The sequence below is a fragment of the Luteimonas lutimaris genome, from assembly GCF_039537065.1.
GTDB classification, from domain to species: domain Bacteria; phylum Pseudomonadota; class Gammaproteobacteria; order Xanthomonadales; family Xanthomonadaceae; genus Luteimonas; species Luteimonas lutimaris.
On sequence record NZ_BAAAZU010000004.1, the window covers coordinates 228,024 to 453,360 of the forward strand.

General features: G+C 69.2%; 211 protein-coding genes, 6 tRNA genes and 4 pseudogenes. 95 read left to right on the plus strand and 126 right to left on the minus strand.

Annotated elements, in window-relative coordinates; translation table 11 throughout:
- Positions 1–263: 263 nt before the first annotated feature.
- From ABD679_RS05130 to ppsR, 3 genes are all read right to left on the minus strand, one after another.
- On the minus strand, positions 264–452 hold the full coding sequence (locus ABD679_RS05130; protein ID WP_344758885.1) for a hypothetical protein: 189 nt from the start codon (positions 450–452) through the stop codon (positions 264–266).
- A 107-nt stretch (positions 453–559) separates the two neighbouring features.
- Positions 560–1,048 carry a DUF1249 domain-containing protein gene (locus ABD679_RS05135; protein WP_344758886.1) on the minus strand — a complete coding sequence of 163 codons (489 nt, stop codon included), beginning with the start codon at positions 1,046–1,048 and terminating at the stop codon, positions 560–562.
- 129 nt (positions 1,049–1,177) lie between these two features.
- The gene (ppsR, locus tag ABD679_RS05140) at positions 1,178–1,999 is read right to left on the minus strand and encodes a posphoenolpyruvate synthetase regulatory kinase/phosphorylase PpsR (protein ID WP_344758887.1); all 822 of its coding nucleotides are present in this window, start codon (positions 1,997–1,999) and stop codon (positions 1,178–1,180) included.
- 179 nt (positions 2,000–2,178) lie between these two features.
- Between ppsR and ppsA the strand changes: the two genes are divergently transcribed.
- A complete protein-coding gene (ppsA, locus tag ABD679_RS05145) occupies positions 2,179–4,569 on the plus strand; it encodes a phosphoenolpyruvate synthase (RefSeq protein WP_344758888.1) in 2,391 nt (796 codons plus the stop codon).
- 133 nt (positions 4,570–4,702) lie between these two features.
- Here ppsA and orn read toward each other — a convergent pair whose 3' ends face one another.
- The 3 genes from orn to ABD679_RS05160 form a co-directional block, all read right to left on the minus strand.
- The gene (orn, locus tag ABD679_RS05150) at positions 4,703–5,269 is read right to left on the minus strand and encodes an oligoribonuclease (protein ID WP_344758889.1); all 567 of its coding nucleotides are present in this window, start codon (positions 5,267–5,269) and stop codon (positions 4,703–4,705) included.
- A 60-nt stretch (positions 5,270–5,329) separates the two neighbouring features.
- Positions 5,330–5,839 (minus strand): tRNA adenosine(34) deaminase TadA, encoded by a 510-nt coding sequence (gene tadA / locus ABD679_RS05155; RefSeq protein WP_344758890.1) that lies wholly within the window; start codon positions 5,837–5,839, stop codon positions 5,330–5,332.
- 76 nt (positions 5,840–5,915) lie between these two features.
- Positions 5,916–6,734 (minus strand): aminoglycoside phosphotransferase family protein, encoded by an 819-nt coding sequence (locus tag ABD679_RS05160; RefSeq protein WP_344758891.1) that lies wholly within the window; start codon positions 6,732–6,734, stop codon positions 5,916–5,918.
- 297 nt (positions 6,735–7,031) lie between these two features.
- Between ABD679_RS05160 and sul2 the strand changes: the two genes are divergently transcribed.
- Both sul2 and ABD679_RS05170 read left to right on the plus strand, forming a co-directional pair.
- Entirely contained in the window at positions 7,032–7,847 is an 816-nt protein-coding gene (sul2, locus tag ABD679_RS05165; RefSeq protein WP_001043260.1) for a sulfonamide-resistant dihydropteroate synthase Sul2, read from the plus strand.
- An 86-nt stretch (positions 7,848–7,933) separates the two neighbouring features.
- Complete coding sequence (locus ABD679_RS05170) at positions 7,934–8,236, plus strand: phosphoglucosamine mutase (protein WP_000251875.1); 303 nt, start codon at positions 7,934–7,936, stop codon at positions 8,234–8,236.
- 175 nt (positions 8,237–8,411) lie between these two features.
- Here ABD679_RS05170 and ABD679_RS05175 read toward each other — a convergent pair whose 3' ends face one another.
- The 4 genes from ABD679_RS05175 to folD all read right to left on the minus strand — a co-directional run bounded on the left by ABD679_RS05175 (position 8,412) and on the right by folD (position 14,204).
- A complete protein-coding gene (locus tag ABD679_RS05175; RefSeq protein WP_001120888.1) occupies positions 8,412–9,905 on the minus strand; it encodes an IS91-like element ISCR2 family transposase in 1,494 nt (497 codons plus the stop codon).
- A 111-nt stretch (positions 9,906–10,016) separates the two neighbouring features.
- Positions 10,017–11,621 (minus strand): glutamine-hydrolyzing GMP synthase, encoded by a 1,605-nt coding sequence (gene guaA / locus ABD679_RS05180; RefSeq protein WP_344758892.1) that lies wholly within the window; start codon positions 11,619–11,621, stop codon positions 10,017–10,019.
- Between the two features lie 69 nt (positions 11,622–11,690).
- On the minus strand, positions 11,691–13,148 hold the full coding sequence (guaB, locus tag ABD679_RS05185) for an IMP dehydrogenase (RefSeq protein WP_344758893.1): 1,458 nt from the start codon (positions 13,146–13,148) through the stop codon (positions 11,691–11,693).
- A gap of 162 nt (positions 13,149–13,310) precedes the next feature.
- Positions 13,311–14,204 carry a bifunctional methylenetetrahydrofolate dehydrogenase/methenyltetrahydrofolate cyclohydrolase FolD gene (gene folD, locus ABD679_RS05190; RefSeq protein WP_344758894.1) on the minus strand — a complete coding sequence of 298 codons (894 nt, stop codon included), beginning with the start codon at positions 14,202–14,204 and terminating at the stop codon, positions 13,311–13,313.
- A gap of 65 nt (positions 14,205–14,269) precedes the next feature.
- Between folD and ABD679_RS05195 the strand changes: the two genes are divergently transcribed.
- On the plus strand, positions 14,270–14,584 hold the full coding sequence (locus ABD679_RS05195; RefSeq protein WP_344758895.1) for a DUF1244 domain-containing protein: 315 nt from the start codon (positions 14,270–14,272) through the stop codon (positions 14,582–14,584).
- Between the two features lie 53 nt (positions 14,585–14,637).
- On the opposite strand, the gene ABD679_RS05200 is transcribed toward ABD679_RS05195, so the two are convergent.
- From ABD679_RS05200 to ndk, 11 genes are all read right to left on the minus strand, one after another.
- A complete protein-coding gene (locus ABD679_RS05200; RefSeq protein ID WP_344758896.1) occupies positions 14,638–15,774 on the minus strand; it encodes a DUF2272 domain-containing protein in 1,137 nt (378 codons plus the stop codon).
- A 136-nt stretch (positions 15,775–15,910) separates the two neighbouring features.
- Positions 15,911–17,050, minus strand: coding sequence for a molybdopterin-synthase adenylyltransferase MoeB (gene moeB / locus ABD679_RS05205; RefSeq protein WP_344758897.1), 1,140 nt, complete (start codon positions 17,048–17,050; stop codon positions 15,911–15,913).
- 149 nt (positions 17,051–17,199) lie between these two features.
- Positions 17,200–18,420 carry a molybdopterin molybdotransferase MoeA gene (locus ABD679_RS05210; RefSeq protein WP_344758898.1) on the minus strand — a complete coding sequence of 407 codons (1,221 nt, stop codon included), beginning with the start codon at positions 18,418–18,420 and terminating at the stop codon, positions 17,200–17,202.
- A gap of 12 nt (positions 18,421–18,432) precedes the next feature.
- On the minus strand, positions 18,433–19,023 hold the full coding sequence (gene mobA / locus ABD679_RS05215; RefSeq protein WP_344758899.1) for a molybdenum cofactor guanylyltransferase: 591 nt from the start codon (positions 19,021–19,023) through the stop codon (positions 18,433–18,435).
- Positions 19,024–19,353: 330 nt separating this feature from the next.
- A complete protein-coding gene (gene der / locus ABD679_RS05220; protein ID WP_344758900.1) occupies positions 19,354–20,769 on the minus strand; it encodes a ribosome biogenesis GTPase Der in 1,416 nt (471 codons plus the stop codon).
- 164 nt (positions 20,770–20,933) lie between these two features.
- On the minus strand, positions 20,934–22,142 hold the full coding sequence (gene bamB, locus ABD679_RS05225) for an outer membrane protein assembly factor BamB (RefSeq protein ID WP_344758901.1): 1,209 nt from the start codon (positions 22,140–22,142) through the stop codon (positions 20,934–20,936).
- Entirely contained in the window at positions 22,142–22,774 is a 633-nt protein-coding gene (locus tag ABD679_RS05230) for a YfgM family protein (RefSeq protein ID WP_344758902.1), read from the minus strand. The genes bamB and ABD679_RS05230 overlap by 1 nt, the downstream gene beginning before the upstream one ends.
- Positions 22,775–22,937: 163 nt before the next feature.
- Positions 22,938–23,747 (minus strand): helix-turn-helix domain-containing protein, encoded by an 810-nt coding sequence (locus tag ABD679_RS05235; protein WP_344758903.1) that lies wholly within the window; start codon positions 23,745–23,747, stop codon positions 22,938–22,940.
- Entirely contained in the window at positions 23,744–24,562 is an 819-nt protein-coding gene (gene pilW / locus ABD679_RS05240; protein WP_344758904.1) for a type IV pilus biogenesis/stability protein PilW, read from the minus strand. The genes ABD679_RS05235 and pilW overlap by 4 nt, the downstream gene beginning before the upstream one ends.
- Entirely contained in the window at positions 24,549–25,715 is a 1,167-nt protein-coding gene (gene rlmN / locus ABD679_RS05245; RefSeq protein ID WP_344758905.1) for a dual-specificity RNA methyltransferase RlmN, read from the minus strand. Before rlmN ends, pilW begins: the two co-directional genes overlap by 14 nt.
- A 142-nt stretch (positions 25,716–25,857) precedes the next feature.
- Positions 25,858–26,283, minus strand: a complete 426-nt coding sequence (gene ndk, locus ABD679_RS05250) for a nucleoside-diphosphate kinase (RefSeq protein WP_344758906.1) — start codon at positions 26,281–26,283, stop codon at positions 25,858–25,860.
- Positions 26,284–26,508: 225 nt separating this feature from the next.
- Here ndk and ABD679_RS05255 point away from each other — a divergent pair, with 225 nt between their 5' ends.
- The 3 genes from ABD679_RS05255 to ABD679_RS05265 all read left to right on the plus strand — a co-directional run bounded on the left by ABD679_RS05255 (position 26,509) and on the right by ABD679_RS05265 (position 30,924).
- Positions 26,509–27,126 (plus strand): TetR/AcrR family transcriptional regulator, encoded by a 618-nt coding sequence (locus tag ABD679_RS05255; RefSeq protein WP_344758907.1) that lies wholly within the window; start codon positions 26,509–26,511, stop codon positions 27,124–27,126.
- Between the two features lie 108 nt (positions 27,127–27,234).
- Positions 27,235–29,607, plus strand: coding sequence for a 3-hydroxyacyl-CoA dehydrogenase/enoyl-CoA hydratase family protein (locus ABD679_RS05260; protein WP_344758908.1), 2,373 nt, complete (start codon positions 27,235–27,237; stop codon positions 29,605–29,607).
- 111 nt (positions 29,608–29,718) lie between these two features.
- Complete coding sequence (locus ABD679_RS05265) at positions 29,719–30,924, plus strand: acetyl-CoA C-acyltransferase (protein WP_344758909.1); 1,206 nt, start codon at positions 29,719–29,721, stop codon at positions 30,922–30,924.
- 307 nt (positions 30,925–31,231) lie between these two features.
- Here ABD679_RS05265 and galU read toward each other — a convergent pair whose 3' ends face one another.
- From galU to cmk, 8 genes are all read right to left on the minus strand, one after another.
- The gene (gene galU / locus ABD679_RS05270; RefSeq protein ID WP_344758910.1) at positions 31,232–32,134 is read right to left on the minus strand and encodes a UTP--glucose-1-phosphate uridylyltransferase GalU; all 903 of its coding nucleotides are present in this window, start codon (positions 32,132–32,134) and stop codon (positions 31,232–31,234) included.
- 10 nt (positions 32,135–32,144) lie between these two features.
- Positions 32,145–34,055 (minus strand): polysaccharide biosynthesis protein, encoded by a 1,911-nt coding sequence (locus ABD679_RS05275; RefSeq protein ID WP_344758911.1) that lies wholly within the window; start codon positions 34,053–34,055, stop codon positions 32,145–32,147.
- Complete coding sequence (locus ABD679_RS05280; RefSeq protein WP_344758912.1) at positions 34,052–35,143, minus strand: MraY family glycosyltransferase; 1,092 nt, start codon at positions 35,141–35,143, stop codon at positions 34,052–34,054. Before ABD679_RS05280 ends, ABD679_RS05275 begins: the two co-directional genes overlap by 4 nt.
- The gene (gene lapB, locus ABD679_RS05285; protein WP_344758913.1) at positions 35,083–36,261 is read right to left on the minus strand and encodes a lipopolysaccharide assembly protein LapB; all 1,179 of its coding nucleotides are present in this window, start codon (positions 36,259–36,261) and stop codon (positions 35,083–35,085) included. The genes ABD679_RS05280 and lapB overlap by 61 nt, the downstream gene beginning before the upstream one ends.
- 1 nt (position 36,262) lies before the next feature.
- Positions 36,263–36,529: a lipopolysaccharide assembly protein LapA domain-containing protein gene (locus tag ABD679_RS05290; RefSeq protein WP_344758914.1), complete on the minus strand. Its 267-nt coding sequence runs from the start codon at positions 36,527–36,529 to the stop codon at positions 36,263–36,265.
- 71 nt (positions 36,530–36,600) lie between these two features.
- Positions 36,601–36,918, minus strand: coding sequence for an integration host factor subunit beta (locus tag ABD679_RS05295; protein ID WP_344758915.1), 318 nt, complete (start codon positions 36,916–36,918; stop codon positions 36,601–36,603).
- A 54-nt stretch (positions 36,919–36,972) separates the two neighbouring features.
- Positions 36,973–38,664 (minus strand): 30S ribosomal protein S1, encoded by a 1,692-nt coding sequence (gene rpsA / locus ABD679_RS05300; protein WP_344758916.1) that lies wholly within the window; start codon positions 38,662–38,664, stop codon positions 36,973–36,975.
- A gap of 395 nt (positions 38,665–39,059) precedes the next feature.
- Positions 39,060–39,734 carry a (d)CMP kinase gene (gene cmk / locus ABD679_RS05305; RefSeq protein WP_344758917.1) on the minus strand — a complete coding sequence of 225 codons (675 nt, stop codon included), beginning with the start codon at positions 39,732–39,734 and terminating at the stop codon, positions 39,060–39,062.
- A 151-nt stretch (positions 39,735–39,885) separates the two neighbouring features.
- Between cmk and ykgO the strand changes: the two genes are divergently transcribed.
- The 5 genes from ykgO (at position 39,886) to ABD679_RS05330 (ending at position 43,150) form a co-directional block, all read left to right on the plus strand.
- Positions 39,886–40,011 carry a type B 50S ribosomal protein L36 gene (ykgO, locus tag ABD679_RS05310; protein WP_010342887.1) on the plus strand — a complete coding sequence of 42 codons (126 nt, stop codon included), beginning with the start codon at positions 39,886–39,888 and terminating at the stop codon, positions 40,009–40,011.
- Positions 40,012–40,222: 211 nt separating this feature from the next.
- Complete coding sequence (locus ABD679_RS05315; RefSeq protein WP_344758918.1) at positions 40,223–40,552, plus strand: hypothetical protein; 330 nt, start codon at positions 40,223–40,225, stop codon at positions 40,550–40,552.
- Positions 40,553–40,603: 51 nt separating this feature from the next.
- A complete protein-coding gene (locus ABD679_RS05320) occupies positions 40,604–41,635 on the plus strand; it encodes an agmatine deiminase family protein (protein WP_344758919.1) in 1,032 nt (343 codons plus the stop codon).
- A 61-nt stretch (positions 41,636–41,696) separates the two neighbouring features.
- The gene (locus ABD679_RS05325; protein WP_344758920.1) at positions 41,697–42,212 is read left to right on the plus strand and encodes a DUF1697 domain-containing protein; all 516 of its coding nucleotides are present in this window, start codon (positions 41,697–41,699) and stop codon (positions 42,210–42,212) included.
- A 53-nt stretch (positions 42,213–42,265) separates the two neighbouring features.
- Positions 42,266–43,150, plus strand: a complete 885-nt coding sequence (locus ABD679_RS05330; RefSeq protein WP_344758921.1) for a carbon-nitrogen hydrolase — start codon at positions 42,266–42,268, stop codon at positions 43,148–43,150.
- Here ABD679_RS05330 and otsA read toward each other — a convergent pair.
- The 4 genes from otsA to ABD679_RS05350 form a co-directional block, all read right to left on the minus strand.
- Positions 43,147–44,547 (minus strand): alpha,alpha-trehalose-phosphate synthase (UDP-forming), encoded by a 1,401-nt coding sequence (otsA, locus tag ABD679_RS05335; protein ID WP_344758922.1) that lies wholly within the window; start codon positions 44,545–44,547, stop codon positions 43,147–43,149. The genes ABD679_RS05330 and otsA overlap by 4 nt on opposite strands.
- On the minus strand, positions 44,544–46,361 hold the full coding sequence (locus ABD679_RS05340) for a glycoside hydrolase family 15 protein (protein WP_344758923.1): 1,818 nt from the start codon (positions 46,359–46,361) through the stop codon (positions 44,544–44,546). The genes otsA and ABD679_RS05340 overlap by 4 nt, the downstream gene beginning before the upstream one ends.
- The gene (gene otsB / locus ABD679_RS05345) at positions 46,361–47,110 is read right to left on the minus strand and encodes a trehalose-phosphatase (RefSeq protein WP_425561848.1); all 750 of its coding nucleotides are present in this window, start codon (positions 47,108–47,110) and stop codon (positions 46,361–46,363) included. Before otsB ends, ABD679_RS05340 begins: the two co-directional genes overlap by 1 nt.
- A gap of 118 nt (positions 47,111–47,228) precedes the next feature.
- On the minus strand, positions 47,229–48,323 hold the full coding sequence (locus tag ABD679_RS05350; RefSeq protein ID WP_344758925.1) for an ABC transporter ATP-binding protein: 1,095 nt from the start codon (positions 48,321–48,323) through the stop codon (positions 47,229–47,231).
- A 197-nt stretch (positions 48,324–48,520) separates the two neighbouring features.
- Here ABD679_RS05350 and ABD679_RS05355 point away from each other — a divergent pair, with 197 nt between their 5' ends.
- The 3 genes from ABD679_RS05355 (at position 48,521) to pgl (ending at position 51,699) form a co-directional block, all read left to right on the plus strand.
- Positions 48,521–49,882: a GH1 family beta-glucosidase gene (locus ABD679_RS05355; protein ID WP_344758926.1), complete on the plus strand. Its 1,362-nt coding sequence runs from the start codon at positions 48,521–48,523 to the stop codon at positions 49,880–49,882.
- Between the two features lie 78 nt (positions 49,883–49,960).
- On the plus strand, positions 49,961–50,959 hold the full coding sequence (gene glk / locus ABD679_RS05360; RefSeq protein WP_344758927.1) for a glucokinase: 999 nt from the start codon (positions 49,961–49,963) through the stop codon (positions 50,957–50,959).
- Positions 50,956–51,699: a 6-phosphogluconolactonase gene (gene pgl, locus ABD679_RS05365; RefSeq protein WP_344758928.1), complete on the plus strand. Its 744-nt coding sequence runs from the start codon at positions 50,956–50,958 to the stop codon at positions 51,697–51,699. The genes glk and pgl overlap by 4 nt, the downstream gene beginning before the upstream one ends.
- Before the next feature lie 94 nt (positions 51,700–51,793).
- Here pgl and ABD679_RS05370 read toward each other — a convergent pair whose 3' ends face one another.
- The 10 genes and pseudogenes from ABD679_RS05370 to ABD679_RS05415 form a co-directional block, all read right to left on the minus strand.
- Positions 51,794–52,087 (minus strand): hypothetical protein, encoded by a 294-nt coding sequence (locus ABD679_RS05370; protein ID WP_344758929.1) that lies wholly within the window; start codon positions 52,085–52,087, stop codon positions 51,794–51,796.
- Between the two features lie 136 nt (positions 52,088–52,223).
- A complete protein-coding gene (locus ABD679_RS05375) occupies positions 52,224–55,340 on the minus strand; it encodes a discoidin domain-containing protein (protein ID WP_425561855.1) in 3,117 nt (1,038 codons plus the stop codon).
- Between the two features lie 217 nt (positions 55,341–55,557).
- A complete protein-coding gene (locus ABD679_RS05380; protein ID WP_344758930.1) occupies positions 55,558–56,379 on the minus strand; it encodes a carbohydrate ABC transporter permease in 822 nt (273 codons plus the stop codon).
- Positions 56,376–57,254 (minus strand): carbohydrate ABC transporter permease, encoded by an 879-nt coding sequence (locus ABD679_RS05385; protein ID WP_344758931.1) that lies wholly within the window; start codon positions 57,252–57,254, stop codon positions 56,376–56,378. Before ABD679_RS05385 ends, ABD679_RS05380 begins: the two co-directional genes overlap by 4 nt.
- A gap of 95 nt (positions 57,255–57,349) precedes the next feature.
- Positions 57,350–58,738 (minus strand): annotated as a pseudogene (locus tag ABD679_RS05390) (sugar ABC transporter substrate-binding protein); the annotation flags it as partial.
- A gap of 88 nt (positions 58,739–58,826) precedes the next feature.
- Positions 58,827–60,416, minus strand: a pseudogene (locus ABD679_RS05395) (glucoamylase family protein); the annotation flags it as partial.
- Positions 60,417–60,488: 72 nt separating this feature from the next.
- Entirely contained in the window at positions 60,489–63,494 is a 3,006-nt protein-coding gene (locus ABD679_RS05400) for a TonB-dependent receptor domain-containing protein (protein WP_344758933.1), read from the minus strand.
- Between the two features lie 98 nt (positions 63,495–63,592).
- On the minus strand, positions 63,593–64,639 hold the full coding sequence (locus ABD679_RS05405; RefSeq protein WP_425561849.1) for a LacI family DNA-binding transcriptional regulator: 1,047 nt from the start codon (positions 64,637–64,639) through the stop codon (positions 63,593–63,595).
- Positions 64,640–64,807: 168 nt separating this feature from the next.
- Positions 64,808–65,077, minus strand: coding sequence for a BolA family protein (locus ABD679_RS05410; RefSeq protein ID WP_344759138.1), 270 nt, complete (start codon positions 65,075–65,077; stop codon positions 64,808–64,810).
- Between the two features lie 14 nt (positions 65,078–65,091).
- Complete coding sequence (locus ABD679_RS05415) at positions 65,092–65,391, minus strand: YciI family protein (RefSeq protein WP_344758934.1); 300 nt, start codon at positions 65,389–65,391, stop codon at positions 65,092–65,094.
- A gap of 357 nt (positions 65,392–65,748) precedes the next feature.
- Here ABD679_RS05415 and ABD679_RS05420 point away from each other — a divergent pair, with 357 nt between their 5' ends.
- From ABD679_RS05420 to ABD679_RS05435, 4 genes and pseudogenes are all read left to right on the plus strand, one after another.
- Complete coding sequence (locus ABD679_RS05420; protein WP_344758935.1) at positions 65,749–66,672, plus strand: segregation and condensation protein A; 924 nt, start codon at positions 65,749–65,751, stop codon at positions 66,670–66,672.
- A gap of 165 nt (positions 66,673–66,837) precedes the next feature.
- Positions 66,838–67,677: pseudogene (gene scpB, locus ABD679_RS05425) on the plus strand (SMC-Scp complex subunit ScpB); the annotation flags it as partial.
- A 34-nt stretch (positions 67,678–67,711) separates the two neighbouring features.
- A complete protein-coding gene (locus ABD679_RS05430; RefSeq protein ID WP_344758937.1) occupies positions 67,712–69,193 on the plus strand; it encodes a pseudouridine synthase in 1,482 nt (493 codons plus the stop codon).
- 14 nt (positions 69,194–69,207) lie between these two features.
- Positions 69,208–69,603 (plus strand): hypothetical protein, encoded by a 396-nt coding sequence (locus ABD679_RS05435; RefSeq protein ID WP_344758938.1) that lies wholly within the window; start codon positions 69,208–69,210, stop codon positions 69,601–69,603.
- Between the two features lie 15 nt (positions 69,604–69,618).
- On the opposite strand, the gene ABD679_RS05440 is transcribed toward ABD679_RS05435, so the two are convergent.
- Positions 69,619–69,906, minus strand: coding sequence for a DUF3247 family protein (locus ABD679_RS05440; RefSeq protein WP_344758939.1), 288 nt, complete (start codon positions 69,904–69,906; stop codon positions 69,619–69,621).
- A 154-nt stretch (positions 69,907–70,060) separates the two neighbouring features.
- Here ABD679_RS05440 and ABD679_RS05445 point away from each other — a divergent pair, with 154 nt between their 5' ends.
- Complete coding sequence (locus ABD679_RS05445) at positions 70,061–71,188, plus strand: NAD(P)/FAD-dependent oxidoreductase (RefSeq protein ID WP_344758940.1); 1,128 nt, start codon at positions 70,061–70,063, stop codon at positions 71,186–71,188.
- Positions 71,189–71,276: 88 nt separating this feature from the next.
- On the opposite strand, the gene ABD679_RS05450 is transcribed toward ABD679_RS05445, so the two are convergent.
- On the minus strand, positions 71,277–72,086 hold the full coding sequence (locus ABD679_RS05450) for an amidohydrolase (protein WP_344758941.1): 810 nt from the start codon (positions 72,084–72,086) through the stop codon (positions 71,277–71,279).
- A gap of 133 nt (positions 72,087–72,219) precedes the next feature.
- The gene (locus tag ABD679_RS05455; protein ID WP_344758942.1) at positions 72,220–73,371 is read right to left on the minus strand and encodes a pyridoxal phosphate-dependent aminotransferase; all 1,152 of its coding nucleotides are present in this window, start codon (positions 73,369–73,371) and stop codon (positions 72,220–72,222) included.
- Positions 73,372–73,466: 95 nt separating this feature from the next.
- Here ABD679_RS05455 and ABD679_RS05460 point away from each other — a divergent pair, with 95 nt between their 5' ends.
- The 19 genes from ABD679_RS05460 (at position 73,467) to ABD679_RS05550 (ending at position 89,960) form a co-directional block, all read left to right on the plus strand.
- The gene (locus ABD679_RS05460; protein ID WP_344758943.1) at positions 73,467–73,970 is read left to right on the plus strand and encodes a DUF3293 domain-containing protein; all 504 of its coding nucleotides are present in this window, start codon (positions 73,467–73,469) and stop codon (positions 73,968–73,970) included.
- Between the two features lie 100 nt (positions 73,971–74,070).
- The gene (gene ccmA / locus ABD679_RS05465; RefSeq protein ID WP_344758944.1) at positions 74,071–74,715 is read left to right on the plus strand and encodes a heme ABC exporter ATP-binding protein CcmA; all 645 of its coding nucleotides are present in this window, start codon (positions 74,071–74,073) and stop codon (positions 74,713–74,715) included.
- 100 nt (positions 74,716–74,815) lie between these two features.
- Positions 74,816–75,502, plus strand: a complete 687-nt coding sequence (gene ccmB, locus ABD679_RS05470; protein ID WP_344759139.1) for a heme exporter protein CcmB — start codon at positions 74,816–74,818, stop codon at positions 75,500–75,502.
- A 156-nt stretch (positions 75,503–75,658) separates the two neighbouring features.
- Entirely contained in the window at positions 75,659–76,102 is a 444-nt protein-coding gene (gene azu, locus ABD679_RS05475; RefSeq protein WP_344758945.1) for an azurin, read from the plus strand.
- A gap of 220 nt (positions 76,103–76,322) precedes the next feature.
- The gene (gene ccmC, locus ABD679_RS05480) at positions 76,323–77,072 is read left to right on the plus strand and encodes a heme ABC transporter permease CcmC (protein WP_344758946.1); all 750 of its coding nucleotides are present in this window, start codon (positions 76,323–76,325) and stop codon (positions 77,070–77,072) included.
- Positions 77,069–77,248, plus strand: coding sequence for a heme exporter protein CcmD (ccmD, locus tag ABD679_RS05485; protein ID WP_344758947.1), 180 nt, complete (start codon positions 77,069–77,071; stop codon positions 77,246–77,248). Before ccmC ends, ccmD begins: the two co-directional genes overlap by 4 nt.
- Positions 77,245–77,730 (plus strand): cytochrome c maturation protein CcmE, encoded by a 486-nt coding sequence (gene ccmE / locus ABD679_RS05490; RefSeq protein WP_344758948.1) that lies wholly within the window; start codon positions 77,245–77,247, stop codon positions 77,728–77,730. The genes ccmD and ccmE overlap by 4 nt, the downstream gene beginning before the upstream one ends.
- Entirely contained in the window at positions 77,730–79,694 is a 1,965-nt protein-coding gene (locus ABD679_RS05495) for a heme lyase CcmF/NrfE family subunit (RefSeq protein ID WP_344758949.1), read from the plus strand. Before ccmE ends, ABD679_RS05495 begins: the two co-directional genes overlap by 1 nt.
- Positions 79,691–80,263, plus strand: coding sequence for a DsbE family thiol:disulfide interchange protein (locus tag ABD679_RS05500; RefSeq protein WP_425561850.1), 573 nt, complete (start codon positions 79,691–79,693; stop codon positions 80,261–80,263). The genes ABD679_RS05495 and ABD679_RS05500 overlap by 4 nt, the downstream gene beginning before the upstream one ends.
- A 14-nt stretch (positions 80,264–80,277) precedes the next feature.
- Positions 80,278–80,721 carry a cytochrome c-type biogenesis protein gene (locus tag ABD679_RS05505; RefSeq protein WP_425561856.1) on the plus strand — a complete coding sequence of 148 codons (444 nt, stop codon included), beginning with the start codon at positions 80,278–80,280 and terminating at the stop codon, positions 80,719–80,721.
- On the plus strand, positions 80,721–81,734 hold the full coding sequence (locus tag ABD679_RS05510; RefSeq protein WP_344758950.1) for a tetratricopeptide repeat protein: 1,014 nt from the start codon (positions 80,721–80,723) through the stop codon (positions 81,732–81,734). The genes ABD679_RS05505 and ABD679_RS05510 overlap by 1 nt, the downstream gene beginning before the upstream one ends.
- An 88-nt stretch (positions 81,735–81,822) precedes the next feature.
- Positions 81,823–82,938 carry a homoserine O-acetyltransferase MetX gene (gene metX / locus ABD679_RS05515; protein ID WP_344758951.1) on the plus strand — a complete coding sequence of 372 codons (1,116 nt, stop codon included), beginning with the start codon at positions 81,823–81,825 and terminating at the stop codon, positions 82,936–82,938.
- A gap of 227 nt (positions 82,939–83,165) precedes the next feature.
- A complete protein-coding gene (locus ABD679_RS05520) occupies positions 83,166–83,762 on the plus strand; it encodes a cysteine dioxygenase family protein (RefSeq protein ID WP_344758952.1) in 597 nt (198 codons plus the stop codon).
- A gap of 53 nt (positions 83,763–83,815) precedes the next feature.
- Positions 83,816–84,499 (plus strand): TetR/AcrR family transcriptional regulator, encoded by a 684-nt coding sequence (locus ABD679_RS05525; protein ID WP_344758953.1) that lies wholly within the window; start codon positions 83,816–83,818, stop codon positions 84,497–84,499.
- Positions 84,500–84,642: 143 nt separating this feature from the next.
- Positions 84,643–85,725 carry a DmsE family decaheme c-type cytochrome gene (locus ABD679_RS05530; protein WP_344758954.1) on the plus strand — a complete coding sequence of 361 codons (1,083 nt, stop codon included), beginning with the start codon at positions 84,643–84,645 and terminating at the stop codon, positions 85,723–85,725.
- Between the two features lie 12 nt (positions 85,726–85,737).
- Entirely contained in the window at positions 85,738–88,260 is a 2,523-nt protein-coding gene (locus ABD679_RS05535) for an MtrB/PioB family outer membrane beta-barrel protein (protein ID WP_344758955.1), read from the plus strand.
- Complete coding sequence (locus ABD679_RS05540) at positions 88,257–89,105, plus strand: c-type cytochrome (protein WP_344758956.1); 849 nt, start codon at positions 88,257–88,259, stop codon at positions 89,103–89,105. Before ABD679_RS05535 ends, ABD679_RS05540 begins: the two co-directional genes overlap by 4 nt.
- 283 nt (positions 89,106–89,388) lie before the next feature.
- Positions 89,389–89,841, plus strand: coding sequence for a DUF2214 family protein (locus tag ABD679_RS05545; RefSeq protein ID WP_344758957.1), 453 nt, complete (start codon positions 89,389–89,391; stop codon positions 89,839–89,841).
- Between the two features lie 32 nt (positions 89,842–89,873).
- Positions 89,874–89,960: transfer RNA gene (locus tag ABD679_RS05550), tRNA-Leu, on the plus strand.
- A gap of 44 nt (positions 89,961–90,004) precedes the next feature.
- On the opposite strand, the gene ABD679_RS05555 is transcribed toward ABD679_RS05550, so the two are convergent.
- The 3 genes from ABD679_RS05555 to ABD679_RS05565 all read right to left on the minus strand — a co-directional run bounded on the left by ABD679_RS05555 (position 90,005) and on the right by ABD679_RS05565 (position 91,974).
- On the minus strand, positions 90,005–90,217 hold the full coding sequence (locus tag ABD679_RS05555; RefSeq protein ID WP_344758958.1) for a hypothetical protein: 213 nt from the start codon (positions 90,215–90,217) through the stop codon (positions 90,005–90,007).
- Positions 90,218–90,459: 242 nt separating this feature from the next.
- Positions 90,460–90,741, minus strand: a complete 282-nt coding sequence (locus ABD679_RS05560; RefSeq protein WP_344758959.1) for a hypothetical protein — start codon at positions 90,739–90,741, stop codon at positions 90,460–90,462.
- Between the two features lie 240 nt (positions 90,742–90,981).
- Positions 90,982–91,974, minus strand: coding sequence for an RluA family pseudouridine synthase (locus tag ABD679_RS05565; protein ID WP_344758960.1), 993 nt, complete (start codon positions 91,972–91,974; stop codon positions 90,982–90,984).
- Between the two features lie 454 nt (positions 91,975–92,428).
- Between ABD679_RS05565 and ABD679_RS05570 the strand changes: the two genes are divergently transcribed.
- Entirely contained in the window at positions 92,429–95,518 is a 3,090-nt protein-coding gene (locus ABD679_RS05570; RefSeq protein WP_344758961.1) for an Rne/Rng family ribonuclease, read from the plus strand.
- Between the two features lie 147 nt (positions 95,519–95,665).
- Here ABD679_RS05570 and ABD679_RS05575 read toward each other — a convergent pair whose 3' ends face one another.
- The 3 genes from ABD679_RS05575 to ABD679_RS05585 all read right to left on the minus strand — a co-directional run bounded on the left by ABD679_RS05575 (position 95,666) and on the right by ABD679_RS05585 (position 97,591).
- Entirely contained in the window at positions 95,666–96,319 is a 654-nt protein-coding gene (locus ABD679_RS05575) for a response regulator (protein ID WP_344758962.1), read from the minus strand.
- Between the two features lie 123 nt (positions 96,320–96,442).
- Positions 96,443–96,532, minus strand: a tRNA-Ser gene (locus tag ABD679_RS05580).
- Between the two features lie 81 nt (positions 96,533–96,613).
- Positions 96,614–97,591 (minus strand): LysR family transcriptional regulator, encoded by a 978-nt coding sequence (locus ABD679_RS05585; RefSeq protein ID WP_344758963.1) that lies wholly within the window; start codon positions 97,589–97,591, stop codon positions 96,614–96,616.
- Positions 97,592–97,702: 111 nt separating this feature from the next.
- Here ABD679_RS05585 and ABD679_RS05590 point away from each other — a divergent pair, with 111 nt between their 5' ends.
- Complete coding sequence (locus tag ABD679_RS05590) at positions 97,703–98,281, plus strand: FMN-dependent NADH-azoreductase (RefSeq protein WP_344758964.1); 579 nt, start codon at positions 97,703–97,705, stop codon at positions 98,279–98,281.
- A 154-nt stretch (positions 98,282–98,435) separates the two neighbouring features.
- Here the strand turns inward: ABD679_RS05590 and serS are convergent, their stop codons facing one another.
- Positions 98,436–99,728 (minus strand): serine--tRNA ligase, encoded by a 1,293-nt coding sequence (gene serS / locus ABD679_RS05595; RefSeq protein WP_344758965.1) that lies wholly within the window; start codon positions 99,726–99,728, stop codon positions 98,436–98,438.
- Between the two features lie 109 nt (positions 99,729–99,837).
- Between serS and ABD679_RS05600 the strand changes: the two genes are divergently transcribed.
- Together ABD679_RS05600 and ABD679_RS05605 are read left to right on the plus strand one after the other, a co-directional pair.
- Positions 99,838–100,479, plus strand: coding sequence for an energy transducer TonB (locus ABD679_RS05600; RefSeq protein WP_344758966.1), 642 nt, complete (start codon positions 99,838–99,840; stop codon positions 100,477–100,479).
- Between the two features lie 90 nt (positions 100,480–100,569).
- Positions 100,570–101,154, plus strand: coding sequence for an energy transducer TonB (locus ABD679_RS05605; RefSeq protein WP_344758967.1), 585 nt, complete (start codon positions 100,570–100,572; stop codon positions 101,152–101,154).
- Positions 101,155–101,172: 18 nt separating this feature from the next.
- Here ABD679_RS05605 and aroA read toward each other — a convergent pair whose 3' ends face one another.
- From aroA to serC, 4 genes are all read right to left on the minus strand, one after another.
- On the minus strand, positions 101,173–102,486 hold the full coding sequence (gene aroA, locus ABD679_RS05610; RefSeq protein ID WP_344758968.1) for a 3-phosphoshikimate 1-carboxyvinyltransferase: 1,314 nt from the start codon (positions 102,484–102,486) through the stop codon (positions 101,173–101,175).
- Between the two features lie 97 nt (positions 102,487–102,583).
- Positions 102,584–103,747, minus strand: a complete 1,164-nt coding sequence (gene hisC / locus ABD679_RS05615) for a histidinol-phosphate transaminase (RefSeq protein WP_344758969.1) — start codon at positions 103,745–103,747, stop codon at positions 102,584–102,586.
- Positions 103,748–103,777: 30 nt separating this feature from the next.
- Complete coding sequence (pheA, locus tag ABD679_RS05620; protein WP_344758970.1) at positions 103,778–105,037, minus strand: prephenate dehydratase; 1,260 nt, start codon at positions 105,035–105,037, stop codon at positions 103,778–103,780.
- A gap of 53 nt (positions 105,038–105,090) precedes the next feature.
- A complete protein-coding gene (serC, locus tag ABD679_RS05625; RefSeq protein WP_344758971.1) occupies positions 105,091–106,188 on the minus strand; it encodes a phosphoserine transaminase in 1,098 nt (365 codons plus the stop codon).
- A gap of 192 nt (positions 106,189–106,380) precedes the next feature.
- Between serC and msrP the strand changes: the two genes are divergently transcribed.
- Positions 106,381–107,349 carry a protein-methionine-sulfoxide reductase catalytic subunit MsrP gene (gene msrP, locus ABD679_RS05630; protein WP_344758972.1) on the plus strand — a complete coding sequence of 323 codons (969 nt, stop codon included), beginning with the start codon at positions 106,381–106,383 and terminating at the stop codon, positions 107,347–107,349.
- A gap of 56 nt (positions 107,350–107,405) precedes the next feature.
- Positions 107,406–108,047: a protein-methionine-sulfoxide reductase heme-binding subunit MsrQ gene (msrQ, locus tag ABD679_RS05635; protein ID WP_344758973.1), complete on the plus strand. Its 642-nt coding sequence runs from the start codon at positions 107,406–107,408 to the stop codon at positions 108,045–108,047.
- A 6-nt stretch (positions 108,048–108,053) separates the two neighbouring features.
- Here the strand turns inward: msrQ and ABD679_RS05640 are convergent, their stop codons facing one another.
- Positions 108,054–108,869, minus strand: a complete 816-nt coding sequence (locus ABD679_RS05640; protein ID WP_344758974.1) for an FHA domain-containing protein — start codon at positions 108,867–108,869, stop codon at positions 108,054–108,056.
- Between the two features lie 84 nt (positions 108,870–108,953).
- Between ABD679_RS05640 and ABD679_RS05645 the strand changes: the two genes are divergently transcribed.
- Positions 108,954–109,229, plus strand: a complete 276-nt coding sequence (locus ABD679_RS05645; RefSeq protein WP_344758975.1) for a polyhydroxyalkanoic acid system family protein — start codon at positions 108,954–108,956, stop codon at positions 109,227–109,229.
- A 107-nt stretch (positions 109,230–109,336) separates the two neighbouring features.
- Here ABD679_RS05645 and ABD679_RS05650 read toward each other — a convergent pair whose 3' ends face one another.
- The gene (locus ABD679_RS05650) at positions 109,337–110,047 is read right to left on the minus strand and encodes a DUF8198 family protein (protein WP_344758976.1); all 711 of its coding nucleotides are present in this window, start codon (positions 110,045–110,047) and stop codon (positions 109,337–109,339) included.
- A gap of 93 nt (positions 110,048–110,140) precedes the next feature.
- On the opposite strand from ABD679_RS05650, the gene ABD679_RS05655 reads away from it, so the two are divergent.
- The 3 genes from ABD679_RS05655 to ABD679_RS05665 all read left to right on the plus strand — a co-directional run bounded on the left by ABD679_RS05655 (position 110,141) and on the right by ABD679_RS05665 (position 113,277).
- Positions 110,141–111,430 (plus strand): patatin-like phospholipase family protein, encoded by a 1,290-nt coding sequence (locus ABD679_RS05655; RefSeq protein ID WP_344758977.1) that lies wholly within the window; start codon positions 110,141–110,143, stop codon positions 111,428–111,430.
- Positions 111,431–111,510: 80 nt separating this feature from the next.
- On the plus strand, positions 111,511–112,137 hold the full coding sequence (locus ABD679_RS05660; protein WP_344758978.1) for a phasin family protein: 627 nt from the start codon (positions 111,511–111,513) through the stop codon (positions 112,135–112,137).
- A 192-nt stretch (positions 112,138–112,329) separates the two neighbouring features.
- The gene (locus ABD679_RS05665) at positions 112,330–113,277 is read left to right on the plus strand and encodes a restriction endonuclease (protein ID WP_344758979.1); all 948 of its coding nucleotides are present in this window, start codon (positions 112,330–112,332) and stop codon (positions 113,275–113,277) included.
- Between the two features lie 139 nt (positions 113,278–113,416).
- Here the strand turns inward: ABD679_RS05665 and ABD679_RS05670 are convergent, their stop codons facing one another.
- Positions 113,417–115,408 (minus strand): SDR family oxidoreductase, encoded by a 1,992-nt coding sequence (locus ABD679_RS05670; RefSeq protein ID WP_344758980.1) that lies wholly within the window; start codon positions 115,406–115,408, stop codon positions 113,417–113,419.
- 491 nt (positions 115,409–115,899) lie between these two features.
- Here ABD679_RS05670 and ABD679_RS05675 point away from each other — a divergent pair, with 491 nt between their 5' ends.
- From ABD679_RS05675 to ABD679_RS05685, 3 genes are all read left to right on the plus strand, one after another.
- Complete coding sequence (locus ABD679_RS05675) at positions 115,900–116,157, plus strand: acyl-CoA-binding protein (protein ID WP_344758981.1); 258 nt, start codon at positions 115,900–115,902, stop codon at positions 116,155–116,157.
- Between the two features lie 311 nt (positions 116,158–116,468).
- Entirely contained in the window at positions 116,469–117,095 is a 627-nt protein-coding gene (locus ABD679_RS05680) for a TetR/AcrR family transcriptional regulator (RefSeq protein WP_344758982.1), read from the plus strand.
- Between the two features lie 96 nt (positions 117,096–117,191).
- Positions 117,192–118,043, plus strand: coding sequence for a tetratricopeptide repeat protein (locus ABD679_RS05685; protein WP_344758983.1), 852 nt, complete (start codon positions 117,192–117,194; stop codon positions 118,041–118,043).
- A 152-nt stretch (positions 118,044–118,195) separates the two neighbouring features.
- Here ABD679_RS05685 and ABD679_RS05690 read toward each other — a convergent pair whose 3' ends face one another.
- A complete protein-coding gene (locus ABD679_RS05690; RefSeq protein ID WP_344758984.1) occupies positions 118,196–118,834 on the minus strand; it encodes a response regulator in 639 nt (212 codons plus the stop codon).
- On the opposite strand from ABD679_RS05690, the gene ABD679_RS05695 reads away from it, so the two are divergent.
- Positions 118,825–120,432, plus strand: coding sequence for an MASE1 domain-containing protein (locus ABD679_RS05695; RefSeq protein WP_344758985.1), 1,608 nt, complete (start codon positions 118,825–118,827; stop codon positions 120,430–120,432). The two genes, ABD679_RS05690 and ABD679_RS05695, sit on opposite strands and share 10 nt — an antisense overlap.
- 59 nt (positions 120,433–120,491) lie before the next feature.
- Here the strand turns inward: ABD679_RS05695 and ABD679_RS05700 are convergent.
- Positions 120,492–120,566, minus strand: a tRNA-Val gene (locus ABD679_RS05700).
- 238 nt (positions 120,567–120,804) lie between these two features.
- Here ABD679_RS05700 and ABD679_RS05705 point away from each other — a divergent pair.
- Positions 120,805–121,020, plus strand: a complete 216-nt coding sequence (locus ABD679_RS05705; protein WP_344758986.1) for a hypothetical protein — start codon at positions 120,805–120,807, stop codon at positions 121,018–121,020.
- Between the two features lie 248 nt (positions 121,021–121,268).
- On the opposite strand, the gene ABD679_RS05710 is transcribed toward ABD679_RS05705, so the two are convergent.
- From ABD679_RS05710 to ABD679_RS05830, 25 genes and pseudogenes are all read right to left on the minus strand, one after another.
- Complete coding sequence (locus tag ABD679_RS05710) at positions 121,269–122,891, minus strand: FMN-binding glutamate synthase family protein (RefSeq protein ID WP_344758987.1); 1,623 nt, start codon at positions 122,889–122,891, stop codon at positions 121,269–121,271.
- Between the two features lie 113 nt (positions 122,892–123,004).
- Positions 123,005–123,091: transfer RNA gene (locus ABD679_RS05715), tRNA-Leu, on the minus strand.
- Between the two features lie 139 nt (positions 123,092–123,230).
- Positions 123,231–123,304: transfer RNA gene (locus tag ABD679_RS05720), tRNA-Cys, on the minus strand.
- Positions 123,305–123,411: 107 nt separating this feature from the next.
- Positions 123,412–123,487: transfer RNA gene (locus tag ABD679_RS05725), tRNA-Gly, on the minus strand.
- The gene (pgsA, locus tag ABD679_RS05730; RefSeq protein WP_344758988.1) at positions 123,478–124,122 is read right to left on the minus strand and encodes a CDP-diacylglycerol--glycerol-3-phosphate 3-phosphatidyltransferase; all 645 of its coding nucleotides are present in this window, start codon (positions 124,120–124,122) and stop codon (positions 123,478–123,480) included. The genes ABD679_RS05725 and pgsA overlap by 10 nt, the downstream gene beginning before the upstream one ends.
- 8 nt (positions 124,123–124,130) lie before the next feature.
- Positions 124,131–125,981, minus strand: a complete 1,851-nt coding sequence (gene uvrC / locus ABD679_RS05735; protein WP_344758989.1) for an excinuclease ABC subunit UvrC — start codon at positions 125,979–125,981, stop codon at positions 124,131–124,133.
- Positions 125,982–126,069: 88 nt separating this feature from the next.
- Positions 126,070–127,494, minus strand: coding sequence for a redoxin domain-containing protein (locus tag ABD679_RS05740; protein ID WP_344758990.1), 1,425 nt, complete (start codon positions 127,492–127,494; stop codon positions 126,070–126,072).
- Between the two features lie 40 nt (positions 127,495–127,534).
- Positions 127,535–128,017 (minus strand): low molecular weight protein-tyrosine-phosphatase, encoded by a 483-nt coding sequence (locus ABD679_RS05745; protein WP_344758991.1) that lies wholly within the window; start codon positions 128,015–128,017, stop codon positions 127,535–127,537.
- Complete coding sequence (kdsB, locus tag ABD679_RS05750) at positions 128,010–128,780, minus strand: 3-deoxy-manno-octulosonate cytidylyltransferase (protein ID WP_344759142.1); 771 nt, start codon at positions 128,778–128,780, stop codon at positions 128,010–128,012. The genes ABD679_RS05745 and kdsB overlap by 8 nt, the downstream gene beginning before the upstream one ends.
- 144 nt (positions 128,781–128,924) lie before the next feature.
- On the minus strand, positions 128,925–129,926 hold the full coding sequence (lpxK, locus tag ABD679_RS05755; RefSeq protein ID WP_344758992.1) for a tetraacyldisaccharide 4'-kinase: 1,002 nt from the start codon (positions 129,924–129,926) through the stop codon (positions 128,925–128,927).
- Entirely contained in the window at positions 129,923–131,686 is a 1,764-nt protein-coding gene (gene msbA / locus ABD679_RS05760; RefSeq protein WP_344758993.1) for a lipid A export permease/ATP-binding protein MsbA, read from the minus strand. Before msbA ends, lpxK begins: the two co-directional genes overlap by 4 nt.
- Positions 131,683–132,123 carry an ExbD/TolR family protein gene (locus ABD679_RS05765; RefSeq protein WP_344758994.1) on the minus strand — a complete coding sequence of 147 codons (441 nt, stop codon included), beginning with the start codon at positions 132,121–132,123 and terminating at the stop codon, positions 131,683–131,685. Before ABD679_RS05765 ends, msbA begins: the two co-directional genes overlap by 4 nt.
- A gap of 6 nt (positions 132,124–132,129) precedes the next feature.
- Positions 132,130–132,786, minus strand: a complete 657-nt coding sequence (locus tag ABD679_RS05770; protein ID WP_344758995.1) for a MotA/TolQ/ExbB proton channel family protein — start codon at positions 132,784–132,786, stop codon at positions 132,130–132,132.
- A pseudogene (locus ABD679_RS05775) lies at positions 132,680–135,195 on the minus strand (DNA internalization-related competence protein ComEC/Rec2); the annotation flags it as partial. The gene ABD679_RS05770 and the pseudogene ABD679_RS05775, both read right to left, overlap by 107 nt.
- Positions 135,196–135,204: 9 nt before the next feature.
- Entirely contained in the window at positions 135,205–135,903 is a 699-nt protein-coding gene (gene lolD / locus ABD679_RS05780; RefSeq protein ID WP_344758997.1) for a lipoprotein-releasing ABC transporter ATP-binding protein LolD, read from the minus strand.
- A gap of 52 nt (positions 135,904–135,955) precedes the next feature.
- Positions 135,956–137,197, minus strand: a complete 1,242-nt coding sequence (locus ABD679_RS05785) for a lipoprotein-releasing ABC transporter permease subunit (RefSeq protein ID WP_344758998.1) — start codon at positions 137,195–137,197, stop codon at positions 135,956–135,958.
- A gap of 24 nt (positions 137,198–137,221) precedes the next feature.
- Entirely contained in the window at positions 137,222–137,671 is a 450-nt protein-coding gene (locus tag ABD679_RS05790) for a hypothetical protein (RefSeq protein WP_344758999.1), read from the minus strand.
- On the minus strand, positions 137,622–137,819 hold the full coding sequence (locus ABD679_RS05795; protein ID WP_344759143.1) for an FAD assembly factor SdhE: 198 nt from the start codon (positions 137,817–137,819) through the stop codon (positions 137,622–137,624). Before ABD679_RS05795 ends, ABD679_RS05790 begins: the two co-directional genes overlap by 50 nt.
- A 62-nt stretch (positions 137,820–137,881) precedes the next feature.
- Positions 137,882–138,301: an MAPEG family protein gene (locus tag ABD679_RS05800; protein ID WP_344759000.1), complete on the minus strand. Its 420-nt coding sequence runs from the start codon at positions 138,299–138,301 to the stop codon at positions 137,882–137,884.
- A 105-nt stretch (positions 138,302–138,406) separates the two neighbouring features.
- The gene (locus ABD679_RS05805) at positions 138,407–139,198 is read right to left on the minus strand and encodes a succinate dehydrogenase iron-sulfur subunit (RefSeq protein ID WP_344759001.1); all 792 of its coding nucleotides are present in this window, start codon (positions 139,196–139,198) and stop codon (positions 138,407–138,409) included.
- Positions 139,199–139,204: 6 nt separating this feature from the next.
- Positions 139,205–139,690, minus strand: coding sequence for a hypothetical protein (locus ABD679_RS05810; RefSeq protein ID WP_344759002.1), 486 nt, complete (start codon positions 139,688–139,690; stop codon positions 139,205–139,207).
- A gap of 9 nt (positions 139,691–139,699) precedes the next feature.
- On the minus strand, positions 139,700–141,490 hold the full coding sequence (gene sdhA, locus ABD679_RS05815) for a succinate dehydrogenase flavoprotein subunit (RefSeq protein WP_344759003.1): 1,791 nt from the start codon (positions 141,488–141,490) through the stop codon (positions 139,700–139,702).
- A gap of 88 nt (positions 141,491–141,578) precedes the next feature.
- Entirely contained in the window at positions 141,579–141,983 is a 405-nt protein-coding gene (gene sdhD, locus ABD679_RS05820) for a succinate dehydrogenase, hydrophobic membrane anchor protein (RefSeq protein WP_344759004.1), read from the minus strand.
- Positions 141,980–142,369, minus strand: coding sequence for a succinate dehydrogenase, cytochrome b556 subunit (sdhC, locus tag ABD679_RS05825; RefSeq protein ID WP_344759005.1), 390 nt, complete (start codon positions 142,367–142,369; stop codon positions 141,980–141,982). Before sdhC ends, sdhD begins: the two co-directional genes overlap by 4 nt.
- Before the next feature lie 164 nt (positions 142,370–142,533).
- Complete coding sequence (locus tag ABD679_RS05830) at positions 142,534–142,686, minus strand: DUF1674 domain-containing protein (RefSeq protein WP_344759006.1); 153 nt, start codon at positions 142,684–142,686, stop codon at positions 142,534–142,536.
- A 73-nt stretch (positions 142,687–142,759) separates the two neighbouring features.
- On the opposite strand from ABD679_RS05830, the gene ygfZ reads away from it, so the two are divergent.
- From ygfZ to ABD679_RS05855, 5 genes are all read left to right on the plus strand, one after another.
- The gene (gene ygfZ / locus ABD679_RS05835; RefSeq protein ID WP_344759007.1) at positions 142,760–143,605 is read left to right on the plus strand and encodes a CAF17-like 4Fe-4S cluster assembly/insertion protein YgfZ; all 846 of its coding nucleotides are present in this window, start codon (positions 142,760–142,762) and stop codon (positions 143,603–143,605) included.
- Between the two features lie 169 nt (positions 143,606–143,774).
- Entirely contained in the window at positions 143,775–144,263 is a 489-nt protein-coding gene (locus tag ABD679_RS05840; RefSeq protein WP_344759008.1) for an OmpA family protein, read from the plus strand.
- Positions 144,264–144,357: 94 nt separating this feature from the next.
- On the plus strand, positions 144,358–145,203 hold the full coding sequence (fdhD, locus tag ABD679_RS05845; RefSeq protein WP_344759009.1) for a formate dehydrogenase accessory sulfurtransferase FdhD: 846 nt from the start codon (positions 144,358–144,360) through the stop codon (positions 145,201–145,203).
- Complete coding sequence (locus tag ABD679_RS05850) at positions 145,200–147,551, plus strand: FdhF/YdeP family oxidoreductase (RefSeq protein WP_344759010.1); 2,352 nt, start codon at positions 145,200–145,202, stop codon at positions 147,549–147,551. The genes fdhD and ABD679_RS05850 overlap by 4 nt, the downstream gene beginning before the upstream one ends.
- Positions 147,529–147,795 (plus strand): hypothetical protein, encoded by a 267-nt coding sequence (locus ABD679_RS05855; protein ID WP_344759144.1) that lies wholly within the window; start codon positions 147,529–147,531, stop codon positions 147,793–147,795. Before ABD679_RS05850 ends, ABD679_RS05855 begins: the two co-directional genes overlap by 23 nt.
- A gap of 96 nt (positions 147,796–147,891) precedes the next feature.
- Here ABD679_RS05855 and ABD679_RS05860 read toward each other — a convergent pair whose 3' ends face one another.
- From ABD679_RS05860 to ABD679_RS05880, 5 genes are all read right to left on the minus strand, one after another.
- Positions 147,892–148,446, minus strand: a complete 555-nt coding sequence (locus tag ABD679_RS05860) for an NADPH-dependent FMN reductase (protein WP_344759011.1) — start codon at positions 148,444–148,446, stop codon at positions 147,892–147,894.
- Positions 148,447–148,550: 104 nt separating this feature from the next.
- Complete coding sequence (locus ABD679_RS05865; RefSeq protein ID WP_425561851.1) at positions 148,551–150,824, minus strand: thiamine pyrophosphate-dependent enzyme; 2,274 nt, start codon at positions 150,822–150,824, stop codon at positions 148,551–148,553.
- Positions 150,825–150,911: 87 nt separating this feature from the next.
- Complete coding sequence (locus ABD679_RS05870; RefSeq protein WP_344759013.1) at positions 150,912–151,469, minus strand: GNAT family N-acetyltransferase; 558 nt, start codon at positions 151,467–151,469, stop codon at positions 150,912–150,914.
- Between the two features lie 195 nt (positions 151,470–151,664).
- Positions 151,665–152,828: an acyl-CoA dehydrogenase family protein gene (locus ABD679_RS05875; protein ID WP_344759014.1), complete on the minus strand. Its 1,164-nt coding sequence runs from the start codon at positions 152,826–152,828 to the stop codon at positions 151,665–151,667.
- A gap of 137 nt (positions 152,829–152,965) precedes the next feature.
- Positions 152,966–153,781: a glycine zipper 2TM domain-containing protein gene (locus tag ABD679_RS05880; protein WP_344759015.1), complete on the minus strand. Its 816-nt coding sequence runs from the start codon at positions 153,779–153,781 to the stop codon at positions 152,966–152,968.
- Between the two features lie 185 nt (positions 153,782–153,966).
- Here ABD679_RS05880 and ABD679_RS05885 point away from each other — a divergent pair, with 185 nt between their 5' ends.
- Together ABD679_RS05885 and ABD679_RS05890 are read left to right on the plus strand one after the other, a co-directional pair.
- Positions 153,967–154,197 (plus strand): DUF6116 family protein, encoded by a 231-nt coding sequence (locus ABD679_RS05885; RefSeq protein ID WP_344759016.1) that lies wholly within the window; start codon positions 153,967–153,969, stop codon positions 154,195–154,197.
- A gap of 5 nt (positions 154,198–154,202) precedes the next feature.
- Positions 154,203–154,973, plus strand: coding sequence for a TatD family hydrolase (locus tag ABD679_RS05890; protein WP_344759017.1), 771 nt, complete (start codon positions 154,203–154,205; stop codon positions 154,971–154,973).
- A gap of 152 nt (positions 154,974–155,125) precedes the next feature.
- Here the strand turns inward: ABD679_RS05890 and ABD679_RS05895 are convergent, their stop codons facing one another.
- Entirely contained in the window at positions 155,126–155,938 is an 813-nt protein-coding gene (locus ABD679_RS05895) for a tRNA threonylcarbamoyladenosine dehydratase (RefSeq protein ID WP_344759018.1), read from the minus strand.
- Positions 155,939–155,999: 61 nt separating this feature from the next.
- On the opposite strand from ABD679_RS05895, the gene ABD679_RS05900 reads away from it, so the two are divergent.
- The 5 genes from ABD679_RS05900 to ABD679_RS05920 all read left to right on the plus strand — a co-directional run bounded on the left by ABD679_RS05900 (position 156,000) and on the right by ABD679_RS05920 (position 160,442).
- Entirely contained in the window at positions 156,000–156,464 is a 465-nt protein-coding gene (locus ABD679_RS05900) for a hypothetical protein (RefSeq protein ID WP_344759019.1), read from the plus strand.
- A gap of 164 nt (positions 156,465–156,628) precedes the next feature.
- Positions 156,629–157,105, plus strand: a complete 477-nt coding sequence (locus tag ABD679_RS05905; protein ID WP_344759020.1) for a glycine zipper 2TM domain-containing protein — start codon at positions 156,629–156,631, stop codon at positions 157,103–157,105.
- A 265-nt stretch (positions 157,106–157,370) separates the two neighbouring features.
- Positions 157,371–157,874 carry a DUF456 domain-containing protein gene (locus ABD679_RS05910; protein ID WP_344759021.1) on the plus strand — a complete coding sequence of 168 codons (504 nt, stop codon included), beginning with the start codon at positions 157,371–157,373 and terminating at the stop codon, positions 157,872–157,874.
- Positions 157,875–157,929: 55 nt separating this feature from the next.
- Positions 157,930–159,288 (plus strand): mechanosensitive ion channel domain-containing protein, encoded by a 1,359-nt coding sequence (locus ABD679_RS05915; RefSeq protein WP_344759022.1) that lies wholly within the window; start codon positions 157,930–157,932, stop codon positions 159,286–159,288.
- Positions 159,285–160,442 (plus strand): phospholipase A, encoded by a 1,158-nt coding sequence (locus ABD679_RS05920; protein ID WP_344759023.1) that lies wholly within the window; start codon positions 159,285–159,287, stop codon positions 160,440–160,442. The genes ABD679_RS05915 and ABD679_RS05920 overlap by 4 nt, the downstream gene beginning before the upstream one ends.
- 150 nt (positions 160,443–160,592) lie before the next feature.
- Here the strand turns inward: ABD679_RS05920 and ABD679_RS05925 are convergent, their stop codons facing one another.
- Together ABD679_RS05925 and ABD679_RS05930 are read right to left on the minus strand one after the other, a co-directional pair.
- Positions 160,593–161,033 carry a CoA-binding protein gene (locus ABD679_RS05925; protein WP_344759024.1) on the minus strand — a complete coding sequence of 147 codons (441 nt, stop codon included), beginning with the start codon at positions 161,031–161,033 and terminating at the stop codon, positions 160,593–160,595.
- Between the two features lie 120 nt (positions 161,034–161,153).
- Positions 161,154–162,689, minus strand: coding sequence for a fumarate hydratase (locus tag ABD679_RS05930; protein WP_344759025.1), 1,536 nt, complete (start codon positions 162,687–162,689; stop codon positions 161,154–161,156).
- A gap of 198 nt (positions 162,690–162,887) precedes the next feature.
- Between ABD679_RS05930 and ABD679_RS05935 the strand changes: the two genes are divergently transcribed.
- The 6 genes from ABD679_RS05935 to ABD679_RS05960 all read left to right on the plus strand — a co-directional run bounded on the left by ABD679_RS05935 (position 162,888) and on the right by ABD679_RS05960 (position 169,578).
- Entirely contained in the window at positions 162,888–163,496 is a 609-nt protein-coding gene (locus ABD679_RS05935) for an RNA polymerase sigma factor (RefSeq protein ID WP_344759026.1), read from the plus strand.
- Positions 163,493–164,047 (plus strand): hypothetical protein, encoded by a 555-nt coding sequence (locus tag ABD679_RS05940; RefSeq protein ID WP_344759027.1) that lies wholly within the window; start codon positions 163,493–163,495, stop codon positions 164,045–164,047. The genes ABD679_RS05935 and ABD679_RS05940 overlap by 4 nt, the downstream gene beginning before the upstream one ends.
- A gap of 15 nt (positions 164,048–164,062) precedes the next feature.
- Entirely contained in the window at positions 164,063–164,953 is an 891-nt protein-coding gene (locus ABD679_RS05945) for a DUF4097 family beta strand repeat-containing protein (RefSeq protein WP_344759028.1), read from the plus strand.
- 85 nt (positions 164,954–165,038) lie between these two features.
- Positions 165,039–166,913: an ABC transporter ATP-binding protein gene (locus tag ABD679_RS05950; RefSeq protein WP_344759029.1), complete on the plus strand. Its 1,875-nt coding sequence runs from the start codon at positions 165,039–165,041 to the stop codon at positions 166,911–166,913.
- A 345-nt stretch (positions 166,914–167,258) separates the two neighbouring features.
- Positions 167,259–168,977, plus strand: coding sequence for an ABC1 kinase family protein (locus ABD679_RS05955; protein WP_344759030.1), 1,719 nt, complete (start codon positions 167,259–167,261; stop codon positions 168,975–168,977).
- Between the two features lie 178 nt (positions 168,978–169,155).
- On the plus strand, positions 169,156–169,578 hold the full coding sequence (locus ABD679_RS05960; RefSeq protein ID WP_344759031.1) for a universal stress protein: 423 nt from the start codon (positions 169,156–169,158) through the stop codon (positions 169,576–169,578).
- 114 nt (positions 169,579–169,692) lie between these two features.
- Here the strand turns inward: ABD679_RS05960 and ABD679_RS05965 are convergent, their stop codons facing one another.
- The 3 genes from ABD679_RS05965 to ABD679_RS05975 form a co-directional block, all read right to left on the minus strand.
- Positions 169,693–170,250 (minus strand): DUF488 domain-containing protein, encoded by a 558-nt coding sequence (locus tag ABD679_RS05965; RefSeq protein ID WP_344759032.1) that lies wholly within the window; start codon positions 170,248–170,250, stop codon positions 169,693–169,695.
- Between the two features lie 101 nt (positions 170,251–170,351).
- On the minus strand, positions 170,352–172,910 hold the full coding sequence (locus ABD679_RS05970; protein ID WP_344759033.1) for a membrane-bound PQQ-dependent dehydrogenase, glucose/quinate/shikimate family: 2,559 nt from the start codon (positions 172,908–172,910) through the stop codon (positions 170,352–170,354).
- A gap of 146 nt (positions 172,911–173,056) precedes the next feature.
- Positions 173,057–175,237: a TonB-dependent receptor family protein gene (locus ABD679_RS05975; RefSeq protein ID WP_344759034.1), complete on the minus strand. Its 2,181-nt coding sequence runs from the start codon at positions 175,235–175,237 to the stop codon at positions 173,057–173,059.
- A 236-nt stretch (positions 175,238–175,473) separates the two neighbouring features.
- Between ABD679_RS05975 and ABD679_RS05980 the strand changes: the two genes are divergently transcribed.
- Positions 175,474–176,268: a ferredoxin--NADP reductase gene (locus tag ABD679_RS05980; protein ID WP_344759035.1), complete on the plus strand. Its 795-nt coding sequence runs from the start codon at positions 175,474–175,476 to the stop codon at positions 176,266–176,268.
- A 19-nt stretch (positions 176,269–176,287) separates the two neighbouring features.
- Here the strand turns inward: ABD679_RS05980 and ABD679_RS05985 are convergent, their stop codons facing one another.
- The 3 genes from ABD679_RS05985 to ABD679_RS05995 all read right to left on the minus strand — a co-directional run bounded on the left by ABD679_RS05985 (position 176,288) and on the right by ABD679_RS05995 (position 178,105).
- Positions 176,288–176,671 carry a hypothetical protein gene (locus tag ABD679_RS05985; protein WP_344759036.1) on the minus strand — a complete coding sequence of 128 codons (384 nt, stop codon included), beginning with the start codon at positions 176,669–176,671 and terminating at the stop codon, positions 176,288–176,290.
- Positions 176,672–176,683: 12 nt separating this feature from the next.
- Positions 176,684–177,166: a glutathione peroxidase gene (locus ABD679_RS05990; RefSeq protein WP_344759037.1), complete on the minus strand. Its 483-nt coding sequence runs from the start codon at positions 177,164–177,166 to the stop codon at positions 176,684–176,686.
- 435 nt (positions 177,167–177,601) lie between these two features.
- Positions 177,602–178,105: a GNAT family N-acetyltransferase gene (locus ABD679_RS05995; protein WP_344759038.1), complete on the minus strand. Its 504-nt coding sequence runs from the start codon at positions 178,103–178,105 to the stop codon at positions 177,602–177,604.
- 289 nt (positions 178,106–178,394) lie between these two features.
- On the opposite strand from ABD679_RS05995, the gene ABD679_RS06000 reads away from it, so the two are divergent.
- Positions 178,395–180,581, plus strand: coding sequence for a M3 family metallopeptidase (locus ABD679_RS06000; RefSeq protein WP_344759039.1), 2,187 nt, complete (start codon positions 178,395–178,397; stop codon positions 180,579–180,581).
- Between the two features lie 249 nt (positions 180,582–180,830).
- Here ABD679_RS06000 and ABD679_RS06005 read toward each other — a convergent pair whose 3' ends face one another.
- Positions 180,831–182,396, minus strand: coding sequence for a transglycosylase SLT domain-containing protein (locus ABD679_RS06005; RefSeq protein ID WP_344759040.1), 1,566 nt, complete (start codon positions 182,394–182,396; stop codon positions 180,831–180,833).
- A gap of 123 nt (positions 182,397–182,519) precedes the next feature.
- Here ABD679_RS06005 and ABD679_RS06010 point away from each other — a divergent pair, with 123 nt between their 5' ends.
- Genes ABD679_RS06010 through greB form a run of 3 tightly spaced genes read left to right on the plus strand, consistent with a single transcriptional unit; the run spans position 182,520 to position 185,130 of the window.
- Positions 182,520–184,046: a helicase HerA-like domain-containing protein gene (locus ABD679_RS06010; RefSeq protein WP_344759041.1), complete on the plus strand. Its 1,527-nt coding sequence runs from the start codon at positions 182,520–182,522 to the stop codon at positions 184,044–184,046.
- Positions 184,047–184,088: 42 nt separating this feature from the next.
- Positions 184,089–184,613 carry a copper resistance protein NlpE gene (locus ABD679_RS06015; RefSeq protein WP_344759042.1) on the plus strand — a complete coding sequence of 175 codons (525 nt, stop codon included), beginning with the start codon at positions 184,089–184,091 and terminating at the stop codon, positions 184,611–184,613.
- Positions 184,614–184,623: 10 nt separating this feature from the next.
- Positions 184,624–185,130 carry a transcription elongation factor GreB gene (gene greB, locus ABD679_RS06020; protein WP_344759043.1) on the plus strand — a complete coding sequence of 169 codons (507 nt, stop codon included), beginning with the start codon at positions 184,624–184,626 and terminating at the stop codon, positions 185,128–185,130.
- Positions 185,131–185,280: 150 nt separating this feature from the next.
- On the opposite strand, the gene ABD679_RS06025 is transcribed toward greB, so the two are convergent.
- Together ABD679_RS06025 and rimO are read right to left on the minus strand one after the other, a co-directional pair.
- The gene (locus ABD679_RS06025; protein WP_344759044.1) at positions 185,281–185,682 is read right to left on the minus strand and encodes a hypothetical protein; all 402 of its coding nucleotides are present in this window, start codon (positions 185,680–185,682) and stop codon (positions 185,281–185,283) included.
- Positions 185,679–187,061, minus strand: a complete 1,383-nt coding sequence (gene rimO, locus ABD679_RS06030; RefSeq protein ID WP_344759045.1) for a 30S ribosomal protein S12 methylthiotransferase RimO — start codon at positions 187,059–187,061, stop codon at positions 185,679–185,681. The genes ABD679_RS06025 and rimO overlap by 4 nt, the downstream gene beginning before the upstream one ends.
- An 80-nt stretch (positions 187,062–187,141) precedes the next feature.
- Here rimO and ABD679_RS06035 point away from each other — a divergent pair, with 80 nt between their 5' ends.
- Entirely contained in the window at positions 187,142–187,831 is a 690-nt protein-coding gene (locus tag ABD679_RS06035) for a dienelactone hydrolase family protein (RefSeq protein WP_344759046.1), read from the plus strand.
- A 20-nt stretch (positions 187,832–187,851) separates the two neighbouring features.
- A complete protein-coding gene (locus tag ABD679_RS06040) occupies positions 187,852–188,283 on the plus strand; it encodes an HIT domain-containing protein (RefSeq protein WP_344759047.1) in 432 nt (143 codons plus the stop codon).
- A 111-nt stretch (positions 188,284–188,394) separates the two neighbouring features.
- Here ABD679_RS06040 and ABD679_RS06045 read toward each other — a convergent pair whose 3' ends face one another.
- The 4 genes from ABD679_RS06045 to ABD679_RS06060 form a co-directional block, all read right to left on the minus strand.
- Positions 188,395–188,907, minus strand: coding sequence for an RDD family protein (locus ABD679_RS06045; protein ID WP_344759048.1), 513 nt, complete (start codon positions 188,905–188,907; stop codon positions 188,395–188,397).
- Between the two features lie 39 nt (positions 188,908–188,946).
- A complete protein-coding gene (gene dcd / locus ABD679_RS06050; RefSeq protein ID WP_344759049.1) occupies positions 188,947–189,516 on the minus strand; it encodes a dCTP deaminase in 570 nt (189 codons plus the stop codon).
- Between the two features lie 145 nt (positions 189,517–189,661).
- On the minus strand, positions 189,662–190,513 hold the full coding sequence (gene apbC / locus ABD679_RS06055; RefSeq protein ID WP_344759050.1) for an iron-sulfur cluster carrier protein ApbC: 852 nt from the start codon (positions 190,511–190,513) through the stop codon (positions 189,662–189,664).
- 55 nt (positions 190,514–190,568) lie between these two features.
- On the minus strand, positions 190,569–192,173 hold the full coding sequence (locus tag ABD679_RS06060) for a tetratricopeptide repeat-containing sulfotransferase family protein (RefSeq protein WP_344759051.1): 1,605 nt from the start codon (positions 192,171–192,173) through the stop codon (positions 190,569–190,571).
- 181 nt (positions 192,174–192,354) lie between these two features.
- Here ABD679_RS06060 and ABD679_RS06065 point away from each other — a divergent pair, with 181 nt between their 5' ends.
- From ABD679_RS06065 to rnfB, 5 genes are all read left to right on the plus strand, one after another.
- Entirely contained in the window at positions 192,355–195,378 is a 3,024-nt protein-coding gene (locus tag ABD679_RS06065; protein ID WP_344759052.1) for a TonB-dependent receptor plug domain-containing protein, read from the plus strand.
- Between the two features lie 104 nt (positions 195,379–195,482).
- On the plus strand, positions 195,483–197,522 hold the full coding sequence (locus ABD679_RS06070; RefSeq protein WP_344759053.1) for an alpha/beta hydrolase family protein: 2,040 nt from the start codon (positions 195,483–195,485) through the stop codon (positions 197,520–197,522).
- A gap of 123 nt (positions 197,523–197,645) precedes the next feature.
- The gene (locus ABD679_RS06075) at positions 197,646–198,083 is read left to right on the plus strand and encodes a DUF2147 domain-containing protein (RefSeq protein ID WP_344759054.1); all 438 of its coding nucleotides are present in this window, start codon (positions 197,646–197,648) and stop codon (positions 198,081–198,083) included.
- A 132-nt stretch (positions 198,084–198,215) separates the two neighbouring features.
- Positions 198,216–200,306 (plus strand): methionine--tRNA ligase, encoded by a 2,091-nt coding sequence (gene metG, locus ABD679_RS06080; protein WP_344759055.1) that lies wholly within the window; start codon positions 198,216–198,218, stop codon positions 200,304–200,306.
- A gap of 129 nt (positions 200,307–200,435) precedes the next feature.
- On the plus strand, positions 200,436–200,858 hold the full coding sequence (gene rnfB, locus ABD679_RS06085; RefSeq protein WP_344759056.1) for an Rnf electron transport complex subunit RnfB: 423 nt from the start codon (positions 200,436–200,438) through the stop codon (positions 200,856–200,858).
- A gap of 3 nt (positions 200,859–200,861) precedes the next feature.
- Here rnfB and ABD679_RS06090 read toward each other — a convergent pair whose 3' ends face one another.
- The 7 genes from ABD679_RS06090 to ABD679_RS06120 all read right to left on the minus strand — a co-directional run bounded on the left by ABD679_RS06090 (position 200,862) and on the right by ABD679_RS06120 (position 210,136).
- Entirely contained in the window at positions 200,862–202,466 is a 1,605-nt protein-coding gene (locus ABD679_RS06090; protein ID WP_344759057.1) for a tetratricopeptide repeat-containing sulfotransferase family protein, read from the minus strand.
- On the minus strand, positions 202,466–203,479 hold the full coding sequence (locus tag ABD679_RS06095) for a TraB/GumN family protein (RefSeq protein ID WP_344759058.1): 1,014 nt from the start codon (positions 203,477–203,479) through the stop codon (positions 202,466–202,468). Before ABD679_RS06095 ends, ABD679_RS06090 begins: the two co-directional genes overlap by 1 nt.
- Before the next feature lie 26 nt (positions 203,480–203,505).
- A complete protein-coding gene (locus tag ABD679_RS06100; protein WP_425561852.1) occupies positions 203,506–204,447 on the minus strand; it encodes a DUF1684 domain-containing protein in 942 nt (313 codons plus the stop codon).
- 2 nt (positions 204,448–204,449) lie between these two features.
- The gene (mutL, locus tag ABD679_RS06105; RefSeq protein ID WP_344759059.1) at positions 204,450–206,285 is read right to left on the minus strand and encodes a DNA mismatch repair endonuclease MutL; all 1,836 of its coding nucleotides are present in this window, start codon (positions 206,283–206,285) and stop codon (positions 204,450–204,452) included.
- A 207-nt stretch (positions 206,286–206,492) separates the two neighbouring features.
- Positions 206,493–208,091, minus strand: coding sequence for an N-acetylmuramoyl-L-alanine amidase (locus tag ABD679_RS06110; protein WP_344759060.1), 1,599 nt, complete (start codon positions 208,089–208,091; stop codon positions 206,493–206,495).
- Positions 208,092–208,166: 75 nt separating this feature from the next.
- Positions 208,167–208,652, minus strand: a complete 486-nt coding sequence (gene tsaE / locus ABD679_RS06115) for a tRNA (adenosine(37)-N6)-threonylcarbamoyltransferase complex ATPase subunit type 1 TsaE (RefSeq protein WP_344759146.1) — start codon at positions 208,650–208,652, stop codon at positions 208,167–208,169.
- An 8-nt stretch (positions 208,653–208,660) separates the two neighbouring features.
- Positions 208,661–210,136, minus strand: a complete 1,476-nt coding sequence (locus ABD679_RS06120; RefSeq protein WP_344759061.1) for an NAD(P)H-hydrate dehydratase — start codon at positions 210,134–210,136, stop codon at positions 208,661–208,663.
- A gap of 26 nt (positions 210,137–210,162) precedes the next feature.
- Here ABD679_RS06120 and queG point away from each other — a divergent pair, with 26 nt between their 5' ends.
- The gene (gene queG, locus ABD679_RS06125) at positions 210,163–211,251 is read left to right on the plus strand and encodes a tRNA epoxyqueuosine(34) reductase QueG (RefSeq protein WP_344759062.1); all 1,089 of its coding nucleotides are present in this window, start codon (positions 210,163–210,165) and stop codon (positions 211,249–211,251) included.
- A gap of 12 nt (positions 211,252–211,263) precedes the next feature.
- Here queG and ABD679_RS06130 read toward each other — a convergent pair whose 3' ends face one another.
- Together ABD679_RS06130 and ABD679_RS06135 are read right to left on the minus strand one after the other, a co-directional pair.
- Positions 211,264–211,662 (minus strand): hypothetical protein, encoded by a 399-nt coding sequence (locus ABD679_RS06130; RefSeq protein ID WP_344759063.1) that lies wholly within the window; start codon positions 211,660–211,662, stop codon positions 211,264–211,266.
- Positions 211,659–212,408, minus strand: a complete 750-nt coding sequence (locus ABD679_RS06135; protein ID WP_344759064.1) for a sulfurtransferase — start codon at positions 212,406–212,408, stop codon at positions 211,659–211,661. The genes ABD679_RS06130 and ABD679_RS06135 overlap by 4 nt, the downstream gene beginning before the upstream one ends.
- 79 nt (positions 212,409–212,487) lie before the next feature.
- Between ABD679_RS06135 and ABD679_RS06140 the strand changes: the two genes are divergently transcribed.
- Genes ABD679_RS06140 through ABD679_RS06150 form a run of 3 tightly spaced genes read left to right on the plus strand, consistent with a single transcriptional unit; the run spans position 212,488 to position 215,490 of the window.
- Complete coding sequence (locus ABD679_RS06140; RefSeq protein ID WP_344759065.1) at positions 212,488–213,045, plus strand: YaeQ family protein; 558 nt, start codon at positions 212,488–212,490, stop codon at positions 213,043–213,045.
- A gap of 4 nt (positions 213,046–213,049) precedes the next feature.
- Positions 213,050–214,234, plus strand: coding sequence for a BaiN/RdsA family NAD(P)/FAD-dependent oxidoreductase (locus ABD679_RS06145; RefSeq protein ID WP_344759066.1), 1,185 nt, complete (start codon positions 213,050–213,052; stop codon positions 214,232–214,234).
- Positions 214,231–215,490 carry a TIGR03862 family flavoprotein gene (locus ABD679_RS06150; RefSeq protein ID WP_344759067.1) on the plus strand — a complete coding sequence of 420 codons (1,260 nt, stop codon included), beginning with the start codon at positions 214,231–214,233 and terminating at the stop codon, positions 215,488–215,490. Before ABD679_RS06145 ends, ABD679_RS06150 begins: the two co-directional genes overlap by 4 nt.
- Positions 215,491–215,539: 49 nt before the next feature.
- Here the strand turns inward: ABD679_RS06150 and ABD679_RS06155 are convergent, their stop codons facing one another.
- The 5 genes from ABD679_RS06155 to ABD679_RS06175 form a co-directional block, all read right to left on the minus strand.
- A complete protein-coding gene (locus ABD679_RS06155; protein WP_344759068.1) occupies positions 215,540–216,430 on the minus strand; it encodes a pseudouridine synthase in 891 nt (296 codons plus the stop codon).
- A gap of 19 nt (positions 216,431–216,449) precedes the next feature.
- The gene (locus ABD679_RS06160) at positions 216,450–217,076 is read right to left on the minus strand and encodes a hypothetical protein (protein ID WP_344759069.1); all 627 of its coding nucleotides are present in this window, start codon (positions 217,074–217,076) and stop codon (positions 216,450–216,452) included.
- A gap of 201 nt (positions 217,077–217,277) precedes the next feature.
- Positions 217,278–217,643, minus strand: a complete 366-nt coding sequence (locus tag ABD679_RS06165; RefSeq protein ID WP_344759070.1) for a DUF6164 family protein — start codon at positions 217,641–217,643, stop codon at positions 217,278–217,280.
- A gap of 44 nt (positions 217,644–217,687) precedes the next feature.
- A complete protein-coding gene (locus tag ABD679_RS06170) occupies positions 217,688–218,581 on the minus strand; it encodes a GGDEF domain-containing protein (protein ID WP_344759071.1) in 894 nt (297 codons plus the stop codon).
- 166 nt (positions 218,582–218,747) lie between these two features.
- On the minus strand, positions 218,748–219,374 hold the full coding sequence (locus ABD679_RS06175; protein ID WP_344759072.1) for an HD domain-containing protein: 627 nt from the start codon (positions 219,372–219,374) through the stop codon (positions 218,748–218,750).
- 227 nt (positions 219,375–219,601) lie between these two features.
- On the opposite strand from ABD679_RS06175, the gene ABD679_RS06180 reads away from it, so the two are divergent.
- The 3 genes from ABD679_RS06180 to ABD679_RS06190 all read left to right on the plus strand — a co-directional run bounded on the left by ABD679_RS06180 (position 219,602) and on the right by ABD679_RS06190 (position 220,951).
- On the plus strand, positions 219,602–220,294 hold the full coding sequence (locus ABD679_RS06180; RefSeq protein ID WP_344759073.1) for a class I SAM-dependent methyltransferase: 693 nt from the start codon (positions 219,602–219,604) through the stop codon (positions 220,292–220,294).
- Positions 220,295–220,296: 2 nt separating this feature from the next.
- Positions 220,297–220,662: a YkgJ family cysteine cluster protein gene (locus tag ABD679_RS06185; RefSeq protein WP_344759074.1), complete on the plus strand. Its 366-nt coding sequence runs from the start codon at positions 220,297–220,299 to the stop codon at positions 220,660–220,662.
- Positions 220,663–220,753: 91 nt separating this feature from the next.
- Positions 220,754–220,951 (plus strand): hypothetical protein, encoded by a 198-nt coding sequence (locus ABD679_RS06190; RefSeq protein ID WP_344759075.1) that lies wholly within the window; start codon positions 220,754–220,756, stop codon positions 220,949–220,951.
- A gap of 23 nt (positions 220,952–220,974) precedes the next feature.
- Here the strand turns inward: ABD679_RS06190 and ABD679_RS06195 are convergent, their stop codons facing one another.
- From ABD679_RS06195 to ABD679_RS06205, 3 genes are all read right to left on the minus strand, one after another.
- The gene (locus ABD679_RS06195; RefSeq protein ID WP_344759076.1) at positions 220,975–221,319 is read right to left on the minus strand and encodes a zinc ribbon domain-containing protein YjdM; all 345 of its coding nucleotides are present in this window, start codon (positions 221,317–221,319) and stop codon (positions 220,975–220,977) included.
- Positions 221,320–221,382: 63 nt separating this feature from the next.
- Complete coding sequence (locus tag ABD679_RS06200) at positions 221,383–221,571, minus strand: oxidoreductase-like domain-containing protein (RefSeq protein WP_425561853.1); 189 nt, start codon at positions 221,569–221,571, stop codon at positions 221,383–221,385.
- Between the two features lie 14 nt (positions 221,572–221,585).
- Positions 221,586–221,855 (minus strand): DksA/TraR family C4-type zinc finger protein, encoded by a 270-nt coding sequence (locus ABD679_RS06205; RefSeq protein ID WP_344759077.1) that lies wholly within the window; start codon positions 221,853–221,855, stop codon positions 221,586–221,588.
- A gap of 144 nt (positions 221,856–221,999) precedes the next feature.
- On the opposite strand from ABD679_RS06205, the gene ABD679_RS06210 reads away from it, so the two are divergent.
- The gene (locus tag ABD679_RS06210; protein ID WP_344759078.1) at positions 222,000–222,302 is read left to right on the plus strand and encodes a DUF2388 domain-containing protein; all 303 of its coding nucleotides are present in this window, start codon (positions 222,000–222,002) and stop codon (positions 222,300–222,302) included.
- A gap of 35 nt (positions 222,303–222,337) precedes the next feature.
- Positions 222,338–224,191 (plus strand): DUF7844 domain-containing protein, encoded by a 1,854-nt coding sequence (locus tag ABD679_RS06215; RefSeq protein WP_344759079.1) that lies wholly within the window; start codon positions 222,338–222,340, stop codon positions 224,189–224,191.
- 13 nt (positions 224,192–224,204) lie between these two features.
- Here ABD679_RS06215 and ABD679_RS06220 read toward each other — a convergent pair whose 3' ends face one another.
- Positions 224,205–224,444 (minus strand): hypothetical protein, encoded by a 240-nt coding sequence (locus ABD679_RS06220; protein ID WP_344759080.1) that lies wholly within the window; start codon positions 224,442–224,444, stop codon positions 224,205–224,207.
- A 112-nt stretch (positions 224,445–224,556) separates the two neighbouring features.
- On the opposite strand from ABD679_RS06220, the gene ABD679_RS06225 reads away from it, so the two are divergent.
- Together ABD679_RS06225 and ABD679_RS06230 are read left to right on the plus strand one after the other, a co-directional pair.
- Positions 224,557–225,060, plus strand: coding sequence for a YaiI/YqxD family protein (locus ABD679_RS06225; protein ID WP_344759081.1), 504 nt, complete (start codon positions 224,557–224,559; stop codon positions 225,058–225,060).
- A gap of 86 nt (positions 225,061–225,146) precedes the next feature.
- Positions 225,147–225,299, plus strand: a complete 153-nt coding sequence (locus tag ABD679_RS06230) for a hypothetical protein (RefSeq protein WP_344759082.1) — start codon at positions 225,147–225,149, stop codon at positions 225,297–225,299.
- The last annotated feature ends 38 nt before the right edge of the window (positions 225,300–225,337 follow it).

Genomic DNA, 225,337 nt, shown 5'->3' on the forward strand with positions numbered 1-225,337 from the left:
ACCGGAGCGCAGGCTTGCGAAGGACGGGCGTTTGCCCGTGCGGCAGCCCACGCAGTTCGTGGCGTGGGTGCGGATGGCATCGGGGCGAAATCAAGGGGGATGTGCCGGCCACAGGCTGGCACCGGAGGACATTCGCCCCGGTGCCATCCGCACCCGCGCGCCGGCATCGAGCCGTTCCACTTTTCCCCGATGAGGGAAGACCCACAAAAAAGGCCCGCATCGCGGGCCTCTCCTGCTGGTTCGCGGGAAACCCGCGGCGCCGATTACATCGACATCGACGACGCCTGCGAATCGCCTTCGCCCTGGCCATTGGCCAGCGCAGCCCAGCTGACCTCGACGCCCTTGCGGTGGCCCTTCTCGACCAGCTTCAGGCCGTCCGGGTCGATGGTGAGGGTGTAGGCCTTGTCGCCAATCTGCACTTCGCGTCGCAACGGCTTGTCGAGCTTGGTCATCGGTGTCTCCTCATGCGCATTCAGGCGCGTCGGCGACCGATGCTAGCAGCCGCATGTTTGCAGCGCGTAAAGGCCGTGAACGAAGCATTAAGCCCGCACAGGGGCGATCAGGCCATCCTTGCCGCAGCGCCCTCGCGACGCAACGTCGCCACGCCGTGGCCGCGTTCGGCCAGGTAGTGCAGCCATTTGCCGAGGAAGGTGTTCATCCGCATGCGATGGCCAACCACCTCCGCCGGTGGCGGATACATGCCGATCACGTCCTGCCAGCGCCGGCCGATGTAGCAGTGCGTGGCCTCGACCTGGCGCGCGTCGCGGTACAGGCGCAGGAACGCGGACGGATCCGGCTCGCCGGTCACCGGGTCCGCAAGGCCGTAGGTGAGGCGCAGCTCCGTGGTGTAGGCGTGCTGCTCGATCACTTCCACATGCAGGTCCAGGCCATCGCCGATCGAGGAGACATGGCGTCCCGGCGCCAGGTCCGCCGGCTCGAACAGGCGCGTGAGCAGGACGAAGTTTTCCGCATACAGCCCCATCAGCCAGCCGAAGCGGCTGAGCCTTGGCAAACGGGCAATGCGGTCGCTGGAAAGTGCGCGTGGCATGGCTCGATGCTACACGCACGCATCGCGTCGCGGCAGCATTGACGGAATCCGCCACGGCGCCTAACTTGAAGGCTCCTGTCGCGTGGTTTCCCGCTCCGCGCCACGCGCCCTCGACAGGCCTCCCCGCCTTCAGAACATCACGCGCCGCAGGCCCAGCGTGCTCAGGACCGTGCTGGCGATTTCCTCGATCGACTTGTGCGTGGTGCTCAGCGAGGGAATGCGTTCGGCGCGGAACAGCGCCTCGGCCGCAGCCACTTCCCGCTTGCAGGTGTCCAGCTGCGCGTAGCGCGAGTTCGGGCGCCGCTCCTGCCGGATCTGCTGCAGGCGCACCGGGTCGATGCTCAGCGCGAACAGCTTGTTGCGGTACGGACGCAGGCGCGGCGGCAGGCGGTCATGCTCCAGGTCCTCGTCGGTCAGCGGATAGTTCGCCGCGCGCACGCCGTAGTGCAGCGCCAGGTACACGCAGGTTGGCGTCTTGCCCGCGCGCGAAACGGCCACGAGGATCACGTCCGCGTCGTCGTAGTTGATGGCGATGCCGTCGTCGTGGGTCAGCGCGTAGTTCATCGCATTGATGCGCGCATGGTAGGTATCGAAATCCACCATGCCGTGGGCCTGGCCCACCTGCGACTTGCGCTGCTGGCCCAGCTCACGCTCCATCGGCTCGACGAACGGGGCGAAGATGTCCAGCACCAGCGCGCCGCTTTCGCCGATCAGGCGGGTCAGCTCCGGATCGACGCAGGAACTCACCACCACCGGCCGCACGCCGGCTTCCTCGCCCTTGGCGCGGATCCGGGCCGCAGCCTGGCGGGCCCGGTCCGGGCTGTCGACGAAGGGAATGCGGTCGGTACTGAACCGGGTATCGGCGAACTGGGTCAGCAGGCTGTGGCCGATCGTTTCGGCAGTGATGCCGGTGCCGTCGGAAACGTAGAAGACCGGGCGTGTGTCAGGCATGGGTAAACGTTTTCCCGTGGATCTGGCCGGTTCGGCGCGGTCGTGGCCGGCGTGCGGGCCACATCCACGGTCCCCACGGCCGGGTGGCTTGCTAAAATAGCCAACTTCGGCCGGCCCCGCCTGCCGGTCTTCGTTTTCCCTGACGTTCCTTCCCCGCCTGCACAACCGGAGTGCCCGTCTTGAGCGCCCTCGCTTCCACCCAGAATATCCTGTGGCTGCACGACCTGCGCCTGACCGACCTGGCCCAGGTCGGCGGCAAGAATTCCTCGCTCGGCGAGATGATCGGCGAACTCGCCGGGCTTGGCGTCTCGGTCCCGGGTGGCTTCGCGACCACGGCGGACGCGTTCAAGGCCTTCATCGCCCACAACACCCTGCACCAGCGCATCTTCGACCGCCTGGCCACGCTGGACGTGGAGGACGTGCCCGCACTGACGGCGGCCGGCAAGGAGATCCGCGGCTGGGTCATCGACGCGCCGCTGCAGCCGGAACTCGACGCCGACCTCCGCAAGGCCTACGCGCAGCTGTGCGCCGACAACGGTGGCGGCGACGTAGCCGTGGCCGTACGCTCCTCGGCCACCGCCGAGGACCTGCCCGACGCCTCATTCGCCGGCCAGCAGGAAACCTTCCTTAACGTCACGGGCGCCGATGACGTGGTGCACAAGGTCAAGGAAGTCTTCGCCAGCCTCTACAACGACCGCGCCATCGCCTACCGCGTGCACCACGGCTTCAAGCACGAGGACGTGTTCCTCTCGGCCGGCGTGCAGCTGATGGTGCGCTCGGATGTGGGCGCCTCGGGCGTGCTGTTCACGCTCGACACCGAATCCGGTTTCCGCGACGTGGTGTTCGTGACATCCAGCTATGGCCTGGGCGAAATGGTCGTGCAGGGCGCGGTCAATCCGGACGAGTTCTACGTATTCAAGCCGACGCTGGCCGCGGGCAAGCCGGCGATCCTGCGCCGCTCGCTGGGCAGCAAGCAGCTGCGCATGGTCTATTCGGACGTCCCCGGCGAGCGCGTGCGCACCGAGGACACGCCGGCCGGGCTGCGCAACACGTTCTCGCTGTCCGACGACGACGTGCATGAACTGTCGAAGCAGGCCTTGGTCATCGAGAAGCACTACCAGCGCCCGATGGACATCGAATGGGCGAAGGACGGCGTCAGCGGCAAGCTGTTCATCGTGCAGGCACGCCCGGAGACGGTGAAGTCGCGCGCCAAGGCGACCCAGATCGAACGCTTCCAGCTCGAAAAGCGCGGCGACGTGGTCTGCGAAGGCCGCGCCATCGGCCAGAAGATCGGCAGCGGCGTGGCCCGCGTGGTGCGCTCGCTCGACGACATGAACCGCGTGCAGCCGGGCGACGTGCTGGTCGCCGACATGACCGACCCCGACTGGGAGCCGGTGATGAAGCGCGCTGCGGCCATCGTCACCAACCGCGGCGGCCGCACCTGCCACGCGGCGATCATCGCCCGCGAACTGGGCGTGCCCGCCGTGGTCGGCACCGGCAACGCGCTGGACGCGATCGAGGACGGCGCGCAGGTCACCGTGAGCTGTGCCGAGGGCGACACCGGCTTCATCTACGCCGGCACCCTGCCCTTCGAGCGCATCACCACCGACCTGACCTCGATGCCCGAGGCGCCGCTGAAGATCATGATGAACGTCGCCAACCCCGAGCGCGCGTTCGATTTCGGCCAGCTGCCCAACGCCGGCATCGGCCTGGCGCGGCTGGAGATGATCATCGCCAGCCATATCGGCGTGCATCCCAAGGCGCTGCTGGAGTACGACGACCAGGACGCCGAGATCCGCGGCAAGATCGACGAGCGCATCGCCGGCTATGCCGGGCCGGTGGAGTTCTACGTCGACCGCCTGGCCGAGGGTATCGCCACCATCGCCGCGTCCGTGCACCCGAAGCCGGTGATCGTGCGCATGAGCGACTTCAAGTCCAACGAGTACGCCAACCTGCTCGGCGGCGCGCGCTACGAGCCGCACGAGGAAAACCCGATGATCGGCTTCCGCGGCGCCAGCCGCTACGTCGACCCATCGTTCGCCGAGGCGTTCGCGCTGGAGTGCCGCGCGGTGCGCAAGGTGCGCAACGACATGGGCCTGGACAACGTCTGGGTGATGATCCCGTTCGTGCGCACGCTCGGCGAAGGCCGCAAGGTGGTCGAGGTGCTGGACGGCAACGGCCTGAAGCAGGGCCGGGACGGGCTGAAGATCATCATGATGTGCGAGGTGCCGTCGAACGCGCTGCTGGCCGAGGAGTTCCTGGAGATCTTCGACGGCTTCTCGATCGGCTCCAACGACCTGACCCAACTCACGCTCGGCCTGGACCGCGACTCGTCGATCGTCGCCTCGCTGTTCGACGAACGCGACCCGGCGGTGAAGAAGCTGCTGTCGATGGCCATCAAGACCGCCCGTGCCAAGGGCAAGTACGTCGGCATCTGCGGGCAGGGCCCGAGCGACCACCCCGACCTGGCGCAGTGGCTGATGGACGAAGGCATCGAGTCGGTGTCGCTGAACCCGGATACCGTGGTCGACACTTGGCTGAAGCTGGCGAAGTCGAAGGCTTCGGCCTGACGGGAATCGATGCGAGGCCGGCGAACAGCCGGCCTCGCCTTGTTGTTGTGGGAGCGGCTTCAGCCGCGAGCTTTTCCTGGCGATTCGTTGTCAGCGGAAAGCTCGCGGCTGAAGCCGCTCCCACACTGTCTTCCTAGTGCGGCGCGCCGAAGACCCCCATCGCCGTGCGGTAGTGCTTCAACTCGACGATCGAATCGCGCACGTCGCTCAGCGCGGTATGCGAGGCCTCCTTGCGTACGCCGGCCAGCACCTCCGGCGCCCAGCGCCGGGCGAGTTCCTTGATCGTGCTCACGTCCAGGTTGCGGTAGTGGAAGTGCTGCTCCAGCGACGGCATCAGCCGGTGCAGGAAGCGGCGGTCCTGGCAGATCGAGTTGCCGCACATCGGCGACTGCTTCGGCCCGACCCAGCGCTGCAGGAATTCAAGCGTGCGCGCCTCCGCCTCGGCCATGGGCACGCCCTCTTCCAGCACCCGCCGCCACAGGCCGGACTTGCCGTGCTGGGTGCGGTTCCATTCGTCCATGGCCTCGAGCACCGACAGCGGATGCGAGATCGCGAGCTCGGGACCGTCCGCAAGGATGTTGAGCTGCGAATCGGTCACCACCGTGGCGATCTCGATGATCGAGTCGCGGTCGGTGTCGAGCCCGGTCATCTCCAGGTCGATCCAGATCAGCCTGCCGTCGTGCGCGCCGTTGCCTGCCATGTATGTCCCTGCTGCGGAATCAACGCGCCATGATAGCGCCGCGGACGCTGGCCGCAGCGTTCATGCGATCGGCGGTTGCCCGCGCCGACGGCGGAACCAGTTGGTCAGCCGCTTGCCGGCCTCGTCGCCGAGCACCCCACCGAGCACTTCGACGCGGTGGTTGTGGCGCGGGTCGGCCAGCAGGTCGAACACGCTGCCGGCCGCGCCGGTCTTCGGGTCGCGTGCACCGAACACCACGCGTGCCAGCCGCGCATGCACCATCGCCATCGCGCACATCGCGCAGGGCTCCAGGGTCACGTACAGCGTGCAGCCGATGAGGCGATGGTTGCCCAGTGCCCTGCCCGCCTCGCGCATCGCGACGATTTCCGCGTGCGCGGTGGGGTCGTGCGCGCCGATGTTGCGGTTCCAGCCTTCGCCCACCACGTTGCCCGCCGCATCGACCAGCACGGCGCCCACCGGGATCTCGTCGTCCTCGCGTTCGGCGCGATCGGCCAGCGCCAGCGCGTGCTGCATCCAGCGTTCGTCGACGCCGGCCTGCGCTGCGATGTCGGGTTCGTCGGTCGGAGACATGGCTGCGTGCGCGTGGAGTGGATGAGAGGAATGGAGGGAGCGCGGGCGCGACAGTGTGCCACGCCGCTCGCGACGGTCAGCCCAGTGCCGCCAGGGCCAGCCCGGCGACTGCGAGGTCGCTTGCCGCCGACGCGGCATCGCCGTCTTCCAGGAACCACGCGGCCGAAAGCCCCGCGTACGCCAGTGTCCAGCGCAGCAGCGGCTCCGGTGCCAGCCCCGACGCCGCCGCGATGACCTCCACCTGTCGCGAGAACCGCGCGGGATGGGTGACCGTGGGCAGCTCCGGATTGCACAGCAGGTTGGCGTAGTCGTAGCCGCGGTTCCCGACCAGGTACTTGGGGTCGATGGCAAGCCAGCCACGCGCGCCGAAATCCAGCACGTTGCCGTGGTGGATGTCGCCATGGAGCGGACGCGCGGGTTCGGCCGTCACCAGCAGGTCGTCGGCCACCGTCTGTGCGCGTGCGAACACCCCGCCCTCGCGGCCGGCCGCTGTGCGCAGCGCAGCGAACCAGCGTTCGAGCGGCACCAGGTCATGCGGCCACGGCGCACTGCGGGGCGCGTGCAGGCGTGCCACCACGTCGCAGGCAATCCGGCTGGCCGCGTCATCCCTGCCCTGCAGCGCCATCGCCATCAGCGACTCCGCCCCCTGCGCGCGCTCCATCAGCAGTGCGTCGCCCTCAAGTGCGAACACGCGGGCGGCGCCATCGCCATCCCACCACTGCATGAGCGCCGCGCCTGCGCGTTCGTCGCGGTCGCGCGCGATCTTGAGCATCGCCGCCGTGCCATCCGGCAACCGCACCGGCAGCAGGTCACTGCCTGGCGTGACGATGCCGTCGCCATCCGGACGCAGCTGCCAGCGCCGCAGCCAGGGTTCGAAAACTTCGCCTACTCCCACTCTATTGTAAACAAGACATTTTTATCTTTTATATTCAATGGCTTATTTTCCTGCTAATTGGTAATACCATGAAAAATACCATGCTCAGAAAAGGCTTAACAATATTTTGAAAAATTGCCTACTGAGCGCTGCCGCACAGCTCCATAGGCCGCTTTCCTGGCTTTGCTTCCAGATGTATGCTCTTCTGCTCCTGCAGCTAATGGATCACCGCAAACAGGTTACTCGCCTGGGGATTCCCTTTCGACCCGAGCATCCGTATGAGACTCATGCTCGATTATTATTATTATAGAAGCCCCCATGAATAAATCGCTCATCATTTTCGGCATCGTCAACATAACCTCGGACAGTTTCTCCGATGGAGGCCGGTATCTGGCGCCAGACGCAGCCATTGCGCAGGCGCGTAAGCTGATGGCCGAGGGGGCAGATGTGATCGACCTCGGTCCGGCATCCAGCAATCCCGACGCCGCGCCTGTTTCGTCCGACACAGAAATCGCGCGTATCGCGCCGGTGCTGGACGCGCTCAAGGCAGATGGCATTCCCGTCTCGCTCGACAGTTATCAACCCGCGACGCAAGCCTATGCCTTGTCGCGTGGTGTGGCCTATCTCAATGATATTCGCGGTTTTCCAGACGCTGCGTTCTATCCGCAATTGGCGAAATCATCTGCCAAACTCGTCGTTATGCATTCGGTGCAAGACGGGCAGGCAGATCGGCGCGAGGCACCCGCTGGCGACATCATGGATCACATTGCGGCGTTCTTTGACGCGCGCATCGCGGCGCTGACGGGTGCCGGTATCAAACGCAACCGCCTTGTCCTTGATCCCGGCATGGGGTTTTTTCTGGGGGCTGCTCCCGAAACCTCGCTCTCGGTGCTGGCGCGGTTCGATGAATTGCGGCTGCGCTTCGATTTGCCGGTGCTTCTGTCTGTTTCGCGCAAATCCTTTCTGCGCGCGCTCACAGGCCGTGGTCCGGGGGATGTCGGGGCCGCGACACTCGCTGCAGAGCTTGCCGCCGCCGCAGGTGGAGCTGACTTCATCCGCACACACGAGCCGCGCCCCTTGCGCGACGGGCTGGCGGTATTGGCGGCGCTGAAAGAAACCGCAAGAATTCGTTAACTGCACATTCGGGATATTTCTCTATATTCGCGGTTCAGCAGGCATGTCCCCTTTGAGGGCGACCCGACGACAGGATAATCGACCTTATGGTGCGCAAATATTTCGGCACAGACGGTATTCGTGGCAAAGCCAACGAAGGCGCGATGACGGCGGAAACCGCCTTGCGCGTCGGCATGGCGGCTGGCCGTGTCTTTCGTCGCGGTGACCACCGCCATCGTGTCGTGATCGGCAAGGATACGCGCCTGTCGGGCTATATGCTTGAACCCGCGCTCACAGCCGGTTTCACCTCGATGGGCATGGACGTATTCCTTTTTGGCCCGCTGCCGACAACGTATAGGAAGAATAAACGCCCTTTTCACCCAAGTCCAACAGCTTTGGACCGCAGTTGACTCTTTCGACACCCCTGCGATGCAACCCAATCCGGCTGACGGGGAGCCAGCAACGCTGAAAATTTACCCTCCTCTTTCCCACTAGCGGCTCCTTTTCCGACAACCAGCACGGCGGATCCCTGCCGCGGCGCTGTGAACGCAGCATTTTGATTGGTATCGTTGGCCTTCAGGCTCGTCAGTCAAACAGACCCAGGAGCAGCTCAGCCGGTGGCGCCCGGCTTTCGGGTAACGCCCTGGTCCCGCTGGTTTCGGCTTTGTGCTTCAGGTGATCAAGGATCTGCTTGATCACTATAGGGTCTTCAATGCAGGCGATGACTTTCATGGCGCCGCCGCAGCCGCTGCAGGTCTCGATGTCGATATTGAAAACACGCTTGAGCCGTTGCGCCCATGTCATCGACGCTCGCCGTTGTGCTGGTGTTGCCGGTTCATCAGCCACCCTGACCTTGTTGCCCCTGCCCCGTTTTGCCGGCGTGACCAACGCCCGGTGCCGACTGTTGGGTGCGAACACCCCGTGGAAGCGGGTTAGGTTGACTCTGGGCTTCGGTACCAGGGCGGCCAGCCTTGCAATGAAATCCAATGGTTCGAAAATGACGTGCGTGGTGCCGTCCCGGTACGGCGTCTTGAGCTGGTAGCGCACGTTGCCGCCTCGTGTTAACGACAGCCGCTTCTCGGATACCGCCGGGCGGCTGATGTACCGGCACAGCCGTTCGAGCTTCTTGCGTTCATCGGCCCTGGCCGCCACGCCGGCGTGCAGGCTGGACCCGGCTACCTTGCCAATCCCGTCACCGAACGGATCACCACTGGTCGGCAGAGTTTGCAAAGTGAACACCTTTCGCCCCGCCTGTGAACCGACAGCGATACGGTAAGTGATCGAGTGCCCCAGCAGGGGTGTCATCGGGTCGTCATCCACCGCATCCGAGGCCAGATAGCTGTTTTCGACATCCCGTTCCAGCAGGCCTTGCCGTTCCAGATAGCGACCCACCCGGTGGGCGATGGTGTGCGTCAGCTGGGTGAGCTCTGGGCTGGTCGGCGCCTTGACCCAGCGGAAACGCGCTGAGCCGTGGGATTGCTCGACATACACACCGTCGAGAAACAGCATGTGGAAGTGAACATTCAGATTGAGCGCCGATCCAAAACGCTGGATCAGGGTGACCGCGCCCGTCTTGGCCACTTGGTGGGTATGGCCCGCTTTCTTGACCAGGTGCGTGGCAATGACGCGGTAAACGATGCCCAGCACCCACCCCATGATCTCGGGCCGGCTGGCAAACAGGAAACGCAGCTGAAACGGGAAGCTCAACACCCACTGACGCATGGGTTGTTCAGGCAGTACTTCATCAACCAGCAAGGCGGCACTTTCGGCCATCCGCCGCGCCCCACAGCTCGGGCAGAAACCGCGACGCTTACAGCTGAAAGCGACCAGGTGCTCGGCGTGGCAAGACTCGCAGCGAACCCGTAGAAAGCCATGCTCCAGCCGCCCGCATTGGAGAAATTCTTCAAATTCCCGTTGCACATAGCCCGGCAATTCCTTTCCCTGCTCTGCCATAAGCGCAGCGAATGCCGGGTAATACTCGTCAACGATCTGATAGAGAAGGGTTTGCTCGGGTCGGTGGCTCTGGTAACGACCAGTATCCCGATCCCGGCTGGCCGTCCTGGCCGCCACATGAGGCATGTTCCGCGTCCTTGCAATACTGTGTTTACATACAGTCTATCGCTTAGCGGAAAGTTCTTTTACCCTCAGCCGAAATGCCTGCCGTTGCTAGACATTGCCAGCCAGTGCCCGTCACTCCCACTCGATCGTGGCGGGCGGCTTGCCGCTGATGTCGTAGACCACCCGCGAGACGCCGCGCACCTCGTTGATGATGCGGTTGGAGACGCGGCCGAGGAAGTCGTACGGCAGGTGGGCCCAGTGCGCGGTCATGAAGTCGATGGTTTCCACCGCGCGCAGCGCGATCACCCACTCGTAGGCGCGCGCGTCGCCGACCACGCCGACCGATTTGACCGGCAGGAACACGGCGAATGCCTGGCTGGTCTTGTCGTACAGGTCGGCCTTGCGCAACTCCTCGATGAAAATCGCATCCGCACGCGCGAGCAATTCGGCGTATTCGGGCTTCACCTCACCGAGGATACGCACGCCCAGCCCCGGGCCGGGGAACGGATGCCGGTAGACCATCTCGCGCGGTAGGCCGAGCTCGACGCCCAGGCGCCGCACCTCGTCCTTGAACAGTTCGCGCAGCGGCTCGACCAGTCCGAGCTTCATGTTCTCCGGCAGGCCGCCGACATTGTGGTGGCTCTTGATCACGTGCGCCTTGCCGGTCTTGCTGCCGGCCGACTCGATCACGTCGGGGTAGATCGTGCCCTGCGCCAGCCAGCGGGCGTTCTTCAGCTTCGCCGATTCCTCGTCGAAGATTTCGATGAACAGGTTGCCGATGATCTTGCGCTTGGCTTCGGGGTCGGTGACGCCCCTGAGCTTGTCGAAGTATCGGGCGCGCGCGTCGACGCGGATCACCTTGACGCCCATGTGTTCGGCCATGGTGGCCATCACCTGGTCGCCTTCCTGCCAACGCAGCAGGCCGGTGTCGACGAACACGCAGGTCAGCTGGTCGCCGATGGCCTTGTGCAGCAGCGCTGCGACCACGGACGAATCGACGCCGCCCGACAGGCCGAGGATCACCTCGTCCCCACCCACCTGCTCGCGCACGCGCGCGATCTGGTCGTCGATGATGTGGGCGGCCGTCCACAGCGTTGCGCAGCCGCAGATGTCGACGGCGAAGCGGCGCAGCATGTCCTGCCCGGACCTGGTGTGCGTGACTTCGGGATGGAACTGCACGCCATACCAGCGCTTGTCGTCGTTGGCGAACGCGGCGACCGGCACGCGTTCGGTGCGCGCGGTGACGGTAAAGCCCGGCGGCGCTTTCGACACGTGGTCGCCGTGGCTCATCCACACGTCCAGCCGCGGCGGCGCTCCGGGATGGTCCTTCAGTCCCTCGAACAGACGGTCGGCGGAGACCAGCGTGACTTCGGCATGGCCGTACTCGCGCGCATCGGCGGCCTCGGTCTCGCCGCCAAGCTGCTTGGCCATCGTCTGCATGCCGTAGCAGATGCCCAGCAACGGCAGGCCGCAGTCGAAGACCTGCTGCGGCGCGGCCGGTGCGCCATGTTCCGTGGTCGATTCGGGGCCGCCGGACAAGATGATGCCCTTCGGAGCGAACCTCGCGATCTCGTCCGGGTCGTGGTCCCAGGCCCAGATTTCGCAGTAGACGCCCAGCTCGCGGATGCGGCGCGCGATCAGCTGCGTGTACTGCGCGCCGAAGTCGAGGATGAGGAGCTTGTCGTCATGAATCCGGGATTCGGGATTCGGGATTCTGGATTCGGAAACGCTCGTCATGCCTTTTCTCAGTGTCTGCTGTTGCCTTGCCAATCCCGAATCCCCAATCCCGAATCCCGCGGGCCGGCGTCAGCCGGCCCGGTAGTTCGGCGGTTCCTTGGTGATCTGCACGTCGTGCACGTGGCTCTCGCGCTGGCCGGCGCCGGTGATCTTCACGAACTTCGGCTGCGTGCGCATTTCCTCGATGGTCGCGCAGCCGACGTAGCCCATGGTCGAGCGCAGGCCACCGGCGAGCTGGTGCACCACGGCGCTCAGCGGGCCGCGGTACGGGACCCGGCCCTCGATGCCTTCGGGCACCAGCTTGTCGGCGTCGCTGCTGTCCTGGAAATAACGGTCCTTGGACCCCTTCTCCATCGCCGCCAGCGAACCCATGCCGCGGTAGCTCTTGTAGCTGCGGCCCTGGTAGAGCTCGGTTTCGCCGGGGGTTTCCTCGGTGCCGGCGAACAGGCCGCCGATCATCACCGTCGACGCGCCGGCCACCAGCGCCTTGCCGATGTCGCCCGAATAGCGGATACCGCCGTCGGCGATCAGCGGGATGCGGTCCTGCAGCGCTTCGGCGACCATGTCGACCGCGGTCACTTGCGGCACGCCCACGCCCGCGACCACGCGCGTGGTGCAGATCGAACCGGGGCCGACGCCGACCTTGACCGCGTCCGCACCGGCATCCATCAGCGCCAGCGCGGCGTCGCCGGTGACGATGTTGCCGCCGACCACCTGCAGCTTCGGGTAGTGCTTCTTGGCCCAGGCCACGCGATCGAGCACGCCCTGCGAATGGCCGTGCGCGGTGTCGACGATGATCACGTCCACGCCGGCCGCGGCGAGCAGTTCGATACGCTTCTCGGTGTCGCCGCCGACGCCGACCGCGGCGCCGACGAGCAGGCTCTCCGAGGCGTCCTTGGCGGCGTTGGGGTTGTCGTGCGCCTTCTGGATGTCCTTGACGGTGATCAGGCCGCGCAGCTCGAAGCCGTCGTTGACCACCAGCACCTTCTCGATCCGGTGCTTGTGCAGCAGCTGCAGCACTTCCTCTTCGCTTGCGCCCTCGCGCACGGTGACCAGGCGCTCCTTGCGGGTCATCACGTTGCGCACCGGATCGTCGAGCTTGCTTTCGAAGCGCATGTCGCGCCCGGTGACGATGCCGACCAGCTGGCCACCGTCGACCACCGGCACGCCCGAGATGTTGCGCGCACGGGTGAGCTTGAGCACCTCGCCGATGGTGGTCTGCGGGCCGACGGTGAACGGCTCGCGGATGACGCCGGCCTCGAAATTCTTGACCCGCGCGACCTCGTCCGCCTGGCGTTCGGCGGACATGTTCTTGTGGACGATGCCGATGCCGCCGAGCTGGGCCATGGTGATGGCCAGCCGCGCTTCGGTGACCGTGTCCATCGCGGCGGAAACGATCGGCAGGTTCAGGCGCAGGTCGCGGGTGAACCGGGTGGCGAGGGAGACGTCCTTGGGCAGGACTGTCGAGTGGGCGGGGACGAGCGAAACGTCGTCGTAGGTGAGTGCTTCAGCCTGGATGCGCAGCATGGGAGTGCCGGTGGGGTGAAGCACGGCATTGTATCGCGAATGGCGGGCGATCCGGAGGGGCGGACCCCACGGAACTGGAACGTTCCGTCGTAGGCGCGGCGTCAGCCGCGACCTGCCGCCGAACCCCGCACATGGCGGAAAAGCCCGCGGCTTCCGCCGCTGCTACGGGGTGCCGGATGGGCAGCCCGCGTCCGCGGCTTCGGCCGCCTCCAGCGTGTTCTGCATCAGGGTGGCCACGGTCATCGGCCCTACCCCGCCCGGTACAGGGGTGATCCAGCTGGCCCGCTTGACCGCCGCGTCGAAGCCGATGTCGCCGACCAGCCGTCCGTCTTCGAGCCGGTTGATGCCCACGTCGATCACCACCGCGCCCGGCTTCACCCAGTCGCCCGGGATCAGGCCCGGGCGACCGACGGCGACCACGAGGATGTCGGCCTCGCCCACGTGACGGCGCAGCACGTCGGGCGGGGTGAACCTGTGGCAGCAGGTGGTGGTGCAGCCGGCGATCAGCAGCTCCAGCGCCATCGGCCGGCCAACGTGGTTGGACACGCCCACGATGGTCGCGCTCTGCCCCCGCACCGGCCTGTCGGTGTACGCCAGCAGCGTGGTGATCCCGCGCGGCGTGCACGGGCGCAGGCCGAACTGGCGCAGCGCCAGGTGGCCGACGTTTTCGGGATGGAAGCCGTCGACATCCTTGCGCGGGTCGATGCGGTGGATCAGGCGGGTCGCGTCCGGGATCCCGGGCAGCGGCAGCTGCACGAGGATGCCGTGGACCTCGGGATCTGCGTTGAGCCGGTCGATCAGCGCCAGCAGTTCGGCCTCGCTGGCGCCGTCGGGAAAGTCGTGGTCGAAGGCGCGGATGCCCACCTTCTGTGCCGCCCGGCGCTTGTTGCGCACGTAGGCGTGCGAGGCCGGATCATCGCCCACCAGCACCACCGCCAGCCCCGGGGGCGATCGCCCCGCCGCCACCCGGGCATCGACCTGCACCTTGAGCGAGTCGAGCAGATCCTCGGCAATACCCTTGCCGTCGAGGATGCGGGCGGTGGTCGGTCCGGTCATGCGCGGCTGCCTGGCTGCGGCGAAAACGCTATTGTCCCCGATTCCCCCGCTCCGACGCGAACGCCATGAACGACCACGACATGCCCGCCGACACCACCGCCATCGAGGCCGCGGCGTTCCGGCGCCTGCTCAAGCACCTGGTGGACGAGCGGCCGGACGTGCAAAACATCGACCTGATGATCGGCGCCGGCTTCTGCCGCAACTGTCTGGCCGACTGGTACCGGGAAGCCGCCGCCGGGCGCGGGATCGAACTGACCAGGGAACAGGCGCGCGAGGCGATCTACGGCGAGCCGTTCGCGCAGTGGAAGGCGAAGCACCAGCGCGAGGCGACGCCGGAGCAGCTGGCAGCGTTCAAGGCCGCGCAACGGCCCGCCCAGTAGGAGCGACGGAAGCCGCGACCGGCGGTCCAGGCGGGGTACGGCTTGCGCTGCGCCTACCGGGTGGGCGGTGTCCCCGCCGGGCAGCGCGGCACGCTCGAGCCGACCACGCAGTTCACGCAGCATTCCGGGGATGCCGGCGCCGTCGACGGCCGCGCGGGTGGCGCAGGAGCGGGTCGCAGCGGCGCGGGCGTCCCGGCCGGACAGCGTGGGATCCCCGACCCCACCACGCAGTTCACGCAGCACTGGGGCGACACCTGCGGCGGCTGCGCGCTCCCGGACGGCACCAGCATCGGCGGCGCCGGCAGCCGTGCGAGCTGCGCCTCCGGCCGCAGTTGCAGCAGCACGGCCCAGTCCTGCCGGTTGGCATCGCAGGCCGAAGGCGCGTCCGGCGAACAGTCGGGCGCGCCCGGCGCACGCATCGGCAGGCCGGCGAACTGGCCACCCGCCGTCAGCGGCAGCAGCCGCATGGTGACGCCGTCCAGCACGTTGCCGCCGATCATGTAGGCGGTGCGGTCATTGCCGGGATTGGCTGCGACCACGATGTCGCAATGCATGGCCAGCCCGCCGTCGTTGGCACTCAACAAACCGGCAAGGCCGCCGAAGCCGTAGACACGCTCGCTGCGCACAAAGCACAGCAGGTCGCCCGGCTGGGGCCGGGCGGACTCCGGATTGGCGACCTGGTAGGCGTTGTCGGACGCATCGCGATAGGCGTCGCGTACGTAGCTGACGTGGCTGGCCGAACCGTGGAAGCCCGGCACCCGCGCCCGCCGCATCACCCACGACACGAAGGCCGCCGACCAGGGCGTGTCGACCACGAACATGCGGCACGAAGGCGACGCGTATCCACTCGACCCGGCATACGCGCAGTCGCTGGCCCCCGGCCGTCCGGCCGCGCTTCCGAGCAACGCGCTGCCGCGCCAGTAGTCGACCACGCGCAGCCAGGCCGGCTGCCCGTTTGCGAGCAGGCCGCTTTCCGCTTCGCGGACCTTCGATCCTGCGTAATGGCCGTCACGGTCGATGTAGGGCCGGTACCACAGCTGGTGCTCCTCGCAGGCCGCCGCGGCGATGCGCGTCGACACGTCCCGCGCGTCCACCTGCGCGCGCAGCAGCGGGCAGGGATCCGCGGCAGCGGCCGGTGCCGGCAGGGCCAGCACGATCCACAGTGCACAGGCGGAAAGGAGTTTCGTCATCCGGACCAGCGTCATCGTGTGGGGCATCCTGCGAACCAGCAGGCAGCGTAATCCAGTCCATCGCCCCCATCGTTCACGCCACCACGACCGCCCCCTTCAAGGACGCGAACGCGAAAGACTTCCACTGCGCCAGCCCCTAGCTCCCGGCCCCGCTGCAAAAAGCCGCGTAATCGATATACCCCGGAAACGCCCGCCCCCGCGCGCACAGCGGGCAGTCCGGATCCGGCGGCAGCCGGGTCTCGCGGAAACGCATCGACAGGGCATCGAAGTTCAGCAGCCGCCCGGTGAGCGGCTCGCCCACGTGCAGCAGCAGCTTGAGCACCTCGGTCGCCTGCAGCATGCCGACCACGCCGGGCAGCACGCCGAGTACGCCGGCCTCGCTGCAGTTGGGCGCGGCCTCCGGCGGTGGCGGCTCGGGGAACAGGCATCGGTAGCACGGCGCCACGCCGCGCTGGCGGCCGGCGTCGAACACGCTCACCTGGCCCGTGAACCGGTGCACCGCGCCGTACACCAGCGGCTTGCCGAGCTTCACACAGGCGTCGTTGAGCAGGTAGCGCACGGGAAAGTTGTCGGCGCCGTCGAGCACCACGTCGACGTCTTCCAGCAAGCGCTCGACGTTGGCCGAGGTAACGCGCTCGGCGACCGCCTCGACTTGGGTGCGCGGGTTGAGCGCCGACAGCCGGGTCTCGGCGGAATCGACCTTGGGCATGCCGATGTCGCTGTCGGTGTGCAGGATCTGGCGCTGCAGGTTGCTGCGCTCGACCACGTCGTCGTCGGCGATGCGCAGGTGGCCCACGCCTGCGGCCGCCAGGTAGAACGCGGCCGGCGAACCGAGGCCGCCGGCACCGATCATCAGCACCCGCGCCAGCTCCAGCCGCCGCTGCCCGCGCAGGCCGATCTCCGGCAGCAGCAGGTGGCGCGAGTAGCGGTCGTGGAAGTCGTGGTCGACATCGGCGTCGGGCTGGGTCAGCGGCAGGCCCTCGGCGATCCAGCGGCTGGTCCCGCCGCGCACCGAGGCCACGTGGGCATAGCCCAGGCGCTCCAGCGTCTCCGCGGCGAGCATCGAGCGGCCGCCGCTCTGGCAGATCAGGACCAGCTCCACGTCGCGGTCGGCGAAGTGGAAGCCCGGATCCTCCTCGAGTTCCGCGCGGGCGATCCCGCGCGCGCCTTCCGCCATGCCTAGCGCGCGCTCGTGGTCCTCGCGGACATCGACGAGCACGGCACCCTGCGACTGTCGCTGGTGCGCTTCGCGCGGGGTGATTTCCTGTATGCCCATGGCGCGATTATGGCGCGGAAAGCGGCACGAAAGCCGCCGCGTTCGATATCACCGGAATCAGGTGTGCGCAGGAGCGACGGAAGTCGCGACCGCTTTCCGGCGGACATCCCGGTCGCGGCCTCCGTCGCTCCTGCCAGGCGGGGCGGCGGCTAGTACGGCAGCACGTCCACCACCGTACCGGCCGGGTATTCACGTGCGCCTTCGGCCAGCACGATCAGCGCGTCGGAATCGGCCGCTGCGCGCATGCGGTGCGAGCCGTCGGCGGGGTTCGGTTCCACCTCCAGGCTGCCGTCATCGCTCGACTGCAGCCGGCCGCGCAGGAACTCCAGCCGTTCGTTCGTCTTGCGCCACGGCCGGACAAGTCGCGCGCGCCAGTGCGGCCGCGCGGCCGCCCTGCCCTGCAGCCGGTCCAGCAGCGGACGGCCCAGCGCGAGCCAGGTCGCGAGCACCGACACCGGGTTGCCGGGCAGGCACAGGAACAGCGCGTCGCCCAGCTTGCCGCCGGCCGCGAACAGCACCGGCATGCCCGGCTTCATCCGCACCTTCCAGAATTGCACGTCGCCCTGCGCCTGCAGCAACGCCGGGATGTGGTCCTTCTCGCCCGCCGACACCGCACCGCAGGTCAGCACCACGTCGAACGCGTGCCCGGCGTGGCGCAGCGCAGATTCGACCTGCGCCGGATCGTCGGGCAGCGTCGGCCAAGCGACCGGCTCCAGCCCGTCGGCGCGCAGCAGGCCCATCAGCTGCTCGCGGTTGGAGTTGTAGATCTGGCCCGGCTCGAGCGGCAGGCCCGGCTCGACCAGTTCGTCGCCGGTGGTGAAGACCGTCACCGTCGGTCGCCGCGCGACTTCCAGCTCGGCCAAGCCCTGCGATGCGGCCAGTGCGATGCGCGCGGGCGTCAGCACGTCGCCGGCGTGCAGGATGCGCTCGCCGGCGCGGGTGTCCTCGCCGGCGCGGCGCACGTGCTGATGGGGGGACGGCGCTTCGAGGACAGACACGTGGTCGCCTTCGACGCGCGTGTTTTCCTTCATCACAACCGTGTCCGTGCCTGCCGGCAGCGGTGCGCCCGTGGTAATGCGCGCGCACTCGCCGGGCCCCACCTCCAGGGCGACGGCGCGCCCGGCGAACTGTTCGCCGATCAGGCGCAGCGTTGTATCCCCGTCGGTCTGCAGGTCCGCGTGGCGCAGCGCGAAACCGTCCATGGCGGAGTTGTCGAACGGCGGCTGCGCGATCGCCGCAACGATGTCGGCTGCCAGCACGTGGCCGTGCGCACGCGCCAGCGCGACGCGTTCGGCGGGCAGGCGGCGCGCGTCCGCGACGCGGTCGATGATCGCGCGCGCCTCGGCGAAGGAAATGCGGGTACGGGACATGCGTTCTCCGGGTCAGGGTCCGATGCCGGCTGCCGCCAGGTCGGCGGGCGTGTTGAGGTTGCCGAAGCGCAGGCCGGCGAAACGCACCGGCACCATGCCCAGCCGCGCCTGCAGGGCGTGCACGGCGAAGTCGCCCGATGCCAGCGCCGCCGCTGCCCCGGTGCGCAGCGCTTCCACCGGCCACAGCGCGACCAGCGGCTGCGGGCCATCGTCGTCCTCGGCCCACGCACCATGCCCGCCGGCCGCGCGCAGGCTGCGGAGCAGGCAGTCGTTGACGTTGACCACGTCGACGGGAACCGTCAGCAGCCACGGCGTCGCGCAGGTGGCGGCCAGCGCGTCGAGTCCACCCAGCGGGCCGGCGTCGGGCCTGCGGTCGGGGACGGGGTGCAGTCCCTGCTCAAGGTAGCGGTCGGCATCCCGATTGGCGCTGACGAGGGTGGCGTCGACTTCCGGCGCCAGCCGCGCGGCCAGCGCCAGTACCAGCGGGCGGCCGCCGCGCTCCATCCAGGCCTTGTCGCGCCCGGCCAGGCGCGTCGCGCGCCCCCCGGCGAGGATGCCGAGGGTGGTTGCGGTGCGGGTAGCGGTCTGCGGGGATGCGGTCATCGTTACAGGATAGGCCGTTGCCAATCTCCTGCAGGAGCGGCGGGAGCCGCGAGCTGTTCGATTGGGGTCCGGGAATCCGCAAGGTCGTGCCGGGATGCGGGACATCCTGGTGGCTGGATTCCACGTTGCGCAGGGACGATCACGGGCTGTTTTTCAACGAAGCCACCGGGTCCGCCGCCTGCGCGGGGATGACGCGACGGCAAGCCAAGCGGAGCACGGGATGGCTTGGTGCCTGGATGCCAACTCACGCGAGACGATTGCGTACAGCGCTTCGCTCGTCCAACTGGATCCCCGCCTGCGAGGGGGCGATCCCGCGCCTGCGACGCGAGGTCACTTGTTGCGCTTGACGTGCCGGATCAGGCGCTTCTTCCGCGCGACCTGACGGTCGGTGAGCACGTTCTTGCGGTCCTTGTACGGGTTGTCGCCTTCCTTGAACACAAACCGCACCGGCGTACCGACCAGCTTGAAGCGCTTGCGGAAGAAGTTCTCCAGGTAGCGCCGGTAGCTGTCGGACAGCGTACGCAGGCGGGTACCGTGGACGACGAAGGTCGGCGGGTTCTCGCCGCCGGGATGGGCGAAGCGCAGCTTGGCGGCGTGGCCGCGTACGACCGGCGGCGGGTTGGCTTCGTAGGCGATTTCGAGCGCGCGGGTGACTTCGGCGGTGCCGAACTGGTGCATCGCCGACGCATGCGCGCGGTGGATGGCGCGGAACAGTTCGCGCAGGCCCGAGCCGTGCCTGGCGCTGATACGTACCGCCTCGGCCCATTCGACGAAGGCCAGCTTGCGCGACAGCAGCGCCTCGACCTGGCTGCGCTGGTAGTCGCTGAGTCCGTCCCACTTGTTGACCGCCACGACCAGCGCGCGGCCGGCGTCGAGCACCGCGCCCAGCACGCTGGCGTCCTGGTCGGTGACGCCTTCGCTGGCGTCGATCATCACCACCGCGACCTGGCACTGCTCGATCGCCTGCAGGGTCTTGATGATCGAGAAGGTTTCAACTGCCTCCTCCACCTTCGACTTGCGGCGGATGCCGGCAGTGTCCACCAGCCGGTACTTGCGGCCGTCGCGCTCGAGGTCGACGGCGATCGAGTCGCGGGTGGTGCCGGCGACGTCGGAGGCGATCATCCGCTCCTCGCCGAGAATGCGGTTGACCAGGGTCGACTTGCCCACGTTGGGGCGGCCGACGAAGGCCACGCGCACGCGTTCCGGATCGTCGTCCGGCACTGCCGCGTCGCCATCGGCGGGCAGCCGCCCGAGTACTTTCTCCAGCAGCGGATCGATGCCCTGGCGGTGCGCGGACGAGACCGCGAACACGTCGCTGAAGCCGTAGCGCGAAAACTCGGCCAGCGCCGCCCGCGCGTCGATGCCGTCGATCTTGTTGACCACCAGGAACGTCGGCGTGCCGGCCTTGCGCAGCCAGCGCAGGAGGTCGTCGTCCAGCGCCGAAGGCCCTTCGCGGCCATCGACCACGAACAGCACCAGGTCGGCTTCCTCCGCACCGGCGCGGGCCTGGCGCGCGGTGGCGCCGGCGAGGTTGCCGCTTTCGAGGTGGGTGTTCTCGCCGGCGATGCCGCCGGTGTCGACCAGCACGAACGGCCGGTCCTCGGCGAGGCGGCAGATCCCGTAGTTGCGGTCGCGGGTCACGCCCGGCTCGTCGTGCACCAGTGCGTCACGGGTGCGCGTCAAGGCATTGAACAGCGTCGATTTTCCGACGTTGGGGCGGCCAACCAGGGCGACGAGGGGGAGCATGGGGAAACCGGTTCGGGAGTCAGGGTCCGGCCGTGGACGACCGGGATGCAGCAACTGTGCCACCGCGGCGGGGCACCCGCCATCCACCGGCTTCCAGGGCCGTCATCCGCGCCGCTGCCGGCGGGATGCGCGGAGCCGGCGATCGCTCGCCGGCGTCCGGGGCGTCACTGCACCTGGTAGGCGCTGATGTCGCCGTCGGTGTCCTGCACCACGAGGATGCCGTCGACGACGACCGGCGTGGCGCGCAGGGCGTCCCGCGACGCGCGGGTGCGCGCGGCCAGTTCGCCGGTGTCGAGCTTCAGCCAGTGCAGGTAGCCGTCGTAGTCGCCGACGACCGCGTAGTCGCCCTGCACCGCGGGTGCGGTCAGGCTCCGTCGCGTCATCGCCGGCTGCGACCAGAGCGCACTGCCGCTGGCCTTGTCCAGCGCCCAGACGATGCCGTCGGGATCGGTCACCACGACGCGGTCGGAAGCGACACCGACGCGTCCCAGGCCACCGCTGTCGCGGGCCCAGATCGGGCGGCCGCTCGGGGCCTCGATCGCCAGGGTCTGGCGCTTGAAGCTGCTGGCATAGAGGATCGCGCCGTCGAGCACCGGGGTGCCGTCGACGTCGGCCATGCGCTCGAGTTCGGTGCGGCCGTCGGGTTGCCCGATCACCTGCGTCCACAGCTCGCGGCCATCGGCCAGCGACAGCGCGGTGACGGTGCCATCGTCGTTGCCGACGAAGGCATAGCCCGGTCCCAGCGAGGGCGCGTCGTTACCGCGCACGGTCAGCAGCGGCATCTCGTGGTTCCAGAACCAGCGGCGTTCGCCGCTGGCGGCATCGAACGCAGTCACGCGGCCGTCGTTGGAATGCACGATCACCAGGCCCTGCCCTACGGCGGGTGCGGCGATGACCTCATTGACGACCTTCGCGCGCCACTTTTCCGCGCCGGTGGCCGCGTCGAGCGCGATCACGTCGCCCTCCAAGCTGCCGACCGCCACCACGCCGTCAGCGGCGCCGGGGCCACCGGACAGCGAGAGGTCGGAGTCGTAGGTCCAGACCTTGGCCCCGCTTTGCAGGTCGAAGGCACGGACGCCACCTTTCACCGCCGCCGCGTAGACGCGGCCGTCGGCGATGGCCGGCGCCTGTCGGGCGCCAAGCAGACCCTCACCCTTGCCGGCGTTGGCCGACCAGAGCTTGGCGACTTTGGCGGACGGAGCGAATTCGGTGAGCTCGGACGGCTCGGCGCTCCTGTCCTTGTTCTTGCCGCTGAACCAGCCCTTGATGGTGCTGCAGCCGGCAAGCATGGCCACGCAGGTCAGGCCGACGGCCAGGCGCAGGACCAGGCCTGACGGGCGCGCGCGCGCCGGGATCGTGTTTGCGTGGTTCATCAGCTCTGCGCCTCTGGTTCTGCGGGCGAGCCACCGACATCGGTGAGCTTCAGTTCGACAAGCCGGCGCGCCGGCGAGGCGACGTCGAGCTGGGCCAGGACCTCGGTATAGGACTTGCGTGCCTCGTCGCGCTGGCCGAGCGCCACCTGGGCATCGCCGCGGACTTCGAGGCTGGCCGCATCGTCGGCGTCGCCGATCACCTTGAGTGCCTCGTCGGCCTTGCCGGCATCGATCAGCAGCCGCGCCAGGCGCTGGTGCAGGATGCGGTCTAGGGCGGCGTTGGACGACTTGGCCGCGCGCAGCGTGGCGATGGCCGCATCGCGCTGGCCATCGTCGAGCTGTGCCTTGGCGAGGTCGAGCGCAGCCAGCGGCGCGTACGGGGTATCGGCCAGCGCGGCAGCCTGCGATTGCGCCTTCTTGACGTCCCTGGCCTCGAGCGTCCGCAGCATGGCCTGGTAGTCGTCGCCGGCCTGCATGCCTTGCGTGGCCTGGTGGCTGCGCCACCACTGCCAGCCAAGGATCAGCGCGAGGCCGACGATGACACCGCCGATCAGGCCGGCACCGTTGCTGCGCAGCCAGGCCAGTACGCGTTCGCTTTGTTCGTGTTCGTCCAGCAGGTCGTCGATTGCCATGGGAAAGCTGTCTTACTCCGGCCCGCGGCAAGCGGGGCGTGCGTGGAATGGGGTGGCCGCGGCGGGCCGACAGTACCAGAGCGGCCGGACGCGGAGCCGGCCGGCCCTGAACGGATTCACGTGCCGTTGCCGGAGCCGGGAACCCGCCGGACCCGCTCGCGGGTCAGTGCTGGACCGGCGCGAGGGAACCGTCAGAGGATACCGTAAAGCGCGCCACGTTCGCGCGCAGGTACGGTTCCAGATCGCGGGTCTGGCCGCCGCTGCGGACCTCGACGGCGGAAGCGTTGCCGAGGACGACCCGCCCGACTTCATCTGCCGCGTAGCTTCGGGTGTCACCGGCGCGGAGCAGCGACTCCTCGACGCTGCTGCCGTCGGGCGCGGTGACCTGCACCCAGCTGTCGCCGCTCAGGCGCAGCGACAGGGCCGGTGCCGGCGCGGCGTGGCGCTGCGGCAGCGACGCCATCGAAGCGACCACGGTCGAGGGTTCGTTGGCGGATGCCGGCTGCGGGCTGGCGCCGTCGGCGACGAGACCATCCACCGGCAGGTCCAGCGGCGCGCCCGGGTCCTGGATGCCGGACATGTGCGACTGCGTCGCGACCCAGACCGGCAGGATGATCAGCGCCGTGATGACGACATAGACCAGCCGGCCGCCGACCTGGTCGGCGACGCGCTGCGTCCACGGCGTGCGCGTGCGCGACACCAGCCGCGTCGGCTCGATCGGGGCGACGCCCGAGGCGATCTGCACCGGCTCCACCGGCAGGCCGAGCAGGCGCGAATAGCTGCGCAGCTGTCCGCGTACGAACACTGGTGCGCCGATACGCGCCCAGTCCTCGGCTTCGAGCGCCTCGACGATTCGCATGGGCATCTTCAGCTGCGACGCGACTTCCGACACGCTCAATCCAGCGGCTTCACGGGCAGCGCGCAGGCGCTCCCCGCAACCGCGATCGGCCGGATTTTGGTTGGGCGGTGTCATGGTTGACTGCTTTCCCCGGATTGAACCGTCCCCGTCTGCGGGAATTCCGTCCGCAAACGCTGAACATAACGAGCGGCGGCTGCCCTGTCGCCAAGTTTATCTTCGATCTGTGACGCAAGTAGAAGCACGCTCCGCGTCGCCGGTGCAGCGCCAAGGCGGCGCTCCGAGAACGCGCGGGCATCCATGTAACGCCCGGACCGGTACTGGTATTCGGCCATCGCCTCCAGCGCCGTCGCGTCGACCGGATCCAGCGCCAGCGCCTGGCGCAGCCGGTCCTCGACGCGGGCGGTCTGGCCCGCCTTCAGTGCGCAGGAGCCGCTGTTGGCCAGCGCGGAAGCGCGCTGCCGGTACATCGGGTCGGCCAGCGCCTTGTCGAACCAGGGCAGCGACTCGGCCGCACGCCCGTTGCCGCACAGCCAGGCCCCGTAATTGTTGAGCGCGGTGCCCTGCTCCGGCGCGAGTTCCGCCGCCCGTGCGTAGTAGCCGCCGGCCTGCTCGCGGTTGCCGCGCTGGTCCTCGACCACGGCGAGCAGGGTATTGGCGTCCGCGGACTTGCCGTCGATCTTCAGCGCAGCCCTCGCCTCCTTCTCCGCCTCATCCAGCAGGCCCTTCTGCAGCGCGTTGGTAGCCAGTGCCAGGTGGCCGCGCACGTTGGCGCGCTGCTTGACCTCCGGGCTGTCGCGCAGCTCGTAGGTCGGCGCGGTGCGTTCATAGTCGCCGCTGCCCATGCTCGGCTTGATGAAGGTCAGGCGCGAGCAGCCGCCCGCCAGCAGCGCCAGCGCCAGGCCGCAGGCGATCGCGCTAGACGGCCGCATCGATGCCTCCCGCCGCCGCGGCGGACTGCGCCTGCAGCCGCTTGTTGTGCTCGGCCTGACGCCGCGTGCGGTCGGCGACCTGGCCCTTGAGCTGGCCGCAGGCGGCGTCGATGTCGTCGCCGCGCGTGCGCCGCACCGGTGCGATCATGCCCGCCTTGTTGAGCAGTTTCTGGAAGCCGCGGATGGCCTCCTCGTCCGGCCGCTCGAAACGCGTGCCCGGGAACGGGTTGAACGGGATCAGATTGACCTTGGCCGCGTCCTTCATCTGCACGCGGCGGTCGAAATCGCGCATCAGCCGCAGCAGTCCGCGCGCGTGCTCGGGCTGATCGTTGACGTCCTTCATGAGCGTGTACTCGAATGTCACCGACTCGCCCTTCTTGCGCAACGCGTAGCGCACGCAGGCATCCATCAGCTGTTCGATCGGGTACTTGCGGTTGAGCGGCACCAGCCGGCTGCGCAGTTCATCGTCGGGCGCGTGCAGCGAAACCGCCAGCGACACGTCGCTCTCCGCGCCGAGCCGGTCGATCATCGGCACCACGCCGGCGGTCGACAGCGTCACCCGCTTGTTGGCCAGCCCGTAACCGAGGTCGTCGCGCATGATGCTCATCGCGCGCACGACGTTGTCGAAATTCATCAGCGGCTCGCCCATGCCCATCATCACCACGTTGGTGAGCTTGCGCATCTTGTGCGGCACGTTGCCCAGGTGGCGCGCGGCAACCCATACCTGGCCGATGATCTCGGCCGTGGACAGGTTGCGGTTGAAGCCCTGGGTGGCGGTGGAGCAGAACTGGCAGTTGAGCGCGCAGCCCACCTGCGACGACACGCACAGCGTGCCGCGTCCCTTGTCGGGGATGAACACCGCCTCGATGGCGTTCTTGCCGTCCATTCCGAGCAGCCACTTGTGGGTGCCGTCGGTGGAGGGCTTTTCGAACTGCACCTGCGGCACGCGCACTTCGGCGTGTTCTTCGAGCTTGGCGCGCAGCGCCTTGCCCAGGTCGGTCATTTCATTGAAGTCGGTGACGTGGCGATGGTGGATCCACTTCATCACCTGGTGCGCGCGATAGCGTTTCTCGCCGAGCGTGTCGGCGAAAAACTGCTCCAGCCCCGCGCGATCGAGGTTCAGGAGATTCTGCTTGGTGGCGACTTCGGTCACTTCATTCCAAAGGCGAAAAGCTTTTGCCGCGGATCAACGCGGATGGCACGGATAAGGAACGGAACGCCAGGGCGCACCGCGTCCCGACCCATTCTGTCTTTCGCCTTGTCCGTGCTCATCCGTGTGATCCGTGGCAAGAAAATCAACGCGCGTACACGTCCGTCGACGGGAAGAAATACGCGATCTCGACGGCAGCCGTTTCCGGCGCGTCCGAACCATGCACGGCGTTGGCATCGATCGAGTCGGCGAAGTCGGCGCGGATGGTGCCGGCGTCGGCTTCCTTCGGATTGGTCGCGCCCATCAGCTCGCGGTTCTTCGCGATCGCATTGTCGCCTTCGAGTACCTGGATCATCACCGGGCCGCTGATCATGAACTCGACCAGCGCATTGAAGAACGGGCGCTCGCGGTGCACGGCATAGAAGCCTTCGGCTTCCTTGCGCGAGAGGTGCTTCATCTTCGCAGCGGCGACCTTCAGGCCGGCCTTTTCAAAGCGCGAATAGATTTCGCCGATGACGTTCTTGGCGACGGCGTCGGGCTTGATGATCGAAAGGGTGCGCTCCAGCGCCATGGGATTTTCTCCGGTCAGGCGGGCCGCAGGACAGTGCGGCCCAGAGGGTAACATGGAAAAACCCGCGTGTGGACGCGGGTTTAGCCGACTTGGCTACGGGCGATTCTAGCACCCGGCTCGGGCGCGGCGCATCCATTTTCGTTGCCCGGCAGGGGCGTCGTTTGACGCCGGCAGCGACCCGCGACTACGATCAAACAAGCGTTTGATTTCTTTCCCGGGAAAGCGATGGCCAACACCCAGTTCTCGACCAAGGACCGCATCCTCGGCGCGGCCGAGGAGCTGTTCGCGCAGCACGGCTTCAGCGGCACCTCGCTGCGCCAGGTCACCACCCGCGCCGACGTCAACATCGCCGCGGTCAACTACCACTTCGGCAGCAAGGACAATCTGGTCACCGAGGTGTTCCGCAGGCGCATGGACGACATGAGTGCGCAGCGCCTGGAACGGCTGCGGCAGGCGCAGGAGGCCTCTCCTGGCGAACTCGAGCCGATCCTGGCCGCATTCGTCGAGCCCGCGCTGGCGCTGGCACAGGACCGCAATGGCGGCGGCGCCTTCATCCGCGTCATCGCCCGCGCCTATGCCGAGAAGAACGACGGCCTGCGCAAGTTCCTGTCCGAGCGCTACGGCCACGTGCTGCGCGATTTCGCCCGCGCGATGGCGGCCTGCGTGCCCGGACTGAGCAAGGAACAGCTGTACTGGCGCCTGGATTTCCTGGCTGGCGCGCTGACCTACGCGATGGCCGATTTCGGCCTGATCAAGCGACCGACCGGCGTCAGTGATGCCACGCACCGGACGAAGGCGGCCCAGGAGCTGATCCGGTTCGCCGCCGCAGGCTTCAAGAGCTGACTTTGGCCACGGATGACACGGACCAGGGCACAAACGCCCGCTTTTTGATCCGTGTCGACCACAGTGATCTGTGGCAATAATTATTTTATTTTCAAGGAGATAGATTAAATGTCTGAGAAACTGCTTGTACGTCGGGCCGCGGTGCTTGGCGCCGGCGTCATGGGCGCGCAGATCGCCGCGCACCTGACCAATGCCGGCGTCGATACCGTCCTGTTCGATCTCCCCGCCAAGGAGGGCGACCCGAACGGCGTCGTCCTCAAGGCGATCGGCAACCTGGGCAAGCTCAGCCCCGCGCCGCTGGCGTCGAAATCGCTGGCCGCGGCCATCGTGCCGGCCAACTACGAGGTCGGCCTGCAGAAGCTCAAGGACTGCGACCTGGTCATCGAGGCCATCGCCGAGCGCATGGACTGGAAGCAGGACCTCTACGAAAAGATCGCCCCGTTCGTGGCCGATCACGCCGTGCTGGCCAGCAACACCTCGGGCCTGGGCATCAACAAGCTGGCCGAGGTGCTTCCGGAGAAGCTGCGCCATCGCTTCTGCGGCGTGCACTTCTTCAACCCGCCGCGCTACATGCACTTGGCCGAGCTGATCCCGGCCAAGGGCACCGACAAGGCGGTGCTGGAAGGGCTGGAGACCTTCCTCACCACCACGCTCGGCAAGGGCGTGGTCTACGCCCGCGACACGCCCAACTTCATCGGCAACCGGATCGGCGTGTTCTCGATCCTGTCGACCATCCACCACACCGCCGAGAGCGGCCTGGGCTTCGACGAGGTCGACGCGTTGACCGGCCCGCTGGTCGGGCGCCCGAAGTCGGCGACCTACCGCACCTCGGACGTGGTCGGCCTGGACACCATGGCGCACGTCATCAAAACCATGGCCGATACCCTGCCCGACGACCCGTGGCACAAGTATTTCAAGTCACCGAAATGGCTGGGCGCGCTGATCGAGAAGGGCGCGCTGGGCCAGAAGACCGGTGCGGGCATCTTCCGCAAGGTCGGCAAGGACATCCTCGTCCTCGACCTGAAGAAGCAGGATTACCGGCCGGCGGATCGCAAGGCCGCCGATGAAGTCGTCGAGATCCTGAAAACGAAGGATCCGGTGGCCAAGTTCGCCGCGCTGCGCGCCAGCGAACACCCGCAGGCGAAGTTCCTGTGGGGCGTGTTCCGCGACCTGTTCCACTATGCGGCGTACCACCTGGCCGACATCGCCCAGACCGCGCGCGACGTCGATTTTGCGATCCGCTGGGGCTATGGCTGGTCGCTGGGGCCGTTCGAGACCTGGCAGGCCGCCGGCTGGAAGCAGGTGGCGCAGTGGATTGCCGACGACATCGTCGCCGGCAAGGCGATGAGCGACGCGCCGTTGCCGGACTGGGTGTTCGACGGCCGCGACGGCGTGCATTCGGCCGAGGGCAGCTACAGCCCCGGCAAGAACGCCAGGCTGCCCCGCTCCACCCTGCCCGTCTACAAGCGCCAGCGCTTCCCCGACCCGCTGCTGGGCGAATCGTTCCCGCAGGGCGAGACGGTGTTCGAGAACGACGGCATCCGCCTGTGGACCGACGGCGACGACATCGCCGTGGCCTCGTTCAAGACCAAGATGCACACGGTGTCCGACCAGGTGCTCGATGGCCTGCAGGAGGCCGTTGCGCGTGCCGAGCGCGACTTCGCCGGCATGGTGATCTGGCAGCCGAAGGAACCGTTCTCGGCCGGCGCGGACCTGGCCGGTGCGCTGGGGCTGCTGCAGGCGGGCAAGGTGGACGCGTTCGAGGCGATGGTCGCCAACTTCCAGGCCACCAGCCAGCGGATCAAGTATTCGCTGGTGCCGGTGGTTGCCGCGTTGCGCGGCCTGGCGCTGGGTGGGGGCTGCGAGTTCCAGATGCACAGCGCGCGCACGGTGGCGCACCTGGAAAGCTACCTCGGCCTGGTGGAGGCCGGCGTCGGCCTGCTGCCCGCCGGCGGCGGACTGAAGGAACTGGCCGTGCGAGCGTCGCAGGCCGCCGGGCCGAACGGCGACGTGTTCGCCGAACTGAAAAAGGTGTTCGAAACCGTGGCGATGGCCAAGGTGTCGACCTCGGCGGTGGAGGCGAAGGAACTCGGCCTGCTGCGCGAACAGGACAAGGTGGTCTTCCACGCTCACGAACTGCTCTACGTCGCCAAGCAGCAGGCGCGCGCACTGGCCGAAAGCGGCTACCGTCCGCCCCTGCCAGCGCGCCGCATCCGCGTCGCCGGCGACGTCGGCATTGCCACCTTCCGCATGCTGCTGGTCAATATGCTGGAAGGCCGCTTCATCAGCGAATACGACGACGAGATCGCCACACGCATCGCCACCGTGCTGTGCGGCGGCGAAGTCGATCGCGGCTCGGTGGTTGACGAGGAATGGCTGCTGCGCCTGGAGCGCAAGCACTTCGTCGAACTCGCGCAGCAGGAAAAAACCCAGGCCCGCATCGCGCACATGCTCAAGACCGGCAAGCCGCTGAGAAACTAGGGCGCTTGTGGGAGCGGCTCCGGCTGCGATCGTTTCCCACCTCGACCCCAGTGCTCGCGGTTGAAGCCGCCCCACGAACGCTGCAGCCTTTGAATTCCAGAGAGAACCTTTATGACCCGTCAAATCCAGGACGCCTACATCGTCGCCGCCACCCGCACCCCGGTGGGCAAGGCGCCCAAGGGCGTGTTCCGCAATACCCGTCCCGACGACATGCTCGCCCACGTGCTCAAGGCCGTGATCGCGCAGGCGCCGGGCATCGACGTCAGCCGCATCGAGGACGCGATCATCGGCTGCGCGATGCCCGAGGGCGAGCAAGGCATGAACGTGGCGCGCATCGGCGTGCTGCTGGCCGGTCTGCCGGACACGGTCGCGGCCCAGACCATCAACCGGTTCTGCTCCTCCGGCCTGCAGGCCGTGGCGCTGGCGGCCGACCAGATCCGGCTCGGCAACAGCGACCTGGTGCTGGCCGGCGGCACCGAATCGATGTCGATGGTGCCGATGATGGGCAACAAGGTCGCGCTGTCGCCGAACGTGTTCAAGGACGACCATGTCGCCATCGCCTACGGCATGGGCATCACCGCAGAGAAGGTGGCCGAGGAATGGAAGGTTTCGCGCGAGGACCAGGACGCGTTCGCGCTGGCCTCCCACCAGAAGGCGCTGGCGGCGATCAAGGGCGGCGAGTTCCGCGACGAGATCTCGCCATACGAGGTCGTCTCGCACCAGCCGGACCTGGGCGGCAACACCATCCGTCTGAAGAAACTGATGGTGGAGAACGACGAGGGTCCGCGCCCGGACACCTCCGCCGAAGGGCTGGCGAAGCTGCGCACGGTGTTCCGCAACGGCCAGTTCGGCGGCACGGTCACCGCCGGCAACTCCTCGCAGATGAGCGACGGCGCCGGCGCGGTGCTGCTGGCCTCTGAGCAGGCGATCAAGGACTACGGATTGACCCCGCTGGCGCGCTTCGTCTCGTTCTCGGTCGCCGGTGTGCGCCCGGAGGTGATGGGCATCGGGCCGATCGCCGCGATCCCGAAGGCGCTCAAGCAGGCCGGCCTGACCCAGGACCAGCTGGACTGGATCGAGCTCAACGAAGCCTTCGCCGCGCAGTCGCTGGCAGTGATCCACGACTGCAAGCTCGACCCGGACAAGGTCAATCCGCTCGGCGGCGCGATCGCCCTCGGCCACCCGCTCGGCGCGACCGGCGCGGTGCGCACGGCCACCATCGTCCACGGCCTGCGTCGCCACCAGCAGAAGTACGGCATGGTGACGATGTGCATCGGCACCGGCATGGGCGCCGCCGGCATCTTCGAGGCCTTGTGAAACCGCAGGCGCAAAGCGCCTGCACGAAGTTCCTTCCCTTTCAAGGGGTGGAGACGGCCCGCTTGCGCGGCATTGACGCGCGGGCTGCGCGAACGCCCGGCGCGCTGCGCCGGGCCGGACAGGCAAGGATGGGCGGAAGAAATCGTGGTCGCGGCTTTTCGCGACCATGCTCCATTCCTTCCCCTTCGGGAAAGGCAAGGATGGCGGTGGTTTTCCGTAACGCCGCCGTGGACCCGGATACGCACGGACGGGAAGTCAAACCCATCCCCTCCCCCGCCCCTTCCCTTGAAGGGGAGGAAGAAAAACATCAGTCGAGATCGATCACGCCCAGGTCGGCCAGCGTGCGCGTCATGCTGTCGCGCGCTGCGTCGCTGATCTTCTCGTGGTCCAGAGCGAAACGGATCGTCGCCTCGACCAGGCCCAGGTGGGTGCCGCAGTCGAAGCGGGTTCCGCGGAAGCGGTAGGCGTCCACCCGCGCGGTATCGAGCATGCTGGCGATCGCATCGGTGAGCTGGATCTCGCCACCGGCGCCGCGGCCGGTCTTCTCCAGGGCGTCGAAAATGCCGGCCGGCAGCACGTAGCGACCGACCACCGCGAGCGTGCTTGGGGCGGTTTCCGGACTCGGCTTTTCCACCATGCGCCGGATCCGGCCGGAACGCTCGCTGAAGTCGTCGGTAGCAACGATGCCGTAGCTGGCGGTCTGGTCTCGCGGCACGTCCTGCACCGCGATCGCACCGCCGCCGGTGGCCTCGGCATGATCGGCCATCTGCTTGAGCGCGCCGGGACCGCCCTTGTTCCAGATCAGATCGTCGGGCAGCAGCACCGCGAACGGCTCGTCGCCGATGACCGGCTTCGCGCATAGCACGGCATGCCCCAAACCCAATGCCTCGGCCTGGGTCACGAACACCGCGCGGACGCCTTCGGGCAATACGTTGCGGACCAGGTCCAGCTGCCGGTACTTGCCGGATTTCTCCAGCTTCTGCTCCAGTTCGTAGGCCTTGTCGAAGTAGTCGGCCACGGCATGCTTGTAGCGGTTGGTGACGAAGACCAGCGTGTCGCAGCCTGCCTCGATCGCTTCGTCCACCGCGTACTGGATCAGCGGCCGGTCGACGATCGGCAGCATCTCCTTCGGTACGGTCTTGGTCGCGGGGAGGAAGCGGGTTCCCAGGCCCGCCACGGGGAAAACGGCCTTCCTGATTCGTTTCGTCATGTCGTCCTGGTCACGTCCTGCGGGATGCCCGCGCGGGGAACGCCACGACCGTCGCCACCTTGCGCGGCAACTGCGGCAGGTCGGACGGGATGAACTCTGGCACCGCCTCGCGCAGCAGCGTTCCCAGTGTTTCGACGTCGTAGCGCGCGGATGCCTCGCGCAGCTGCGCGCAAATGTCGTGGACGCGGTCGAGCGAGACCGCCCGCGCCTCGGCCTGGAGGATCTTCGGGTGCGAGGTGGGCCGGTAGCGTTCGTCGGCGTGGAACAGGGTCTCGTGCAGCTTCTCGCCCGGACGCAAGCCGGTGTACACAATGGCGATGTCGCGCCCCGGCTGCTTGCCGGCCAGGCGGATCATCTGCTCGGCGAGCAGGCGGATCGGGATCGGTTCGCCCATGTCCAGCGTGTAGATCGCGTGCTGGGAGCCGATTGCCGAGGCCTGCATGATCAGCTGGCAGGCCTCCTGGATGGTCATGAAGTAGCGCGTGACCTCTTCATCGGTGACCGTGATCGGGCCGCCGCTGCGGATTTGTTCGCGGAACAGCGGCACCACGCTGCCGGCCGAGTCGAGCACGTTGCCGAAGCGCACCGTGATGAACCGCGTCGTCAGCGAGTCGGACATCGACTGGCAGATCATCTCCGCCAACCGCTTGCTGGCGCCGAGCACGTTGGCCGGGTCCACCGCCTTGTCGGTCGAGATCAGCACGAAGGTGCCGATGCCGGCCTGGATGCTTTCCTCGACCATGGTCCCGGTGGCCAGCACGTTGTTGCGGATGGCTTCGCGCAGCTGGGATTCGAGCACCGGGACGTGCTTGTAGGCGGCCGCGTGGAAGACCGCGTCGGGCTTGCTGGTCCCGATGGCGTGGCGGGCCACGGCCGGATCGCCGCAGTCGCCAAGGATCGGTACGCACTGGATCTGCGGGAAGTCGCGGCGCATCTCGGCCTCGACCGTGATCAGCGCCAGCTCGTCGATTTCCAGCAGCGTGATCTGGCGCGCCCCGTGCTTGGCGCACTGGCGGCACAGCTCCGAACCGATCGAGCCACCGGCGCCGGTGACCAGCACGCTGCGCCCGCCGAGCCAGCCGCGAATCGACTTCCAGTCCGGCGTGACCGGCTGGCGCCCGAGCAGGTCCTCGATCGCGACTTCCTTCAGCTCGCCTGGCAGCGAGCGCCCTTCAAGCAGGTCGTCTAGCCGCGGCACGGTGCGGAACGGCAGGCCGGTGCGTTCGCAGGCCTCGACCACGCGTCGCATGGCAGCGGCATCGATCGACGGCATGGCGATCACCAGCAGCTTGGCCGCGGTCTCCGGCGCGATCTTGTCGACGTCCTCGATCCGGCCGAGCACCGGCAGGCCCTGCAGGTGGCTGCCGCGCAGCTTGGCGGCGTCGTCGAGGAAGCCCACCGGCTGGTAGGCGCCGGCGCGACGCAGGTCGCGCACCAGGGTCTCGCCCGCCTGCCCGGCTCCGAGGATCAGCACCCGCAGCGCGGCCTTGTCGGTACGCGCCAGGCCGTGGTCCTTCCACGTGCGGTACAGCAGTCGCGGCATGCCCAGCAGCGCTGTCAGCACGATCGGGTACAGGAGCAGCACCGAGCGCGGAACCAGGTCGAGGCGGGTGTAGAGGAACAGCGCCAGCATGATTGCCAGCAGCCCGGCAAGGCTCGCCTTGAGGATGTTCAGCAGGTCGGGAAGGCTGGCGAAGCGCCAGACGCCGCGATAGAGGCCGATCTTCCAGAACACCAGCCCCTGTGCGAGCAGGACCAGCAACACCTCCGGCGACCAGAACGGCAGGTCGAGGGAGACGATTTCCATCGAATAGCGGAACTGGTTGAGCCCGACCCAGCACAGCCAGACCATGAACAGGTCGTGTGCGACGATCGCAGCCCGTGGCATTGCCGCCGCCACCCGTGTTTTCCAAGCCATCATCCGCTTTGTTTTCCCGGCAAACCCGAATCAAGGCCGCGATGTGCGCCAGACCCCAACCACAGGATCCCTCCCCCCAGGTACCACGCGATGCCACTGCACATGATAAACGTTTCCGGGCGATCACGGATGGCAAACGCCAACCCGCCCGCCACCATGGCCCAGGCGGCATAGGCCAGCGTGACCGGCCAATGACGGCCCACCTCCCTCGCCGCGCGCTGGTAAAGATGCCCGACATGCGGCGTCCACCAGCGTTCGCCGCGCAGCATGCGCACAAGCAATGTCAAGGAAGCGTCGAGGAAAAACGCCGACGGCGGCAGGAGCAGCAGCACCCACGCCGCCGGTGACGTTGCCTGTCCGCCGCCGGTTGCGGCCAGCACCATGGCCAGCGCAAGCAGGTAACCGAGTGCCCCGCTGCCCACGTCACCGAGAAAAATTCTTGCCCGCGGCAGGTTGAGCGGCAGGAAGCCGAAGCAGGCAGCCGCCAGCGCCAGCGCAATCCATCGTGCCGCCGCAACGTTCGCGAGCAGCGTGATCGCGGCCGCGACGACCAGCGCCTGCAGCGCGGCGATGCCGTCGATGCCGTCCATGAAATTCCAGATGTTGACCAGCACCATGCACAGGGCGAATGCGAGCAATGCGCACACCCACTGCCCGCCGGCGCCGTAGGCCACCGCCGCCAGCAGGACGGAGGCCACCGCGTGCACGGCCAGCCGCGACCACGGCGTCAGCGGACGGTGGTCGTCGATCCAGCCGATCCCCGACACCAGCAGCAGGCCGGTCGCGGCAAGCGCCATCGGCAGTGCTTGCGCGGGATTCCACCAGGCAAGCAGGCCCAGCGCGCCGAGCATGGCGACGACGATGCCGATGCCGCCGCCGCGCGGGGTGGCAACCACGTGGCTCCGGCGCTCGCCCGGATGGTCGAGCAGGTCGCGCCTGATCGCGTATCGCCGCGCCGCCACCGTCCCCGCCAGGCTGGCAACGAACAGCAGCGCCAGCCAGGCGGCTGCGACCGGCAGGCCGGGCATGCTCAGACCACCGCGTAGTTCAGCAGCGGCTTGATCGTGCCCCATTCCTTGCAGCTCGGGCACTGCCAGTGGTGGCTGCGCGCGCCGAAGCCGCAGCGGCTGCAGCGGTAGCTTGGATTGCGCACCAGCAGCTGGTCGGTGATGTGCTTGAGGTCCTGCAGGGTCGCGACCGGGTCGGCGCCGGCCGCCAGGGTCAGGTCGATCAGCGCAGCCTCACCCCGTACCGAGGGGCGGTCCTTGAGCTGGCGCGCGAGGTAGGCGCGCGCCTCGGCGATGCCGTCCTCCGCTTCCACCAGCCGCGTCAACGCGAGTACGGGCGCGATGCCGCGGTAGTGCTCGCTCATCTCCGACAGGAAGTTGCGCGCGCCCGGCGCGTCGCCGGCGCGCTCGTACGCGGCCAGCAGCGCGGGCAGCACTTCGGGCAGGAAATCCGGATCGTGCCGGGCCGCCCGCTCGAAGGCGCGGATCGCGGCGACGTCGTTGCCGGCATCCACTTCGATGCGCCCTTCGATCAACCCGGCGCGGACGAGGTTGGAATCGGCGGCATAGGCGCGCGCAACCGCTGCGCGCGCGCCGTCGGCGTCACCGGCTGCGCGCAGGCGCTCGGCCAACTCGCATTCGAACTGCCCGATCAGCTTGCCCATGGGCTCGCCGGTCGCGGCTTCGTAGCGCGAGGCATTCTCGATCGCCTTCGGCCAGTCGCGCTCGGACTGGTAGATGCCGATCAGGTGGCGCAGCGCCTGCGGCGCGCGCTGGTCGATCCGGGCCAGGTCGGTGAACACCGTCTCGGCGCGGTCGAGCAGCCCGGACTTCATGTAGTCCTCGCCCAGCGCCAGCAGCGCCTGCACCTTCTGCTGGTCGCTCAGGTCGGGGCGCTGCACCAGGCCCTGGTGCAGGCGGATGGCGCGGTCGACCTCGCCGCGGCGCCTGAACAGGTGGCCGAGCGCGACCTGGGTCTCGAAGGTGTCCTTGTCGAGCTCGGCAATGTGCAGGAACAGCTCGATCGCCTTGTCGGGTTGCTCGTTGAGCAGATAGTTCAGGCCGCGGAAATAGGTCGTCGACAGGCGGCTGACCTGGGTATCGCTGTGACGTTCGCCGCCGCGACGGCCGATGACCCAGCCGCTCAGCGCGGCGACGGGCAGCAGCAGGAAGAACCAGAACCACTGGGTGATGAAGTCCATGTCATGCGCCGCCGGAGTCGTGGGTGGTGGTCGCGTGGCGCGCACGTTCGCGCCGCAGCTGTTGCCGCAGGGGCAGTATCACGGAGGCGGCCAGGACCAGCCCGCCGGCGATGGCGCCGATGAGCAGCGCAACCAGCAACGACACGCCGAGCGTGCCCGGCACGGTGGCGAAGCCGAAGTCCAGCGAAACAGGCTGCGGGTTGAGCGCGCCGACAACGACGCCGGCAGCGATGCACAGCAGGGCAATGAGGAACCGGATCAGTCGCATGGTGCATGGGCCTGTTGTTGCAGGGCTCCAAGCTTAAACGACGCGTGGTCCATGCGATGCCGACGCCGCGGTCAGTCCTCGTCCGGAGGCAGCGGCATCACGTCGCTGACGCGTTCGCGCAGCTCCTTGCCTGGTTTGAAGTGCGGCACGTGCTTGCCCGGCAGCGCGACAGCGTCGCCGGTCTTGGGATTGCGGCCGGTGCGGGGCGGCCGGTAGTGCAGGGAAAAACTGCCGAAGCCACGGATCTCGATGCGCTCGCCGTGCGCCAGCGACCCGCCCATCATTTCCAGCAGCGACTTCACGGCCATGTCGACATCCTCCGCCTTCAGGTGCGCCTGGCGCTGGGTCAGGATGTCGATCAGTTCCGATTTGGTCATGGACACGGTCATCGTGGTGGCTGGCCGATACGGTGGCCCGGCGAGAACCGGGCCACCGCGTACCGCTTACTCGGACTTGTTGCTCTCCAGCTGCTCGCGCAGCAGGGCGCCGAGCTTGGTCGTGCCGCTGGAGGCATCGGACGAAGCACGGTTGTACTCGGCCAGGGTCTCGGCCGTCTCGGCCTCGTCCTTGGCCTTGATCGACAGCTGCAGCGAACGGCCCTTGCGGTCCATGCCGATGAACTTGGCCTCGATCGTCTCGCCGACCTTCAGTCGCTGGCTTGCATCCTCGACGCGCTCGTCGGCGATGTCGCGGGCCGCCACGTAGCCTTCCACGCCATCGGCCAGCTCGATCACCGCGCCCTTGGCGTCGACTTCCTTGACCGTGCCGCTGACCTTGGTGCCGCGCGGATGCGCCGCCATGAACTGGCCGAACGGATCCTGCTCGAGCTGCTTGACGCCCAGGCTGATGCGCTCGCGCTCCGGGTCGACCGCCAGCACCACGGCTTCGAGGGTGTCGCCCTTCTTCAGCTCGCGGGCCACGTCTTCGCCGGTGGAATTCCAGCTCATGTCGGACAGGTGCACCAGGCCGTCGATGCCGCCGTCCAGGCCGATGAAGATGCCGAAGTCGGTGATCGACTTGATCTGGCCCTCGACCTTGTCGCCCTTCTTGTGGATCGCGGCGAAGGTCTCCCACGGGTTGGAGGTGACCTGCTTGATGCCCAGCGAGATGCGGCGGCGCTCCTCGTCCACGTCCAGGACCATGACCTCGATCTCGTCACCGACCTGCACCACCTTGGACGGGTTGACGTTCTTGTTGGTCCAGTCCATCTCGGACACGTGCACCAGACCCTCGACGCCCGGCTCGATCTCGACGAACGCACCGTAATCGGTGACGTTGCTGACCTTGCCGAACACGCGGGTGTTGGACGGATAGCGGCGGGCGATGTTGTCCCACGGATCCTCGCCCAGCTGTTTCAGGCCCAGGCTGACGCGGTTGCGCTCCTTGTCGTACTTGAGCACGCGCACGTCCAGCTCCTGGCCGACTTCCACCACCTCGGATGGATGGCGCACGCGCTTCCAGGCCATGTCGGTGATGTGCAGCAGGCCGTCGATGCCACCCAGGTCCACGAACGCGCCGTAGTCGGTGAGGTTCTTGACCACGCCCTTGAGCACGGCACCCTCGACCAGCTTCTCCATCAGCGCCTCGCGCTCCTCGGAGTGCTCGCTCTCGACGACGGCACGACGGGAGACCACGACGTTGTTGCGCTTGCGGTCGAGCTTGATGAGCTTGAATTCCAGCTCCTTGCCTTCCAGGTACACCGGATCGCGCACCGGGCGCACGTCGACCAGCGAACCGGGCAGGAACGCGCGCACGTCGCGGATGTCGACGGTGAAGCCGCCCTTGACCTTGCCGCTGATGCGGCCGGTCACGGTTTCGTTCTTCTCGAGGGCTTCCTCGAGCTCGTCCCACACCATCGCGCGCTTGGCCTTCTCGCGCGACAGCACGGTCTCGCCGAAGCCGTTCTCGAGGCTGTCCAGCGCCACCTTGACGGTGTCGCCGACGGCGACGTCGATCTCGCCTTCGTCGTTACGGAACTGTTCGATCGGCACGATGCCTTCCGACTTGAGGCCGGCGTTGATGACGACCACGTCGGTGCGGACGTCGACCACGGTGCCGGTGACGATGGCGCCGGGCTTGAGCTTGGCCAGGTTGGCCTGGCTTTGTTCGAACAGTTCTGCGAATGATTCGGTCATTGGGAAATACTCGGTTGATGACACAGACCGCAGGTGCATGACGCCTGCCGGTCCACCCGTTGTCGGCTTGCGCGGGATTGCGCGTGGCCGTGAGTGTTGTGGTTGGAAAACCCGACGGCGAACCGGCGGGACCTGTAACGCCCTCCCCTTGTTGGCTGGAGGGATGTGGCGTCCTTCCCGGAGGAAGGGTTTCAACTCCCTCCCCTTCAAGCGGGAGGGTTGGGTGAGGGTGGCTTGAGTACGGCGCACGCGGTGCCGTCACGGAAAACCATCCCCATCCTTGCCTTCCCCTTGAAAGGGAAGGAATTTCGAGCGGCCGCGATACAGCCGCGACCACAGATTTGCTTATCCCATCCTTGCCTTCCCTTGATAAGGGGAGGAGTCCGGAGCAGGCATTACGCGCCTGCGACTTTCAGTACCCGCCCGACCACTTCGTCGATGCCGATGCCGGTGGTGTCGATGCGCACGGCGTCTTCGGCCGGTCGCAGCGGCGCCACCGCGCGGCTGGCGTCGCGGGCGTCGCGGGCGAGAATCTCGCGCAGCAGACCGGCCAATGTAACGGAAACCCCCTTGTCCTTCAACTGCTTATAGCGTCTTTCGGCCCTTTCCTCCGCGCTGGCGGTGAGGAAGACCTTGAACGGGGCATCGGGGAAGATCACCGTGCCCATGTCGCGGCCGTCGGCGACCAGGCCCGGCGGCTGGCGGAAGGCCCGCTGGCGATCCTTCAGCGCGGCGCGCACCGCGGGGATGGCCGCGATCGCCGAGGCCGCCGCGCCGGCGGTTTCGGTGCGCAGTTCGTCGGTGGCATCGTTGCCGTTGACCAGCACCCTCGGCTCGCCGCCCGCGTCGTCACGGAACCCGACCTCGGTATCGAAGGCGCAGCGCACCAGCGCGCCGGCGTCGTCCAGGTCCAGGTCACCCCAGCCAGCCGCCACGCCAACGGCACGGTACAGCGCGCCGGAGTCCAGGTAATGCCACCCCAGCCGCGCCGCCACGGCCCGGCTGATGGTGCCCTTGCCCGAGCCGGAAGGCCCGTCGATGGTCAGGACCGGAACCTCGTTCGCCGTCATTCGCGCTCCCCGCTGGTGTGATGATCCGGGCATTCTATAGGGCCGCATGCCCGCAACGGTCGAAAAAAAAACCCGCAAGCGCTTGAATCAGTGGGGAAAGGACCGCTAGAATAGCCGGCTTGTTTGTCCCAACCGTCTTTCGAGGTATGTCATGAAGGTCCTGTCCTCCCTGAAATCGGCGAAGGCCCGTCACCGCGACTGCAAGGTCGTGCGTCGCCGTGGCAAGGTCTTCGTGATCTGCAAGAGCAACCCGCGTTTCAAGGCGCGCCAGCGCTGAGCCGTCTCCCGGCTGCGCGCCGGGAACGCAAATGCTCCACGGAAAGGCCGCAGCAATGCGGCCTTTCGCCGTTTGTTGCCGGGGCCCCGGCTGGCCTGGCGCCCCGGCCCGCGTGACGGTGCGCCCATTCCCCGTCGCGGGCGTACCCGGCCGGCGGCGTAATCTGCTACAACGCAGCGGCATTCATCTTCAAGCTCCGGGGGAAACCATCATGTCGCGAGTCCTGATTTCGTTGTACGCCGCTGCCCTGCTCGGCATGGCCGGCGCCGCTTCCGCGGACGTCCTGCTGGTCGATCGCGTGCAGCAGGAAAACCAGGCGGCCATGCCCAGCCGCGGCATGAGCATGGCCCAGGTCGAAGCCCGCTTCGGCGCGCCCAGCCAGAAGCTCGATGCGCGCGGCGGCCAGAAGCGCCAGTGGCCCACCATCAACCGCTGGGTCTACCCTGGCTTTGTCGTCTATTTCGAAAAGAACCGCGTCATCGACGCCGTCGCGCAGAAGGCGGCCGCCAACGAGGTCGGCCCCAAGCCCGCCATCCGCTGACGCCGGCATCCCACCTGCCCGCCGCCCGGCGGGCTTGCAGCAGGTCGCCCAATGTCCGATTCCAGGCTGCGCTTCCCCGCCGAGTGGGAGCCACAGTCCGCCACCCTCATCGCCTGGCCGCACGCCGGGACCGACTGGGCCGACCGCCTCGGTGAGGTCGAGGACACCTATATCGCGCTGGTGGCGGCAATCACCCGCTTCCAGGACGTGCTGGTCTGCGTGGCCGACGATGACGTCGAGGCCTACGCACGGGCGCGGCTGGCGTCGGCGCGCGTGGACATGGACCGCGTCAGGTTCGTCCCGGCCGAGTACGACGACACCTGGCTGCGTGACTCCGGCCCGGTCACCCTGCGCGAGGGCGGGCGCTTCCGTCTGCTGGATTTCCGCTTTACCGGCTGGGGCGGGAAATTCGAAGCCAGCCGCGACGACCGCCTTGTCGAGCATCTGGACAAGGTAAACACATTCCTCAATAGTTCACGCCAAGCCATTGATTTTGCGTTGGAAGGCGGTGCGATCGACACGGACGGCGCGGGCACGCTGATGACCACGTGGCAATGCCTGCACGAACGCCATCCGGAGGTTGCGCGCGACGAACTGACCCGCCGCATGGCCGGCTGGCTGGCCCAGGACCGCGTGCTGTGGCTCGACCACGGTTATCTCGAGGGCGACGACACCGACGCCCATATCGACACCCTCGCCCGCTTCGCGCCGGACGACGCGATCGTTTTCCAGGCCTGCGACGACCCGGCCGACTCGCACCACGCCGAACTCGCAGCGATGGCCGGCGAAATCGCCGCGCTGCGCACGCCCGACGGGCGGCCGTATCGCCTGTTCCCGCTGCCGTGGCCGAAGCCCATCGTCGACGGGGGCCGCAGGCTGGCGGCCAGCTACGCCAATTTCCTGGTCATCAACGGCGCGGTGTTGATGCCCGCATACGGCGACGCCGCCGACGCGGCCGCCGCGGACGTCCTCGCCCGGGCGTTCCCCGGCCGCGAGATCGTACCCGTGCCCTGCCGCGCGCTGATCTGGCAGAACGGCAGCCTGCACTGCATCACCATGCAGTTGCCTGAAGGACTGGTGTAGCTTCGCGGGGCACCGGTCATTTGCCCTTCGCTATCGCTTTCGCTCCTGCTTCCGGAACCCCATGCCCCGCTACATCGCCCTGCTCCGCGGCGTCAGCCCCTTGAACGCGAAGATGCCGGCGCTGCGCGCCTGCTTCGAAGGTGCCGGGTTCACCAACGTCCGCACCCTCCTGTCCAGCGGCAACGTGGCGTTCGACGCGCCGCGGCGCGGTGAGGCGACGCTGGCGCGCCAGGCCGAAGCGGCGATGGCCGATGCGCTGGGACGCAGCTTCAAGACCTTCATCCGTTCGCAGGCGCAGCTGCGCGCGCTGCTCGATGGCGACCCGTTCCAGGCCTTCGAGCTTCCGCCCGGCGCGAAACGGGTGGTGACCTTCCTCGACGCCGCCCCGGCACCTCCGCCCGGACTGCCGATCACTAAGGCCGAAGCCAGCATCCTCGCCGTGAACGGCCGCGAGGTCTTCACCGCCTATGTCCCGGTGCCCGGAACGCCGGTGTTCATGACGCTGATCGCGAAAACCTTCGGCGACGCCACCACCACGCGCACCTGGGACACGCTGCATCGCTGCGCCGCGGCGTGAACGCCACGCAGCGTTCATACCTGTCCAACCCGGCAGTCCCTACAATCCCGCACATGAAGACGAAAACCCTCCCGGTCGCCCTGGTGCAGGAGCGCAACCACGGCAGCGCCGAAGACAACCTCGCCGTGATCGAACAGCGCGTGGCCGAAGCCGCGCGCCAGGGCGCGAAGCTGGTGCTGCTGCAGGAACTGCACAACGGCGCCTACTTCTGCCAGCACGAATCGGTCGACGAGTTCGACCTGGCCGAACCCATCCCCGGCCCCAGCACCGAACGGTTGTCGGCGCTGGCGAAGCAGCACGGCGTGGTGCTGGTCAGCTCGCTGTTCGAGAAGCGCGCCACCGGCCTGTACCACAACACCGCCGTCGTCTTCGACACGGACGGTTCCACCGCCGGCAAGTACCGCAAGATGCACATCCCGGACGACCCGGGCTTCTACGAGAAGTTCTACTTCACGCCGGGCGACCTCGGCTTCGAGCCGATCGACACCAGCGTCGGCCGCCTCGGCGTGCTGGTGTGCTGGGACCAGTGGTACCCGGAAGCCGCGCGGTTGATGGCACTGGCCGGCGCCGAACTGCTGCTCTATCCCACCGCGATCGGCTGGGACCCGAACGACGACCAGTCCGAAAAGGACCGCCAGCGCGACGCCTGGATCCTCAGCCACCGCGGCCACGCCGTTGCCAACGGCCTGCCGGTGCTGTCGTGCAACCGCGTCGGCCACGAGCCTTCGCCGCTGGGTGCGTCCGGGATCGACTTCTGGGGCAACAGCCATGTGCTCGGCCCGCAGGGCGAGTTCCTGGCCGAAGCGGCTGGCGACCCCGCCGTCCTGCTGTGCGAGGTCGACCTCGGCCGCAGCGAGCACGTGCGCCGCATCTGGCCGTTCCTGCGCGACCGCCGCATTGATGCCTACGGCGACCTGCTGCGCCGCTACCGCGACTAGGCAGTTCCCTTCCCGGCTCCTTTCCTCGGCACGTCGAACATCAGCGCGTCCAGGTAGCTGCGGCACCACGCATCGATGTCGTTTTCGCGCAGGTAGGCCATCAGTGCCTGCCAGCGTTCGATGCGTTCGTCGCGCGGCATGCGGGCCGCCGTGTCGATGGCGTCGGCCACGCCGTCGAGATCGTACGGATTGACCAGCAACGCCTCGCGCATCGCATAGGCGGCGCCCGCAAGCATCGACAGCACCAGCACGCCCGGATCGTCGGGGTCCTGCGCGGCCACGTACTCCTTGGCCACCAGGTTCATGCCGTCGCGCAGCGGCGTGACCAGGCCGATGCGGGCGATGCGGTAGAAACCGGTCAGCGTGCCGCGGGCGAAATTGCGGTTGACGTAGCGCAGCGGCGTCCAGTCCGCAGTGGCGTGGCTGCCGTTGATGTGCCCGGCAATGCGCTCGAGCTCGGTGCGCAGCAGCTTGTATTCGGCCACCTCGCCGCGCGAAACCGGTGCGATCTGCAGGTACGTCAAGCCGCGCTTGCGGCTGCCGTGCCGCTCGAGGTAGCGCGCGAAACCGCGGAAGCGTTCCGGCAGCCCCTTGGAATAGTCGAGCCGGTCGACGCCGATCACCAGTTCCCGCGGCCTCAGGCTCTCGCGCAGCGAACGCACGGTGGGTTTGGACAGTGCCCGCGGGGCCTCCGTGGCGATCTGGTCCGTGTCGATGCCGATCGGGAACGCCGCGGCGCGGAACCTGCGCCCACCGGGCGCTTCCAGCATGCCATCGCCGGCCACGCGACCGCCGCCGAACAGGCGCACATAGTCCTGGAAACGCTCCACATCGCGAAGCGTCTGGAAGCCCACCAGGTCATAGGCGTACAGCGTCGAGAACAACCGCGCGTGGTCAGGCAGTGCCGCAGCCAGGTCCGCCGACGGCATCGGTACATGCAGGAAGAAGCCCATCCGGCAGCCGATCCCGCGCTCGCGCAGCAGGCTCGCCAGCGGGATCAGGTGGTAGTCGTGGATCCAGACCACATCGTCCTCGCGCAGCAGCGGCGCGAGTTTGTCCGCGAACAGCGCATTGACCCGCGCGTAGCCGATACGCGTGTTGCGGTCGTAGTCGACCAGGTCGAGGCGGAAGTGCAGCAGCGGCCACAGGGTGCGATTGGAGAAGCCGTTATAGTACGCATCCAGGTCCGTGCGCGACAGATCCATGGTGACGTAACGGATGTTGCCTTCGCGCGCCTCGTGCAACTCGCCGCCGCCTTCGCGCACCGATTTCCCGCTCCACCCGAACCAGATCCCGCCGCGCTCGCGCAGCGCGGCCTCCAGCCCCACCGCAAGCCCGCCCGCCCGGCTTTCCCCCGGCGTGGCGACGCGGTTGGAGACGACAACCAGGCGGCTCACGAGAAGTCCTGCCACGGGCGCGACAGCCGCATCGCGGCCATCACAAGCCCCACGTGCGAATAGGTCTGCGGGAAGTTGCCCCAGGGCTCGCCGGTATCGAAGGCAAGGTCCTCGGACAACAGGCCCAGGTGGTTGCGACGCTCGAGCACGCCTTCGAACAACGTGCGCGCCTCGTCCCTGCGCCCGATGGCGGCAAGTGCGTCGATGTACCAGAACGTGCAGATGGTGAAACTGGTTTCCGGCACGCCGAAATCGTCCTCGGCAACGTAGCGGTACAGACCGTCGCCGCGCTTGAGGGTGCGGCCGATGGCCTCCACGGTGGCAACGAACCGCCGATCGTCGGCGGCGATGAAGCCCAGGTCCGCCAGCAGCAGCAGCGAGGCATCCAGGCGCTTGCCGTCGAACACGTCGACGAAGTGGCCAAGCGCTTCGTTCCAGCCGCGCCCGAGCACCGTCGTGCGGATGGCATCGGCGCGCTCGCGCCAGAGGCGATGCCTGTCCTCCAGCCGCAATGCATCGGCGATCATCGCCAGCCGGTCGCAGGCAGCCCAGCACATGACGCTGGAATAGGTATGTACCTCGGCGCGACCGCGGAATTCCCACAGCCCGGCGTCGGGCCGGTCGTGCAGCGCCCAGGCGCGCTCGCCCAGCGGTTCCAGGCGGCGGAACGCGGCTTCGTCGCCCGGGTTTTCCAGCCGCCGGTCGAAGAACATCTGCGCCGACGCCAGCACTACCGCGCCGTAGGTATCGTGCTGCTTCTGCACCCAGGCCAGGTTGCCGCGGCGCACCGGGCCCATGCCGCGATAACCACGCAACGCCGGCATCTCCTCCTCGGCCAGTTCCGCCTCGTAGGCGATGCCGTACACCGGCTGCATGTCGCCGTCATCGCCTGTGGCCAGGTTGAAGATGTAGTGGATGTACTCCTCCATCGACCGGGTCGCGCCGAGACGGTTGAGCACGCGCACTACAAACGCCGCGTCGCGCAGCCAGCAGTAGCGGTAGTCCCAGTTGCGCTGGGTACCGGGCGCCTCGGGGATGGAGGTCGTCAGCGCGGCGATGATGCCGCCGCTGTCCTCGTACTGGCACAGCTTGAGCGTGATCGCGCTGCGGATCACCGCTTCCTGCCATTCGGCCGGGATCGACAGGTAACGCACCCATTCGTGCCAGTACTGCCGCGTGCGCAACTCGGCCTCGCGCACGAACTCCTCGACCGGCCGGGCCAGCGTCTCGTCCGGGCCGAGCACGAAGTGCAGGTCGCGGTCGAGCACGATCGACAGCTCGTCGCGCAGCACGCGCAGCGGCAGGTCGGTGGTCACGCGCAGCGTCATGCCCGGCAGCAGGAAGCGCATGTGGTTGCTGCCCCAGGTGTGCTCCGGCACGCGCGCGCCCCAGTCCACCAGCGGCCGCAGGCGCACGCGGATGCGCGGGCTGCCCGACAGCACGCGCACGCGGCGCGCCAGCATCACCGGCCGGTAGAAGCGCCCGTGCTGCTGCCAGCGCGGCGCGAAATCGGTGATCTCGATCGCCCCATCGTCGCTATCTCGCAGCACCGTGCGCAGGATGGCGGTGTTCCTGTCGTACGCCTGCTGCGACGAGGCGAATCCTTCCAGCTCGATGTCCCAGAACCCGCCGTCCTGCCGCGGCTGCAGCAGCGCGCAAAAGGCCGGATCGCCATCGAAGGCCGGCAGGCAGCCCCACACCAGCCGCGCGCGCGCATCGAACAGCACGCCGAAGCTGCCGTTGCCGACCAGGCCCAGATCGAGGTCCTGCGACGCCCGGCAGTCTGGCGGTTGGCGTTCGACGGAACCGGGCATCAGTCCACCTCGTGGTCGCCCTGCATGTCGTCCCGCACGCCAAGCCACGCACGCACCGCGGCAGGATCGCGCAGATGGAAGCGCGCCTCGCTCGGGCTGCGGTCACCGACCAGCACGCTGATTCCCTCGCGCGCGTTGACCTGTTCGAAGCCGCTTTCGTCGGTGAAGTCGTCACCGGCGAAAACAGGCGTACGGCCGCGGTACGGCGGCACCTCCAGCAGCGCGGCGATCGCGTGCCCCTTGTCGAGGCCGCCTTCTCCATCGCCACCCGGATACAGTTCCGCGACCTGCCTGCCCTGCTGGAGCCGGTAACCCGGAAGCTGTTCGAGCGAATGCGCGGCAAAGGCCTGCAGGGCCGGCTCGGCGTCCGGTGCGCGCCGCCAGTGCAGCGCAAGCGCGCGTCCCTTGTCCTCCACCACCACGCCTTCGTAGACCGCGGCCAGGCGCTGTGCGGCATCGCGGATCGCCGCCAGCGCGGGCGGCGACGCGGCCACCCCGGAGTTGAGCTGCCTGCTGCGGCACTCGGCGCCATGCAGCCCCACCGCGTCGAAGCGCAGGGGGGCGAACAGCTCGTCGAGCTTCGCGATCGTGCGCCCGCTCACCAGCGCCAGCGCGCCGCAGAGGCGCGACTGCAGCGCGGCGAGCCGTTCGCGCAGACCGTCCGGCATCACCACCGCGTCAGGCGTGTCGGCAAGCTCCAGCAGGCAGCCGTCGACGTCGAGGAACAGGGCCCAGTCGTCGGTCGGCAATGGTGGCGCGGGGACCTTCGCGGCAGGGCTGTCGCATCCGCCGCCGGCAATTTGCTTCGTATCACTGCCTTGCATTCGCGGCATGATGGCGCGCGCGGCCGTAAACCGGCGTGAATCGTCAGCCCAGGCGCATGCCGCTTTCGCCGTCGAAGAAATGCGCGCGCGCCGGCAGGTGCGACAGGCGCACGCGGTCGCCGGGGTTCGGCAAACCGCTCGGCGGCTGCCGCAGCACGATCTCGTCGTCGCCGCAGCGCAGGTTGACGAACGCCTCGTTGCCGACCGGCTCCACCGCCTCCACCTGCGCAGGCAGCGTCGCGTCGTCACCGCCGATGCGCATGTCCTCCGGGCGCAGGCCGACCGTCAACGATTGCCCGACGCGCGCGTGCAGCGCGCCGCGCATCGATTCTTCCGGCGACAGGGGCAGCTCGATGCCGTCGCGAACATGCAGCCGCAGCCCGTGGTCGCCGTCGTGCAGCTCGCCGCGGAGCAGGTTCATCTTCGGACTGCCAAGGAAAGTGGCGACGAAGACATTGGCCGGTCTGTCGTACAGCGCCATCGGCGTGTCGATCTGCTGGATCTCGCCGTCCTTCAGCACCACGATGCGCTGGCCCAGCGTCATCGCCTCGATCTGGTCGTGGGTGACGTAGACCATGGTCGCGCCGAGCTGCCGGTGCAGGCGCGCGATTTCCACCCGCATCGACATGCGCAGCTTGGCGTCGAGGTTCGACAGCGGCTCGTCGAGCAGGAAAACCTGCGGCTTGCGCACCAGTGCCCGCCCCAGCGCGACGCGCTGGCGCTGGCCGCCGGACAGCGCGCCGGGCTTGCGGTCGAGCAGCTGGTCCAGCTCCAGCGTTTTCGCGGCCTCGGCGACGCGGCCGGCGATGGCGGCCCTGTCGTGGCCGCGCAGCTTGAGCCCGAATGCGAGGTTCTCCGCCACCGTCATGTGCGGGTACAGCGCGTAGCTCTGGAACACCATCGCGATGTCGCGGTCCTTCGGCGGCACCTCGTTGACCACGCGGTCGCCGATGCGCAGCGTGCCCGAGCTGATCTCCTCGAGCCCTGCAATCATCCGCAGCAGCGTCGACTTGCCGCAGCCCGACGGCCCGACCAGCACCAGCAGCTCGCCGTCGGCCACCTCGAAGCTCGCGCCGGCCACGCCGACCACGCCGTTCGGGTACACCTTGCGCAGGTTGTCGAGCTGGACGCTGGCCATCGTTTCTCCGGTTCCGGGCCCGCCGGGCCCCGGTTTGTTGTCCGCCGTCGCGGTTCGGGCGGCTGCCGGCGCGAAAGGCCGGACAAGCCGCGGGCATCGCCCTGGCGGACATTACACTGGCGCGATTCGTTCCGGTATCTTGGCATGTAATCGTTTTCATGCCGATTCCGGAACCCACGTCTCCGAGGTCCACATCGATGTCGAAGGATTTTTCGTTCCCGAAGGGATTCCTGTGGGGTGCGGCGACCGCCGCCCACCAGATCGAGGGCTCGCCGCTGGCCGACGGTGCCGGGCCGAGCATCTGGACCCGCTTCGCGCATACCCCCGGGATGACCCTCAACGGCGACACCGGCGACGTCGCCTGCGACCACTACCGGCGCTGGAAGGACGACGTGAAACTGATGCGCGAACTGGGCCTGCAGGCCTACCGCTTCAGCGTGTCGTGGTCGCGCATCCTGCCCGAGGGCACCGGCCGGGTGAACCAGGCGGGCCTGGACTTCTATTCGCGGCTGGTCGACGAGCTGCTGGCCAACGACATCGAACCGCTGCTCACCCTGTACCACTGGGACCTGCCTGCCGCGCTCGACGACCGCGGCGGCTGGCTCAACCGCGACAGCGCGGACTGGTTCGCCGAGTACGGACGCGTGCTGTACTGCGCACTCGATGGCCGGGTGAAGAAGTGGGTCACTCTCAATGAGCCCTGGGTGGTCACCGACGGCGGCTACCTGCACGGCACGCTGGCGCCCGGCCACCGCAGCAGGTACGAGGCGCCGATCGCCAGCCACAACCTGATGCGCGCGCACGGCGCTGCGGTGCAGGCCTACCGCGCCGAGGGCAGCCACGAGATCGGGCTGGTGGTGAACATCGAGCCCAAGTACGCGGCCAGCGACTCCGAAGCCGACCAGACCGCGGTGCGCCGCGCGCATGCGTACATGAACGAGCAGTACCTGCACCCTGCCCTGCTCGGCCGCTATCCGGACGAGCTGAAGGAGATCTTCGGCGACGCCTGGCCGGAGTTTCCGCAGGATGATTTCAAGCTGATCGTGCAGCCGCTGGATTTCGTCGGCATCAACTACTACACGCGCAGCGTCACCCGGGCCAACGACAGCTACCCGCTGGGCGCCGGTTCCGTGCGGCAGCCGCTTGGCACCTACACCGAGACCGGCTGGGAGGTGTTCGAGCAGGGCCTGACCGACCTGCTGCTGTGGTTCAAGCGGACCTACGGCGACCTGCCCGTGTACATCACCGAGAACGGCGCCGCGTTCTTCGACCCGCCGGTGGCCGGCGACGACGGCCGCGTCCGCGACCCGCTGCGCACCGACTACCTGCGCAGGCACATCGCGGCGATCCACGACGCGATCGGCGCCGGCGTCGACGTGCGCGGCTACATGGCGTGGTCGCTGCTGGACAACCTCGAATGGTCGCTGGGCTATTCCAAGCGCTTCGGCCTCGTGCACGTGAACTACGACACCCAGGTGCGCACGCCGAAGGACAGCGCACGCTGGTATTCGCGACTGATCGAAACGCATGGCAGCGCGCTGGCCGAGCCGCTGCCGTAGGCCGCGGATGCGGCGTCCGCTGCGCCGGACACCGCAACCCGGTTACCCTGTCAGCCGGTGGAGGGGGAATTGAACCGGATGAACAACACCGGCCCGGACGTACTGCTCGCCGACATCGGCGGCACCAACGCGCGCTTCGCGCTCGCTCACACGTCCACGCGGCCGCCCCTGCTCGATGGCAGCGTGGAGGAATACGCCGTCGCCGAATTCCCTTCGCTGGGCGATGCAGCGCGTCATTACCTGGATTCGCAGGGCGCCGGCAGCCACGTGCGGGACGGTGTTTTCGCGGTGGCCGGCCGCGTCGAAGGCGGGCATGCCCGCATCACCAACCATCCCTGGACGATCGACGCACCGCGCATCGAGGCGATGCTCGGCTTCGAACGGGTGCGGCTGGTCAACGATTTCGCCGCGCAATCCATGGCGATTCCGGCGCTGCAGCCCGGCGACCTGGCCACGCTGGGCGGCGTGCAGTGGGCGCCCGACACCACGCAGCGCGACCGCAGCTACGCCGTCATCGGGCCGGGCACCGGCCTGGGCGTCGGCGTGCTGCTGGTGCGCGACGGCAGGCCCTGGCCGCTGGAAACCGAGGGTGGCCACGCCAGTTTCCCGCCCGGCACGCCCGAGGAGATCGCCATCCTCCAGCAGCTGTCGGAGCAGTTCGGCCGCGTGTCCAACGAGCGGCTGGTGAGCGGCCCGGGGCTGGTCAACATCCATCGCGCGCTGAGCGCGATCGCCGGCGTTGATCCCGGCCCGATGCGCCCGGAGGACGTCACCACCGGCGCCGCCGCGGGCGATGCCCGCTGCATGCGTGCGGTCGACGTGTTCTGCGCGGTGTTCGGCGCCATCGCCGGCGACCTGGTGCTGACAACCGGCGCCTGGGATGGCGTGTTCCTCACCGGCGGGCTGGTGCCGCGGATGCTGGACGCGCTGCGGCACTCGGGCTTCCGCCAGCGCTTCGAAAACAAGGGGCGGTTCTCGCCGAACCTGGCGCGCGTCCCGTCGACGGCGATCCTGCACCCGCAGCCCGGCCTGCTCGGCTGCGCGGTCATCGCGCAACAGGCGGGGGCAGCCGCATGAGCACCCGCGACGACATCCTGCCCGAGGCGGAAATGGCCGGGCCGCGCGTGCATTTCCTGTCCTACCAGAGCGCCGAGCAGTGGGCGTGGGCGGGCGCCGTGGTGCTTGCCGGCGAACTGCGACGCGCACTGGAGCAGCGCCCGCGCGCGCGCCTGCTGCTGTCCGGTGGTTCCACGCCGGGGCCGGTCTACCGGGCGCTCGCGCGCGCGCCGCTGGACTGGGACCGCATCGACGTGGCCCTGGTCGACGAGCGCTGGCTGCAGCCGGACGACCCCGACAGCAACTCGCACCTGGTGCGCACCACGCTGTTGCAGGACAAGGCCGAGAGCGCGCGCTTCGAAACCCTGACCCGCCCTGGCCGCAGCATCGAGCAGGCCGTGGCCGCGGCCAACCTGCACGCCAGCCAGGTCCCCGACGCCGTGGTCCTGGGCATGGGCGACGATGGCCATACCGCCTCGCTGTTCCCCGGCCTGCGCGGGCTGGAGCAGCTGCTGGCCAGTCCCAATGCCTACGTGCCCGTCGACGCCGCCGGCTGTCCCGGCGCGGGGCCATGGCCGCGGCGGATCAGCCTCACCCCGGCCGGGCTTGCGCCGTCGCGGATGCGGCTGCTGCTGATCCGCGGCGAACACAAGCGGCGCCTGTTCGAGCAGGCGATGGACGGCGACGATCCGGTCGAACTGCCGATCCGGATGGCGTTCACGACGCCTGGGACGCGGTTGCGGGTGCACTGGTGCGCATGATGGCGGCCGGGCCGCGGAACCCGTGCCCGCCCCTGCCGGGCCACCAGTACCACGACCCATCCGGCGATGGATCGCGGCGTTCTTGTCGAAGCGACTAGAGTTCCGGCAGCCCACCCTCGTCGCCGCAAGCGTAGAAGCCGATCGACGAGTACTGCGTGTGGATACCCCAGTCGATCGGATACGGACCGTTGGGACAGGTCGCATTGCCGTAGACATCCACGCCGACGATCTCGTTCCGCTCGGCGGACGCGTAATAGGTCGTCACCAGCAGGGAGCCCTGCGGCGGCATGGGCAACGCCATGCTCGCTCCCGACGACAGTGCAGCGGCCACGACCAGCACTCCCGGCAACTTCCGGCGGCACGCACGTGCAAGATCCTTCCCTTTCATGTCGGCACCTCTCCGTTTCGTCCGGATGGACGCGCCTAGCTATAGCGCGGCGACATGGCGGGTTCCATGACCGGTTGCCGGGTTCGGAAGACGCAAGGTCCCAACGACGACATGGCGTGGGCGGCAAGGCGGGCGCTCACGGCTTCCGGAGGCGGATTTCCACGTTTGCGGGCACCGCGTGGATCCGCAGCTCGCCGTCATCCCAATCCATCGGCTTGCCATCGACAATCGCGAGGCCCGGTTCGCCCGGATACGGCCACGGCAGCACCAGGCCGCCCGCCGGCGGCGTCACCCCCGCGTCGATCTCCAGTCGCAGCAAGCCTTCCTGCCGGCGCAGCGAATAGCCCAGCGCGCCCTGCGGCGTGTGCAGGCCGTGGATCGCCACGCCCTCGCCTTCGAACCAGTCGACCGGCAGGCCGGCGGCCAGCACGATGCTGGCGTCCGCGTCGCGCGCGTAGGCGAACATGTCCAGCGCCGAGCGCACGAAGTCCGACGCCACCCAGGCGTGCGGCAGGTCGCCGACGAAGAACGGCTCGCGCGGCGTGCGCGAAACCACTTCGGCCCACTGGTTCCAGGCCCGCGGCGCGCGGTCGTCCATGAAGTATCGGGCCGCGTGCCAGGCACGCTCGCGCCACCCCAGCCTCACGAAGGCGGATACGTTGCGCCATTCGTAGGGCGTGTAGTCCTTCCACTCCCGCTCGCCGTTCTCGCGCTGGCGGAATTCGCGCCAGTAGCGTTCGAAAGTGTTGCGCAGCAGGTCGTCCGGCAGCCGTCCCTGCTCGCCGCCCGGCGCCAGCGCGATGGTGGTCGAGGTGGCATCGAAGTCGCCCAGCTCCGCGGCGCCGGGGATGAAGTCGATGCCATGCGCCTGCGTCGCGGCGCGGATCGAGGCATACAGGTCGTCGCGGAACTGGTCGCGCGACGCGGCCATGCGCCGCGCCTGGTCGTCCTTGCCGAGCACTTCGGCGATCTCCACCGCGTCCTTGTAGCCGCGCAGCGCCCAGAAGTCGTCCCAGTACGAATGCATCGGCTTGGCCGAATAGCCCTCATGGCTGATCGAGGCCGGCATCAGGCCGTAGAACGCGGGATCGAGCTTGCGGTTGGCCTCGGTGCGCTCGCCCAGGCGCAGCTTCTCCATGTAGTCGAACGCGCCGCGCACGTGCGGCCACATGCGTTCGAGCGCAGCCTTGTCGCCGTCGTGGCGGTACAGCTCGGCGATGCTGAAGATCAGTTCGCCATGGCTGTCGTTTTCCGGCACCGGATCACTCCCGCGGTCGTCCACGCAGCACGGCACCATGCCGTCGTCGAACTGGTACGGCGCGTACCAGTCCACGTACGCGCGCACCGCGTCGGTGCGACCCATGCGCAGCAGGCCCTCGGAAATCATCGCGCCGTCACGGATCCAGCTGCGCGCATACGAGCGCGTACCGGGCTGGAGGCGCGGGCCGATGCGCGAGACCAGCATGTGCGCGGTGGCCGTGCGCAGCGTGTCGACCAGAGCCTGTCCTTCGGGTGGCACCTTGACGCGGACCAGGTCGAGCTTCTCCCGCCACCTGCGCGCGGTGTCCGCCTGCCATGCATCCGCATCCCACTCATTGCTTTTCAGCGACATGTCGCCGATCAGCGGCACCAGCAGGTCCACCTCGCGTCGCTCGCCCGGCTGCAGCGCAACCTCATACAGCAACGCGCCGGAAGCCAGTCCGTCGGGATCCACGGCCGTCGTCGTCTCCGGCCGTACCCCGTCGGCCAGCAGGCTGGCCGCCATGCCGGCGTCGAAGCTGCTGGCGAAATACGTGTCCGGCGGCTGTCGTGCGAACACCCGCGGCCGGCCGTTGACCTCGGTCGCGATGCGGTCCACCGAAAGGCTGTCGATGCGGCTGACCCCGCCGACCGTGCTCAGGAACTGCGTCGGCGGGTTGACCTGCAGCGGGCGGATGGCCAGCGCGAGCGTGTAGGTGCGCGGCACATCGGTGGTGTTCTCCAGCACGTAGCGCGACACCAGCTGCGCAAGATCCGCACTGCCATGCGCGAATGCGGTGACGCGCAGGCCGAAGTCCGGGTGCTTCCAGGCTACGCCTGGAATCGGCAGGTAGCCGTCCTCGAGCGACTGCGTGGCTTCGACGTCGGCCCAGCTCACGAATTTGTCTCCGACCAGCACGAATGGTTCGATCCGGAAACCGCCACGGGACACTTCGACCGCCCCGTCCTCGCCGATCAGGCCCTGGTCGCTGCCACCGTCGACACCGATGATCGTCCAGTACGCCTGCTCGCCGCTGAAGCCGCGCGGGAACAGGCCGCGCCGGGACTGCCCGGCCACCGAGCGGATGAAATCGTTTGGCGTGGCGGCGAACGCCAGCGGTTCGGCCTTCACTTCCGCAAGCCTGCGCGCCTGCCCCGGTCCGCCCTGCACCACGATGCCGACGTAGCGTGCCTCGGATTCCGGCAGCGCGATCCAGTCGGTGCCGCCGTTGCCCGCCGTGACCCGGCGCACGTCGCGGAACACCTTGCCGTCCGTCGACACCTGCACGTCGTATCGCGACGCCTGCACACCCTCCGCCCAGCGCAGGGTCAGGCCACCGAACTCGCGCACCCGGCCCAGGTCAAGGACCAGGCGGTCGCCGTCGCGGCCTTCCCAGGCGGTGTCCACGTTGCCGTCGACCGCCGCGGAGGCATCGCCGGATGGCGCGCTGGCAATCGCGGTCAGCGGACTGTCGTCGGCGGGTGCCAGCTGCTCCAGCCGCAGCGCATCGAAGCACACCGAACCCTTGCCACCGACCCGGTTGTAGACGGTGAACTCCAGCTTCGCGCTGTGGCGCAGCACGCGGTCCGGATCCGGCCCCCAGGCCTTGTCGATGTGGCGTTTCTTGTAGCGCACCGGCGTCCACTGCGCGGGGAAGTCGTAACCGGCCTTCTTCACCCACCACACGTTGTCGCCGCTGTCGTCGACGAACTTCATCTCGAGGTCGTTGGCCGGCGAATCGCCGCGCAGTTCGAAGGCGAAGGCGTAGTTGTCCGGATAGTCGATCGGCAGGTCGCGCTGGATCCCGGCATAGCCGGACACGCCATTGAAGTCGTAGTCCAGGCACAGCGCCCTGCCCTGCACGCCATCCACGATGCGCAGCGTGCCGCTGACCTGGTTGGAGGCCACCACGCGCCAGGGCGTTGCGTCCTCGAAGCCGTCGAGGAGCCGTGGCTCGCCGATGACCTGCTGGGCGAGTGCGGGGACGGGAGACAGCAAAAGCAGCACGCCCAGGATTTTTCGAAGCGTCGTTGCCGCGAAAGCGGGAACCCGGTGCCTTGCGCTGCTAGTGCCGCAACGGTCCAGACCGAAGGCGCTGGGTTCCCGCTTTCGCGGCAACGAGGACAACACGATGTTCGACACGGGTTTCACCTCACACTCCCTGGGGTTGCAGCCATCACTGGCCGGGCGTTTGCCATCGCCCGGGCCAATGGTTCGCAAGCGTGACGGCTCACCCCTTCACGCTCCCGAGCAGCAGCCCCTGGATGTAGTGCCGCTGCAGCACCAGGAACAGCAGCAGCACCGGCACGATGGTCACGACGGAGCCGGCCATCATCAGTTCGTTGTCCTGCACGTGCTCGCGCGACAGCGAGGCCAGCGCGACCGGCAGCGTCTGCAGGTCCTGATCGCTGAGCACGATCAGCGGCCACATGAAATCGTTCCACGCGGCCATGAAGCTGAAGATCGCGAGCGTCACGATGATCGGCTTCAGCGCCGGCATCACGATCTGGAAGAAGATCCGCATTTCGCCGGCGCCGTCGATGCGCGCGGCCTCCAGCAGCTCGTCCGGGATCGAGCGCGCGTACTGGCGCACCAGGAAGATGCCGAAGATCGTCGCCATGCCCGGCACGATCGCGCCCATGTACGTGTTCACGAACCCCATCTGCTTGAGCAGCAGGAACAGCGGCATCATCGCCACCTGCGCCGGAATCACCAGTGCCGCCAGCAGCAGCCGGAAGATGCGCTCGCGTCCGGCGAACCTGAGCTTTGCGAATGCATAGCCGGCCATGGTGTTGAACAGCAGCGACAGCACCGTCACGCACGAGGCGACCAGGAAGCTGTTGAACAGGAAGCGCCCCATGCCCGCCTTCGCGAACAGCTCGCGGTAGTTGTCGAGCGTGGGCGCGGCCGGCAGCAACGGCGGCGGGAAGTGCGCCGCCTCGCCGGTCTGCATGAACGAGACCGCCAGCATCCACAGCAGCGGCGCCAGGCTGAGCACGGCGAGTGCGACCAGCAGGCCGTTGACGACGGCGGTGGCGAAGGTCCTGTTCACTCCACCCCCTTGCGCCGCGCGAACCACAGCAGCCCGCTGGTCACCGCCACCATCAGCACGAACAGCAGGAACGCCACCGCCGAAGCGTTGCCCAGGTTCCACCACTTGAAGCCCTCGTCGTACATCAGGTACAGCACGCTCTTGGTGCTCTCCAGCGGCCCGCCCTGGGTCATCACGTAGGGCTCGGCGAACAGCTGGAAGTAACCCGACATGGTCAGGATGCCGACCAGCAGCAGCACCGGTCCCAGCATCGGCAGGGTGACGTGGCGGAACTGCCGCCAGGCGCCGGCGCCATCGATGCGCGCGGCTTCGTACAGGTCCTCCGGGATCGACTGCAGGCCGGCGAGGAAGATGATCATGTTGTAACCGAAGTTCTTCCACACCGCGAACAGGATGATCGTCGGCATCGCCCAATGCGGGTCGCCAAGCCAGTCAACGGGATCGATGCCGATCGACGACAGCCCCCAGTTCACCAGCCCGTATCGGGTGTGGAACAGGTAGCGCCAGATCACGGCCACCGCCACCACCGTGGTCACCACCGGCGCGAAGTACGCCGTACGGAAGAAGCCCTTGAAGCGTCCGAGCTTCGAATGCAGCAGCACCGCCGCACCCAGCGACACCGCGATCGACAGCGGCACGCCGACGACCACGAAGTAAAGCGTGTTGCCCAGCGTCTTCCAGAACAGCGGGTCGTGCAGCAGGCCGACATAGTTGTCGAAGCCGACGAAGCGCAGGTTGTGGATGTCGGCCAGCGCATAGATGTCGAAGTCGGTGACGCTCAGCGCCAGCGCCGCGACCACCGGCAGGAAGAAGAACACCGCGATCACCAGCAGCGCCGGCGCGGCGAAGGTCCAGCCGGCGAGCGAGCGGGTCATGGCGTGGTTCCCGCGGGCGCGGGGCGCGCTGTTGCACGCGTGCCTGGCGGCTTTGCGAAGCCGGCAACAATGGTGGCTGGCCGCCGCGGCTCCTGTTGCCGTTGCTCTTGATCGTCATTCCCGCGCGGGCGGGACAAGCGCGACGCGCGCAACATGGCCGATGCCTGCACGTCCCCGCCGGTTCCGGCAGCCGGATGATCGCCACGCTGCTCCAGCATCCACCGCCGCTTCTCCAGGATCGCGTCCGTCCGCCGATCGAGTTCGGCCGCCGCCTGATCCACGTCCAGCCGCCCTTTGGCGACCAGTTCGCCCACCAGCTTCAACTCGGTGGCGATGCGCTCCCACTCCGGCACTTTCGGCGTCGGCACCGCGCGCTCGAGCTGGTCGCGGAAGGCGCGTGCATAGCGGTCACCGGCAAGTTCGGGATCCTCCCACGGCGAGCGCCGCGGCGGCAGGTTGCCGGTCAGCCCGTGGAAGCGGACCTGGACTTCGGGATCGGACAGGTAGGCCACCAGCTTCCACGCCGCCTCCTTGTGCTGCGATTTGCGGAAGACGACGAAGCTGGTACCGCCGGCCACCGACGCGCCCGGGCCGTCCGGTCCCGGCAGCGGCATCGTCATCCACGCGTCCGACAGCTCCGGCGGCAGGCGCTTGCGGAACTCGGCGATATTCCACGGGCCGTTGATGTAGAAGCTGAAATAACCCTTGCCGAACTCGTCCCAGACGTTGGAGATCGCGGTATTGCCCACCTTCGGCGCCCAGCCCCTGTCGAAGATCTCCTTGTAGAAGGCGAGCGTGCGCCGGAAACCTTCGCTGCGGAAATTGCCGTAACGCCCGCCGTCGCGCAGCAGCGGGTCGTGGATGGCGAGGTTGAGCAGCGGTTCCGACTCGTTGAGCGGCAGCAGGATCGCGAAACGGTCGGGACCGACCTCTTGCTTGACCGCGGCCATCGCCGCGCGCCACTGCTCCCAGTCCGTCGGCAGGCGTTCGACACCGGCCTCTCGCAGCAGGTCGACGCGATAGAACGGCAGCCGCGTCTCCACGTACCACGGCACCGCGTACGTAGTGCCATCGATGACGCCGCTGTCCCAGGCGCCCGGGTAATAGTCGTCGACGTCGACTCCCGGCGTCGTCGCGATGCGCCCGTCCAGCGGCTCGAGCGCGCCGAGCAGGGCGAACTCCGGGATCCAGGTGTTGCCCAGCGGGGTGACGTCGGGCAGCGAGTCGCCGGCGAAGGCGGTCAGCAGCTTCTCGTGCGCCGACAGCACCGGCATCTGCTGCAGGTCGACATGGATGCCGGGGTTACGCCGCTCGAATTCCGGCAGCAGCTTCGCGACCTGCTCGCCTTCGAACCCCATCACCCAGAGCGTGATGGTCTCGCGCGGATCCTGCTGCCGCGCGCAGCCGCACAGCAGCGCCAGCAACAGGGGCAACGCGCGCCAGGCCGTGCGTGCGCGCGGCGCAGGGGAGCGGCGACGTGGCATTGGCTTGGTTCGGTGCATGGGGGCAGTCTATCCGGAGCGATTGCGGGTTCTGTTCGGCCGGCTGCGGCAGCCTCAGCGGCGGCCGGACGCGGGCGGGGGCTTCCTGGTCCGGCGCCTGCTCGTCCTCCCCGTCCTGTTCCTGCACCTTGCCGGCGTCCAGCCAGCCTCCGGTGAAGCCGGCGCGCTCCAGGCCCAGGCGGATGTACGGGTCCTTGCGGATGATGTTCCACACGAATTCATCGCGGTAGTTCGCGATCATCGCCAGGATCGGCCCCTGGTCGATGCCGATGTAGTCACTCGCCACCCAGCCCTTGCCGGGCACCAGGCGACCGGTCTTGAGGGGGATGTCGTACTGGAAGCTCGGGTTGAAGGAGTCGAGGAAACCGTAGCTCGAGTACAGGAAGTCCCCGTAGCGCTCGTGCATCTCCAGTGCCGCCGGGACGACCACCTCCGGCGCGAACACCAGCGATCCCAGCGCCGCGGTCGGCGCGATGGTGCCGTCGTCGAAGGCGTCGCGCAGGCCCGCGCCGCGGGCGCTGTAGTGGCGGAACTCGCGCTCCTCGCCGTTGTAGACCTGCATCGTGCGCTGCGGGCCGTCGCTGGCGGTCAGGCCCCAGACGTTGGGCCCGTAGTCCTTCCAGTTGAGCGGGTTCTCGATGCCGTAGGTGCGCTGCGCCAGCGTCGCGCGGCGGCTGTTCTCGAAATAATCGATGCCGCGTCCGCGCATGTAGTCGTCCTGGATGCCGCGGAAGTCGATCCACACCTCGCTGTACTGGTGCCCGAACTGCGGCGCGAAGCTGAGGTATTCCTGGCCCTCGAAGTGCCCCCAGCTGCGATCGTAGGTGCTGGTCCAGGCCGCCCAGGCATCGGGTTCGATCGGGTGCGTGGGCGACCCCAGGGCGAGGATGTAGACCAGCATCGCCTCGTTGTAGCCCTCCCAGTCGTGCTCGATGAAGCCGGTCTCCGGGTACCAGCCCATCGAGATCAGCGGCGGCCGCACCTGCAGCCACGGCCACTCCACGCGCCGGTAGAGCTCGTCGGCGATCTCGCGGATCTGCTGCTCGCGCGCATCGTCGCGGTCGTAGTAGCCGCGCGCGAACAGCACGCCCATCATCATCAGCGCCGTATCCACGCTCGACAGCTCCACCCATGCGTCGTAGCGCTGGCCCTGCTGCATGTCGAGGAAGTGGTAGTAGAAACCGTGGTCGCCCGTCGTGCCTTCCTTCGCCGGGCCCATCTTCGCGTCGCGGAAGAACTCCAGCGTGGTCAGCGTGCGATCCACCGCCTGGCGCCGGCTCACCCAGCCGTTCTCCACCCCGATCGGGTACGCGGTCAGGGCGAAGCCGATCGACGCGATCGACGCGAACGGCCGCGACGGGAAGCGGTCCGGCGTCATGCCGTTGACCTCGTTGGTCGTGTCCCAGAAGAACTGGAACGTGCGCTTTTCGATGTCCGTGAACAGCGGTGGCAGCGCCGGCCTGGCAGTGGATTCGGATTCAGGCGCGGAAGGCGGGGACTCCGCGACCGGTTCGGCCGGCGGCGCTTCCTCGTCCGCCGGCTGCTGCGGCTGCTCCACCGCCGGCCGGCTCCCGGGGTCCTCGATCTTCTTGCACGCCACCGGCAGCAGCGCCAGGCACGGGATGAGAAGGATGGCAAGGATGGACCGGCCGTACTGCATTTTCTCGAAAATACCTCTGCTCTTGTTCAACCATCAATGGAAGCCGGGCCGCCCTGCGGCGGCCCGGATCGGTCACCAGTCCAGTCCGAACGACAGCTTGAACGTGCGCGTCGGCATGAGGATGTTGTCGCCGTTGCGCTGCGCGAAGTTCGGATTGCGCGGCTCGCCGGCGGCGCCGCGCCAGCCGTCGTAGTCGTTCCAGTTGCGCCAGTTGAACACGTTCAGCACGTCGGCGCGGACCTTCAGGCCCAGGTCCGAACCGGTATCCCAGCGTTTCTCCAGCGCCAGGTCGAACTGCTTGTAGCCGATCGTGCCTTCCGGCACGAACGGATCGTAGAAGCAGTACGAATCGGACACCGCGTCGTTGCAGTTGGTGGCGTTGCGTGGCTTGGGCGTGGCAAGAACGAGCTTTCCGCTGAGCGTGGTGTCCCAGCCCAGGTCATAGATACCCGAGAGCACCAGCCGGTGCTTGGGCACGCCGTTCGACAGGTAGAACCTGTTCGTCAATCGCGGACCGTCGAAGTAATAGGTCTCGCCGTTGGAGGCGTCGCTTCGGTTCTCTTCGGCATCGCTGTAGGTATACGCAAGGTTGAAGCCCCAGCCGGAATCGGCCGTATACGGCTTGTCGATCGACAGCAGCAGCGAATTGAGGTTGTACTCCACGCCGTTGTCGCCAAGGATCAGCGAGCCATAACCCGGGATCGCCTGCCCCCACGGCTGCCCGCCCCAGGTCGCATCCGGGTTCTCGTGGAAATTGCCGTCCGGCCAGCGGTTGCCGAGGCGGAAGTAGATGCCGTCGCGGCTGCGGATGTGCGACAGCGTGACCGAGGTGTTCCACTCCTGCCCCCACAGCCTGACCAGGTTGCGGATGCCCAGGCTGTACTGGTCGGAGTACGGCGTCTTCAGGTCGTTGTTGAGCAGGTTGACCTCGCCGCCGCTGCGCGGGTTGGCCGCCACGTAGGCCGCGATCCCCGCCGGGGTCATCAGCGACGGATCGAACGGGATGCAGCTGTCGTTCGTTGTCGGGTCGCATTCGTGGATCGGCGTGTCGAAGTACAGGTTGTAGGTGGTGAACGCGCCGCCGTAGTACTCGCGCGCCATGTAGTCGAAGATGTTGCGGTCGTAGGCGCGGCCGGCGCCGCCGAAGATCACGTGCTCCTGGTCGCCGAACAGGTCGTAGGAAAAGCCGAACCTCGGCTGCCAGGCACCCTTGAAGTTGTCGCGGTTGTTGCCGTTGCTGATGTAGTCCTCGACGTCGTAGTCGGCGTTCTGGATGTTGGTCCAGCCGCGCAACGCGGCCGCGAGCTCGTCCGTCACGCGGTAGTCGACGAAGCTCGGGTTGTCCTCGTAGTCCCAGCGCACGCCGAGGTTCAGGGTCAGCTTGTCGGTGACCTCCCAGTCGTCCTGGATGTAGACGCCGAACTGCTTGTTCTTCGATTCGACGAAGGGCGCGCGGTCGGCCAGCGGCGCGGTGAACTCGATCCTGTAGGGCTGGTCCAGGTTCTCGTAGACGTCGAAGTAGTACTGCGGATAAGGCGGGTTCTGCTGGAACGCGTTGAGCTCGACGCTCTTGTACTTCACGCCCATCTTCAGCGTATGCCCTTCCCAGCCGAAGTAGGTCAGGTCGTCCTGCAGCGCCCAGCCCTTCTGGCCCTTGTCCTGGAAGGTCGGCCCGCCGCCGACGTTGAGGACGCCAAGATCCAGGACCGCCGGGTTGTTCGGGTCGACGATCGTGTAGCGATAGCCCGGCGCGGCCGTCACCGGCACCGGGTTGTAGGCCGCCTTTTCGTACGTGAGGTGGGCGTCGTTGAGCCAGTCCATCGAGCTGAACTGGTAACGCAGGTCGACGCGCGTCTCGTCATTGGTGAAGTTGGTGGAGAAGTTCGGCGCGCTGATGCTGCTGCCCGGCGAGATCGAATCCTCGTCGCGCTTGCGCAGCGACAGTTCGAACAGGTTGGAGTCGTTCGCCTGGAAGCTGAGCTTGCCGAAGTAGAGCTTCTCGTTGAACGGCACGTTGTGCGGGCCATAGTAGGCCGACAGCTCGGGCGGGAGCGCCGACGGATCGAACACGTTCGGCCAGACGACGTCACGCGGGATCACGTAGTCCTTGGCCTCGTACAGCACGAAGAAGTGCAGCTTGTCCTGGATGATCGGGCCGCTGAACGTGGCGCCGTACTGCTCGGTGGCTTCTTCGGTCTTGTAGCCGCGGTCGTCCTCGATCGGCGACGGTTCGCGCCAGCCATCGGACGTGCGGTCCCAGAAGAAGCTGCCTTCGAACTCGTTGCTGCCCGACTTGGTCACCGCGACCACCGCCGCGCTGCTGATCTGGTCGTACTCGGCCTTGTAGTTGGAGGTGATGACCTTGTACTCGCCGATCGCCGCCTGCGGGAACGGGTTGCCGCGGCTGTCATCCTGGCCGGTCATGCCGCCGGGGGTGACGTAGTTCTTCTGGCCGACGCCATCGATGAAGACGTTGATGTTGTTCGCCCCCTGCGCGCCGCTGCGCAGCTGCGATTCCGAACCGTCGGCGGAGGAAACGAACTGCATCCCCGGCACCGTGTCGGCAAACGCGAGGAAGTTGCGCGAATTCTGCGGCAGGCTGTCGATCTGCTTCTGCGACACGTAGGTCGCGATCTCGGAGGTCTTGGTCTCGACCATCGCCGGCGCGGTCACGACCACGGCGTCGAGGTTGGTCGCGTCGCCGGCGGGCGCGGTTTCGGCAACGCCGCCCAGGCCCAGGTTGAGGGTGACGGTCTGGCCGACCGCCAGGGTCAGGTTGCGCGTCTGGGTCTGGCCGTCGGCGGCGATGTCGAGGCGGTACCTGCCCGGCGGCAGGCCAGCCAGGTTGTAGTTGCCGCTGGCCGAGCTCTGCACGCTGCGCGTCAGCCCGGTATCGAGGTTGGTGGCGGTCACGGTGGCACCGCTCGCGGGGGCCGAATCGGCGGAGACCTGGCCGCGGATGGTGGCGGCGGTGGACTGCGCGAGGACCTGCGGAGCGGCCGCGAGCATGCAGCCGGCAAGTGCACAGGCAAGCAATGTGCGGTGGTGTCTGCGCGTGGAACGATGCATGGACTTCATGACGTCTCCCTCCCAGGGGCGGTCAATGTGGAACATCTGCCAGCGGTGATCATTCTGTTAATCCCGTGATCGTGGCGTCCACGCGGTCCCGGCGTCGCTCAGGCGTCGGGGGTGGCGGGTACGCGCCGGTTCCCCCCCGTGGTCGCGATGCTGGAATCGCGCACCATCAATTGCGGAATCAGGGGCGCCATCGCGTCGCCGGCGCCGGATCCGTCGTCCGGCGCGATGGTGTCGAGCAGCGTCCGCAGGGCGCGGCCGCCGAGTTCGCCGATGTCCACGCCCATGGTGGTCAGCGACGGATGGACGTAGCGCGCCAGCGGGATGTCGTCGAAGCCGGCGATGGCGATGTCCTGCGGAACGCGGACGCCGGCATGGTTGAGCGCGAACAGGCAGCCCAGCGCCATCATGTCGTTGGCCGCGAATACCGCGTCCGGGCGCTCGTCCGCGGCCAGCAGTTCAAGCCCCGCGCGGTGGCCGGAGGCCTCGTCGAAATCGCCCTGCAGGACCCACGGTTGCGCGCCGGGCAGGCTCGCGACCAGTCCGTCGCGGTAGCCGCGCAGGCGCTCGGCGGCGTCGAAGTTGTCGGCCGGGCCGGCGATGAAGGCGATCCGGCGATGGCCCACCCCGGCCAGGTGGCGGACCATCTCGCGCGCGCCGCCGTGGTTGTCGACGCTGACCGCCGGCAGGTCGGCGCCGGCCAGGCTGCTGTTCATCAGCACCGCCGGCATCCCGGGGCTGAGGTTGTCGCGCACGACCCCGGCGCCGTCCACGAATGGCGACATCACCAGCAATCCGTCGACGCGCCCGCGCATCGCGCGCAGGGCTGCGCCCTGCCCGGCCGGGTCGCCGTGGTAGCTCGACACCAGCAGGTGCAGGCCGCGCTCACGGGCGACCTGGTCGATGCCGCGCATCAGTTCGGAAAAGAATTCGCCATGCAGGTCCGGCAGCACCACGCCGATGGTGTGGGTGCGGCGGCTGCTGAGGCTGCGGGCGGCATGGTGCGGGCTGTAGCGCAGCTGCGTGGCCACGGCCATCACGCGCTTGCGCACGGCCTCGGCCACGTTCTCGTGCCCGTTGAGCGCCCGCGACACGGTCGCCACCGACACGTTCGCTTCCCTTGCGACGTCTTTGATCGTGACGCTCACCCGTCCTCCCAGATCGGCTGATCGCGGCGAAATGTAAGCGTTTTCACAGAGCAAGGCAAAGATCGGCGGAAACCGCCGCGCCGATTCACCCGCACGCCCGCTGGCGCTGGCCAGAGACCGCCTCGCGCTGCAACGCAGCAATACCGTGCGCCGCGTCCGGCGACCGCTTCATCCCGGCGTCGAAGCCCGGATCGACAGGGCGTGGATGTCGGTTTCCATCAGGTCTCCGAGCGCGGCGTAAACGGCGCGATGCCGGGCCAATGGCAGCATGCCCTCGAAGGCGGCGCTGGCGATCACCACGTCGAAGTGCCCGCGGCCGTCCCGCGCCCCGGCATGGCCGGCGTGGCGATGGCTGTCGTCGCGCACTTCGAGCACGGTCGGCGCGAATGCCGCCTGCAGCGCCGCGCGGATGGCGGCCACGCGTTCTTCCCGCGGCAGCGGTGCGGTGTTGCTCACGGCAGCACCGGGTTGAACGGGCGCACGTCGACGCGCGCGTACACGCCGGCTGATACATAGGGATCGGCGTCGGCCCAGGCCCGCGCCTCGTCCAGGGAAGCGAATTCGGCGATCACGATGCTGCCGCTGAAGCCCGCCGGCCCGGGATCGAGCGCATCGATGGCCGGACACGGACCGGCCAGCAGCAGCCTGCCCGCATCGCGCAGCGCGGTCAGCCGGGCCACGTGCGCGGGGCGTGCCTGGCCGCGCTGCGCCAGCACGTTGTCGCCGTCATGGCCTTCAATTGCGTACCACATGCCGGTCCTTTGTCATTCCGGATTGCAGGCCGGGGATTGTAGCGGGCGGCATCCACGCATCGCCCGGTTCAGGCACCCGCTGGACACGGTCTGGTCGAGCCCGTACCCTAAACCCGGCTCCACAGACCGGTCCCCGCAGCGGCACGTCGCCAGACGCCAGATCCGCTGTCCCCACCCGGTCCAGCCCGATGACTTTCCACCGTCCTTGCCGCAGCATCGCGCGGCGAGCGTCGTATCAGGCGTCCGGCTGCCTTCGCTTCCCGCCGGCGACCCCAGTCGCCGCAATGCTGCAAAACCGGCCACGGCCCCTGCCGCGCGCCAAACCACTTCATGTGGCCCGAGGGGGCTGCGAACCGCATGACCGAAGACACCGCGTCCGCCGCGTCTCCGCAAAGCCAGGCCGCCTTGCACCCGCAGCAGCAGGAAATGCCGCTGGCGGTGGTGCATGGCCAGGCCGTGCTGCAGATCCCGCAGGACCTGTACATCCCGCCGGACGCGCTGGAAGTCATCCTCGAGGCCTTCGAGGGGCCGCTGGACCTGCTGCTGTACCTGATCCGGCGCCAGAACCTGGAGATCCTCGACATCCCGGTGGCCGAGATCACCCGCCAGTACGTCGACTACATCAGCGTGATGCAGGACCTGCGCTTCGAGCTGGCGGCCGAGTACCTGGTGATGGCCGCGATCCTGGCCGAGATCAAGTCGCGGATGCTGCTGCCGCGCTCGACCGAGGACGAGGCGCTGGAGGACGACCCGCGCGCGGACCTGGTGCGCCGCCTGCAGGAGTACGAGCGCTTCAAGCAGGCCGCCGAGGACCTGGACGCCCTGCCCCGGCAGGACCGCGACACCACGCCGGCCTCGGCGTTCGTGCCTGACCGCGCGGCGGTGCGGCTGCCGCCGCCGGTGGACCTGCGCGAGATGCTGCTGGCCCTGCACGACGTGCTCAAGCGCGCCGAGCTGCTGACCAGCCACGCGATCAAGCGCGATGCGCTCAGCGTCCGCCAGCGCATGGGCGAGCTGCTGACGCGGCTGGAGGACGGCGCGTTCCACCGCTTCGAGTCGCTGTTCGAGCCGCGCGAGGGCCGGCTGGGCGTGGTGGTGACCTTCCTGTCGATCCTCGAGCTGGCCAAGGAGCGCCTGCTGGAAATCGTGCAGGAAGCCACGCTGGGACCGATCTACCTCAAGTCGCTGGCGACCCGCGACGCCGACGGCGCGGCGCTGGAGCTGTCGAGCGAGTTCGACGGGGACGAACCGGACTCGGCCGCAGCCAATGACGACGCATGACCGCTTTGCTCCTTCCCCTTCAAGGGGAAGGCCGGGATGGGGATGGGTTTCCGCGATGCCGCGATTCCTTCAGGCAGCCGACTGACTGCCCATCCCCACCCACCCCCCCTTGAAGGGGAGGGCCTTTGCACCGTTTTCCGAACATTGAGCCATGAACGAGTCCCGATGGACCCACAACTGATCAAACGCATCGTCGAGGCGGCCCTGCTCGCCGCCAACCAGCCGCTGACCGCGGTGCAGCTGCACGGACTGTTCCCGCTGGACGAGCCGGCGCCGGACGGCAGCATCGCCCAGGCGCTCGAATCGCTGCAGGCCGACTGCGCCGAACGCGGCGTCGAGCTGGTCGAGGTCGCCTCCGGCTGGCGCTACCAGGTCAAGGCCGACGTGCACGCCTGGGTGGCGCGGCTGTGGACCGAGCGCCAGACCCGCTACACCCGCGCCACGCTGGAGACCCTGGCCCTGATCGCCTATCGCCAGCCGATCACCCGCGGCGAGATCGAGCAGGTCCGCGGCGTGGCGGTGAACAGCAACATCATCAAGGCGCTGGAGGAGCGCGAGTGGATCCGCGTCGTCGGCCACCGCGACATCCCCGGCCGGCCGGAACTGCTGGGCACGACCAAGGGCTTCCTGGACTACTTCAACCTCAAGCGCCTGGACGAGCTGCCGCCGCTGTCGGAGCTGAAGGACTTCGGCGAACTCGACCCGCAGCTGCAGCTCGACGGCAAGACCGGCGATGCCATGCCGGTGGGCGACCTCGCCGGCGCCGATGGCGATGCTTCGCAGCCCGAGGATGGCGGCGAAGGCGATACCGCGCCGGCCGGCGATATCCCGTCGGAAGCGCATGAGGCCACCGACACGGACGAAATCGAAACCACCGAAGACGACACGGCCGCGGCCGAAGACGCCGCGCAGCCGGAGCAAGAGGGCGACGCAGCGGAAACACCTGCCGACGACGCCCTTCCCCAACCCGAACCGCCGTCGCGAGACGAGACGGACACAGATGCCCTCGCCGCCGAAGGCGACAGCAACGGAGTACGCAATGAGTGAAACAAACAACGGCCGCAAGCTTTCCCTGAAGCGCGGCACCGAAACAGCGGCCAGCGCGCCGCGCATGGAAGAGCGCCTGCACAAGGTGCTGGCGCAGGCGGGCCTGGGCTCGCGCCGCGCGCTGGAACAGCGCATCGCCGACGGCCTGGTCAAGGTCAACGGCGAGGTCGCGCAAACCGGCATGAGCATCAAGGGCGGCGACCGCGTCGAGCTCGATGGCAAGACCTTCGTCGCCAGCGCGCTGACCGACCCGGCCCGCGTGCTGGTCTACAACAAGCCCGAGGGCGAGGTCACCACGCGCGAGGATCCCGAGGGCCGCCCGACCATCTTCGAATCCCTGCCCGCGCTCAAGGGCGCGCGCTGGATCGCGATCGGCCGCCTGGATATCAACACCACCGGCCTGCTGCTGCTCACCACCGACGGCGAGCTGGCCAACGCGATGATGCATCCCTCGTTCGAGGTCGAGCGCGAATACGTCTGCCGCGTACGCGCACCCGAGGGCGAGGAGACCGTGTCGGAGAAGATCGTCGACCGCCTGCGCCGCGGCGTGGCGCTGGAGGACGGGCCGGCGAAGTTCGACGAGATCAAGCGCATCGGCGGCACCGATTCCAATGAATGGTTCCAGGTGACGGTCAAGGAAGGCCGCAACCGCGAGGTGCGCCGCCTGTGGGAGTCGCAGGGCTGCCAGGTCTCGCGCCTCAAGCGCATCCGCTACGGCTCGATCGAGCTGCCGCAGCCGCTGCTGCGCGGCCACTCGCAGGAGCTGGCCGACGACAAGGTCGAGGCGCTGCGCAGCGAACTGAAACTCGAGGAAGGCCCGCCGCCGGCGCTCACGCTGCAGCCGGTGATCGGCCAGCGCAAGGCAAGCAAGTCGACGGTGCACGTCGGCGGCCAGCACCGATCCAATGGCTACGTCGGCGGGCACACCACGGCGGACGAAGGCCGCGAGCTGCGCCGCTTCGACCACGTGCGCGAGGACCGCGGTCGCCGCGGCAACCGCAAGCCGCACGGCGGACTCACGGTCAGCGGCGAAGCCGCCGCCAAGCAGTCGCAGAAGCCGTTCAAGCAGCGCAAGCAGAAAGGCCAGCAGCCGCTGCCCGACGGCAACCCGGCCGCGTTCCGCACCTGGTACGTGCCCGATGGCGTGGACACCGGCCCCAGCGGCCACCGCAACGCCGATGGCCGTGGCCCGAAGAAGCCGTACGGCAAGAAGCCCGGCGCACGCGGCGCGGGCGGCAATCCGCGCGGCCCCGGCCAGAACCAGAACCGTTCTGCCAAGCCCTACGGCCACCCGGGCAACGCGCCCGTGTTCCCGTCCGACCACGCCACGCCCGGCGCCGCCGGCCACGACCGCCCCCGCGGCGCGCGTCCCGGCGGCAACAAGCGTCCCGGCGGACCGCGCGGGCCACGCCCGAACGGCCCGCGTCCCGGTGGCAGCCGCGGCCCGGGCGGGCATCGCGGCGGCAACCGCTGAGCCGCGTCGTGCGCATGCCCCGCATCGCAGGCGTCGTCGTACTGGCCGCGCTGCTGCTCGCGCCGGTCGCGCCGGCCGTCGCGCAGGACATGGACTTCACCGCCGCCAAGGCGGCTGCGGATGCCGACGAGGCCTCGCTGGACGCCGCGGCGCGCACCGCGGCGCTGGAACAGCAGCGCGCCTTCCTCGACGCCGGCGTCGTCGCCTGCGCCGATCTGCAAAGCACCGAGCGACTGGAGGATTTCGTCGTGGTCGTCCGCCTGGACGATACCGGCACGGTCATGCAGACCTGGCGCCGCGGCGACTCGCCGCTGGCGCTGTGCATCGAGCGCCATTCGCGCGGCAAGGTCATGTTCGTGCCGCCCAGGGCGCCGTTCCACGCCTCGCTGGAAGTGACGTTCGAGCGCTGAGCCCGTCGCGGAAGGTCAGGCCGTCCCCAGCCGGCGGATGTCGACGATGCGGTCCAGCCACACGTAGTGCGCCTGTCCGGGGGTGGCGGCATCGTCGATGCGCACGAGCGCGTTCATGCCTTCGTTGCCGCTTTCGTCCATGAACACCTGCACGGTCGGCCGCGCGGTCACGAAGCCGTCGATGCGCGTGCCGTCGGCGAGCCGGATCTCGACCCTCTCCTCGTCGTCGAGCTGTTCGGCCCATGCTTCGATCCGCGCGATGTCGCGTTGTTCGGTGTAGACGTGTTCGGCACGCTGGCCCATGGCGGCGGGCTCCGGGTGGAAGGGACTCCCATGCTGCGCACCGGTACGTAACCGGCAGTGAGCAATGCGTTAACCGCCGCCACAGGCCACTGACTTCGCACAGGCTTCACCTGCGCGCCACGCTGCGCACGCGCGCTGCGGTCACGCTGGCCGCATGCATGACACACACGACGACAACGGCTGTTGGGACCTGGTGGTGGCCGGCGCCAGTTTCGCGGGTGCGGCCTGCGCGCTGGCTGCCGCAGGAGCGGGCCTGCGGGTCTGCGTGCTGGAACGCAAGCGCGACCCCGGCATCCGCCTGCACACCACCGGGATCGTGGTCCGCGAGGCCGCGGAAGGCACGCGGCTGGCGCGAATGCCGGAAGCACTTTCGCACCGCGTCGAGCGCGTCCGGCTGTACGCGCCCGGGCTGCGCAGCGTGGACCTGCGGTCGCCCGGCTACTACTTCCTCACCACCGACACGCCCAACGTGATGCGCTGGCTCGCCGACGAGATGCGCGCAGCCGGGGTGGAGCTGCGGCTGATGCAATCGTTCACCGGGGCTTGCCGCGAGGGCGACGGCTGGCGGGTGGAGGGCCTCGGACACGCGCGCTGGCTCGTCGGCGCCGACGGGGCGAAGTCGCGCGTGGCCGCGCGCACCGGCCTCGGCCGGGTCCGCGAGTTCCTGTACGGCGTCGAGCACGAGTACGCCGGTGCGCGACTGGCCGAAGCCGATGCCCTGCACTGCTTCATCGACCGCCGGCTCGCTCCCGGCTACATCGGCTGGGCGGCGCAGTCGCCGACCGGCGTGCAGCTGGGGCTGGCTTTCCGCCACCGGCCATCCCGCACCGGCGTACCCGACATCGCGGCCCTGGTCGAACGCGTCGGCACGCGACTGGGACTGCCGGAAGGCGCGACGCCCAGCGGCGTGCGCGCGGGACTGATCCCCTGCGGCGGCCCGGTGTCGCCGATTGCGGGGAACGGTGCGATCCTGACCGGTGACGCGGCCGGCATCGTCTCGCCGGTGACGGCCGGCGGCATCCATTCGGCCTGGCAGCATGGCGAAGCCGTCGGCCGGGCGATTGCCGCACACGCACTGCACGGCGGCCCCTGCCCGATGCGCGTCGCGACGGCCGCCGCGCCACGCTTCCGCACCAAGCGCGCACTGCGCTGGCTGTTCGACCACGCGCAGATGGACTGGCCGTTCGACCTGCTGCTGGGCACGCCGCCGCTGCGCTGGGCGGCGCGGCAGGTGTATTTCCGCAGGCGGGCCACCGCGCCTGGATTCTCCCGTCCCGCGTAGGACCGGCGGAAGCCGCGACCGGGGCCGGGTTGCACTTGGTGGGCGGCTTCCGCCGCTCCTGCAGGCGAAGCGAGGGCGGCAAGGCCGGCTACAACAGGGTGAATCGGTCGCCGTCCAGCATCGCCGGGAAGCGTTCGCGGTGCGCCTGCAGTTCGGCGGCCAGCAGCGTGGTGGTGGTGACCACTTCCTCGTCGCTGCATTCGCTCAGCGGCTGGCCGAGAAAATCGAGCACCGCGCTGTCGCCCGAGTAATGCAGGCCGTTGCCGTCGGTGCCGACGCGGTTGAGGCCGGCGACGAAGCACAGGTTCTCGATCGCGCGCGCGCGCAGCAGCGTCTTCCAGGCGTAGGCGCGCGCCGAAGGCCAGTTGGCGACGTACAGCTGCAGGTCGAAATCCAGTGCGCCGGGCCGCTCGACGTCATGGCGGTTGCGCGCGAACACCGGGAAGCGCAGGTCGTAGCAGACCAGCGGATTGATCCGCCAGCCCTTCCACTCCACCACCAGCCGCTCGCGGCCGGCCGAATAGCGCTCGTGCTCGCGCGCGTAGCGGAACAGGTGGCGCTTGTCGTAGTGGCGCACCTCGCCGTCGGGCGTGACCCAGAGCATGCGGTTGAACACGCCCGGCCCGTCCGTCGCTTCGGCCCGCAGTTGCAGGCTGCCGGTGACCGCTGCCCCGAGCGCCGCGGCCTGCTCGCGCATCCATGCCACGGTGGGGTCGTCCATGGTCTCGGCCCTGTCGATGGCGTCGTTGCTGAAGCCGCTGGTGAAGGTTTCCGGCAGCAGCACCAGGTCGGTGGTACCACGCAGCGGCGCGACCAGTTCGCCGTAGTAGTCGCGGTTTGCGGCCGGGTCGTGCCAGCGGGTGGCGCCCTGGACGAGGGAGATGCGCAGATCCTGCATGGTCGATGCCCCGGAAATCCTGTAGGAGCGGCTTCAGCCGCGAGCTTTTCGCCCGATTATCCGCATTCGGACGGGAAAAGCTCGCCGCTGAAGCCGCACCTACGAAAAAGTCGCTGCCGCCAACGGGCGCGGATCAGAGCTTTTGCAGGCGCTCGATGGCCGCGTCCATCGTCGCGTCGTTCTTGGCAAAGCACAGCCGCACCAGGCGCTGGTCCGACGGCGGCGTTTCGTAGAAAGGCGAAAGCGGGATCGCGGTAACACCCTTCTCGATCGTCAGCCAGCGGCAGAACTCGAAGTCGCCAAGGTCGCTGACGGCCGAATAGTCGGCCAGCTGGAAGTAGCCGCCCGGCACCGGCAGCGGCCTGAGCTTCGTGCCCAGCAGCTGTTCGCGGAAGCGGTCGCGCTTGGCCTGGTAGAAGGCGCCGAGCTGCTCGTAATGCTCGGGCTCGGCGTCGAGCATCGCGGCAAACGCATGCTGCGCCGGCGCGAAGGTGCAGAACACGTTGTACTGGTGCACCTTGCGGAACTCGGCCGACAGTGCCGGCGGCGCGATGCAGTAGCCGATCTTCCAGCCGGTGCAGTGGTAGGTCTTGCCGAAGCTGGAGATGACGAAGGTGCGCTCGCGCAGCTCCGGGTAGCGCAGCGCCGACTCGTGGCGCGCGCCGTCGAAGACGATGTGCTCGTAGACCTCGTCCGACAGCAGGAAGATGCCGGTGTCGCGCAGCAGGCCGGCGACGGTTTCCATGTCCGCGGCCGACAGCATCGCGCCGGAGGGATTGTGCGGGCTGTTGATCATCAGCATCCGCGTCCGCGGCGAAATCGCGTCCTTCACCTTTTGCCAGTCGGGCGCGAACGTGGCCGGGTCCAGCGGCACGTGCACCGCGCGCGCGCCGGCCAGGTCGATGGCCGGTTCGTAGCAGTCGTAGGCCGGGTCGAGCACGATCACCTCGTCGCCGGCACGCACGACGGCGTGGATGGCGTTGAAGATCGCCTCGGTCGCGCCGCTGGTGACGGTGATTTCCGCATCCGTGTCCGGCCGGTGGCCGTAAAGCCGTTCGGTCTTCGTTGCGATCGCGTTTCGCAGCGAAGGCACGCCGGTCATCGGCGGGTACTGGTTGTGGCCTTCGCGCATGGCGCGGTCGAGTTCGTCCACCAGACGCCCGGGTACGGAAAAGTCGGGGAATCCCTGCCCGAGGTTGACCGCGCCGTGCCCGGCGGCGAGCTGCGACATGACGGTGAAGATGGTCGTCCCCACCTTCGGCAATTTTGTTTCGATCTGCGCCATACTCGCCTGACCCGTTCCAAAGAAAAAAGAACCCGCAAAACGCACTCGCGTCCGCGGCAGTGTACGGATGCAGGCAACCGGGATAAACCACGGCGATGACGACACCGCATGGCGACGCCGGACACCGCACACCCCTCGCCGAACTCGTGCGCGCCTACCTGGACGCGGTGTACCGCTGGCGGCACGACGACGACTGGCACGACCTGAGCATCGGCCTGCCGGCGCCGGCTCTGGAACTGCTGTATCCCGAGGCCGACACCTTCGGGATGCTGTCCGCCTGGAATCCCCGATCGGTGGAACGCAGCGAAGCCGTCAACCGCGAAGCCGACGCCCGGCTTCACGAGGAACTGGCCGCGACCGGGCTGGCATACCTGCCCGCGTTCGGCTCCGCCGCCGACCGCAGCTGGCGCGAGCCGGGATGGGTGGTGGTCGGCATGGCACTGGACGACTTCGACGCGCTCTCGCGCCGGCATGGCCAGCTGGGCACGCTGTGGTGGACGCGCGGCAAGGCCGGCCGCCTGCGCGTCGATGCCGCGTGTCCGCCAGGTTTCGACATGGAGGAGCACATCGACTGGCTGCGCGAAGAAGACGACCGGTAGCAGCATGCGTGGACGCCGCCGGTTGGATGCCAGGCATTCGAATCGGTAGCATGCGGCCTTCGCACGATTGCCGACCGGCGATCCGCCCCAGGCCGTCTGCATGCCCAGCACCACGCCCACCCAGCCACCTTTGCTTGCCGTCCATGGCCTGTCGTTCGCGCGCAACGACGTGCCGGTATTCGGTCCGCTGGACTTCGACGTCGCCGCGGGCGAGGCCCTGCTGGTGCAGGGCGGCAACGGCGCCGGCAAGACCACGCTGCTGCGGGTGCTCGCAGGCCTGCTGCGCGCCGACGCAGGCGGCATCGCCATCCGTGGCGAACTGACGACGCCCGCCACGCGCGCGGCCACCCTCGCCTACCTCGGCCATCTGCCGGCGCTGAAGGCCGACCTCACCGCGCTGGAGAACCTCGACTTCCTGTGCGGCCTGCACGGCCGCCGCGGCAGCCAGTCGCCCGAAGGCGCGATGGCCGTGGTCGGCCTGGCCGGCCACGAGGACACTTTGGCCCGGCAGCTGTCGGCCGGGCAGAAGAAGCGCCTCTCGCTCGCCCGCCTGTGGCTGTCCCCGGCCCCGCTGTGGCTGCTGGACGAGCCCTACGCCAACCTCGACCTGGACGGCATCGAACTGGTCAACCGCATGGTCCAGTCGCAGCTGCGCGACGGCGGCGCGGCCCTGGTCACCACCCACGGCGCCTACGCGGCCCCGCCGGTGCGCACGCGTCTGCTCGAACTGGGGCGTGCGGCATGACCCGCAGGGAGCGCGCCGGACTTTGTGGGAGCGGCCAGGGCCGCGACGGGTTTTGCGGGGCAGGCGATCGCGGCCATGGCCGCTCCCACAGGGTTTCCGGCTGGAGCCAGCGCCCGTGATCTGGCCCGCCGCCAGGGCCCTCGTCGTCCGCGACCTGCGCCTGCTCTGGCGCCGCCGCGGCGATGCCCTGCAGCCGGCGCTGTTCGCGCTGCTGGTGATCGTGCTGTTCGCGCTCGCACTGGGCAGCGAGCCGGCGACGCTGGCGAAGGTCGCGCCGGGCGTGCTGTGGGTGGCGGTGCTGCTGTCCGGCCTGCTGGCCCTGGACACTCTGTTCCGCGGCGATGCGGAGGATGGTTCGCTGGAACAGTGGATGCTGGCGCCCGTGCCGCTGGCCTGGCTGGTGCTGGTGCGCACGCTGACCCACTGGGCCACCACCGCGCTGCCGTTGATCGTGTTCGCGCCGCTGCTGGCCGAACTGCTGTACCTGCCGCGCGCGCAGCTGCCTGTGCTGCTGGCCACGCTGCTGCTGGGCACCCCGCTGCTGAGCCTGATCGGCGCGGTCGTCGCCGCGCTGACCGTGGGCATGCGCCGCTCCGGCATCCTTGTCGCGCTGCTGGCGCTGCCGCTGTACGTGCCGGTGCTGGTGTTCTGCGCCGGCAGCGTGGCGGCCAGCGCGCAGGGGCTGGATCCCTCGGGCGGCCTGCTCTACCTCGGCGCCGGGCTGGCGCTTGCGCTGGTGCTGGCGCCGCTGGCCACTGCGGCCGCGCTGCGCATCGCCCACGCTTGAGGCAGGTCAAGGACGGCGGCGGGCGCAGGGCCTAGGCTTGCCCCCGTGGCCGCGCGAAGCTTCGCCGGCCTTCACGGCTGCGGCAGAGTGTAATTGCTATTATCGCCCGCATCCGTCGTCCTCCTTCCACGTTCACCGATCCCACGAGGTGCTTCCATGATCCGTAGATTCCTTGTCGCTGCCGCGTTCCTCGCGCTCGCCCCGTCCGCCTTCGCGGCCACCTGCTCGGCCGACATCGAGGGCAACGATGCGATGAAATACAACGTGTCGAACATCGACATCAGCAAGAGCTGCAAGACCTTCACCATCAACCTCAAGCACACCGGCAAGATGGCCAAGAACGTCATGGGTCACAACGTCGTCATCGCCAAGACCGACGACATGAAGGGCATTGACGCCGACGGCATGAAGGCCGGGCTCGCGGCCGACTACATCAAGCCCGACGACGCGCGCGTGGTCGCGCACAGCAAGGTGGTCGGCGGCGGCGAAAGCACCTCGTTCACCGTGCCGGTGGCCAAGCTGGGCGACGGTTATTCGTTCTTCTGCAGCTTCCCGGGCCATTCGGCGCTGATGAAGGGCACGATCACCCTGGTTCCCTGATCCGCCGTGGCGCGGACGTGCTTCGCGCCATGCCGCTCTTCCGCGCGCCGCCGCGCCCGTCCGCCGGGCACGGCGGCGTGTCTTCATACGGGGTGGCTGCTATCCTTGCGCGTTGCTGTCGCGACCGGTTTCGCCGGGAGCCGGGCACGCCCGCGGAGCCGCCGGCCGGCCCCGGCAGTGACTGCATCCCGCTGTCCGTTGCCGAGTTGAACCGTTTCCCATGAACCCCGTCGTCCGCTGGTTCCACCAACTCGGTTCGCCCCCCTATTTCGACCGCTTCGCCGCGCGCTGGGCGCCGTGGGCCTACGGGATCGGCCTGCTGGTGATGGCGTGGGGCATCTGGCAGGGCCTGTTCGTGGCCCCCGCCGACTACCAGCAGGGCGACAGCTTCCGCATCCTCTACGTGCACGTGCCCAGTGCGTGGATGAGCCTGGCGGTGTTCGGCCTGATGGCCGCGTACGCGGCGGTCGCGCTGGTGTGGCGGATCAAGCTGTGCGAGATCCTGGCCATGGCCTGCGCGCCGATCGGCGCCGGCTTCACCCTCATCACGCTCGCCACCGGCTCGATCTGGGGCAAGCCGATGTGGGGCACGTGGTGGGACTGGGATCCGCGCCTGACCACCGAGCTGATCCTGCTGTTCCTGTACCTGGGCGTGATCGGCCTGTACCACGCGATCGACGACCGTCGCGCCGCCGCGCGCGCCGCCGGCCTGCTGGCGATCGTCGGGGTGGCGCTGCTGCCGGTGATCCGCTACTCGGTGGACTGGTGGAACTCGCTGCACCAGGGCCAGACGATCAGCCTGCTGGGCGAATCGAAGATGGACCCGAGCATGCTGCCGCCGCTGTGGGCGATGGTGATCGGCACCCACGTGTGGTTCATCGGCTCGCTGCTGGCGCGCGCGCGCGCCGACAACCTGTGGCGCGAATCCGGCAAGGACTGGGTGCGCAAACTCGGGCAGGCGCCGCAATGAGCTACCGCGACTACGTTACCGCCGCCTACGCGGTCTTCGCCGCGGTGCTGCTGTGGGACTACGTCGTCCCGCGCCTGCGCATCCGCCAGCTCCTGCGGTCCGCGCGCCTGCTGGCCGCGCGCCGGGCCGCTGCATCCTCCGCTTCCGAGGCGCCCGCGGGCGAACTGCCACGATGAATCCGATCCGCAAGCGCCGCCTTTGGATGATCGCCGCGCTGGTGGTCGCTTCCGCGATTGCCGTGACCCTGGTCGCGCTGGCCCTGCAGCGCAATGTCGCCTATCTGTACACGCCGGCCGAGGTGCTGGGCGGGCAGGCCGGCGAGGCGGTGTCGGCAGGCACGGCCAAGTTCCGGCTTGGCGGCATGGTGGCCGAGCATTCGTTCAAGCGCGAGGAAGGCTCGATGGAAGTGCGGTTCGCGGTCACCGACGGCGACGCGCAACTGCCGGTGAGCTACACCGGCATCCTCCCCGACCTGTTCCGCGAGAACCAGGCGGTGGTCGCGACCGGCCACATGCGCGGCGACACGTTCGTCGCCGAACAGGTGCTGGCCAAGCACGACGAAACCTACGTGCCCAAGGAAGTGGCCGACAAGATGGGCCTGGCGCACCAGAAGCACGGCGTGCAGACGCCTGCCGACGCGGCGGCGGACGCTCCCTGATGCTCCCCGAGATCGGACAGGTCGCGCTGGTCCTGGCGCTGCTGGTGTCGCTGCTGCAGGCGACGCTGCCGCTGGCCGGCGCGCAGCGCGGCAGGACGTCGTGGATGTCGGTGGCGCGCCCGGCGGCATTCGCGCAGCTGCTGCTGGTGCTGTGCGCGTTCCTGGTGCTGACGGTGTCGTTCGTGATGCAGGACTTCTCGGTGCGCTACGTCGCGGAGAATTCGAACTCCCTGCTGCCGGTCATCTACCGCTACACCGCCGTGTGGGGGTCGCACGAAGGCTCGCTGCTGCTGTGGGCGCTGATCCTGGCAGGCTGGACGGGCGCGGTGGCCGAGTTCTCGCGCAAGCTTCCCGACGAGGTCGTCGCGCGCGTGCTGGGGGTGATGGGGCTGGTGAGCGTGGGCTTTCTCTCGTTCCTGATCTTCACGTCCAACCCGTTCGCGCGCCTGCTGCCCGCGGTGGCCGAAGGCCGCGACCTCAACCCGCTGCTGCAGGACCCGGGGATGATCATCCATCCGCCGATGCTGTACCTGGGCTACGTGGGCTTCGTGGTCCCGTTCGCGTTCGCGGTCGCGGCGCTGATCGACGGCCGCATGGACGCGCGCTGGCTGCGCTGGACGCGGCCGTGGACCAACGTCGCCTGGGGGTTCCTGACGCTCGGCATCGCGATCGGCTCGTGGTGGGCGTACTACGAGCTGGGCTGGGGCGGCTGGTGGTTCTGGGACCCGGTCGAGAACGCCAGCTTCATGCCGTGGCTGGTGGGCGCGGCGCTGCTGCATTCGCAGGCGGTCACCGAGAAGCGCGGCAGCTTCCGCGGCTGGACGGTGCTGCTGGCGATCGCGGCGTTCTCGCTGTCGCTGCTGGGCACGTTCCTGGTGCGCTCGGGCGTGCTGACCAGCGTGCATGCGTTCGCGGCCGATCCCGCGCGCGGACTGTTCATCCTGATCTTCCTGGCGATCGTGGTCGGCGGCTCGCTGCTGCTGTATGCGCTGCGCGCGCCGCGCTTCGAGGAAGGCGCGCCGTTCGCCGCCAGTTCGCGCGAAACCCTGCTGCTGGCCAACAACCTGCTGCTGGTCAGCGCCTGCGGCATGGTGCTGCTGGGCACGCTGTACCCGCTGCTGGCCGATGCGCTGGACCTGGGCAAGATCTCGGTCGGCCCGCCCTACTTCGGTTTCCTGTTCGTGCTGCTGATGACGCCGCTGGTGCTGTTGCTGCCGTTCGGTCCGCTGACCAGGTGGCAGCGCGAGCAGCCGTCGAAGCCGCTGGCCATGCTGGCGCCTTGGGCGATCCTCGCGCTGGTGCTGGGCGCGGTGGCGTACTTCACCGCGCCACAGGGACCGCTGAAGACCGCCGCCGGCGTGGCGGGCTCGGCGTGGGTGCTGCTGGGCACGGCGCGCTTCGCGTGGACGCGGTTCAACGGCAATGGCCGCCGCTTCACGCCCGAAATGCTCGGCATGACGCTGGCGCACACCGGCATCGCCGTGTTCCTGGTCGGCGCGCTGCTGGTCGAGGCGCAGAACATGCAGCGCGAGCTGCCACTGGTGCCGGGACAGACGGTCGAGGTGGGCAAGTACGCCTTCCGCTTCGAGGGCGTCGAGGAAACCCAGGGCCCCAACTACGTCTCCGACCTCGGCCACGTGCAGGTGCTGCGCGACGGCAAGCCGGTGACGCTGCTGCATCCGGAAAAGCGCGCCTATGCCAGCGGTGGCCAGGTGATGACCGAGGCCGGCATCCATTCCGGCGTGTTCGGCGACGTCTACGTCGCGCTCGGCGAGCCGCTGGGTGCGGCCGACGACCCGGACCGCGCCAACGGCGCGTGGGCGGTGCGCGTCCACATCAAGCCGTTCGTGCGCTGGATCTGGCTGGGCGCGGCGCTGATGGCGCTGGGCGGCTTCGTCACCGCGCTCGACCGGCGCTTCCGCGCGAAGCCCGCGCAAGCCACGACTACGGAGCAGCGCGCGTGAACGCGCCCTCCGCACCGCGCCGCTCCCGCGTTGGCCTGGTCATCGGCGCCGTGGTGTTCCTCGGCTTCCTGGCGCTGATGTTCTACGGCGTGCAGCATTCCGACCGCGCCGACCGCGAGGCCCTGCCCTCGCCGCTGATCGGCAAGCCGGCGCCGGAATTCGCGCTGCCGCTGCTGCACGAAGCCGGGCACATGGTGACCTCGAAGGAATTGCTCGGCACGCCCTACGTGCTCAACGTCTGGGGCAGCTGGTGCCCCGAATGCCGCGTCGAACACCCGGTGCTGACCCGCTTCGCCCTGACCAAGCGCGTGCGCGTGATCGGCTACAACCTCAAGGACGAGCCCGAGGACGCCCTGCGCTGGCTGGAGCAGTTCGGCAACCCCTACATGCTGGTGCTGGCCGACCGCGACGGCCGCGCGGCCATCGACTGGGGCATCTACGGCGCGCCGGAAACCTTCCTCGTCGACGCGCGGGGCATCGTGCGCTGGAAGCACGTCGGCGCCGTGGACGACGCGATCATCGACGGCGAACTGGTGCCGCTGCTGGACCAGCTGGAGGCCGGCCAGTGAGCCGCGCCATGCTGCTGGCCGTCGCGTGGACGCTGGCGCTCGGCATGCTGCTGGCACACGCCGGCCCGGTGTTCGCGCAGGCCGCGGGCGATCCCACCCCGCTGCAGTTCAGCGACGCCGCCGAGGAAGCGCGCTTCCACGACCTGACCAGCGAGCTGCGCTGCGTGATGTGCCAGAACCAGTCGCTGGCCGATTCCAACGCCCAGATCGCGCACGACCTGCGCCGCGAGGTGCTGGACCTGATGCACCAGGGCAAGTCCGACGACGAGATCGTCGCCTTCCTGGTCGCGCGCTACGGCGAGTTCGTGCGCTACAAGCCGGCCGTGGAGCCCTCGACCTGGCTGCTGTGGTTCGGCCCCGCGCTGCTGCTGCTCGGCGGCGGCATCGTGGTGGCGCGCGTGGTGCGCGCGCGTTCGCGGCGCGAAGTCCCCGCCCCCGTTGAAGACCAGGAGTGGTGATGGCGCTGTTCGTTGCAATCGCCGCCGCGCTGACGATCGTCGTGCTTGCCGTCGTGCTGTGGCCGCTCTGGCGCGAATCGCGCGGCGTGGCGCTGGCGGGCGTGCTCGCCTTCGCCGTGGCGGCGCTGGGACTGTACCGGCTGGTCGGCACGCCGGCGGCGATCGACGCGCCCGCCGCGGCGCCCACCCCGCGGACGATGGAAGAGGCCGTGGCGCAGCTCGAAGCGCAGCTGCAGCGCGATCCCGGCCGCGCCGACGGCTGGCAGCTGCTCGGACGCTCGTACGAAATGCTCGATCGCCGCGCCGAAGCGCGCGACGCCTACGCGCGTGCGCTCAAGCTCGACCCCGACAACCCCGACCTGCTGGTGCAGACGGCGCAGGCGCGCCTGTTCGCCGACAAGGACAAGCGCATCGACGACGAAGCCGTCGCGATGCTGCGCCACGCGCTCGAACTGCAGCCGGAGCATCAGCGCGCGCGCTGGTTCCTCGGCGTCTGGCAGCGGCAGGAAGGCCAGTCCGCCGAAGCGGCGGAAACCTGGGAACCACTGCTTGCGCAGGTCGACCCGGCCACCGCCAACACCCTGCGCGTGCAGATCGACGCTGCGCGCAGGGACGCCGGGCTGGAGCCGCTGCCCGCGCCACCACCCGGCGCGGCGGCACGATCGGCCAACGCGCTGACGGTGAAGGTCTCGCTCGACCCCGACTTCGCCTCGCGCGTGCGCCTGCGCGGCGACGCCAGCGTCTTCGTCATCGCCCGCATCCCGGACGGCCCGCCAATGCCGGTCGCCGCCGAGAAGCACCCGCTGCAGGACCTGCCGATGACGGTCACCCTCGACGACGACGACAGCCCGATGCCAACGCAGAAGCTGTCCGCGCTGCAGGAGGTCGAAGTGTTCGCGCGCCTGTCCAGCAGCGGCGAGGCAATGCGCCAGGACGGCGACCTCGAATCGAAGCCGGTGCGGGTGAAGCTGCCGGCGACCGACACCATCGAACTCGTCATCGGCGGGAAATGAAACCCGCTCGTGCGCGAGCGGCTTCAGCCGCTCCTGCCAGGCCGCCCGCGGGATCATCCAGAAGCGCCGCCCCGCTACACTGGCGCGCATGACCGAATTCATCCCGCCCGGCACGCGCTGGATCGACCTGCCGTCCCCGTTTCCGATGAAACGCGGCGGCGACCTGCGCGACGCGCGCATCGCCTACGAGACCTGGGGAACGCCGAACGCGGCCGGCGACAACAGCATCCTGATCCTTCCCGGCCTGTCGCCCGACGCGCATGCGGCGTCAAGCCCGGACAATCCCGCACCCGGCTGGTGGGAGGCGATGCTCGGGCCGGGCAAGCCCATCGACACCGACCGCTGGCACGTGGTCTGCGTCAACGCGCTGGGCAGCTGCAAGGGCTCGACCGGCCCGGCCTCGATCGACCCGCGCAGCGGCGAGCCGTACCGGCTGGCATTCCCAGAATTGTCGGTCGAGGACGCGGCTGAAGCGGCGCACGCCGTCGTCCGCGCGCTGGGCATCGAGCGCCTGGCCTGCGTGATCGGCAACTCGATGGGCGGCATGAACGCGCTGGCCCTCCTCGCCCGCCACCCGGGCATCGCGCGCGCCCACGTCAACATCTCCGGCGCCGCCCGCGCGTTACCGTTCTCGATCGCGATCCGTTCGCTGCAGCGCGAAGCCATCCGCCTCGATCCGGCATGGAACGAAGGCAACTACGACGACGACCGCTATCCCGAAAGCGGCATGCGCATGGCGCGCAAGCTGGGCGTGATCACCTACCGCTCGGCGCTGGAGTGGGACGGCCGCTTCGGCCGCGTGCGGCTGGATTCGGACCGCCGCGACGGCGAGGACCCGTTCGGGCTGGAGTTCGAGGTCGAAAGCTACCTCGAAGGCCACGCGCGCCGCTTCGTGCGCAACTTCGACCCCAATTGCTATCTGTATCTGAGTCGCTCGATGGACTGGTACGACATCGGTGAATCCTGCGGCGGCACCACCGACCAGGGCCTGGCGCGCATCCGGGTGGAGAAGGCGCTGGCGATCGGCGTGCACACCGACATCCTGTTCCCGCTGCAGCAGCAGCAGCAGATCGCCGACGGCCTGCGCGCGGGCGGTGCGGAGGCGCACTTCCTGCCGCTGGAGTCGCCGCAGGGCCATGACGCGTTCCTGGTCGACTTCGACCGCTTCGGCCCCGCCGTTTCCGGCTTCCTCGACGCGCTGTAGGCCACCCCGCACCAAGCCTGTCGCTGCAGTTGTGGGAGCGGCCATGGCCGCGATGAGGAAGTCCACCAGCCCATCGCGGCCATGGCCGCTCCCACACTCCACAGGCACAGGCACATGCAGGGTGGAATCCGCGGGAAACCGCCCCTCCGCACGCCCCGGAAGCGCCTCCTGGCGGGTTCCGCCACCCCGGCAGATCCACCGCGCTGGCACGCGCTAGAATGGCCGCGATGAACACTGCCGCCCTCCCCGACCTTGCCTTTCCCGGCCGCGACAAGCTGATCGCCGCCGTCGATGCCGCGATCGCGCAGGGCGACGAGCACGCGGTCACCGCCGCGCTGCGCAACAGCATGTGCGCGCTGATCCGCGACCGCGAAGTGCAGCTGCCCGACTCCGTGTTCGAGCCGATCGACGACCACTACGCCCGCCGCGAGCTCTACCGCAGCCCCGAACACGGCTACAGCGTGGTCGCGATGACGTGGGCGCCCGGCCAGGGCACGCCGATCCACGACCACTGCGGCCTGTGGTGCGTCGAGGGCGTGTGGGACGGCGAGCTGGAGATCACCCAGTACGAGTTGCTTGAAAGCGACGGCGAGCGCTTCCGCTTCCGCGCCGCCGGCGGCATGCACGCCGGCCCCGGCAGTGCCGGCAGCCTGATCCCGCCGCACGAGTACCACACCATCACCAATGCCAGCGGCGACACGGTCGCGATCTCGCTGCACATCTACAAGGCGGCAATGGAGTGCTGTTCGAAATTCCAGCCGCACTCGGGCGAATGGTTCCTGCGCACGGACAGCGCGTTGAAGACCGACAACGCCCCCTCCTGACCACCGCCCCGCCGCGGTGGCGCGGCTCCCACCCGCGCAACGACCCCGCCCCGATGTCCAAAACCCCCGTTCCACCGTCCCCGTCGCCCAGGCGGACGCCGGCCCCGTTCCGCACGCGGCCCGACGTCGAGCTGTGCAAGCGCGGCGAACTGCGCACCGAGCGTTTCCTCGATGCCGCGACCGACGCCTTCATCGAAAAGGGCTACCGCCGCGCCTCGCTGGGCGAGATCGTCGGCCGCGCGGGCGGCTCGCTGTCCACGCTCTACCGCGTGTTCGGCGACAAGGAAGGCCTGGCGCACGCGATCATCGAACGCCACATGGCCGTGGTCACCGCACGCCTGCAGGACCTGAGCCTGTCGGGCCTGCCGCCCGAGGCCGCGCTGCTGCAGGTCGGCGAAAGCATCCTGGAAGCCAGCGTCAGCCGCGAGTCGCTGCTGCTGCACCGCATCGTGATCGGTGAAGGCAAGGACTTCCCCGAGCTGCGCGACTGGTTCTTCAGCCACGCGGTGATGCCCGCGCAGGGGATCCTCACCGACTACCTGGAAAACGAGATCGCCGCGGGCCGCCTGTCGCTGCGCGCACCGGCGATCGCGTCCAGCCAGTTCTTCATGATGATCTTCGGCGAGCTGATGATCCGCGTGGCCAGCGGCAACCTGGCCAACCCGGACATCACCGTCGCCCGCGAGGAAGCGCGCGCGGCCGTCGATCTGTTCCTGCACGGCGCACTGCCGCGCTGACAGCGCCCGTTTCCCGCGTTACCCGCTTTGTCCGCGCCTGCCGGGGTTGACGCGGCTGGCCGGGCCGTGCAACCTCCACGTAACGAGGATTACGCCCTGCGGCAAGCCAGCAATCGGCCAGCCAGGCGCATGGGGACGGAGCGATGCGGATCTTCCTGTTGATTGGCGTAGCCACGGCCGGCGTTCTTGCGGTCGCGGCTTCATTCGCGCCCATATCCGCCTCGGCACCGGCGCAGGACACCGCAGGCACCGCAGCGCAGGACCCGGCCAATCCCTACCACCTGCCGCCGACCCACTTCGGCAGCGAAAACCCGCAGGCCGTGCACGCATTCGTCGATGCACCCGGCTTCGCCGACGCGCCGCTGGCACGCAACCCGCAGGCGCCCGACGCCAAGCCCGTCGGGCAGCAGGTCTGCACCGCCTGCCACAGCCGCGAAAGCGACACCTTCGCCCACACCACGCATGCGCTTGGCATGCAGGTGGCCTTCACCGCCAATCCCGACACCCCCACCTGCGAGGCCTGCCACGGCCCCGGTTCGGTGCACGCGCAGGCACCTGAGCAGCCCGGCGCGATCATCGCCTTCACCCACGACGGCGGCACTCCGGTCGAAACCCAGGCCGGCGCCTGCATGGGCTGCCACGCAGGCGGTCCACGCGACCACTGGCTGGGTTCGATCCACCAGCGCAACCAGCTCTCGTGCAGCGATTGCCACAACCCGATGGCGCAGTTCTCGGCCGAGGGGTTGCAGGCACAGGATTCGATCAACCAGACCTGCGCGACCTGCCACAAGGACATCCGCCAGCAGTTCAACCGCCGCTCGCACATGCCGCTGCCCGAAGGCCAGATGGCCTGCGTCGACTGCCACAACCCGCACGGCACCATCAACACCGCCCTGCTCAAGACCGACACCGTCAACGAGACCTGCTACCAGTGCCACGCCGAGAAGCGCGGCCCGTTCCTGTTCGAACACGCGCCGGTGCGCGAGAACTGCCTGAACTGCCACACCCCGCACGGCTCCAACCAGCACGCGCTGCTGGTCGCGCCGGTGCCGATGCTGTGCCAGCAGTGCCATTCGCACACGCGCCATCCCAACGACATGTTCAACGAGCAGATGCTCGCCAACGGCATGGCACCGGACGAACGCCTGATGGGCCGCGGCTGCCTGACCTGCCATTCGCAGATCCACGGCTCCAACAACCCGGCAGGCCCGCGGTTCCACAAGTAGGGAGGCACGGCGATGCGCAAGCGCGAACGCAAGACCGTCCTGCAGCTGTCGCTGCTGTCCGCGGCGCTGCTCGCGGCACCGGCGGCACTCGCCCAGGACTCGGGCCTGGGAACGGACCTGCAGTTCGGCAACGCGCTGGATCCCAGCGGCGGCACCGCCGTGCTCGCCTGCGATCCCGACGGCGCCACCTGGCTTACCGCGCAGCGCAAGCGCACGCCTACCGGCTTCCTTTATCGCTGCCCGCCGGCGTGGCCGGCGTTTTCCGGCGACGGCGACTGGCGCCACCGCGGCTCGGTCACGCTCGGCTACATCGGCGTGTGGGGCGACGAGAACAACATGGACTGGCGCCGCTTCTCCAACTGGGACGACGGCATCCATGTCGGCGCCGACCTGCGCTTCGAAAAGGCCGCCGACGGCAGCTACTTCGACCTGCGCGCCAGCCACATCGCCGATGACAGCCAGTACGTGCGCGCCGTGTTCGGCCGCGCCGGGAAATACCGGGTGCAGGCATTCGCGCGCAGCCAGCCGAACATCACCAGCGGCAACGCACGCTCGATCTGGAACGGCGTCGGCAGCAACCATCTCACGCTGAAGGACGGCCTTGTCCCGGCCGGCAGCACGTCGGCGCAGGTCGCCGCGGTCTCGGCCGCGCAGCCCGAGCGACTGCTGACCGTGGTGCGCCAGAAGCAGGGCGTCGGCATCACCTACATGTTCGACCGCCGCTGGACCGCCTACGCCAACGCCAGCCACGAAAGCCGCGAAGGCGCGCGTGCGTTCGGCGGGCCGTTCTTCTTCAACTACCCCTTTGCCAACAACGGCGGCGTCTACGAGATCCCGCGCCCGGTCGACGACAGCACGCTCAACTTCAACGGCGGCATGCGCTTTGCCGGCAACGTGTGGCGGATGGATTTCAGCTATTCGGGTTCGTTCTTCCGCCACGCCAACGGGGCGTTCGACTACGAGGTGCCGTTCGGCCTGTCGCCGGTGGTGCCCGGGCTGGTGTCGCCCGCGCTCACCCTGGGCCAGTTCTCGTACGAGCCGGACAACGACTACCACCACCTGCGCGCGAGCTTCAGCCGCAAGATCGCCTGGAACGGCGACTTCTCGCTCACCGCCAGCGGTGGCCGGATGAGCCAGAACGACCACATCGTTGCGCCCATGACCTGCCAGGGCCAGTTCGGCATCGCCGGCATCCCCGGCGCGCTGTTCGACTGCGCCAACTGGAACACCCCGGCTGCGCTCTCGCGCCAGCGCGCAGACCTGGGCATCGACTCGCAGATGGTCGACGCGCGCGTGGTGCTGCAGCCGACGGCCGCCGTCACCTGGCGCGCGAACGCGAAGTACCAGCGCGAGGACTACGACGGCACCTACTGGATGTACAACCCGCTCACGGGCCAGTGGGGCTATCCGGCCGAGAACGGTTCGCAGGGCAGCGTGGTGCCCGGCGAGGCCGGCATCTGGGATCCGGTGTTCAGCCCCGGCGCGCCGACCCGCATCCGCAACCTGCCGCTGGACCGCGAGCTGCACCAACTGTCGTTCGGCGGCGACTGGCGCCTGGGCGAGAAGAACACGCTCGGCGCGACCTACACCTTCGAGCGCACCGAGCGCACCCATCGCGAGGTCGCGACCACCCGCGACAATTCGATCAAGCTCAGCTGGCACAACCGCGCGCTCGACTGGCTGACCTTCCGCGCCAACTACACCCTCCTCAAGCGCACCGGCAGCGAATACGACTACGACCCGTACGAATTCACCTTCTCCGCCGCGCTGCCCGGCTACACCGGCGAGGAAGTCGCGCACACCGTCTCGGCGCTGCGCAAGTACGACGTCGGCCGCCGCACGCAGAACAAGGTCGACCTGATGGCGACCTTCATCCTGCCGCGCGAGATGACGGTCTACGCCTCGGTGCGCGGCGACTGGAACGACTACGACGCCACCCTCGGCAGGCGCGGCTACGACACTGTCGGCGGCAGCCTGCAGTGGGAGTGGCAGCCCTCGCCCGCCACCGTCACCAGCGCCTGGTACGGCTACGACCGCTCCGACCTCGACATCGCCAACGTCAATGACCTGGCACTGGAAGCCGATCCCACGCTCGGCGGCCCCACCTACCCCGAGGCCAACCGCTGGTGGATCGACGACCGCCAGCGCAACCACTACGCCGGCGCCAACCTGACCCAGCGCCTGGGCAGGTTCACCCTGGATGCGGCCTGGGACTGGAGCTATTCGCGCGGCACCACCGGCTACCGCTACAACTCGGACGGCGCCCTGACACTGCCGGCGCTGGACCCGCTGCTGACAGGGCAGTTCCAGCCGATGATCTACCGCACCAATGCACTCACCGTCGGCCTGACGATCCCGCTCCATCGTCGCGTGACGCTGCGCCTGTTCGACCGCTACCAGCGCGGGCGCCTGTTCGACTGGCACTACGTCGGCTTCGAGGACGGCCAGGTCTACGACCACCGCGTCTACACCGACGGCGGACCGGAGAACTACAGCGTCAACATGGTCGGCGCCCTGCTGGAGATGCAGCTATGACGGGCGCACGCCAACTGCTTGCCGTCCTTGCCGCCTGCACCGTCAGCGTCTTCGCCATCGCGCTTGCGCAGGAGGCGCCGGCACCGGCCGACGCGGAGGCCGCGCAGGTCCAGGACGCGCAGGTCCAGGAACAGGTCGCGGAAACCGAAACGGCAACCGGGCCGGAAGCGGAAGACGCGCCGGCCGCAAAGGCCGACAACGACTACGTCGACCTGCGTCGCGCCCGGCCGATCACCGGCAACGTCGCGGCCGGCCAGGCCAAGGCCGAAGTCTGCGCCGCCTGCCACGGCCCGCAGGGCATCTCGATCGCACCCGCCTTTCCCAATCTCGCCGGCCAGCACGCGGACTTCCTGTACTGGCAGCTGGTGGAATTCAAGCGCTCGCCGGATTCGCCGATGTCCCCGCTGGTCGCCGACCTGAGCGATGAGGACATGCGCGACCTGGCGGTCTACTACGCCGGCCTGGCGCCGACGCCCGCGCCCGCCGATCCCGACGCTGAAGCCGAACCGGCCGATCCCGCCCTGCTGCAGCGCGGCGAACAGCTCTACCTCACCGGCGACCCGGCCAAGGGCATCCCGCCCTGCCAGGGCTGCCACGGCGTCGACGCACGCGGCCACGCAGACGCGCGGCGCGCCGACAGCAGCGGCCACACCCCCTACGCCGCATGGCCTGCGCTGCGCGGACAGCAGGCGATGTACCTGCAGACCAAGCTCGGCGAATACCGCGACGGCGCGATGGACGACTCGACCACGGACTTCATCATGACCGGCATCGGCCACCGGCTGGACGACGACAGCATCCAGGCGCTGGCCGCGTGGCTGTCGTCGCTGCCGCCCGCGCACTGAAGCGACGACCGCGGGCGATGTCCGGCCAGCCCGCATTCGATCAATCACGCGGTCGCGGAAGCTACCCCCTGAATCGGGGACCCAGCAGAAGGGACCACGGACGATGGCCAGCCCCGCGGGTTTCCGCATTCGCCGGAATAACAATCAAGCGCACGTTTTCCGGGGCTACCGCGCCCATCGCTCCGCCTGAATACCGGATCGGGGGCATGCAGTGACTTGCGGCACCTCGCCGCGCACGTGTGCGTTGCTAACCTCGCCACTCCCCCCGACGCGAGCGACGCCCATGCTCACCGATCTCTCCCTCGCGGCCCTGCACCACGTCCTGGTCTTCGGCCTGGTCTCAATGCTCGTCACCCAGTCCGTGCTGCTCCGCGGCCGCATGGATGCCGGCGTGCTGGCAAAACTGGGCGGCATCGATCGCGGCTACGGCGCCGTCGCCGTCCTGCTGCTCGTGGTCGGCCTGCTGCGCGTCTTCCACGGCATCAAGGGTGAGGACTTCTACCTGCACAACCCGTGGTTCCACGCCAAGCTGGGTGCCTACCTGCTTGCCGGCGTACTCTCGATCTGGCCCACCCTGCGCTTCCTGCGCTGGCGCAAGGCACTGAAGGCCGACCCCGGCTTCCTGCCCACGACGGTCGAGGTCTGCGGCCTGCACCGCATCGTCCGCTTCGAACTGGCCCTGGTGGGCGTGATCTTCCTCCTCGCCGCCGCCATGGCCCGTTACGGCGGATTCTGAGCTCCGGCCATCCGCTATAATTCGCGCCCCGCGCCGGAGTGGCGGAATCGGTAGACGCAGCGGACTCAAAATCCGCCGGCCTTAAAACCGTGTGGGTTCGAGTCCCACCTTCGGCACCACGACAAGCCGCGCCCATGCGCGGCTTTTTCGTGCGCCAATGCCGCTACCCGAACTGCGCCTCGGTCATGCTCACCGTGTCGTCCACGTAGACCGTCAGCGCGCTCGGGATGCCGGTCCAGTGGTAGAGCGCGTAGGCCTTGACCTCGCCGATGGCCACGGCGCCCTCGCGGGTATGGAACCATTCGATCGCGTGGTCGCCGTCGAGCAGCACCCAACCGCCGCGGTCGGGCCTGACGCTGAGCAAGTGGCGTTCCATCTCACACTCCATGCGCTGAAGAAGGTGCCCCGGCCCGGCGTCACGACTTGCTCAGGGTCGCACCCGTGTTCCGTTGCAGAGCAGCATCCAATGCCATCGCATGGGCGGGCCGCCGGGGCACGACAAGCTTGGCGCGGGCGGCAGGCCGAAACAGTCGGGCAATGCCCCCGGTTCGTGTAGGGAAATCCCTACACGGCATTGCCGGGACGGACCCGACCCCCGGCCCGCGGGCGATGCGGGGTCTAGCGCAGCTCCTGGATGTCCACGACGCGGCCATTGCGGATCTCGAAATTGACCTGCTTGTCGTCGAGGTAGTACTCCCAGCGTTCGCCCACCGCCGCGCCGCGGCGGTTTTCCAGCCGCACGATGCGGTCCGGTTGGCGTCCCGCCTTGCGGATCACGGTAGCGGGACTGTCGCCCGTCGCCACCACCGCATTGCCGAAGCGGAATGAAAAGTCGGCCGCTGCCGGCAGCGTCGCCAGTCCCAGCGCCGCCGCAAGCAGGCATGCAATCGGTCGTTCCATGTCGTTCTCCTTTACGGACGCGGCACTGCCGCGGCCACATGACAACGCGCCGGCGTCGCCGCGCGTTGACGTGGCAATCGAAACCGCATCTGGAAACGACACACCGCCGCATGCCCGCCACCACACCGGCTGTCGCGAATACACCGCATGTACGGTCGCAGCGAAACCGGTCAAGGAAGGGTCCCGCAGGCAATCCGGCAGGACCGCATCGAAAAGTCCGCGGCCGTGCGACCCCGCGCTTCAGCCGCCCAGCCGGTCCAGCACCGCCACCAGCTCCGGCGCCAGTGGCGCATTGAGCACGTAGGGCGTGCGCCCGTCGTCAAGCGCGAACTCCAGCGATGCGGCGTGCAGGAACAAACGCTTGAGCCCGACCTGCTCGCGCAGGCGCCGGTTGACGTCCGGATCACCATACTTGTCGTCGCCGGCCACCGGATGGCCGATGTGCTGGGCGTGCACGCGGATCTGGTGGGTGCGGCCGGTCTCGATCCGCACCTCGCAGTAGGAATGCCCGCCGCGGCGTTCCAGCACCCGGAAATGGCTCAGCGACACCTTGCCGGCATCGTTGACCTGCACGTGGCGCTCGCCGCCCTGGCGCAGGCCGACATGCAGCGGCGCGTCGACGCTCATCACGCCGTCGGGCATCCGCCCGGACAGCAGCGCCAGGTAGCGCTTGCGCAGGCCGGCGCCGTGGTCTTCGCGCATCAGCGCCTGCAGCTCGGTCAGCGCCGAGCGCTTCTTGGCCACCACCATCAGGCCGGAGGTGTCGCGGTCAAGGCGATGCACCAGTTCCAGCGACTGCTGCGGCCGCAGCGCGCGCAGGGTCTCGATCACACCGAAGCTGATCCCGCTGCCGCCATGGCTGGCCACGCCGGAAGGCTTGCTGATCGCCAGCAGCCGCGCATCCTCGAACACGATGCTGGCGGCCATCGCATCGAGCAGCCCCTTGCCCGGCGTGCCAGCGTCGCCCGGCTGAGTGAGACGCACGGGCGGAATGCGGACCTCGTCGCCGCCCTCCAGCCGCGTCTCGGCCTTCGCCCGGCCGCCGTTCACGCGCACCTGACCGCTGCGCACGATCTTGTAGACCAGCGACCGGGGCGCGCCCTTGAGCTGGCCGAGCAGGAAGTTGTCCAGCCGCTGGCCGGCGCGGTCGTCCGGCACGCGCACCAGGCGCACGCCACCGCCGGCATCGCCCTGCGCTCGGGCCGGAGTGGACCGGGAATCTGAATGGGCCATCGGCTCTCTTGGTCTGATACACTCGCGATGCGAGGTAAGGTTCTGATTTCGCGGGGAGTTACCGCCGCCTGCCGGTTGTCCGGCAGGCGACATACCGGGCCGAAAGCCCACCTTCCCACGGATAGGTCCGCGCGGCACCACTGCCCCCGGGGCATTGATGTTAACAGCGACGGCCCATCGGCCCCGAACCAAGCCCGGCCAGTCAGAAGCCGGTTGCTGAACATGTCCCGCGTGGCGCCGCGTGCCCTGCCCCTGGCAGGTCCGGGGCTGCCGCCGGCCCCGCAACACATTCGAACAGAACAAGCGCTCCCGCGGCCTGCCGTGGTGTCGTAGCGCTGGAAAACCAGGCCGGGGGCCGCGAACGCGCGGCCGCCGGCACGAAGTCTCCAGGCGAAACGCCCCGGCGTTCCGCGCGCCTGCCGTATTGGCGGGATGAAGCGCGCAAGGAACGACCATGAAACGCATGTTGATCAACGCGACGCAGGCAGAAGAACTGCGCGTGGCCATCGTCGACGGACAGACGCTCTACGACATCGATATCGAGCAGCCGTCGAAGGAACAGAAGAAGTCCAACATCTACAAGGGCCGCATCACCCGGCTCGAGCCCTCCCTGGAAGCGGCCTTCGTCGAGTACGGCGCCGAGCGCCACGGCTTCCTGCCGCTGAAGGAAATCTCCCGCGACTACTTCCAGTCCGGCGTCGACCACAACAAGGCGACGATCAAGGAACTGCTGCGCGAGGGCCAGGAAGTGGTGGTCCAAGTCGACAAGGACGAGCGCGGCAACAAGGGCGCCGCCCTGACCACGTTCATTTCCCTGGCCGGCCGCTACATGGTGCTGATGCCCAACTCGCCCACCGCCGGCGGCGTCTCGCGCCGGATCGAGGGCGACGACCGCGCCGAGCTGAAGAAGGCGATGGACGCGCTCGAGATCCCCGACGACATGGGCGTGATCATCCGCACCGCCGGCGTCGGCCGCGACGCCGAAGAACTGCAGTGGGACCTGGACTACCTGCTGAGCATCTGGCGCGCGATCGCCGGAGCCGCCCTGAAGAAGGCGTCGCCGTTCCTGATCTACCAGGAGTCGCGCCTGATCATCCGCGCCCTGCGCGACTACATGCGCGCCGACATCGGCGAGATCCTCGTCGACACGCCGGAGATGTACGAGGAGGCGAAGGAGTTCGTCGAGCAGGTCATGCCGCACAACCTGCGCAAGCTCAAGCACTACGTCGACGACACGCCGCTGTTCAACCGCTTCCAGATCGAGTCGCAGATCGAAAGCGCCTATGAGCGCACCGTGCGGCTGCCGTCCGGCGGCGCGCTGGTGATCGACCAGACCGAGGCGCTGACCGCGATCGACGTCAACTCCGCGCGTGCCACCAAGGGCGGCGACATCGAGGAGACCGCGTTCAACACCAACCTGGAGGCGGCCGAGGAAGTCGCCCGCCAGATGCGCATCCGCGACCTCGGCGGCCTGGTGGTGATCGACTTCATCGACATGTCGAGCAACAAGCACCAGCGCGAAGTCGAAAACCGCCTGCAGGGCGCGCTGAAGTTCGACCGCGCGCGCGTGCAGCTGGGGCGCATCTCACGCTTCGGCCTGCTCGAACTCTCGCGCCAGCGCCTGCGCGCCAGCCTGGGCGAGTCCAGCCAGATCGTGTGCCCGCGCTGCGAAGGCCACGGCCGCATGCGCAGCATCGAATCGCTGTCGCTGTCGATCGTCCGCGTCGCTGAAGAGCACGCGATGAAGGAGAACACTGGGCAGGTGCTGGTACAGGCCCCGGTGGACATCGCCAACTACCTGCTCAACGAGAAGCGCAGCGCGCTGCGCGAGATCGAACAGCGCCACGACGCCCCGATCGTGATCGTCGCCGACGAGCAGCTGCACACCCCGCACTACGAGGTCACGCGCCTGCGCGAGAACGAACTGGGCGAGGAATCGAGCAAGCCCAGCTACCGCCGCGGCTCGCCGCGCAAGGTGGCGACCATCGCCCTGACCAAGGCCAACCTCAACGTCCCGCCGCCGGCCGCCGTCACCAACGTGCGCCCGGCCAATCCCGCGCCGACCCGCGAGCCCCGCCCGGAGCCGGCTCCGGCGCCGGCCGCCCCGAAGCCGGTCGCGGCACCGGTTCCGGTCGCCACCGGCGGCGTGCTTGGCTGGCTGAAGAGCCTGTTCGGCGCCACCGAGGCGCCTGCACAGGCCGGCACCCCGGCACCCGAACGCCCCCAGGGCGAACGCGGCAACCGCGGCGAGCGCAGTGATCGCAGCGAACGCGGTGGCGAACGCAACGGCCAGCGCCGCGGCGGCAAGCAGGGTCAGGGCGGACGCGACCGCAATCGTCGCGACGAATCCCGCGGCGAAAGCCCGCGCCAGCAGGCGCAGGACGGCCAGGGCAGCAAGTCGTCCCGGGGCAAGTCGCGGCAGAAGAAGCAGGGCCAGCAGCAGGGCGCGGACGCAAAGCCGGCCACCGACGCGCAGGCGAACGCCACGCAGGACACCGCGTCGCAGCCCCAGGCCCGCAGGCCGGCGGCGAAGCCGGAGAAGAAGGCCCCGGTTGTTGATGAAGCCACGCAGGCCGATACCGCAACTGCCGCTACCGCAGCAACGGCCGCTGCGACCGGCGCTGCCGCTATCGTGCAAGACGCGGCTTCCACGCCGCAGGCCGAGGCCCGCAAGGACGAGGCGAAAGAGTCGGCGCAAGCAACTGCCGGCGACCAGCAGGAAGAAGCCAAACAGGGCGAGACGGGCGAAGGCACCGGCCGCCGCCGTCGCGGACGCCGCGGTGGTCGCCGCCGTCGCCGCAACAATGGCGACGCCGTCGCCGCTGCGCCGATCGACGACGAGCAGGCCGATGGCGAAAGCGGTACGCAGGTCGCGGACCGCTCGCAGCCGGAGTTCGATTTCGACGATGCTCCGTCCACGAAGCCCGCCCCCGCCGCCCGGCAGTCCGACGCAACGGCACCCGCCGCCATCCCGGTGAACGAAGCCACGCCTCCGGCCGCAGCGCAGGCGGCGGCGCCTGCCCGGACAGCGGAAGCCAAGCAGGCCGAGGCCGCGGTTGCCAGCGTTGCCGCAACGCAGTCGCCGGCCCCGGCGGCACCGGCGGAAGTCGCAGCGACGGCACCAAGCGCGCAGCAGCAGGCCGACACAACCGAGCCCGTCGCGCAGACTCCGCGTGATACGCGCCCGGCCGCGCCCGAAACCGAAGCCACGCCCGGCCCGTCCGCCGGCACGTCCGCGGACAGCACCACGCCCGCGGACGATGCGGCAACGGCCCAGGCCGACGTGGCCCCCGCCCCGCAAACCGCGGCGGTGAAACCGGAAGAACCGCAAGCACCTGCCGCCCCGGCAGCGGCTCCCGATCCGACGCCGGATGCCACGCAGCCGGCGGATGATGGCAACCGCATGCCCGGGCTGTTCGACCAGAACACCCCGGAGCCGCCCGCCCCGGCGGATGTCGCCGCGACGACGGCCGCAGAGTCCGCGGAAGCGGACGACGAGGCCGACGGGCAGCAGCAGGACAGGACCGCCTCGCACGGCGCCTGACCGGAAACCGCCGGGGCGGCATGCCCGCCCCGGTGAGTCGCCGACAACACAGGTAGCAATCGCGGCACGCATGCCAACATGCGTGCCGCTTCCCGTTGCGGGAATGCCGCGCGTGGGCGGCCCGGATAAGCTGCGGGCGTCGCCGTGTCAGCCGGGAAGCGCCTGCCCCGGATCGACCATGCCGTACTGCTGCGCCAGACGCGCGAGCGACATGCCGTCCTCGATGCCCAGCTTGATGAACAACCGGGACTTGTGCGTGTTGACCGTCTTCGAGCTCAGGCTCAGGCGCTTGGCGATGTCTTCCTGGCGCAAGCCCTGCAGCAGCAGCATCGCGACTTCCAGCTCGCGCCGCGTCAGGTCGTCGAACGGCGTGCTGCCGCCACCGATGCTCGACAGCGCCAGGTTCTGCGCCACCCCGCTGCCCAGGTAGCGCTTGCCGCGCGAAGCCTCGCGCACCGCCTCGATGAGTTCAGCCGGGTCGCCGCCCTTGCCGACATAGGCCGTGGCGCCCGCGGCGATCACCCGCTTCGGGATCGGACCGTCCTCGAGCACCGACACGATCACCACGTGCGCGCCGTAGTTGCCCTTGACCAGCCGCTCGGTGACTTCCAGCCCGCTGATCCCCGGCAGGTGCATGTCGCAGACCACCACGTCCGGCCGCAATTCGCGGATGCGCGGCAGCGCCTCCTCGCCGGATTCGGCTTCGCCCACGATCTCGATGTCCACCGCGTTGCCGAGGATCATCCGCAGGCCCGTTCGCACCAGCGCATGGTCGTCGACCAGAAACGTCCTTATCGTCATTGCCCTCTCCTTTTCCGCTCCCAGCGGATGCGACCCAGACTAAGCGCCGCCCCATACCCGGACAAGCGTGGTTCGCCGCGATTTCGGGTCAGGATTTCCTGATTCGCGATCCATGCGGGGTCGTGGCGGAGAGAGTGGGATTCGAACCCACGGAAGGTTTGACCCTTCGCCGGTTTTCAAGACCGGTGCCTTAAACCGCTCGGCCATCTCTCCGGATCGATTGCTTCGTCCCTGGCGGCAGCGGGCGTTGCCGTGCCGCCGCGGCTGCAGATTGTCGCATGCGCGGCCGCTGCGTCACGCCTCGGCGGTAGCGGCTTCCTTGCGATGGCCTTCCTTCTTGCGGTCGCAGTTCTGGCAGTCCAGGCGCGACTCCTCGATCAGGCCGGGCAGGCGCTCGGCGAGGAAATCGATGAACACGCGCACCGCCGGCAGCAGGCCGCGGCGCGAGGCGAATACTGCGTGGGCGATGCCCTGCGGCAGGCCCCACTCGGGCAGCACCACCTCCAGCTCGCCCTTGCGCACGGCCTCGGCGCACAGGGTTTCGGGCAGCATGGTGATGCCCAGGCCCTGCTTGGCCAGCGCCATCAGCATCGGGAAGTCGAAGCCGGACACGCGCGGCTTGAGGTCGATGCGGCGTACCCCGCCGTCCGCGCCCTGCAGCTCCCAGCGCTGGCGCACTTCGTCCTCGCTCATGGTCAGGGTGACGTGGTCGCGCAGCTGGTCGGGGTCGGTCGGGCGCCCGGCGCGATCGAGGTACGCGGGGCTGGCGACCAGGAGCTCCTCGATCTGGCCGAAGGTGCGCATGATCAGGCTGCCGTCGTCGTCGAACTTCGAACGCACGCGGACGGCGACGTCGAAACCTTCGTTGATCACGTCCACCCGGCGGTTGCTCACGTGCATCTGCACGCGCACCTGCGGATAGCGCGCCAGGAACTCCGGCAGCAGCGCCGGCATCTGCTGCTGAGCCAGCCCCACCGGCACGCTCACCCGCACCACCCCGCGCGGCTCGGCGCTCAGGCGGTCGACCACCTCACGCGCGGCCTGGGCCTCGGCGAGCATCGACTGGGCATGGCGATGCACGCTCTGGCCCACGTCGGTGACCGCGAAGCGACGCGTGGACCGCTGCAGCAGCCGCACGCCCAGCTCGTTCTCGAGCTGGCTGATGCGCCGGCTCAGGCGCGACTTGGGGATACCCAGCGCGCGCTCGGCGGCGGCGAAACCGCCGTGCTCGACCACGGCGGAGAAGTAATAGAGGTCGTTGAGATCCTGCATCGCCATAGTTCCATATTTAGAACGTTAAGTGATATTTTGTCATCTTTATTCTATACAAGCAACAATCTATGCTTTCCCGGTCGCGGCATTGCCGCATCGGGACACACGCCAATGAAACTGCTGCACATCGATTCCAGCGCCCTGGGCGCCAATTCCGCTTCCCGCGAACTCAGTGCGGCCATCGTCGCACGCTGGCAAGCCCAGGTCCCGGGTCTTTCGATCGAATACCGCGACCTGGACGCCGATCCACTCCCCCATCTGGACGGTGCGACCCTCGCCGGGGCCGACACCGGGGCAGCCGCCGAGTCCGAGCGGGTGCTGCAGCAGTTCCTCGACGCCGACATCGTCGTCCTCGGGGCGCCGATGTACAACTTCTCGATCCCGTCCACGCTCAAGGCCTGGATCGACCGCATCGCCGTCGCCGGACGGACCTTCCGCTACACCGCCGACGGCCCCGAGGGCCTGGCAGGCAACAAGCAGGTGATCGTCGCCAGCGCGCGCGGTGGCCTGCACGGAGACGGGCCGAGCGATTTCCAGGAGCCGTACCTCCGCTTCCTGTTCGGCTTCCTGGGCATCACCGGCCTGCAATTCGTGCGCGCCGAGGGCCTGGGGCTGTCGCCGCAGCACCGCAGCGAAGCGCTGGCGGCAGCACGCGCGGCGATCGCGAAGCCGCTGGCCGAGGCGGCCTGATCGCACCGGCTTGCTGCAGGTGCAGCCTCAGCCGCGGACGTTGGGCCGCTTTGCCTTGTAGGAGCGACGGAAGTCGCGCGGGCCTCCCCCGCGAAACCGGTCGCGACTGCCGTCGCTCCTGCGAAGCAATCCAGGCAGGCGGCCGGACGGCCGGTCAGGCGATGCGTTCGACGTCGCCCATGTACGGCCGCAGCACGGCCGGCACCTCGATCGAGCCGTCGGCCTGCTGGTAGTTCTCCATCACCGCGATCAGGGCGCGGCCGACCGCGACGCCGGAGCCGTTGAGCGTGTGCACCAGCTCCGGCTTGCCGGTCTCCGGGTTGCGCCAGCGGGCCTGCATGCGGCGGGCCTGGAAGTCGCCGCAGTTCGAGCACGACGAGATTTCGCGATAGGTGTCCTGCGACGGCAGCCACACCTCCAGGTCCCAGGTCTTGCGCGCCGAGAAGCCCATGTCGCCGCTGCACAGCAGCACCTTGCGGTACGGCAGGCCGAGCTTCTCCAGCACGGTTTCGGCGCAGCGGGTCATGCGTTCGTGCTCGGCGTCGCTCTCGCCCGGACGCGTCACCGACACAAGTTCCACCTTCTCGAACTGGTGCTGGCGGATCATGCCGCGCGTGTCGCGACCGTAGGCGCCAGCTTCCGCGCGGAAGCACAGCGAATGCGCCGCCATCCGCAGGGGCAGCCTGTCCGCGTCCACGATCTCGCCACGTACGGTGTTGGTCAACGGCACTTCCGCGGTGGGAATCAGGTAGCGCTTCGACGCCGCCTCGCCCTCGCCCACCGTGGTCGCGAACAGGTCGTCCTCGAACTTCGGCAGCTGGCCGGTGCCCAGCATCGAATCGGCGTTGACCAGCAGCGGCACGCTGGTTTCCTCGTAGCCGTGCTCGCCCGCGTGCAGGTCGAGCATGAACTGCGCCAGCGCGCGGTGCAGGCGCGCGAGCTGGCCGCGCAGCACAGTGAAGCGCGCGCCCGAAAGCCTGGCCGCGACGTCGGCGTCGAGCCAGCCATGGCGCGCGCCCAGTTCGACGTGGTCCTTGACCTCGAAATCGAAGGTACGCGGCGTGCCCCAGCGCGACTGCTCGACGTTGTCCGACTCGTCCTTGCCGGCAGGCACGGAATCGTCGGGCAGGTTCGGGATGCCCAGCAGGATGGTGTCGAGCTGCGCGCGGATGACATCCAGTTCCGTCTCCGACGCCTTGAGCTCGTCGCCGAAGCCGGCCACCTCGGCCAGCAGCGCGGAGGCGTCCTCGCCCTTCGCCTTGGCCTGGCCGATCGCCTTGCTGCGCGTGTTGCGCAGGTTCTGCAGTTCCTGCGTGCGCACCTGGATGCGTTTGCGCGACGCCTCCAGCCGCTCCAGGGCCGATGCGTCGAGTTCGAATCCACGCGTGGCGCGCAGGCGTTCGGCAAGGGCGGCGGGGTCTTGGCGCAACAGGCTGGGATCGAGCATGGCAGGCGTGGTGTCGGCGACGGAAACGCCGATTATCGCGTGTCGCGCCACGGAATGCCGCAGCAACGCTATGCCAGAATGCGGGAAGTCCCCGGATCCGGTCCCCCGCATGCCTCCATCCGCCGATTCGTCGCCAACCACCCGACGCCGGTTCGTCCTCGGCCTGTCGCCGCGCGCATGGCTGTACGTGGCCATCGCGTTCGCGCTCGGCGTCGGCCTGTTCCTGCTGATCTGGTCGAAGCAGCGTGGCGCCGACGACTTCTACCGGCCCGACAGCAGCCACACCGGCGCCAGCGGAATCGAGTTCGAGCCCCTGCCCCAGCCGGCCACCGACGACACTGAGCTGGGCCAGGCACGGCCGACGCCCGGCGACGAAGCCGAAGCGGAGGCGCGGATCGTCGAGACCGCCCCGCCGCCGGCGCCTGCACCGGTGCAGGCGCCCCCCGCCGCGACGCCAGCCGCCGCCCCGACCGGTGCCTACACGCCGCCGGTGGCCATTTCACAGCCAAAACCGGTCTATCCGCGCGCGGCGCTGCGCAGGAACGAGTCGGGCAACGTGCTGCTGCGGATCATGGTCGGGCCGGACGGCGTGCCCACCGACGTGAGCCTGATCGAGGGCAGCGGCTCGCGGTATCTCGACCGCGCGGCGACCGATGCGGTGCGCAAGTGGCGCTTCCGCCCGGCCATGCGCAACGGCCAGCCGGTGAGTGGTGAAGTGCGGGCGCCGGTTTCCTTCAGCCCGCAGCGGTGACGGTTGCCTGAACGGGGCCCGGGGCCGTGACGCGGCCTCAACGAGGTGTGTGGAACGCTCGGCGCGTCCAATTCCAGGGAGTGCCACCACATGTCGGACCCGATGACCAACCGCCCCGACACCACCCCGCCGTCGCCCCCACCGCCGCCGCAGGAGGAGCGCAAGAGCAGCAGCCCGCTGATCTGGATCCTGATCCTGATCGCACTGATCGCCTTCGCCTGGTACTTCTACAACCGCAACGCCGGCTCCGAGTCGATCAGCGACCTGACGCCTCCGCCCGCGACCAGCGATGCGATGACGCCGGCCGAGAGTTCGCCCGCCGAAGCCGAGGCCGCCGAGGCCGCGGCCCGCGAACGGGCGAAGGCCGCTGCGCCCAAGCCCGCCACGACCGCGCCGCGGGACCGGGAAGCCGCGTTGATCGACCAGCCGTCGCTGACCTATCCGCCCGAGGCCTACCGCGCCCGCGAGGAAGGCGTGGTGCTGGTGCGCGCGCAGATCGACGAGCTCGGCAACGCCAGCGACGTGAAGATCGCCAAGCGCAGCGGTTCGCGCATCCTCGATCGCGCAGCGCTGAACGAAGTGCGCAAGTGGAAGTTCACCCCGGCGATCAAGGACGGCAAGACCGTCGCGTCGAGCGTGCAGGTGCCGGTCGACTACAAGCTCGACGACAAGTAGGACCCGACCCCGCGGGCTTCAACGCGCGCGCAGGCCGAAGCCGGCCTGCCGCGCGAGTCCATCGAAGCCAGGGAACGAGGTGGCGACGTTGGCGACGTCGGCGATTGCCACCTCCCTGCCCGCAAGCTGTCCGGCCACGGCGAATGCCATCGCGATGCGGTGGTCGCCGTGGCTTTCGATCGTCCCGCCGCGCAACGCGCCGCCCGCAATCACCAGGCCGTCCGGGCGTTCCTCGACTGCCGCGCCCAAAGCGCGCAGGCCGGTGGCCATGGCCGCGATGCGGTCGGATTCCTTGACCCGCAGTTCCGCGGCCTCCGAAACCACGGTCGTGCCGTCGGCGCAGGCCGCGGCAACGGCGAGCGCGGGGAATTCGTCGATCATGTCCGGCACCAGCTGCGCCGGCACCGCAATGCCGCGCAGCGGCGCGTGGCGCACGACCAGGTCGGCCACCGGCTCACCGCCTTCTGTGGCGGCGTTTTCCTCGACGATGTCCGCGCCCATCGCGCGCAGCGCCGCGAGCAGGCCGGTGCGGCGCGGGTTCAGGCCGACCGCGCGCAGGCGCAGCTCCGAGCCGGGCACCAGCGTCGCCGCGACGATGAAGAAAGCGGCCGAGGAAAAGTCCGCCGGCACCGCGACGTCGGTCGCACGCAGGCGCTGGCCGCCACGCAGGCGTGCGCGCCCGGGCGCGAAATCGATGTCGACGCCGAACGCGGCCAGCATGCGCTCGGTGTAGTCGCGGGTCGGGTGCGGTTCGCGCACCGACGTCTCGCCCCGCGCAAACAGGCCCGCCAGCAAGACCGCGGACTTGACCTGCGCGCTGGCGACGGGCGACTCGAAGTCGATGCCCCGCAGCGCGCGCCCGCCATGGATGCGCAGCGGCGGCAGGCCGCCTTCCGCGTCGATCCGCGCGCCCATGCGCGACAGCGGTTCGATCACGCGCTTCATCGGCCGTCGCGACAGCGAGGCGTCGCCGGCCAGCACGCTGTCGAACGGCTGCGCGGCCAGCAGGCCCGACAGCAGGCGCATGCCGGTGCCGGCGTTGCCGCAGTCGAGCACGCCGGAAGGCGCGCGCAGTCCGTCGATGCCGACGCCGTGCACGATCCGCGTCGACGGCGACGGCGCCTCGATGCGCACGCCCATGCGCTCGAAGATCGCGGCGGTGGCGCGGGTATCGGCGCCTTCAAGGAAACCGTCGATGCGCGACGTGCCGTCCGCCAGCGCCGCCAGCATCACCGCGCGGTGCGAGACCGACTTGTCGCCCGGGATTGCGACCTCGCCCCGCAGCGGCGTGCCGCGCGTGGCGGTCCAGCTTTCTTGCCGTGGACTTGTCATCGTGCCTGTTCCGGAAAGCTGTCTGGCCACGGATTTGCGCGGATGAGCGCGGACAAGGCAGATGGGGTGAACTGCACAACCAGTGCTTGATCCGTGTTCATCCGCGTTGATCCGTGGCAGAAAAATCGCCTGTCGTTGCCAGCTCGTCCAACGCCGCCAGCAACCGGCGGTTTTCACCGGGGCCGCCGACGCTGATGCGCAGGCACTCCGGCAGGCCGTAGCCGGCCATCGGGCGCAGTACCACGTTGCGTTCGAGCAGTGCCTGTTCGATCCGGGCGGTGCGTGCGCCGAATTCGACCAGCAGAAAGTTGGTCTGCGACGGCGATACCGGCCAGCCGCGTTCACGCAGCGCGGCGGCCAGTGCCTCGCGCTCGCGCGTGTTGGCGGCCAGCGTATCGCGCAGCCAGCCCCTGTCGCCGAGCGCCGCCTCGGCAGCCGCCAGTGCGACGGCGTTGACGTTGAAACTCTCGCGCAGGCGCTCCAGCACTGCGGCAAGCGCCGAGTGCGCGATCGCGTAGCCCACGCGCAGCCCGGCAAGGGCATAAGCCTTGCTGAAGGTGCGGGTGATGACGAGGTTGCGGTGCGCGCCAAGCAGCGGCAGCGCGGAACCGAAGTCCGGCGCGGCGGCGATCTCGGCGTAGGCCTCGTCGAGCACCACGATGGCGTGATCCGGCACGCGCGCCATGAACGCGGCGAAGGCGTCGCGCGCGAACCAGGTCCCGGTCGGGTTGTTCGGATTGGCCAGGTACACCAGCCGCGTGGCCGGCGTGATCGCGCCGGCGATGGCATCGAGGTCGTGGCCGCGCGGCATGGCGTCGTCCAACGGCAGCGCGGGCGCGACGCGCAGGTGCGCGCCGACCGCCCTGGCGGCGATCGCGTACACGGCAAAGCCGAACTGCGAAGCCACCACGTCCACGCCCGGCCCCGCAAACGCCTGCGCCAGCTGCATCAGCAGCTCGTGCGAACCGTTGCCGAGCACGACCTGCGACGCGTCGATGCCGTGTTCCGCCGCCAGCGCGCGCTTGAGGTTGCCGCCAAGTGGATCGGGATAGCGATGCAGTTCACCCAGGACCGCTGCTGCGGCGTCCAGCGCACGCGGACTCGGCCCCCACGGGTTCTCGTTCGATCCCAGTTCGACCAGACCCGTCCCGGCCGCACGCCGTCGCAGCGCGACCAGGTCATGTCCCGGATCGTAGGCACGCAGCGCACGTACCGCGGGCACCGCCAGTTCCTCGGCCCACTGGTCGCCCTTCGTTCCCATTCCCGGCTCCCGATTCCCCATTCCCGGCTCCTAGGGCACCGCCACCGGGTACGACCCCAGCACCCGCACGTCGCCGGCGTAGCGGTCGATTTCGGCCAGCGCGTCCTTCAGCGGCGACTCCTCGGCATGGCCGCCGACGTCGATGAAGAACGCGTACTGCCACAGCGCGCCGTGGTCGGGCCTCGATTCGATCCGGTTCATGCTGATGTCGCGGCGCGCGAGTGGTTCGAGGATCCTGTACAGCGCGCCGGGCTGGTCGCGGATCGACACCATCAGCGAGGTACGGTCGTTGCCCGACGGCGGGAACGAAGCGCGGCCGATCACCAGGAAGCGCGTGGTGTTGTCGCTGCGGTCTTCGATCGGGCCGGCGACGACTTTCATGCCGTAGACGTGGGCGGCGTTCTCGCCGGCGATCGCGGCGGCATCGTCGGACTTCTTCGCACGGCGCACGGCCTCGGCGTTGCTGGCCACCGCTTGGCGCTCGGCCTGCGGCAGGTTCTTGCGCAGCCAGTTCTTGCACTGCGCCAGCGACAGGCCGTGCGAGTACACGCGTTCGATGTCCTCGACGTGACCAGTACGCGAGAGCAGGTACTGGTGCACGCGCAGTTCGACTTCGCCGCAGATCATCAGCGGTGAAGTCAGGAACAGGTCCAGCGTCGACTGGATGGTGCCCTGCCCCGAGTTCTCCACCGGCACCACGCCGAAGTCGGCGGTGCCCGAGGCGACCTCGTTGAACACCTCCTCCACGCTCGCCAGCGGCAGCCCCCTGGCCGAGTGCCCGAAATGCTTATGCACCGCCTGTTGCGAGAACGTGCCCTCCGGCCCGAGGTAGCCGATCTTCAGCGGCTCCTGCTGGGCGAGGCATGCGGACATGATCTCGCGGAACAGCCGCACCAGCACCTCGTCCGTGAGCGGGCCGTCGTTGCGGTCGACCACGCGGCGCAACACCTGCGCCTCGCGCTCGGGGCGGTAGTACTCGACGGCTGCCGCGAGCTTGCCCTTGGCCTTGCCGACCTGGTGCGCGAACAGCGCGCGCTCTGCGATCAGGGCCTGGATCTCGCGATCGATGCCGTCGATCTGCGCGCGCACGGCGAGCAGGTCGGGCTTCGCGGCCGGCGCGGCCTTCGGCGGCGTACGCTTGCCGGCCGTCTTGCGGACGGGCTTGTTCGCTGCCGCCGCCTTCTCGGACTTGCCTGCGGCCGGATTTTTCGCCGCTGCCGCCTTCCCGGCGCGCTTGTTCGCGGGCTTCCCGGGGCGGGTTGTTGTCTTGGTCGTGCGTGACGAGCTCATGAAATCATTGCCTTGTGGGAGCGGCCATGGCCGCGATTTAGCCGTGACACCGGTCAGCCGTGCCGCTTCCGGAAATCCTGCATGAAATCCGCCAGCGCGCGCACGCCGTCCACCGGCATGGCGTTGTAGAGCGAGGCACGGATGCCACCGAGCACGCGATGACCCTTGAGCGCGAGCAGGCCGGCATCCTTCGCGCCGGCGAGGAAAGCAGCGGTGAGCGCGTCGTCGCGCAGGAAGAACGGCACGTTCATCCGCGAACGCACGCCCGGCGCGACCTCGTTGCGGTAGAAGCCGTCGGAGCCGTCGATCGCCGCGTACAGCAGCCGCGCCTTCTCCGCGCTGCGGCGCGCGAATTCCTCGACCCCGCCTTCGGCCAGCATCCACTTGAACACCAGCCCGGCCAGGTACCAGTTGAAACTCGGCGGGGTGTTGAGCATCGAGCCGGCGTTCGCGTGCGAGGCGTAGTTGAAGATGTCCGCGCGCGGCTGGCCGGCGCGCTCGAGCAGGTCGCGGCGCACGATCACCACGGTGACGCCGACCGGGCCGAGGTTCTTCTGCGCGCCGGCATAGACCACGCCGTAGCGCGACACGTCCAGCGGTTCGGAAGCGATGCTGGAGCTGAAATCCGCGACCAGTGGCACGTCGCCCGTCTCCGGCAGCGCGCCCCACTCCGGGCGGAACTCGACGCCGTGGATGGTCTCGTTGGCGGTCATGTGCACGTAGGCCGCGTCCTTCGACAGCTTCCATTCCGCGGCCTGCGGGATGTCGCGGAAACCGCCGGCCTCGCCGCTCGCGGCGACGTTCGCGCGCACGTAGTCCTTCGCCTGCTTGATCGCGACCTTGCCCCAGTGGCCGCTGACCACGTAGTCGGCCACCTGCCCGGGCGCTGCGAAGTTCAGCGCCACCAGCGCCTGCTGCGTGGTCGCGCCGCCGGACAGGAACAGCACCGCGTAGTCGCCTGGAATCGACAGCAACCGGCGCAGATCGGCCTCGGCTTCGGTCGCAACCCGCATGAACTCGGGACTGCGATGGCTGATCTCCGCGACCGAGGCGCGCACGCCGTCCCATTCGAGCAGCTCCGCCTGCACCTGGCGCAGGACCGGCTCCGGGAGCGCGGCGGGACCGGCGGCGAAGTTGTAGGCGCGCGACATCGGCAGTTCCTGTTGGCTGGATGACTTGTGGGCAAACGCGCGGCCGTCGCGGTGCATCGGCCGCGCAATGCGGTGCTAGGCTCGAAGACGAGCCGCGCTGCGCCCAAGTATGCCGCAGCGCAACACGGATCGGCGCCGGGAATTTCCCGGCCGTTCCTGCGTCTTACCGCTATTCCCTCGCCCGGAGCCACCATGTCCCTGCGCGACGTCCTGCGGATCCCCGCTTCCGCGATCACCGACGAGCCGGTCTACCGGCAGCGCCGGCACCTGCTGGCTGCCTTCGCAGCCGCGCCCGCGCTGGCGCTGAACGGCTGCGCCGGGGCCGAGCCTCCCCCGCCGCCGAAGACCGCCATCACCCCCGAACAGGCGCGCACCGGCTTCCGCACCGACGAGGAGCTGACCACCTACGCCGACGCCACCACGTACAACAATTTCTACGAGTTCGGCACGCGCAAGAATGACCCCTCCGGCGCGGCCAAGACGCTGCGCACCCGTCCGTGGACGGTCGCGGTCGGCGGCGAATGCGCAAAGCCCGGCACCGTCTCGCTGGACGACCTGCTCAAGGGAACCACGTCCGGCGAACGCATCTACCGCATGCGCTGCGTGGAAGGCTGGTCGATGGTGATCCCGTGGCTGGGCGTGCCGCTGGGCGAGGTGCTGAAGAGGTTCGAGCCGAACTCGAAGGCGAAGTACGTCGCCTTCACCTCGCTGGCCGACCCGAAGCAGATGCCCGGCGTGCGCTACCGCTCGATCAACTGGCCCTACCGCGAGGGCCTGCGCATGGACGAGGCGATGCACCCGCTGACCCTGCTGGCCACCGGCATGTACGGCAAGCCGCTGCCGCAGCAGAACGGCGCGCCACTGCGGCTGGTGGTGCCGTGGAAATACGGATTCAAGGGCATCAAGTCCATCGTCGCGATCGATTTCGTCGAGAAGATGCCCGAGACCGCCTGGCACGACCTGCAGCCCTCGGAATACGGCTTCTTCAGCAACGTCAACCCGAGCGTCGACCACCCGCGCTGGAGCCAGAAGACCGAACGCCGCATCGCCGGCAAGGCCAGCAAGCTGTTCGCCGAACGCATTCCCACGCGCATGTTCAACGGCTATGGCGAGCAGGTCGCATCGATGTACGCGGGGCTGGACCTCAAGAAGTGGTTCTGAGCCACCGCACGCTGCCGCTGCTGCGACAGCACGCACGGAACGTGGAACCCTGACCCATGCCGCCACGGAAGACGCCACCCCGCATCATCGCCGCCAAGACCCTCGTCCACGCGCTGGCGCTCACGCCGCTGGCGATCCTGGCGTGGCAGTTCTGGGATGTGTACAGCACCAACAGCGACGCGCTCGGTGCCGATCCGGTCGCCGAGATCGAGCACCGCCTCGGCCTGTGGGCGCTGCGCATGCTGATGCTGGCGCTGGCGATCACGCCACTGCGCCAGCTCACCGGCCAGGCGGTGCTGGTGCGCTTCCGGCGCATGATCGGACTGTATGCCTTCGCCTATGCCTGCCTGCACCTGACGGCCTACCTGGCGCTGGACCTGCGCGGCTACTGGACGCAGATCTTCGAGGAAATCGCCAAGCGCCCCTACATCACCGTCGGCTTTGCCGCCTGGCTGCTGCTGGTGCCGCTGGCGGTCACCTCGACCCAGGGCTGGATCCGGCGCCTGGGCCGCAACTGGGTGCGCCTGCACAAGCTGGTCTACGCCGTCGGCGTGCTCGCCGTGCTGCATTTCTGGTGGCTGGTGAAGTCCGACATCCGCGAGCCGGCCCTGTACGCGGGCATCCTCGCCGCCCTGCTCGGCTGGCGCGCGTGGAAATGGCTCGCCAGGCGACGGCCCGCGCCGGTCCGCAGCGCCTGAGCGTCCTCAGCCGCTGCCGAACAGCAGCAGCAGCGCCAGCAGCCCGGCAATCGCCAGCGCGGCCACCAGCAGCCATGGCAGGCGCCAGGGCGAGGCCTTTGGCTCCGTCGCGAAGTCGTCTTCCTCTGCGGCGGGTCCGTCCAGTTCTTCGCCCGCGCGCTCGCGTGCGCCGCGTCCGCGCGCCGGAGCCTCGACCACGAAGCGGTGGTGGGCGTCGAACACCACCTGGTCGCCCGGTCGCAGCACGGCATCGCGCACCGCCTCGCCGTTGACCAGGCTGCCTTCGGCCGAGCCCAGGTCGCGCAGCAGGACGTCGTCCCCCAGCAGTTCCAGTCGCGCGTGGCGGTCGGCGAACGCCGGATCGTCGATGCGGATGTCCGCGTCGCCGCTGCGGCCCACGAGCCGCGGCCGTTCCAGCGTGAAGCTGCGCCCGTGGTACTGGCCGCCGACGCCGCGCAGCACCACGCGCGGATCGCCGTCGGCGTCCGATGCCGGTTCGTGCAGGGCATCGCCCGGCGAAGCAGGCGGCGTCGCGCCGACCAGGCGCATCTCCACGCCGTCGACGTAGACCGCATCGCCCACGCGCAGCATCGCCATCCGCCGCACCTCGCGCCCGTTCACGTGTACGCCCTGCGCCCCTTCGGCCACGGAGAGCCAGACGCCGCGGCGGTCCACGCAGAACCGCACCCGCGCCGCCTCGGGATCATCGAGCAGGCCCAGCCGGTCGCCGTTTTCGTCGAGCGGACCGATGGCGTGCACGCCGACGGCCAGCGGCAGCTCGGAATGGGCCTCGTCGGCGAAACGCAACTTCAACATTTCCATGCGCCGGCAATCTAGCACGCCGCCGGGGCTTGGATGCCGCGGCGGACGGCGACAGAATGGCCCATCCCAACACCGGAGGCCGCCATGGCCGGCATCGACATCCACCACCCGCATTCCATGCCGATCGCCAAGGCGCGCGAGGCCGTCGAAGACGTCGCCCGCAAGCTGGCGGACCGCTTCGACTTCGAATACGGCTGGGAAGGCGACGACATGCATTTCAAGCGTGCCGGCGTCGACGGCAACATCGCCGTCACCCCGGAGCAGCTGCACGTCACCGCCAAGCTCGGCTTCCTGCTGTCCGCGCTGCAGGGCACCGTGGAGCAGGAAATCCGCAAGGTGCTGGACGAGAAGTTTTCATAGGCACCTGCTCCTGCAGGAGCGGCTTCAGACGCGAGCTCCTGGAGATTCAGGGAACATCAAAGGCTCGCGGCTGAAGCCGCTCCTGCAACAGCTGCGTTGGAACGCGGTCAGCCGAACGGGTCGGCGTGCCCCGCGAACAACCGCTTCGACGCCTTGCGCTCGGCGCGCTCGATCTCGGCCACGAACGCATCGGCGTTGCCCAGTTCCTCGAACGCCGCCACGCCGCGCTCCAGGAACCCCTGCAGCTCGCTCAGCCCGGCCAGCTTCGCCGGTCCGCGCGAGAACGCCAGCAGCGCGGCCACGCCCGGGAGTTTCAGCGCCCTGCCGAAGCCGCTGCCGACGCTGCCGATCAGGTCGATCTGGTACGCACGCAGCCGCGGCAGGCCGACCTCGCGGTAGGCCTCGCCGTACAGCGCCGCGTCCAGCTTCTTCCGCCGCGGCGCCAGGGTTTGCAGCGCCTGCGCCATGCGCAGGTCCAGCGCCTGGGTCAGTGCACCGAGTTCGATCGCGTCGGCCACCGTGCCCAGCAGTTTCTCCGGCAGCAGGCGCTGCATCATCGGCAGCACGCGCGCGATGTCGGCATCACGGCGGGTGAAGTCGCGGTCGCCGTAGACGTCGTCGAGAAAGAACTCCGCCGCCGGCCGCCGCGACGGGTCCTCGAGGAAATGCGCGAAGCTGCCGCGCAGCCGTCCGGCCTGCCAGCGGCGCAGTTCCGGCAGCCAGCGCAGGCGGTTGCGCGGCTCGCGCTGCGGGTCATGCAGTGCCTGGTGGCAGGCCAGGCGTCGCTCGAGACGGCGGGACAGTGACGGGCGTGGCATGTGCGCATATTCGCAGGCCGCGGGTGAAGGCCGCCACCCGGGTGCCTGGCAGCCATCGGCTACACTCCGGCCGACCCCGCCCTCGACACCTGCATGCTTTCACTCCACCCGGCCCGGAAACGCGGCAACCCCTCCTCCCGCGGCCCGGCCCGGATCGGCCTGGCCATCGCCGGCGGCGGTCCGATCGGCGGCATGTACGAACTCGGTGCCCTGCGCGCGCTGGACGAAGCCCTCGACGGCCTCGACCTCACCGACCTGGACAGCTACGTCGGCGTCAGCAGCGGCGCCTTCCTGGCGGCGGGGTTGGCCAACCGCCTGTCGACCGAACAGATGTGCCGGATCTTCATCACCGGCGACAGCGACGACGCGCGCTTCCGCGCCGACACCTTCCTGCGCCCGGCCCTGTTCGAATACCTGCAGCGCGCCGCCAGCCTGCCACGGCTGACGCTCGACTGGTGGCGCAGCGTGCTGCTCGACCCGCTCGACGTGCGCTGGTCGGACCTGATCAACCGCTTCGGCGGGCTGGTGCCGACGGGACTGTTCGACAACGCCGAGGTCGAACGCTTCCTGCGCGACATCTTTACCCGCCGCGGCCGCAGCAACGACTTCCGCGAGCTGGACGCGAAGCTGTTCGTGGTGGCGGTCGAACTCGACAGCGGCGAGCCGGTGCTGTTCGGCGGCGAAGGCTGGGAGGACGTACCGATCTCGCGCGCCGTGCAGGCCAGCGCTGCCCTGCCCGGCCTGTACCCGCCGGTGGAAGTCCGCGGCCGGCACCTGGTCGACGGCGCCCTGCGCCGCACCATGCACGCCTCGGTGCTGCTCGAGCGCGACATCGACCTGCTGATCGGCATCAACCCGCTGGTGCCGTTCAACGCCGGCCTCGGCGATGCCCGTGGCGGCGCGCCGGTGGACGACGACAACGACGGCCAGCGGCTGGTGCACGGCGGCCTGCCCGCGGTGCTGTCGCAGACCTTCCGCACCCTGCTGCAGTCGCGCATGCACGTGGGTCTGGCGCGCTACGCGCAGCAGTACCCGGACATCGACCAGGTCGTGTTCGAGCCCAATGCCCGCGACGGCGAACTGTTCCACACCAACGCCTTCAGCTTCGCCGCGCGCCGCCGCGTGTGCCAGCTGGCCTGGCGCAACACCGTCGACGACCTGCGCCGCCGCGCCAGCGACCTGCGCCCGATGCTGGCCGCCAACGGCATCCGCCTGCGCGACGAGGTGCTGGAGGACGACGACCGCACCCTGCTCGACGGCCTCGCCAGGCGCCCGCCGCGCAGCACCGAAACCACGGCGAAACTGCGCCGCGCACTCGACGCCACCGAGCGCGTCATCGCCCGCCGCGACAAGCGGCCCAGGGCACGCGCCCGCGAACGCTGAACCGGCGCCACGTCTTGTGTGAATGCTCTAGACAATGCGGTGATCCTGCATCGCAATCACACGAGCCCGCCGGAGGGCACATGGCCAAGTTCAAGAAGACCGCGAAGAAGAAGACCGCCGGCTCCCGCGCCAGCGCCGACGACCTGCAGGCGCAGGCCGAGAAGCTGTCGAAGACGCTGAGCGAATCCGCGCAGCAGATCTGGCTCGCCGGTGTCGGCGCATTCGGCCGCGCCCAGGCCGAGGGCACCAAGCTGTTCGAAGGCCTGGTCAAGGACGGCCTGAACCTGGAGCAGACCGCGCGCAGGTTCGCCGGCCACCGCACCACCGTCGTGCGTGACGCCGTCGAGAACCGCGTCGACCAGGCCCGTGAGCGCGCCACCGACACCTGGGACCGGCTCGAAAAGGTCTTCGAGGACCGCGTCCAGCGCGCCCTGACCAGGCTTGGCGTGCCCGGCCGTGACGACCTTGCCGATCTCAGCGACCGCGTCGAGGACCTGACCGCCGAACTGCGCCGCCAGGGCGGCTCGGCGCCGCGCCGCAGCGCCGCGCGCAAGGCCACGGTGCGCAAGTCTGCCGCGCGCAAGGCTGCGGCGAAGAAAGCCCCCGCGAAGAAGGCACCTGCGAAGAAGGCCTCCAAGGCGACGAAGACCGCCAAGCGCGCCACCACGCGCCGGAAGGCCACCCGCAAGACCGTCGCCAAGGGCTGATCCCCGCCCATCCGGCCGCCGCGCCAGTGCGGCGGCCGCTGTTTCGCCCGCCAGCCGTTCAACGACCGTCTGTTTCCCCCTCCCCGTTCGGTTGCAGGCTGGCGGGCTCTTCCCCCCGCATCTTTCGCGCTCGGGTGCGCAGCCGGGGCACGCAGCGATTATCCTTCCGGTCCCCACAGCGGACCGAACCCCGTGACCGAAAGCGCGCACTGGATCATCGCCCTCGCCGTCACCGTCCTGATCGGCATGGCCGGGACCCTCTATTTCCGCCTCGTGGTCATGCGCCGCGATGAAACCGCGGCCGGACTTGCCGCGCTGGCAGCGATGTCCTGGCGCGAGTTCATCCACCTGGTCCTCGATGCGATGGGCCGCCGCGGCTATGCGCGCGTGTTCGACCGCGAAGCACCGTCCGGCGACGACGACTACACCCTCGAACGCGACGGCCGACGCTACCTGCTGTCGTGCAAGCACGGCAGTGCCTTCGTGCTGGGGAGCGGACAGGTCGCCGAACTGGGCAATGCCATCCGCCTGGCCAACGCCACCGGCGGCATCCTCGCCACCCAGGGCGCCATCGCCATGGAAGCGCGGCCGGCGGCAAAGATGCAGCGCATCGAACTGCTCGACGGCCCCGCGCTCTGGCCCGAACTGCGCGACTTGATCGATGCCGAATCGCGCGCCTCCATCCTCGCCGGCGCCGCGACCAGGGCGCGTCAGCGCACGCTGCTGTCATGGCTGCTCGCGCTGGTGGCGGGACTTGCAGTGTTCCTTGCGCTGCCGTCGCCGGCACCCGGCGCGTCGTCGACGGTGGCCGCCCCGGCGCAGCGCAGCGCGCCGGCGCCGGCGCCGGCGAGCGACGCCGCACCCGCGGCCGTGCCGACAGCGGACGACAGCGAGGAAGGGCTCGAACGGCAGCGCACGGACGTTGCCGACGCCGTCTCCACCCTGCCGATGGTGGACCGCGCGGTGTGGTCCACGCAGTCCACCCTGCAGGTCTACCTGCTCGAAACGCAGCCCGACGCCTTCGACGAGATCTGCCCCCTGCTACTGCGTCACGACGCGCTGGCGTCCTCGCGCATACAGCTCACCCCGCCGCCGGGGAGCACCGCGCAGACGCGGTTCCGGCAGTGCAGGAGTTACTGACGCACCACGGCCCGTTGCAGGAGCGGCTTCAGGCGCGAGCTTTTGCACTGTGGACAATGACCGGAAGGCATCGCGGCTGTAGCCGCTCCCACAGGCATTCGAATGGGACCGGCGGACAAACCCGGGGCGCCCGCAACCTCTACCAGTGCACCCCCCGCATCAGCGAGGCGAAGGCGATCTGTTCGCCGCTGGGCTCGGCCTCGCCCTTGAGCGCCTTCTTGTCCCCCCTGGCGGCGGCCGAGTCGGGGAACAGCTCGAACGCGGTGTTCATCACCACTTCGTAGGCCTTCGGCGCCACTGCGTTGATCAGCGCGGCGAAGATGCCCAGCCGGGTGGCGATGCGGCTGGGGCGCTCGATGATCGCCTTGACCAGCAGGTCGGCGGCCTCGTCCGGCGTCAGCGTCGGCACGCTGTCGTACATCTTGGTCGGTGCGATCATCGGCGTCTTCACCAGCGGCATGTTGATCGTCGTGAAGGCGATCCCCTTGCCCGACAGTTCGCCCTGTGCGCAGCGGCTGAACGCGTCCAGCGCCGCCTTCGACGCGACGTAGGCCGCGAACCGCGGCGAGTTGGCCAGCACGCCGATCGAGCTGATGTTGATGATGTGGCCCTTGCGGCGATGGGTCATCGTCGGCATGAAACCCATGATCAGGCGGATGCTGCCGAAGTAATTGAGCTGCATCGTGCGCTCGAAGTCGTGGAAGCGGTCGTAGCTGGCCTCGATCGAACGCCGGATCGAGCGCCCGGCGTTGTTGATCAGCACGTCGACGTGGCCGTGCTCGTCGAGCACCTTCTTCACCAGCCTGTCGCAGTCGGCCATGTCCGACAGGTCCGCCGTGTAGGCGAACACCTTGCCGCCCGCGGCCTTCATTTCGTCGCGCGCCTTGAACAGCTCCTCCTTGCCGCGCGCCACGATCACCGTGGTCGCACCTGCTTCGGCCACGCGCTTGGCGGTCGACAGGCCGATGCCGGACGACCCGCCGGTGATCACGACGACCTTGTTGCGCACCTTGCCCTTGAGCGATCGGTCGATGAACAGGTCCGGGTCCAGGTGCCGTTCCCAGTAGTCCCACAGCCGCCAGGCGTAGTCCTCCAGCCGCGGCACGGCGATGCCGCTGCCCTTGAGCGCGCGCTCGGTCTCGCGGCTGTCGAAGCGCGTGGGATAGGTGATGAACCTGAGCACGCTCCTGGGGATCTTGAAGTCGCGCAGCAGCATGCCGACGAAGCGCCGCACCGGCGGCAGGTTGCCGACCGCGCCGCGGATGCCCGGCGGCACGAAAGCGAACATGCGCGCGTCGATGCGCATCGTCATCTCCGGCGCATGGCCGGCGCGGCAGAAGGTGTTGAGCACCTCGCCCACGCGCATCGGCTCCGGGTCGGTCAGGTGGAAGGTGTGGCCGTCGAGTTTCGGCTTGTGCGCGATGTGGTCCATCGCGTCGGCGACGAAATCCACCGGCACGATGTTGATCCGCCCGCCCTCCAGGCCCAGCGTCGGCATCCACGGCGGCAGCATTTCGCGCAGCTTCTTGATCAGGGTGAAGAAATAGTAGGGCCCGTCGATCTTGTCCATCTCGCCGGTCTGCGAATGGCCGACCACCATGCCCGGACGGTAGATGCGCCACTTGATTCGCTTCTCTTCGCGCACCAGCCCCTCCGAATCGTGCTTGGTGCGCAGATAGGGATCGTCCAGGCCTTCGGCCTCGTCGAACATGTCCTCGCGGAAAATCCCCGGATACAGCCCTGCCGCGGCGATGGAACTCGCGTGGTGGAAGCAGCCGGCCTCGATCGCGGCGGCGAGGTCGAGCGCGTTCTGCGTGCCTTCGACATTCGCCACCCGCTGCACCTCGGCACCGGCATCCAGGTCGTAAATCGCCGCCAGGTGGAAGAAGTGCTTCACCTTGCCCTTGAGCGCGCGCGCCTGCGCGGCCGTCAGCCCGCAGCGCGCGGCGGCCATGTCGCCGTGCAGCACGTTGATGCGCTTGGGATCCCAGCCCATCTTCTTCGCGATGGCGTCGAACTTCTTCTGCGAGTCCTTGCGCACCAGCACGTGGATCGTGCCCTTGCGCCGGAGCAGGTTGGCGACCAGGAAGCGTCCGATGAACCCGGTGGCGCCGGTAACGAAATAGCTCATGTCCTTGCCCTCATGGGATCGCGTCGCACGGCGGCGACCATTGCCGGCCAAAATGCCAGAGCGGCGCGGCCGGGACAATTCCCGCGCCGAAACGGCCGCCCGCAGCCTGTGGGACTGGCTTCAGCCGCGGGCTTTCGGCTTGGCCCTCCCCCTGCGAAGGCGTGGGGAGGTGGGAGGGGGCGCCTGCGGTTCGGGGTGATCCGGAAGATGCCCACTCCCCTGCCCGGGGGAGCAAGAGCTCGCGGCTCCCGCCGCTCCTACAAGAGCCGGGCCGTCGATCGTCATTCCCGCAAAAGCAGAGTCGTTGACCGTCAGCCCCGCGAAGGCCAAGCCGTTGACCGTGGTCCCCGCGCAGGCGGGGTCCAGTCACTCCGGTGCGGGGTGTGCCGGCAAAGGCTCGCGGCTGAAGCCGCTCTTGCAGGGGCACGCGTGCACCGGTTGACCCTCCTTCGCCCGCGTGCTGTCATGCGGGCGTCTTCCGGGAGGTCACCATGTCCGATCTGCAAGCACGCTTCGAACAGGCCAGGCAGGATGTCCAGGGACTGTCCGAACGCCCCGACAACGACACCCTGCTGCGCCTGTACGCGTTCTACAAGCAAGGTTCGGAAGGCGACGTCAGCGGCCCGAAACCGGGTTTCTTCGACTTCGTCGCCACCGCCAAGTACGAGGCCTGGGCCAAGCTCAAGGGCACCACCCAGGACGAGGCCAGGCAGAAATACATCGACCTGGTCGGCAAACTGCGGGGCTGAGCCCTGGAGCCCGCCCCTGCAAGGGGAGGGTTTGGCTGGGGATGGGTTTCCCGCCGGTCGCGCCTGTCGCCCGCAGCAGTACCAAACCCATCCCCATCCCGGCCTTCCCCTTGAAGGGGAAGGAGAAACAAGCAGGACTTCCCCTTGAAGGGGAGGGAGAAACAAGCAGGACTTCCCCTTGAAGGGGAGGGAGAAAAAGCAGGACTTCCCCTTGAAGGGGAGGAAGAAAAAGCAGGCCTTCCCCCTGATGGGAAGGGAGAAAGCAGGCCTTCTCCTCGACGGGGAAGAGACAGGGGAACAGAGAACCCGCCATGGCCCGCGACACCCGCCGCCGCATCCTCGACTGCTCGCTTGCGATGTTCAATGCGCAGGGCGAGCCGACGGTCACCACCAACCACATCGCCGACGAGCTGGAGATCAGCCCCGGCAACCTGTACTACCACTTCCGCAACAAGGACGACATCATCGAGCAGCTCTTCGCGCGCTTCGATGCGCGCATGGACGATGCTCTGGCGGCGCCGGACGGCCGCCTGCCCAACCTCGAGGACATCTGGCTGCAGTTGCACCTGGTGTTCGAGTGCATCTGGGACTACCGCTTCCTGTACCGCGACCTGGTCGAGATCCTCAGCCGCAACCGCCGCCTGCGCGTGCGCTTCGCGCGCATCCTCAAGCGCGCCGACGACAACGCACACGCCGTGATGCGCGGCCTTTCCCAGGCCGGCGTAATGCGCGCCTCGGCGGCCGAACTGGACGCCGCGGCCACCAACATCCTGGTGCTGGCCACGTTCTGGCTCAACTACGCCGCCGTGCGTGGCGACAAGGACGAAAACGCCGCCATCCGCGACGGCATCGTGCAGGTGATGATGCTGCTGGCCCCGTTCCTGCGCGACGCCGAGCGCGTGCACCTGAACACCCTGACCCAGGCGTACATCGACTGACGCCCGGGCCGTCACGACCCGGATGGCCCCTGCTGCCCCTTGCCAGCCGCGCCGCGTCGGGCAATGCTCGACGCACCGATCAGACAGGACGCGATCATGGCTTCGAAGACCTCCTGGGCCGCATTTCCGCACGACGCCAGGGCCTTTGCCTACGCCGGCGACGCATTGAAGAAGGCATGGCCGAAACTGCACGCCGGCGACTGCGAGCCCTTCCCCGACGACAAACGCGCCGCCACGCTGCTCAAGGCGGCCGGCAAGGCCGCGCCGAAGCTGGACGCCGCCGCGCTCGCAACCGCGCTGCAGGACGCCTGGCGCGCTTTCCATGCGGGCGACTTCAAGGCCGCCTTCGACGCTGGCAGTGCGCTCGGACCGGTAGGCACCTCGGTGGCGGTGAAAGCGATCGGCATCCACGCCAGCTATCTCGTCGACGCCGAGGCCGAGCAGCTCAAGCGCTTCGAACAGGCTGCCAAGCTGGCCGAAGCCGCGATCAAGGCGCTGCCTGGCGAGGCCAACAGCCACTACCGGCACGCCTTCGCGCTGGGCCGCTACAGCCAGGGGCTGTCGGTTGCCAAGGCGCTCAAGCAGGGCATCGCCGGCAAGGTACGCGAGTCGCTGGACAGCGCGCTTGAACTCGCGCCCAAACACGCCGAAGCGCACACCGCGCTGGCCCTGTACCACGCCGAGATCATCGGCAAGATCGGCGCGATGATCGGCGGCCTGACCTACGGCGCCAAGGCTGCCGAGGCCGAATCGCACATCAAGGCCGCGCTCAAGCTCACCCCCGACTCTCCCATTGCCCACATCGAGCACGGCAACATCCTGATGCTGCTGCACGGCGAAAAAAAGGAAGACGCCGCCGCAGCCGCATACGAAAAGGCCGCAAAGCTCAAGCCGCGCGATGCCATGGAGGCCCTGGACGCGGCCTACGCAAAGTCGCAGCTCGAGTGACGGCACCACTCCGGCACGCTTGTGCCTGCGCGCTCCTGTAGGAGCAGCTTCAGCCGCGAGCTTTTGCCGTCGCCCGCGCCGAAGCCACTGGATGACCAGCCTTAGGCTGTTGCAAAGCGCTTCCTGCCGACGCGGGGATGACGAACTCCCCCTCAGGCCCTCCCAATCAACCCCCGCTTCATCGCCAACAGCCGCAACTCATAATCCGACGTCAGCCTGAGTTTGGTGTAGATGTTCGTCCGGTGCGCATACGCCGTCTTGGCGTTGATGCCGACCGTCGCCGCCACCCGGGCGACCGAATGCCCGCGGGCCAGCAGGAGGAAGACCTGGGCTTCGCGTTCGGTCAGCTCGGGCAGCTCGCTGTGGCCTTCCTGCATGCCGTCGGCTTCGAAATCGCGCACGTCGGTGCCCAGGTAGGTTTCGCCCCGGCCGACGGCGCGGATGGCGTCCACCAGTTCGTCCGGCGCCGAGCTCTTGGTGACGAAGCCGCGCGCACCCGCGGCGATGGCGTCTTGCACGTACAGCGCGCCGTCATGCATGGTCAGCACTACGATCGCCAGATCCGGCCGCTGGGCGAGCAGGTGCCGTAGCATGACCAGGCCGTCGCCGTCCGGCAGGGACAGGTCGAGCACCAGCACGTCGCAGGTGGAGTGCAGCATCCACGCCGCCAGCTCCTGCGCGCTGCCCACCTCGGCAATGACTTCCCAGCCGGGCTCGAGCTCGAGCAGCTGGCGGAAGCCGGACCGCACGATGGGGTGGTCATCGACCAGGACAATGCGCAGTGTCGACATCCAATCCGCCGCCCGAACTTCCCGAAAACGCCACCATTGAAACGCAATCGCCATGGTGGCGTCGACCTGCGGTGATCGGGCTGGCCCTGTACCCCGCCGCATGGATGGCGCTGCTCGCGGCTTCCAGCACGCTGTGGTTCCTGCCCGCGGGCCTGCGCCTGGGCACGCTGTGGCTGCTGCCGCGGCGGCTGTGGCCGGTAATGGCGGGGGTCGAGGTCGCCACCCTGCTCGCGTGGAACGCGATCGGACTGGACTACGCCAACCCCGTCAACCTGGTGCTCGGCGCCGTCCTGCCCTGGTGCGTCTATGCGACGGTGCTGCGCGGGATCGGCCGCCACGGCCGCGGAACGCCGGCCGTCAAGGCGCTGCCGCGGCTGTTCGCGGTGGCGTTCGTCGCGGCCGTGTTCAACAGCATCCTGCTGACCGCGATCGACCTCGACGACAGTGGCATGCTCGGCGCCGGGCTCCCGGCCACATTGGTGTCGTTCGCGCTGGGCGACTTCGCCGGCAGCGTGCTGCTGGTGCCGATCATGCTGGCGCTGGCCGAACAGGTCGGACCGAAGCGTCACCCGTGGCCCGAACTGGCCGCCTGGGGCGTGGCCGTGGCGCCGGCCGCGATCGTGCTCGCGCTGGCGCTGCTGCCCGCCATCGAAGCCCCGATCTACCCGCTGGCGATGGCCCTGCTGCCGCTGTTCCTGCTCGCGCATCGCTACGGATGGCGGGCCACCGCCGTCGCGTACGGGCTGCTGTGCGTGACCCTGATCGTGGTGCCGCTGCCGTTCGCCAGCGCCCTTCAGCCTGGCCAGCTGCCGCTGCTGATGGGCATGGCCGGCTGCGCGGCGCTGCTGCTGGGCGTGGCCACCGATGCCCTGCGCACGCAGCGCCGGGAGATGGACGAGATCGTGCGTGCCCTGCGCCGGCGCGGCGTCGAACTCACCCTGGCCGCCAATCGCATGGCGGTGCTGCAGGAACAGGAACGCCGCCGCATCGGCGTGGAACTGCACGACCAGATCGGCCAGGACATGACCGCCATCGCCACGCGCCTGCGCATCGTGGAACTCACCGCGTCCAACCCGGAAGTACTCAAGGGCCTGTCGTCGATCAGCAGCCTGATCACCAGCGCCCACGGCCACCTGCGCGAGGTGATCGACAAGCTGCACCCGGCGGTGCTCGACCGCTTCGGCCTGTCGCGCGCCATCGCAGCGGGTCCGTTCCTGGAACTGCTGCGCGACCACGGCGTGCTCTACACCAGCCGCGTCCAGGGCCGCGTCGACCAGCTGCCCGACAACATCGCCTCCGCCCTGTACCGCATCTGCCAGGAAGCGGTCACCAACGGCGCCCGCCACGGCTGCGGCGGCCGCATGCACATCCGCCTGGTGCTGCTGCCCTCGCCCGCCGCCTCCGAGCTGATCCTGGAAATCGAAGACCACGCCGGCGCCATCGCCGTCGACCCCGAGCGCCCCGGCCGCGGCCTGCTCAACATCCGCGACCGCGCCGACGCCATCGACGCCGACTACCGCTTCAATCCGGACAGCGGCATGCCACGGCACTGGGTGCACCTGTGGGTGCGGCTGCCCGATGAGGAGCTGGAACCCTGATCCCAGGCCCCGGGCCCGAAACGGAAAAGGCCACCCCTGAGGGTGGCCCGTGCGTCCGATGGTGGGCGGTACAAGGTTCGAACTTGTGACCCTTGCCGTGTGAAGGCAATGCTCTACCGCTGAGCTAACCGCCCGATTCGGGGCGCGAAGTGTATCCGGATGGGGCGCTCGTTGCCAACCCATGCCGGTGGTCGTCCGCGTCCCGGCGGACGGAATCCCACCGCTCCGGCCAGGTCGCCAGCGACGCATCACGGCACCCGGATGCCGCATGGCGTCATCTCCGCCGGTCGCCCCGGGCCCTCAGGAAGCGATCCCTGTCCGGCACGGGACTTGCATCACTGTCGGCATGGCAATGGCTTCCGGGAGGCATTCATGGAACGCGAGCTGTTTTCGATCGAGCAGTCGGCACGCGGCTGGGTGGTCCACACCGTCAACGGCGGCAACGAGCCGCCTGATCCGACGCCGCTGCAGGCGCTGGAACACGCCGAGCGCCTGGCCTGCGCCCGGCACAACAGCACCGGCCGCCCGACCGGGGTCAAGGTGAGGATGCGCTGCGGCGATACGGTGCTGGTGGCCTGCCACGGCTGAGCGGCAAGGAGCGGGTTTCCGCCGCGCCACGCGCTGTTCGCAGGGCGCTGTTGCAGGAGCGGCTTCAGCCGCGAGCTTTTTGCTGCGAGGCACCGCCAAAGCCACTGGATTCCCGCATGCGCGGGGATAACGGTCGGGGCTTGGGACAACGATCGTGGCCGATGGTGACCATTGGGACGGAATGACAATCGCGGCGGGCGTGACGACCGGGAATGTTCCCGCCCCAACGATCGTGACCGGTCCCGCCCCTACCGGTTCTTGACCTCCCGCATCGCCAGCACCCGGTCCGGTGCGACGAACGAATCGCTGCGTGCCGCCGACCAGAAATTGCGGAACACCGCGTGCTCGGGCATGCGTTCGAGCAGTTCGCCCGGATCCAGGAAGCGGTACAGCGCGGCCAGCGAGCGGACCTCCGTGCGCGAGACGCGGCGCAGGATGTGTTCGGGCCCGAGCTGTCGCGGATGCTCCAGCCCGGCGGCGCACAGCAGGTCGCGCAGCGCCTTGACGGTGTTTTCGTGGAACTGGAACACGCGCGTGGCCTTGTCCGGCACGTCGAGCCGGCGCCAGCGCTTCGGGTCCTGGGTGGCGATACCGGTCGGGCAGCGGTCGGTGTGGCAGCTCAGCGACTGGATGCAGCCCAGCGCGAACATGAAGCCACGCCCGGCATTGCACCAGTCCGCGCCCATCGCCATGGTGCGGGCGATGTCGAAGGCGCTGGTGATCTTGCCTGCGGCGCCAACGCTGATCCGGTTGCGCAGCCCCACGCCCACCAGCGTGTTGTGCACCAGCATCAGTGCCTCGTGCATCGGCAGGCCGACGTGGTCGATGAATTCCGCCGGCGACGCACCGGTGCCGCCCTCGGCGCCGTCGACGACGATGAAGTCCGGCAGGATCCCGGTTTCCTGCATCGCCTTGGCGACGGAGAACCATTCCCACGGATGGCCGATCGCCAGCTTGAATCCGGTCGGCTTGCCGCCGGACAGCTCGCGCAGGCGGGCGACGAATTCCAGCAGCCCCACCGGCGTGGAAAACTCCGAATGCCGCGACGGGGAAATGCAGTCCAGCCCCTCGGGCACGCCACGGGTGATCGCGATCTCGTGGCTGACCTTCGGCCCCGGGAGCACGCCGCCGTGGCCCGGCTTGGCGCCCTGCGACAGCTTGACCTCGATCATCTTCACCTGCGGCTCGTGCGCGTTGGCGACAAAGCGCTCTTCGCTGAAACGCCCGTCATCGCCGCGGCAGCCGAAATAGCCCGAGCCGATTTCCCACACCAGGTCGCCACCATTCTCGCGGTGGTAGGGCGAAATCGATCCCTCGCCGGTGTCGTGGTAGAAATTGCCGCGCCTGGCGCCGGCATTGAGCGCGCGGATGGCGTTGGCCGACAGCGAACCGAAGCTCATCGCCGAGATGTTGAACACGCTGGCGTCGTAGGGCTGCGCCGTGTCCGTGCCGATGCGGACGCGGAAATCGTGCGAGGGGATCGTCGTCGGCAGCAGCGAGTGGTTGATCCACTCGTAATCAAGGCCGTAGACGTTGCGCTCGGTACCGAAGGGCACCACGTCGATCACGTTCTTCGCGCGCTGGTACACGAGTGCGCGCTGGCGCCGCGAAAACGGCACTTCCTGCAGGTCTTCCTGGATGAAGTACTGGCGGATCTCCGGCCCGATCGACTCCAGCGCGTAGCGCAGGTGCGCGAGGATCGGGTAGTTGCGGCGCAGCGTGGTGCGCGTCTGCAGCATGTCCCAGGTCCCCAGCAGCGCCAGCGCGCCGAAGATGCCCAGCGGCCAGCGCCAGGCGGGATGCTGCAGTGACATCCACGCCGAAAACAGCGTCAGGATGATGCAGGCGATGTACAGGAAGTAACGCGACATGCGGCTGGCCTTGGCTTGCGGTCGCCGGCCATTGTTGCAGACGCCCGCCACGCGGCGCGACGTTTCCCGGCCGACCGCATGCCTGCCGGCACGTGGACGTCGATGGAAGCGCGTGGTGCCCGGAGTCGGAATCGAACCGACAAGGCCTTGCGGCCGGCGGATTTTAAGTCCGCTGCGTTTACCAGTTTCGCCACCCGGGCGGTGGGCCGAACCGGCCGGGGCCGGTGCGCGGGATGATCGCAACTCTCGCGGCAGAGGGGAAATGGCGGTCCGGCATAACGCCCGCCGCCGATCCCGGACGCGACAAGGCCCGCCGGAAGCGGGCCCTGTACGGAAAGATGGAGGCCTGGGTCGGAATTGAACCGGCGTACGCGGCTTTGCAGGCCGCTGCATAACCACTCTGCCACCAGGCCGGTGACGCATTGGTCCAGGTGACGATACCCGGATCGCGGACCATGCGCGACGATTGCGCGCGGTCCGGAAAGACGAAACCCCGGCAGTGCCGGGGTTTCGCTGAATCTGGAGCGGGAAACGAGACTCGAACTCGCGACCCCGACCTTGGCAAGGTCGTGCTCTACCAACTGAGCTATTCCCGCGGAGGAGCCGGAATTTTACCGTCGCGTTCGGAACTGTCAACAGGAATTCCTTCCCCGGCACGCAAAACGGGCCACGCGGCGCGCAAATAGGCGAAACCTGACCACAGCGTGAGCAGCGCCGCGACCGCCAGCAGCCAGTCCCCAACGTGGAAAACCAGGTCGCGCATGAACAGATCATGCCGGGGCAGGCGGTCCGGCGAGACCGAGTACAGCAGGCACAGCAGCGCCACCATCTGCGCCACGGTCTTGATCTTGCCGATGGTGGCGACCTTGACCCGCGCCCGCTGGCCCAGCTCGGCCATCCATTCGCGCAGCGCCGACACCGCGATTTCGCGGCCGACGATCACCGCCGCCCACAGCGCCATCCACGCCGTGGGGTGGCCCTGGACGATCAGGAACAGCGCCACGGCGACCATCAGCTTGTCGGCCACCGGGTCGAGGAAGGCGCCGAATGCCGAATACTGGTGGTAACGACGCGCGATCCAGCCGTCCAGCCAGTCGGTCACCGACGCCAGCGCGAACACCGTGGTGGCGGCCAGGTTGGTCCACTTGTAGGGCAGGTAGAACACCAGCACCAGCACCGGGATCATCAGGATCCGCAGCAGGGTCAGCCATGTGGGGATGGTCAGCTTCATAACGCCCTTCAGTCCGGCCGGCGTTCGATGCCCGGCCCTTGCAACCCGTGCAGTGTGGCGTAAATCCGCCTGGCAAGCTCGGAACTGATGCCTTCGACGTGCGCGATCTGGTCCGCACTTGCGTTCTTCAGGCCGCCCAAACCGCCGAAATGCCGCAGCAGCGCGGAGCGGCGGCGCGGGCCGATGCCGGGAATGTCCTCGAGCCGGCTGCTGTTGCGCGCCTTCTGCCGGCGGCCGCGGTGGCCGGTGATGGCGAAGCGGTGTGCCTCGTCGCGCACCTGCTGCACCAGCTGCAGGCCCGGCGAGGCGGCGCCCGGGTGCAGTTCGCGCCCGTCCGGCAGCAGCAGGGTCTCGTCCCCGGCCCGCCGCGCCTCGCCCTTGGCCACGCCGACCAGCAGCGGGCCGCTGATGCCCAGTTCGGTGAGCACGTCCCGCGCCTGTGCCACCTGCCCCGCGCCGCCGTCGATCAGCAGCACGTCGGGCATCACACCGTCTTCTTCGACCGCGCGGCGGAAGCGGCGCAGCAGCGCCTGGTGCATGGCCGCGTAGTCGTCGCCCGGCTCGACCCCGGCGATGTTGTAGCGCCGGTACTGGCCGCGCACCGGGCCTTCGGCATCGAACACCACGCACGATGCCACCGTGGCCTCGCCCATGGTGTGGCTGATGTCGAAGCACTCGATCCGCTGCGGCAGCTCGTCCAGGCCGAGCATGTCGCGCAGCGATTCGGCGCGCTCGCGCTGCGCGGCCTGGCTGCCCAGTTCGGTGGCCAGGGTCATCGCGGCGTTGCGGCTGGCGAGGTCGAGATAGCCGGCGCGATCGCCGCGCACGCTGGTCTTGACCTGTACCCGGTGCCCGGCGGCGGCACCCAGCGCCTCCTGCAGCAGGTCGGCGTCCTCGATGTCGCGGTCGAGGATGATCTCGCGCGGCGGCGGTTGTTCGGCGTAGTACTGCGAGACGAACGCGGCCAACACTTCGGCCGGACTGTCGCTGCCGTTGGTTTTCGGGAAGAACGGGCGCGTGCCCAGGTTGCGGCCGTCGCGGAAGGCCAGCAGCAGCACGCAGGCGCGGGTGCCCTGCATCGCGCAGGCCAGCACGTCCATGTCGGCCGCCTGCCCTTCCACGTACTGGCGCGCCTGCAGCTTGCGGATCATCGCCACCTGGTCGCGCAGGCGCGCAGCCTCTTCGAAGTCCAGACGCTCGCTGGCGGCTTCCATGGCGTTCGTGAGTTCGTCGCTGAGCTCGTCGCTGCGGCCTTCGAGGAACAGCGTCACCCGGCGCACGGCCTCTGCATACTCGTGCGCCTGCACCAGCCCGACGCACGGCGCCGTGCAGCGGCCGATCTGGTACTGCAGGCACGGCCGCGAGCGGTTGCGGAACACGCTGTCCTCGCAGCTGCGCAGCTTGAACAGCTTGTGCAGCAGGTTGAGCGTCTCGCGCACCGCCACCACGCTGGGGTACGGGCCAAAGTAGCGCCCCGGGATGCTGCGCGCGCCGCGGTGCAGGCCGATCCGCGGCCACGGTTCCTGCGTCAGCAGCACGTAGGGATAGCTCTTGTCGTCGCGCAGCAGCACGTTGTAGCGCGGCTTGAGCGACTTGATCAGCTGGTTCTCCAGCAGCAGCGCCTCGGCCTCGCTGCGGGTCACCGTCACGTCCATGCGCGCAACCTGGGCCAGCATGGCCATCGTCCGCGCCGGCTTGGGCGTGCTGTTGAAGTAGCTGGCGACGCGGTTCTTCAGCGCCCGCGCCTTGCCGACGTAAAGCACGCCGTCGTCGGCTGCGAACATGCGGTAGACGCCCGGCGCGGTGCTCAGCCCGCGGGCGAAGGCCTTGCCGTCGAAGGTGTGGTTCGGCGCAGTCATCGACCACACAACGTGAGGGCCGCGGCGGCCCGGCGCAAGCCCGGCGGCCGGTCAGCGCCGGAACAGGCCGCCCCTGCCCCGCCGGCGGTCATTCGCCGATGGGAACGTGGCGCAGCGTCCCGTTCTGGGTGTCCAGGCGCAGCACGGCGTGCGCGTCGGTGTCGGCAATCCAGACCACGCGATCGGCCACGGCCAGCCCGGACGGCGCGTGCAGCGGCTGCGGCAGTGGCCAGGTAGCCAGTTCGCCGCCGCCCAGGCGCAGCGTACGCAGCGCGTCGTTGCCGCTGTCGGCGATCCACAGCACCGGCGAATCGGGGTCGAGTGCGATGGCCTGTGGCTGCTGCAGGCGCGCCTCCACGCGCACGCCGTCGGCGTTGCCGAAGTTCCAGGCGTTCTCGCCCACCAGGGTGGTGACCTGCGCGCTGCGCACGTTGGCGCTGCGGATCGCCGAACCTGCGCCGTCGCAGACGTAGAGCACCTGCTGCACCGTCGCCAGCCCCACCGGCTGCGCGAACTGCGCGCGCGTGCCATTGCCGTCTGCCACGCCCAGCGCGCCGGAGCCGGCCAGCAGCCGCAGCTCCTGCTTGCCCAAGTCGTACATCCAGATGCAGTTGTCGCCGGCGGTGGCGATGTACATCGCGTCGGCGCCGAGCGCCACCGCGCGCGGCTGGTCCAGCGCCACGGCGCGCGGGTCGGTGATCACGCCCTCGACCGGCCTGCCGGGGCGGCCGGCGCCGCAGACAGTGTCGATATCGCCGGTGCGCAGCTGGATCCGGCGCACGGCGTGGTTGCCGCTGTCGGCCACGTAGAGCATGTCGCGCTGCAGGCAGATGCCCTGCGGGCGGTTGAACGCCGACAGCTCCATCGGACCGTCGATGAAACCCGGACCGCCGCTGCCGAACTGCCGCAGCACCCGCCCGCCGTGGTCGCACTCGAGCACGCGGTGGTGGCCGCTGTCGGCCACGTACAGGTAATTGGCGTTGACCGCGATCCCGACCGGGAAGCGCAGCGGTAGCAGCGGCTCGCGCATCGGACGCACGTCAATCGGCGCGGCATTGCGCGAGCGCGGCACGACCGCATCGTTGAGCGCGGCCACCGCGGCGTCGAGCTCGCGCACCTGGCCGTCGCCGACCCAGCGTTCGCGGATGCGGCCTTCGCCGTCGATCAGCACCACCGTCGGCCACGCTTCGATGCCGTACTGCTGCCACAGTGTCCAGTCCGGGTCGTGCACGATCGGGAAGTCGAGCTTCTGCCGTGCCAGCCGCTTGGCCACCCGGCGCGCGTCGCGCTCGTGGTCGAAGCGCGGCACGTGCACGGCCACCACGTTGAGCCGCTCGCCGTGGCGGGCGCGCAGGTGGGCCAGCTCACCCAGGCGCTGCTGCGACCAGGCCGAGCCGGCGTTGATGAACGCCATCGCGCAGACCTTGCCGCGCAGCTGCGCCATGCGCAGCGGCTCGGCCAGGTTCAGCCATTCCAGGGACTGCGGGAATTCCGGGGCGATGGTCTGGTCCATGGGCCTGTCGTGATTCCGTGGCGAGGCCCCGGATTATGCGTCAATCCGCGCGGCCGTCGCCCCGCAGCCGTTCCACCGCGGCCAGGGCGGCCGCATCGACCTGCGCCCAGACCTGCTCGAAGTGGTCTTCGCCGCCGGTGTAGGGGTCAGGAATCGGCCCGGACAGCCCCGCCCAGTCCATGAAGAGGCGGCTGCGCCCGCGGGCGCTGGCCGGTGCCAGCGCGCGCACGTCGCGCAGGTTGGAATCGTCGGCGCACAGCAACCAGTCGAACTCGTCGAAGTCGCGCACGGACAGCTGGCGGGCACGCAGGCCGCCGATGTCGACGCCGTGGCGGCGCGCGGTGGCGATCGCGCGCTTGTCGGGCGGCTGGCCGACGTGCCAGTCGCCGGTGCCGGCCGAATCGACTTCGACCCGCGTCTCCAGGCCCGCCTCGCGCAGCCGCGCGCGCAGCGCGCCCTCGCCCATCGGCGAACGGCAGATGTTGCCCAGGCACACCACCAGCAGGCGCTGCGGCTCAGCCATTGCGGGATTCCTGCAGGTGTCGTTCGGCGCGCGCGAGGTCCTCCGGGGTGTCGACGCCGGGCGGGAACGGCTCTGGCGTCAGCGCCACCGCGATGCGGTGCCCGGCTTCGAGCGCGCGCAGCTGCTCCAGCGCCTCGATCTGTTCCAGGCGCCCCGGCTGCATCTGCGCGAAGCGGCGCAGGAAGCCGGCGCGGTAGCCGTAGATGCCGATGTGGCGCAGCCAGTGGCCGCCTTCCGGCAGCCGGGCGCGGTCGCGGGCGAAGGCGTCGCGCGGCCACGGGACCGGCGCACGCGAGAAGTACAGCGCATGGCCGTCGGCACCGCGCACCAGCTTGACCACGTTGGGGTCGAACAGGTCGCCGGCGTCGTCGATGACGGCCGCGAGCGTGCTCATCGGCGCGCCGGAGGCCGCCAGCGTCGCCGCCACCGCCTCGATCCCGGCCGCGGGCGCGAAGGGTTCGTCGCCCTGCAGGTTCACGACCAGGGTGTCGTCGTCCCAGCCGGCGATGTCGGCGCATTCGGCGAGGCGATCGGTACCGGAGGCGTGGGCTTTTGAAGTGAGCGCGACCTGTACGCCGCAGCCGTCGAGCGCCTGCACGATGCGCTCGTCGTCGGCAGCCACCCACACCTCGCGCGCCCCCGCCGCCAGCGCACGGCGCGCGACGTGCAACACCAGCGGCTCGCCGCCCAGCGGACGCAGCGGCTTGCCCGGCAGGCGCGAGGCATCGAAACGGGCGGGAATGGCGACGACGAAATCGGAGATGGTCATGCGGTCGATTCTAGCGGCCAATCCGGACAGGCTTTGTAGGAGCGGCTTCAGCCGCGAACTTTTCGGTCTTCAAGGTTCGACGGGGAAAAGCTCGCGGCTGAAGCCGCTCCCACACGCGCATCGGGAGTCCGGCGCGGGTCAGGCCTTCGGCTTCAGCGTCGCCAGGCGGTCGAGCAGCGCGACCCAGAATGCTTCCGGCAGCTCGGCGCGGATCGGGACGCTGAAGTGGCGGCCGGTGGCGAAGCCGCGGCACTTCACCGCGTCCTTTTCGGTCATCAGCACGGGCAGGTCGCTGCCGAAGGCCAGATCGTCGGCGACGTAGCGGTGGTGGTCGGCGAAGGCGTGCGGGACGACGCCGATGGCGTGGGCGCGCAGGGTGTCGAAGAATCGCTGCGGATCGCCGATGCCGGCTACCGCATGCACGCGCTTGCCGGAAAACACCGACAGCGGCAGCGGACGCCCGCCGGGCAGGGGCAGCGCGCAGTCGGCAAGCAGCCGCATCGGCCATTCGCCGAAGCCGGCCTCGGTCCCGCCGTCGCCGACGTTGAGCACGCGGAAGTCGACCGAGCCGCCGCGTTCGACCGGCTCGCGCAGCGGACCGGCCGGCAGCAGCCGGCCGTTGCCGTAGCGGCGGCGGCCGTCGATGACTTCGATCTCGATGTCGCGCCGCAGGCGGTAATGCTGCAGGCCGTCGTCGCAGACGACGATGTCGCAACCGGCGCCGATCAGCGCGCGCGCGGCAGCAGCGCGGTCGGCGTCGGCGCGCACCTTCGCGCCGGTGCGGTGGGCGACCAGCACCGGCTCGTCGCCGCCCAGGGCGGGATCGGTATCGGCGTCGACCCAGCGCGGCGTGCCCGCGTCATCGCGGCCGTAGCCGCGGGTGGCCACGCCGGGATTCCAGCCGGCCGCGCGCAGGCGTTCGACCAGCACGATCGCCAACGGCGTCTTGCCGCTGCCACCGGCGATCAGGTTGCCGACCACGACGACCGGGACCGCGACCTTCACCCGCCGCAGCAGGCGCGCGCGGAACAGCCGCATCCGCAGCCCGATCGCGGCTGCGTACACCTTCGACAGCATCCGCGCATGCCAGGGAACCGGGCCTTCGAACCAGTACGCCGGGGCCTTCGCGCGCCTGCTCATGCGTCGGGCTGCTCCCGGAACTGCATCCTGTGCAGGTGCGCGTACAGGCCGCCGCGTGCCAGCAATTCGGCATGGGTGCCCTGCTCCACCAGCCGGCCGTGGTCGAGCACCAGCACCTGGTCGGCGTGCTCGATGGTGGACAGGCGGTGCGCGATCACCAGCGTGGTGCGGTCGGGCATCAGCCGTTCGAGGGCGTCCTGCACCAGGCGCTCGGACTCGGTGTCGAGCGCGGCGGTCGCCTCGTCGAGGATCAGGATCGGCGCGTCCTTGAGCATGGCGCGCGCGATCGCCACGCGCTGGCGCTGGCCGCCGGACAGGCGGCCGCCGTTGGCGCCGACTTCGCTCTGCAGTCCCCCCGGCATGCGCTCGACGAATTCCATCGCGTTGGCGCCGCGCACCGCCTGTTCCAATGCTTCCGGATCGGCGTCGGCCATCTCGCCGTAGGCCACGTTCTCGGCGACGGTGCCGTCGAACAGCATCACCTGCTGGCCCACCAGCGCGATCTGCCGGCGCAGGTCGGCGAGGCGATACTCGCCCAGCGCGTGGCCATCGAGCAGGATCTGGCCGGACTCGACCTCGTAGAAGCGCGGGATCAGCTTGACCAGCGTCGACTTGCCGCTGCCGGAGCGGCCGACGATGGCGGTGACGGTGCCCGGACGCGCATCGAAGCTGATGCCCTCCAGCGCCGGCGCATCCTGCCCGGCGTAGCGGGCGTTGACGTCGCGGAACTGGATCAGTCCGTGCGCGCGCGGCAGCGGCAGCGTGCCGGTGTCGACTTCGTCCGCCGCATCGAGCACGCCAAACAGCCGCTCGGCGGAAGCCACGCCGCGCTGGAGCATGTTCTGCACATTGGTCAGCTGCTTGAGCGCGGGGATGACCGCCATCATCGCCAGCATCAGCGCGACGAAACCGCCGGCGCTCAGGCGCCCGGCAATCGCTTCCCTGCCGGCCACGAACAGCAGCAGCGCCAGGCCGATCGCGCCCATCAGCTGCACCAGCGCCGAGGACATGCTGCGCGTGGCCTCGACCTTCAGCGACAGCTTCATGTGCCGGTCGGCCAGCGCGGAATAGCGGGTGAACTCGACGTCGCGCGCGCCGTAGACCTTCACTTCCTGGTGGCTGCCCAGCGACTGGTCGGCGGACTGCATCAAGTGCGCCGAGCTCTCCTGGATGCGGTGGCTCACGCGCCGGTAGCGCTTGCCGACCTTGTTCATCACCCAGGCCAGCGGCGGCGCCAGCACCAGCACGGCCAGGGTTACCTGCCAACTGGTCCAGAACATCACCACCAGCGCGGCGATGATCTGGAACGACTGCTGCAGCATCACCTTGGCCGCATCGATGGTGGCCTGCGCGACCTGGTCGCTGTCCGAACCCAGCCGCACCAGCATCGACGGCACCGGCTCGGTGTCGAAGCGCAGGCCCGGCAGGCGCAGGTACTTGCCCAGCACCTTCACCCGCATGTCGCGGGCGATGCCGCGGCCCGAACGCGCCATGTTGTAGTCGGTCAGGTAGCCGGCGATGCCGCGCAGCACGAACAGGCCGACGATCGCCAGCGGCAGCCAGGCGCTGTTCTTCGCGTCGCGGACCACGAAGGTCTCGTTGACCACCGGCTCCATCAGCTTGGTGAAGGCGCCGCCGGCGGCGGCCTCGACCACCATGCCCACCAGCGCCAGCAGCAGCAGGCCCCGGTACTTCTTCGCAAAGCCCGTCAGCCGCCGGTAGATCGGCCACGCCGCCGCGGGCTGTCCGCTCCCGCTCATCCGGCCGGCTCCGCGGCGGGCCGCTGCTCGGGCGCGGTGGCGTTGGCAATGCGGGTGAAGCCCAGCTGGCCGAGCGCGTCGTAGGCGGTGATCACGGCCTGCCAGGGCGTGCGCGCGTCGGCGCGGATCAGCACGGTGCGTTCGCGGTCGTCGCCGGCGACCTCCAAGATCGTGCGCTTGAGCGATTCGACGTCGGTGCGCAGCGCCTCGCGGTCGTCGACGAAGTAGCGGCCCTCGGCGTTGATCAGCAGGCTCAGCTGCTTCACCTTGGCCTCGCTGCGCTGGCCATCGGCGCGCGGCAGTTCCAGCTTGAGCACCGAGCGCGCGTCGAACGTGGTGGTGATCACGAAGAAGATGATCAGGCACAGGATCACGTCGATCATCGGGACCAGGTTGATCTCCGGGTTGTCCTCGGCGCGGCGGTCGCGGATGCGCATGCGCGGTCAGCCCTGCGTGTACGCCGGGGCCGGCTGCGGCGCCGTCGTGCCGGCGCGGCGGGTGCGCGGGTCGATGGCGTCCAGCAGCTGGATCGCTTCGTGCTCCATGTCGACCAGGTAGCTGTCGATGCGCGAGCGGAAATGGCGGTGGAACATCAGCGCCGGCACCGCGACGATCATGCCGGTGGCGGTGCACACCAGCGCCTTGCCGATGCCGCCGGCCAGTTCGTTCACGTCGCCCACGCCGTAATCCATGATCCCGAGGAACATCTGGATCATGCCGACCACGGTGCCGAACAGGCCCAGCAGCGGCCCGGCCGCGGCGATCGTGCCCAGCGCATTGAGGTAGCGCTCCATGCGGAAGGCCTGGTGGCGGCCGACGTCCTCGACGCGCTCGCGGACTTCCTCGCGCGAACGGTTGCGCACGTCCAGCGCCGCGGCCAGCAGCGCACCCAGCGGCGAGGTGCCGCGCAGCGAGTCGATGTGCGCCGGGTCCAGGCTGCCGCGCGACGCCCAGGTGCGCACTTCCCGCCCCAGCCCGGGCGGCAGCACCGTCTTGCGCCGCAGTGCCCAGAAACGCTCGACGATGATCGCCAGCGCGACCGCCGACAACAGCAACAGCGGCACCATCGGCCAACCGCCCGCCTTCACCAGTTCCAGCACGCTTTCGTCCCCCGGCCGTCGGCCGATTCAATCCGGCCGATAGGATACAAGGGCCGGCTCGCCAGCGTCGCCGGCGGCGCGTCGCCAGCGCCGGGCCGCATCCCAGGGGCGCGGATGCGAGCGCCGTCTCGCTTCCACCGTGGCGCCGCCGGCCTGCAGGCGCACGCGCAGCGCGCCGGCCACGCTGGTGTCCTCCGCCTGTGCGCCGGCCCGCTGCCAGCGTTCGACCACCTCCGGCCTGGGGTGCCCGAAGCGGTTGCCGTAGCCGGTGGACAGCAGCGCATGCCGGGCGCCGGTGGCGGCGATGAACTCCGGATCCGAGGACTCGGCGCTGCCGTGGTGCGCGACCAGCACCACGTCGGCACGCAGCGAGGCGCGGTCGCGGCGGACGAGGTCGCGCTCGATGACTGCGCCGATGTCGCCGGTCAGCAGCACGGCGCCGTGCGCGGACTCGATGCGCAGCACGCAGCTGGATTCATTCTTCAGATACGGGAAATACCGGGGCGGATGCAGGAACCGGAACCGGACGCCGTCCCACTGCCACTGCACGCCGGCCTGGCAGGTGCGCATGCCGTCGATGCCGACGCCTTCGGGCGCGAACGCCACCTGCAACGGATACGCGCGCCGTACCGCGCCAAGGCCCCCGGCGTGGTCGTTGTCGCCGTGGCTGACCACCGCCGCGTCCAGCCGCCGCACGCCCAGCGCGCGCAGCGAGGGCACGGCGACGCGCTCGCCGGCGTCGAACCCATCCGGCTGCGCAGGGCCCATGTCATACAGCAGGCTGTGGCGCGCGGTGCGCACCAGCACAGACAGCCCCTGCCCCACGTCCAGCACCATCAGTTCCGCCGCGCCCGCGGGCGGCAGGTCGCGCGAAGGCCACAGCAGCGGCAGCCACAGCAGCAGCGCCAGCGGCTTTCCGGGAAGACCACGCGGCAGCAGGCACAAGAACGCGCCGAGCAGGGCCAGCGGCAGCGCAAACCAGCGCGCCTCCGGCAGCCACCACAGCGCGAAACGGCTACCTGCGAGCCACTGCATCAGCGGCCACGACAGGTCGAAACACCACGCCGCCGCGCGCCATGCCCAGCCGCCGGCGCCGGCATGCAACGCATCGAGCGCGGTGCCGAGCAGCGACAGCGGCACGACGACCAGGCTCCACCACGGGATCGCGACGAGGTTCGCCAGCGGCCCGGCCAGCGAAGCCTGTCCGAACAGCACCACCGTCAGCGGCAGCAGCCCGAGCGTGGCCACGCCCTGCGCGGACAGGAAGTCGCCGACGATGCGGTCCCCGGCGTCCGGCAGGCACCAGGCCAGCCATGCCACGCCGGCAAAGCTGAGCCAGAAACCGGCGGTGAGCGCAGCCAGCGGGTCGACCAGCAGCATCGCCAGCGCGGCCATCGCCAGCGCATCGCCCACCCGCACCTGCCGGCGCAGGCCGCGCGCGGCCACCACCACCGCGATCATCAGCAGCGTGCGCACCGTCGGCAGCGCGAACCCGGCGACCACCGCATACCCGCCGGCGCCGGCCAGCGCGGCCAGCGCCGCCGCCTGCGGGCGCGGGATGCGACGCGCCAGTGACGGCAGCGCGCGCCACAGCAGCGACGCCAGCAACGCGAACAGCGCCGCGACCATGCCGACGTGGAAGCCGGAGATCGCGATCAGGTGGGTCAGCCCGGTGGCGCGCAGGGTTTCCCAGTCGATGTCATCCAGCGCGCGCGTGTCGCCCAGCGCCAGCGCCCGCACGAAACGCGACGCAGTCGGCGGCGCCGCTGCCGCGATCCGCGCCGACATCGCCTCGCGCCAGGCGTCCACGCCCTGCGGCCGGGCAAGCTGGCGCGCGGATTCCGGCGCGCGCACGTAGCCGGTCGCCGCCACGCGCCGCGCCAGCGTGGTCTTCTCGCTGTCGAAAACGCCCGGGTTGCGCAGCCCGCGCGGCGCGCGCAGCCGCACCTCCACCCGCCAGCGGCTGCCGGCGTGCAGGCCGAACCGCAGCGACGGACCGATAGCGCGGTAGGGGTCGTACCAGGACAGCTGCAGCAAGCGTCCGCGCAGGGCTTCGGGGATCGCCGCGTCGTCGTCCACCCGCAGCAGGAAGCGCGTGCGCCGCGCCTCGTGCGCCGGCAGGTCGACAAGGCGCCCCGTGACCACGGCGTCCTGCCGCTCCATGGATCGCGGCAGTTGCAGCGACAGCGCGTAAGCCAGGTGCAGGCCGCACAGGCCGAAGCCAAGCAGGCATGCACCGGCCGCGCGCCTCCAGTCGCCGCGCGTCCACAGCACGATGCCGGCGACCAGCGCCGCCGCCGAAGCCAGCCACGGCAGCGGCGCCGGCAGGCACAGGCAGGCGGTGATTCCGAGCAACAGCGCCACCGCGGTGGCGATTCCGAAAGGCGGCATCCTTGCCGTCGTGTCCATGGTGTCTCCTTACACCTTGTCGGGGGGCAACTCCCTGAGTTTTCCTTCGTGCAGCTCCAGCACGCGGTCGAGCCGGCGCGCCAGGCTGCGGTCGTGGGTCACCAGCACCAGGCTGGTGCGGTGCGCGCGGTTGAGTTCGAGCATCAGGTCGAACACGGTCGCGGCGGTCCGGTCGTCGAGGTTGCCGGTCGGCTCGTCGCCGAGCACGCAGCCGGGCCGGTTGACCAGCGCCCGCGCCACGGCGGCGCGCTGGCGCTCGCCACCGGACAGCTCGCCGGGCTTGTGCTCGATGCGATGGCCGAGGCCGACCGATTCCAGCAGCGCGCGCGCGGTCTTCGCCGCGTCATCGACCGCCGCGCCACCGAGCATGACCGGCAGCATCACGTTTTCCAGCGCGGTGAACTCCGGCAGCAGGTGGTGGAACTGGTAGACGAAGCCGAGCGCGCGGTTGCGCAGCTGCCCGCGCTCGGCGTCGGACAGCGTGCTCATCCGCTGCCCGGCCACGTGCACCTCGCCCGCGGTCGGCGTGTCGAGGCCGCCAAGCAGGTGCAGCAGGGTGCTCTTGCCCGCGCCCGAGGCGCCGACGATGGCCACCGTTTCGCCCGCCTGCACCGCCAGGTCCAGTCCGTCGAACACGGGCGTGCGCAGGTTGCCTTCGGCGTAGGTCTTGGCCAGCCCCTCCGCCCGGATCACCTCGCCATTGTGCATGTGCCGTTGCTCTTGCACTTCCGATTCCCGACTCCCGACTCCCGATTCCCGGCTACTCATAGCGCAACGCCTCCGCCGGTGCCGTGCGCGCCGCGCGCCAGGCCGGGTACAGCGTGGCCAGGAACGCCATCACCAGCGCCACGACCGCGATGATGGTGATGTCGCTGGGCTCCAGTTGCGTCGGCAGGCCGGTGATGTAATAGACATCCTCGGGCATCAGCTGCACGTCGAACACGCGCTCGATCGCACGCAGGATGTGCTCGAGGTTGAGCGTCAGCACGATGCCGCCGATCACGCCGGACACGGTGCCGATCAGTCCGATCAGCGAACCCTGCACCATGAACACCTGCATCACTCCACGCGGGGTGAGCCCGAGCGTGCGCAGGATCGCGATATCGGCCTGCTTGTCGGTCACCAGCATCACCTGCGACGACACCAGGTTGAACGCACCCATGGCGATGATCAGCGACAGCAGGATCGCCATCATCGTCTTCTCCAGCTTCAGTGCGCGGAACATGTTGGCGTTGTCGCGGGTCCAGTCGCTGACCAGGTACGGTCCCTTGAGTCGCAGCGCCAGGTCGCGCGCCACGTTCCAGGCCTGGTCCATGTCGTGCATGCGCAGGCGCACGCCGGTGACGCCGTCGCCCATGCGCATCAGCCGCTGCGCGTCCTGGATGTTCACCACCGCCAGGCCCTTGTCGTATTCCTGGTAGCCGGCCTCGAAGATGCCGCTGACGGTGAACCGCTTCATCTGCTTGACCGCGCCCATCGGCGTGGCGCGCACGTCGGTCAGCACCAGCACCTTGTCGCCGACGCCGGCACCGATCCAGACCGCGAGTTCGCGCCCGAGCACGATGTTGAAGCTGCCGGGAGTGAGGTCCCCGAGGCTGCCCTGCACCATCTTCTCGGCCAGCACCGAGACCTTGCCTTCCTCGACCGGGTCGACGCCGCGGATCAGCGCGCCCTGCTTGCGCGTGCCCGACAGCAGCGCCTGGGTCTCGATGTACGGTGCCGCACCGGCCACGCGCGGGTCCTTGCGGGCCTCGGAGATGGCGAGCTGCCAGTTCTCCATCGCCTCGCCGCTGGCGGTGACGGTGGCGTGCGCGGCCATCTGCAGCATGCGGTCGCGGATCTCGCGCTGGAAGCCGCTCATCACCGCCAGTGTGGTGATCAGTGCGGCCACGCCGATGGCGATGCCGAGGATCGAGGCCAGCGAGATGAAGGAGATGAAGCCGTTGCGGCGCTTGGCGCGCAGGTAGCGCAGGCCGATGGCGACGGGGATGGGTTTGAACATGAGGTCCGGCCGACTGGGCAGGCGCTATGGTGCCATCGATGCCGCCCGCCGCGCAGGCCGGGCCGCCGGCGCGGCCAGCCGCAGTTCACGGCGGCGCGCGGCGGGCAGCGTGTCGGGGAGGAACACATGCCGGCAGCGGCGGCCGTCGTCATCACGCCACTGCACGAAGGCGGCCGGTCCGCGCCAGCGCACGGATATCGCATCGACCTGCCGGCCATCGACCGTCGCCCGGCCATCCGCGGCGATCACCAGTTCGGCTGCCGGTTTGCGCCCCTCGCGCCGTGCCAGCCAGGCGCCGTACGCCAGCGCGGCCAACGCCAGCGGCCACGCCGCCGCCCGCGGCATCTCCGAGGCCAGCACGGCGAACGACGCGGCAAGCCCGATCAGCAGCAGCGTGCAGGTCAGCAGCGGCGATGCGCGCCGCTCAAGGCGGCAGGGTGCGGATGTGCTGGACGAGCGCGTCGAGTGCGGCATCGGGGGCGTTCTCGTGGCCAAGGAACCAGCGCCAGAGCCTATCGTCTTCGCAGGCCAGCAGCTGTAGGAAAACCCCGCGTCGTGATTCGGAAGATGCCGCCCATTCCCGGTCCAGCCAGCGGTTGAGGAGCTGGTCGAGTTCCTTCATGCCCCGCCGGCAGCGCCAGCGCAGGCGCCGCAGTTCGGCCTCGTCCGCCGCCGACAGCCCGCTCACCGCAGGAACAGCAGGTAGCCCAGCCACGCCCACAGCAGCCACAGCACCACGCCACCGGCGAGATAGGCCTGGAAGCGGTGCATGACCTTGTTGTAGCCGCAGTGGATCGCGCTGTGGACCACGCGCAGCAGCACGAACAGCCAGGCCAGCGCGAGCGTGGTGGTGTTCGCCAATCCCGCCACCGCGGCCACCACCAGCGCCAGGTAGAACAGTACCGGCAGTTCGAACAGGTTGCGGAAATTGTCGGCCGCGCGGCTGTCGGTGAGCCTGGCCGCCGCCTGCGCCGATGTCGCGACCGACTGCGGGTGGATGCGTTCGCGCTTCATCTGCGCGACGCGGGTGATGTACATGCGCAGCCAGACGACGATGGTCAGGGCGACCATCGCGAAGGCGGGAAGGAAGATGGCGCGAGGCATCGGAGGCTCCGGTGCGTTGTGGGAGTGGCCATGGCCGCGGTGGCTGCCGGCGGATCGCGGCCATGGCCGCTCCCACTGCCGCCCGGGGCCGCTGCAGCCGCGTCGTTACTGCTGCCGCGCCAGCATCAGCTGTTTGATCTCGCCGATCGCCTTGGCCGGGTTCAATCCCTTCGGACAGGTCCGGGTGCAGTTCATGATCGTGTGGCAGCGGTAGAGCTTGAACGGGTCTTCGAGGTCATCCAGGCGCTTGCCGGTGTCCTCGTCGCGCGAATCGATGATCCAGCGATAGGCCTGCAGCAGGATCGCCGGCCCCAGGTAGCGGTCGCCGTTCCACCAGTAGCTGGGGCAAGCGGTACTGCAGCAGGCGCACAAGATGCATTCGTACAGGCCGTCGAGCTTGGCCCGGTCCTCCTTGGACTGCAGGCGCTCGCGGTCCGGCGGCGGCGAACTCTGGGTGCGGATCCACGGCTGGATCGAGGCGTACTGGGCGTAGAAGTGGGTCAGGTCCGGGACCAGATCCTTGACCACGTCCATGTGCGGCAGGGGGTAGATCGGCACCTCGCCCTTGCCGCTGCCGCAGTCCTCGATCGCGCGGGTGCAGGCCAGCGTGTTGGTGCCGTCGATGTTCATCGCGCACGAACCGCAGATGCCCTCGCGGCACGACCGACGGAAGGTCAGCGTCGGGTCGATCTCGTTCTTGATCTTGATCAGCGCGTCCAGGACCATCGGCCCGCACTTGTCGAGATCGACCTCGTAGGTGTCGGTGCGCGGGTTCTCGTCGTCGTCCGGGCTCCAGCGATAGACCTTGAACTCGCGCACGCGCGTCGCGCCGGCGGGCGCGGCGAAGCGCTTGCCCTTGTGGATCTTCGAGTTCCTGGGAAGGGTGAATTCGGCCATGGATTCCTACTTCTCCCCGCTTTGGCGGGCGAATTCGCAAAGGTCGCCGACGGTGGTGTCGGCATCGTTCGTCATCTGAATCATCAACACGTCATCGTTGTCTTCGCGCGCGACTTCCTCGCCCTCCAGCAAGTACCGCTGCGAAGCGGTGCCACTGAAATGCGCATCGCAGTCCAGCAACACTTCGGCAATCAACTCGTCGTGACGCGGAATCAGGCCGGTGCCATCACCGATCGGCGCATCAAATGTGTAGCGGTAACGCGCCACCAGGAAGTCGCCTGTCACTGAGTCCCGGTTGTCCAACATGGAGTCGTACATCGCGCGGAATGTGCCGTTCCTCCTGGTGAAAGCCGACCAGAACCACGTCCTGCCACTTTCACCATCGAGAGAGGGACGCTGCGGCGCTTCCACCCAAGCCGCATCCTCCAGCCCCGAAGCGTGCCCGACCACGGACATCGAGCACAAGAGAATGGCGAGGATGCTAAGACGCATATCGGAAACTCAGTAGACGCGCTTCTTCGGCGGCACGACCTCGACCTCGTCGTCGAGGGTGTACATGTGCACCGGCCGGTAGTCGATGCGGGTGCCGCCCGCGTCGTCCACCCAGCACAGCGAGTGCTTCTGCCACTGCGCGTCGTCGCGGTCCGGGAAGTCCTCACGCGCATGCGCGCCGCGCGACTCCTTGCGGTTCTCGGCCGAGGTGATCGTGGCCAGCGCCTGGCCAAGCAGGTTCTGCAGTTCGAAGGTCTCGACCAGGTCCGAGTTCCAGACCAGCGAGCGGTCGCTGACCCGGACGTCGTCAAACGAAGCCCGGATCTCGCGGATCTTCTCCACGCCCTCGGCCAGCGTCTCCTGGGTCCGGAACACTGCTGCGTCGGCCTGCATGGTGCGCTGCATGCGGTCGCGGATGACCGCGGTCGGGGTGCCGCCGTTGGCGTTGCGCACGCGGTCCAGGTTCGACAGTGAGCGGTCGCAGGCGTCGCCCGCAAGCTGCTTGTGCGGCGAACCGGGCTTGATCGTCTCGCCGCAGCGGTTGGCCACCGCGCGGCCGAAGACCACCAGGTCGAGCAGCGAGTTCGAACCCAGGCGGTTGGCGCCGTGCACCGACACGCAGGCCGCCTCGCCGATCGCGTACAGGCCGGGGACGACGGTATCGGGGTCGCCGTCCTTCAGCTGCACCACTTCGCCGTGGTAGTTGGTCGGGATGCCGCCCATGTTGTAGTGCACGGTCGGGATCACGGGGATCGGCTGTTTCTCCACGTCGACGCCGGCGAAGATCCGCGCGCTCTCGGCGATGCCGGGGAGCTTCTCGTGGATGTCGGCCGGGTTGAGGTGGGTCAGGTCCAGGTGGATGTGGTCCTTGTGCTCGCCGACGCCGCGGCCTTCGCGGATCTCCAGCGTCATCGCGCGGCTGACCACGTCGCGCGAGGCCAGGTCCTTGGCGTTGGGCGCGTAGCGCTCCATGAAGCGCTCGCCGCTGTCGTTGCGCAGGATGCCGCCTTCGCCGCGCACGCCCTCGGTGATCAGGCAGCCGGCACCGTAGATGCCGGTGGGGTGGAACTGCACGAACTCCATGTCCTGCAGGCCCAGCCCGGCGCGCAGCGCCATGCCGCCGCCGTCGCCGGTGCAGGTGTGCGCGGAGGTCGCGGAGAAGTAGGCACGGCCGTAGCCGCCGGTGGCCAGCACCGTGCCGTGGCCGCGGAACAGGTGCAGCGTGCCCTCGCTCAGGTCCAGCGCCAGCACGCCGCGGCAGGCGCCGTCGGCGTCCATGATCAGGTCGAGCGCGAAGTACTCGATGAAGAATTCAGCGTGGTGCGCCAGCGACTGCTGGTACAGCGTGTGCAGGATCGCGTGGCCGGTGCGGTCGGCCGCGGCGCAGGTGCGCTGCGCGGTGCCCTTGCCGTACTCGGTGGTCATGCCGCCGAACGGGCGCTGGTAGATCTTGCCTTCCTCGGTGCGCGAGAACGGCACGCCCTGGTGCTCGAGTTCGATGATCGCCGGGATCGCCTCGCGGCACATGTACTCGATCGCGTCCTGGTCGCCCAGCCAGTCCGAGCCCTTGATGGTGTCGTAGAAGTGGTAGCGCCAGTCGTCCGGGCCCATGTTGCCCAGCGCGGCCGAGATGCCGCCCTGCGCCGCGACGGTGTGCGATCGGGTCGGGAACACCTTGGTGATACACGCCGTGCGCAGGCCCTTCTGGGCGAGGCCGAAGGTGGCGCGCAGGCCGGCGCCGCCGGCGCCGACGACGATCATGTCGTACTTGTGTTCGGTGATCTTGTAGGCGTTGCTCATGGACGATCTCTTGTTGCCACGCCTCGCGGGCGCAGGGTGGCGCGTGCCGCCGCCCCATCCTCCTCGAAGGCCGGGGCGCCGGGTGCGGTCATGCCAGGAAGGCGATGCGGGCGATCGCGTACAGCGAGGCCAGTGCCCCCAGCGCGCACGCGAAGGTCAGCAGGAACTGCAGGATGACCTCCCACGCGCGGGTGTGGACGTAGTCCTCGATCACCACCTGGATGCCGAGCTTGGCGTGCCAGAACAGCGCGACGGCGAACGCGGCCATCAGGATCGCGTTGTATGGCCGCGCGAGGGTGGCCTGCACCGTGCCCAGGTCCGCGCCGATGAAGGACACCAGCGTGCCCACCAGCCACGGCACCAGCAGCGCCAGCACCACGGCGGTGACGCGCTGCCACCAGAAGTGCCCGGTGCCGGACTTCGCCGAGCCCAGCCCGCGGGCGCGGCCGATCGGCGTACGGAAATCCTTCACGACATTCTGCGGATCGTTCATGCCCCACCCCGCAGTGCGAAGAACCAGATCAGCGCGGTCAGCACGACCGTCAGCCCGAATACGGTGTAGCCCGAGCGGTAGACCTCGGGGATCTCGAAGCCCCAGCCGGCGTCCCACAGCAGGTGCCGGATGCCGTTGAGCAGGTGGTAGACCAGCGACAGCGAGAAGCCGAACAGGACGATCTTCCCGAGCGGCGAGGCCAGGCAGGCCGCGGCGGACGCATAGGCCTCACCACCGGCGGCGACCGCCAGCAGCCACCAGGCCAGGGCGAAGGCGCCCACAACCAGGGCGATGCCCGTGGCCCGGTGCAGGATCGACATCGTCATCGTGATCTGCCACCGGTAGACCTGCAGGTGTGGTGACAGTGGGCGTTCGCGGTTGGCCATCGTGCCTCGTTCTCTCGCTGGGCGGCCAGGGCCGCGTGGCTGGCGTCCCGCCCGCGGCGCTTGATGCCACCCGCGAACGGGCACGCAGTCGATACGTCGTGGCAGAAGCCCCGGATCTGTCCCGGATCAGGTCCGAGATCGACCCGGGCGGTTGCTGCGGGGCCTCAGAAATCGATGCAGCGTCCGTTCTTTTCCCAGTCGCCGTAGCGCGTCGGATCGGGGCCTTCGCGGCCGCCGACTTCCGTCGCGGGAGGCACTTCCGGAACGGTCTGTTCGACCGGGTCCGGCTCGGGTGGCTGGGTGGTTTCGCCTATCATTCCGGGGTCTCGCAACCCCTCCAGTCTAAGTCCAGCCCCCCGTTTGGACAAGCACGCCACCCCGGCCCACGCCATGCAGCAGCCCGTATTCGCCCTGCCCGACCATCATGTCGCCACCCTGCGCGGCCGCGACGCAATGGCGTTCGCGCAAGCGCAGTTCATGAGCGATGTCGATGCGCTTGCCGACGGCCACTGGCAGTGGAGCGGCTGGCTCACGCCCAAGGGGCGCGTGATCGCGCTGTTCGCGCTGCTGAAAATCGATGCGGAGACCATCCACCTGGTCCTGCACGACACAGACCCCGGCGACTTCGCCGCGCAGCTGCAGCGCTTCGTGTTCCGCAGCAAGGTGGCGATCGAAACCGGGGCGATGGACGTCGGCGGCGCGTTCGAAACGCACGCCGAAGCCGAGGGCGCGCGTGCGGGCATCACGCCCGGAGCCATCGTGCTCGACTTCGGTGGCGAGGGCGGCGCGCGCGCGCTGTGGATCGGCCAGCAACTGCAGGCCGGCGACGACGCGGACGCCCGCAACCGCTGGATCGCCTTCGACCTCGTCCACGGCCTGCCGCGACTGGTGGTCTCGCAAACCGGGCAATGGACGCCGCAGCAGCTCTCGCTTGAACGCCTGCGCGCCTACAGCATCAGGAAGGGTTGCTACCCGGGCCAGGAGATCGTCGCCCGCACCCATTTCCTCGGCCAGGCCAAGCGCGGACTGGCGCTGTTCGAATGCGATGCGCCGCTCGAACCCGGGCAGGCAATCGACGACGGCGGACGGTCCGCGGGCACGATCGTGGCCACCGCGAACGCCGCCGGCAAGCCGCTGGCACTGGCCGTGCTGCCGCTCGACCCGCCCGCCACCGCGCCCGCGACGGAAGGCCATCGGCTGTATCCGGCGGAGCTGCGCGGCGGACTCGCGCGCTGACGCGGCCGCGGGCGGCCCGGCGGCCCGGCCGCCCGGCCGCCCGGTCCCGGCCCGCCGGATCATCGCCTTTCCTCCACATACCGTTGCTATGCTCGCCGCGGGACGTCCCCGTGGCTGCCGCGCGCAGCCGCGGGGACGGATTTCGCCAGGGAAAACAGGGAGAGACGCAATGCGCAGGATGAAGATGGCAGTACCCGTGGTACTGGCCGCGGCCACATTGCTGGCCGGATGCCGGACCAGCGAACCGGCCGCGGAGCAGGCCCCGCCGCCGCCCGTGGTGCAGGACCAGAAGCTGTCCGCCGACGGCCTGTTCCCGTTCGGCAAGGGCGACATGGCCGACATCAGCGCGGACGGCCGCGCCGAACTCGACTCGTTCGCCGCCATCCTGCTCGCGGGGGCGCCGTTCGACATCGTCCACATCATCGGCCACAGCGACCGGATCGGCAGCGCGAAGGCCAACCTCGCCCTCTCGACCCGCCGCGCACGCAGCGTCCGCGACTACCTCGTGCAGCAGGGCGTGCCGGCCGAACGGATCAGCGCGGTCGGCCGCGGCAGCGTGGAGCCGGTGGTCGAATGCGCGGACATGGCGCGCGACGCGCTGATCGAATGCCTGGCACCGAACCGACGGGTCGAAATCCGCGTCGTCCCGGCCAGGTAGGCGCCACGCAAGCGCCGGCCCGCTTCCGCGAAGGCCGGCGCCTGGCAGCCTGCACGGCCCAACCGTGCCGTGTTCGCGGTACCCTCCCCTTGCCATGAGCAAGGTCGGTCACCAGCGCGAATCCCTGCCGGGCGCAGTCGAAAAACACGTCCTGCGCCGCGATGGCGACCGCCTGGCCGAAGCCAGTGACATGGTGGCCGCCGAGGTGCCGGTCGCGTTCGCGGTCAACGGCGCGCCTTTCGCGGTGATGATGGCCACGCCCGGCGACCTCGAGGACTTCGCGCTCGGCTTCGCGCTCGGCGAAGGCATCATCGAAGACGCCGGCGAACTCGCCGTCGAATCCGTCGCGGAATCACTGGAAGGCATCGCCGTCGCGCTGGCCGTTCCACCTTCGCGCGCCGCCGCGGTCGAAGCGCGCCGCCGCAGCCTGGAGGGGCGCAGCGGCTGCGGGCTCTGCGGCATGGCCGCAATCGAAGCCGTCCTGCGCCCGCCCCGGCCGGTTGGACCCGGCCGCCGCATCGCAGCGGCGGCACTCGACCATGCCCTGCGCGAACTCCAGCGCCGGCAGCCGCTCAACGCCATGACCGGCGCGACCCATGCCGCAGGCTGGGCGAACCCCGATGGCGCCATCGCGCTGGTGCGCGAGGATGTCGGCCGCCACAACGCACTCGACAAGCTGGTCGGCGCCATGGCGCGCGCCGGCATCGATCCATGCGACGGCTTCGCGGTGACCACCAGCCGCGCCAGCTACGAGATGGTGACGAAGGCCGCGCAGGCGGGCATCACCCTGCTCGCGGCGATTTCGGCACCCACCGCGCTGGCGATCGCATTCGCACAGGGCAGCGGCCTGACCCTGGTCGGATTCGCGCGCGGGCACGGCCACGTGGTGTACGCGCATCCGCACCGGCTGCACGACCTGGCCCGGGAGGCCGTCGCATGAGCAGGAAGACCATCCGCCCCTACAACCGCCCTGCCGGCGGCTGGGACGCGCTGCGCAATGTCGCCAGGCACCTGATCGAACAGGACGTGCCGGTGCACGGCGCCAGGACCCTGCTGTCGGCCAACCAGCCCGACGGCTTCGACTGCCCCGGCTGCGCCTGGCCCGACCGCGACCACACCTCCACCTTCGAGTTCTGCGAAAACGGCGCCAAGGCCGTCGCGGCCGAGGCCACGAAACATCGCGCCACGCCGGAATTCTTCGCCAGGCACACGGTCGCGGAGCTCGCGCGCTACAGCGACCACTGGCTCGAGGACCAGGGCCGGCTGACCCACCCGATGCGGTACGACGCCGCCAGCGACCGCTACCTGCCGGTGTCGTGGGACGAGGCCTTTGCCCTCGTCGCCGCGCATCTCAACGCGCTGGCGTCGCCAGACGAGGCGATCTTCTACACCTCCGGGCGCACCAGCAACGAGGCCGCGTTCCTGTACCAGCTGTTCGTGCGCGAGTTCGGCACCAACAACTTCCCGGACTGCTCGAACATGTGCCACGAGCCGTCCGGGACCGGCATGACGCCGCAGATCGGCGTCGGCAAGGGCACGGTGTCACTGCACGACTTTGAACTGGCCGACGCGATCTTCATCTTCGGCCAGAACCCGGGCACCAACCATCCGCGCATGCTCGGCGAGCTGCGCCGCGCGGCCAAGCGCGGCGCGGCGATCGTGGCCTTCAACCCGCTGCGCGAGCGCGGGCTGGAGCGCTTCGCCGATCCACAGGACAAGCTGGAAATGCTGCATGGCGGTTCCACGCGCATTGCCTCGGACTACTTCCAGCCCAGGATCGGCGGCGACCTGGCCGCGGTGAAGGGCATCATCAAGCACGTGCTCGAAGCCGACGAGGCCGCCCGGCGCGAAGGCGGCGCGCGCGTGGTCGACGTCGACTTCATCACCCGCCACACGACTGGCTTTGCCGCGTTCGCCGCGGACGTGGCCGACGAAGCCTGGGACACGATCGAAGCCGAGTCCGGCCTGTCACGCGAACAGCTCCTGCGCGCCGCCGGCATCTACATGGCCGCCGGCAGCGTCATTTGCTGCTGGGGCATGGGCATCACCCAGCACAAGCATTCGGTCGCCACGATCCAGATGATCGTCAACCTGCTCCTGCTGCGCGGCAACCTCGGCAAGCCGGGCGCCGGTGCGTGCCCGGTGCGCGGGCACAGCAACGTACAGGGCGACCGCACGATGGGCATCTACGAGAAGCCCGCGCCGGCCTTCCTCGACCGCCTGCAGCAGGTGTTCGGCTTCGATCCGCCGCGCGAACACGGCTTCGACACCATTGGCGCGATCGAGGCGATGCTCGACGGCCGCGGCAAGGTGTTCTTCGCGATGGGCGGCAACTTCGCCATGGCCACGCCGGACACCGACGCGACGCACCGCGCCCTGCGCAACTGCGACCTGACCGTGCATGTCGCCACCAAGCCCAATCGCAGCCACCTGGTGCACGGGCGCGAAGCGCTGATCCTGCCGTGCCTGGGCCGCACCGAGATCGACATGCAGGAAGCCGGGCCACAGGCGGTGACGGTCGAGGATTCGATGAGCATGGTGCACCTGTCGGCGGGCATCAACGCGCCGGCATCGGACGAGCTGCTGTCCGAACCGGCCATCGTCGCGCGCCTGGCCGAGGCGACGCTGGCCGAACGCAGCCGGGTGCCGTGGCGCCAACTGATGGCCGACTACGACCGCATCCGCGACCTGATCGCGAGCGTGTTCGACGATTTCCACGACTTCAACCAGCGCGTGCGCGTGCCCGGCGGCTTCCGCCTGCCCAACAGCGCCGGCGAACGGCGCTGGAAGACGTCCAGCGGCCGCGCGGCCTTCATCGCCCACCGCGTGCCCACCGACCTGCCGGTGCACCGCGCGCGGGCGACGAGCGACCGGCTGGTGTTCAACCTGTCCACCGTGCGCTCGCACGACCAGTACAACACCACGATTTACGGCCTCGACGACCGCTACCGCGGCGTGTTCGGCGAACGCCGCGTCCTGTTCGCCAATGCGGAAGACATCGCTGCGCTGGGCCTGCAGGCCGGCGACCGCGTTGACCTGGAAAGCCTCTGCGACGACGGCGTACCGCGCCATGCGCGCGGCTTCCTGCTCGCGGCCTACGACATCCCGCGCGGCTGCCTGGCCGCCTACTACCCCGAGACCAACGCGCTGGTACCGCTGTCGAGCTTCGCCGACCAGGCGCGTACGCCGACGTCGAAGTCGATCCCCGTGGTGGTGTCGCCGCACGATCCCGCCACTGCGAAGCCCGGCGAGGCGCCGCGTGACATTGCCATCGCCGTCCACGACTGAGGCACTGCTCGCCGAGCTCGCGCGCGAGCCCGACGGCATCTCCCTGCCGCGCCTGTGCAAGCGCCTGGGCCTGCGCATGAGCGTGCTGATGCGCGAGCTGGCATGGCTGGGCGAAGCGTCGATTGGTGGCCAGCCGGGAGCCGGGCTGGTGCGGGTGGAGCGGCGTGGCGAGCGCAGCTTCGCAGTCCTGACGGGGCGCGGTCGCAGCGCGCCGGAAGACGACGGCACCGAACTCCCACCGTAGGAGCGGCGGAAGCCGCGACCGCCCCTGTCGGCCACGGCGCGGATGGCACACGCCGCTCCTGCAGCGTCCTACCGCGACATCGTCAACCCGGTGCCATCAACCGATCTGCTTGCGCACCCACGCCACGTACCTGTCGACGAAATCCTGCAGGAACTTGCGGGTGTCATCGTTGCCGACATTGCCGTCGTCGTCGAGCAGTCCGTCCTTCATCTGCATGAAGACTTCCGGCTGCCCCAGCGTAGGCATGTCCAGGTACGCCAGCGTGTTGCGCAGGTGCTGCTGCGCCAGCGCGGTGCCGATGGCGCCGATCGAGATGCCGAGCACGCCGGCCGGCTTGCCTGCGAACGAATTGGTACCCCACGGGCGCGAGCCGATGTCGATCGCGTTCTTCAGCACGCCGGGGATCGCGCGGTTGTACTCGGGCGTGACGAACAGCACCGCGTCGGCCGATTCGACGTCCTGCTTCAGCCGCTTTGCCTCGGCCGGGTAATCCTCGTCGAAATCCTGGTTGTACAGCGGCAGGTCGTCGATGCGGACGTGGGTGAACTCGAAGTCGCCGGGCGCCAGCTTCTCGACCGCCTTGGCCAACTTGCGGTTGAACGAGTCCTTGCGCAGGCTGCCGACGAATACCGCGACCCTGATTGTGGCCATGGGGGCATGCTCCATCCGGAAACAGGAATCCCCAGACTATCCGCACGGCCCCGTCAGCGGTGCGTCAAGGGCGGAAGGAACCGTTCCACCCATGGCATCACGGCTCAGTCGAGCGTGCCTGCCGCCGCCACGATGTCGTCCTCCGACGGGATCACCAGGAACGCCGCACCCGCCAGCGGCGTGAACGTGTCCGCGCCGACCACGCGCCGGAACGGCCGCGCGCCGAAGCCGCCCTCGACCACGGCGGTGATGACCCCCTCGCCCACGCCCGCACTGCGGCGCCCCTCGTCGACGATGAGGATGCGCCTGGCGCTGGCGGCCTGTTCGCGGATCCAGGCGTCGTTGAGCGGCACCAGCCAGCGCAGGTCGCACACGCGCACCTTCCAGCCGTGGGCCTGCTCGATCCTGCGCGCGGCGCGCAGGCTCATCGGCACGCCGTTGCCGAAGGTGAAGATGACCAGGTCGTCGCTGCCTTCGCCGTAGACGCGCCCCTCGCCCAGCGGCATCGCCTCGCCAGGCGCGGGATACTCCGTCAGCCAGCCACCGTCGCCGGGTTCGTGCAGGTCCTTGGCCATGTACAGCGCGATCGGTTCGAGCAGCGCGCACACGCGGCCGTCGACCTTCGCCAGCGCAGCCAGCGTGCGCAGCATCGTCGCGGCGTCGTCGCCCCGGCTCGGGCAGCCAACCACCAGGCCCGGGATGTCGCGCAGCGCGGTGATCGAGTTGTCGTTGTGGAAGTGCCCGCCGAAGCCGCGCTGGTAGCCCAGCGACGCGATCCGCACCACCATCGGGTTGCGGTACTGGTCGTTGCTGAAGAACTGCAGGCTTGCCGCCTCGCCGCGGATCTGGTCGGCGGCGTTGTGCAGGTAGGCCAGGTACTGGATCTCCGGCAGCGGCAGCATGCCCATGTTGGCGAAGCCCTGCGACAGGCCGAGGATCACGGTCTCGTCGAGCAGCGTGTTGAACACGCGGCGCGGGCCGAAGGCTTTCTGCAGGCCTTTGGTGACGGTGTACACGCCGCCCTTCTGCGCCACGTCCTCGCCGAACAGCAGCGTTTCCGGGTACTTGGCGAACAGGTCGTGCAGCGCGTTGTTGATCTGGATCGCCAGGTGCCGCGGCGCCTGCTTCTCGGGCAGCTTGTCCTTGCCGCCGAAGACTTCCTCGCGGCGCTGGTTGTAGTCCGCGCGCGCGGCCTCCTTTGCCACCGCCTCCGGCGTGTACGGCGCGAGCGGCGCCATCACTTCCTGCAGCGACGACAGCCGCGGGCGGCGGTCGGCTTCCTCGGCTGCGGCAAAACACTTCTTCCGCGTGTCTTCGTACAGCGCCAGGACTTCGTCCTTCGTCATCAGCCCGGACTCGAGCGCGATTGCGGCCGAGCGCAGCAGCGGGTCGGTAGCCTCCACCGCGCACAGCTCCTCGATCGAGCGCCACTCGATCTCGAAGTCGGTACCGGCGTGGCCCATAATCCGGGTCGTGCGCAGGTGCAGGAAGGTCGGGCGACGGGTGCGACGGCAGTGCTCGACCGCTTCCTGCACGTCGCCGTAGCCGCTGGCCAGGTCGAGGCCGTCGGCGGCGAAGTAATCGAGGTCCGGGCGGTCGCGGAAGTTGCGCGCCACCCAGCCGTCGGGCGTCTTGACCGAGATGCCGATGCCGTTGTCCTCGCACACGAACAGCACCGGCGCCGGCAGCCGCTGGTAGGCGGTCCAGGCCGCCGCATTGAACGCGGTCTGCGCGGTGGCATGGTTGCTCGACGCGTCGCCGAACGAGCAGATCGCAATGCTGTCGCCGGGAATCGGCAGTGCATGGCCGATGCGCTTGCCCTGCTCGATCGCCACCGCGGTGCCGAAGGCCTTGGGCAGGTGCGAGGCGATGGTCGAGGTCTGCGGCAAGACCCACAGCGGCTTGCTGCCCCAGACCTTGTGCCGGCCGCCCGAGGCCGGATCATCCTTGGATGCCGCGAACGACAGCGCCGAATCCATCACCGGGTCCATGCCCGGCAGCTTGCGGAAGCGCTCTGCCATGAAGCCGCCGGAGCGGTAGTGCAGGAACGCCGGATCGGTATGGCGGGTGGCACGCGCGACCATCGCGTTGCCCTCGTGGCCGCTGGAACCGATGGTGTAGAAGACCTTGTTCTGCACCCGCAGCACGCGTGCCATCAGGTCGAGGTGGCGCGAGACCAATTGCGATTCGAACAGCTCGCGAAACCCGCGCGCGTCGAGCGCGCTGCCGTCGAGGATGGCGTCGCCGGGGGCCGGACCTGTCCCGGCACGGCCGCTCCAGTCGCGCACGAATTCGCTGAAGTTGACGTCGCAGATCTCGGCGCGGTTGAGGCCGCGCATGCGGGCGGGGATGGGGTTTGCGGTCACGATGGCTTCCATGGTCCGGGCCCACGCACCCGATGGTTGTTGCACGGGCGCGCCCGGATCACCGGGCCTCGGGGGCGTGGCCCCGAACCGCGCCATCGCTTACGTACGCGCAGGTGCCTCGCGCCGCGCCTGCCACTGCGCGCGGGTCTGGCCCCAGATCTCGACGGGATGGTCCTCGTACGGCGCCGGCAGCCGCCCGGGACCGCGGTTGCTGGAGCCCAGCCGCCGCGCCAGCGCCTGCGAAGGCGTGTTGCCCGGATCGATGCAGTGGATCACCTCGTCCCAGCCGAGGTTTTCGAACACCCAGTCGATCGCAGCCGTCGCAGATTCGGTCGCGTATCCCCTGCCCCAGGCCGCGCGCCGGAACGACCAGCCGACCTCGTTGCCCGGCCAGCCTTCCGGCCGCCACGGGCCCAGCTGCCCGAGCCATTCGCCGCTGGCCCTGTCGAGCACGGAGAACATGCCGAAGCCCTGCAGCAGCCACGCGCCCGGCTGCTGCAGGAACTTGCGCCAGGCCGCGGCACGCACCATGTGGCCGCCGATGTAGCGCGCGACCTCCTCGTCGCCGAGCAGTTCGGCATAGCCGTCGAAATCCTCGATGCGCGGCACGCGCAGCAGCAGGCGTTCGGTTTCGATGCGGATGTCGGTCAGGTTCATTGTCGACTGCGGAGGCGGTGCAGGAGCGGATTCAGCAGCGAGCTCTTTGCTGTTGCGTTTTTCGCCGTTGTTTTTGCAGGAGCGGCGGAAGTCGTGAATGGCTTTACCGGAAAAGCATCGCGACTTCCGTCGCTCCTGCAAAAGCACGTCAAGAGCTCGCGGCTGAAGCCGCTCCTGCAGGGTCATCGGGGGTATTCAGAACGCGTTGATGCCGGTCAGCTCGCGACCGACCACCAGCTGGTGCACGGTCTCGGTGCCCTCGTAGGTGATCACCGACTCGAGGTTCAGCGCGTGGCGGATCGGGCAGTGTTCGGTGGTGATGCCGGCGCCGCCGAGCAGGTCGCGCGCCTCGCGCGCGATGTCGATGGCCATGCGGCAGTTGTTCCACTTGGCCAGCGATACCTGGGTCGGCTTCATGGTGCCGGCATCCTTCATGCGCCCCAGCTGCAGCGACAGCAGCTGAGCGGCGGTGATGCGGCGCGCCCAGTCGGCCATCTTCAGCTGCGCGCTCTGGGTCGCGGCCACCGGACGGTCGAACAGGATGCGTTCCTTGCTGTAGTTCAGCGCCTCGTCGAGGCAGGCGATGGCGGCGCCGATCGGCCCCCAGGTGATGCCGTAGCGGGCCTGGGTCAGGCAGCCGAGCGGGCCCTTCAGGCCCTTCACGTTCGGCAGGCGGTTGGATTCGGGCACGCGCACGTTGTCGAAGAACAGCGCGCTGGTCACCGACGCGCGCAGGCTCATCTTGTGCTTGACCTCCTGTGCGCTGAAGCCGGCGAAGTCCTTCTCGACGATGAAGCCCTGGATACCGTCGTCGGTCTGCGCCCAGACGATGGCGATGTCGGCCAGGTTGCCGTTGGTGATCCACATCTTGCCGCCGTTGATCACCCAGTCGCCGCCGTCCTTCTTCGCATTGGTCTTCATGTTGGCCGGGTCCGAACCGCCGTGCGGCTCGGTCAGGCCGAAGCAGCCGATGACCTTGCCGGCGGCCATGTCGGGCAGCCAGCGCTTTTTCTGTTCCTCGGTGCCGTAGGCGAAAATCGGGTACATGCACAGCGAGGACTGCACGCTGGCGAAGCTGCGCAGGCCGCTGTCGCCACGCTCGAGCTCCTGGCAGATCAGGCCATAGCTCACGCCATTGAGGCCAGCGCCGCCGTATTCCTCCGGCAGGGTGGCGCCGAGCAGGCCGAGGCCGGCGATCTCGGGGATCAGCTCCTTCGGGAAGCGCCCCTGGTCGAAGCAGTCGCCGATGATCGGCAGCACGCGCTCGTCGGTGAACCGGGCCACGGTGTCCTGGACCGCGCGCTCCTCCTCGCTGAGCAGGGAGCGGACGTCATAGAGGTCGTAGGGGTTCAGGGCCATGGCAGGTTTCTTCGCTCGTTAAAACCGTCATTTTAGCCCTTTGTCCCATCCGGAATGGGGCAGCCTGCCGGGGCCGGACAAAAAGAAAGGGGCCGGATCACTCCGGCCCCTCGCCTTCATTGCCTGGCGCGCTGCGGTCAGCCGCGGTCCGCGCTGGCAGCAGCGGCGGTCTGGGTCACCACCTGGCCGTCGATCACCGGCAGGCGGTCGCCCGGCTTCTGGTCCATGCGGATGGTGCGCTCCTGGCCGTCGTAGCGGTAGGTCACGTCATAGCCGACGGTCTTGTCCTGCGTGCCGAGCGAAATCCGGCTGCCAGGCTTGCTGTCCATGCGTCGGGTTTCGGTGCTGCCATCCGGGTTGCGAATGGTCACGTTGTAGCCCACCACCTTGCTGGACTCGGATGTGTCGGTGACGGTGTGGCACTGGCGTTCGGTGCGCGCGACCACCTTGCCGCCGACGTGGTTGCGGTCGACGCGGTTGCCGACGAAGCCACCGGCCACGGCACCGGCCGCGGTCGCCGCCTTCTTGCCGTTGCCCTTGCCGACCTGGTTGCCGAGCAGTCCGCCGATGACGGCGCCGGCCACGGTGCCGCCGACGTTGCCGTCGCGCTCGGGCAGGCGCTCCTGCACCGCCACGTCCTCGCAGACCTCGCGCGGGGTGGACGTGGTGGAGGTCTGGCTGAGCGGCTCGGTGCCGATCACGGTGGCGTAGAGCTTTTCCTTCTCGGTGACCGGCTCGACGTCCACCACGGCGGCGTACGCCACGCGGCCGCCATCGGGAATGCTGTTGTCGGTGGCGGTGTCGTCCTGCAGGGCCTCGATCGCGGCGGGATCGTCCTGCGCGGTGATGGCGTCGAGGCCGTTGTCCGGCGCGCGGGCGTGCTGGAAGGCCGCAACCGAGACACCGCCGACCAGGAGGGCGGCAATGGCGATGGCGATCGTGTTCTTGTTCATGGGGTCTCTCCTGCTGGCGACTGCGCCGCTCTGTGTGCGGACCGATTTCATCATCCCCAACCTGAACAGAGCTGCGCGATGCCCCCGCCAAACTGACGCCGCGATGAATCCGCCCACCCCAGGCACGCGGTGGTAGCGTGGAAGCCCCCATCTGCATTCCATCGAAGACGACCGGAACACCCGACATGCCCAATCCCCTCCTCGCCCCGCTGATGCGCTGGGTCGGCAAGCTGAGCTATCCCAAGCTGTTCCTGCTCACCGCTGCGCTGTTCATCGGCGACGTGCTGGTGCCCGACATGATTCCGTTCGTCGACGAGATCCTGCTCGGCCTCGGCACGCTGCTGCTGGCCAACTTCAAGCGCGTGCGGCCGCGGCGCGGCGACGCCATCGACGGCGGACACGCGCCGCGGGACTGACGTTCGTGCTGGTCGACAGCCATTGCCACCTGGACGCGGCGGAGTTCGACCGCGACCGCGACCAGGTCATTGCCCGCGCGCGCGACGCCGGCGTTGCACGCCAGGTCATCCCCGCCACCGTCGCCGCCGGTTGGCCGAAGCTGCGCGGCCTGTGCGCCGGCGGCGACGGCCTCTTCCCCGCCTACGGCCTGCACCCGATGTTCCTGGAAGAACACCGCCCGGAACATCTCGCGCAGCTGCGCGACTGGATCGAACGCGAACGCCCGGTCGCGATCGGCGAATGCGGACTGGACTATTTCGTCGACGGCCTCGACCACGACGCGCAGCAGGACTATTTCGACGGCCAGCTGGCGCTTGCGCGCGAGTACGCACTGCCGGTGATCGTCCACGCGCGGCGCGCGGTGGACGCCGTGATCGCCGCGATCCGCCGCACCGGCGGGCTGCGCGGCGTGGTGCACAGCTGGTCGGGCAGCCGGCAGCAGGCGGAACAGCTCTGGGACCTGGGTTTCATGCTCGGGATCGGCGGCCCGGTGACCTACGAACGCGCCCGGCGCCTGCGCGGGCTGGTGGCCGACATGCCGCTCGAACACCTGCTGCTGGAAACCGACGCCCCAGACCAGCCCGACAGCGGCATCCGCGGTGAACGCAACGAACCGGCGCGGCTGCGCGCGGTGTGCGAGGTCGTTGCCGGACTGCGCGGCATCGCACCGGACGAGCTGGCCGCGGCGACGGCCGCCAATGCCGGGCGCCTGTTCGGATTGCCGGCTCCGGTGTAGGCGCGGCTTCAGCCGCGAGCTCTTCGCTGTTGCATTTTTCGCCGTTGCTTTTGTAGGAGCGACGGAAGTCGCGAGGGCCTTGCCGGGAAAGCTATCGCGACTTCCGTCGCTCCTACCAAGAGCCCATCAAGAGCTCGCGGCTGAAGCCGCTCCTACAGCGATGCCGGCGCGCTGGCGGCCTTCCGCCGCAGCAGCATCTCCAGCACCTTGCCCACCGCGGCGAATGCGAACGCGCCGGTGATGTGGGTCGCCGCGCCCAGTCCGGCGCCGCAGTCGAGCTTGAGCGCGGCGTCCGCACCCAGCTGCGGGCGCAGGCCACAGACGCTGCCGTCGGCCTGCGGGTAGCGCACGTTCTCGAGCGAGTACACCGCCGGCACGCTGAAGTAGCGCTTCGGCCCGGTCGGGAAGCGGAACTCGCTGCGCAGCTTGCGCCGGATCAGCGCCAGCATCGCGTCGTGTTCGGTCTTCGACAGGTCGCGCACCCGCACCAGGGTCGGATCGATGCGGCCGCCGGCCGAACCCACGGTCACGATCGGCTGCTTGCGTCGCCGGCACCAGGCGATCATCTCGACCTTGCTGCGGAAGCTGTCGCAGGCATCGAGCACAAGGTCGAAGCCCTCGCCGAGCAGGGACTCCATGTTCGAGGGCGTCAGGAAGCTGGCCACCGGGCGCACTTGCGCGAGCGGGCTGATCGCCCGGCAGCGCTCGGCCATCGCCTCGGCCTTGCCGCGGCCGTACTGGCCTTCGAGCGCCGGCAGCTGGCGATTGGTGTTGGACACGCACAGGTCGTCGGCATCGATCAGCGTCAGTGCGCCCACGCCGCTGCGCGCCAGCGCCTCCACGGCCCACGAGCCGACGCCGCCCAGACCGACGACCGCGACGCTGGACGCCGTGAGGCGTTCGAGCGCGCCGCGCCCGTAGAGCCGGTCGATGCCGGAGAAACGTTCCTGCCAGGCTTCATCCATCCGCGCAGTTTACCGGCGCCGGGCGCATGCTATCGTCGCCAAAGCCATCGAGGAGACCGCCATGTCGACGACGCCCGAAGCCAATCCCGCCACCCCCGGCAAGCCGTCCGCCGCCAGCCGCTACCTGTTCGTGTTGCTGGTCGGCCTGGTGATCGGCGCAGTCGCCGTGGTGATGATCCTGCGCACGCTCGAGGCGCGGAAGACCTGGCAGGACCGCTACCCGATCGCGACGATGGACCTGTTCCAGGCGCAGATGGCGCAGCTCAAGGCCAGCACCGAGGCCAACCGCTGCGGCGCCACCGACACGCTGCCCCGCCTGAAGACATTGCGCGCCCTGGCCGACGGCCTCGAGCCGGCGTTCGGCGACCTCGGCGAGGACACCCGCTTCAGCAAGCACGCCAGCGACATGCGCGCCGTGCTCGATGCCAGCCTGGCGTCGCCCCCGCTCAATTGCGAAGGGGTCAAGGCGACCGCCGGCAAGATCGGCGAGGCCTGCAAGGCCTGCCACCAGGACTTCCGCGGCTGAAGCCACGCCGGCACGTCGGCGCTTGCGCGTCGATATGAACCCGCACTGACAACGATCGCGCCGCCCGTCCGCGGCGCGCTGTAATTGACGGCCGGTTCATCGCCCGGCCCCTAGTGTTCACGCCGAAGGAGCCACGGCTCCGTTCCCCACGACAGGAGATCGGCATGAACATTCGTCTGCTTGGCGCCACAGCCCTCACCGCTGCGCTCGCGACCGCAGGTTGCGCCACCACTTCGCCCGGCTACGGCGGCGGGTACAGCAGCGCGCCATCGTCCTACGGCAACACCACCTGCCGCGAGTGCGGCACGGTGACGCGCATCGAGACCGTCGCCCGCGGCCAGAACGTGCCCAATGCCACCGGCGCGGTGCTGGGCGGCATCGTCGGCGCGGTCGCCGGCCACGAGATCTCGGACAAGACCGGCGGCAGCAAGGGCAACCAGAACATCGCCGCCGCCGCGGGCGCGGTGGGCGGCGCGGTCGCCGGCAATGCGATCCAGAACAGGGTGCAGGAAGGCACGACCTATCGCGTCACCGTGCGGATGGAGGACGGCAACCTGCGGACGGTGCAGCAGAGCGATCTCGCCGGCATCCGCGAAGGTTCGTACGTGCAGATCAGCGGTGGCCGCGCCGCGCTGCGCTGAGCCACACATCGGCACATCCGGATACTGAAAGGCCCGCCACCCGGCGGGCCTTTTCCGTTCGGGCGGCGTTCGGGCGCTGCGGTGCCGATCCGGCACGTCATGCCACGCTTCACGGCGACATGGACAAACGCGGCGAAGGCAAGCGAACCCGGCATTTGTAATGTAAAAATGCACTTGCGCGCGCGCCGGGAAGGCTCCCGAAACCGGCGCCGCATCCGTCCCGACACGCACCAGCAACCGGGCCCGCGCGCCCCAGGAAAAGCCGATGGACCTGCATGTTCTGTGGTACCTGCTCGCCGCGCTGATGGTCGTCGTCGGCCTGGCCGGCATCATCCTGCCGGCCCTGCCGGGACTTCCGCTGGTGTTCGCCGGCATGCTGCTGGCGGCATGGACCGACGGCTTCGAACGCGTCGAGTGGTGGTGGCTGGTGATCCTGGGCGCGTTGACCGCGCTGTCGCTGCTGGTCGACTTCTGGGCGACCGCCGCCGGCGCGAAGCGCGTGGGGGCGAGCCGCAAGGCCGTGATCGGTGCCGTGGTCGGGACGGTCGTCGGCCTGTTCATCATTCCGCCATTCGGCCTGTTCATCGGCCCCTTCGCGGGCGCACTGCTCGGCGAACTCTGGCACGGGCGCGGTATCGACCGTGCCCGCGTCGGCCAGGCGACGAAGGTCGGCTTCGGTACCTGGATGGGCATCGTGTTCGGCATCGTGCTCAAGCTCGGACTGGCGTGCACGATGTTCGTGCTGTTCGCCTGGGCCTGGTACGCCTGAAGCACGCGACCGATACACTTCACCGTGACACCGCACGCCGGATGAGCCGACACCCGTGACACGCCCGAACCACCTGAGAGCCCTGCCTGTCCTGCTCGCCTGCCTGCTGCTGGCCGTGGCCATGCCGGTCGCCCTTGCACAGCCGCAGGCCACGCCCGCGACGGCGGATGCCGGCGAGGCGGCCGACGGGTCGCCGCCCACCGATGCCAGCGCCAACCGCCAGCTGCAGACCCGGCTGGGCAGCGACGAGGACCTGAAGGACGTCACCGCGCGCGTCGACGACGGGGTTGCCGAACTGGACGGCACGCTGCTGCAACCCACACACAAGGCGGAGGCCGCCGAGATCGCGACCGAGACACCGGGCGTGTCGACCGTCGTCAACAACGTGGAGGTCGACGACAGCCTGCGCTCGCATTTCAACGCCGCCTACCGGCAGATGACGGCCAAGCTGGTCACGATCGCCGCGCGCGGTCCGCTGCTGCTGGTGGCGATCCTGATCGTGATCCTGGCGGCGTGGATCGGCGGGCTGCTGTCGCGCAACCTGCGGATCCTGCGCCTGCGCACCGACAACCCCTACATGGACGGGCTGATCCGGCGCTCGGTGCGGATCATCGTGACCCTGCTCGGCTTGGTGATGGCGCTCAACCTGCTCGGGCTGTCGGCGATGGTCGGCGCGGTGCTCGGCTCGGCCGGCGTGGTCGGCCTGGCGCTGGGCTTCGCCTTCAAGGATATCGCCGAGAACTACATCGCCGGCGTGCTGCTGAGCGTGCGCAAGCCGTTCTCACCGGGCGAGCAGATCCGCGTCGACACCTACGAGGGCAAGGTCGTGGCCCTGACCTCGCGCGCCACGCTGCTGATGACCTCCGAGGGCAACCAGCTGCAGCTGCCCAACGCGCTGGTGTTCAAGTCGGTGCTGCTGAATTATTCGAAGAATCCCAGGCGGCGTTTCGATTTCAAGGTCACCATCGATCCCGCGAATTCGATCCACCAGGCGCAGACGCTGGCACTGGAGGCGTATTCCAGCATCGCCGGCGTGCTCGACGATCCGGCGCCGTCATGGACGGTGGTGCAGAACGCGCCGGGCGGTATCGAGCTGCAGTTCTTCGGCTGGGTGGACCAGCGCAGCAGCGACCTGGGCAAGGTCCGCGGCGAGGCGATCCGGCTGGTCAAGGCGGCCTACACGGGCGCCGGCATCCGGTCGCCGCGCACGGTCTACCACGTGGTGACGTCGCGCGAAGCCGAGCAACCGGCCGCAACCGCGGCGGACACCACCGAGCCGCTCCACGGCACGCACGTGGACACGTCGGTCAACCGCGATCTAGACGAGCAGCTCGCCGAGGCTCAGCGCTCGGACGCGGCCGCCGGCGGCAACATGCTCGAACACGACAAGACCCCGGACCAGGACACGCCATGACGCCACACCGCCGCATGCCACCGGCCTCGATCGCGCTGCTTTCCCTCGGGCTGGCCGCACCCGTGTTCGCGCAGTCGGCAGACACTGCGCCGACCCGGGCCAGCATCGACGCCTGCACCCTGGTCGAGATCGACGCCGACCGGCTGGCCTGCTACGACCGCGCCGCCGGACGCAGCGCGGCCGATCCGGCGCGCGCCGACGCCGCCGCGGCGCTTGCGCGCGAAAACCGCGAAGCCGCCAGCGAAGCCGAAGCCGCCGCCGCGACGCGCGGCGAGCGCGCGCGCAGCGCCGCCAGCGACCTGTTCGCCTCCGAACCCGACGACGCACTCGCCAACGCCGGCAAGGGCTCGCTGCTCGACAGCCGCTGGGAGCTGGCCAAGGACTCCAAGCTCGGCACCTTCAATTTCCGCGCCTACAAGCCGGTTTACCTGCTGCCGGTGTTCTGGAGCAGCGACCAGAACGAGCTGCCCCACTCGCCCAACCCGCGCAACACTGCGACCGAACCGATGGCCCTCGACGCGATCGAGACGAAGTTCCAGATCAGCTTCAAGACCAAGGCCTGGGAAAACCTGTTCGGCAACAACGGCGACATCTGGATGGGCTACACCCAGAGCTCGCGCTGGCAGGTCTACAACGGCGAACAGTCGCGGCCGTTCCGCGAAACCAACTACGAGCCGGAGGTCCTGCTGGTCTTCCGCAACAACTATCAGCTGGGCGGCTGGAAAGGTCGGATGGCCGCGGTCGGCATCAACCACCAGTCCAACGGCCGCGCCGACCCGCTGTCGCGCAGCTGGAACCGGGTGATGTTCAACGTCGGGCTGGACCGCGAGAACTGGGCGGTGATGCTGCGTCCGTGGATCCGCATCTCCGACGGCAACGACGACGACAACCCGGACATCGAGGACTACATGGGCCGCGGCGACATGACCATCGTGCACACTATCGGCAAGCACGAACTGTCGCTGATGGCCCGGCATTCGCTGCGCGGCGGCGACCGCTCGCACGGCGCGGTCGGCTTCGACTGGGGTTTCCCGATCCACAACTCGCTGCGCGGGCACTTGCAGGTGTTCGACGGTTATGGCGAGAGCCTGATCGACTACAACCACCGGTCGACGTATATCGGGCTGGGGATCTCGCTGCTGGAGTGGTTCTGAGGCAGCAGTTTCGCGGGCTCGCCCCGCAGGATCGACGGAAGTTGCGACCAGGGTCGGGGTCCGTCTCCCTGAGATATGCGCAGGGTCGCGACTTCCGTCGCTCCTACGAAAGGCAGATACGAAGACAGATGTGGAATTCCAGGGGCCAGCCTAGCGCGAGCTGCGCCAGCGCCGGTGCTCCACCATCAGGCATTCGTCCTGCACCACGTCGATGCCGGCGGCCAGCAGGCGCGCGGCGAAGTCGTCGTGGCGGATGCCGGTCTGCATCCACACCAGCCGCGGGCGTGCCGCGATGAGGTCGTCCAGGTGCGGCAGCAGGTCGTCCGGCTTGCGGAACACGTCGACCACGTCCACCCGCCCCGGGATCTCGGCCACCGTGCGATACACCCGCCGGCCGAGGATCTCGGCCACGTCCGGGTAATACACCGGCACCGGCACGATCTCGTAGCCGGCGCGGTGCAGGTAGGCGGGGACGATGTGCGCGGGCCGGTCGGCGCGCGATTCGGGCTTGATGCCGAGCACGGCGATGCGCCGCAGCCGCGGCAGCAGGCGGTCGAAGGCGATGTGGTCGCGGATCAGGCTGCCCGGCATGCGTCGTGTCCCGTCGTCGTTCCCGTCGACATGGTGGCGATCACCGGTCGATCAAGCGGCGGCGGGGAAACCGGACACCCCGGCCACGCGAACCGTGCCGCCGTTCGCGCTTCCGATCGGTCAGCCCTCGACCACCACCGGGATGCGCCCGATCCGCGACTGCCACTCGCGCGGCCCGGTCTTGTGCACCGACTCGCCGCCCGAATCCACCGCCACGGTCACCGGCATGTCCTGCACGGTGAACTCGTAGATCGCCTCCATGCCCAGGTCCTCGAAGGCGACCACGCGCGCGGCCTTGATCGCCTTCGAGACCAGGTACGCAGCGCCGCCGACCGCCATCAGGTAGACCGACCTGTGCTTGCGGATCGCCTCGATCGCCGCATCGCCGCGCTCGGCCTTGCCGACCATGCCCAGCAGGCCGGTCTGCGACAGCACCTGTTCGGTGAACTTGTCCATGCGCGTGGCGGTGGTCGGGCCGGCGGGGCCGACGGCCTCGTCGCGCACCGGATCAACCGGGCCGACGTAATAGATGAAGCGGCCGTTGAAGTCGACCGGCAATTGCTCGCCCTTGTCGAGCATGTCGACCATGCGCTTGTGCGCGGCGTCGCGACCGGTGAGCAGCTTTCCGTTGAGCAGCAGGGTCTCGCCGGGCTTGAAGCTGGCGACTTCCTCGCGGGTGACCGTATCAAGATCGACGCGACGCGCGTTGCTCGGGTTGTAGGTCAGCTTCGGCCAGTCCTCCAGCGAAGGCGGGTCCAGCATCACCGGGCCGCTGCCGTCGAGCGTGAAGTGCGCGTGGCGCGTGGCCGCGCAGTTGGGGATCATCGCCACCGGCAGGTTGGCCGCGTGGGTCGGGTAGTCGCGGATCTTGATGTCGAGCACGGTGGTCAGCCCGCCCAGTCCCTGCGCGCCGATGCCCAGCGCATTGACCTTGTCGAACAGTTCCAGCCGCAGTTCCTCCAGCCGGTTCGACGGCCCGCGCGCCTTGAGGTCGACGATGTCGATCGGCTCCATCAGCGACTCCTTGGCCAGCAGCATCGCCTTCTCCGCGGTGCCGCCGATGCCGATGCCGAGCATGCCCGGCGGGCACCAGCCCGCGCCCATGGTCGGGACGGTCCTGAGCACCCAGTCGACGATCGAGTCCGACGGGTTGAGCATCGCGAACTTCGACTTGGCCTCCGAACCGCCGCCCTTGGCCGCGACGATCACGTCGACGGTGTTGCCCGGCACCACCTTGACGTTCACCACGCCCGGCGTGTTGTCGCCGGTGTTCCTGCGGCGCCCGGCCGGGTCGGCCAGCACCGAGGCGCGCAGCTTGTTGTCGGGATGGCGATAGGCACGGCGGATCCCTTCGTTGGCCATGTCCTCGACGCCCATCGTGGCGTCGTCCCAGCGCACGTCCATGCCGATCTGCAGGAACACGGTGACGATGCCGGTGTCCTGGCAGATCGGCCGGTGGCCCTCGGCGCACATGCGCGAGTTGATCAGGATCTGCGCGATCGCGTCCTTGGCCGCCGGACTTTCCTCGCGCTCCCAGGCTGCCGAGAGGTTCCGGATGTAGTCCACCGGGTGGTAGTAGCTGATGTACTGCAGGGCGTCCGCGACGGACTGGATGAGGTCTTCCTGCTTGATCGAAACCGGACGGCTGGTGCTCACTGCGGGCTCGCGAAGGCTGGCGAAAACAGCCGCTGATTTTAGCCCACGGCAGGCCGGCAAGGCCCCGCGCGGGCGCCCATCGACGCAGATGAACGCCCCGCCCGTGGAACACTGGATTCCGGCGCGGACAGCCGTGCGTACGCCTGTCCGGGACCGGGCCGCTTAAACCCACCGCCTCCGCAGCGCATCCCAAGGACTATGCTGACCACCATCGTGACCGCCCTGATGCCCGCATCCGCACCGGCCGTGGACGACGACCACGCCCTCGTGCGTGCCAGCCTCGACGGCGACATGGCCGCCTTCGAGGCCCTGTACCGCCGCCACGCCGGCCGCGTGCACGGGGTGATCACGCGCCTGCTCGGACGCCACGGCCAGCGCGCGGAGGACCTGACCCAGGAAGCCTTCGTCCGCGCCTGGCAGGCGCTGGGGTCGTACCGCTTCGAAAGCGCCTTCGGCACCTGGCTGCACCGGCTGGCGGCCAATACCGCGCTGATGGAGCTGCGCCGGCACCGCGGCGACCCGGCGATGGAGGACGAAGAGCGCCTGGACCGCATCGGACGCCCCGATTCGGCCGGGCACACTACCGCGCTGGCGATGGACCTGGAACGCGCCGTCGCCACCCTGCCGCCGCGCGCCCGCGCGGTACTGGTGCTGTATGACGTGGAAGGCTGGACCCACGAGGAAATCGCCAACGAACTCGACATGGCCGTCGGCACCTCCAAGGCACAGCTGCACCGCGCACGCGGGCTGCTGCGCGACCGCCTGGAGGCGCATGCCGGCACCCATGCATTCGGAGATCGCGCATGAACATCGACAACGACCGCCTGCGCCTGCCCGACGACCTCCGCGACTCGCTGCGCGCCCTGCGCCGCGACGCAGCGCCGGAACACGACCTGTGGCCGGGCATCCGTGCACGCATCGAACAGGCGCGTCCCGCGCACTCCCCGGCCCCGGCCGCCACCGCGACGCCGCTTCCCACCCGCATCCACGGCGGCCAGCGCCGCCGCCCGCGCAGGCTCGCCGCGCTGGCCACGGCGGCGTCGCTCGCCGCCGTGCTCGCCATCGGCTGGAGCGTGTTGATGGCGCCGCCGGCGCAGTCCCCGCAGACCGCAGCCGGCGTGATCCTGCGCGAAGCCAGCCACATGACCCGCGAGTACCGCACCGCCTGGCGTGCGTTCGATGCCCGCCGCCCGGCTGGCGTCGATACCAGCGCGCTGCGCGAGATCGACCGCAGCGCCGCCGCCGTGCGCGCGGCGCTGCGCCAGGATCCGGATTCGCGCTACCTGCTCGACCGCCTGCAAAGCCTTTACGCGCTGCGCCTGGACCTCTCGCGCCGCCTGTCCACGCTTCCGACCTGATCAATGGAGTCTCCCATGACCATCCGCTTCCGCATCCTCCTGCCGCTGCTGCTGGCCCTCCTGCCCGCCGCGGCGCTGGCCTCCACGCCGATCAACGAGACCCGCCCGCTCGATGCCGACGGCAAGGTCGAGATCTCCAACGTCAAGGGCCGCATCGAAGTGCGCACCTGGGACAAGCCGCAGGTGCGCATCGGCGGCAGCCTCGGCCGCGGTGTGGAAAAGCTGGAAATCGGCGACGGCGGCCGCTCGCTGAAGATCAAGGTGCGTTACCCGCGCAACAGCCGCAACACCGAACCGACCAGCCTGGTGATCGACGTGCCGACGCGGGCCAGCCTCGACATCGACGGCGTGGCCGCGCGGATCAGCGTAACCGGCACCGCCGGCCGCGAGCTGGAGATCGACAGCGTCAGCGGCGACGTCACCGTCGCCGGCGCGCCGCGCCAGGCCGACATCGAAAGCGTCAGCGGCGACCTGCACCTGACCCTCAACAGCGACGACGTGGAGGTGCAGTCGGTCAGCGGCACGATCACCCTGCGCGGACGCCTGAAGGGCGAGATCGAGGCCGAGACCGTCTCCGGCAACATCACCGTCGACAGCCGCGGCGAGCGCGTGCGCCGGCTCAGCAGCAACACCGTGTCGGGCAACGCCACCCTGCAGGTGGGGCTCGCCGACGGCGGCCAGGTCAAGGCCGAATCGGTGAGCGGCAACATCAAGGTCGTCACCCCGCGTGCACTGTCGGCCAACGTCCACGGCGAGAGCTTCAGCGGCCACCTGCGCGCGCCGGGCGTGAGCATCGACAAGCCGCGCTACGGGCCGGGTTCGAGCTTCGAGCACCGCTACGGCAGCGGCAGCGGCGAGATCCACCTGGAAACCTTCTCCGGGTCCGTGGAGTTGCTGCTGCAGTAGCCGCGACCGTCCGGCCACCCGTCTCCACGCCCGCCGCCCGGCGGGCGTGGCATTCTGTGGACTGCACCACGTACGGACGCACCACATGTCGTCACCGCCCTGGCTCGGCCGCAGGCACGAAGCACCCGTCCTGAACCTGCGCGAGCGCTTCGCGGCGCTGCGCAACCTGCCGCCCTACCTGCGCGACATCTGGCGCACCAGTCCGCTGCTCGCCTGCTCCAGCCTCGTACTGCGCCTGGCGCGCGCGCTACTGCCGATCGCCACCCTGTACGTGGGCAAACTGATCGTCGACGAGGTGGTCCGCCTGGTCGGCCTGGGCGCCGGCACCCAGGGCTTCGCCGACATGTGGAACGCCGGCGCGCTCGACCACCTGCTCGCGCTGCTGGCGGCGGAATTCGCGCTGGCGGTGGCCTCGGACATCCTCGGCCGCATCGTCGGCATGGTCGACTCGCTGCTCTCGGAGCTGTACTCCAACGCGACCAGCGTGCGGCTGATGGAACACGCCGCCTCGCTGGACCTGGAGGACTTCGAGGACGCCGACCTGCAGGACAAGCTAGACCGCGCCCGCCGCCAGGTGTCCGGGCGCAGCTCGCTGATGTCGCAGCTGCTCGGGCAGGCGCAGGACATCGTCACCATCGTCAGCTTCGCCGTCGGCCTGCTGGTGTACGCACCGTGGCTGATCGCACTGCTGCTGGTGGCACTGGTGCCGGCGTTCATCGGCGAGATGCACTTCAATGCCCGCAGCTACGCGGTCAACTTCCGCGCCACGCCGGAGCGGCGCGAGCTGGACTACGTGCGCCAGACTGGCGCCAGCGCCACCTCGGCCAAGGAGATCAAGAGCTTCGGCCTCAACGGCTTCCTGATCGAGCGCTACCGCACACTGGCCTGGTCGATCTATCTGGCCAACCGCCGCATCGCGCTGGGCCGCGCCGGCTGGGGCGGGCTGTTCACCACCATCGGCACGGTCGGCTACTACACCGCGTATGCCTATATCGCCTGGCGCACGGTGCACGGCGAGTTCACCATCGGCGACCTGACCTTCCTGTCGTCGTCGTTCCGGCGCCTGCGCAACCTGCTCGAAGGCCTGCTGTCGAGCTTCTCCACCGTCGCCGGGCAGGCACTGTACCTGGACGACCTGTTCTCGTTCTTCGACATCAAGCCCGAGATCCTCTCGCCCGCCAACCCGCGGCCGTTCCCCTACCCGATCCGCGAAGGCTTCGTGTTCGAGGACGTGGGCTTCCGCTATCCCGGTGCCGAGCGCTGGGCGGTGCGCAACCTCAGCTTCACCCTGCACGCGGGCGAAGTGCTGGCGCTGGTCGGCGAGAACGGCGCCGGCAAGACCACGCTGGTCAAGCTGCTCTCGCGGCTGTACGACCCCGACGAGGGCCGCATCCTGCTCGACGGCCATCCGCTGGCCGACTACGACCTGGACGAACTGCGCGCCAACACCGGCGTGATCTTCCAGGACTTCGTGCGCTACTTCATGAGCGCCTCGGACAACATCGCGGTCGGCCGCATCGACGCGCGTGACGACCACGACCGCATCACCGACGCCGCCCACCGCGCGATGGCCGACGAGGTCGTCGCGCGCCTGCCCGCCGGCTACGACCAGATGCTGGGCAAGCTGTTCAAGGAAGGCGTCGACCTGTCCGGTGGCGAATGGCAGAAGATTGCCATCGCCCGCGCCTACATGCGCGACGCGCAGCTGCTGATCCTCGACGAACCCACTGCGGCACTGGATGCGCGCAGCGAGTTCGAGGTGTTCCAGCGCTTCAAGGAGCTGTCCGAAGGCAAGTCCGCGGTGCTGATCTCGCACCGCTTCTCCAGCGTGCGCATGGCCGACCGCATCCTCGTCCTCGACCAGGGCCGCATCGAAGCCAGCGGCACCCATGAGGAGCTGATGGCCCAGGACGGGCGCTATGCGGAGCTGTTCGAGCTGCAGGCGGCTGGCTACCGCTGAAGTGAAAGGCGCTTCCCTCCACTGAGATGTCTTCGCCCCCGGAGGGAGGTTGCATCGGTTCGAAGGCCGGGCGCGGGTGCGTACAAGAAGAAACTCGTCTTCCACGCAAGCCTGCGATCCGATGCCCCACTGCGGCCGGCGGGCCTTTGGGGGAAATAAAGGAGGAGGCATTCGCCGCAGGCGGATGCCGGGGGACATTCCCCCAAAAAAGGCCCGCCGGTCGCAGTGGGGCCCGTCAGGTCGCGACATGGCCTACGACCGGGCAATCAGCTGAAATCACTTCGCCCGAATGGGCAAAGAGCCAAATGAAATCCCCATTGACGCGCAGCGGGTTACGCTGCCGCGATGGATAACCCGCAGCCGCTCCCCGAACCCGCCGCCGCGCCGCCGGCAGCCGCCACCGGCATCGCCCGCACCGCCCAGATCCTGCAGTTCCTGCTCAAGTACCGCAGCGCGGGCGTGTTCACCGGCCTGGACCTGGACGACGTCGAAGTCGACGACGCCGAATCGCTGCCCACCGACGGCAAGCCGGAAGAATTCGTCGACGACCTCGAAGCGCTTGGCCCCACCTTCATCAAGATCGGCCAGGCCCTCTCCACCCGCGCCGACATGGTGCCGGCGCCCTACCTGGTCGCGCTGGAGCGGATGCAGGACAACGTCGCCGCGCTGCCCTTCGACGACATCCGCGAAGTCGTCGAGAACGAGCTCGGCGTGCGCCTGAACAAGGCATTCGCCGAATTCGACGAGCAGCCGCTGGGCTGCGCATCGCTGGCGCAGGTCCACCGCGCCACCCTGCGCGACGGCCGGCTGGTCGCGGTCAAGGTGCAGCGGCCGGGCATCGTCGAGACCATGCGCAGCGACCTCGACGCCCTCGCCCAGCTCGCCGGCGGCGCCGACCGCATGACCGACATCGGCCGGCGCCTGCGCTTTTCCGACTGGGTGCAGGAATTCCGCCGCACCCTGCTGGCCGAACTCGACTACCAGGCCGAAGCGGAAAACCTCGAACGTTTCGGCGAACATTTGCGCGCCTACCCCGAGCTGCTCGTCCCCGCCCCGGTGTGGGACCTGACCGCCAGGCGCGTACTGACGATGGAACTGGTGCAGGGCACCAAGGTCACGGAAATTTCAGGGTTGCGCCGCACCGAGCACGACATGTCGGGGCTGGCCTCGGCGCTCATGCGCGGCTACCTCGACCAGGTGTTCGTGCACGGCGAAATCCACGCCGACCCGCACCCGGGCAACCTGCTGGTGGCCGACGATGGCCGGCTGGCGCTGTTCGACCTCGGCATGGTCGCGCACGTGCCGCCCAAGCAGCGCGAACGCCTGCTCAAGCTGCTGTTCGCCGCGGTCGACGGCCGCGGCGAGGAAGTCGCCTACGAAGCCATCGCCATGGGCACCCGGCTGGAGGATTTCGACGAGCCGCGCTTCCTGCGCGAGATCGGGCAGATGGTGGCCACCTATGCTGCGCGCGCCGGCGCGAGTTCGCTGTCCGAGGGGCGGCTGATGCTCGACCTGGTCGGCAGGTCCACCGCCTGCGGCCTGCGCACGCCGCCCGAGCTGAGCCTGCTGGGCAAGACCCTGCTCAACCTCGAACAGGTCGCCAACGCGCTCGACCCGGACCTCGACGTCAAGGCCGTGGTCGAGCACCACCTCGAACACGTGATGCGCGAGCGGCTGAAGAAGGCGCTGTCGCCCTCGAACCTGGCCAGCGAGCTGATCGAAGTGCAGGCGCTGCTGCGCGAGGCGCCGCGCAAGGTATCCGACGTGCTCTCGCTGCTGGCCGAGAACCGCATGCAGGTGCGCATGACCGGGCTGGAAGAGTCGCACCTGATGGAGAACCTGCAGAAGATCGCCAACCGCGTCAGCGCCGCACTGGTCACCGCGGCGCTGATCGTGGCGTCGGCGATGATGATGCGGATCGAAACCGATACCCGCCTGCTCGGCTACCCCGCGGTCGCGCTGGTGCTGTTCGTCATCGGCGCCGGGCTCGGTGTTTCCATCGTGGCCAGCGCCCTGGCCGGCGACCGCAAGGCACGCCCGCGCGAGGAACGCGGCCCGCGCTGACCGGGCCGCGGAAGCATTCAGCGCAACGCAGCGTCCCCGGCGCGCTTGACCCGGATCAACACAGCGCACGACCGATGGGCGATCATGGCGCCGGCAGGCCACGATCGTTCGCGGCGACGGAACAGACGCACGGACGTGGCATCCATGCCGTCCCGACCCTTCGTTCCGGAGTAGCACCATGAACATCCTGCTCGCCATCGACGGAAGCAGCGCCAGCGATCGCGCCGCCAGGTACGTCGTCCAGCTGGCCAGCCAGCTTTCGCAGCCACCGACGCTGGCCCTGGTCAATGTCTCGGCACCGCTGCTGCCACAGGCAGTGCGCAAGCTCGGCCGCAAGTCGACCGCCGAGTACTACGCCAGCAACAGCGAGCACGCCGTGCGCAAGGCGCGCCGCATCCTCGAGCGCGCGGGCCTCGCCCACGAGGAATTCTTCCCGGTCGGCGATGCCGCAGCCGAAATCACCCGCCTGGCCGACAAGCACGATGTCGACCTGGTCGTGATGGGCTCCCGCGGCCAGACCGCCCTGCGCAGCCTGATCCTGGGCTCGGTGGCGACCCGGGTGCTGGCGCTGTCGAAGGTGCCGCTGACCGTGATCCGCTGAGCGTCACGGTTTTTCCAGGGGGCCGGTTTCCGCCGCACTGCCCGGGCGTCACGACGTCAGACGCCGCCGCGCATCGCGGGGCCGCATCTGGAATCGAATGCAGGCCCGCTCGCGCTACCCGAACAACGCGCCCTGGCCTTCGCCGGGCACGGGATAGCGCAGCACGCCGTCGACCATCCGCGCATCCGGGTTCAATTCGTGCCCGGTCGACTTGCCCGGGCCCATCAGGTGGCGGACGGTCCAGCCGCGCGCAGTGAAGTCGTCTGAAATCAGGCGCCGGTGGCAGCGCCACCACACCGCCTCGGCGCACATCACCGCCACCCGCCGTTCGCCCGCAAGCCGCATCAGCCGCTCGCGCGCCAGGGCGAACTCGGGTTCGGCCATGTAATCGGCGTAGCCGCGGAAGGCCGCCACCCGCCAGGCGCCGTTGGGCGAATCCGGCCGCGGATTGCGCCGGCCGCCGAACTCCGGCATCGGCAGGTATTCGATCCCCGCTTCGGCCAGCGCCGGCGCCATCGCCAGCGGCGAGAACTGCGGATTGCGCCGCGAACCGGCGAAGCGGCGCACGTCCACCAGCACCTCGATGCCCGCTTCGCGCAGCATGCCGGCGAACTCTTCCCACTCGCGCGTGGAATGGCCGATGGTCCAGAGGGTGCCTGCAGACGGTTCCATTCCCGCATTGTGCCGCTGCGGTGATGCACGCGATGTCGCTGCGTTGCGTCGTGCTCCGACGCACGCCGGAGCCGCAACGCACGCGGCTCCGGTGCCCTGCGCTACTGCGGCAACGCGTACGCGATCACGTAGTCACCCGCCGGCGTTTCCATGAAGTGATGCCCGCCGGCCATGATCACCAGGTACTGGCGGCCGCCGGCCTCGTACACCATCGGATTGGCCTGCCCGCCCGCCGGCAGCACGTCCTTCCACACCGTCTCGCCGGTGTCGATGTCGATCGCGCGGATCAGGTTGTCGGTGGCCGCGGCGATGAACACCAGGCCGCCAGCGGTGACCACCGATCCACCGTTGTTGGGCGTGCCGATCTCGATCGGCAGGTGCGAGGGAATCCCGAAAGGCCCGTTCGCCCGCGCCGAACCGAACGGGCGATCCCACAGCATCTTGCCCGTCGCCAGCTCGATCGCGCGGATGCCGCCGTAGGGCGGCTGCTTGCACAGCAGCCCGGTCGGCATGCGCCAGCCGGCGTTGACGTTGATCGCGTACGGCGTGCCCTGCTGCGGATCACCCGCGCCCTCCGCGCCACCCATGTCGCCGCGCACCTCATCGCGCGGCGCCCAGCCGAGCCTGTCGGCCTCGGCGCGCGGCACCAGTATGTTGTAGTTCGGCATGTCGTTGTAGTTGGCGACGATGATGCCGCGCACCGGGTCCACCGCGATGCCGCCCCAGTCCGAACCGCCGTTGTAGCCGGGGTATTCGATCGAATGCCGGTCCGCGGTCGGCGGTGTGTAGAAGCCGTCGTAGCTGGCCTTGCGGAACTGGATCCGGCAGGCCATCTGGTCGATCGGCGACACGCCCCACATGTCGCGCTCGGTCAGGTCGTCCTTGCGCCGCAGCGTGTGGTACTTCGAATACGGCTGCGTCGGCGAGCGCTCCTGCGGCTCGACGCCGCCGCCGGGCACCTTCATTTCCCCGACCTCGACCAGCGGCTTGCCGGTGCGGCGGTCGAGCACGTACAGATCGCCCTGCTTGCTCGGCAGCACCAGCGCCGGGACGTTGCCGCCGGCGGCGGGGAAGTCGACCAGGGTCGCGGTCGAGCCCAGGTCGTAGTCCCACACGTCCTTGCGCACGGTCTGGAAGTGCCAGGCCGGCTTGCCGGTGGCAACGTCCAGCGCGACCAGCGAGGTGGCGTACTTGTTCTCTTCCGGCCGCCGCAGTCCGCTCCAGTAGTCGGCGGCGGAGTTGCCCATCGGCAGGTAGACCAGGCCGAGCTGCTCGTCGCCCGACGCCGTGGTCCACATGTTCGGCGTGCCGCGGCTGAAGGTTTCCCCGGCCGGCGGCAGTCCGGTGCGGTCCGGCCGCATCATGTCCCAGGCCCAGCGCAGTTCGCCGGTGACCGCGTCGAAGCCCTGGATCACGCCCGAAGGCGCCCAGCGGCGCTGACCGTCGAGCACCTGGTGCCCGGTGACCACCACGCCGCGCACGATGACCGGTGCGGAGGTGATCGACACCATGCCCGGCGACACGTCGCCCATGCCGACGGTGATGTCGACCTGGCCGTTGTCGCCGAAGTCCGTGCACGGCTGGCCGGTGCGCGCGTCGACCGCGACCAGTCGCGCGTCGAGCGTGCCCTCGATGATGCGCGTTGCACAGGCCGCGCCTTCGGCAATCGCGACGGGAGCCGCGACGGCCGGTGACGCGGCGGCATCGCCCGCCGCGGCTGTCGCTGCGGCCGCTGCATCCGTCGTCGCCGGTTCCGCGGCATCGCTGTCACCCTCGGCAGCAGCCCCGGCAGCCGGCGCGGCAGCAGCGATGCGCGCGTCGAAATAGGCCACGCCGCGGCAGGCCGCCGTGTAGGGAATGGCCTCGTCCGGCACCTTCGGATCGAACCGCCAGCGCTCCTTGCCCGTGACCGCGTCGAGCGAGATCAGCACGTTGCGCGCCGAGCACAGGTACAGCGCGTCGCCGATCTTCAGCGGCGTGGTTTCCGCGCCCCAGCGCTTGTCGGGCACGTCGCCGGTCCGGTAGGTCCAGGCGCGTTCAAGCTTGCCGACGTTGCCGCGATCGATCTGCGCCAGCGGGGAATAGCGCTCGGCCGCATTGCTGTGTCCGTAGGCGGGCCAGTCGCCCTGCGCCGGCGCGCTCGCCGGCTGGATCCCCGCCGTGGTCGTGGCGGGCGCCGTGGCCGCTGCCGCCGGCCCGGGCTTGCCGGCCTCGATCACCCCGTGCGGCACGAACGCCAGCGCGAACGCCACCACGAAGACCAGCGCCATCAGCCCCGCCAGCCCGCGCGACCAGCCGCGCGAACGCCAGCCATCCAGGCGCGGCGCCAACAGCGCCACGAAGAAGGCGAGCACCACCATCAGGCCGAAGCGCGGGATCCAGCGCCAGTACGACAGCCCGGACTCCCAGATCGTCCATCCCAGCGTGCCCACGAAGACCGCCGCGAACCACCATGCCCCCGACACCCGTCCGCGCATCAGCTGCACGCCGGACACCCCCAGGCCGATGCCCGCCAGCAGGTAGTACCAGCTGCCGCCAAGGCTGGCCAGGTAGCCGCCGCCCACCGCCAGCACCAGGCCGATCAGCAGGATGATCGCTCCCAGCAACAGCAGCGGCCAGCCGCCCCTGCGCTGATGGTTTCCGTGGTGGATCGTGGACATGTCCCCTCCTCCCTCGTACCGGCATCGCGCCGGAGAACCGGAATGACGACCCCCTGGATGCTACGCCGCGCTCCTGCGGCGACGTGGACGGGACCTTCACGATGCGCGGCAACGCGGGCAATGCCGGCACATGCCGGCGCGACCGGTCAGTCGAACGCCTTGCGCGCGCGCAGCCCGACCGTCCAGCCGCGCCCCGGCGCCGGTTCGTAGTAGCGGCCGTTGCCATCGTTGACGATCACCGAACCCACGTAGTCCCGGTCGAACAGATTGTCGATGCGCGCGTAGCCGCGCCACTGCAGGCCGAATGCGTCGAAACGGCGTTCGGCGGCAAGCGAGAACACTGCGTAGGCGGGGGCGCTTTCCGCGCTGTCGTCGGCTACGTATACGCGGCCGGAAAAACGCCCGTCCAACACCACGTCGGTCGCGCTGCCCGCGGCCCAGCGCAGCTCCGCCCACGCGGCGTGGCGCGACAGGCCGGGGATGCGGTCACCGGCCTCCACCAGCGGCGCGGCGTCGCAGCCGGCGGCGGCGCAGGGGGAAAAGTCACTGGCGTGGCGCGCGTCGAGGAAGGTGTACGCGCCCGCGTAATGCCAGCGCGGCGACAGCGCGCCCGAAACCGAGAATTCGGCGCCGCGGCGGCGGGTGGTTCCCGCATTGGCGTACACGCTGCGCCCGCCCTCGTTGGCCACGACCACGACTTCGCCACGCGTGCGGCTGTCGAACAGCGCAGCCGAGTAGTCGACCCCCGCGCTGCGCCCGCGTACGCCCACTTCGCGGTTGCGGCTGCGCGCGGCGCGCAGGCCGTTGAGGCCGCCGGCGCCGTCGCGGCGGTAGGCCAGCTCGGAGAACGTCGGCGTCTCAAAGCCGCCGCCGGCGTTGGCGTAGACGCTGACGGTCGGCGTGGCGCGGAACAGCACGCCGGCCACCGGCGAACTGCGCGAATACCGCAGCCGTCCGCTGTCGTCGGGATTGTCGGCGGTGACATAGCGGTCGTCGGAAGCGAAGCGCACCAGGCTGTGGCGCACGCCCAGGTTGATGCGCCAGCGCCCGGCCGGTTGCCAGTCCGCCTGCGCATAGGCGTCGCGGCCGCTGACGCGGTTGTCCTCGTCGCGGCGCAGCGCGCCGAACACACCGTGGCGGTCGCCGATGAAGTTCTCGTAGCCGCGACGACGCTCGTCGGACACGCCGTATTCCGCGCCCGCGACCAGCGAGAACGGACGACCCAGAAGCTGCGTGGTCCAGCGCCAGCGCAGGTCGGCGCCGCCGTACTCGCGGTCCAGCGCGATCGCACCGCCACCCTGGCGCGGATCGGCCTGCACGAACACCGGGATCGACAGCATCTGCGTGGTTTCGCGCGTGCCGCCGAAGGCCGTCAGCTCCAGCGCATGGCGCGCCGACAGCGGGTGTTCGAGATGCACGCCGGCCTGGTCCTGGCGCACCGTCTTGCGCGTATCGAATTCCAGCGCGCCGGCGCTGGCCGCGCGCCGGTCGCCACGCAGCTGGGCCGCGGTGAGCCCCTGCGGGTCGTCCGCGCGCAGGTCGTGCGAATCGAGCAGCACGCGGTAGCGGCCGCCATCGCCGAAGCCGCCCTTGAGCACCGCCTGCCCGGTCACCTGTCGCGAGGCACCGTGGTCGCGGAAGCCGTCGTCGTCCACGCGCACCCCGTCGACCAGTATCCCGCCGTCGCGGTCGCCGCTCCACGGCGCGTGCCAGGACAGCGTCGCGCGTCGCAGTCCGTCGCTGCCCGCGTCCAGGCCAGCCGAAAATTGCGGCGTGTCCGGCGGATCGGCGCTGAACACCGAGATCACGCCGCCCGACGAATTGCCGTACAGCGCCGAGAACGGCCCGCGCAGCACCTCGATGCGGCCGGCCGATTCGAGCATGAAATGCGAGACCTGGCCCTGCCCGTCGGGCATCGTCGCCGGGATGCCGTCGCTGTACAGGCGCACGCCGCGGATGCCAAAGGTGGAACGCGCGCCGAAGCCGCGGATCGACACCTGCAGCCCCTGCGCCTGGTTCTGCCGCTCGCGCGCAACCACGCCGGGCACGCGCTGCAGCGGCCCGGACAGGCCCAGCGCCGGCCGCGCGCGGTGCAGGTCTGCCGCGTCCACCACGTCCACCGCTGCCGGCACCAGCAGCGCGTCATCGGGCTGGCGGGTGGCGGTGACGACGATGCGGTCGAGTTCGGTCGCGGTGCCCGCCGCGCCCGCCGCGCCGTCGGCCGCTGCTGCAGGCGCGCCGCAGGCCAGGCCCAGCGTGACCGCCAGTGCGGTTCGCGCCGGGCATGCCGCAGGCAGGAGGTGGCGCAGGCTCCCGTGGTGATCCATGCAAGGCATGGCGCCCAGTATGGATGGCCCGCCGCGCGATGCCAGCAGGCGTGTCACCGCAGCCTTCCCCACGTCGCCACCGCGCGCGCGCTGGCATCCCGACCCCCGGCGCAACCACGCGAACGGGGCAAGCTACGCCCGCCGGACGCGATGATCCCGGCGCGACGGCCCGTTCCACGCCAGTCCCGCCGCCGCATCGGCTAAAATGGGCGCTTCGCAGTCACCCCCCTCCCCGCATGTCCTCCGCATTTGGCACCGAGACGGTGCTGGATGTCCGTCACTGGACGGACGACTACTTCAGCTTCACCACCACCCGCGACGACGGTTTCCGCTTCGACAACGGCCAGTTCGTGATGATCGGGCTGGAAGTGGACGGCCGCCCGCTGCTGCGTGCGTATTCCATCGCCAGCGCCAACTGGGAGGAGCAGCTGGAGTTCTTCAGCATCAAGGTACCCAACGGCCCGCTGACCTCGCGGCTGAAGGACATCCAGCCCGGCGATCCCGTGCTGATCGGCCGCAAGCCCACCGGCACCCTGCTGATCCACGACCTGCACCCCGGCCGCAACCTCTACCTGCTGGGCACCGGCACCGGCCTTGCGCCGTGGCTGGCAGTGGTCAAGGACCCGGAGACCTACGAGCGCTTCGAACGCGTCGTGCTGTGCCACGGCGTGCGCAGCGCAGGCGACCTGGCCTATCACGACTACATCGTCAACGAACTGCCGCGGCACGAGTTCCTCGGCGAACAGATCGCCGAAAAACTCCTCTACTACCCGGCGGTTTCGCGCGAGGACTTCTCCTTCGACGGCCGCGACCAGCGCGGCCGCCTCACCACCCTGATGGACAGCGGCCGCATGGCCGCCGACCTCGGCCTGGACGCGCTCGACGGCGAACACGACCGCGCCATGATCTGCGGCAGCCCGCAGATGCTGGCCGACTTCCGCGCCCTGCTCGATGGCCGCGGCTTCACCGCCGCGCCCCGCATCGGCGTGCCCGGGCAGTACGTGTTCGAGCGCGCCTTCGTCGAGAAGTAGCCGGCGGCCGCAACAGTCGCTAGTCCTCGCCGCGCTCCCCGTAGCGCAGCCACACCTCCGCCAGCGTCTCGTTCTCGAACACCCGCGCCTCGATCCCGGAATCGCGGGCGAAGATCTCGCAGAACTCGACCTCCCCCAACCCCAGCGGCTTGACGTGGGCGATGCGCAGCTTCTCCAACCCTTCGCCGTGCATGCTCGTCACCAGGCGCAGCCATTCGGCCTCGGTCAGCGGCGTGCCCTTCAGGCGATCGACCAGCAGCAGCGTGCGGGCATCATGCCTGCGCGCCCAGCCGGCGATCTCGCGCCAGTAGGCCACCGTCGCCGCCATGCACGACGTGCCTTCGACCTCCGCGCGCATGCCGTCGCCGTGCGGCGTGATCCTGATGGTGTAGTCGGTCTTCATCGCAGCGGCGCCTCAGCCCAGCGCCTGTTCGATGTCATCGCGCAGGGATTCTGGCGTGTCCGTCGGCGCGTAGCGAGCGATGACCTGCCCGCCGCGGCCGACCAGGAACTTGCTGAAGTTCCACTTGATCGCGGCGATCCCCAGCGCACCGCGCTTCTGCGACTTCAGCCACGTCCACAGCGGGTGTGCGCCGTCGCCGTTGACCTCGACCTTGGCGAACATCGGGAAATCCACCCCGTACTCCAGCGAGCAGAAACCGCGGATCTCCGCTTCGTCGCCGGGTTCCTGGTGGCCGAACTGGTCGCAGGGGAAGCCGAGCACGACCAGTCCGCGGTCGCGGTAGTCCTGCCAGAGCTGCTGCAAACCCGCGTACTGCGGGGTGAACCCGCAGCGCGAGGCCACGTTGACGACCAGCAGTACCTTGCCCGCGTACGCGGACAGCGGGCACTCGCGTCCCTCGATGTCGACCGCCGAAAAATCAAAGGCGCTGGCCATGGCGTACGTTCTCCTTCACGTGGTGCCCATCACACCGTGCAGACCGGCAATTGGCAAGCCCCGGCGGGCCGGACACGGCATCCTTCCCCTCAATCTCCAGCACGCAAACGGCCGTGAAATACGGCCGGTATTGAAGTAGCGGCCGGCGGAGTGGCCGGACCACGCATGCGCCGACAGCATCCCCGCCCTTTGAAGCGACGAAGCATCTCGCCCCTGGAAGACAGGAACGGACCTTGTCTTCCGACGGGTCGGCGAGGAGCAACAGCTCCGTGGGGCGCGACCGCCGCTGGAACTTTCCGGATCAACAGCAATATCCCAGGTTCTTCCACGATGCTTTCCTGCCAAAGTTCCGGGTCGCTCCTCATCACGTCTGTCTCGACGGCCGGCGGTTGGAACCAGGCCGGCCGGAGAAGCGGGTTCGGCCTGGATGAGGTGTCAGGTTGCGGTGAGATCGAGCGAATACAACGCCTGATCAATGTAGCCTCGTTCCTTCTTGACTCCGCGTGGCTCCATTCCATGGAGCTGGAAGCCACGGGATTCGTACAAGCGGCGGGCAGCGGCATTGTCTGCAAGAACCGCCAGAACCAGGGATTCGATTCCGGCAGCGCGGGCATCTTCGATGAGGTGACGCAGCAGGCGGGATCCAATCTGTTGCCCGCGCAGCGCCTTCTTTACGTAAACGCTCCGCACCTCTGCCACATGTCGCCTGGCGCTGCGTTTGAACCGGACAAAGCGCATGAAGCCGACAATTTCTTCGCCGGCAAAGGCGCCCACGTACCGGATGTTCTCGTCCTCAAGCTCGGATTCGACGTCTGACAACGGCGTGTCGGAAACCTCGTGATAGGCAGCCAAGAACGAATCCGGCGATTCCTTGAGCCCGAAAAGCCTGCAGCTTCGCAGCAGCCGTGCATCGTCCTTTTCAAGTTTGCGGATGAGCATGCGCGAAGATTGCTACGGCGTGGGCCCCGGAAGCAATGGAACCCGGTCGCGTCCGACACGGGAAGCGCCGGAAACCGGCACGGCGCCGTCAAGGCCGATGAAGCCACGGCGGCGCCAGGAACGACATTGTCCGCGACTATTGCTGCACCGCAATATGCACCAGCCCCAGACCCGTCTTTCGGAACAGCGGGACGGTAACGGAACAACGCGCGTCGCGTGCCTTTCGTCACGGGTCGCGCGGATGGGCGATCCGTTAGGCTTCAGGGTTCCATTCGACGAGGAAGACCCGATGAAGCACCCGCTCGCCGCTGCGCTGGCCGTTGCACTGGCCATGGCCGCGCCCGCCTACGCCCAGGATTCCGCCATGCCCGAGACCGCCACCGCCGCAGCCCCTGCCGGCCCGTTCGCCGCACCGAGCCCGCTGCCGCTGCATTACCCGCAGTTCGACAGGATCAAGGACAGCGATTTCGGCCCGGCCTTCGACCGCGGCATGGCCGAACACCTGGCCGAGGTGCGCGCGATCGCCGACAACCCGGAGCCGGCGACGTTCGACAACACCATCATCGCGCTGGAGAAGTCCGGCCAGCTGCTGGACCGCGCCACGTCGGTGTTCTTCAACCTGGTGGGCACCGACACCAACGATGCGCGCGAGAAGCTGCGCGCCGACTACGCGCCGAAGTTCTCCGCGCACCGTGATGCGATCGGGCTGGACCCGGCGCTGTTCGCGCGCATCAAGTCGCTGTACGAGCAGCGCGACTCGCTGGGCCTGGACGCGCAGGGACAGCGCCTGGTCGAGCGCTACTACACCGATTTCGTCCGCGGCGGCGCCAACCTGTCCGAATCCGACAAGGCGCACCTGAAGGACATCAACGGCGAGCTGGCCAGGCTCGGCACGCAGTTCAGCCAGAACGTGCTGGCAGAGGTCAACGACTCGGCCGTGGTCGTCGACGACAAGTCCGAGCTGGACGGGCTGACCGACGAGCAGATCGAAACCGCCGCCGACAAGGCCAGGGAGCGCGGGCTGGACGGCAAGTACGTCATCACCCTGCTCAACACCACCGGCCAGCCGCCGCTGTCGCAGTTGACCAACCGCGCGCTGCGCCAGCGCATCCACGAGGCGTCGGTCAGCCGCAACAGCCGCGGCAACAAGTTCGACAACACCGCGATCGTCTCGCAGGTGCTCAAGCTGCGCGCCGAGAAGGCGAAGATGCTGGGCTTCGACACCTACGCCGCCTACGTGCTCGACGACGAGACCGCCAAGACCCCGGCCGCCGTCAACGAGATGCTGGGCAAGCTCGCGCCGGCCGCCGTGGCCAACGCGAAGAAGGAAGCCGCCGATCTGCAGGCGATGATCGACCAGGAGCAGGCCGCCAGGGGCGAACCGACGTTCAAGCTGGAGCCGTGGGACTGGGCCTTCTACACCGAGAAGGTACGGCAGGCGAAGTACGACTTCGACGAATCGCAGCTCAAGCCCTACTTCGAGATGAAGAACGTGCTGGAGAACGGCGTGTTCTACGCCGCCAACCAGCTGTACGGGATCAGCTTCAAGGAGCGCACCGACCTGCCGAAGTACCACCCGGACACGTTCACCTACGACGTGTTCGACAAGGACGGCTCGCAGCTGGCGATCTTCATCTTCGACCCGTATGCGCGCGCGTCCAAGCGCGGCGGCGCGTGGATGAACAGCTACGTGAGCCAGTCCGACCTGATGGACACGCAGCCTGTGGTCGCCAACCACCTCAACATCCCCAAGCCGGGCGACGGCAAGCCGACGCTGCTGACCTGGGACGAGGTGACCACGGCGTTCCACGAGTTCGGCCATGCGCTGCACGGGATGTTCTCGAACGTGAAGTACCCGTACTTCAGCGGCACCAGCGTGCCACGTGACTTCGTTGAGTTCCCGTCGCAGGTCAACGAGATGTGGGCCGACTGGCCGTCGGTCCTGGCCAACTACGCCAAGCACTACCAGACCGGCGAACCGATGCCGCAGGCGCTGCTGGACAAGGTGCTGGCGAGCCAGAAGTTCAACCAGGGCTTCGCGACGACCGAATACCTGGGCGCGGCGATGCTGGACCAGAGCTACCACCAGCTGCCGGCGTCGCAGATCCCGGATGCCGGGTCGATCATGGACTTCGAGGCCAGGGCGCTGGCGAAGGACGGCATCGACTACGCGCCGGTCCCGCCACGCTACCGCACGCCCTACTTCAGCCACATCATGGGCGGCTACGCGGCCGGCTACTACGCCTACATCTGGTCCGAGGTGCTGGACGCGAACACGGTGCAGTGGATCGAGGCCAACGGCGGCCTGAAGCGCGAGAACGGCGACCGTTTCCGCGAGACCCTGCTCTCGCGCGGCGGCAGCAAGGATGCCTCGCAGCTGTTCGTGGACTTTACCGGCCACGGGCCGGACATCCAGCCGCTGCTGGTCAAGCGTGGGCTGGCGGAAGCGCCGGCCGACGGGGAATCGGACGACTGAGGAAACTGCCATCGCTGATGATGGGACCGCCCGGTGTGAGCCGGGCGGTTTTTTTGTGTCTGGCGATGATGCGTGGGAACGCGCGCCTTTCTCCTTCCCCTCAGGGGGAAGGCCGGGATGGGGGTGGGGTTCCGTGACGCGCGGGGCGGCGGGGAACACCATCCCCATCCAACCCTCCGCTTGAAGGGGAGGGCATTAGAGCGGTGGTGCTTTCGGTCCCTGTCCCGCGTTGGGGAGAGGGACCTGCTGTTACTTCGTGCAGCCTTCCAGCTTCAAGCGCTGCCCCTGCCGGATCGCGTAGCGCGGGGGTTTCAGGCCGTTGGCCCTGGCCAGGACCTTGGTGTCGCAGGCGTAGCGGCTGGAGATCGAGACCAGGGTGTCCCCGCGGGCGACGCGGTGTTCGCGCGGCTTCTTCGCGGGCGTGGCAACGCCTGTGGCCACGGTGGTCGGACCCGGGACCATCGGCGTGACACTGGGCGAACCGGTAGCCGGCCCGCCGCTACCGGCCTGGACGATGGCGGCATTGGGGTCGCTCATCACCAGTTGCTGGGCGAGTTCCGCACGGGCGCCGTTGACGCAGTAGCGCTTGTAGAGGTTGGTGATCTGGCTGGTGGCGCGCAGCGTGGTCCCGGCAGGCAGCCAGCTGTCGGCCTGGTAGCGGGGGTTGAGGTTGCGCAGGGCGCGCATGAAGCCGTCTCGGGTGCGGCCGTTGCCCAGGCAGATGGTGAGTTCGTAGATCGTGGCGGGCTTTTCCAGCGACAGCAGCGCGGGCTTGGTCTGCACCCGCGGGAAATGCAGGCCGTACTGCCTGGGGTGCAGGAACAGCCAGGCGGCGGCGATCACCATCGGCACGTAGTCGCGGGTCTCGGCCGGGAACTGGTTGTAGACATCCGCGCTCCAGAAGCCGCGCCCGTCGCTGCCGCGATGCACGCGCAGCGCCCTGCCCTCGCCGCCGTTGTAGGCGGCCAGCGCCATCTCGATGCTGTTGTTGAGCTGGCCCATGCGCTCGTTGAGATAGGCGGCCGCGGCGACCGCCGACGCGTGCGGGTCGTAACGCGTGTCGAAGCCGGTGCCGTCGTCGCCCAGGCCGAATCGCTTGCCGGTGGCATACATGAACTGCATCGGCCCGGCGGCGCCGGCGCGCGAGGTGGCGTGGGCCTTGCCGTTGGATTCCTTGGCCATGATCCCGAACAGCAGCGCCTCGGGCAGGCCGGCGCGCTCGAACGACGGCCACATGGTCTCGCGCAGGTATTCGTAGTTTTCGTAGCTGTCCATCAGCGACGGGCGCATGTCGGTGAGCCAGCGGCGGATGCCGGCCTGGACGGCGGGGTTGTACTGCACCATCTCGTCGAAGCGATGGCCGTCGTCGAGCAGGGCCGCGGCGCGCGCGGCTTCGGGTACGTCGGCGGTCAGCCCGACGTCGCCGTGGTCGGGGTCCGGGTCCATCGGGTCGCCGTCGTCCCGATCCTCGTCCAGGCCGCCGGCCTCGGCGTCGGCGGTGAGCTTGAGCAGGCGCTTGAAGGCGGCCATCTGGTCGTTGACCTGGCAGCCCTTCTGCTTGAGGCAGGCGGCGACCACGTCCTCCATGTCCTCGATCGCGGCATTGCTCTCGTCGATCGCGCCCGGCTCGGCGTTGCCGATCTTCACCAGCGCCTCGCGATAGCGCTGCTCGGCCGCGGCCATGCGCTGGTTGAGCGCCTCCACCGCGGCGGCATCGCGCTTCGACAGCGCGGCGGCGTCGAAGGACAGCAGGGACAGGGAAACGGCGGCGGCAAGGGCGGCCCAGCGGGCCAAAGCGACGGCAAGGACGGGCATGAGGTGCAAGGTCTTCTGCAAAGCGGCAGCGCGCAGGGTAGCGTCGCGGCGCGCGGCGCGCCAACCGCGCACGCTGGCAGGCGCGTTCGCTAGAATCCGGGCATCTTCCGCAAGGACATCGCGATGGACCCCATTCTCGTCGGCAAGGCCGTCACCACGCCGCAGTCGCTGCCGGCCACCGGGGGCAAGGTGTTCCTGCAGCCGAAGTTCGGCAACCGCCACGGGCTGGTCGCCGGCGCCACCGGCACCGGCAAGACGGTCACCCTGACCACCATCGCCGAGGGTTTCTCGCGCATCGGCGTGCCGGTGTTCATGGCCGACGTGAAGGGCGACGTGGCCGGCCTGGCCGCGCCCGGCGCGCTCAACGACAAGCTGCAGGCGCGGATCGACGAGATCGGCATCGACGGCTACACCTCCGAGGCCAGCCCGGTGGTGTTCTGGGACCTGTACGGCAAGCTCGGCCACCCGGTGCGGACCACCGTCAGCGAGGTAGGCCCCACCCTGCTGGCGCGGATGCTGGAGCTCAACGACACCCAGTCGGGCGTGCTGGAGATCGTGTTCCGCGTGGCCGACGACAACGGCTGGCTGCTGCTGGACCTTGACGACCTGCGCGCTCTGCTCAACCACGCGGCCGAGGCGCGCAAGGAAATCTCGGCGCAGTACGGGCTGGTCAGCACGCAGTCGATCGGCGCGATCCAGCGCGCGATCCTGCGCATCGAATCGCAGGGCGGCAACCTGTTCTTCGGCGAACCGGCGCTGGAACTGGCCGACATCATGCGCACCACGCCCGACGGGCGCGGGGTGATCGGCATCCTCGCCGCCGACCAGCTGATCATGAAGCCGCGGCTGTATTCGAGCTTCCTGCTGTGGCTGCTGTCGGAGCTGTTCGAGCAGCTGCCGGAAGTGGGCGACCTCGACAAGCCGAAGCTCGTCTTCGTGTTCGACGAGGCGCACCTGCTGTTCGACGACGCACCGGCCGCGCTGCGCCAGCGCGTGGAACAGGTGGTGCGACTGATCCGTTCCAAGGGCGTGGGGGTGTACTTCTGCTCGCAGTTCCCCGACGACGTGCCGGACGAGATCCTCGGCCAGCTCGGCAACCGCGTGCAGCACGCGTTGCGCGCCTACACCCCGCGCGACCAGAAGGCAGTGAAGACGGCGGCGCAGACCTTCGTCGCCAACCCGGAGCTGGACGTGGCCACGGAGATCGGCAAGCTCGGCACCGGCGAGGCGCTGGTGTCGACGCTGCAGGACAAGGGCATCCCGATGCCCGTCGAGAAGACGCTGGTGGCGCCGCCGCGCTGCCGGATGGGGTCGATCACCGACGCCGAGCGCAGCGCCGTGCGCGCCGGCAGCCCGGTCGGCGCGAAGTACGACACTCCGGTCAACCGCGAGTCGGCGGCGGAAATGCTGATGGCCCGACGTGCCGACGCGGCCCCCGAGACCGCCGCGAGCAAAGGCAAAACCCCGCCCGCCCAGGACGACGGCGACCGTGGCATCGGCGACGTGGTCAAGGACGCGCTGTTCGGCACCAAGCGCCGGCAGGGCATGATCGAGACCATGGCCAAGCAGACTGCGCGCACCGTGGGCAGCCAGATGGGCCGGCAGATCCTGCGCGGCGTGCTCGGCGGCATCTTCGGCGGCAAGCGCTGAGGCCGCGTATTCTTTCATTCTTTCCCCCGCATGGAGCAACCGATGACACCTCGCCTCCTGTTCGCCACCGCCCTGTGTGCCGCCCTGCTCACCGGCTGCAACAAGCCCGCCAGCGACGACGCAGCACCTGCCGGCGATACGGCGCCGCTCGCCAATGAAGCGGCCGAACCCGCCGCCGACGGGCAGCCCACCGACGTACTGAAGGCCGTCGACAACGCGCCCGCACCGGAAGGCCTGGACGTGCGCGCCTTCGCCGGCAGCTTCAGCGGCACCATTCCCTGCGCCGACTGCCCCGGCATCGACAGCACGCTCACGCTCGATGCCGACGGCAGCTACACCACCCACGACGTCTACCAGGAGCGCGACGCGAGCTTCGACAGCAGCGGCACCTGGACGGTGGAGGAAGCCGGCAAGCGCATCCGCCTGGACCCCAACAGCAAGGACGAGCAGGACCGCCTGCTGGAAGTGGTCTCCAACGACGAGCTGCGCATGCTCGACGCCGACGGCAACGCGATCGAAAGCGGGCTGAACTACACCCTCACCCGCACCGCGGCAGCGGCACGCTGACCGCGACGCCTTGGGACGCTGGCGCCCGCCCGGCGAGAAGAGCACCGCGCTGGTCACCCCCGGTGGCCACGCGCGGCTGAAGGCCGAACTCGACGAGCTGTGGCGCGTGAAGCGCCCGGAAGTAGTGAAGGCCCTGGCCGCCGCGGCGGCCGAGGGCGACCGCTCCGAGAACGCCGAGTACACCTATCGCAAGAAGCAGCTGGGCGGGATCGACCGCCGCGTGCGCTACCTGTCCAAGCGCCTGCAGGTGCTGCGGGTGGTCGACACGGTGCCGAGCGACCCGGACGCGGTGTTCTTTGGCGCGCTGGTCGAGGTCGAGAACGCGGACAGCGGCGAGGTGTCGCACTACCGCATCGTCGGCCCGGACGAGACGGATGCCAAGCGCGGCTGGATCAGCATCGACTCGCCGCTGGCGCGGGCGATGCTGAAGAAGCGGGTGGACGACGAGTTCGAGGCGCAACTGCCGGGGGGCGTGCGGCGGTTTTTCATTGCCGGCGTGCGGTACGGCGACGGGTAACCTTTCCTGCCCCTTCCGGGGAAAAAAGCCTGCCATCCACGAGAGGATACCGGTGCAGCGCTGCGGCAGCGGTCTGGACCATCGCGGCTCCGCCGCACCCGCACCCAACCCCTCCTCTTCCCAAGAGAAAGCGGCTTGGAAGCAGTTTCGTCAGGGCAGGCGTTCCAGCTCGTACACGCCACCGTCCGCGTCGGCGGTGAAGTAGCCGGTACTCGACACCGCACCGGAATCCGGCAGCGGCGTGCCCGGCGCGACGTGGCAGAACACCAGCCGGCCGGTGGCGCCGCACTGGATGTCGTTGCCACCGGCAACATCGGGGAACAGTTTCGCCAGCCCCTCCCAGCCCAGTTCCTGCATCGGCTGCGGCTGGCCTTCGAACCACGCCGTCCAGCCGTTGCCGCTGGCTTCGACGCGCAGCGGCGCCGGGGCACCGGGCGCGGACGATTCGCCCGCGGGACGATAGCTGCCGCTGAGCAGGTCGGCCGCCTGCGCAGGCACGGCCATGGCGAACGCCAGCAGCGCGGCCAGCGGCATGGCGGCGGCCCGCGTCACGCCGTGTAGTCCACTTCGCCGTACAGGTCGTGCTCGTCGCTGCCCATGATGCGCACATCGACGAATTCGCCCGCCCGCAGGCCGGCGTCGCGGCCGTCCTGCACCTGTACCAGGCCGTCGATTTCCGGGGCATCGGCCATCGAACGCGCGATCGCCAGTTCGCCGTCGACCGCGTCGACGATGCAGCGCTGCACGCTGCCGATCTTCGCTTCCAGCTTCGCGGTGGAAATGTCCGCCTGGCGCTCCATGAAGCGGGCCAGACGCGCCTGCTTCACATCCTCGTCGACGGGGTCGGGAAGTTCGTTGGCCTTCGCGCCCTCCACCGGCGAATAGGCGAACGCGCCGACGCGGTCGAGCTGCGCTTCGTCGAGGAAGTCCAGCAGCTCCTCGAACTCGGCCTCGGTCTCGCCGGGAAAGCCGACGATGAAGGTGGAGCGGATGGTGATGTCCGGGCAGATGGCCCGCCAGCGCTGGATGCGTTCAAGCGTCCTGTCGACCGCGCCCGGCCGCTTCATCAGCTTCAGCACGCGCGGGCTGGCGTGCTGGAACGGAATATCGAGGTAAGGCAGCAGGGCCGGCACGCCCCCGGCGTTGCGCTGCGCCATCAGCGGGATGATGTCGTCGACGTGCGGGTACGGGTAGACGTAGTGCAGGCGCGTCCATACGCCGAGTTCGGACAGGCCCTCGCAGAGCGCCTTCATCCGCGTCTGGTACGCCCTGCCCCGCCACTCGCGCTCGGCATAGCGCACGTCCACGCCATAGGCCGACGTGTCCTGCGAGATCACCAGCAGTTCGCGCACGCCGCCGCGCACGAGCTTCTCGGCCTCGCGCAGCACGTCGTCGACCGGGCGCGACACGAGGTTGCCGCGCATCGACGGGATGATGCAGAAGCTGCAGCGGTGGTTGCAGCCTTCGGAAATCTTCAGGTAGGCGTAGTGGTGCGGGGTGAGCTTGACCCCGATGTCGTCCTCGGCCGCCCGCCGCGGGACGAGGTCGATGAACGGGTCGTGCTTCGGCGGCAGCGCGGTGTGTACCGCACCCATCACGCTGGCGTAATCCTGCGGGCCGCTGATCGACAGCACGCCCGGGTGCGCCTCGCGGATCACGTCCTCTCGCTTGCCCAGGCAGCCGGTGACGATGACCTTGCCGTTCTCGGCCATCGCCTCGCCGATGGCGTCGAGCGATTCGGCCACGGCCGAGTCGATGAAACCGCAGGTGTTGACCACCACCACGTCGGCGTCGTCATAGGTCTGGACGATGTCGTAGCCCTCGACCCGAAGCTGGGTAAGGATGCGTTCGGAGTCCACGAGCGCCTTCGGGCAGCCGAGGCTGACGAAACCGACGCGGGGATTGCTGGCAGGGGTGGCTGGCGTGGACATGCGGCGCTGCGGGGCGTGAAGGCCGGCGATTATAGCGGTGGGGCTAGAATCGGCCGGGAATTCACGATGGGGGCCGCGGCGTGGGCGAACAGGTCGAGATCGAGGTTCCCGGCGCCGGAGAGGTCGGCGGCTGGCTGGCGCGGCCGGCCGGCGCACCGCGCGGCGCGCTGGTGGTGATCCAGGAAATCTTCGGCGTGAATGCGCACATGCGGGCGGTTGCCGACGGCTACGCGGGCGACGGCTACCTGGCGCTGGCGCCGGCGTTCTTCGATCCGGTCGAACGCGGCGTGGAACTGGGCTACGGCGAGGAAGGCTTCAAGCGCGGCCGGGAACTGGTGCAGGCGCTGGGCGTGGACCGGGCGCTGGCGATCGTGGAAGCCAGCGCCGCGCGGCTGCGCGCCGAGCTCGGCGACGGCGGCGATGGCCCGCGCGTGGGCGCGGTGGGCTTCTGCTGGGGCGGCACCATCGCCCTGCTCGCCAACACCCGCTTCGGCCTCCCGGCGGTGAGCTACTACGGCGCCCGCAACGTGCAATACCTCGACGAACCGCTGCGCGCGCCGATGCTGTTCCACTTCGGCGGCCGGGACACGAGCATCGGCGCCGAAGCCATCGCGCAGCACCGCGCGAGGCATCCGGACGCGGCCGTGCACGTCTATCCCGACGCCGGCCACGCCTTCAATCGCGACGTCGACCCGAACGCCTGTGAACCGGCCAGCGCGCGCCTGGCGCACGAGCGCACGCTGCGGCTGTTCGGCGACGCGCTGCACTGAACGCCACGGAGATCCCCGCCATGCCCCGCAAGCACGCCCAGCCCGAGCACTACGAACTGCATCCGCAGCTGGCGGCCGACACCCACCCGGTGGCGGCGTTCGCACTCAGCGAGCTGCGCCTGATGGACGACGGCAACTACCCGTGGCTGGTGCTGGTGCCGCGCGTGGCGGGAGCGCGGGAACTGATCGACCTCGACGCCGGCCAGCGCAGGCAGCTGACGGACGAAATCGACCACGCCTCGCGCCTGCTGCGCGACGCGTTCACACCATTCAAGCTCAACGTGGCCGCGCTGGGCAACCTGGTGCCGCAGCTGCACGTGCACGTGATCGCCCGTTTCGAAAACGATCCGGCGTGGCCTGCGCCGGTGTGGGGCCGGGTCGCGGCGCGGCCGTATTCGCCGGAGGAGCTGGTGGAGCGGATCAACCTGCTCAACGAGGTCCTGCGCGCCTGAGCGCTGCTGCGCAGCTTGCAGCAGGCAAGGACTATCCCCTCACTCGGACGAAAGCCAAAAAAGCCCCGGGCGCGAACCCGGGGCTCTTCTTTTACATCCACTCCCTGCAGGTCAGTCCGCGTGGACGACCTTGGTCCCGGCGATCAGGTCGTGGCCGCAGCGGCGATCGTTGCGGAAGATCAGCAGCACGTTGACGACCTGGATCACGCTGCCCAGCAGCGGAATCACGCCCACCGCCTGCACCGGCAGGTAGCGCAGGCCCAGCAGGCGGCCCAGCGGCGGCTTCTGGCCATCGAGGTCGACGATCTTGATCTTTAACAGCTTCTTGCCCCATGTCTGCCCGTTCGCATTGAGCGGGGCCGCCTGCACGACGGCGAACACGATGAAGCCGATCGCCACCCACAGCAGCGTGGTCGCGAAACCGACCTGCTGCCCGGCCTCTGCCGCGGCCATCGCCGTCGCCCAGTAGCCGCCCATGAACATCAACGGCAGCAGGATCACCAGCATGATGATGCCGTCGATGATCGCCGCACCAAGCCGCGCGCCGCGCCCGGCCAGCTCGTCCGCCGAAGAAAACTCGGCAACCGCGGCGTCCGGCCCGCGGTAAGGATTCTGTTCGTCCACTCTGTGCTCCCTCTGGCTGATGGGTTGTCGGTCAGGTGTTCAGGTCCGCGGCAGCGTGACGCCCGTCTGCCCCTGGTACTTGCCGCCGCGATCCCTGTAGGAAGTTTCGCATACCTCGTCGGACTGGAAGAACAGCATCTGCGCGACGCCCTCGCCGGCGTAGATCTTCGCCGGCAGCGGGGTGGTATTGGAGAACTCCAGGGTCACGTGGCCCTCCCACTCGGGCTCCAGCGGGGTCACGTTGACGATGATGCCGCAGCGCGCGTAGGTGCTCTTGCCCAGGCACACCACCAGGGTGTCGCGCGGGATGCGGAAGAACTCCACCGTCCGCGCCAGCGCGAAGGAATTGGGCGGGATGATGCACACGTCCGATTCGACGTCGACGAAGCTCTTCGGATCGAAGGCCTTGGGGTCGACAATCGTGGAATTGATGTTGGTAAAGACCTTGAACTCACGCGAGCAGCGCACGTCGTAGCCGTAGCTGGACGTGCCGAAGCTGACGATGCGCTGGCCGTCGCCGCCATGCTTGACCTGCCCGGGCTCGAACGGCTCGATCATCCCGTGCTGCTCGGCCATGCGCCGGATCCAGCGGTCGCTCTTGATGCTCATGTGGTCGTCTTCCCCGCGAAAAGGCGGCCGGTGGCCGAAACCGTGGATTGTAGGGCCTGTCCGGCATCCAGTCCGGCTGGATGCATTCTCGCGGATGCCCGGGGTCGCAGGGCCAACCGCCGTTTTGATGGCGGCGGAAGCGGCCCTACAGCAGCGACGCGGAAATCGGCATCGCCGCGCGCGGGCGCTTGCCCAGTTCGGCGACGACGTTGCGCGCGAACTCGCGGTAGGCGGCGGCGGCGGCCGAATCCGGGGCCGAGGCCACGATCGGCGTGCCGGCGTCGCCCTGCTCGCGGATCGCGATTTCCAGCGGCAGCGCGCCCAGCAGCGGCACGCCGTAGGTCGCGGCCATCCGCTCGCCGCCCCCCTGGCCGAAAATGTGCTCGGCATGGCCGCAATTGCTGCACACGTGCACGGCCATGTTCTCGACCAGTCCCAGCACCGGCACCTGCACCTTCTCGAACATCTTCAGCGCCTTGCGCGCGTCCATCGTGGCCACTTCCTGCGGCGTGGTCACCACGATCGCGCCCGCCACCGGGATCTTCTGCGCCAGCGTCAGCTGGATGTCGCCGGTGCCCGGCGGCAGGTCGATGACCAGGTAATCCAGGCCCTCCTCGCCGCCCCAGCGGGTCTCGCCCAGCAGCTGGGTCAGCGCCGAAGTCGCCATCGGCCCGCGCCAGATCATCGGCGTGTCCTGCTCGACCAGCAACCCGATCGACATCGCCTCGATCCCGTGCGCGCGCATCGGTTCGATCGACTTGCCGTCCGGGCTGTCGGGCCGGCCCGACAGGCCAAGCATCGTCGGGATGCTCGGCCCGTACACGTCCGCGTCCAGCACCCCCACCCGCGCGCCGTCGGCCGCCAGCGCCAAGGCCAGGTTGACGGCGGTGGTCGACTTGCCCACCCCGCCCTTGCCGGAACCGACGGCAATGATGTTGCGCACCCGCGGCAGCGGGCTGAGGTTGGGCTGGACGGCGTGTGCGGTGATGCGTGGCATGGGGGCAACCTTGCTTGGACGATGGTCCGCCCCGCGGGGCGGATGCGGGACGGACTCAGGACTCCAGCACGCCCGCCGCCGCCAGTTTTTCCGCGAGCGGGGCGAGTGCGTCGGCGTGCCGGCGCGAACTGTTCACCGAACGCGCGTGCACGGGCTCGCGCACCTGCACTGCGCTGGCGGTGGCGAACGCCATCCGGCTGTCCGGGACTTCCAGTGCCCGGGGAGTCCATTCCAGCCCGCACCAGTCGTAGATGCGCCGGGCCTGGGCCTCGGTATCGGTCACCAGGTCCTCGTAGCGCACGTCCAGGATCGCGCCCGGCATCACCTCGCGCCAGTGCTGCATCGTCCGGTGGTAGGCGATGTAGTACTCGCCCAGCTCGTCCAGGTCATAGGAGAAATCGTAGGCATTGAAGAACAGCGTCTTGAAGATCGCGTAACAACTGTCCAGCGGGTCGCGCACCAGATGGATGATCCGGGCGTTCGGCAGCGCCTTGTGGATCACTCCGCAATACATGTAGTTGACCGGCATCTTGTCAATGAACATGGGGCTGCCATCGGCCATTTGCCGCGCAGCGCGCATGTACTGCCGGCCCAGCCCGGCGAAATCCAGCCGCAGGGTCGCCGCGACTGGCGAAAGCGACGGATCAGCTTCCTGCTGCTCGCGCACGGCCAAGGTCAGCAGATAACCGAAATCGGTCAGTTCGCCGGCGTCCTTGACCTTGCCCGACTGCAGCAGCAGGCGCTGGGTCAGGGTCGTGCCCGTCCGCGGCATGCCCACGATGAAGATGGCTCCCTCTTCCTCGTGCCCGCCTGCAGGCGCGGCCAGGGCGTCCGCGTCCTGCATGCTGCGGATCTCCCGCAGGGTCTCGAAGAACTGGTCCGCGTCGTACCGGAGCGTGCCGCGCTTGGTGCGCGCGCCCGCCTCCAGCGTGGAGAACGCCTTCCCGTACTCGCCGAGATCTTCCAGTTCCTTGGCCAGCGCGTAGAGCGCAGCCGCCTTGTCGTCCGGGTTCCGGAAGCCGGCTTCCAGCCTGGCCTCCAGGTCGGCGACGTTATTGTTGTCCGCGCGCTGCTTGCGCAGCGTGGAGCGCAGGTACAGCACCGCGCCGGACTCCGGCGTCGCGGACAGCACCTTGTCCAGCTCGCGCCCCGCCCCGTCGAAATCGCCGCTGTAGAAGCGCGCGATGGCGAGGTCGTAACGCCAGCCGGGATGGTCGCCACGTATCGCCAGGGCACGCTCGTAGAGCCCGATCGCGTCTCGCAGGCGGTTGTGGTGGTAATGCAGCTTGCCCAGCTGCCACAGCACCAGCGCATCGTTGCCGGCGTCCTTCTCGATCTGTGCGGCGAAGGCCGGGATCTCGTCGCGGCGGTACATCCGCGACAGCAGCCATGCCCGCTTGATCTTGTGCTGGGGGTCGCCGCCCGCCGCGATCGCCTTGTCGATCCATGCCAGCGCGGCCGGGAGGTCGCCCTTCAGCCGGCAGGCCTCCGCCGCGAAGGCCAGCGCCTGCGGCTGGTCCGGGTAGGCCGCGGCGATGGACTGCGCCAGCTCGACCGCCTCGGCGATCTGCCCCTTGCGGAGCAACTCGCTGCCCCGGGCGATTTTGCGGTGCAACACGGGGCCGGCGCTGGTGGCCGGCGGAGTCGAGGCGAGGTTCATGGCCGCGGAGTCTATAGCCGTGCCCCCGGGCCTTCCAGCATTCGCTTTTCGTTAACAGAATGTTGGGGGTATGCGAAATGAATGTTACGATCGAGTTCCCTCGCAGTATGAACGTCACTGTAATACCAATAACCAACTGATTTTATTGGAGAGAGACCAGATGTCCCCGAACCGCGGATCCATGATCCGGCTCCACAAGAGCCCGCTGGCGTTGGCGCTTGCTGCCTCGCTGATGCTGCCGCTCTGCGCCTACGCGCAAAGCACGACACCCGACCCGGAGCAGGATGCTACGGAAGAAGCGGCCACCACCGACTCGACCACCACCCAGTCCGACGTCTCCACCCTGGAGAAAGTGACCGTCACCGGTTCGCGCATCTCCAAGGACACGTTCAACTCCATCTCGCCGGTGCAGGTGATCACCCGCGACGAAACCACCGTGGCCGGCTTCAACTCCACCACGGCCGTGCTGCAGAGCAACGTCGTCACCGGCGGTTCGGAGCAGATCAACAACGCGTTCGGAGGCTACGTCACCGACGGCGGCCCGGGCGCCAACACCCTGTCGCTGCGCGGCATGGGCGCGACCCGCACCCTGCTGCTGCTCAATGGCCGCCGCGTGGCGCCCGCGGGTTCGCGCGGCGCGGTCGGCTCGGCGGACCTGAATGTCCTGCCGAACATCATGATCGACCACATCGAAATCCTGAAGGACGGCGCTTCGTCCATCTACGGTTCCGACGCGGTCGCGGGCGTGGTGAACGTCGTGACCCGGAACAAATACGATGGCGCCGCCGTCGAGTTCCAGCACAACGCCACCCAGCACGGCGGCGGCGAGGAGACCCGCTGGTCCGCCATGGCCGGCACCACGCGCGACAACTGGCGCATCTCCGGTTCGCTGGAGTTCTACCACCGCAACGAGATCCAGCTGCGCGACCGCGACTGGGCCAGCAAGTGCCCGCTGCCGCTGTACGGACGCGATCCCGACACCGGCCGCTACGGCGCCAACGACTACATCGACCCGGTCACTGGCGAGCCGAAGTGCTGGACGCTCGATGCCGGCGGCGTGACGATCAATACGCTGGGCACGCAGTACCTGCTGGGCCGCCCGGGCCTGGGCAGCGCCGGCTACTACGGCACCACCCCGTTCGACTACTTCAACCGCTGGCGCCCGAATCCGGCGATCACCGACGGCGACCTGCCCGGCTATGAGGGCGTGGACTACGACGGCCGCACCACCTTCGACCCGGAGATGAAGAAGGAAGGCCTGATTTCGCCGACCACCAACATCACCGGCTTCCTGCAGGGCGCCATGGACCTCAATGCCCTGGGCAGCGCCGAGGCGTACTTCGAAATCCTGGCGCACCGCCGCGAGTCGCGGCAGACCGGCTACCTCCAGCACACCGTCGACTACGCCGTCGGCAGCCCGCTGCTGGGTGACCTGTCCTGGCTGCCGGCTGCCATCGCCGCTCCCGCAGACGGATCGACCAACGGCCAGAACATCGCCGCCCGCGCCTTCATCGGCTGGGGCCTGTACAACAACTGGCAGAAGGTCAACTTCGGCCGCTTCACCGGTGGCCTGCGCGGCAACCTGGGCACGTCCTGGAACTACGACGGCTATGTGAGCTACGCCCGTTCCGACGCCGACTACTACACCGAGAACCGGCTGACCGACCGCATCGCCAAGAGCTTCGACGTCGTCTCCGACGGCAAGGGTGGCTTTGTCTGCCGCGATACATCCGATGGCTGCGTCGCCGCACCGATGCTGAGCGCCGACGTCGTCGCTGGCAAGCTGCCGCAGGCCTATCGCGACTACATCATGCAGGACACCCACGGCAACACGCTGTACGAGGAGTCCACGGTCAACTTCACTGTCAACGGCCCGCTGTTCGACATCGGCACCGGCGGCACCGCCGCCGCGGCGTTCGGTGTGGAGTACCGTCGCTCCGAGATCGACGATACCCCGGACATCAACTCGATCAACGGCAACCTGTACGGGTTCACCTCGGCGACCCCGACCCGCGGCAAGGATGCGGTGAAGGAAGCCTTCGCCGAAATCGAGCTGCCGGTGCTGTCGGGCCTGCCCGGCGCGCAGGAACTGACCTTCAACGTTTCAGGTCGCTACACCGACTACGATTCGTACGGCAGCGACAAGACCTGGAAGCTGGGCATGCTGTGGACGCCGGTGAACTGGCTGTCGCTGCGCGCCTCGCGTGGCACCTCGTTCCGCGCACCTGCGCTGTTCGAACAGTATCTGGGCGCCACCAGTGGCTTCCTTAGCTCCAGTAGCGATCCCTGTGACGGCTACGCCGACATGACCAACCAGACGAGCAACGCCTACCTGAACTGCCTGAGCGAGTTCGGAAGCAGGGACAACCCGAACTTCCAGCAGACCCAGAGCGTCATGGTGTACACCAAGGGCGGTGCCGAGACGGGCCTGAGCGCGGAAACCTCCAAGGCCCTGACCGCCGGCCTGGTGCTGCAGCCGGAATTCGCCGAGTGGTTCGGCGACCTGTCATTCGCCGCGGACTACTACGACATCCAGGTGGACAACGGCGTCGCCAAGCTGTCCGGCAGCCAGGTGGCCAACCTGTGCTATGGCCAGTCGCAGGCCGAGTTCGCCGCCGGCACCGGCTACTGCACGCTCGTCGATCGTGCCGCCAACGATGCCCTGACGGTGACCACCGGCTACATCAACGTCGCCTCCGACAAGGTCCGCGGCTGGGACTTCACCCTGCGTTACTCCCGTGACATCGGGCAGGGCCAGTTCCGCGCCAACGCGGTGGTCTCGCACTTCCTGGAGCAGTCGGGCCGCACCTTCCCGAGTGATCCGTACAAGGACTGGTCGGGCAGCCTGATGGCACCGGAGTACACCGGCGCACTGGACCTGACCTACGCCCTGCGCGGTTGGGAAGTGCGCTACGGCCTGGACTGGGTGGGTTCGATCGACGGTTACGAGTACTACAAGAAGTACGACGACGTCGATTACACCCCGTACTACCAGATGAAGATCGACGACTACTACCTGTCGCACCTGTCCCTGCGTTACAAGGCGGACGACTGGTCCATCACCGGTGGTATCCGCAACGTGGCCGACAAGGATCCGCCGAAGATCTCCACCGCCGCCTACAACGTGATCGGCAACGCCCCGCTGTACAGTGGCTATGACTACTTCGGCCGGGTCTACTTCATGAACTTCACCAAGGAGTTCTGACCCTGCCCGCGTTCCCGCCAGGGGAAAACCGCCGCTCCCCGGAGCGGCGGTTTTTTTCGGCAAAGTTGTAAGCTGACACAGGATTCTTTTTCCAGATGCCAACCATGAAGACAGTTCGTACCCTCCTCCTCGCAGCCTCGGCCCTGCTGGCAGCCGGCATGGCAAGCGCCGCGGCGCCGGAACGCCCGACGATCGAACAGCTGGCCGCCTATCCCCAGTACTCGAGTTTCTCGCTCTCGCCCGACGGCAAGCACCTGGCCGCCCTGCGCGGCACCGGCGAAGAACGCGTGATCGCGGTCTGGGAAACCGACGCACTCGACAAGGCACCGACCCTGATCGGTTCGAACCGGATGAAGATCGCCAGCGTCTCGTTCGTCAAGAACGACCGCCTGGCCGTGTCCTTCTGGCAGACCTACGACCTCCGCGCCGATCGCCTGTACAAGACCTTCCTCAACAAGCTGATGATCACCGACCTCCAGGGCAAGACCTGGAAGGAGCCGCTGACACATCCGCGCGCCACCAGCCGCGCGCAGCAGCTTGCGCAAGCACGCAGCAATCCGACGGTCCTCGATCCGCTCCCAAATGATCCCGACCATATCCTCGTCATCAACAACGTCGGCAACGATGCCGGCGACGTCTACCGCGTAGACCTGCGGAATTTTTCCGCCGAACGCATCCAGATGTCCGAGAACAGCGTGGCCGGATACGTCACCGACCTGGAGGGCAACCTGCGGGCCCGTCTGAAGCAGGACCTGGACGGCAAGGGCGCCTACGTCTCGGCCGATTTCCGGAACCTGGAGACGGGCAAGTGGGAGGAGCACTTCCGCTCCTATGTGAAAGATCGCGACCAGACCAGCATCATCGGTTTCGGCCGCGACCCGAACATCGCCTTCGTCGCGAGCAACGTGGGCCAGGACAAGTCGGCCATCTACGAATACGACATCACGAAGCGGGAACGGAAGGAGATCCTGTTCCAGCACAAGTTCTTCAATGCCAACCGGGTGCTGATCAACCCGTACCGCAGCGCGGGCGACGGGTTCGGGGAAATCCTGGGCGTCGGCTACCAGGGGCCGCGCGGCAACGACGTCGACTGGACGCTGCCGGCGATGCGCGCGCTGGACGCGGGCCTGAGCAAGGCCCTGGGCATTACCAGCGAGAATCTGTCGCTCACCGACCCGGCGTCCGGGCAGACGGCCACCATCGAATATCCCAGCCGGAAGAACTATTCGATCATCGACTACTCGCCGGATCTTTCGACGGTGCTGCTTGAAGTCGAAGGTTCCGCGACGCCGCCCGAATACTATCTGTTCCGCAACGGCGAGCTGACGCTGCTGGCCAAGAGCTATCCCGACATCGACCCGCGCGCGCTGGGCGACACGCAGCTTGTCTACTACAAGGCGCGTGACGGGCTGGACATTCCGGCGTTCCTGACACGGCCCAATGCCGAACTGTGCGGCCCCGGCCCGTGGAAGGCTGTGGTCCATCCCCACGGCGGCCCCTGGTCGCGCGACACCATGGAGTTCGACTGGTCGATGTGGGTCCCGATGATGGCGTCGCGCTGCATGGCGGTGCTGCGCCCGCAGTTCCGCGGCTCCGAGGGGTGGGGGCGCAAGCTGTGGATGGCCGGTGACGCCGAATGGGGCCAGAAGATGCAGGACGACAAGGATGACGGTGCCAAGTGGATGATCGACCAGGGCATCGCGCAGCCGGGACACATCGCGATCTTCGGCTTCTCCTACGGCGGCTACGCCGCGTTCGCGGCCGCCACGCGCCCGAACGGCCCGTTCAAATGCGCCATCGCCGGTGCCGGCGTGTCCGACATCAAACGGATCTGGGCCCGGTTCTACACCAACCCCTTCTTCCGCCAGGCACAGGCGCCGACCGTGAAGGGCCTCAGCCCGCTGGACAAGGCGGGCGAAATCACCATCCCGATGATGGTCTACCACGGCGAGCGCGACCAGACGGTGCCGATCGAACAGTCGCAGTGGTTCGTTTCGGCCGCAAAGAAATCGGGGCAGGAGGTCGTCTACCACGAGCTCGCGGACTACGCGCACGGGCCGGCGTGGACGCGCAAGATCATGGCCGAACAGCTGGGCTACATCGACGACTATCTGGCCGACGGCTGCGGCGGCGGCGGGCTTTGATCCGTTCATGAAGGACAGGGCAACATGCCGGGGTCAATACGGGCCGCCCGCCAGCCGGGCGGCCGGTCCCGGTATAAAGTGACCCCGGGCAGAATCCGTTCCGTCATTCCAAGGAGAAGACCAATGCGTGCTGTGATGCTGATTCCCCTGCTTGCGGTATCCGCCCTGGCGGCTTCGTTCACGGCCCATGCGGCAGACCCCGTCGGCCGCTGGAAGACCATCGACGACGAAACCGGCAAGGTGAAGTCGATCGTGGAAATCAGCAAGGCCGCCGACGGCACGCTGCAGGGCAAGGTGGTCGAGATCCTGCAGTCGGACCGCGGCCCCAACCCGACCTGCGACAAGTGCAAGGGCGCCAACAAGGACAAGCCGGTCAAGGGCATGACCATCCTGTGGGGCCTGAAGCCCGACGGCGACAAGTGGAGCGGCGGCACCGTGCTCGACCCGGCCAAGGGCAAGACCTACAAGTCCAAGGTCGAGATGCTCGAAGGCGGCAGCAAGCTGGGCATGTCCGGCTGCATCGCCTTCATCTGCCGGCAGCAGGTGTGGGTGCGCGAGTAGCGCGGCCACCGCTGATCCCGGATCACCACGCGACCCGGCTCCGGCCGGGTCGTTCCGTTGGGGGGAGCCGCTCCCCCCGGTCTCCGTTCCACCGCATGCGATAATCGCCGCCCCTCCGCACGCGCGACCGCCATGCCCCGCAACGCCCTGGTCACCAATGCCCTGCCCTACGCCAACGGCCCGCTGCACCTGGGCCATCTGGTGGGCTACATCCAGGCCGACATCTGGGTGCGGGCGCGGCGCATGGCCGGCGGCACGGTGCACTACGTCTGCGCCGACGACACCCACGGCACGCCGATCATGCTGGCCGCGGAGAAGGCCGGCACCACGCCGGAAGCCTTCATCGCCGGCATCCAGGCCGGGCACGAGCGCGACTTCGCCGCGTTCGGCGTCGCCTTCGACCACTACGACTCCACCAACTCGGCGGGCAACCGCGCGCTGACCGAAGCGATCTACGGCAAGCTCGACAACAGCGGCCACATCGCGCGGCGCTCGGTGGCGCAGCTGTACGACCCGGTGCGCGGGATGTTCCTGCCCGACCGCTACGTCAAGGGCACCTGCCCCAACTGCGGCACGCCCGACCAGTACGGCGACAACTGCGAGCACTGCGGCGCGACCTATTCGCCGACCGAGCTCAAGTCGCCCTACTCGGTGGTCAGCGGCGCCACGCCGGAGCTGCGCGAGTCGGAGCACTTCTTCTTCGAAGTCGGCCAGTTCGAATCCTTCCTGCGCGACTGGCTGGCCGGCGACGTGGCCGTGCCCGGCGTCAAGGCCAAGCTGCAGGAATGGCTGGACGGCGAAGGCGGCCTGCGCGCCTGGGACATCTCACGCGACGCGCCCTACTTCGGCTTCGAGATCCCCGGCCACCCGGGCAAGTTCCTGTACGTGTGGCTGGACGCGCCGATCGGCTACCTGAGCAGCTTCCAGGCGCTGTGCAAGCGCAACGGCGCCGACTTCTTCGAATACATGGCGCCCGGCAGCGAAGCCGAGCTGCACCACTTCATCGGCAAGGACATCGTCAACTTCCATGGCCTGTTCTGGCCGGCGGTGCTGCACGGCGCCGGCATGCGCGCGCCCACGCGCCTGCACGTCAACGGCTACCTGACGGTGGACGGGGCGAAGATGTCCAAGTCGCGCGGCACCTTCGTGATGGCGCGCACCTACCTGGACAACGGCCTGCCGGCCGAGGCGCTGCGCTACTACTTCGCGGCCAAGTCCTCCGGCGGCGTCGACGACCTCGACCTCAACCTGTCCGACTTCGTCGCGCGGGTGAACTCGGACGTGGTCGGCAAGTTCGTCAACCTCGCCAGCCGCTGCGCCGGCTTCATCAGCAAGCGCTTCGACGGCCGCCTGGCCGCGGCGCTGCCGGAGCCGGAGACGTACGCGCGCTTCGTCGAGGCACTCGGTCCGATCCGCGAGGCCTACGAGCGCAACGAACCGGCCACCGTGCTGCGCCAGGCGATGGCGCTGGCCGACGAGGCCAACCGCTACATCGACGAACACAAGCCGTGGGTGATCGCCAAGCAGGACGGCGCCGACGCCCGGCTGCAGGCGGTGTGCACGCAGGGCCTGAACCTGTTCCGCGTGCTGGCCGCCGCGCTGGCGCCGGTGCTGCCGGCGATGACGCGCCAGATCGAGGCCTTCCTCGACGCGCCGCTTGCGGCCTGGGGCGACGTCGACGCACCGCTGCTCGACCACGCCATCCGCCCGTACAGCCCGCTGTTCACCCGCATCGACCCGAAGCAGATCGCCGCCATGACCGACGCCAGCAAGGAAGACCTCAAGCCCGCAGCTGCCGCGAAGACAACAGCAGGGACGGCGGGAGCCGCGAACGGCACCGCAACTGCAGTCGCGGCTTCCGCCGCTGCCACGGAAGCCGGTTCGGCACCTGCCACCATTTCCATCGATGATTTCGCCAGGCTCGACCTACGCATCGGCAAGGTCGTGGCCTGCGGGTTCGTCGAAGGCTCCGACAAGCTGCTGCGCTTCGAACTCGACGCCGGCGAACTGGGCAAGCGCCAGATCTTCTCCGGCATCCGCGCCAGCTACGGCGAACCGGAGGCGCTGGTGGGGCGCAGCGTGGTGTTCATCGCCAACCTCGCGCCGCGCAAGATGCGCTTCGGCCTGAGCGAGGGCATGATCCTCTCGGCCGGCTTCGACGCCGGCAAGCTGGCGCTGCTGGACGCCGACGCCGGCGCCGAACCCGGCATGCCGGTGCGGTAAAGCCGGGATTGGGGATTGGGGATTCGCAACAGCAGCGTAGGGCGGGTCTTGACCCGCCGCTCCTCCGATCCACGGCCAGCACCATAGGTCGGGTCTCGACCCGCCCTGCGCAGTCCACACCTGTCGACCATGCCTGCCCACGCCACCCGTGACCTCGTCGAACGCCTCGACCGCCTGCTGCCACAGACGCAGTGCGGCCAGTGCGGCTTTGACGGTTGCCGGCCCTACGCCGAAGCGATGGCGGCGGGACAGGCCGGCGTCGACCGCTGCCCGCCCGGCGGCGACAACGGTGCGCGTGCGCTGGCGCGCGTGCTGGGAGTCGAGGCGCAGCCCTACGACCGCAGCCGCGGCACGCACAAGCCGCCGCAGGTCGCGCTGGTCGTGGAAGCCGACTGCATCGGCTGCACCAAGTGCATCCAGGCCTGTCCGGTGGACGCCATCATCGGCGGATCGAAGCACATGCACGTGGTGCTCGAACCGCTGTGCACCGGCTGCGAGCTGTGCGTGCCGGCCTGCCCGGTGGACTGCATCGTGATGCTGCCCGTGGCCTGACGCTCAAGCTTCGACCGCGATGCCACCGTCCGACAGCAGGCGCCGCAGCGGATCGAGCCGGTCGCCGTAGCGTTTCCAGCGTTGCACGGAGTCGCGGTTCATGCCCGAGCGCACCTGGACCGCGCTGGCCGTGGCGACCGGTGCCTGGTTGTGCTCGAAGTGCAGGCAGGCGTCCTCCCACGGCAGGCCGCAGAAGCCGAGCAGTTCACGCGTCGTGCGCGCCTGGTCATCGACCAGCGCCTCGTAGTGCAGCTCCAGGATCCGTCCCGGCATCCGCTGCCGCCAGAAGGCCATCAGTGCGTCGAATTGCAGGTAGTAGCGGCCGGTGTCGAGCAGGTCCAGCGCGTAGCCGTAATCGGGCAGCCCGGGCGCGAATGGCTGCCGGAAGTTGCTCAGGCAGGTGTCCATCGGGTTGCGGCGCAGGCAGATGATCTTCGCGTTGGGCAGCGCGCGCGCGATGAATCCGATGTGGAGAAAGTTGTGCGGAAGCTTGTCGACGAAGCGCGGCGTCCGGCCGGTGCCCACCGCCCGCGTGCCTTCGACGTAGGCGCGGCCCAGCCCTTCCCAGTCGCGGAAACCGGGATCAAGGTTCGCCAGCACGCCGGCGAGCGAACGGCCGGAGCGGCCCCCGGCGTTCCACAGCGCGATGCCGAAGTCGGCCAGCTCACCGGCCGAATGGACCTGGCTGTGCATCGACAGGATGCGGTCGGTGAGCGTGGTCCCGGAGCGCGGCATCCCCAACACGAAGACGGGTTCGGCGCTGTCGTATCCCGATGCCTCCGCCGCTGGCCGGTCGTCGAACCAGCGCCGCACCGCGGCGAACATGGCGGCATCGCGTTCGGTGGACGGCCCTTCCCGCTTCCGCTGCGCCGCCTTGCCCCGGGTGTAGTGATCGAAGGCACGGGGATAGTCGCCCAGGTCTTCCAGCTCCTTGCCGAGCGCCATGTGCAGGTACAGTTGCGCGTCGGTGTCGTCGGGGTGGCTTGCAATCTGTTCGGCCAACGCCTGCAGGTGGTTGTGCTCCGGCGTGCATCTGCGCAACTGCGCCAGGGCCAGGTAGCCACGCCAGTAGCCCGGATCAGCAGCGATGCAGGCTTCGTACTCGCGCTGCGCGGCATCGAGGTCGCCGTGGACCATGTGCGAGGTGGCGAGGTTGAAGCGGAAGCCCGCATGCCCCGGCACCAGCGCGCAGGCACGCCGGTAGGCCTCGATCGCCGGCCCGTGCGCGTTGGCGCGGCTGTAGACGCTGCCCAGCGTGTCGAGCGTGACCGCGTCCGCGCCGGCCAGCGCCATCGCGCGGTCGGCCGCTGCGATCGCTTCCGCATGCCGGTGCCCGATGGACAGCGCCCGCGCGTACTGCGCGAGGTATCCGGGCTGGGCCGGATCGTGGCCGGCCGCCTGGCGCAGGTGGTTGATCGCCCGCGGCACCTGCTGCATCTGCAGCGCGGCGACGCCCGCGATGTAGTGCACGCCGCCGTGACCGCGCGCATGCGGCGCCAGGACTTCCGCAAGGCGCTGCGCCAGCGGCCAGTCGCCGCGGTCAAGTGCCGCCGCGGCCTGCCGGTACAGTTCGCGGGGATCGGTACCCCTCCCCGTCGGACGGTTCATTACCTGCCGTCCGCGGGCCCCGGGCACGCCGAGCACACGCGCTCGACCGTGTAGCCCTTCGCGCGCATCTTCTCCACCACGCCATCCTCGCCGAGCAGGTGCAGCGCGCCGACCACGACGAGCGTGTCGTCGGTGCCGGGCTCGGCGAGCATCTGCTCGATCTTCGGCAGCCAGGCCTCGTTGCGCTCGACGTTGATGTGCTGGTACAGCTTCGGGAAGCGTTCGCGCATGTCGGTGGCCATCTCGTCGCGGATCGCGTCGGCGTCACCGGCGCGCCAGTACGCGTGCAGGCGCTGGAGTTCGTCGCCCTCCGCCTGCGTCAGCGCCTCGTCGAGGAACTGCAGCTGTTCCTCCCGGTCCATGCCGTCGAGGAACGCGATCTGCTGCGCGCCGGTCTCGAAACCGCCGGTGCGCTTGCCGGCGAAACGCGCCGCGTCGATGAAGTGCTGGTCGAGGCCGAGTTTTGGATCCAGCCCCTGCCGGGTCATCTCGGTCATGCTGATCATCAGGCCGACGAACCACGGCTCGAACATCTGCAGCCGTTCCGGCGTCAGTCCGGACGCCTGCAGCTTCTGCGCGTTCGCGTCGAGCCAGGCCTGCAGGCGCCCGGCGGTCGCCGGCGGCAGCTCGCTGTCCAGGCGGGTGCCGTCAGTGCGCACGGCGGCCTGCATCATCTGCAGGCCCAGCTGCGGGGAGTTCATTTCCTCCGGCGGCATCTCGAACACCACCGCCTCGGCGTCGGCGAACGCCTCGTTGGCATCGCGCGAAAGCGGATAGTCGTCCGGCTTGAGCAGGTGGAACGAGCCGAGCAGGTAGACCGCGTTGTCCTCGTCGGACACCTTCCACAGCAGCGGCACGGGCGGGTCGCCGGGCGGCACGAACACGACGTCCTGCGCCGGCACGGGCGCAGCCGGCGCGGGCGCCTGCGCGCAGGCGAGGCCGGACACGATGGCGAGGACGACGGCGGCAAGCCAGCGGCCGTGCTTCGGCGGGTTCTTCCTTTCGAACTGCATGCGTGGGTCCTGTCGGGTGTGGGGCCTCAGTGGGCCGAGCCGGCGTACTTCTTCTCGCCGGCGGTGACCGCCAGGTCCAGGCGGTTCTCCGGCGGCGGCAGCGGGCAGGTCGCGAACGGGGTGAACGCGCACGGCGGGTTGTAGGACTGGTTGAAGTCGATCACGACGTTGCCGTCGGCGTCCGGCGGATCGGCGTACAGGAAGCGCCCCGCGCCGTAGCTGCCGTGGCCGTTGGTGCGGTCGGCGAACACCAGGAACAGGTTGCCGTCGCCTTCGTCCAGCGCGTCGATGCGCCAGGTCTTGCCATCGCGCTCGAACTCCACCGCGCCGGGGCTGGGTTCGTCGTTGATCGAACCGATGATGTCGGCCACCGGGATGGTCTTGCCCGGCGGGTTGGGCACGAACCTGCCGCGGATCTTCCACGACGGATCGGCCGGCCAGTACTCCAGGCCCGCGAACTGCGTGCGCGTCTCGGCATCCGCATGCTTGACCCGCAGCGCGCGACGGCCATCGCGCACGATGACGGTGACCAGGCCCTTGCCTTCGTCGAAGCCGAGCACGCTGGGCGTTTCCGAGGTGTCGTCGTGCAGCTCGACGCGGCCGGTGACGGGCGTGTCGTCCACGGTCACGGCGACGCCCTTTTCGGGCGTGAAGAACACCCGCTCGCCGTCCTGCTCCAGCAGGCCGAGCTTCGGCGGTCCCTTGGCGAGGCGGATGCCGCTGCCCTCGTCGCTGCCGATGAAGTGTGCCTTGAGCTCGATCCAGTGCAGGCCGACCAGGCTGGTCCAGCCGTCGGGCTTGCGCAGGCCTTCATCGCGGCGCGCGCGCCAGGCTTCCTCGTCGGCGATGAACTTCGGATCGGCTTGCATCGTGTCGTCTCCGGTCTGCGGCTGCGGCGAACCACCGCAGCCGGCAAGGGTGAGTGTGCAGCCGGCGAGCGCCAGCCCCAGGATCAATGGCTTGAACATCGTCAACGTCCTCGCAGGAACCAGCGGTCGATTTCCGGCAGGCTGAAGCGCGCCCAGGTCGGGCGACCGTGGTTGCACTGGCCCGAGCGCTCGGTGGCTTCCATCTCGCGCAGCAGTGCATTCATTTCCGGGATCGTCAGCCTGCGGTTGGCACGGATGGCGCCGTGGCAGGCCATCGTGGACAGCAGCTCGTCGCGCGCGGCGCGGATGCGCAGGCTTTCACCGTGCTCGCGCAGGTCGGCCAGCACGTCGCGCAGCAGCGCCTCAGTGTCGCCGTGCGCGAGCAGCGCCGGCACGCTGCGCAGCAGCAGCGATTGCGGACCGGTGCGCGAAACCTCGAAGCCGAGGTCGGCGAGCGTGGCGGCCTCGCGTTCGGCGACGTCGGCCTCGCGCTCGCTGACGGCAACGGTCTGCGGCACCAGCAGTGGCTGCGTGCGCAGGCCTTCGCCATCGTGCGCGTTCTTGAGTTTCTCGTAGCCGATGCGCTCGTGCGCGGCGTGCATGTCGACCACGATCAGGCCGTCGCCGGTCTCGGCCAGCACGTAGATGCCGTGCAGCTGGGCGATGGCGTAGCCCAGCGGCGGGGTGCGTTCGTCCTGCGTCGGCGGCAGCGCGGGCACCGGGCCGGCGCCCTGCCCGTCCACCGGCGCAACCGCGCTGGCCGGCGTCGCATACAGCTGTGCGTACGCGGAGCGGGCGTCGTCGACCCGCAGCGACAGATCGGCCTGCGGGCGATGCGCCGCCCAGGACGGCAACGGACCACCGGCCCCGGCCGGCATCCCGCCCGCCGGCTGCGAGGCACCGGTCGACACGGCCACGCCCATGCCGGCGCGCGTTTCAGCCAGCGCGTCATGCAGGGTGCGGTAGACGAAGTCGTGCACCAGCCGCGCATCGCGGAAGCGCACCTCGTGCTTGGCCGGATGCACGTTGACGTCGACCCGCGTCGGGTCGAGTTCGAGGAACAGCACGTACGCCGGCTGGCGGCCGTGGAACAGCACGTCGGCGTAGGCCTGCTTCACCGCGTGCGCGACGCTGCGGTCGCGGATGCTGCGGCCGTTGACGTACAGGTACTGCTGGTCGGCGCTGGCGCGCGAGTACACCGGCTGCGCGATCCAGCCGTGCAGGCGCAGGCCGGCGCCCTCGTGCTCGACGCGCAGCGCGTGCCTGGCGAACTCCTCGCCCAGCGTTTCGCCGAGGCGATCGCCGGACGACACGCCCGGCAGGCCCGGCTGGCCGTCGCCCTTGTAGCGGCGCGAGGGCTTGCCGTTGTGGCTGACGCGCAGCTCGACGTCCGGCCGCGCCAGCGCCAGCGAGCGCAGCCATTCCTCGATGTGGCCCAGTTCGGTGCGCTCGGCGCGCAGGAACTTGCGCCGCGCCGGCACGTTGTAGAACAGGTCGCGCACCACCACCGTGGTGCCGCGCTGGTGCGGCGTCGGCGCCGCTTCGCCCAGCTTGCCGCCGTCGACCTGCAGGCTGGTGCCGTGCACGTCACCGTCGCGGCGCGAGGACAGGACGAACCGGCTGACCGAGGCGATCGACGGCAGCGCCTCGCCGCGGAAACCGAGGGTGGCCACGGCTTCGAGGTCGTCGAGCGAGGCGATCTTGCTGGTGGCGTGCCGCGACACCGCCAGCGGCAGTTCATCGGGCGCGATGCCGGCACCGTCGTCGCGGATGCGGATCAGGCGCACGCCGCCTTCTTCGAGGTCGATGTCGACCCGGCGCGCACCGGCGTCGAGCGCGTTTTCGACCAGTTCCTTGACCACGGATGCGGGCCGCTCGACGACTTCACCGGCGGCGATCTGGTTGACGAGGGTGTCGGGAAGCTGCTGGATGCTCACCGGCGCAATGATAGCCGCGCCTGCCTGGTCCCGTGGGGAACGGCGCAAGCGCTCTTTGCCACGGATCGGAGCGGATCAAAGCAGATGGGGTAATGGCCTGGGCCAGGCACGGGACCATGCGCCAGCAGCCGGTCGACCGAAGCATCCCCAACGTGTCTTGTCCGTGCCAATCCGCGCAAATCCGCGGCAAGAACGCTTCTGCCTGGATCAGGGACTGCCGCCGGCTCCGGATTCGGCCTGCGCAGAGGCGCGCGCGGCGTACAGCGTGCCCGGCGGCGGCTGGCGCAGGAAGTAGGTGTCCACGCCGCGCAGGATCGCGCCGGCCAGCTTGCGCTGGTAGGCCGGATCGGTGAGCAGGCGTTCCTCGGTGGGATTGGAGATGTAGGCGGTCTCGACCAGCATCGCCGGCATGTCCGAGGTGCGCAGCACGGCGAAGTTGGCGCGCTCCACGCGGCGGGTGTTGCCGACGGTGCCAAGGCTGTCGAGCACGTGGCGCGCGGCGTCCTCGGAGGCCTTCATGTGGCCGCTCTGTGTGAGGTCGAGCAGCACCGAGGCCAGGGTATTGCCGGCCTGCGGCATGCGCCCGCCGATCAGGTCGGCCGCGTTTTCCTTGTCGGCCAGCCAGCGCGCGCGCTGCGAAGACGCGCCCTTGAGCGAGAGCACGTACACCGAGGCGCCCGATGCGCTGCGGTTCTCGGCGGCGTCTGCATGGATCGAGACGAAGATGTCGGCCTTGGCCGCACGCGCCAGTTGCGCGCGCCGGTTGAGCGGGATGAACACGTCCTTGTCGCGGGTCAGGTAGGCCTTCAGCCCGGGCGTGGCGTTGACCTGCCTGGCCAGTTCGCGGGCAACGGCGAGGGTGACGTCCTTCTCCCGGCGACCGCTCTTGCCGATCGCGCCGGGGTCCTGCCCGCCGTGGCCGGCGTCGATGGCGACGACCAGCGTCCGCCCGGCACCCTGGCGGACGGTCGGCGGCTTCGGCGCGACGCCGGGCGCGTCGGCCGGCACCTGCGGGGGGTTGACAGGCGTCGGCACGCCGGTGGCGATGCGGGTCGGCACGCCGGTGGCGATGCGGGTCGGCACGCCGGTGGCGACGGTGCCGGACGCCTGCGGCGCTGCCTGTGCCGGAGTCGGAGCAGGCTGCGGCTGCGACTGCGGCACCTGCGCCTGCGCCTGCGACGGAGGCGGCGCAGCCTGCCGGGTCACGGCGGCGGGGGGCGGGCTGGACGGCCGCGTCGTCGAGGCGATCAGCCGCGAGGTCGCCGCGGCCGAAGCAAGGGCCGGGTCGGCCGGCTGCGGCGTGGGCTGCGGCGCGGCGGGCGTGGGTGCCGGGCTGGACGCGGCGGCGCCGGCGGCCGGCGTCGAAGCCGCGGCGGCGATGCGCGCGATCGGATCGCCGCCGTTGTCGCCGGGCCATTCCACCACCAGCCGGGTCCCGTCGGGGCCGGCCTCGAAGTGGGGCTTCAGCGCCACGACCGGGGCGTGCAGGTCGAACACGATGCGGGTCACGCCCGGCTCCGGATGGCCGGCACGGACATCCTTCACCAGTCCGGCAGCGGCCGGGAGCTTGAAATCGCGCGGCAGCTGCGCGCCCGGCAGGTCCACCACCAGGCGGTCCGGGTTGGACAGGCTCAGGAGCTTGTATTCGACCCGGGTATCGAGGCTGATCTCGGCACGGGTCCCCGTCGCCGCGGTCGAAACACGCAAGTTGTTGATTTCAGAGGCGTGCGCGAGATTCCAGCAGAGCGCCGCCAGCAGCGCCGCGCCGAGAATGACTTGCTGGAAGGAGATCCCCTTGACTCGCATGTCGCGTAGTCAAGCACCAGATTCCCGGATTTGCAAGTATTTTTTCCTTATATATCCGGGGCATGCGGGACCTTGCTACGGGTTCGATTCAGGAAAGCCCTGCAAGTCGCCATGATCGACCAGCCGGGCCAGCCACGCAGCACCCTCCGCCCCCGGCGCCCGCAGCCGCACGGTCCTGCCCTCGCCCGCCACCGCCAGTTCCACCAGCAGGTCGGGCGCCGGCAGCGCGCCGGCGCCGCGTTCAGGCCATTCCACCAGCCACAGCACCGCGCCGGCCTCGTCCAAGCCGAGGAATTCCAGCTCGCCGGCGCCGCCGATCCGGTACAGGTCCAGATGCAGGGCCTCGCCGCCGGGAACCGGGTAGCGCTCGACCAGCGTGTAGGTCGGGCTGCGGATCGGCCCCTCGACGCCCAGCGCCCGCAGCCAGGCGCGCGCCAGCGTGGATTTGCCGGCGCCGAGGTCGCCGGACAGGTGGACCACGGCGGTCGCCGGCCGGGTGGCGGCCAGCGCGCGGCCCAGCACGTCGGTGGCGTCGGCGTCGGGCAGGAAGCGTTCGATCATCGTCTCGCTCATGGGTTGGCCAGCCGCCGCAGCGGGGCGAACAGGTCGGACGGCAGCAGGCCGCGTTCACCGCCGTCGCGCGCGGCGGCATCGCCCGCGGCGCCGTGCAGCAGCGCGCCGCAGCAGGCGGCGTCGAACGCGTCCAGCCCCTGCGCGCGCAGCGCGGCAATGACACCGGTCAGCACGTCGCCCATGCCGCCGACGGCCATGCCGGGGTTGCCGGCGTCGATGATGCGCGGCCTGCGGCCGGGCGCGGCGACCACGGTGCCGGCGCCCTTGAGCACGACCACGCAGCCGTATCGCTCGCACAGAGCCGCGGCGGCAGCGCGGCGATCGCCCTGCACGTCCACGGTCGACGTGGACAGCAGCCGCGCCGCTTCGCCCGGGTGCGGGGTAAGCACCGTGTCCACGCGCAGCGTGCGCGGCGCCGCGGCCAGCAGGTTGAGTGCATCGGCGTCGATGACCAGCGGCGCATCGCCGTCGACCAGCGCGGCGAACAGTTCGCTGCCCCACGCATCCTGGCCCAGACCCGGACCGACTGCGACGACATCGGCCGCCGCATGCAGGCCGGCCAGCTCCCGCGCAGATTCCATCGCGTGCGCCATTGCTTCCGGTCGCCGCGCCAGCAGCGCGGGAACGTGCGCGGCACGCGTCGCCACGTCGACCAGCCCGGCGCCCGTGCGCAGCGCGGCCCCGGCGCACAGCAGCACCGCGCCGCCCTTGCCATGGTCGCCGCCGACGCACAGCACGCGGCCGGACTCGCCCTTGTGCGAATTGCGCCCGCGCGGGCGCAGGAAGCCGGCCAGCGCGCGCGCGTCGAGCGCCTCGGCGATGGCTTCGCCCGGCGGCAGGATGTCGTCGTCGATCCCGAGCGTCGCCAGCTCGCGCGCGCCGACATGTTCGAGCGCCTGGCCGGTCGCCAGCCCCGCGTGCGCGCCGAGGAACTGCAGCGTGCGCATCGCCCGCACAGCGACCCCGAGCACGCAGCCGCTGTCGGCATCCACGCCGCTGGGCGCGTCGAGCGCGAGCACGGGCAGTGCCGCGTCGTTGATCGCGGACACCAGCGCGGCCGCGCCGCCGTCCGGCGCGCGCTTCAGGCCGATGCCGAACAGCGCGTCGACGACCACGTCGGCTTCGCCCAGTGCACCGGCGAACGTCCCGATCCCGCCGCCCGCCTCCCGGTATTCGCGTTCGGCGCGTATCGCCACGTCGCCGCGTGGTTCGTGCCCCGGCAGTCGCAGCACCCGCACCGGACGCCCGGCCTCGCGTGCGTGCCGCGCCAGCACATGGCCGTCGCCGCCGTTGTTGCCCGGCCCGCAAACGACGACCAGCCGCTGCGCCTGCGGCCAGTGCGCCAGCACGCAGTGCCATGCGGCCAGCCCGGCGCGCTGCATCAGCACGAAATTATCCCCCAGCCGCGTCGCGGCGCGGGTTTCCGCACTGCGCAGCGCGGCGTTGTCGAACAGGGGAAGGCGGCCGCTCATCGGCGCGATTCTATACTTGCGCCACCGTGTCCCAGTCCCCTGCCAGCCCTCCCGCCCCCGACCCCGCCGCGCTTGCCCTGCGGATCCGCGCGCTCGCGCGCGAAGCCGGGTTCCAGCGTTGCGGCATCACCGGCATCGAGCTTGGCGAGGACGAACAGCACCTGCGTGACTGGCTCGCACAGGGGCTCTACGGTTCGATGGAGTGGATGGCCCGCCACGGCGACAAGCGCTCGCGCCCCGCCGAACTGATCCCCGGCACGCTGCGGGTGGTCTCGGTGGGCCTGGACTACGGCCGCAACGACGACGACAGCGCCTGGGACACGCTTGCCGAGGGCGAGCGCGCCTACGTCGCCCGCTACGCGCTCGGCCGCGACTACCACAAGCTGATGCGCAACCGGCTGCAGAAGCTGGCCGACCGCATCGCCGAAGAAGTCGGGCCGTTCGGCCACCGCGTGTTCGTCGATTCGGCGCCAGTGCTCGAACGCGCACTGGCGCGCAACGCCGGGCTGGGCTGGATCGGCAAGCACACCTGCCTGATCGACAGGGACGGCGGCTCCTGGTTCTTCCTCGGCGAGATCTACCTCGACCTGCCGCTGCCGGTCGACCCGCCGGCCAGCGGGCACTGCGGCACCTGCACGCGCTGCATCGACGTCTGCCCCACCGGCGCGATCACCGCGCCGCACCGGCTCGATGCCCGCCGCTGCATTTCCTACCTGACCATCGAGCACGAAGGCAGCATCGACGAAGAGCTGCGGCCGCTGATCGGCAACCGCATCTTCGGCTGCGACGACTGCCAGCTGGTGTGCCCGTGGAACAAGTTCGCGAAGAAGACCGACGAACCCGACTTCCGCGCGCGCAACAACCTCGACCGCGCCACGCTGGCCGAGCTGTTCGCATGGACGGAAGAAGAATTCCTGCAGCGCACGGAAGGCTCCGCAATCCGCCGCAGCGGGCACGCGCGCTGGCTGCGCAACATCGCCGTCGCGCTGGGCAACGCCCCGACGACGCCCGACGTGATCGCCGCGCTGCAGTCGCGACGCGACGCGCCCGACCCGGTCGTTCGCGAACACGTGCACTGGGCGCTGGCGCGGCACGGTGCTGCCGCCGCGTCGTGACGCCCCGCGGGATCAGCGCGGTTCGACCGCCTGCCCGTCCGCGTCCATCGGTTCCGCGGGCGACGCGGGCGCTGCAGGTCCCGGCGCATCCTCCACCGGCAACGGCTGCACCGGCTCCGGCAGCGGATCTCCACTGCGCCCGATGACCCCGTCGACGCCGTCGACGACCTTGCCGGTGGCCTGCCTGGCCAGGTTCGAGGGGTCGACCACTTCCTCGATCCGCTTCCCGTCGAAGTCCGGGCCGAACACGTAGAACAGGTCCGGCACCGTCGGCCAGCCCATCTGCGGCGCGGCCCACCAGTACACGGCCACCACCACCACGACGGCCAGCACGGCCTTGATCGCCACGCCGACCAGCTTGTACGCCAGGTACAGCGCCAGCGGTACCAGCAGCAGCGCCAGCCAGCTCACGCGGCGGCCTCCGCGCCGTCGACCAGCGGGGCCAGCGCGGGATCGAGCGCGACGCGCCCGTCGAACACGAAGCAGCGACCGTCGTAGCCGTGTCCGCCAACCTGTTCGAAATAGCCCAGGATCCCGCCGTCGAGCTGCAGCACGTTGTCCATGCCGTCCGCGCGCATCCACAGCGCGGCCTTTTCGCAGCGGATGCCGCCGGTGCAGAAGCTGACCACCGTGGCATCGCGCAGCGCGTCACGGTGCGGCGCCAGCGCCTCGGGCAGTTCGGTGAAGTTGTCGATCGGCAGCGCCAGCGCGCCGGCGAAGCTGCCATGCGCGACTTCCTCGCGGTTGCGGGTGTCGAGCAGCACCAGCCGCCGGCCGGCATCGTCGTGTCCGTCCGCGATCCAGCGCGCCAGGTCCACGGGCGCGACGGCCGGCGCGCGGCCTTCCAGCGGCGAGGTCTTTTCGCGGCGGAAGCTGATGATCTCCGGCTTGACCTTGACCTTCAGCCGCGCGAACGGCTGCGTCGCACTGCGGCTGTACTTCACCTGCAGGCCGGCGAAGCGCAGGTCGGCGCGCAGCCGGGCCAGGAACTGCCCGATCCCGCCGTCGGCGCCGGCCAGGAACAGGTTGATCCCTTCCGGCGCGACCAGCACCGTGCCCAGCAGCCCGCCGGCGGCGGCCGATTCGCGCAGGCTCGCGGCCAGCGCGTCGGGATCGTCGACGGCGGCGAAGTGGTAGGCGGCGATGTTGGTGACCATGCGCGCATTCTACGGAAGCACCGGCCCGCGGGCCGGCGCGGCCTACACTATGCGCCCGCATCCCCTCCCCGTTGGCCGCATGGCGCTCAAATCCACCGTCTACAAGGCAGAACTGCAGATCAGCGACATGGACCGGCACTACTACGCCACCCATGCGCTCACGCTGGCCCGGCATCCGTCCGAAACCGAGGAACGGCTGATGGTGCGGCTGCTGGCGTTCGCGCTGCACGCCGACGACGCGCTGGCCTTCGGCCACGGGCTGTCCAGCGACGATGAACCCGACCTGTGGCGCAAGTCGCTGGATGGCGAAATCGAGCTGTGGATCGACCTCGGCCAACCCGACGAATCGCGCATCCGCAAGGCCTCCGGCCGCGCGCGCGAGGTAGTCGTGGTCAACTACGGCGGGCGCAGCGCCGACATCTGGTGGGACAAGCATCGCGCCGCGCTGTCGCGCATCGACAACCTCACCGTGCTCGACATCGACGATGCCACGGTGGGCGCGCTGGTCGCGCTCGCCAACCGCACGATGCGGCTGCAGGCCATGGTGCAGGACGGCCAGTTCGAGCTGTATGGCGACGGCGGGTCGCTGACGGTCGAGTCCCGCGTGCGCATGGCGCCCGCCGCCCGGTCGCACTGACGCGATGGCCGAAGCGTTCGACGTCGTGGTGGTCGGCGCCGGCGCGGCCGGGCTGATGTGCGCGATGACCGCCGGGCAGCGCGGACGGCGGGTGCTGGTGGTCGAACACGCCAACAAGCCCGGCAAGAAAATCCTGATGTCCGGCGGCGGGCGCTGCAACTTCACCAACATCGGCACCGGCCCGGCGAACTTCCTTTCCGCCAACCCGCACTACTGCAAATCGGCGCTGGCGCGCTACACGCCCGCGGATTTCATCGCGCTGGTCGAGCGCCACGGCATCGCGTACCACGAGAAGGAACTGGGGCAGCTGTTCTGCGACGAGTCCTCCAAACAGGTCGTGCGCATGCTGCTGGACGAATGCGGGGCAGCCGGCGTGCGGATCGAGATCGGCTGCGGCATCGAGGATGTGCGGGCGCGCGATGAAGGCGGCTTCGCGCTGCGCACGGCGCGCGGCACGTTCCACGCGGAATCGCTGGTGGTCGCCAGCGGCGGGCTGTCGATCCCGAGCATGGGCGCCAGCGGCTTCGGCTACCGGCTCGCGCAGCAGTTCGGCCACGTGGTGCTGCCCACGCGCGCGGGACTGGTGCCGCTCACGCTCAGCGGCACGCACCTGGAGCGGCTGCAGGACCTGAGCGGCGTCTCGCTGCCGGTCGAGGCCTCGTGCAACGGGCAATCGTTCCGCAACTTCATGCTGCTGACCCACCGCGGCCTGAGCGGGCCGTCGATCCTGCAGATTTCCTCGTACTGGCAGCCGGGTGATGCACTGCGACTGGACCTGCTGCCCGGCGCAGATGCCGAAGCCTTCCTGCGCGCGCAGCGCCAGGCACGGCCGGCCGCCGAGCTCAGGACCGTACTGTCCGAACAGCTGCCCAAGCGCTTCGCCCAGCGCCTGTGCGAAGCGTGGCTGCCGAACCGCCCGATGCGCCAGTACGGCGAGCGCGAGCTGCGCGACATCGCCGCGCAGCTGCACCACTGGCCGGTCACCGCCAGCGGCACCGAGGGTTACCGCACCGCCGAAGTCACGCTCGGCGGCGTGGACACGCGCGAGCTGTCGTCGGCGACGATGGAATCCCGGCGCGTGCCCGGCCTGTACTTCATCGGCGAAGTCGTGGACGTCACCGGCTGGTTGGGTGGCTACAACTTCCAGTGGGCGTGGGCCTCGGGCCACGCCGCGGGGGAAGTCGCGTGAGCTCGCTGGCGGTGGTCGGCGGCGGGCCGGCGGGGCTGATGGCCGCGGAAGTCGCGCGCGCGGCGGGCGTGGAGGTCGACCTGTTCGAGGGCAAGGGCTCGGTCGGGCGCAAGTTCCTGATCGCGGGCAAGGGCGGACTCAACCTCACCCATTCCGAGCCGATGCCCGGGTTCGCAAGGCGCTACCGCGGGCGCGAGCGGGAAGTCGCGGGATGGCTGCGCGACTTCGACGCCGACGCATTGCGCGCATGGGCGCGGGGCCTGGGCGTGGAGACGTTCGTCGGTACGTCCGGACGCGTATTCCCGTCCGACCTCAAGGCCGCGCCGCTGCTGCGTGGCTGGGTGCGGCGGCTGCGCGACCAGGGCGTGCGCTTCCAGGTGCAGCACCGCTGGCTGGGCTGGGACGACGCTGGCGCGCTGCGCTTCGTCACGCCCGATGGCGAGCGCACGGTCCGTGCCGACGCCACCGTGCTCGCGCTCGGCGGCGGCAGCTGGCCGCAGCTGGGCTCCGACGGTGCCTGGCAGGAGGTGCTGCGCGGGCGCGGCGTCGACGTCGCCCCGCTGCAGCCGGCCAACTGCGGCTTCGATATCGGCTGGAGCGAACACTTCGCCGAACGCCACGCGGGTGCGCCGCTCAAGCCTGTGGTCGCGACCTGGCGCGACGCCGCCGGCGTGGAGCAGTCGCGCCAGGGCGAATGCGTCGTGACGCACACCGGCATCGAGGGCAGTCTGGTCTACGCGCTGTCGGCCGACCTGCGCGAGGCCATCGCGCGCGACGGCAGCGCCCTGCTCCACCTCGACCTCGCGCCCGGCCGCACCGCGGCGCGGCTGCGCGATGCACTGGCCGCCCCCCGGCGCGGCCGCAGCCTGGGCGAACACATCCGCCGCCACACAGGGCTCTCGGGCGCCAAGGCCGGGCTGCTGCGGGAAGTGCTGGACCACGACGCGATGCAGGATCCCGGCACGCTTGCGGCCACGATCAAGCGGCTGCCGCTGGCGCTGCACGCGCCACGCCCGATCGCCGAGGCCATCAGCAGCGCAGGCGGCGTGCGGATCGAATCGCTGGACGAGGCGCTGATGATTGCGCCGGGGCCCGGCGTTCCCGCCGGCACCTTCTGCGCCGGGGAAATGCTCGACTGGGAGGCGCCGACGGGCGGCTACCTGCTCACCGCCTGCTTCGCGAGCGGCAAGCGCGCGGGGGAAGGTGCGGTGGCGTGGCTGGCTGCGCGGGGCGCCGCGCCCGCCAGAGCACCATAGTCTTCGTCCGGCCCGTTTTTTCGCCGGATACGCGACCCGGACTGCGATCTCAGAGTTCGCGCCGGCTCGTGAACTCGCGCCGCAGCCCGGTCAGCGGGTCGACGAACGCAAGCCCGCGCGCCAGCAGCTTCAGCGGATGCGAGAAGTCTTCCACATCCGTTTCCAGAAGCCGCGGATAGACCGTGTCGCCGATGATCGGTGCGCCCAGCGCGGCCATGTGCACCCGCAGCTGGTGCTTCCTGCCGGTGACCGGTTGCAGGCGGTAGCGCCAGATGTCCTCGCTGCGGGCGATCACGTCGACGCGGGTCTCGCTGTTCGCCTCGCCTTCGACCTCGCACATGCGGAAGAACGGTTCCCCGCGCGCAAGCCGTGAACGGCGGACGCAGGGAAACGCAACGTCCGGCAGTGCCGGCGCCAGCGCCTCGTAGGTCTTGTCGATGGCGCGTTCGCGGAACAGTGCCTGGTAGCGCGCGCGGGTGCGGCGGCTGGCCGAGAACAGCACCAGCCCGGCGGTGGCGCGGTCGATGCGGTGCAGCGGCACCAGGTCCGCATTGCCCGACGTCCGGCGCAGGCGCGCGAGCAGCGTTTCGGCGACGTGGCGCCCGGCCGGCACCACCGGCAGGAAATGCGGCTTGTCGACCACCCAGAGGTCGTCGTCGGCGTGGAGCACGGTCTCGCGGAACGGGATCGGCGCCTCGCCGGCCACCTCGCGGAAGTAGCGCAGCTCCAGCCCGACGCGATACGGATCCGTCGCCGACAGCGCGCGTCCGTCGCGATCCTGCACCCTGCCGCGCGCGAACCGGTCCAGCCACTGCGCGCGGGGAATCGCGGGGAACCGCGCGCACAGGCCGTCGAGGAGCGTCGGCCAGTGGCCGGCCGGCAGCTGCAGGCGGCTCGCCGCCACGCCCGCATCGCCGTCCACGTGGCCGGCGCCAGTCACCGCGGGCGCGACGCCGCGCTCAGGACCCGGACTTGCCGCGGTACTCGGCCATGCCGCACAGGCCGACGTCGGTCGCCGAACCGGCCGGCAGTCCCTCACCGCTCAGCGCCAGCAGCTTGACCACCTCGACATCGCCGTCCATGACCCGGGCGATCGCCAGGTGGCCGGTCTTGAGCGTGCCGCACAGCGCCTGGTCCGGTGCATCGGTCGGCGGGGTTTCGTCGATCACGTGGCGCAATTCCACCTGCTGGCGTGGCTCGATCATCATCGCGTCGGCGAAGCGCGCATCGGCGGTGAAGCGGTCGTCGCCGTTGACCAGGGCCACGCGCTCGGTGCTGAAGCTGGCGCCGTTGGCGCCTTCGATCGCGCCGTCGGTGATGGTCAGTGCACCGGTCGCCGACTCGGCAACGGCGTTGGCCGGCGCGAATTCACCCAGTACAACCGCGCGCAGCGTCGGCGGCGCGGCGCGTTCGGCCGGCGCGGCCGTCGGGTCGTGCTGTGGAATCGCCGGCGGCGCCGGCGCGGTGTTCGCTTCCGGCTGGTCCGCGGGCGCGGACGCCGGTCCGCCCTGTGAACAGGCGGCAAGCAGCAGGACGGAGGCTGCGAGTATCGACAGCGCGAGGCTGCCGCGGTTGGAACAGGACATGGATGCGATCCCCGGGGATGCGATGGCGCAGTGCGCGACCGGTCATTTTAGGCGTGGAAATGTTCAACCGGCGTTAGCCGGCCCGTGCGCGCCGGCAGGTCCACGCCGCGCGCGACGCGCGGCACTGCTGGCGGACGCGGCACGTTGCCACGCCCCCGCTGCCTGCCCAACCCGGGGTTTGCCCGGATTGCGGAACCCAGCTCAATGGTGCAGCAGCCACACCGGCAGCGCGACCAGGCCGAGCAGGAACACGATCGCCAGCAGCGTCAGCGCCACCCGCAGCGGCTGTTCGCGGACGACGTCGGCGAAGGTCTCGGCGGTGCCGTCGCGCACGGCCTGCTCGTGCTCGGCGCGGACACGGGCCTGGCGCTGCTTCTGGTAGCCGGCCATCAGCCGCTTGGCCTCGGCGATGTCGGCGTCGTTCTCCACCCAGATCCCGCCGTGCGAAATCCCCCAGCGGCTGGGTCTGGTTTCGTAGAAGGCGATCGCGTTTTCCTCGAGGAACGCGCGCACGTCGGCCGCTTCGTCCTCGAGTACGTTGCGCAGGTTCAGCAGCAGTTTGGCCATGCGCCATTCTATCGTGCGGGGCTCGGCCCGCCGGCGCCGCGACGTCAGGCGCGGGAGGAACGGCCCGACGCAGGCTTGCGGTCCGCCGAGCCCGCATCCTGTCCGGGCCGGCCTTCACCCACGACCTGCAGCCGCGCCCGCGACCCGGCATCGCCCTCGAACACCGATACCCGGTTGCGCCCCTCGCGCTTGGCGGCGCCCAGCGCCTTGTCCGCGTGCGAGAGCATCCGCGCCAGGTCGTGGCCGGAGCGCGAGGATGCGGTCACCCCGAAGCCGGCGGTGACGATGAACCGTTGGCCGGTCGGCCGCGAATCCAGGCCCGCGATGCGCACCCGGCAGGCCTCCGCGACGCTCCGGGCGGCGCGCAGGTCGCGGCCCGGCAGCAGGATCGCGAACTCCTCGCCGCCGATGCGGCCGACGTGGTCGCCCCGCCGGCAAAGCGTCCGGCACTGTCCGGCGACCTGCCTGAGCACCCAGTCGCCGGTGTCCTGGCCGAAACGGTCGTTGATCGATTCGAAGCGGTCGAGGTCGAACACCACCAGCGCCACGTCCCCGCCCGTGCGCTCCGCCTGCAGCAGCGCCTGTGCCGATTGCCGGAGGAAGTGCTGGCGGTTGCCAAGTCCGGTCAGCGCGTCGGTTTCCGCCATGCGCCGCAGCGACACCTGCAGGCGCCGGGCCTTGAGTGCCCAGTAGCCCAGCGAACCGGCCAGCACCACCAGCAGCAGCACCAGCAGGCGCCGCGACTGGGCCTGCTGCCTGTCGACGCGCTCCTGCAGCGCGCCGGGCAGCCAGTCCAGGTCGAGCAGGCGCTGGCTGGACGCCACGTCCGCGGCATGGATCGCATCGGCCCCGTGCAGCGGCCGGCCGGGTCCGGAACCCGATGCAGCCTGGGCCATTGCCGCGCCGGAGAGCAGCACGGCCGCGACGACGTACAGCATGCACACGACCACGCGCCGCCTGCGGGCGCCGGGCATCGCGCCCCCGCCCATGCATGACACGCTTCCCCCCGCTGTCGCCATGGCGATCCCCGATTACCGGCCGGAATCTAGCAGTGGACCGGAGACCGCGCAAAACCGCCGCCGGGAGATGGCCCACGGCGGATCGTCAGCGCTTCTCGTTCACCGCGCGCCGCAGGTTGGCGCGGGCGCGGGCGTCGTAGCGTTCATGGAAGAAGTCGCTCAGGTAGATCCGCGGCCTGGCGAGCAGCGCCTTGAGGAAACGGCGGCGGTTGAGCCGGAACAGCCACGCCGGGACGGTGCCGCGGTATTCGGTGGCGATCCCCCGGTCGTAGGCGTCGAAGACCGCAGGTTCGGCGCCCAGGATCGCCATGTCGCAGTCCAGGAAATGGCGGGTGTCGTCGGCGACCGCATCGTCGCCGAAATCATCCGGCGCGAGCTTTCCGTGGCGCGCGGTCAGTTCGATCAGCATGGCCACGCGCGACGCATCGATGCCGGCGTCCGGCAGCCAGCGCGCGATCGCGGCGACGGCCATTTCCGCCGAACGCACCTCGTTGTCGCCGCGGCCGGCCTCGTACACGGCATCGTGGTAAAGCACCGCAAGGAAGGTTTCCACCGGCTGCGCCCAGCCGGGACCGGCGGCAACGTCGGCGTGGTGGCGCAGCACTTCGCGGACGTGGTCGAAGTTGTGGTACGCCCGCGGCGGCGTGGCGTACGCGGCTTCCAGCGCATCGGACTGGGCGTCGGGCAGGATCAGCGGCGCGGATTGCGGCATGGATGCGCACCAGGCGGGACGCCCCATCTTACGGCGCCACGCGCGCCGCGCCGGTGCGCGCGGCGATCCACGCGGCAGGTGGTAAAGCCCGCTTCAGGCCGATGGCGTAGCATGGCCGCGGCATCATGCTGTTTCGCGCGTTACGCCCGGCCGATTCCACGTCGCCGTCTCGCTCCCAGGTTCGCGCCGCATCCCCGCTCCCGGGATGCCCTCCACGGGGAGCGCCCATGCCGGGCTACGAGACCCATATCCGCACCCTTCGCCTGGGTGGCCACGACTACCGCATCCGTTCGCTGGTCGACCTGCAGCAGTTCGCCGATCCGGACCACCACGCGCAGCGCCTCGGCATTTCCTCCGCGCAATGGAGCCTGTTCGGCCACGTCTGGCCGGCCGGACGCCTGCTCGCCGAAGCCATGGCCACGCACGACATCGCGGGCAAGCGCATCCTCGAACTCGGCTGCGGCCTCGGGCTGGCGAGCCTCGTCCTGCGGCATCGCGGCGCCGACATCGTCGCCAGCGACTACCACCCGCTCGCTGAAACCTTCCTTGCCTACAACTCCGCGCTCAACGGCTTGCCCGCGGTGCCGTACCGCACCCTGCGCTGGGGCACGCCGAACGACAGCCTGGGCCGCTTCGACCTGGTCATCGGCAGCGACATCCTGTACGAGCGCGACCACGCGCAGCGCCTGTCCGCGCTCATGCACGAACACGCCCATCCGGTGGCCGAGGTCATGTTCACCGATCCGGGGCGCGGCAACAGCGCGCCATTTACCCGCGCGCTCGCCGCGCAGGGCTATGCGGTGTCGGAAATCCGCTGCCGGATGGACGAGCGCGACGTGGCGCCGTTCCGCGGGCGCCTGCTCCACTACTCGCGCGCAGGCGCCGCTGTCGCCACCGTGACTGCCGGGGCCACACTATGACCGTGGCGCGCGACACAGGCGGGGATCGCGACGCGGATTTCGATGGCGTCGACCCGTCCGTATCCTGCGACGCGTGCGACGCGGTCTGCTGCCGGCTGACGGTGGTGCTGATGCCGGAGGACCGCGTCCCGCGCCACCTCACCACCCGCACCGAACACGGGCTGGAGGTGATGGCGCGCGACGAGGAAGGCTGGTGCGTGGCCGTCGACCAGCACCGCATGTGCTGCTCGATCTACGAACAGCGCCCCGCGATCTGCAGGAAGTTCGCGATGGGCAGTGCGTACTGCCGCGACGAGCGCGCCACCTACCGCGCGCAGATGGCGAACGCGATCCCGCTGCAGCTGGTACCGCCGATAACACCGGGCTAACCCGGACTGGCGCACGCTCGCGGTTTGCGTGCGCCATTCCGCCACGACGCGGCGCGCGTGCCGCACACGCAGGACAGGAGCAGGCATCCGGATGGCCGACCAGAAGCAGAACCCCAGGGCCCGCATTCGCAGGAATACCCGGGAAAGCACCGACGCCGGCGCGCAGCGGCGATTGACCAGCGACCGCATTTCCGCCGACCTCGCGGCCTTCGAGAAGGCCGGCGGCCAGGTCGAGGTGCTGGGCGTGACCCGGGTGCTGAAGAAGGTGGACGAACCCGCCGCGGGCTGACGCCGCACGGGTTGCGGCCGGATTCAGGCCTTGCGCAGGAAGCAGGTCTTCAGCACCAGTCCCTTGATCTTGTCGGAGTTGCCTTCGATGTGCTCCGCATCGTCCTCGACCAGCCGGATGCCGCGGATCATCGTGCCCTGCTTGAGCGGGATCGACGATCCCTTGACCTTCAGGTCCTTGATGACCACCACGCTGTCGCCATCGGCCAGCTCGTTGCCGTTGCTGTCGCGCGGGCGCACCTGCGTGGCTGCGGCGTCGCCGTCACCGGACGCGGGCCACTCATGGCCGCACTCGGCGCAGACGAGGTTGTCGTCGTCGGGGTAGGTGATCTCGCCCTTGCACTGGGGGCACGGTGGCGTGGTGTCCATGACGGCGGCCTTGCTGGAAACGGCCGGTGATTATAGGTGCCCGCGACGCGCGCTTGCCGGGACTCAGCCGCCTTGTTGAAGCGCCTGCGCGGGGTCCTGCCCGGGATGGCGTTCGCGCCAGGCCGCGAGCTGCGCCTCGTAATGCGCCAGCTCTTCGGCATAGATGTCGAACACGCAGCGGTCGCAGCCGCTTTCGCAGCAGTCGAACGCCAGGGGTTTTTCCGGTGCGACCGGTGGCAGGTCGGGAGGCATGGCGGCCACGGCACTCAGCGCAGCTGGCTGTCCTTGCTGCCGCGCCGGTTGTAGCCGGCGGCCGACGCGCTGTTCTCGGCATCGCGCGCCTGCTGGCAGTCCACGCACAATCGCACGCCCGGTACCGCCCGGCGTCGCGCCTCGGGAATGTCCGCGTCGCACTCTTCGCAGTGCTTCAGACCCGGTCCCTGCGGGAGCTGGCTGCGCACGCGCTTGATCGCGTCCTTGACGGTCGCGTCGATCTGGTCCTGCACGGCGCCATCGCCTGCCCAACCGGTTGCCATGTCGCCTCCTGCAGCGCCGACGTATGAGGGAAATCAAGATATCGCGGTTCCCGCAGACAATATCAAGCCGGCGCGCCGCGGTGCATCGGCCGGTGCCGGCCGGTACCATGCAGGTCCGATTCCTCCAGCCCCGGACACTGAACGATGCCCCGACTGCGACTGCTCTGCGCCCTGGCCCTGTTTTTCGTCGCACCGGCCATGGCCGGCAGCTTTGCCGGCACCTCCGCCGGCGCTTCCTCGGCGGGCTCGTCGGCGTCCTCGGGAAGCACCTCCGGCTCCGACAAGGTCGTGTTGCAGGCGCGCGACGACGCGGCGGGATTCGTCGCCAGCGACGGACAGATCCGCGGCGCGATGCTGGAGGCCGCGCTGCGGCACCTGCGCGAAGTCGATCCGCGCGCGCGTGAGGCCAGCGACATGGCGCTGGCGCGGGCCATCCTGGCGCAGTGAGCCGGGGCGCCACCGGCGCCTGCCCGACTTTCCGCATGCGGCGCGCCGCGCCGTGGCTGGCGGCGTGGCTGCTGGCCTGCACCGCATCGCTGCACGCCGCGCCGCGTCTGCAGCTGCACGACGGTACGCTGACGCCACCGCAGGCCGCGGCCGCGCGGGAGATCCTCGATGAGGCCATGCAGCGCCTTCCCCCCACCTGGGCGGATGCGCTGGACCCACGCACCGTAGTCGAGTGGCGCGACGACCTGCCGCCCGATGTCCACGGCCGCGTGCGTGGCGACAGGTTGCTGCTGCGGCGCGCGCTGCTCGACGACTGGATCGCGCGTCCCGGCGACGCCGGCGATGACGATCCTGCGACCCGCGCCGCGCTGGCGGCCGTCATCCACGAACTCGCCCACGTCCACGACCGATCCCCGCATGGCCGGCTGTCTCGCGATCCGCGCCTGCTCGACCTCGCCGGCTGGCAGGTCGGCCCGCTGCGGTTCGGCCTGCGCCTGTCGCGCAACGCCTTTGTCGATCGCAGCCCCGACCGGTACGAACTCGAAAACCCGGCCGAATTCGTCGCGGTGAATCTCGAGCACTTCCTGCTCGACCCGGACTACGCCTGTCGCAGGCCGGCGCTGCATCGCTATTTCGCCGCGCATTTCGGCAGTGCGCCGCCGCAGGCCGACTGCGCGCCCGGCCTGCCCTGGCTGCAGCCCGATGCCGATGCCGACCAGCCGCCGCTGCTCGAACTCGACCCTGCGCGCGTCTACGCGGTCGACTACCTGTTCGCCGAAGGCAACGACCGCCCCATGAGCCGCTGGGGCCACGCCATGCTGCGGCTGGTGGTCTGCGCGCGCGGGCGCCCGCGCGGCCCGGACTGCCGCCTGGACCTGGCCGAGCACCGCGTGCTCTCGTTCCGCGCCTTCGTCGACGACGTACAGGTCTCCAGCTGGCGCGGGCTCACCGGCGACTACCCCTCGCGCCTGTTCGTGCTGCCGCTGCGGCAGGTGGTGGACGAGTACACGAAGGTCGAACTGCGCGGGCTGCAGTCGATTCCGCTGCGATTGTCCGGAGACGAGATCGCGCGGCTGCTCGAACGCGCCGCGCGCGTGCACTGGAGCTATGACGGCCGCTACCGCTTCATCACCAACAACTGCGCGGTCGAGACCTGGAAACTGCTGCACGACGGCGTACCGCGGCTGGCCGGCGAACGCCTGTCCAGCATCACGCCCAACGGCCTGCTGCGGAAACTCGCGCGTGCGGGGATCGCCGACACCGCGGTGCTCGACGACCCGGCAGCGGCGCTGCGCCTGGGCTACCGCTTCGCAGCGGCAAACGCGCGCTACCAGGCGATGTTCGACGTCGCCCGCAACGCGCTGGGGCTGCCGCAGCGGGGGGTCGAGGACTGGCTCGCCCTGCCCCCGGACCGGCGCGCGCCCTGGCTGGAACGCGCCAACCTGCGCGCCAGCGCCGCGCTGCTGCTGCTCGAGGAAGCCGCGCAGCGTCGCGAAGAGCTGCTGGCACGCGACGAACTCAAGCGCCTGCTGCCCGCTCGCGACGCGGCCGGCGAAGCATCGACCGGCGAAGCACGCGCGCACCTTCGCGCCGTGCTCGAACTCGAAGGCCTGCTAAGCCGCCCCGCCGCACTGCTGCCATCCGGCTACGGCCTGCCACAGCGAGCGGAGCGCGACGCGCTGGCCGCCGAAGCACTGCGGCAGACCGGGCACCTGCGCGAACAGGACCTGCGCCTGCGCGACGTGGCGCGCGCGCTGCTTCCGCCGCAGCGGCAGTCGCGGCTGGCGTCGATCGACGACAACCTCGCCCTGCTCGGCGAGCGGCTGCGCCAGCTGCACCGCGAAAGCGGTGGCCTGGAGCTGCAACCCCTGCAGCCGCAGCCGGATTGAACCGGGCGGCGTCTCAGCCGCTGCAGCCGCCGCAGCAGATCGACGGCAGCTGGCTGACGCGGTCACGATCCACCGGATAACCCGCCGCACCGAGCAGTTGGACCAGCTCCCGTGCGCTCACCGCAGCGGCCACGCGCATCACCGAGCCGCTCGGATCAACGTCGAGCACCGCGGCGGGATCGACGTCGCGGATCGCATCATCGACCGCCGCGAGATCAGGCACGGGGCCGTCGAGGTAGACATGGAACTCCATCGAAGCCTCCCGGGCAGGACACGACATCATCGTGCCGAGGCCCCGGCCACGGCGCGCTGATCCGGGTCAAGCCGCCGTCGATCCGCATGCCGCGCGCGTCCGATCCGTCACAATGGCCGCCCTTTCCCTGCCGGGCCCGCCACGCGTGACCGACGACGCCCCCCGCATCTGGGTCGATGCTGACGCCTGCCCCGGCGTGATCAAGGACATCCTGTTCCGCGCCGCCGAGCGCACGCGGGTACGGGTGACACTGGTCGCCAATCAGTGGCTGCGCACGCCGCCGTCGCGCTTCATCGACGCGCTGCAGGTGCCCGGCGGTTTCGACGTGGCCGACAGCGCGATCGTCGAGCGCGTCCGCGCCGGGGACCTGGTCGTCACCCAGGACATCCCGCTTGCCGCGCGCGTGCTTGAACGCGGTGCCGAAGCCCTCAATCCGCGCGGCGAGCGCTATACCGCCGACAACATGGCCGAACGGCTGTCGATGCGGAACTTCATGGAGGAATTGCGCGGCGCGGGCGTCCAGACCGGCGGCCCGGCCGCCTTGCACGCGCGCGACCGGCAGGCGTTCGCCAACCAGCTCGACCGCTGGCTGGCGGCGCACGCCGGGCGGGCCTGAGCACTGCCGCGCCATACCACGAATGCCCTCAGGGGCCGCATTTTTGCCAACCCGTACAATGGGTCACCCCGTATCGAGGCAGTTCATTGGCAAAGCCCAACTATTCGTTCGAGAAGCGCCAGCGCGAGATCGCCAAGAAAAAGAAGAAGGACGAGAAGGACGCGCGCAAGCGCGAAGCCCGCGAGGCTGCGCGTGGCACCACGTCCGGCGAAGACGCGGAGCGGAAAGACCAGGACTGAGCCCGGCCCGCGGCGTACCGCTCGTTCTCCGGACTCCC

Coding starts and splice junctions, on each gene's coding strand:
- ABD679_RS05130 (WP_344758885.1), bottom strand. CDS start 452: ATGACCAAGCTCGACAAGCCGTTGCGACGCGAAGTGCAGATTGGCGAC.
- ABD679_RS05135 (WP_344758886.1), bottom strand. CDS start 1,048: ATGCCACGCGCACTTTCCAGCGACCGCATTGCCCGTTTGCCAAGGCTC.
- ppsR (WP_344758887.1), bottom strand. CDS start 1,999: ATGCCTGACACACGCCCGGTCTTCTACGTTTCCGACGGCACCGGCATC.
- orn (WP_344758889.1), bottom strand. CDS start 5,269: ATGGCAGGCAACGGCGCGCACGACGGCAGGCTGATCTGGATCGACCTG.
- tadA (WP_344758890.1), bottom strand. CDS start 5,839: ATGTCTCCGACCGACGAACCCGACATCGCAGCGCAGGCCGGCGTCGAC.
- sul2 (WP_001043260.1), top strand. CDS start 7,032: ATGAATAAATCGCTCATCATTTTCGGCATCGTCAACATAACCTCGGAC.
- ABD679_RS05170 (WP_000251875.1), top strand. CDS start 7,934: ATGGTGCGCAAATATTTCGGCACAGACGGTATTCGTGGCAAAGCCAAC.
- ABD679_RS05175 (WP_001120888.1), bottom strand. CDS start 9,905: ATGCCTCATGTGGCGGCCAGGACGGCCAGCCGGGATCGGGATACTGGT.
- guaA (WP_344758892.1), bottom strand. CDS start 11,621: ATGACGAGCGTTTCCGAATCCAGAATCCCGAATCCCGAATCCCGGATT.
- guaB (WP_344758893.1), bottom strand. CDS start 13,148: ATGCTGCGCATCCAGGCTGAAGCACTCACCTACGACGACGTTTCGCTC.
- folD (WP_344758894.1), bottom strand. CDS start 14,204: ATGACCGGACCGACCACCGCCCGCATCCTCGACGGCAAGGGTATTGCC.
- ABD679_RS05195 (WP_344758895.1), top strand. CDS start 14,270: ATGAACGACCACGACATGCCCGCCGACACCACCGCCATCGAGGCCGCG.
- ABD679_RS05200 (WP_344758896.1), bottom strand. CDS start 15,774: ATGACGAAACTCCTTTCCGCCTGTGCACTGTGGATCGTGCTGGCCCTG.
- moeB (WP_344758897.1), bottom strand. CDS start 17,050: ATGGGCATACAGGAAATCACCCCGCGCGAAGCGCACCAGCGACAGTCG.
- ABD679_RS05210 (WP_344758898.1), bottom strand. CDS start 18,420: ATGTCCCGTACCCGCATTTCCTTCGCCGAGGCGCGCGCGATCATCGAC.
- mobA (WP_344758899.1), bottom strand. CDS start 19,023: ATGACCGCATCCCCGCAGACCGCTACCCGCACCGCAACCACCCTCGGC.
- der (WP_344758900.1), bottom strand. CDS start 20,769: ATGCTCCCCCTCGTCGCCCTGGTTGGCCGCCCCAACGTCGGAAAATCG.
- bamB (WP_344758901.1), bottom strand. CDS start 22,142: ATGAACCACGCAAACACGATCCCGGCGCGCGCGCGCCCGTCAGGCCTG.
- ABD679_RS05230 (WP_344758902.1), bottom strand. CDS start 22,774: ATGGCAATCGACGACCTGCTGGACGAACACGAACAAAGCGAACGCGTA.
- ABD679_RS05235 (WP_344758903.1), bottom strand. CDS start 23,747: ATGACACCGCCCAACCAAAATCCGGCCGATCGCGGTTGCGGGGAGCGC.
- pilW (WP_344758904.1), bottom strand. CDS start 24,562: ATGCGGCCGTCTAGCGCGATCGCCTGCGGCCTGGCGCTGGCGCTGCTG.
- ndk (WP_344758906.1), bottom strand. CDS start 26,283: ATGGCGCTGGAGCGCACCCTTTCGATCATCAAGCCCGACGCCGTCGCC.
- ABD679_RS05255 (WP_344758907.1), top strand. CDS start 26,509: ATGGCCAACACCCAGTTCTCGACCAAGGACCGCATCCTCGGCGCGGCC.
- ABD679_RS05260 (WP_344758908.1), top strand. CDS start 27,235: ATGTCTGAGAAACTGCTTGTACGTCGGGCCGCGGTGCTTGGCGCCGGC.
- ABD679_RS05265 (WP_344758909.1), top strand. CDS start 29,719: ATGACCCGTCAAATCCAGGACGCCTACATCGTCGCCGCCACCCGCACC.
- galU (WP_344758910.1), bottom strand. CDS start 32,134: ATGACGAAACGAATCAGGAAGGCCGTTTTCCCCGTGGCGGGCCTGGGA.
- ABD679_RS05275 (WP_344758911.1), bottom strand. CDS start 34,055: ATGATGGCTTGGAAAACACGGGTGGCGGCGGCAATGCCACGGGCTGCG.
- lapB (WP_344758913.1), bottom strand. CDS start 36,261: ATGGACTTCATCACCCAGTGGTTCTGGTTCTTCCTGCTGCTGCCCGTC.
- ABD679_RS05290 (WP_344758914.1), bottom strand. CDS start 36,529: ATGCGACTGATCCGGTTCCTCATTGCCCTGCTGTGCATCGCTGCCGGC.
- ABD679_RS05295 (WP_344758915.1), bottom strand. CDS start 36,918: ATGACCGTGTCCATGACCAAATCGGAACTGATCGACATCCTGACCCAG.
- rpsA (WP_344758916.1), bottom strand. CDS start 38,664: ATGACCGAATCATTCGCAGAACTGTTCGAACAAAGCCAGGCCAACCTG.
- cmk (WP_344758917.1), bottom strand. CDS start 39,734: ATGACGGCGAACGAGGTTCCGGTCCTGACCATCGACGGGCCTTCCGGC.
- ykgO (WP_010342887.1), top strand. CDS start 39,886: ATGAAGGTCCTGTCCTCCCTGAAATCGGCGAAGGCCCGTCACCGCGAC.
- ABD679_RS05315 (WP_344758918.1), top strand. CDS start 40,223: ATGTCGCGAGTCCTGATTTCGTTGTACGCCGCTGCCCTGCTCGGCATG.
- ABD679_RS05320 (WP_344758919.1), top strand. CDS start 40,604: ATGTCCGATTCCAGGCTGCGCTTCCCCGCCGAGTGGGAGCCACAGTCC.
- ABD679_RS05325 (WP_344758920.1), top strand. CDS start 41,697: ATGCCCCGCTACATCGCCCTGCTCCGCGGCGTCAGCCCCTTGAACGCG.
- ABD679_RS05330 (WP_344758921.1), top strand. CDS start 42,266: ATGAAGACGAAAACCCTCCCGGTCGCCCTGGTGCAGGAGCGCAACCAC.
- ABD679_RS05340 (WP_344758923.1), bottom strand. CDS start 46,361: ATGCCCGGTTCCGTCGAACGCCAACCGCCAGACTGCCGGGCGTCGCAG.
- ABD679_RS05350 (WP_344758925.1), bottom strand. CDS start 48,323: ATGGCCAGCGTCCAGCTCGACAACCTGCGCAAGGTGTACCCGAACGGC.
- ABD679_RS05355 (WP_344758926.1), top strand. CDS start 48,521: ATGTCGAAGGATTTTTCGTTCCCGAAGGGATTCCTGTGGGGTGCGGCG.
- glk (WP_344758927.1), top strand. CDS start 49,961: ATGAACAACACCGGCCCGGACGTACTGCTCGCCGACATCGGCGGCACC.
- pgl (WP_344758928.1), top strand. CDS start 50,956: ATGAGCACCCGCGACGACATCCTGCCCGAGGCGGAAATGGCCGGGCCG.
- ABD679_RS05370 (WP_344758929.1), bottom strand. CDS start 52,087: ATGAAAGGGAAGGATCTTGCACGTGCGTGCCGCCGGAAGTTGCCGGGA.
- ABD679_RS05385 (WP_344758931.1), bottom strand. CDS start 57,254: ATGACCCGCTCGCTCGCCGGCTGGACCTTCGCCGCGCCGGCGCTGCTG.
- ABD679_RS05400 (WP_344758933.1), bottom strand. CDS start 63,494: ATGAAGTCCATGCATCGTTCCACGCGCAGACACCACCGCACATTGCTT.
- ABD679_RS05415 (WP_344758934.1), bottom strand. CDS start 65,391: ATGTGGTACGCAATTGAAGGCCATGACGGCGACAACGTGCTGGCGCAG.
- ABD679_RS05420 (WP_344758935.1), top strand. CDS start 65,749: ATGACCGAAGACACCGCGTCCGCCGCGTCTCCGCAAAGCCAGGCCGCC.
- ABD679_RS05430 (WP_344758937.1), top strand. CDS start 67,712: ATGAGTGAAACAAACAACGGCCGCAAGCTTTCCCTGAAGCGCGGCACC.
- ABD679_RS05435 (WP_344758938.1), top strand. CDS start 69,208: ATGCCCCGCATCGCAGGCGTCGTCGTACTGGCCGCGCTGCTGCTCGCG.
- ABD679_RS05440 (WP_344758939.1), bottom strand. CDS start 69,906: ATGGGCCAGCGTGCCGAACACGTCTACACCGAACAACGCGACATCGCG.
- ABD679_RS05445 (WP_344758940.1), top strand. CDS start 70,061: ATGCATGACACACACGACGACAACGGCTGTTGGGACCTGGTGGTGGCC.
- ABD679_RS05450 (WP_344758941.1), bottom strand. CDS start 72,086: ATGCAGGATCTGCGCATCTCCCTCGTCCAGGGCGCCACCCGCTGGCAC.
- ABD679_RS05455 (WP_344758942.1), bottom strand. CDS start 73,371: ATGGCGCAGATCGAAACAAAATTGCCGAAGGTGGGGACGACCATCTTC.
- ABD679_RS05460 (WP_344758943.1), top strand. CDS start 73,467: ATGACGACACCGCATGGCGACGCCGGACACCGCACACCCCTCGCCGAA.
- ccmA (WP_344758944.1), top strand. CDS start 74,071: ATGCCCAGCACCACGCCCACCCAGCCACCTTTGCTTGCCGTCCATGGC.
- azu (WP_344758945.1), top strand. CDS start 75,659: ATGATCCGTAGATTCCTTGTCGCTGCCGCGTTCCTCGCGCTCGCCCCG.
- ccmC (WP_344758946.1), top strand. CDS start 76,323: ATGAACCCCGTCGTCCGCTGGTTCCACCAACTCGGTTCGCCCCCCTAT.
- ccmD (WP_344758947.1), top strand. CDS start 77,069: ATGAGCTACCGCGACTACGTTACCGCCGCCTACGCGGTCTTCGCCGCG.
- ccmE (WP_344758948.1), top strand. CDS start 77,245: ATGAATCCGATCCGCAAGCGCCGCCTTTGGATGATCGCCGCGCTGGTG.
- ABD679_RS05495 (WP_344758949.1), top strand. CDS start 77,730: ATGCTCCCCGAGATCGGACAGGTCGCGCTGGTCCTGGCGCTGCTGGTG.
- ABD679_RS05510 (WP_344758950.1), top strand. CDS start 80,721: ATGGCGCTGTTCGTTGCAATCGCCGCCGCGCTGACGATCGTCGTGCTT.
- metX (WP_344758951.1), top strand. CDS start 81,823: ATGACCGAATTCATCCCGCCCGGCACGCGCTGGATCGACCTGCCGTCC.
- ABD679_RS05520 (WP_344758952.1), top strand. CDS start 83,166: ATGAACACTGCCGCCCTCCCCGACCTTGCCTTTCCCGGCCGCGACAAG.
- ABD679_RS05525 (WP_344758953.1), top strand. CDS start 83,816: ATGTCCAAAACCCCCGTTCCACCGTCCCCGTCGCCCAGGCGGACGCCG.
- ABD679_RS05530 (WP_344758954.1), top strand. CDS start 84,643: ATGCGGATCTTCCTGTTGATTGGCGTAGCCACGGCCGGCGTTCTTGCG.
- ABD679_RS05535 (WP_344758955.1), top strand. CDS start 85,738: ATGCGCAAGCGCGAACGCAAGACCGTCCTGCAGCTGTCGCTGCTGTCC.
- ABD679_RS05540 (WP_344758956.1), top strand. CDS start 88,257: ATGACGGGCGCACGCCAACTGCTTGCCGTCCTTGCCGCCTGCACCGTC.
- ABD679_RS05545 (WP_344758957.1), top strand. CDS start 89,389: ATGCTCACCGATCTCTCCCTCGCGGCCCTGCACCACGTCCTGGTCTTC.
- ABD679_RS05555 (WP_344758958.1), bottom strand. CDS start 90,217: ATGGAACGCCACTTGCTCAGCGTCAGGCCCGACCGCGGCGGTTGGGTG.
- ABD679_RS05560 (WP_344758959.1), bottom strand. CDS start 90,741: ATGGAACGACCGATTGCATGCCTGCTTGCGGCGGCGCTGGGACTGGCG.
- ABD679_RS05565 (WP_344758960.1), bottom strand. CDS start 91,974: ATGGCCCATTCAGATTCCCGGTCCACTCCGGCCCGAGCGCAGGGCGAT.
- ABD679_RS05570 (WP_344758961.1), top strand. CDS start 92,429: ATGAAACGCATGTTGATCAACGCGACGCAGGCAGAAGAACTGCGCGTG.
- ABD679_RS05575 (WP_344758962.1), bottom strand. CDS start 96,319: ATGACGATAAGGACGTTTCTGGTCGACGACCATGCGCTGGTGCGAACG.
- ABD679_RS05585 (WP_344758963.1), bottom strand. CDS start 97,591: ATGCAGGATCTCAACGACCTCTATTACTTCTCCGCCGTGGTCGAGCAC.
- ABD679_RS05590 (WP_344758964.1), top strand. CDS start 97,703: ATGAAACTGCTGCACATCGATTCCAGCGCCCTGGGCGCCAATTCCGCT.
- serS (WP_344758965.1), bottom strand. CDS start 99,728: ATGCTCGATCCCAGCCTGTTGCGCCAAGACCCCGCCGCCCTTGCCGAA.
- ABD679_RS05600 (WP_344758966.1), top strand. CDS start 99,838: ATGCCTCCATCCGCCGATTCGTCGCCAACCACCCGACGCCGGTTCGTC.
- ABD679_RS05605 (WP_344758967.1), top strand. CDS start 100,570: ATGTCGGACCCGATGACCAACCGCCCCGACACCACCCCGCCGTCGCCC.
- aroA (WP_344758968.1), bottom strand. CDS start 102,486: ATGACAAGTCCACGGCAAGAAAGCTGGACCGCCACGCGCGGCACGCCG.
- hisC (WP_344758969.1), bottom strand. CDS start 103,747: ATGGGAACGAAGGGCGACCAGTGGGCCGAGGAACTGGCGGTGCCCGCG.
- pheA (WP_344758970.1), bottom strand. CDS start 105,037: ATGAGCTCGTCACGCACGACCAAGACAACAACCCGCCCCGGGAAGCCC.
- serC (WP_344758971.1), bottom strand. CDS start 106,188: ATGTCGCGCGCCTACAACTTCGCCGCCGGTCCCGCCGCGCTCCCGGAG.
- msrP (WP_344758972.1), top strand. CDS start 106,381: ATGTCCCTGCGCGACGTCCTGCGGATCCCCGCTTCCGCGATCACCGAC.
- msrQ (WP_344758973.1), top strand. CDS start 107,406: ATGCCGCCACGGAAGACGCCACCCCGCATCATCGCCGCCAAGACCCTC.
- ABD679_RS05640 (WP_344758974.1), bottom strand. CDS start 108,869: ATGGAAATGTTGAAGTTGCGTTTCGCCGACGAGGCCCATTCCGAGCTG.
- ABD679_RS05645 (WP_344758975.1), top strand. CDS start 108,954: ATGGCCGGCATCGACATCCACCACCCGCATTCCATGCCGATCGCCAAG.
- ABD679_RS05650 (WP_344758976.1), bottom strand. CDS start 110,047: ATGCCACGCCCGTCACTGTCCCGCCGTCTCGAGCGACGCCTGGCCTGC.
- ABD679_RS05655 (WP_344758977.1), top strand. CDS start 110,141: ATGCTTTCACTCCACCCGGCCCGGAAACGCGGCAACCCCTCCTCCCGC.
- ABD679_RS05660 (WP_344758978.1), top strand. CDS start 111,511: ATGGCCAAGTTCAAGAAGACCGCGAAGAAGAAGACCGCCGGCTCCCGC.
- ABD679_RS05670 (WP_344758980.1), bottom strand. CDS start 115,408: ATGAGCTATTTCGTTACCGGCGCCACCGGGTTCATCGGACGCTTCCTG.
- ABD679_RS05675 (WP_344758981.1), top strand. CDS start 115,900: ATGTCCGATCTGCAAGCACGCTTCGAACAGGCCAGGCAGGATGTCCAG.
- ABD679_RS05680 (WP_344758982.1), top strand. CDS start 116,469: ATGGCCCGCGACACCCGCCGCCGCATCCTCGACTGCTCGCTTGCGATG.
- ABD679_RS05685 (WP_344758983.1), top strand. CDS start 117,192: ATGGCTTCGAAGACCTCCTGGGCCGCATTTCCGCACGACGCCAGGGCC.
- ABD679_RS05690 (WP_344758984.1), bottom strand. CDS start 118,834: ATGTCGACACTGCGCATTGTCCTGGTCGATGACCACCCCATCGTGCGG.
- ABD679_RS05705 (WP_344758986.1), top strand. CDS start 120,805: ATGGAACGCGAGCTGTTTTCGATCGAGCAGTCGGCACGCGGCTGGGTG.
- ABD679_RS05710 (WP_344758987.1), bottom strand. CDS start 122,891: ATGTCGCGTTACTTCCTGTACATCGCCTGCATCATCCTGACGCTGTTT.
- pgsA (WP_344758988.1), bottom strand. CDS start 124,122: ATGAAGCTGACCATCCCCACATGGCTGACCCTGCTGCGGATCCTGATG.
- uvrC (WP_344758989.1), bottom strand. CDS start 125,981: ATGACTGCGCCGAACCACACCTTCGACGGCAAGGCCTTCGCCCGCGGG.
- ABD679_RS05740 (WP_344758990.1), bottom strand. CDS start 127,494: ATGGACCAGACCATCGCCCCGGAATTCCCGCAGTCCCTGGAATGGCTG.
- ABD679_RS05745 (WP_344758991.1), bottom strand. CDS start 128,017: ATGGCTGAGCCGCAGCGCCTGCTGGTGGTGTGCCTGGGCAACATCTGC.
- lpxK (WP_344758992.1), bottom strand. CDS start 129,926: ATGAGCAGGCGCGCGAAGGCCCCGGCGTACTGGTTCGAAGGCCCGGTT.
- msbA (WP_344758993.1), bottom strand. CDS start 131,686: ATGAGCGGGAGCGGACAGCCCGCGGCGGCGTGGCCGATCTACCGGCGG.
- ABD679_RS05765 (WP_344758994.1), bottom strand. CDS start 132,123: ATGCGCATCCGCGACCGCCGCGCCGAGGACAACCCGGAGATCAACCTG.
- lolD (WP_344758997.1), bottom strand. CDS start 135,903: ATGCACAATGGCGAGGTGATCCGGGCGGAGGGGCTGGCCAAGACCTAC.
- ABD679_RS05785 (WP_344758998.1), bottom strand. CDS start 137,197: ATGTTCAAACCCATCCCCGTCGCCATCGGCCTGCGCTACCTGCGCGCC.
- ABD679_RS05790 (WP_344758999.1), bottom strand. CDS start 137,671: ATGCCGCACTCGACGCGCTCGTCCAGCACATCCGCACCCTGCCGCCTT.
- ABD679_RS05795 (WP_344759143.1), bottom strand. CDS start 137,819: ATGAAGGAACTCGACCAGCTCCTCAACCGCTGGCTGGACCGGGAATGG.
- ABD679_RS05800 (WP_344759000.1), bottom strand. CDS start 138,301: ATGCCTCGCGCCATCTTCCTTCCCGCCTTCGCGATGGTCGCCCTGACC.
- ABD679_RS05805 (WP_344759001.1), bottom strand. CDS start 139,198: ATGGCCGAATTCACCCTTCCCAGGAACTCGAAGATCCACAAGGGCAAG.
- ABD679_RS05810 (WP_344759002.1), bottom strand. CDS start 139,690: ATGCGTCTTAGCATCCTCGCCATTCTCTTGTGCTCGATGTCCGTGGTC.
- sdhA (WP_344759003.1), bottom strand. CDS start 141,490: ATGAGCAACGCCTACAAGATCACCGAACACAAGTACGACATGATCGTC.
- sdhD (WP_344759004.1), bottom strand. CDS start 141,983: ATGAACGATCCGCAGAATGTCGTGAAGGATTTCCGTACGCCGATCGGC.
- sdhC (WP_344759005.1), bottom strand. CDS start 142,369: ATGGCCAACCGCGAACGCCCACTGTCACCACACCTGCAGGTCTACCGG.
- ABD679_RS05830 (WP_344759006.1), bottom strand. CDS start 142,686: ATGATAGGCGAAACCACCCAGCCACCCGAGCCGGACCCGGTCGAACAG.
- ygfZ (WP_344759007.1), top strand. CDS start 142,760: ATGCAGCAGCCCGTATTCGCCCTGCCCGACCATCATGTCGCCACCCTG.
- ABD679_RS05840 (WP_344759008.1), top strand. CDS start 143,775: ATGCGCAGGATGAAGATGGCAGTACCCGTGGTACTGGCCGCGGCCACA.
- fdhD (WP_344759009.1), top strand. CDS start 144,358: ATGAGCAAGGTCGGTCACCAGCGCGAATCCCTGCCGGGCGCAGTCGAA.
- ABD679_RS05850 (WP_344759010.1), top strand. CDS start 145,200: ATGAGCAGGAAGACCATCCGCCCCTACAACCGCCCTGCCGGCGGCTGG.
- ABD679_RS05860 (WP_344759011.1), bottom strand. CDS start 148,446: ATGGCCACAATCAGGGTCGCGGTATTCGTCGGCAGCCTGCGCAAGGAC.
- ABD679_RS05865 (WP_425561851.1), bottom strand. CDS start 150,824: ATGGAAGCCATCGTGACCGCAAACCCCATCCCCGCCCGCATGCGCGGC.
- ABD679_RS05870 (WP_344759013.1), bottom strand. CDS start 151,469: ATGAACCTGACCGACATCCGCATCGAAACCGAACGCCTGCTGCTGCGC.
- ABD679_RS05875 (WP_344759014.1), bottom strand. CDS start 152,828: ATGGCCCTGAACCCCTACGACCTCTATGACGTCCGCTCCCTGCTCAGC.
- ABD679_RS05880 (WP_344759015.1), bottom strand. CDS start 153,781: ATGAACAAGAACACGATCGCCATCGCCATTGCCGCCCTCCTGGTCGGC.
- ABD679_RS05885 (WP_344759016.1), top strand. CDS start 153,967: ATGCCCAATCCCCTCCTCGCCCCGCTGATGCGCTGGGTCGGCAAGCTG.
- ABD679_RS05895 (WP_344759018.1), bottom strand. CDS start 155,938: ATGGATGAAGCCTGGCAGGAACGTTTCTCCGGCATCGACCGGCTCTAC.
- ABD679_RS05900 (WP_344759019.1), top strand. CDS start 156,000: ATGTCGACGACGCCCGAAGCCAATCCCGCCACCCCCGGCAAGCCGTCC.
- ABD679_RS05905 (WP_344759020.1), top strand. CDS start 156,629: ATGAACATTCGTCTGCTTGGCGCCACAGCCCTCACCGCTGCGCTCGCG.
- ABD679_RS05910 (WP_344759021.1), top strand. CDS start 157,371: ATGGACCTGCATGTTCTGTGGTACCTGCTCGCCGCGCTGATGGTCGTC.
- ABD679_RS05920 (WP_344759023.1), top strand. CDS start 159,285: ATGACGCCACACCGCCGCATGCCACCGGCCTCGATCGCGCTGCTTTCC.
- ABD679_RS05925 (WP_344759024.1), bottom strand. CDS start 161,033: ATGCCGGGCAGCCTGATCCGCGACCACATCGCCTTCGACCGCCTGCTG.
- ABD679_RS05935 (WP_344759026.1), top strand. CDS start 162,888: ATGCTGACCACCATCGTGACCGCCCTGATGCCCGCATCCGCACCGGCC.
- ABD679_RS05940 (WP_344759027.1), top strand. CDS start 163,493: ATGAACATCGACAACGACCGCCTGCGCCTGCCCGACGACCTCCGCGAC.
- ABD679_RS05945 (WP_344759028.1), top strand. CDS start 164,063: ATGACCATCCGCTTCCGCATCCTCCTGCCGCTGCTGCTGGCCCTCCTG.
- ABD679_RS05950 (WP_344759029.1), top strand. CDS start 165,039: ATGTCGTCACCGCCCTGGCTCGGCCGCAGGCACGAAGCACCCGTCCTG.
- ABD679_RS05955 (WP_344759030.1), top strand. CDS start 167,259: ATGGATAACCCGCAGCCGCTCCCCGAACCCGCCGCCGCGCCGCCGGCA.
- ABD679_RS05960 (WP_344759031.1), top strand. CDS start 169,156: ATGAACATCCTGCTCGCCATCGACGGAAGCAGCGCCAGCGATCGCGCC.
- ABD679_RS05965 (WP_344759032.1), bottom strand. CDS start 170,250: ATGGAACCGTCTGCAGGCACCCTCTGGACCATCGGCCATTCCACGCGC.
- ABD679_RS05970 (WP_344759033.1), bottom strand. CDS start 172,910: ATGTCCACGATCCACCACGGAAACCATCAGCGCAGGGGCGGCTGGCCG.
- ABD679_RS05975 (WP_344759034.1), bottom strand. CDS start 175,237: ATGGATCACCACGGGAGCCTGCGCCACCTCCTGCCTGCGGCATGCCCG.
- ABD679_RS05980 (WP_344759035.1), top strand. CDS start 175,474: ATGTCCTCCGCATTTGGCACCGAGACGGTGCTGGATGTCCGTCACTGG.
- ABD679_RS05985 (WP_344759036.1), bottom strand. CDS start 176,671: ATGAAGACCGACTACACCATCAGGATCACGCCGCACGGCGACGGCATG.
- ABD679_RS05990 (WP_344759037.1), bottom strand. CDS start 177,166: ATGGCCAGCGCCTTTGATTTTTCGGCGGTCGACATCGAGGGACGCGAG.
- ABD679_RS05995 (WP_344759038.1), bottom strand. CDS start 178,105: ATGCTCATCCGCAAACTTGAAAAGGACGATGCACGGCTGCTGCGAAGC.
- ABD679_RS06000 (WP_344759039.1), top strand. CDS start 178,395: ATGAAGCACCCGCTCGCCGCTGCGCTGGCCGTTGCACTGGCCATGGCC.
- ABD679_RS06005 (WP_344759040.1), bottom strand. CDS start 182,396: ATGCCCGTCCTTGCCGTCGCTTTGGCCCGCTGGGCCGCCCTTGCCGCC.
- ABD679_RS06010 (WP_344759041.1), top strand. CDS start 182,520: ATGGACCCCATTCTCGTCGGCAAGGCCGTCACCACGCCGCAGTCGCTG.
- ABD679_RS06015 (WP_344759042.1), top strand. CDS start 184,089: ATGACACCTCGCCTCCTGTTCGCCACCGCCCTGTGTGCCGCCCTGCTC.
- rimO (WP_344759045.1), bottom strand. CDS start 187,061: ATGTCCACGCCAGCCACCCCTGCCAGCAATCCCCGCGTCGGTTTCGTC.
- ABD679_RS06040 (WP_344759047.1), top strand. CDS start 187,852: ATGCCCCGCAAGCACGCCCAGCCCGAGCACTACGAACTGCATCCGCAG.
- dcd (WP_344759049.1), bottom strand. CDS start 189,516: ATGAGCATCAAGAGCGACCGCTGGATCCGGCGCATGGCCGAGCAGCAC.
- apbC (WP_344759050.1), bottom strand. CDS start 190,513: ATGCCACGCATCACCGCACACGCCGTCCAGCCCAACCTCAGCCCGCTG.
- ABD679_RS06060 (WP_344759051.1), bottom strand. CDS start 192,173: ATGAACCTCGCCTCGACTCCGCCGGCCACCAGCGCCGGCCCCGTGTTG.
- ABD679_RS06065 (WP_344759052.1), top strand. CDS start 192,355: ATGATCCGGCTCCACAAGAGCCCGCTGGCGTTGGCGCTTGCTGCCTCG.
- ABD679_RS06070 (WP_344759053.1), top strand. CDS start 195,483: ATGAAGACAGTTCGTACCCTCCTCCTCGCAGCCTCGGCCCTGCTGGCA.
- ABD679_RS06075 (WP_344759054.1), top strand. CDS start 197,646: ATGCGTGCTGTGATGCTGATTCCCCTGCTTGCGGTATCCGCCCTGGCG.
- metG (WP_344759055.1), top strand. CDS start 198,216: ATGCCCCGCAACGCCCTGGTCACCAATGCCCTGCCCTACGCCAACGGC.
- rnfB (WP_344759056.1), top strand. CDS start 200,436: ATGCCTGCCCACGCCACCCGTGACCTCGTCGAACGCCTCGACCGCCTG.
- ABD679_RS06090 (WP_344759057.1), bottom strand. CDS start 202,466: ATGAACCGTCCGACGGGGAGGGGTACCGATCCCCGCGAACTGTACCGG.
- ABD679_RS06095 (WP_344759058.1), bottom strand. CDS start 203,479: ATGCAGTTCGAAAGGAAGAACCCGCCGAAGCACGGCCGCTGGCTTGCC.
- ABD679_RS06100 (WP_425561852.1), bottom strand. CDS start 204,447: ATGTTCAAGCCATTGATCCTGGGGCTGGCGCTCGCCGGCTGCACACTC.
- ABD679_RS06110 (WP_344759060.1), bottom strand. CDS start 208,091: ATGCGAGTCAAGGGGATCTCCTTCCAGCAAGTCATTCTCGGCGCGGCG.
- tsaE (WP_344759146.1), bottom strand. CDS start 208,652: ATGATCGAACGCTTCCTGCCCGACGCCGACGCCACCGACGTGCTGGGC.
- ABD679_RS06120 (WP_344759061.1), bottom strand. CDS start 210,136: ATGAGCGGCCGCCTTCCCCTGTTCGACAACGCCGCGCTGCGCAGTGCG.
- ABD679_RS06135 (WP_344759064.1), bottom strand. CDS start 212,408: ATGGTCACCAACATCGCCGCCTACCACTTCGCCGCCGTCGACGATCCC.
- ABD679_RS06140 (WP_344759065.1), top strand. CDS start 212,488: ATGGCGCTCAAATCCACCGTCTACAAGGCAGAACTGCAGATCAGCGAC.
- ABD679_RS06145 (WP_344759066.1), top strand. CDS start 213,050: ATGGCCGAAGCGTTCGACGTCGTGGTGGTCGGCGCCGGCGCGGCCGGG.
- ABD679_RS06160 (WP_344759069.1), bottom strand. CDS start 217,076: ATGTCCTGTTCCAACCGCGGCAGCCTCGCGCTGTCGATACTCGCAGCC.
- ABD679_RS06165 (WP_344759070.1), bottom strand. CDS start 217,643: ATGGCCAAACTGCTGCTGAACCTGCGCAACGTACTCGAGGACGAAGCG.
- ABD679_RS06170 (WP_344759071.1), bottom strand. CDS start 218,581: ATGCTGTACGTCGTCGCGGCCGTGCTGCTCTCCGGCGCGGCAATGGCC.
- ABD679_RS06175 (WP_344759072.1), bottom strand. CDS start 219,374: ATGCCGCAATCCGCGCCGCTGATCCTGCCCGACGCCCAGTCCGATGCG.
- ABD679_RS06180 (WP_344759073.1), top strand. CDS start 219,602: ATGCCGGGCTACGAGACCCATATCCGCACCCTTCGCCTGGGTGGCCAC.
- ABD679_RS06190 (WP_344759075.1), top strand. CDS start 220,754: ATGGCCGACCAGAAGCAGAACCCCAGGGCCCGCATTCGCAGGAATACC.
- ABD679_RS06195 (WP_344759076.1), bottom strand. CDS start 221,319: ATGGACACCACGCCACCGTGCCCCCAGTGCAAGGGCGAGATCACCTAC.
- ABD679_RS06200 (WP_425561853.1), bottom strand. CDS start 221,571: ATGCCTCCCGACCTGCCACCGGTCGCACCGGAAAAACCCCTGGCGTTC.
- ABD679_RS06205 (WP_344759077.1), bottom strand. CDS start 221,855: ATGGCAACCGGTTGGGCAGGCGATGGCGCCGTGCAGGACCAGATCGAC.
- ABD679_RS06210 (WP_344759078.1), top strand. CDS start 222,000: ATGCCCCGACTGCGACTGCTCTGCGCCCTGGCCCTGTTTTTCGTCGCA.
- ABD679_RS06215 (WP_344759079.1), top strand. CDS start 222,338: ATGCGGCGCGCCGCGCCGTGGCTGGCGGCGTGGCTGCTGGCCTGCACC.
- ABD679_RS06220 (WP_344759080.1), bottom strand. CDS start 224,444: ATGGAGTTCCATGTCTACCTCGACGGCCCCGTGCCTGATCTCGCGGCG.
- ABD679_RS06225 (WP_344759081.1), top strand. CDS start 224,557: ATGGCCGCCCTTTCCCTGCCGGGCCCGCCACGCGTGACCGACGACGCC.